Source organism: Kitasatospora sp. Ki12 (genome assembly GCF_054601375.1).
The window spans coordinates 1,206,043-1,435,460 of record NZ_BAAIHT010000001.1 but is presented as its reverse complement, the minus strand read 5'-3'; the positions used below and the strand labels follow the sequence as shown (position 1 = coordinate 1,435,460).

Here is a 229,418-nt window from a genome sequence, read left to right as displayed (position 1 = left end):
CATCTGAGGCACTGCGGCTCCGGACGGCCGAGTGGGCCCGCTGCTCCCCTTGCAGCGGGCCCCACTCGTCCTCCCCGTCCCTCCCTGCTCCCCTCCGCTCCCTCCCTGTCCCTCCCGGCTCCCCTCCGCCGCCCCGCTCGGCTTCCCCGTCCGAGCGGCCCTCCGGCGACCCCCTCACACCGCAATTCCTCCCCTCGGCCGATCATGGCAATCCTTGAGTGCTGTCACTCGTACGAGGGGCTTTCCCGGTTGACCAGCGGGTAGACCGAAGCCTTATCCGGACGTGCGCGATCCGGACGTGCGTGATCGGGACCTGCGCGATCCGGGCCAGCAAGATCGGGACCCCGTGCATCCGGACGTGCGTATGACGGGCTCCGCCTCCGGTGGGAGGCGGAGCCCGTCACTCGCGCGCGTGGTGTCGCGCGGTGCGCGCCCCGGCCCGGTAGGCGGGGGCGGCCGTTCCGGGAGGGCGTTCGGCGGGGAGGCCGGTTCAGCCCACCGGCGTCGGCTGGGCGGCCTGGGGGGCGTGGTGGGCGGGCGCCTCGCGGCCGCAGGCGTACGCGAGCGGGCTGATCAGCTCCGCGGCGTCCGGCAGCCAGCGGTTGAGCGCGGAGGGGGAGCGGGCCCACTGGGCGTACCCGGTGGAGCCGATCCGGGAGGGCGGGGCGACCGTCCAGTCGCCCTCGCCGCGGGCGACCAGGTCCAGCCGGCCGGGCGGCCAGCCGAGCTTGCGGAGCATCTCCGGGAGCTTGGCCGCGACGCCGGGCAGCACCAGGAAGTGCAGCCGCCGGCCGATCCGTCCGGGCGCGGCCGGCAGCACCGCCACCGGGCCGAGCTGGAGGTCCATCCGCTCCATCCGGGCCAGCGCCAGGCAGCCGGCCGTCTCCGGCACGTCCAGGACGTCGAAGGACCGTCCGGTGGGCAGCAGGATCGAGGCCTGGGGCCGCTCGGTCCACCAGCGCCGCACCGCGCCGGGCCCGGCGCTCGCCTTGCGGGCCCAGTCCGCGTCCAGCGGGTGGGCGCCCGGCAGCGTGCAGCGCGGGTCGCCGCAGGAGCAGCGGGAGGGTCCGTCGCCGTCGATCAGCCAGGCGCCCGGGGCCACCTCCCAGTGGCGGTTCTCGGCGTAGCCGACGGCTTCGATGAGCAGCGGGGGCAGACCGGCGTTCTTGTCCTGGCCGGGGGCGTCGGGGATGTCTTCCACGGGCTGCTCAACTACCGTGCGTGAGGCTGGTTACGGCCCGGCGGTGCCCGGTTGGGCGCATCCCGGCAATGTCACCCGTTCCGGTTACTCGACCGAGTTGGTGCGGCCGGGGGCGGGCGCAGCGGGGGCGCACGGGAGCATTTCCCAGGGCGCAAGGGGGGTGCGGATCGTCACCGTGGGTATCCCGCTGGCGTTGCTGATCGCTAACCTGGTGTCAGATTCCTTGGACGGTCGGACAGTCGGCAACAGATCAGCAGAATCGTCGCCCACCGGCCGGGACCGGAGGGTGTGGGGAGGCGAAGCCCAATGGCCGCGAGACCACTCGTCGCACGACAGCCCAACGAGCGTCTGCAGCAACTGATCCAGGAGGCCAGCTGCTCCAACGCCGGCCTGGCCCGGAGGGTCAACCTCTGCGGCGCCGAGCACGGCCTGGACCTGCGGTACGACAAGACCTCCGTCGCCCGCTGGCTGCGTGGTCAGCAGCCGCGCGGGCAGGCGCCGGCCGTGATCGCCGAGGCCCTGGGCCGCAAACTCGGCCGCAGCGTGTCGGTCGAGGAGATCGGCATGGCGGACGGCAAGAACCTCAGCTCCGGCATCGGGCTGCAGTTCGCGCCGACCCTGGGCGCCGCCCTGGAGCAGGTCTGCGAACTCTGGCGCAGTGACGTCGGCCGGCGGGACTTCCTGACCGGGGCGACGGTCGCCGCCTCCGCGTTGGTGGAGCCCAGCCGGGACTGGCTGATCACCCCGCCGGACCCGGTGGTCGCGCGCACCGGCGGGCCCCGGGTCGGCCCGACCGACGTGGCCGCGATCAAGGCGACCACCGCGATGCTGGTCGACCTGGACCATCGCTTCGGCAGCGGGCACGTGCGCCCGGTCGTGGTGCACTACCTCAACTCGGTGGTCTCCGGCCTGCTCGGCGGCGCCTACCGGGAGGAGACCGGTCGCCAACTCTTCGCCGCGGTCGCCCGGTTGACTGAGCTGGCCGGCTACATGGCGGTGGACACCGGGCAGCCCGGGCTGGCCCAGCGCTACTACATCCAGGCGCTGCGGCTCGCCCAGGCGGCCGACGACCGCGGCTACGGCGGCTACGTGCTGGCCGCCTCGATGAGCCACCTGGCGGCCACCCTCGGCAACCCGCGGGAGATCGCCCAACTCGCCCGCGCCGCACAGGAGGGCGCCCGGTCGGTCGCCACCCCGACGGCGATGGCGATGTTCTACGCCGCCGAGGCCCGCGGCCACGCCCTGCTCGGCGACGCCCGCTCCTGCGAGACGGTGGCGGCCAGGGCGCTGGAGATGATGGAGAAGCGCCGCGCGGAGGACGATCCGGACTGGATCGCCCACTTCGACGACGCCTACCTCGCGGACGAGCTGGCCCACTGCCACCGGGACCTGGAACAGGCCGGCCAGGCCGAGCACTACGCCCGCCGGGCGCTCGACCTGCACCCGCCGACCCGGGTCCGGCGCCGCGCGGTGGACCTGGTGCTGCTGGCCACCGCGCAGTTGCAGCAGCGGGACCTGGAACGCGCCTGCGAGACGGGCACCCAGGCGGTCCGGCTGCTGAGCGGGCTGCGCTCCAACCGGGGCGTGGAGTACCTGGACGAGTTCCGGCGCCGGCTGGAGCCGTACCGGGAGCAGCGGGTGGTCCGGGAGTTCCACGCCAGGGCGGACGCGGAGGCCGCCTGACCGGGGGCGGGCCCGTACCGTCGGTGAGGGGAGCGTGACGGATGTCCCGCCCACGTGGTCACCCGGTGAGGTGAACCGGTAGCGTGGGCGCGACGTCCAAGGAACTGTGATGCTCCCAAGAACCGACGAGATGTGGTCCGCCGTCAGTGCGCGGTCCTGCACAGGTGAGGAATCGCGTTGAGTCAGCGCCGCTCGTACCCCAACTCGGGTGACTTCAACCTGGACGACCTGTTCCGCCCCGAACCCGGCCAGCAGCAGGGCCAGCCGGCCCAGCCCCAGCCCCAGCACCCGTTCCCGGGGCAGCACGGACAGCCCGGCCAGCACGGACAGCCGGGCCACCCGCAGGGGCACTCGGCGGTGCCGCCGGTCGGGCAGCCGTCCGGGCAGCCGGAGTACCTCGGCGAGGGCGGGCACGCGCTGCCGACCCAGGCCATGCCCGAGCAGCCGATGCCGGGCCAGCCGATGCCCGGCCAGTCCCTGGCGGGCCAGCCGATGGCGGGCGCCCCCTGGGGTGCGCCGCAGCCCGGGTACGGCGGTCCGCAGCCCGAGCAGGCCCCGGAGACGCAGTACCTGCCGCCGTACCCGGTCGCCGACCCGCAGGCGGCCGGCTACCCGGCGCCGCAGGCCCAGCCCGGCTTCCCGCAGCAGCAGCCCGCGCCCGGCTACCAGGCGTACCCGCCGGCCGCGCAGCCGCAGCCGGGCTACCAGTCGGCGCAGGAGTACGGGCAGGGCTACGCCCCGGAGCGCGGCTACGACGCCGACGCGACCCAGGGGGGCGGGTCCGCCCGCGGCGGCCGCCCGTCCAGCAAGCTGATCATCGGCGGGGTGGTGGCGGGCTGCGCGGCGGCCGGCATCCTGGTCGCCGTCCTGATGAGCGGCGGCGACACCAAGGACCCCAAGAAGACCACCCCGGTGGCCGCCGCCACCACCACCGGCGCGGCGACCGGCACGGCGAGCGCGAGCGGCTCCGGTGCCGCCGTCGACCCGGACGTCAAGGCGCAGGCGCAGCCGCTGTCGGACCTGCTGGGCACCGCGAGCGACAGCCGCAGCTCGGTCGTCTCCGCGGTCGCCTCGGTGCAGAAGTGCGACAAGCTGCCCGAGTCCCAGCAGGCCCTCACCGCCGCGGCCGGCAAGCGCCGCGAGCTGCAGACCAAGCTGGGCCAGCTGAAGACGGACAAGCTGCCGGGCGGGCAGCAGCTGGTCGAGCAGCTGAACGCGGCCTGGACCGCCTCGGCCCAGGCCGACGACGAGTACGCGGCCTGGGCACAGGACGCGCAGGCCTCCTGCGACGCCAAGAAGCAGGACAACCAGCACTACAAGAACGCCGTCCAGGCCAGTGGCACCGCGACCAACGCGAAGAAGCAGGCCTCGACGCTCTGGAACACCATCGCCGGCCAGACCGGTCTGCCCAACCGGGGCGACGGCGACCTCTGACGCGAAGGGGCGGGCCGTGGCGGCCCGCCCCGAGCGCGTTAGGTTCCCCGCTCGTCAGGCCGGCGGGCGGCCTCCGGTGAGCACCCAGCGGACGTCCACGAACCCCGGCTGCTGCAGGGTCATCCGGCCGTTCTTGACCACCTGGTAGGTGACCCAGGTGTTCACCAGCCGGGGCGAGGCGGTGCTGGGCAGCATGTTGGTGGTGCCCCAGTTCAGCGGCGGGGTGAGTCCGACGTCGATGCCCTCGCCGGCGTCCAGCAGCGTGGTGATCGACTTCGACGTGACCGGTTTGCCGGCCTCCGACAGCTTCTGCGCCACCAGCCGGAACACCTCGTAGGCGACCCAGGTGGTCTGCACCCCGGGGTCGGAGACGTCGATGGTGTTCCCGCCGGTGGTGTCGGCGCGCACCACCGAGCGCAGCCCGTCCCAGATCTTCGCCGACTCCGGCGGGTACCAGCTGGTGACGTAGGCGCCGCTGAGCGGGCCGGAGTCGCCGCCGGTGGAGTCGACCACCGACTGCTGCACGCTGCCGATCACCGAGGCGATCCGGGTGTTCTTCGGGGTCAGCCGCCGGTAGGAGTCCAGCAGGTTGCCGGTCGGCTCGGCGGCCAGCGCGCTGGTGACGCAGTTGCCCGGTTCGTCCTTGCCGAGCGCCTTGCGGGCCACCGCGGTGTAGTCCGAGGACTGCTCGGGCGCCTTGACGTCCTGCAGCTTGATCCCGGCCGGCCGCAGCGCGGTGCCGAGGTAGCCGAGCAGGTTGTCGCCGGCCGGGGTGTCCGGGCGGACCAGCGCCACGCTCTTGCAGCCGGCGTCCACCAGCTGGCGGCCGTTGCCGGCGATCAGCGCGGGCATGCCGCCGTCGACCGGGTAGGACAGCGGGCTGGCGAACTCGGGCTGGGAGAGTCCGTACCCGCCGATCAGCGGGATGCCGGCGCGTTCCAGCACCGGCATGAAGGCGTCGCCCCACTGGCTGTAGGAGCCGATCACGGCGACCACCTTGGCGTCCACCGCCTGCTGGGCGCAGGCCCGGGCGCCGTCGGCGCTGTTGTGCTCGTTGCAGGTGAGCACCCGCAGCCGGTGCCCGTTCAGTCCGCCCTTGATGTTGACGTCCTGGCCGACGGCGGAGGCGAGCGCGGTCATGCCCGGCCGGTCGGCCGAGCCGGTGCCGGACGGGGCCCAGGTCATCACGGTCAGCTCGCTGCCGCTGGTGGAAGCATCGGCCGGTCCGCCGCACGCGGAGGCCGAGAAGAGGGTGGGGAGCAGAGCCGCGGCGGTGGCGGCGGCGGCGATCGGACGGCGGCGGGCACGCCGCCCGATCGTTGGGCGGGCCCGGAACGAGTCCCTTCGGCTGGTCATCGACCTTCCCTCTCTGGGGCGCACTCCGGCGCACCGGAAACAGCCAAGCCCCGGTGCCACAAGCCGAGAGGGCAGAAATGCGAACGGTCGGCAAACGACGGCTGAACTCCGGATCGGTACGCGTGTAGATCGCGAGTGGAGTACGAACAGACGGGGAACGTACGATCGTTCACCATGTCCGCCAGCACAGATTCTTCGCATCGGTCCGCCCGAAACCCTTCTCGTCCGGGCCACCGCTCCAGCACCATGGGCGGCATGCCGCACAACGACCTGCCCTGGTGGCGCTGGCGAGCCCGACTGCGCTCGGCGCTGCACATGCTGTCCGACCCCGGTTTCCAGCAGGAGGCCTGGCTGACCGGCCGGGAGGGGTACGGCGACGTGACCGACGCCGTCTACCGGCTGGTCGAGGACACCTGGCTGGACCGCTGGTCCGCCGAGAAGTACGTGGGAACGATCTTCCGCGACTCCGCCGAGGCCGCGCTGGTCGACGTCGCGGTGCTGCGGGCCGTGCAGATGCTGCACGAGGTCGGCGCCGACGCCCCGGCCTCCGCCTACCTCGGCCACCCCGGCTGGCCGGAGACCGTCCGGGCCGCCCGCGAGGCGCACGCGCTGCTGGCCGCCAACGACGGGGACGACCCGGACGCGGCGCCCAAGTCGCTGGACGTGCTGCGCATCCTCACCCAGGTCTGAGACCCGGGGCCGCCTCGTCGTACGGGCCGCCCCCGTCGTGCGGGGCCGTCCCGGCCGGCCGGGACGGCCCGTCCCGCAGTACGGGCAGCGCGGCGGCGGCTGTCCAGGATGTGACACGCTGGGCCGTCCACGCACGTCACGAGCTCAGAACGGGATACCCCCAGTGGAACAGCAGCCGGCCAGCGCCCAGTACGTCCTCACGCTGTCGTGCCCCGACAAGCAGGGCATCGTCCACGCTGTCTCCAGCTACCTCTTCATGACCGGCTGCAACATCATGGACAGCCAGCAGTTCGGGGACGCCGGCACCGGGCTGTTCTTCATGCGGGTGCACTTCTCCGCGGCCGAGCCGGTCACCGCCGACAAGCTGCGGGCCAGCTTCGCGGCGATCGGCGCCTCCTTCGGGATGGAGTGGCAGATCCACCCGACCGAGGAGCGGATGCGGATCGTCCTGATGGTCAGCAAGTTCGGGCACTGCCTGAACGACCTGCTCTACCGCACCCGGATCGGCGCCCTGCCGGTGGAGATCGTCGCGGTGGTCTCCAACCACACCGACCTCCAGGACCTGACCGAGAGCTACGGCATCCCGTTCCACCACATCCCGGTCACCAGGGACACCAAGGCGGAGGCCGAGCGGCGGCTGCTGGACCTGGTCGCCAAGGAGGACGTCGAACTGGTCGTGCTGGCCCGCTACATGCAGGTGCTCTCCGACCAGCTGTGCACCGAGCTGTCCGGCCGCGTGATCAACATCCACCACTCCTTCCTGCCGAGCTTCAAGGGCGCCAAGCCGTACCACCAGGCCCACGCCCGCGGCGTGAAGCTGATCGGCGCCACCGCCCACTACGTCACCGCCGACCTGGACGAGGGCCCGATCATCGAGCAGGAGGTGGCCCGGGTCACCCACGACGTCAGCCCGGACCAGCTGGTCGCGCTCGGCCGGGACGTCGAGTGCCAGGCGCTGGCCCGCGCGGTGAAGTGGCACAGCGAGCACCGGGTGCTGCTGGACGGCACCCGGACGGTCGTCTTCGCGTAGCGGCCGCTCCGGGGCCCGGCCCGTTTTCGAACCCCTGCCCGCGGTTACGGCCGCGACAGCAGCGGGAGCGCGTGCAGCACCTCGCGGACCGCGGCCCGGTCACCGTGCTCGCCGACCGGCAGCCGGTCGGGGTCGCGGTGCGCGGCAGCCAACTGGCAGAGCTCCAGGCCGTCCAGCACCATCGAGGCCACCGGCTCCCCGCCGGCCCGCCCCGTCTCCGGGCCGGCCGGGCCGTCCACGCCGTCCGGGCCGCCGCCGTCCAGCGGGACCAGCCACTCGCCGCTCGCCGGGCCGTCGACGACCAGCCGCAGCCGCCGACGCCCGGCCGGGCCCGCGCCGGCCGGTGCGCCCGGCGCCCCGGCGTGCTCGGGGCGGGCGGCGCGCAGTCCGGCCAGCGCCCGGGGGAGCATCCGGACCACCAGCTCCACCATCTGCCGCAGGTGCTGCGGCGACGGCGGGTCGTACGGGTAGGCGACCGCGCGGGCCACGTCCTCGCCGTGCACGTAGCACTCCAGGGCGCGGTCCACGAAGGCGTCGCGCAGCGGCAGCACGCCGCAGCCGTAGTCGACCGGGGTGTTGCCCTGCGGGGCGAGCGCGGCGCCGCGCACCAGGTCGTGGGTCTGCCGCCGCCACCGGGAGCGCACCGACTGCGGCGGCAGGGCGCCCTGGTCGGCGAGCAGCCGGGCGGTGCGCGCGGTGATCGCGCCGTACGGGCCGCCCTGCGGCGGGACGCGCGGCACCGGGGCCGAGGGCGCCGGGTCCTGCGGCGGCACCCGCCGTCCGGTGGCCGCGGCGGCCGCGAAGGCCTCGCCGGGAGCGGCCGGCACCGGGTCGGGCAGGCCGAGGGCGAGCGCCAGGAAGCCGTCCACGGCGGTCAGCCGGCCGATCACCTCGGCCGGGCGCAGCCGCTCGGTGCCGCCGTGCCACGGCAGTTCGGCCACCTCCTGCCACTCCTCCGGGCCCAGGTCGCGCAGCAGCGCGTCGAGCTTGGCGGTCTCCGCGGTGTACGGCATGCCCCAGGAGGGGACGGGCAGTTCGGCCGGGCGGCGGCCCAGGCACCAGTCGAGCACCTGCTGGCGCAGCGGGCCGGGCTGGTCCAGCGGCTCGTCCAGGGAGAGCCAGCCGGCCGCGTCGCGCAGCCGGGCCGCCTCCTCGGCGCACTCCGGGCAGGCGCTCAGGTGCTGCTCCAGCTCGGCGGCCTCGCCGGCCGGGCAGGCGCCGAGGGCCCAGGCGCCGAGCAGCGAGCGCAGGGCGTCGTGCCGCTCCTCAGTGCTGCTCACGTCTCCCCGTTCCCGGCCTCGTCCTGGCGGGCGCGTTCCTCGGCCAGTTCGGTGGCCAGCAGCTCCAGTCCGAGCCGCATCCGCTGCTTGGCGGCCTGTTCGCCGATGCCGAGCAGCCGGGCCGTCTCCCGGTAGGTGCGGCCGTCGTAGTAGGTCACGGCGATGGTCTCCCGCAGGGATCGGGGCAGGGAGTCGACCACGTACTGGACGCGTGCGGCGGTGGCCACCGCGCGGATCTCGTCCTCGGTGCCCCGGCCGTCCTCGCCCGGTCCGTGCTCGGCGGCCCGCCGGGCCCGCAGCCGTTCGACGGCGCGGCGGTGGGTGAGCGCGCCGAGCCAGGAGCGCAGGGTGCCCCGGGCGGGGTCGAAGTCCTCGGGGTGCTCCCAGACGTGGGCGAAGATCTCCCGGGTGAGCTGGGCGGCGGCGGTCGGGTCGGCCAGTATCCGTCCGGCCAGGCCGTGCACCATCGGTGCGAGCTGGTCGTAGAGCTCGCCGAGCGCGGTCTCCTCGCCGCGCGCGAGGCGGCGCTGCACCTGCTCGTCCCAGCGCGGGGGCCGCTCCGGGGTGGCCATCGGGAACCACCCTCCTGCCCGGGGTCGCTGGCTTACCCAACGGTATCTTGCGGTCGCTCCGCGGCGGAGGGAATCCGGCAAGAACGGAATCCGTCCTCGCGGATCGCGGCGCGGGCGGGGTCGTCGGACGGTGCGACGGTCCGCTGGTGGGACCGTCCGCCGATGCCGCTGTTCGAGAGCCCCTGGACATATGTCGCACGGGTGGTTCGCGAGTGGCGGGCGGGGCGCCGGGGGCGCGCGGCGGTAGGTTCCGGACTGCGGGACCGGCGGGTCGGCCCGGGCCGGACGATCGCCGGTACGAGGCTCGCGAGAGTGAGCGGGGCAGTATGCACTGCCCTGTCCCCCGATCGCTGGAATATGCCCGAAGCGCTTGCTGCGGTCCGTCCGCCCGCCCATCCTGAGGCGTATTCGGGTCGCGGCCGTCGCGCGACCGACGGGTCGGCGCCGGCGAGTGGGCGCGGTGGACGGGCCGGGCGGTCGCCCGGGTGCGGCTCGGGTGGCGCCGGGCGGAGTGCGAGGGCCCGCCGGCCGGAGGATCCGGCCCGATCGGGACTAGGCCGAACTGCGAGTGCGGGTGGTGGAGCGGTGCAGGTTCTTCAGGTACAGCTGGCGGTGCAGGCGGACCCCGCCGAGGTCGGCCGGGCCCGTCGCTGGGTGCGCTCGCGGCTGTTGAACCACGGGGTGGACCCGGACGCGCCGATGGCCGAGACGGTGGTGCTGGTGGTCTCCGAGCTGGTGACCAACGCCGTGGTGCACACCGGCTGTCCGGCCGTGCTGAGACTCTGCCTGCCGATGACCGGGGGACCGGCGGAGGGCGGACCGGCCGTTCCGCTGCGGGTGGAGGTCGCGGACGCGAGCGAGACCGCTCCCGCCCCGCGGCACGCCGGGGCGGACGAGGACGCGACCAACGGGCGCGGCCTGGAGCTGGTCGAGCTGCTCTGCGAGCGCTGGGGCTGGTACCCGGACGGCTCGGGCAAGCGGGTCTGGTGCGAGATCGGCGCCGACGCCCGGCCCGCCGATCCGCTGGCCGACGTGGACTGGGCGGCTTTGGCGCAATAGCGGCTGTCGCGACGGCCGGGGATCCGTGGCGATCACCGGCCGAAAGGTGACGCAACCATTCCGAATTTCCGACTACCCATTGACGTGACGTATCCGACTGATCACGCTTGGGTGCGGCTCTCCGTCGCGAGGGGACGCCGAGGGGTCGTCCGTCCACCGCCGCGGTGCCGCTGTCCAGGGGGTACGTGTCAGCGAGGGGGGCCGCGAGTGCCGGTCACGGGCCGCTCCTCGGCGAGTGCGGGGGCCGCGGCGCGGGTTCAGGGCCCGAGCGTCGCGATCGGATGGCGGCAGGCGGCTCAGCGCTAGGGGCGCGCGCGGCCTGCCGCCATCCGATGTGTCGCCGTGGAGCGTCGGAATCCGGCCACCGGGACGTAACGATCCGGGCGGTCGCCGCGGACCGTACCGGCCGTACCGGCGACCCCCTACCGGGGAGCGGTGCGGAAGGTGCGCCGGTAGGCGCTCGGCGCCACGTCGAGCCGTCCGCGCAGCTGGAGCCGGAGCGAGGCGGCGGTGCCGAAGCCGGACTCCCGCGCGATCTGGTCGATCGACAGATCGGTCCGCTCCAGCAGCTGGCGGGCCCGTTCGGTGCGCTGGGTGGTGATCCACTGGCCGGGGCTGGCGCCGGTCTCCTCCCGGAAGCGCCGGGTGAAGGTCCGTACGCTCATGCCCGCCCGGTCGGCGAGCCGGCTCAGCGCGAGCGGCTGGTCCAGGTGCTCCAGCGCCCAGGCGCGCACGGCCGCGGTGCCGGGACCGCCGGCGTCCACCGGGCTCGGGGCCTCGACGTACTGCTTCTGGCCGCCCTCCCGCCACGGCGGCACCAGGCAGTTGCGGGCCACCGCGTTGGCCACCGCGCTGCCGTGGTCCCGGCGCACCACGTGCAGGCAGAGGTCCACGCCGGCCGCGACCCCGCCGGAGGTGAGGACGTCGCCGTCGTCGGTGTAGAGCACGTCCGGATCGAGCCGTACCCGGGGGAACAGGCGGGCGAAGCGCTCGGTGTAGCGCCAGTGGGTGGTGGCCGGGCGGCCGTCCAGCAGGCCGGCCGCGGCCAGCACGAAGGAGCCGGTGCAGATCGACATCAGCCGGGTGCCGGGCCGGATCCGGGCCAGCGCGGCGGCCAGCTCGGGGGTGAAGCAGGCGTCGGCGACCGCCGGGCCGGAGTCGGCGGAGGCCGGGACCACCACCGTGTCGGCCCGCGCCAGGAGTTCCGGCCCGTGGTCGACCATGACCCGGAAGTCGGCGCTGGTGGCGATCGGCCGCCCGTCCAGCGTGCAGGTGGCCACCTCGTAGTACGGCCGCCCGTCCGGGTCCTTGGCGCCGCCGAAGATGCGGGCCGGGATGCCGAGTTCGAAGGCGATCGCGCCCTCCAGGGCGAGTACCGCGACCAGGTGCGCCATGTCGTCCCCTCGGGTGTCGGTGGGTCCGGGCCAGCGTACGCCGGGCCGTGGCCCGATTCTTGCGAAAGCTGTCGTTCAGGCCACTCGTCCCGGTCCGGGCGGACCGGGACACTCGTCCGGGTGACCGAACGCAGCGCCCCCACGCCCGCCCCCGCCTCCACATCCGTCGCCGCCGCCACACCCGCCGCCGCCACACCCGCCGCCGCCACACCCGCCGCCACACCCGCCCCCGCCGCCACACCCGCCCCGCGCCGCCGGGTGCACTACGCCTGGGTGGTGGCCGGCGTCTCCCTGCTCGTCCTGCTCGGCTCGGCCGGCTTCCGCTCCACGCCGAGCCTGATGATGGACGCCCTGCACAACGAGTTCGGCTGGTCGCTCGGGACGATCTCCAGCGCCACCTCCGTCAACCTGACCCTCTACGGCCTCACCGCCCCCTTCGCCGCCGCCCTGATGGACCGGTTCGGGGTGCGCCTGGTGGTGGTCTGCGCGCTGCTGACCATCTCGGTCGGTTCCGGCCTCACCATGCTGATGCGCGAACCCTGGCAACTGGTGCTCTGCTGGGGCGTGCTGGTCGGCCTCGGCAGCGGCTCGATGGCCGGCGCCTTCGCCACCACCATCACCGGCCGCTGGTTCCGGGCCCGCCAGGGCCTGGTCACCGGGGTGCTGACCGCCGCCGGCGCGGCGGGCAACCTGGTCTTCCTGCCGGTCGGCGCCTGGCTGGTCGAACAGCACGGCTGGCGCTCGGCCGTGGTCGTGGTCTCGCTCGCCGCCACCGCCGTCGCCGTCCCGGTCCTGCTGCTGATGCGCGAACGGCCCGCCGACCTCGGCCTGCTCCCGTACGGCGCCACCGAGGAGGAGCCGCCCGCCGCCGCCACCGACGGCCGCGCCCTGGCCCGCTCGCTGCGGGTGCTGCGCGACGCCGCCCGTTCCCGGGCGTTCTGGCTGCTGGCCGGCTCCTTCGCGATCTGCGGCGCCACCACCGCCGGGCTGGTCGGCACCCACTTCATCCCGGCCGCGCACGACCACGGCATGCCGGTCACCACCGCCGCGAGCCTGCTCGCGCTGATCGGCGTCTTCGACGTGGTCGGCACCGTCTTCAGCGGCTGGCTCACCGACCGGGTCGACTCCCGGATGCTGCTGACCGTCTACTACGGGCTGCGCGGCCTGTCCCTGCTCCTGCTGCCGCAGCTGATGGCCGGATCGCTGCAGCCGCCGATCCTCGCCTTCGTGGTCTTCTACGGCCTGGACTGGGTCGCCACCGTGCCGCCGACCGTCGCGCTCTGCCGCCGGCACTTCGGCGAGGACGCCCCGATCGTCTTCGGCTGGGTGCTGGCCAGCCACCAGATCGGCGCGGCCGTCGTCGCCGGGCTGGCCGGTCTGGCCCGCGACGCGCTGGGGAACTACGACCTGACCTGGTACGCCGCCGGCGGGCTGTGCGCGGTCGCGGTCGGGCTCTGCCTGGCGCTGCGCACCGGGCGGCCCGGCGGGCCGGGGGCCGTCGGTGCTGCCGGTCCTGGTGGTGCCACCGGTGCCACCGGTGCTCAGGGGAAGGCCGTCACCGCGGAGGTCTAGGCTCCGTTTCATGGCGCTCACCTTCACCCTGGACCCCAAGCTCGACCCCGACCTGCGGACGGAGATCGTCCGGCTCTGGACCGACGTCACCAATGCCGGCGGCGCGGTCGGCTTCGTGGCCCCGGTCACCGAGGAGGAGGTGTGGGACACCGCCGACCACCAGTTCGCCGGGGTCGGGCCGGACGGCCCGGACCGGCTGCTGGCCGCGCGAGACGGCGACACCGGCCGGCTGGTCGGCGTGCTGTTCTTCGCGTCGATGCGGTTCGGGCCGATGGAGCACTGGCGGCTGCTCAAGCGGGTCATGGTGCACCCCGACTTCCAGGGCCTCGGCCACGGCGCCCGGCTGCTCGCCGAGGCCGAGCGGATCGCCAGGCAGTGGGGCCTGCAGTCGCTGCGGCTCACCGCACGCGGGGGCCTGGGGCTGGAGGACTTCTACGCCCGCAGCGGCTACCGGGAGGTCGGCCGGGTGCCGGGCGCGATCCGGGTCGCTCCCGGGGACGACCGCGACGACATCACGATGTGGCTCGACCTGCGCTGACCCCGCCCCGGACGGGAGCGGACGGCTTCTGTCACGGGAGCGGACGGCCGCGGTGGGTGACCTCCGGCCCGCGTCTGCCGTCAGGCATGCTTGACTGGTGGACCGACCCCGGCAGGACCCGCCGCCGCGAACGAGAAGGATGTGTCCCCAGTGAGCAGCAACGGCCCGGCGAAGTCGCACGCCACGCTCCGCTACACCTCCATGCGGGTCAGCATCTTCCTCGGCTGCCTGCTGGTCGCCCTGCTGCTCGGACACTTCCAGGTCATCCCGGTCAGCGGTCAGACGGGCATGATCTTCCTGTTCCTGCTGGCCGCGGTCGCCTCCGCGCCGCTCAGCTACGCGCTGCTGAGCAAGCAGCGCGACGAGATGTCCGCGCAGATCAGCGGCAAGGTCGCCGGGATGCGCACGCGCAACGCGGAGCGGGACGCCATGGAGGACGCCGCGGACGACGCCGCCCGCGCCGCGTCCGCCGGTCAGAACTGATCCCCGGCCCCGCCCACCGCGCCCCCGCCACCGTGTCCGCCGACCTTCCGGCCGACCTCCCGGCCGACGCGCCCGCCGACCTGCCCGCCGAGGTGCCCGCGACCCCGGAGTCCGCGCCGCCCGGGCAGTCCGCCGCGGACAGCTCGCTCGGCACCTGGCCGGCCCCCGTCCGCCGGCCCACCGGGCGGGACGTGGCCCGGCTGGCCGGGGTCTCCCAGGCCACCGTGTCGCTGGTCTTCTCCGGCGCCGAGGCCGGCCGCCGGGTCTCCGAGGCCACCCGGGAGCGGGTCCGGGAGGCCGCGCGCAGCCTCGGCTACCGCCCGCAGGCGGCCGGCCGGCAGCTGCGACTGGGCCGCAGCGGAATGATCCTGCTGGCCGTGCCGAACCTGCAGGGCCCGTTCTTCGGCCGGGTGCTGGAGGGCGTCCACCAGGAGGCCGGCCGCAACGGGCTGGCCGTGGTGGTCAGTTCGGGCTGGGGCAGTGCGACCCTCGCCGAGGCCGCCACCGCGGGCCGCTTCGACGGCCTGCTGATCTGCTCCCCGGACGACAGCCAGCTCGGCGAGCTGCCCGCCGACACCCCCGCCGTCTTCCTGGACGCCGACCCGGGCACCGACCGGGCCCGCCCGACCGTCGAGTTGGACGTGGCCGGCGGGATGCGGGCCGCCGTCGAGCACCTGGCCGCCCTCGGCCACCGCCGGATCGGCCGGCTGCGCTCCACCCACGCCGCGTACACCTTCCGGGTGCGACAGGCCGCCTTCGAGCGGGCGGTGCGCGGACTCGGCCTGGACGTGGTGGAGCTGGGCGTGAGCCTGAACGAGGGCCACCGGGCCGCGCGGGCCGTGGCCGACCGGCTGCTCGCCCCGGCGGACCGGCCGCGCGCGGTGATCTGCGACGACGACGTGGTCGCCTCCGGCGTCTACCAGGCCGCCGCCGCGCTGGGACTGCGGGTGCCGGAGGACCTCTCCGTGGTCGGGATGGACAACGTCGCGGTGGCCGCGCTGCTCTCCCCGCCGCTGACCACCGTCGACCTGCCCGGCGAGGAGCTGGGCCGGGCGGGCGCGGCCGCGCTGGCGGGCCTGCTGCGGGGGGAACGGGTGGAGCCGGTGGCGCCGCTGGCCACCTCGCTGGTGCTCCGGGCCTCCACTGCCGCGGCGTAAGGCCTCTCGGCGCAGGGCCGCTCGGCGCAGGGCCGCTTGGCACAGGTCCTCCGGGCGGTGGGACCCCTCGGGGGCCGTGTCCATCTGTCGGATTAGTTCGAACAGGTGATTACCGGTCAGTCCTTCTCGCGTCGTCGGTGCACCGGCGCGAGCGGACGGTGAGATTCCGGCATGCGGACGTCCCGACCACGAACCCCACGCCTGTCCAGAGCAGCCCGAACGGCCGCGGCCTTCGGCCTCCTCGTGGGCACCCTGCTCACCGGCACCCTCACCGCCCCGCCCGCCGAAGCCGCCGTCACCTTCACCAAGACGGTGGACCGGGCCACCGTGGCGCCCGGCGAGAACGTCACCTACACCCTGCGCTACACCTGCTCGGTGACCGACTGCACCAACGGCCGGATCACCGACAGCCTCCCCGCCGGGATGGAGTTCGTCGGCTGGGTTCCGGACGGGTCCACCGTGGACGTCGCGGACTCCACCGTGCCGGCCGCGGGGACGGTCGGCGGCACCCTCGACATCAAGCTGCTCACCCTCACCCCGGGCACCACCGCGACCGTCAAGGTCGTGCTCAAGTTCCCCAACTTCACCACCCCGAACAACACCAGCACCGTCAACTCGGCCACGCTGACCGCCGACGGGGAGACCCCGCAGACCGGCTCGGCCACCACCACCGCGGTCGTCCAGCCCGACTACAAGGTCACCAAGGGCGTCCAGACCAGCAGCCAGGACGGCCGCTCGGTCACCTACCAGTTCAGCGCCTGCTCCACCTCCGGCGTCCCCAACGTCGACCTGGACGCCAGCCGGCTGGTCGACACCCTGCCGCCCGGCGCGGTCGTCGACGCCGGCCGCTCGCCCGGCTGGACCCAGGACCCGGACAACCCGGACCGCTGGACCTACGACATCGGCGCGTTCCGGTCCGGCAACGGCCAGGCCGGCTGCCGCATCCCCGGCGTGCTGGTCGTCAACTACCCCGACCCGACCTTCCCCAGCGGCACCACCTCCACCAACTCCGTGGTCCTGCAAGGCGACCCGCTCGGCCCCGAGCCGATCCGCGACCTGTCCACCGCCACCGCGCAGACCAACACCTTCCAGCCGCCCGCCACCGGCATCCAGGTCACTGCGGCCAAGCAGTGGGACAGCACGGTCGTCTCCGGCAACATCGCCTCCATCAACCTGTACCCCGGCAACACCGCCGGGCCCGCCACCAGCCTGGTGATGACCGACCCCGGCTCCGGCACCACCCCGGGCCTCTACGACTGGCTGTTCCCGCAGGCCCTCCAGCTGTCGGAGTGGAACCCCGCCAGCATCGTCCTCACCCTGCAGTACCGGCTGAACGGCGACCCGGCCTGGCAGACCTTCACCCCCGGTGGCCCGTTCAACGGCTCCACCTCCCGCTGGATCACCTTCGCCGAGGGCGCCGGCGACCCGGTCAACGACGTGATCGGCATTCCGGCCGGCCGCTGGCTGGACGGGCTGCGCTTCGCCTGGAACGGCCCGATCCCCACCGGTTGGACCCCGGGCAACGCCGTCCGGCTCCACGCCCAGGTGGTCACCCCCGGCCACGACGGCCGCCCCGCGCCCACCCCGCTGCACAACTGCGTGGACGTGACCGGCACCGACGCCGCGGGCGAGACCTCCTCGGCGAGCGCCTGCGCCGACACCACCGTCACCGCGACCACCAACCTCGGCGCCGCCAAGACCACCACCGCCGGCGCCGTCCTCGCCCCCGGCGGCATCGCCACCTTCGAGGTCGTCCCCTACAACCGCACCGGCCGTACCCTGGCCACCCCGCTCGTCATGTACGACCTGCTGCCGCCCGGCCTCGTCTACGTGGACGGCAGCGCCCGCCGCAACCCCGCCTACGCGGAGTCCGTCGCCCCGCAGTCCGTCCAGGTGCTGCCCGGAGCGAACGGCCGCCAGCTGCTCAAGATGACCTGGCCGGCCGGCGCGCCCGACATGATGTACCTCAACGACCACCGGGCCTACCGCACCCTGATCGACGTCCAGGTGGCCGGCAGCGCCCAGCCCGGCACCCTCACCAACGACGTGTACGTCACCACCGAGGGCGCCACCGCGCCGGTCTCCTGCTTCTACTTCGGCACCGACGGCGGAGTGCCGGACAGCAACGACGTCAACGGCAACGGCGACACCACCGAGACCGTCTGCCACGCCTCCTCCCAGGTCGAGGTGCAGGTCCCGGCCGTGCTGCGCTCCTTCAAGGAGGTCAAGGGCGACCTCGACAAGGACTACGCCAGCACCGGCACCACCACCCCCGGCGGCGGCATCTCCTACCGGCTGACCGTCCGCAACGACTCGCCCGACCCGGTCACCGAGTTCATCGCGTACGACAAGCTGCCCACCCCGGGCGACTCGTACGTGCTGCGCGAGGACGTCCCGCGCGGCTCCGCCTGGACGCCCTCGCTGACCCAGCCGCTGACCTCCAGCGACCCGACCGTGGTGATCGAGTACACCACCTCGCCGAACCCCTGTCTGACCGGCGCGATCACCGTGCCCGGGCCGTGCGACGCCGGCGCGCAGTGGAGCACCGCCTTCCCCGGACCGGGCAACGCCACCTGGTTCCGGGTCCGCCGCCCCGGCACCCTGCCGGCCGGCGGGCTGTTCACCCTGACCTGGTCGATGGTCGCCTCGGTGGACGCCGGCAACGCCGACTTCGCCTGGAACAGCTTCGCCTACACCGCGACCGACTCCACCGGCAGTCCGCTGCTGCCCGCCGAGCCCGCCAAGGTCGGCGTCGGCGTGCAGGCGCCGGTGCCGCCGAACAACTCGCTCGGCGACTTCGTCTGGGTCGACCGCGACGGCAGCGGCATCCAGAAGCCGGGCGACCCGGGAGTCCCCGGTGTCCGGGTGGAGCTGCTGGACGGGGCCGGGCAGCCGGTCCGGGACAAGATGGGCAAGCCCGTCACCACGGTGACGGACGGCGGCGGGCACTACCTGTTCGACAAGCTGCCGGACGGGCAGTACGCGGTGCGCTTCGACCTGGCGACCATCCCGAAGGGGGCGAAGGTCACCGTGCAGCACGCCGGGACGGATCCGGCGCTGGACTCGGACGCCGACCCGGCCACCGGGCTCACCCAGACGGTGCGGCTCGCGGGCGGGCAGCAGGACCTGGACCTGGACATGGGGCTGGTCCTGGCGAGTTCGCCGTCGCCTTCGCCGACGAACTCGCCTTCGCCCACGAACTCGCCCTCGCCTTCACCGACGAGCTCGCCTTCGCCCACCTCGTCGCCGTCGCCCACGAGCTCGCCGTCGCCGACCTCGTCGCCGTCCCCGACGGGCTCGCCGTCGCCGACGGGGAGCCCGTGGCACAGCCCGACCCACAGCCCGACCCACAGCCCGACCCACAGCCCGTCGCCGAGCTGGAGCCCGACCACGGGTGAGCCCTGGTCACCGACGCACGGCCCGCACCCGTCGCCGAGCCACGGTGGCGAGCTGCCCGGCACGGGTGGGGCCGGATGGCTGCCGGCCGTGCTCGGCATCGCCGTCCTCGGCTGCGGCGTGCTGTTCACCGTGATCGCCTGGGGCCGCCGGGGCCGCCACAGCTGATCACCCGTAGGCCCGTAGCCAGAACGGAAGAGACCGCGCCCACCGGCCAGACCACCGGTGGGCGCGGTCGTTCATGGGGCGGGCTCAGCCCACCGGGACGGGCCGGGCCACGGCGACGGGCGTGACGGGCGCCGCGCGGAACCAGCGCCTGGCGCCGAACAGCAGCAGCCCGCCGAGCGCGATGCCGCCCGCCGCGCAGAGCGCGACCGGCCGCAGCGAGTCCTCGGCGAGGTTGCCGGAGACCGCGTAGCCGAGCGAGTTGCCGGTGGCGAACAGCGTCACCAGCCAGGCGAAGGCCTCGGTGACCGTGCCGGTCGGCGCCAGCTCGGCGACCAGGACGAACGCCGCCGCGAGCAGCGGCGCCAGCATGACCCCGGACAGGAAGGCCAGCGCGGCCATCGGGTACGGCCCGGGCAGCGCGACCAGCGGCAGGTAGGAGGCGGCCATCGCGAGCGCCATCACCCAGGTGCGGGTGGCGGTGGTGTGCCGCCACTTGACCGCGCCGTAGGCGAGCGCGCCGAGCAGTCCGCCGAGCGCGGCCAGCGCCAGCAGGGTGCCCGCGCCGCCCGGCAGCCCACCCTCGTGGTGCTCGGCGTAGGCGATGAACAGCACGTTCTGGGCGCCGACCGCCCAGCCGGCCCCGGCCAGTCCGACCAGCAGCAGCACCAGGCCGGGGGAGCGCAGCGGGCCGAGCAGCCCGGCGGAGTGCGCGCGGACCGGGGCGCGCCAGGCCTTGGCCGGTGCGGCGGTGGCCACGATCAGCGCGCCGGCCAGGCCGAGCCCGGCGGCCACCCAGAGCGCGGCGACCGGGCTGAACAGACCGGCGATCCCGGCGACGGCCAGCGGTCCGGCGACGTAGAGGATCTGCTGCGAGGCGGAGTCGAAGGCGTAGGCGGTGTCGAGCTGCTCCTCCTCGACGACGTCCGGCCAGAGCGAGCGCAGGCAGGGCTCCAGCGGAGGCATCGCGAGGCCGGCGATCGCGGCGCCGACCGGTGCGGCGAGCGGGGAGGCGGGGGCGAGTGCGAGCAGCGCGTACCCGCCGCCGGCCACCAGTGCCGAGGCGAGCAGCACACGCGGCTGCCCGGTGCGGTCCACGATCCGTCCGAGCACCGGCCCGCCGACGGCCGCGGCGATCGCGTACGCGGCGGTGGCCAGCCCGATCCGCCCGTACGGCGCGCCGGCCTCGCGCAGGGCGAGGGCGATCACCAGGGCGGTCATGCCGGCGGGCAGGCGGCCGAGCAGGGTGCCGAGGAGCAGACGGGTGACGTGCGGGGCGCGGAGCAGGGCGAGGTAGCCCATCGGTGTCTTCTCCGGTCGGGCAGGCGGGGGCGGGGACGTCAACAAAGTTATACGTATAACTGCTCGGCGGTCAACCGAGCCTGCGATCCGGACTGATGGGGCGTCAGCTTCGTTCGTGCCCGGAGTCACGGTCCGGGGTGACGTGCGGATGCGGAGGGAGTTGGCTCGATCTCAAACAAGTACTTTGAACATCTCAAACCTTTACTGCTAACGTATCGGCCATGACAGCCTCAGACGCACTGCGGACGCACGGCCCGGGCACGCTGCCCGATGCCGCCCGCCCGTGCGCTCTGACCGGCGCCGTGGACCGTCCGCGCCGTTGTCGCGCCATGAGCTGCACCGCCCCGAGCTGCACCCTCCTGAGCCGCACCGACCTGAGCTGTACCGCGGCGGCACGCCCCTGACCGGGGGCCCCGACCCTCCCGTCCGGCCCCGCGCCGTGCCGCCCGCTCCACCGCACACCTCACCGTTCAGCAACGCCCTCCCCCGGAGTCGCACCCCCATGTCCACAGCGCCCGAGGCGACCTCGTCGCCGTCCGTGCTCGCCCGTATCCGCAAGACACCGTTCTGGGTGCAGATCGTCGCCGGCCTGGTGCTCGGCGTCGGCCTCGGCTACCTGGCCCGGGCCGCCGACATCTCCTGGCTGGCCACCACCCTGGAGACCATCGGCAAGATCTTCGTCCAGCTGCTCAAGCTGGCCGTCCCGCCGCTGGTGTTCACCGCGATCGTGGTGAGCGTCGCCAACCTGCGCAACGTCACCAACGCGGCCCGGCTGGCCACCCGCACGCTGCTCTGGTTCATGATCACCTCGCTGATCGCGGTCGCCATCGGCCTGGGCCTGGGCCTGCTGACCAACCCCGGCCGGGGCACCAACCTGAAGACCGAGGGCCTCAAGGCGCTCGACTCCAAGGGCACCTGGATCGACTTCCTGACCGGGATCTTCCCGACCAACGTCGTCGACGCCTTCGCCAAGGTGAACGTGCTGCAGATCGTCTTCATGGCGGTCGTGGTCGGCGCGGCGATCATCAAGCTCGGCGCCAAGGCCGAGCCGGTCCTCAAGCTCAGCGAGTCCGTGCTGGAGCTGACCCAGACCGCCCTGTGGTGGGTCATCCGGCTCTCCCCGCTCGGCACCCTCGGCCTGATCGGCAAGTCCGTCGCCAAGTACGGCTGGGACCTGCTCAAGCCCTTCGCCACGCTGACCCTCGACATCTACGTCGGCTGCGCGCTGGTGCTGTTCGTCGTCTACTCGCTGCTGCTGCGCTTCGCCGCGGGCCTCAACCCGCTGCACTTCTTCAAGGGCGCCTGGCCCGCGATCCAGCTGGCCTTCGTCTCGCGCTCCTCGGTCGGCACCCTGCCGGTCACCCGCCGCGTCACCGAGCGCCTCGGCGTCCCGAGCGAGTACGCGTCGTTCTCGGTCCCGTTCGGCGCGACCACCAAGATGGACGGCTGCGCCGCGATCTACCCGGCGATCGCCGCGATCTTCGTCGCCCAGGTCTACAACATCGAGCTCGGCATCAAGGACTACATCCTGATCGCCTTCGTCTCGGTGGTCGGCTCGGCCGCCACCGCGGGCCTCACCGGTGCGATCGTCATGCTGACGCTCACCCTGTCCACCCTGGGCCTGCCGCTGGAGGGCGTCGGCCTGCTGCTCGCCATCGACCCGATCCTGGACATGATGCGCACCGCGACCAACGTCGCCGGCCAGGTCCTGGTGCCGGTCGTGGTCGCCGCGCGGGAGAAGATCCTCGACGTCGCCGCGTACAACAGCCCCTCGGGCGACCTGTACGACACGGACGCCCCGAAGGTCGCCGTCCAGGGGGCGGCTGCGGCCTGACGGCCTGCTGGTCTCTCGGCCCGCTGAGCTCGGCTCGGTTCCGGCCGACGTGCGGTGAAGGGCCCTCTCCCGGTGACGGGGGAGGGCCCGTCCGTGTCTCCGTCCGGGCGTGTCCGCGCGGAGACCCGTCCGTGCGGAGACCCGTCCGTGCGGAGGCCCGTCCGGAAAAGGCAGGGGGCCCACCGAAAGGCGGGCCCCCTTGGGTACTGCTCTTGTGCTCATGGTGACGGCTGTCGGGAGCCGCCGGTGGACCCGTCGGGGTCCCGAGCGATCAGATCATCAGAGGATGGTCAGACAGCGGTGACGTTCTCCGCCTGCGGGCCCTTCGGGCCCTGGGTGACGTCGAAGGTGACCGTCTGGTTCTCCTCCAGCGAACGGAAGCCGTTCGCGTTGATGGCGGAGTAGTGAACGAAGACGTCGGGGCCGCCGCCCTCCTGGGCGATGAAGCCGAAGCCCTTCTCAGCGTTGAACCACTTGACGGTTCCCTGAGCCATGCCGTTCTCCTTGCGATGCGTGTCGGGGACCACACCGTGTGGCTCCCGGTCCGCTGCGCTGATCGCCCTGCCTCCGGAACGAGTCCGAAGTTTTTCGATATTGCTGAAAAACTACAAAAAGCCTGCGGTTACATGCTCCGCAGGCTTCAAGTACTGCAAGGGGAATCAAACTGCAACTGAGGGCAACGCTAGCATGCGGCCGCTGTGACGACCAGAGGTCGCTTTCGGCACGGAAGGCGCGTGTCGTAAGGCCGGGAGCGGGCGCGGAAAGGCGTGTTGGGGGCGCGTGGTGGCGTGTCGGGCGGCCGGTGCGAGCCGTCGTGAACGGCGGGCATACGCTGCGGGGAGGCGCACGAACAGCAAGGAGCGGCTCAGTGGCAGCACCGGACGCACAAACACCGGACGCGCGAACGCGGGAGCCCCGGAACACCCCGGCCGGGGAGAACACGCCGGTCAGGCCCAGGGTCGGCCATATTCAGTTCCTGAACTGCGTGCCCCTCTACTGGGGACTCGCCAGGACCGGCAATCTGCTCGATCTGGACCTCACCAAGGACACCCCGGAGAAGCTGAGCGACCAGCTCGTCGACGGCGGCCTGGACATCGGGCCGATCACCTGCGTGGAGTACCTCCGCAACGCCGATGACCTGCTGGTCCTTCCCGACATCGCGGTCGGCAGCGACGGTCCGGTGATGTCCTGCCTGATCGTGAGCAAGGTGCCGCTCGCCGACCTCGACGGCCGCCGGGTCGCCCTCGGCTCCACCAGCCGTACCTCGGTCCGGCTCGCCCGGCTGCTCCTGGAGGAGCGCGAGGGCGTGCGCCCGGAGTACTTCAGCTGCCCGCCGGATCTCAGTGCGATGCTCGCCGAGGCCGACGCCGCCGTCCTGATCGGCGACCCGGCGCTGCGCGCCTACCTCGGGCAGGCCGCCGATCTCGGGCTGACCGTCCACGACCTCGGTGAGATGTGGAAGGAGTGGACCGGCCTGCCGTTCGTCTTCGCGGTCTGGGCGGTGCGCCGGGAGTTCGCCGAGCGCCGTCCGGAGCTGACCGCGGCGGTGCACCGGGCCTTCCTGGAGTCCCGCGACCTGTCGCTGGTGGAGGCCGCCAAGGTCGCCGAGCAGGCCGCCCGCTGGGAGGCCTTCGGGGCGGACGTGCTGGAGCGGTACTTCAGCGAGGCGCTCGACTTCTCGCTCGGCGAGCGGCAGCTCGCGGGCGTCGCCGAGTTCGCCCGACGGGTCGCGCACGACAGCGGCTTCGCGCCGGACGTGGCGGTGCGGCTGCTGGAGCCGGCGGAGCTGCCGCTGTAGGCGGGAGCGGTTGCCGGTTGCCGGTTGGCGGTGGTGGTGTTCGCGGCCGCGGCGTCGGCGGTGCCGGTGTGCCGGTGGTTGGTGGTCGGCGTCGGTGTTCGCGGCCGTGGCGGTAGCTGTGCGGGCGGTGCCGTCGGGGCCCGGGTGAGCGGTGCGGCGGTCCCGTCGGTGGGCCGGACGGGGGCGGGCCGGTACGGTCTGCTCCCGAGGCGCGTCCGGCGGTGGCCCGCGGGAGGCGCCCCGGCGGCGGCGCACGCGGCCGGGCACCCGCCCGGGGACGCGCGTGCGCGTGCGAGGGGAGCGTGCGGGGCATGCGGGCACTGGGGTCGGACGACCCGCGCCAGGTGGGCGCCTACCGGCTGTTGCGGCGGCTCGGCTCGGGCGGGATGGGCCGGGTCTACCTCGGGCGGACCGCGGGCGGGCGCACCGTCGCGGTGAAGGTGGTGCGCCCGGAGCTGGCGGACGACGCCGAGTTCCGCGCCCGGTTCCGGCAGGAGGTGACCGCGGCCCGGCGGGTCGGCGGCACCTGGACGGCGCCGGTCCTGGACGCGGACACCGAGGGCGAGCAGCCCTGGGTCGCCACCGGCTACGTGGCGGGCCCCGCGCTCACCGTGGCCGTCCAGGAGTACGGGCCGCTGCCCGAACCGGCCGTCCGGGCCCTCGGGGTCGGGCTCGCCGGGGCGCTCGCCCACGTGCACGGACTCGACCTGGTGCACCGCGACGTCAAGCCGTCCAACGTGCTGCTGACCCTGGACGGGCCGCGGCTGATCGACTTCGGGATCGCCCGGGCGCTGGACGCGGCCAGCGGCCTCACTCGTTCGGGTTATGTGGTCGGCTCGCCGGGCTTCATGTCACCCGAGCAGGCGAACGGACAGCCGGTCGGCCCGGCCGGGGACGTCTTCTCGCTCGGCGCGGTGCTGGCCTTCGCCGCCACCGGCGTGCACCCCTTCGGGGAGGGGGTCAGCGCGGCCGTCCTGCTCTACCGGGTGCTGCACGAGGAACCGGACGTGGCCGGGCTGCCCGAGCGGCTGCGGCCGGTCGTCCTCGACTGCCTCGCCAAGGACCCGGCCGCCCGGCCCACCCCGCGGCAGCTGGCCGCCAGGCTGGACCCGGAGGGCGTGGGCACCGCCCGGCTCTGGGCCTTCCTGCCGCCCGCGCTGGCGGCGGGGGTGGGACGCGGCGCGGTGGAACTGCTGGACCTGGAGGACGAGCCGGAGGGCGCGTCCTCGGCCGAGGCGTCCCCGGCTGAGGGGGAGGAGCCGGTGCCGACTCCGACCTACGCGCCCCGGGGCTACTACCCGCCGGAGTGGACGAAGCCGCCGAAGCCCGTCAGTCCGTGGAAGCGGCCGGTCGGGCTCGCGACGGCGGCGGTGCTGGCGCTCGCGCTGCTCGGGGGCGCGGGGTACGGGCTGTACGAGTGGTGGCACCGGCCCGGTGCCGGTCCGGTGGTGTCGGGGCCGACCGGGGCGACCGGGGGTCCGCTGCCGGTTCCGTCCGTGGACCCGGGCGACGCCGTCGCCTCGCCGGGGGCCTTCGTTCCGGGCGGTCCGTCCGCGTCCGGTTCGGCTTCCGGTGCCGCTTCTCCGTCCGGGGCCGCCTCGGCCGCGTCCTCGCCGTCCGCGACGGGCGGGCCGAACGCGGTGCCGGCCGCGTTCCTCGGCACCTGGAGCGGGGACATGGTCACCGACAAGGGCCTGCCCGGCGGCACCACCACGATCACCGTCCGCCCGTCGGCGGTCGGCCAGGAGGCCACCTCCAGCCGCAACGGCGTCTCCGGGCTGATCCCGATCAGCTGCGAGGGCGCCTGGACGCTCACCTCGGTCTCCGACACCAAGCTGGTGTTCCGGTCCCGGCTGGTCCGCTCCTCCATCCCCGGGGCCTGCACCGGCGGCGCCAACGCGGAGACGCTCACCCTGCAGTCCGACGGGACGGTCCGGTTCACCTCCGCCGACCCGCCCGGCGGAAACCCGGCCGGGACCCTGCGCAAGGTGAACGGGGCGGCGGGCTGAAGACGTCGGCTGAGTCGGCTGAGGACGTCCGAAAGGCCTGGCGTAGGCTGGTTCGGCCGTACCCCAGTAGCACTTGAGAGAGAGAAGGCCGCCAGGTGACCGAGCTCGCAGCGACCACCCTCGATGCGTCCAGCACCGACCTGCAGGCCGTGCTCGACCGGGCCGCCGCCGGCGGCCGGATCACCCCGGAGGAGGCGCTGGAGCTCTACCGCTCGGCGCCGCTGCACGCGCTCGGCTCCGCCGCCGACGCGGTGCGCCGCCGTCGCTACGCCGGTACCGAGCACATCGCGACGTACATCATCGAGCGCAACATCAACTACACGAACGTCTGTGTGACGGCGTGCAAGTTCTGCGCCTTCTACGTGCCGCCGAAGAGCGACAAGGGCTGGTCCCGCGAGCTCGACGAGATCCTGCGCCGCTGCGCGGAGACCGTCGAGCTGGGCGGCACCCAGATCATGTTCCAGGGCGGCCACCACCCGGACTACGGCGTGGAGTACTACGAGCGCGCGTTCTCGGCGATCAAGGCCGACTTCCCGCAGCTGGTGATCCACTCGCTGGGCGCCTCCGAGGTCGAGCACATGTCCCGGATCTCGGGTGTCTCCGTCGAGGAGGCCATCACCCGGATCCACAAGGCGGGCCTGGACTCCTTCGCCGGCGCCGGCGCCGAGCTGCTCCCGGAGCGCCCGCGCAAGGCGATCGCCCCGCTGAAGGAGTCCGGCGAGCGCTGGCTGGAGATCATGGAGGTCGCGCACGGCCTCGGCGTGGAGTCCACCTCCACCATGCTGATGGGCACCGGTGAGACCAACGCCGAGCGGATCGAGCACCTGCGGATGATCCGCGAGGTGCAGGACCGCACCGGCGGCTTCCGGGCCTTCATCCCGTACACCTACCAGCCGCAGAACAACCACCTGAAGGGCTCGACCCAGGCCACCGTCTTCGAGTACCTGCGGATGATCTCCATCGCCCGCCTGTTCCTCGACAACATCGCCCACATCCAGGGCTCCTGGCTCACCACCGGCAAGGAGGCCGGCCAGCTGTCGCTGCACTACGGCGCGGACGACCTCGGCTCGGTCATGCTGGAGGAGAACGTCGTCTCGGCGGCCGGCGCCAAGCACCGCTCCAACCTCACCGAGCTGATCTACCTGATCCGGGCCGCCGACCGCGTGCCGGCGCAGCGCTCGACCACCTACCAGCACCTGCGGGTGCTGGACGACCCGGCCAACGACCCGGTCGACCCGCGGGTCGCCTCGCACATCGCCTCCACGGCGATCGAGGGCGGCACCGCGCACCCCGAGCTGAAGATCCTGGACAACTGAGCACGCTCGCCGCGCCGTGCTGACCCTGCACCGGGCCGCGTTCGTGCTGCCCGACCCCGCCGATCCCGCCGCCCCGCCCATCCCGGACGGGGCGGTGGTGGTGCGCGGCGACCGCGTCGAGGCGGTCGGACCGTACGGCGAACTCGCCGCGGCGCACCCCGGGGCGCGGGTGCGGGACTGGGGCCGGGCAGTGCTCGCGCCCGGGCTGCGCAATCCGTACGGGCACTGGCTGCTGGAACGCGCGTACCACCCGGATCCGCGGGAGGAGATCGGCGTCGAGCCGGTGGCCGACGGGCTGGCCGGGTCCACGGACGAGGCGCGCTGCGGGGCGAGCGCGCGGCGCGGACTGCAGCGGATGCTCGGGTTCGGGGTGACGGCGGTGAACGGGCCGTTCGAGCGGGCTTCGGTTCGGACGGCGGTGGCGCGGTCGGGGGTGGCGGGGCTTGCGGGGCTGGCGGGTTCTGCGGAGGCGTCGGGTGTGGGCGCGGGGCCGTTGGACCCGCTGGCCGTGCTGCCGTTCGCGGAGGCCGTGTACGGGCGGGTGGCGGCCGGTGGCCGGGCGGACTTCGCGGTGTTCGCGGCCGCGGCCGAGGGGCGCGCCGAACCGGCGTCGGGCGGGTGCCTGGCCACGGTGCTGGGCGGGCGGTTGGTGTACCGCCGGCGCTGAGCGGACCGGCCGGGAACGGCGGCGCCGGTGTGACGTACTCATCAGTAGCCGGATTCCCTTGCGGTGCACCGGACTTCCTTCGTGTGCACCCGAACTCCGGTGCCGGTGGCCGGTAGTGATTGTCCCTTCGCCGTGACCTGAGGGCCCGCCAGCGGATACGATCCCGGACAGCTCACTCCGTACCCTCACCACACCACCGCCCGCCCCCGCGGGCGGCGGGGCCGCGTCCCCGGCCCCGAAGGCAAGCCAGGACAGGAACCATGCAGACCGCGACCGTTCCCCCGCCGCGCATCCCGCGGTTGGGCCGTGGTTGGTACCTCGCCGCCGTGCTCAGCGCCGTGCTGGCCGTCGGCATGTGCCTGCTGGGTTGGCGCCAGGCCGACCAGGCCGACCGGATCGAGGCGCACCCGGTGAGAGTCGAGGGCGTCGTCACCCAGCTCCCGACCGGCGGCGGCACCTACAGCGCCGTCACCTACCGGGTGGGCGGCCAGCCGCACACCGCGGCCGCGCTGCCGCTCGCGGACGGCACCAGGCTCGGCGACGCGGTCTGCCTGGAGCACGCCGCCGACGACGCGGGCGCGGTCCGGATCTGCGGTGACACCTACCCGCAGCCCGTCGGCGTGGGCCTGGCCCGGTTCAGCGTGCCGGTCGCCGTCGCGCTCTTCGTGATCTGCGTGCTGCGCATCCGCCGGCACCGGAAGGCCGTCGCCGTCCGCGCCGGGCAGGGGCGGCTGGCCGCCAACCTCGCCCTGGCCGCGGAGACGCTGGCCGACGGGATGCCCGCGATAACCCACGGCAAGCGCTCCCGCCGGAAGCGGCGCGCGGGCGGGCGGCGCGGGCAGCACTGACGGGGGCCGGCCCGGGGTGGCTGTGCGAGCGGTCGCGCCGGTGGCCCGGTGGCCCGGTGGCCCGGTGGGCGGTCGGGTGGGTGGTCGGGCGGGTGGTCGGGTCGGGGTTCCGGTGGGTGGTCGGGTGGGCGTTCCGGTGGGGTGTGCCGGCGGTCCGGTGAGCCCCGTTGGCCGGGGTGTCCGTGCGAGGGTGAACAATGGGGGGCGTGACCCGAGCCTCTCTGGACAAGCAGCCGCACGAAGTCGCCGCCATGTTCGACGACGTCGCGGCCAAGTACGACCGGACCAACGACGTGCTCTCCCTCGGCCAGGCCCGCGCCTGGCGCCGGGCGGTGGCCGAGGCGGTGGCCGCCGGACCGGGGGACCTCGTGCTCGACCTCGGAGCCGGCACCGGGACCTCCTCGCTGCCCTTCGCCGAGGCCGGGGCCAAGGTCGTCCCGTGCGACTTCTCGGTCGGCATGCTCACCGAGGGCAAGGCCCGCCACCCCGAGCTGGCGCTCACCGCCGGCGACGCCACCCGGCTGCCGTTCGCGGACGACACCTTCGACTCGGTGACCATCTCCTTCGCCCTGCGCAACGTCCAGGACACCGACGCCGGGCTGCGCGAGATGCTGCGGGTCACCAAGCCCGGCGGCAAGCTGGTGATCTGCGAGTTCTCCACGCCGACCTGGACGCCGTTCCGGACGGTCTACACCGAGTACCTGATGCGCGCGCTGCCGCCGGTCGCCACGGCCGTCAGCAGCAACCCGGACGCGTACGTCTACCTCGCCGAGTCCATCCGGGCCTGGCCCGACCAGCCGGGGCTGGCCGCCAAGCTGCAGGACAACGGCTGGTCGAAGGTCGCCTGGCGGAACCTGACCGGCGGGATCGTCGCGCTGCACCGGGCGTACAAGATCGCGTGATCGTCGCGTTCTCGTCGCGGGGCGGGGCGATGGTCGACGTGGTGGGGGACGGGCGCTTCCGGTGGCGTGAGCGGAACTAGACTGCCGGAGACAAAAGCCGCCGTCCCCCGCCGCAGCTCCAGGAGTGTGTCCACGTGTCCGAGACCGCAGCCGATCTGACGAAGCCGGACAGCCCGGTGGAGAGCACGGCCGACGTCATCGTGGTCGGTGCGGGCCCGGCCGGCTCCACCACGGCGTACTACCTGGCCCAGGCCGGGCTGGACGTCCTGCTGCTGGAGAAGACCGCCTTCCCGCGCGAGAAGGTCTGCGGCGACGGCCTGACCCCGCGTGCCACCAAGCAGCTGGTCGACATGGGCATCGACGTCTCCACCGAGAACGGCTGGCTGCACAACAAGGGCCTGCGCATCATCGGCGGCGGCGTCCGGCTGGAGCTGGACTGGCCCGAGCTGTCCTCCTTCCCCGACTACGGCCTGGTCCGCAAGCGCGCCGACTTCGACGAGCTGCTGGCCCGTCAGGCCGAGAAGGCCGGCGCCCGGCTCTACGAGCGCTGCAACGTCAGCGGGCCCATCGTGGACGACCGCACCGGACGGATCGTCGGCGTCACCGCCAAGCTCGGCGAGGAGAAGCGGCCGGTCACCTTCCGCGCCCCGCTGGTGGTCGCCGCCGACGGCAACTCGACCCGGCTCTCGCTCGCCATGGGCCTGCACCGGCGTGAGGACCGTCCGATGGGCGTCGCCTACCGCACCTACTTCAACTCGCCCCGCCACGACGACGACTACCTGGAGTCCTGGCTGGAGCTGTGGGACACCCGCGGCGGCCAGCGCAAGCTGCTGCCCGGTTACGGCTGGGTCTTCGGCATGGGCGACGGCACCTCCAACGTCGGCCTCGGCATCCTCAACTCCTCGCCGGCCTTCGGCGAGCTGGACTGGCGCGAGGTCCTCAAGGCCTGGTGCGCCGGCATGCCGGAGGAGTGGGGCTACACCCCCGAGAACATGACCGAGCCGATCCGCGGCGCGGCCCTGCCGATGGCCTTCAACCGGCAGCCGCACTACACCCGCGGCCTGCTGCTCGTCGGCGACGCCGGTGGCATGGTCAACCCGTTCAACGGCGAGGGCATCGCCTACGCGATGGAATCCGGCCAGATCGCCGCCGGGGTCATCGTGCAGGCCCTCGCCAGGGTCACCGACGGCGGCCGCGAGCGCGCCCTCCACGCCTACCCGCGCATCCTCAAGGACGTGTACGGCGGCTACTACACGCTGGGCCGCGCCTTCGTGAAGCTCATCGGCAACGCGAAGGTGATGCAGCTCGCCGCCCAGCACGGCCTGCCCCGACCGCTGCTGATGCGCTTCACCCTCAAGCTGCTCGCCAACCTGACCGACCCGCAGGGCGGCGACGCGATGGACCGCGTGATCAACGGGCTCGCCCGGGTCGCGCCGAACGCCTAGCGCGCGGCGTCCCCGCCGTCGTTGGCGTTGCCGTTCGCGCCGCTGTTCGCGGTGCTGTTTGCGCCGCTGTTCTTCTCCGCCGCCTCCGGGAGCCCGTCGATCGGGCGCCGGGAGGCGGCGGAGCGCTGTTCGACGTAGGCCAGACGGTCGGCGAAGACCCGGGCCGCGTCCGGGGTGAGCGTCCGCAGGGCGACGAGGGCGGTGAAGACGACGTCGCAGAGCTCGTGCTGGACGTCCTCCCAGCTGTGGGTCACCCCCTTGCGCGGGTTCTGACCGGTGGCACCGATCACCGCGGCACCGACCTCGCCGACCTCCTCGGAGAGCTTCAGGATCCGCAGCAGGCGCTCCTCCTGGGGCGACTGCGTGCGCTCCCCGTCGAGCCAGGCGACCATGTGATCGACGCTCTCCCAGATCCGGCTGTCCATACGGCGCTGTTCCCCTGCGGTGTCGGCGGTGCTGCCACCGTACGGGAGCGGGCGCTCGGGGACGCCCGGGGCGACCCGGCCCGCTCGGTCAGCGGGTGCTGATCTTCACGTTGCGGATGTTCACCGGGAGGTTGGGGAATCCGTCGCCGGGGTTGTTCTGGTCGTCCTCGCCACCGGCGGCGATCTTCTGCAGGACGTCCAGGCCCGCCGTGATCCGGCCGAACGGGGTGTAGGCGGGGGAGAGCTTGGTGTCCTTCCAGACGAAGAAGAACTGGCTGCCGTTGGTGTTCGGACCGGCGTTGGCCATGGCCACGGTGCCGGCCGGGTAGGTGGCGCCGGTCAGGTTCTCGTCCGGGAAGGAGTAGCCGGGCCCGCCGCTGCCCGTCCCGGTCGGGTCGCCGCACTGGAGGACGTAGATCCGCTGGGTGGTGAGGCGGTGGCAGTGGCTGCGGTCGAAGTAGTCGTGCTCGGCGAGGAAGCGGAACGAGAACGTGGTGCAGGGCGCCTTGTCGGTCAGCGCCTCGAAGGTGATCTGGCCCTGGCTGGTACGCAGAGTCGCGCGGTAGGGCTGGGCCGCCTTCTTGGCGTTGAAGACCGGGATGCCCTTGAAATTGTCGGCCGGGACAGCCGGTGTGTAGGTGCAGCCGGCGCTGGCGGTGGCTGCGGCGGCGGAGGTGTCCGCGACGGCGGTGCCGGTGCTGGCCACGAGCGGGAGGACGGTGGCGGCGGCGACCAGCGCCCAGTGCGTGCGCTTCACGTGACGGGCCTTCCGGGGGGTGGTGGACGGCTGGATTGTCATGGAGGAATCATCCACGGCCGGGTGGGGATGCGGTAGGGGTCGGGGCGGCCGCGACTCCCGGGGGTTCGGGAGTGTGATGGTCGGTCAGGTGAGCGCCGGGGCGCGGGTTTCCGTCGGGGCTGCCGGTTCTGCCCGGCTCGACGGCTCACCTGTTACGGATGTTGCCGGTGTTACGGATGTTGCCTGTGCTGCCGGTTTTGCCGGTGCGGCGGGAGTTGCCGGGCCCGGGTGGCCCGGGGGGGTCTGGGTGGCCTGGAGGGGTCAGGGGTGGTCGGGGGTGGTCGGGGGCTTCCGGGATCGAGGTGAAGAGCCCGGCGCGGGCGGCCAGGGCGGCGGCATCGGCGGCCCGCTCGGCGGTGCGGGCGTCCAGCGGCTCGCCGGAGACGAACAGGCGGTAGTAGAGCGGCGCGGTGGCGGCCCGGACCACCTCGGCACCGTCCGTTCCGACCGGCAACTCGCCCCGGGTGACCGCCCGTTCGGCCACCTCGGCGACTTGGCGGTGGCGGGTCGCGAAGAAGTCGTGCAGGGCGGCCGCGCCGGCGTCGGAGCGCTGGGCGGCGGAGATCAGTGCGGTCGGTGTGGGGCCCAGCTCGGGGTCGGTGAAGACGTCGAACACCTCCTGGGTGATCCGGCGGAGGTCCTGCTGGAGGTCGCCGGTGTCGGGCAGGGGCCAGGGCTGGTCGGCGGAGGCGGTCAGCGCGTCGGCGACCAGGCCGTCGACGCCGCCCCACCGTCGGTAGAGGGTCGCCTTGTGGACGCCGGAGCGGGCGGCGACCGCCTCCACGGTGAGGCCGTCGTACCCCTTTTCGGTGACCTCGGCGAGCGTGGCGGCGACCACGTCCGCCCGGACCCGGGCGCTGCGGCCGCCCGGACGCGGGGTCGGGGTGTGGGGCGGCGGTGCGGGGTTGGCGGTTCCGGTCAAAGTCGACTCCAGTCGCATTAAGGCTTGCTGTGGGTGTGGTGGCGTGCCATGCTCATCGTAATGCGACATGAGTCGCATTACGAGAGGAGTCCGAGTGACCGCCACCGCCATCCCCGACCCCACCGTGCTCCACCCGCTCGCCGGTCACGACCGCGTCGTCCTGCTGCGGCCCCTCGTCACCGACCCGCGGATCGAGGTCGGCGAGTACACCTATTTCGATGACCCCGACGGTGCCACCCGCTTCGAGGAGCGCAACGTCCTCTACGCGTACGGCCCCGAGCGGCTGGTGATCGGCAAGTACTGCGCGATCGCCACCGGCACCCGCTTCCTGATGGCCGGTGCCGCCCACCCGGCCGTCGGCGTCTCCACCTTCCCGTTCACGATGTTCGGCGGCAGCTGGACCGAGCGGACCCTCGACATCGTCACCGACCTGCCCAGCCGGGGGGACACGGTGATCGGCAACGACGTCTGGTTCGGCTTCGGAGCCACCGTCCTGCCCGGGGTCCGGATCGGTGACGGCGCGATCATCGCTGCCGGTGCGATGGTCACCACCGATGTCGAGCCGTACACCGTGGTCGGTGGCAACCCCGCCCGCCCGATCCGCCGCCGCTTCGACGACGCCGACATCGAGCGCCTGCTCCGCGCGGCCTGGTGGGACTGGCCGGTCGAGCTCGTCACCGAACACGTCCGTGTGGTCATGTCCGGAACGCCCGCCGCCATCGAGGCGATCGCCGCGGCAAACGGTCTGCTCGCCGGCTGACCGCCGGTGCCGCCCGGGCCGGGGCTGCCGGACCGGGGCCTGCCGCGCCGATCGACTCGACCGCGCCGACCGAGCGGATCATGCCGACCATCCGGTGTCCGGACGGGCATTGATCATCGGTGGTCCGGTGCGCGAGACTGGCGCCCCTTTGCTCCACGCTTCGCCCTGTCCACCGCCGGGTCTCCCGCCCGGCCGCTGGGTCCGTCCGACGCCGTACGGTACTCGCGCCCGCCGGTTCCGTTCGCTCGGAGGGATCCTCGTCATGCCTGCCTCCTTGTCCAAGGGCTCGTCCTCGTCGGCCCTTCGTGATCTTCCGGTGCTGCTCGTGGCGGTGGTGTGGGGGTCGAGCTTCCTCGCCGTCCAGCGGGTGGCCGAGCCGGGGACGGTCGTGGCGATGCTGGTGCTCCGGTTCGGGCTGGTGCTGCCCCTGCTCGGAGCGGTCGCCTGGCGGGCCCTGCGGAGGTTGAGCCGGGCGGAGTGGCTCGGCGGTGCCGCGCTGGGGCTGGTGCTGAGCGGGATCTTCCTGCTGGAGACCTACGGCGCCGTGCACACCTCCGCGACCAACGCGGGGCTGATCATCAGCCTCGCGATGGTGCTCACCCCACTCGGCGAGAGCGCTCTCGGGCGGACCGCGCCACCGCGGGCCTTCCTGGCGGCCGCCGGGCTGGCCGTGCTCGGCGTCGCCCTGCTCACCGGCGACGGCGGGCTGCGCGCTCCCTCGCTCGGTGACCTGCTGGTGCTGGGTGCCGCCCTCGTCCGATCCGCGTACGTCCTGGCCATGGCCAGGAGCCGGGCCCTGCGCGACACCGACATGCTCGCCGTGACCTGGGTCCAACTCGCCGTCGCAACGGCCGTCTTCGCCGTCGTCGCGCTGTCCGTGGGGCCGGCGCCGTGGACCGTCGCCCGCTCGTACGGGGTCGGCCAGTGGGCCTGGCTGCTGCATCTGTCCCTGTTCTGCACGCTGTTCGCCTTCTTCGTCCAGATGTGGGCGGTGCGGGCCACCTCGCCCTCCCGGGTGAGCCTGCTGCTCGGCACCGAGCCGCTGTGGGCCACCGTCTTCGGCATCACCGTGGCAGGGAACCGGCCGGGGCTGCTCGCCCTGTTCGGAGGCGCCCTGGTGCTGGCCGCGACCGAGTGGGGGCGCCGTACCGCCCCCGCGCCGCGCCCGGCCGGGGGCGGGAACGGAACGGCTGCCGGGGTGGATGCGGGAGCCGGGGAGCCGACGAAGGAGCCGGCCTCGGCGTGATCCGTCGGCGTGGTCACCGGCGCCACCGCAGGGTGCGGCGGGCGTAGTCGACGGTGACCGCGCCGAGCAGCGGGCCCCAGGCCACCAGGGGCAGGTAGGCGGCGGTCATCACCAGGGCGGCGAAACCGTGCGGTGCGTCGGGTGTGGCCAGGTTGTCGGCCCAGCGGCCGAACAGCCCCTCCATACCGAGGACGGTGAGCACCGCCGAGCCCAGCAGCGCCGGGACGATCGCGGCGAGCGGCGGGACCCGCCGGCCGCCGAGCAACGGGATCCAGCGGGGCACCACCTGCCCCCAGGGCCGGACCAGGCCGAGGGTCAGGAAGGACAGGGCCTCGGCCAGGGCGCTCAGCGCCACGCAGTAGACCGTGCCCCAGCCCGGCTGGTGCTCGGCGAACGCGGCGGCCGTGGCCCCGGTGAAGCCGAGCGGGGCGCCGAAGCCGAAGGCGATCCGCCAGACCCCCGAGGGGACGGTGCTCAGGGCGGCGGCCTTGGCGGCCAGCCGGGCCCAGCGCGGGGCGGGAGGGACGGCTGCGGTGGGCCGGTGGTTCGTGGTCCGGTGTGCGCGGGCCCGGCGTTCGGTGGTTCGGTGCGTGGTGCCCTGGGCGTTGATCACGAGCTTCGACACGGTGGACTCCCTTCCGGCCCGGCCCCCTCGGCCGGTGCGATGGCTCAAGACTGGAGGTCAGCCGGGGGTTCGCGGCAGTGCCGATCGGGCTGTTCTCCCTGCTCAACCCGCCTGTGAAATATGCCGATCGGCACAGGCGCACCGCCGGACCCACGTCGTACTGTGACGGCAGTCGAAGAGAGGTGGTGACGATGAATCAGACCCTGTCGCTGGTTGTCCCGGCCCTGCTGCTGCCGGCCTGGGTGGTCCGCGGGCGCTACGGAGCGGCCTTCGTGACGACTGCGCTCGGTGCGGTCTCGGTGGCGGTCTCGGTCACCCTCTGGCTCACCGGCCGCTGGGTGGAGGGCGATCGCTGGGCCGGGGCGGTCGGGCTGGCCGAAGTGGCGGGCCTGCTGCTGGCGGTGCTGCTGACCTTGCGCGCCCAGGACGGCCCGCGGTGCGCGGCGGCCGCGTGGACGGCGTGCGGCGCGGTCACGCTCTGGCCGTCCCGCTTCCTGTACATCGAGGGGCCGACCGACACGCTCACGCTCTTCGGCTTCGGATCGATGCTGTCCCTGCCGACGGTGCTGATCGGGCTCTACCTGCGGGGGCTCGACGACGGCCGGGCCCGCGCGGTGGCCGAGGCCAGACGGGCCCAGCGGCTCGAACTGGCCCACGACCTGCACGACTTCGTGGCACACGACGTCAGCGGCATGGTCGCCCAGGCCCAGGCGGGGGCGTACATGGCGGCGATCGACCCGGCACGGGCGGCCGAGGTGTTCGAGCGGATAGAGCAGGCCGGGCAGCGGGCCCTGGCCTCGCTGGACCGGACCGTGCAGCTGCTCCGCAGCGAGGAGGCGGGCGGCCGCAGTCCGCAGCCAGGCCTCGCCGAACTCGCCCAGGTGGTGGACCAGTTCACCGCATCGGGCGGCGCCGAGGTCCGGCTGGAACTGCCGGAGGGGCCGGTGCCGCGCGAGGTGGAGGGCACCGTCCACCGGATCGCGGTCGAGGCCCTGACCAACGTCCGGCGCCACGCTCCGGCCGCGCGGACGGTCGAGATCCGGGCCCGCCGCAGCGACGGACGACTGGAGCTGACCGTGACGGACGACGGCGGGGCGCCGGCCCCGGAGGGAGGTCCGCGCCGGGGCGGCGGGAGTGGGCTCCCTGGGCTGGCAGCCCGGGTGGAGGCCCTCGGTGGTTCGCTGGAGGCCGGTCCGTACGCGGGGGAGGGGTGGCGGGTACGGGCGGTGCTGCCGCTGGACGCGACCGTCAGCGGATCGGAACGATCAGGGCCAGAGCGGTCAGGGCCAGAGCGGTCCGGGCCAGGGCGATCCGGATCGGAACGATCACAGGGGCCGACGCGGGTCGGCACGGGGGAGGTGCGGGGATGAGCAGTGGCGCGGGGCCGGTTCGGATCCTGATCGCGGACGACCAGGCGGACGTTCGCAGCGCGTTCCGGATGATTCTGGACGCCCAGCCGGACATGACGGTGGTGGCCGAGGCGGCGGACGGCGCCGCGGCGGTGGCGGAGGCGAGGAGGCTGAGGCCGGACGTGGTGCTCGCGGACATCCGGATGCCGAAGCTCGACGGCCTGGAGGTCACCCGGCAACTCGCGGGCCAGTACAAGGTGATCGTGGTGACCACCTTCGACCTGGACGAGTACGTGCACACGGCGCTTCGAAACGGTGCGGCGGGCTTCCTGCTGAAGCGCTCGGGGCCGGTGCTGCTGATCGAGGCGGTCCGGGCGGCGATGGCCGGGGACGCGTTGATCAGCCCGCAGATCACCGTACGGCTCCTGCGGCACATGGCACTTCCGGGAGGGGAGCCGGGGCCCGGCCCGGGAACGGCCTCGGGGCCCTCCGGGCCGCCGCCGGCGGCCGGGCCGGTGGAGGAACTGACCGCACGGGAAAGGGAGATCGCCGAGCAGGTGGCGGACGGGGCGACCAATGCCGAGATCGGCGCGGGGCTGTTCATCTCACCGGGGACGGTGAAGAACCACCTCGCCAGCATCCAGCGCAAGCTCGGTGCCCGTAACCGGGTGGGCATCGCGGCTTGGGTGTGGGAGCAGGCGGCCGGCACCCGCTGACAGGCCCACCTACAGGTCCCACCGACAGGACCACCCACAGGCCCCAACCCACAGGCCCCCACCTCCAGGGCGAGGGGAACAGCTCCCGGGGCGGAGGCCGCACAAGCGCGGCCCCGCGCCCGCGCCCGCGCCCGCCCCCGCCCGCGCGCTCGCCGCCCCCGCCCCCTGGCGCGCGTCCAGCCGCTGGCAGCCGGAGGCGGAGGGCGGCCGCCGCAGCGCAGGCGTACCCCGTCCGACGCCGAGTCCGCGCGCTTGTGAACGAAGGGTCAAGCGAGCGTTCGGACCCCCGCCACCCCTCCGAGTGAGCCGCTATAACACGTCAACATGACGCCTCTAAATTTGCCTGAGTCGACGCATAGTTGATATAGGAATACGCCCCTGACCAGCTGCTTCACAAGTAAATGCGACTGGTTGTGATCATTTGACTCCTTTGCGTCGACAAATCTGGGCATGTTCACATTCGCCATCATTCACATGGTGGCGTAGATCACAAAGATCGCGGTGAACTGCGTGTCGCAGATCACAAGCGGACGGGCATAAGATGCGCTCGTTCCAGGCTTTGTGAACTGCCTCACATGAGGTGGATCCCGGGAACCGGAGGGCGGGTTCACCTGAGTGTGACCTGCTGGTTCCGATCTGCAGTCAAGGACGACTGGACGGAGGGAGCGGGGGCTATGAATGCCTACGCGCCGATCCTCGTACTCGGTGCCATCGCGGCGGCGTTCGCGGTCGGCTCCGTCGTGATGGCCTCACTCACCGGCCCCAAGCGCTACAACCGGGCCAAGTTGGAGGCGTACGAGTGCGGCATCGAGCCGACCCCGCAGCCCGTGGGCGGCGGTCGGTTCCCGATCAAGTACTACCTGACGGCGATGCTCTTCATCGTCTTCGACATCGAGATCGTCTTCCTCTACCCCTGGGCGGTGACCTTCGACGCCCTGGGGATCTTCGGGTTGGTCGAGATGCTGCTCTTCATCGCCACGGTCTTCGTCGCGTACGCCTACGTCTGGCGCCGCGGCGGCCTGGAGTGGGACTGAGTCCGGCGGGACCGACCCCGGAACGGTGGTGCCGACCCCCGGAGCGGTGGGGCCGCCCCTCGGAACGGGACTGTCGGAACGGGACTGAGCGCGGGGTGGCCGCCGCCCTTGTGAACGAGCGGACAAGCCCGAACGGGCCGGACGTACCAGAGGACTTGAGGGCATTGAGAGGGATCTGATGGGAATCGAGGAGAAGCTGCCGAGCGGCTTTCTGCTCACGACCGTGGAGACGGCCGCCGGCTGGGTGCGCAAGGCGTCACTCTTCCCGGCCACCTTCGGTCTGGCCTGCTGCGCGATCGAGATGATGACCACCGGTGCCGGCCGCTACGACCTGGCCCGGTTCGGGATGGAGGTCTTCCGGGGTTCTCCCCGGCAGGCCGATCTGATGATCGTGGCGGGCCGGGTGAGCCAGAAGATGGCACCGGTGCTGCGCCAGGTGTACGACCAGATGCCCAACCCCAAGTGGGTGATCTCGATGGGCGTCTGCGCCTCCTCCGGCGGGATGTTCAACAACTACGCGATCGTGCAGGGCGTCGACCACATCGTTCCGGTGGACATCTACCTGCCCGGTTGTCCGCCCCGTCCGGAGATGCTGATGGACGCCATCCTGAAGCTGCACGACAAGATCCAGCACGAGCCGCTCGGGGTGAACCGGCGCCGGGCCGAGGAGCTCGGCGAGGCGCTCGCCCTGCAGGCCACCCCGATCAGCGAGATGCGGGGGCAGCTGCGATGAACGAGCAGGTACCCGAGACCCGCCGCGAGCACCCGGTCCGCGAGATCCCGGTCGAGGTGGTCGGCCGCCGCCAGGGCATGTTCGGTGCCCAGGGCAGCGGCGACACCTCCGGTTTCGGCGGTCTGGCGACGCCGGTGGTGCTGCCCGGTCCGAGCGAACGCCCGTACGGCGGTTGGTTCGACGAGGTCGCCGACGAGTTGGAGGGAGCCCTGGAGGAGCAGGGCCTGGACCCGGTCGAGGTGATCGAGAAGACCGTGGTCGACCGCGGCGAGCTCACCTTCCACATCGACCGCGCCCACCTGCTGAGGACCGTCCGGGTCCTGCGCGACGACCCGGCGCTGCGCTTCGAACTGTGCCTGGGCGTCAGCGGCGTGCACTACCCGGGTGACAAGGGCCGCGAGCTGCACGCGGTCTACCACCTGCGCTCGATCACCCACGGCCGGCTGATCCGGGTGGAGGTCACCGCGCCCGACGCCGACCCGCGCGTCCCCTCCGTGGTGAGCGTCTACCCGACCAACGACTGGCACGAGCGCGAGGTCTACGACTTCTTCGGCCTGGTCTTCGAGGGCCACCCGGCGCTCACCCGGATCATGATGCCGGACGACTGGCTGGGCCACCCGCAGCGAAAGGACTACCCGCTCGGCGGCATCCCCGTCGAGTACAAGGGCGCCCAGATCCCGGCTCCCGACCAGCGGAGGTCGTACAGCTGATGAACACTCGGCACTACGAAGGCAGCCGCGGGGAAGCCGCGGAAGCAGACGCCCGGGAGACCACCGAGGGCCGGGTCTTCACCGTCACCGGCGGCGACTGGGGCGAGGTGGTCGAGGCGGTCGGCCGGGCCGACGACGAGCGCATCATCGTCAATATGGGCCCCCAGCACCCGTCCACCCACGGCGTGCTGCGGCTGATCCTGGAGATCGACGGCGAGACGGTGAAGGAGGCCCGCTGCGGCATCGGCTACCTGCACACCGGCATCGAGAAGAACATGGAGTTCCGCAACTGGGTCCAGGGCACCACCTTCGTGACCCGCATGGACTACCTGACCCCGTTGTTCAACGAGACCGCCTACTGCCTGGCGGTCGAGAAGCTGCTCGGCATCACCGACGACATCCCGGACCGGGCCAACGTCATCCGGGTGATGATGATGGAGCTCAACCGGATCTCCTCGCACCTGGTCTGCCTGGCCACCGGCGGCATGGAGATCGGCTCCACCACCCTGATGATCTACGGCTTCCGGGACCGCGAACTGATCCTGGACGTCTTCGAGCTGGTCACCGGCCTGCGCATGAACCACGCGTACGTGCGCCCCGGCGGTCTCGCCCAGGACCTGCCGCCCGGCGCCGTCGACCAGATCCGCGAGGCGGTCAGGACGATCCGCTCCCGGATGCACGAGTACGACAAACTCGCCACCGGCAACCCGGTGTTCAAGGCCCGCCTGGTCGACGTCGGCTTCCTGGACCTGCCCGGCTGCCTGGCCCTCGGCGCCACCGGCCCGATCCTGCGCGCCACCGGCCTGCCGCACGACCTGCGCAAGACCGACCCGTACTGCGGTTACGAGGACTACGACTTCGAGGTCGCGATCGCGGACAGCGCCGACTCCTACGGCCGCTTCCTGATCCGCCTGGAGGAGATGAAGCAGTCGCTGCGGATCGTCGAGCAGTGCCTGGACCGGCTGCGTCCGGGCCCGGTCATGGTGGCCGACAAGAAGATCGCCTGGCCGGCCCAACTGGCCGTCGGCCCGGACGGGATGGGCAACTCGCTCGACCACATCCGGAAGATCATGGGCACCTCGATGGAGGCCCTGATCCACCACTTCAAGCTGGTCACCGAGGGCTTCCGGGTCCCGGTCGGCCAGGCGTACGCGGCGGTCGAGTCGCCCAAGGGCGAGCTGGGCGTGCACGTGGTCAGCGACGGCGGGACGCGCCCGTACCGGGTGCACTTCCGGGACCCGTCGTTCACCAATCTGCAGACGATGGCGGCGATGTGCGAAGGCGGCCAGGTGGCCGACGTGATCGTCGCGGTGGCCGGGATCGACCCGGTGATGGGAGGCGTGGACCGGTGACCAACGTCGAACTCGGACTGCCGGCGCTGCCGGCCGCACCGTACCCCGAGGAGGTGCGCGCCCGGCTGGCCGCCGACGCCGCCGAGCTGATCGCCCGCTACCCGGAGCCGCGTTCGGCGCTGCTGCCGCTGCTGCACCTGGTGCAGGCGGAGGAGGGCTTCGTCAGCCCGACCGGGATCCGGTTCTGCGCCGAGCGCCTGGACCTCACCACCGCCGAGGTCACCGCCGTCGCGACCTTCTACACCATGTACCGGCGGCGCCCGGCCGGGAAGTACCACGTCGGGGTCTGCACCAACACCCTGTGCGCGGTGCTCGGCGGGGACCAGATCTTCGCCGAGCTCCAGGAGCACCTGGGCGTCCGCAACAACGAGACCACCGAGGACGGCGAGGTCTCGATCGAGCACATCGAGTGCAACGCGGCCTGCGACTACGCGCCCGTGGTGATGGTCAACTGGGAGTTCTTCGACAACCAGACCCCGGAGAGCGCCCGGCAGCTGGTCGACGACCTGCGGGCCGGCCGTGAGGTCCGGCCCACCCGGGGTGCCCGGTTGTGCGGCTTCAAGGAGACCGCGCGGATCCTGGCCGGCTTCCCGGACGAGCGCCCGGGCGCCAACGACGAGTCCGGCGCCGGCGGCGCGCCCTCGCTGGCCGGTCTGCGGCTGGCCCGCGGCGAGGCCCTGCCCGGCACCCCCGGCACCCGCGTCGTCTCACCCCGCAACGAGCCACCCCGAACCGACGGACCTCGCACCGACGCGCCCCGCACCGACGCGCCCCGCACCGACGCGCCCCGCACCGACGCCCCCCGCGACGAGGCCCCCCGCGACGAGGCCCCCCGCAGCGACGCACCGCGCACCGACGCGCCCCGCACCGAGGGCACCGGCCAGGAAGGGAGCGAGGCGTGATGACCTCCGCAGAGCCGGCCGAGAAGCTGCTCACCCCCGTCCTGTCCGACTCCTGGGACGACAGCCGCCCCTGGACGCTCGACACCTACCGCCGCCACCACGGCTACGAGGGCCTCAAGGCGGCCCTCGCCATGCCCCCGGACGACGTGATCGCCCTGGTCAAGGACGCCGGCCTGCGCGGCCGCGGCGGCGCCGGCTTCCCCACCGGCATGAAGTGGCAGTTCATCCCGCAGAACGACGGCAAGCCGCACTACCTGGTGGTCAACGCGGACGAGTCCGAGCCGGGCACCTGCAAGGACATCCCGCTGCTGTTCGCGAACCCGCACTCCCTCATCGAGGGAATGGTCATCGCCTCCTACGCGATCCGCTGCGACCACGCCTTCGTCTACCTGCGCGGCGAGGTCGTCCCGGTGCTGCGCCGGCTGCACGCCGCGGTCGCGGAGGCGTACGGGGCGGGCCTGCTCGGCCGGAACATCCTCGGCTCCGGGATCGACCTGGACATCACCGTGCACGCCGGTGCCGGCGCGTACATCTGCGGCGAGGAGACCGCGCTGCTGGACTCGTTGGAGGGCCGTCGCGGCCAGCCCCGGCTGCGGCCGCCGTTCCCGGCGATCGCCGGCCTGTACGCCTGCCCGACGGTGGTCAACAACGTCGAGTCGATCGCCTCGGTGCCGCCGATCCTGGCCCGGGGCAAGGAGTGGTTCAAGGGCCTGGGCACCGAGAAGTCCCCCGGCTTCACGCTCTACTCGCTCTCCGGGCACGTCACCAACCCCGGCCAGTACGAGGCCCCGCTGGGCATCACCCTGCGCCAGCTGCTCGACCTCAGCGGCGGCGTCCGCTCCGGGCACCGGCTGAAGTTCTGGACCCCGGGCGGTTCCTCCACCCCGATGTTCACCGACGAGCACCTCGACGTCCCGCTGGACTACGAGGGCGTGGGCGCGGCCGGCTCGATGCTGGGCACCAAGGCGCTGCAGGTCTTCGACGAGACCACCTGCGTGGTGCGGGCGGTCACCCGCTGGACGGAGTTCTACGCCCACGAGTCCTGCGGCAAGTGCACGCCCTGCCGCGAGGGCACCTACTGGCTGGTCCAGCTGCTCAAGCGGATCGAGGCCGGGGAGGGAGTCGAGGGGGACCTGGAGAAGCTCCTCGACATCGCCGACAACATCAACGGCAAGTCCTTCTGCGCGCTGGGCGACGGCGCGGCCAGTCCGATCGTCTCCTCGCTCCAGCACTTCCGGGCCGAGTACGAGCAGCACCTGGCCGAGCGCCGCTGCCCGTTCGACCCGGCCGCCTCCACCGTCTGGGCCGACGGCCCCCGCCCCGGCCACCAGTCCGCCACCGAAAGGGAGGTGCACGCGTGACGATCACAGAGCCAACCGCCTCCACGGGAGAGAAGCCCGCGGTCGAACTGGTCACGCTCACCATCGACGGCGTCGAAGTGCAGGTCCCCAAGGGGACGTTGGTGATCCGGGCGGCCGAGACCATCGGCACCCAGATCCCGCGCTTCTGCGACCATCCGCTGCTCGACCCGGCCGGCGCCTGCCGGCAGTGCATCGTCGAGGTCGAGGGCCAGCGCAAGCCGGTCGCCTCCTGCACCATCCCGGTGGCCGAGGGCATGGTGGTGCGCACCCAGCTCAGCTCGCCGGTGGCCGAGAAGGCGCAGCGCGGCGTGATGGAGCTGCTGCTGATCAACCACCCGCTGGACTGCCCGGTCTGCGACAAGGGCGGCGAGTGCCCGCTGCAGAACCAGGCGATGTCCAGCGGAGCCGCGGACTCCCGCTTCGAGGGCATGAAGCGCACCTACGAGAAGCCGGTGCCGATCAGCAGCCAGGTGCTGCTGGACCGCGAGCGCTGCGTGCTGTGCGCGCGCTGCACCCGCTTCTCGCAGCAGATCGCCGGGGACCCGTTCATCGACCTGGTGGAGCGCGGGGCGCTGCAGCAGGTCGGCACCGGCGAGGGGGACGACTTCGAGTCCTACTTCTCCGGGAACACCATCCAGATCTGCCCGGTGGGCGCGCTGACCTCGGCGGCCTACCGGTTCCGCTCGCGCCCCTTCGACCTGGTCTCCTCGCCGAGCGTGTGCGAGCACTGCTCGGCGGGCTGCGCGCAGCGCACCGACCACCGCCGCGGCAAGGTGCTGCGCCGGCTGGCGGGCGAGGACCCGGCGGTGAACGAGGAGTGGAACTGCGACAAGGGCCGCTTCGCGTTCCGCTACGCCCAGCAGCGGGACCGGCTGACCACCCCGCTGGTGCGGGTGGACGGCGAGCTGGTGCCGGCCTCCTGGCCGGAGGCGCTGGCGAGGGCCGCCGCGGGTCTGCGCGGCGCCCGGACGGGCGTGCTGGCCGGCGGCCGGGTGACGGTCGAGGACGCGTACGCGTACGCCAAGTTCGCCCGGGTGGTGCTGGGCACCAACGACGTGGACTTCCGGGCCCGCCCGCACAGCGGCGAGGAGGCGGACTTCCTGGCCGCGGCGGTCGCCGGGCGCGGGGTGGACGTGGACGGCTCGGGCCTGACGTACGAGCGGCTGGAGCAGGCGCCGGCGGTGCTGCTGGCCGGTTTCGAGCCGGAGGAGGAGTCGCCGATCGTCTTCCTGCGGCTGCGCAAGGCGGTCCGCGGCCGCGGTCAGAAGGTGTTCTCGGTGGCCGCGTTCGGTTCCCGGGGCCTGGCGAAGCTGCGCGGCGGGCTGCTGCCGGCGGCGCCGGGCACCGAGCCGGAGTGGTTCGCGGCACTGGCGGTGGACGAGCCGCTGAACGACGAGGCGGGCCGGGCGGCCGAACTGCTGCGCGCGCCGGGCGCGGTGATCCTGGCGGGCGAGCGGCTGGCCGCCGTGCCGGGCGCGCTGACGGCGGTGCTGCGGCTGGCGCACGCGACCGGTGCCCGGCTGGCGTGGGTGCCGCGTAGGGCGGGCGAGCGCGGGGCCGTGGAGGCGGGCGCGCTGCCGGGGCTGCTGCCCGGTGGCCGTCCGGTGGCCGCCGCGGCGGCGCGGGCCGAGGCGGCCGCGGTGTGGGGGGTGGCGGAGCTGCCGTCCAAGCCGGGCCGTTCCACCGACCAGATCCTGGCGGCGGCCGCGCAGGGCGAGTTGGACGCGCTGCTGATCGGCGGCGTGGACCCGGACGACCTGGCGGACCCGGCGCTGGCCGACGAGGCGCTGGCCGCCGTCCCCTTCGTGGTGTCGCTGGAGCTGCGGCCCTCGGCGGTGACGGCGCGCGCGGACGTGGTGCTGCCGGTGGCGGCGGTGGCGGAGAAGGCCGGCACCTTCCTGGACTGGGAGGGCCGGGTGCGGATGTTCGAGGCCGCGCTCAAGCCGGACCAGCAGATGGGCCGTCATCTGCAGTCGGATCTGCGGGTGCTGGCGATGCTGGCGGACGCGCTGGGCCACCGGCTGGGGCTGCCCGACGTCCGGGCGGCTCGGCTGGAGCTGGACGCCTTCGCCCCGTGGGAGGGCGACCGCGCGGCCGGTCCGGCGGCGCACCCGGGCCTGCTGCCCCGTCCGGCCACCGGCCAGGCGGTGCTGGCGGGCTGGCGTCCGCTGCTGGACGAGGGCACCTTGCAGCAGGGTGATCCGCACCTGGCGGGCACCCGGCACCGGGTGGTGGCCCGGATCTCGGCCGAGACGGCGAAGGAGATCGGCGCCGAGTCGGCCGCCGCGCTGCGGCTGACCGGCCCGGCCGGCTCGCTGACGCTGCCGCTGGAGGTCACCGGCTCGCTCCCGGACCGCACGGTCTGGATCCCGCTCAACTCGACGCCGGGCGGCGCCCACCGCGCGCTCGGCACCACCGTCGGCCACCTGGTCACGATCGCCGCGGCCGAGGCCGAGCCCGAGCCGGCGGCGCAGGCCCCGGCCGGGGCGGGCGCGGGCGAAGGGGAAGGGGAGGACCGATGACGACTCCGCAGCCGTACGAGACGCTCCACTTCTTCGGCCAGGACCCGTGGTGGCTGGTCCTGCTGAAGGCGGTGTTCTGCTTCGCGTTCCTCGTCCTGACGGTGCTGATCGCGATCGTCTGGGAGCGCAAGGTGGTGGCCTGGATGCAGTTGCGCATCGGGCCGAACCGGCACGGGCCGTGGGGCCTGCTGCAGTCGCTGGCGGACGGCGTGAAGCTGGCACTGAAGGAAGACCTGGTGGTCAAGGGCGCGGACAAGGTGGTCTACGTCCTGGCCCCGATCGTCTGCGCGATCCCGGCGTTCATGGCCTTCGCGGTGATCCCGTTCGGTCCGGCCGGCAACGAGGTGTCGATCTTCGGCACCCGGACGGCGATGCAGCTGACCGACTTCCCGGTGGCGCTGCTGTACATCCTGGCCACGGCCTCGATCGGCATCTACGGCATCGTGCTGGCCGGCTGGTCGTCCGGTTCGACGTACCCGCTGCTGGGCGGGCTGCGTTCGGCCGCGCAGATGGTCAGCTACGAGATCGCGATGGGCCTGTCCTTCGCGGCGGTGTTCATCTACTCGGGCTCGATGTCGACCTCGGAGATCGTGGCGCACCAGCAGCCGACCTGGTTCGCGGTGCTGCTGCCGGTGTCGTTCATCGTCTACGTGATCGCGATGGTTGGCGAGACCAACCGGGCGCCGTTCGACCTCCCGGAGGCCGAGGGCGAGCTGGTCGGCGGCTTCAACACCGAGTACTCCTCGCTGAAGTTCGCGATGTTCATGCTGGCCGAGTACGTGAACATGGTGACGGTCTCGGCGGTGGCCTCGACGCTCTTCCTGGGCGGCTGGCGGGCCCCGTGGCCGGTGTCGACCTTCTGGGAGGGCGCCAACCACGGCTGGTGGCCGATGCTGTGGATCACGCTGAAGATCCAGCTGCTGCTGTTCCTCTTCATCTGGCTGCGCGGCACGCTGCCCCGGTTCCGCTACGACCAGTTCATGAAGCTGGGCTGGAAGGTGCTGATCCCGGTCTCGCTGGTGTGGCTGGTGCTGATCGCGAGCGTGCGGGCGCTGCGCAACGAGGGCTACGGCTTCGGCGAGGTGGTGCTGTACGTGGGCGCCCCGGTCGGGGTGGTGCTGCTGCTGGCGCTGCTGCGGGACTTCCTGAGGAAGCAGCCGGAGGCCGAGGAGGCGCCGCCCGAGGGAGGGTTCGACCCGATGGCGGGCGGCTATCCGGTGCCGCCGCTGCCCGGTCAGGAGCTCCCGCCGGTGCCGCGCCGGCGCAGTCGCGCCCCGAAGCAACTCCAGGACGCCCTCAACGGGGCCGACCATTCCGAAGGGAGCTGAACCGAGATGTCGTCCGACCAGTCCGACCGTACGGACCGGCCCGAGCGGGCCGACCGGCCGTCGGTCCTCGGCCCGGCCGCCGGCTTCGGCGTGACCTTCAAGGCCATGTTCAAGAAGCGGCTCACCGAGCAGTACCCGGAGCAGAAGAAGCCCACCGCTCCGCGCTTCCACGGCCGCCACCAGCTGAACCGGCACCCGGACGGCCTGGAGAAGTGCGTCGGCTGCGAGCTGTGCGCGTGGGCGTGCCCGGCCGACGCGATCTACGTGGAGGGCGCGGACAACCGGGACGAGGAGCGCTACTCCCCGGGTGAGCGCTACGGCGCGGTCTACCAGATCAACTACGCCCGCTGCATCCTGTGCGGGCTGTGCATCGAGGCCTGCCCGACCCGGGCGCTGACCATGACCAACGAGTACGAGCTGGCCGACTCCTCCCGGCGGGACCTGATCTTCACCAAGGAGCAGCTGCTGGTGGGCCTCACCGAGGGCATGGTCGACACCCCGCACGAGATCTTCCCGGGCGCCGACGAGGGCGCGTACTACCGGGGCGAGATCACGGCGGCGGCGCCGGGGACGGTCGAGCAGGAGCGCACCGACCGGGAGAAGGAGGTGCGGCCGTGACCGGACAACTCGCGGCGGCGGCCGTGACGACGGATCTCGCGGCCGCGACCGGACGGCTCGCGGCCGCGGCCGGGGCGACCTCCACCGGTGAGGCGGTCCAGTTCTGGGTGCTCGCGGTGATCGCGGTCGGCGGCGCGCTCGGCATGCTGCTGATGCGGAAGGCGGTGCACAGCGCGCTCTGCCTGGCGGCCACCATGATGGCGCTGGCGGTCTGTTACATGGCCCAGGGCGCGGTGTTCCTGGGTGTGGTGCAGATCGTGGTCTACACCGGCGCGATCATGATGCTCTTCCTGTTCGTGGTGATGCTGGTCGGCGTCACCAGCGAGGACTCCCTGAAGGAGCAGTTGAAGGGCCAGCGGTTCGCCGCGGTGCTGTGCGGACTGGGCTTCGGCGTGCTGCTGGTCGCCGGGATCGCCAACGCGAAGCTGGACCACTTCACCGGGCTGTCCGAGGCGAACGCCGAGGGCAACGTGCCGGGCCTGGCACGGCTGATCTTCACCCGGTACGTGTGGGCCTTCGAGGTCACCGGCGCGCTGCTGATCACCGCGGCGATCGGTGCGATGGTGCTGACCCACCGCGAGCACGTGAAGCCGCCGAAGACCCAGCGCGAGCTGGCGGCGCAGCGCGTCAAGGACAACATCCAGCTGCCGCCGCTGCCGGCGCCGGGCGTGTACGCGCGGCACAACGCGGTGGACGTTCCCGGCCTGCTGCCGGACGGCACGATCGCCGAGGACTCGGTGATGGCGACGCTGCGCGAGCGCGGCCAGATCCGGGACGTCAGCCAGGCGATGCTGCGGCGGATGGCGGAGCTGGAGAACAGCACGGCGGACTGGCTGGGCCGTCCGTCCTCGGAGCGGCCGGAGGTGGCCGGTCCGCGCAAGTCCCTGGAGCCGGTGCCGGCGAACGGCAAGGCCGGCGCGGCCGGCAAGGACGGCGCGACCGGCGAGGAGGGCGACGAGTGAACCCGGTCAACTACCTCTACCTGTCGGCACTGTTGTTCACCATCGGGGCGTCCGGGGTGCTGATCCGGCGCAACGCGATCGTGCTGTTCATGTGCGTGGAGCTGATGCTGAACGCCTCGAACCTGGCGCTGGTGACGTTCTCGCGGATGCACGGCACCCTGGACGGCCAGATCATCGCCTTCTTCACGATGGTGGTCGCGGCGGCCGAGGTCGTGGTCGGCCTCGCCATCATCGTCTCCATCTTCCGGACCAGGCACTCCGCTTCGGTCGACGACAGCAACCTGATGAAGCTGTAGGCGGAGGACCTTCGGTGAACTCTCTCATTCCGCTGCTGGTGGCGGCTCCACTGGCCGGCGCTGCCCTGCTGCTGCTCGGCGGCCGGGCACTGGACCGGTTCGGCCACTGGCTGGCCACCGCCTTCGCGGCGCTCTCGTTCGGCTTCGGCCTGGCGCTCTTCTCGGACATGCTCGGCCGCGGCGCCGAGCACCGGGCGGTCACCCAGCACCTGTTCAGCTGGGTCCCGGTGAACGGCTTCCAGGCCGACATGACCTTCCGGCTCGACCAGCTGTCGATGACCTTCGTCCTGCTGATCTCCGGCGTCGGCACGCTGATCCACCTCTACTCGGTCGGCTACATGGCGCACGACGAGCGCCGCCGCCGCTTCTTCGCGTACCTGAACCTGTTCCTGGCCGCCATGCTGCTGCTGGTGGTCGCCGACAACTACCTGCTGCTGTACTTCGGTTGGGAGGGCGTGGGCCTGGCCTCGTACCTGCTGATCGGCTTCTGGCAGCACAAGCCGAGCGCGGCGACGGCGGCGAAGAAGGCCTTCCTCGTCAACCGGGTCGGCGACATGGGCCTGTCCATCGCGATCATGCTGATGTTCACCGAGTTCGGCTCCTTCGCCTTCGGCCCGGTCCTCGGTTCGGAAGGCGCGGTCGGCGCCGCCCACCAGGCGAGCGAGGGCAAGCTGACGGCGATCGGCCTGATGCTGCTGCTGGCGGCCTGCGGCAAGTCGGCGCAGGTGCCGCTGCAGTCCTGGCTCGGGGACGCCATGGAGGGCCCGACCCCGGTGTCGGCGCTGATCCACGCGGCCACCATGGTGACCGCCGGCGTCTACCTGATCACCCGCTCCTCGGCGATCTTCGACCTGGCCCCGGACGCGCAGACCGCCGTGGTGGTGGTCGGCGCGGTCACGCTGCTGTTCGGTGCGATCGTCGGTTGCGCCAAGGACGACATCAAGAAGGCGCTGGCCGGCTCGACCATGTCGCAGATCGGCTACATGGTGCTGGCGGCCGGGCTCGGCCCGATCGGCTACGCCTTCGCGATCATGCACCTGGTGACCCACGGCTTCTTCAAGGCCGGGCTGTTCCTCGGCGCCGGGTCGGTCATGCACGGCATGGACGACGAGGTGAACATGCGTCACTACGGCGGCCTGCGCAAGTACATGCCGGTCACCTTCGTCACCTTCGGCCTCGGCTACCTGGCGATCATCGGCTTCCCGGGCCTGTCCGGGTTCTTCTCCAAGGACAAGATCATCGAGGCGGCCTTCGCCAAGGGCGGCACCGAGGGCTGGATCCTCGGCCTCTGCGCCCTGGTCGGCGCCGCCGTCACCGCGTTCTACATGACCCGGGTGATGGTGCTGACCTTCTTCGGCGAGAAGCGCTGGCAGCCGGACGAGGACGGCAACGCCCCGCACCCGCACGAGTCGCCGAAGACCATGACGATCCCGATGGTCCTGCTGGCCTTCGGCTCGGTCTTCGCGGGCGGACTCTTCGCCTTCAACGACTCCTTCCTGAAGTGGCTGGAGCCGGTCACCGGGCACGAGGAGGGCAACTCCCCGCTCGCCCCGCTGACCGTCACCCTGCTGACCACGGCCTGCATGCTGGCCGGCGTCGCCCTCGCGTACCTGATGTACGGGCGCTCGCCGGTCCCGGTGGTGCCGCCGGTCGGCTCCCCGCTCACCCGGGCCGCCCGCCGCGACCTGCTGCAGGACGACTTCAACCACGCGGTGCTGGTGCGGCCGGGCTCGGCGCTCACCGCGACGCTGGTCTTCTTCGACAGCCGCGGCCTGGACGGCTTCGTCAACGGCCTGGCCGCCGCGATCGGGGGCCTGTCCGGACGGCTGCGGCGGGTCCAGAACGGCTTCGTCCGCTCGTACGCGCTCTCCATGTTCGGCGGCACGCTGGTGCTGGTCGCCACGACTCTCCTGATGAGGTCCGTCTGATGACTCGTCCTGATACCCGTTGGGGGGTGAGCGCATGAGTGCGCTGCTGAGTGCCACCTGTGCCGTCCCGGCGGCCGGCGCGGTGCTGACCGCCGCGCTGCCGGCCGGGACGACCGGGGCCCGGCGCCGGACCACCAAGCTCGTCGCCCTCGGCGTCTCGGCCCTGACCCTGGTGCTGGCCGCCGTGGCGGCGATCCGCTTCGACCCGCACGGCGACCGCTACCAGCTGACCGAGTCGTACAGCTGGATCCGCTCCTTCGGCATCACCTTCTCGCTCGGCGTGGACGGCATCGGTGCCGTCCTCGCCCTGCTCACCGCCGTCCTGGTGCCGATGGTGATGCTCGCCTCCTGGCACGACGCCGACCCGGACCCGACCCCGGACGCGGCCCCGGCCCCGGCCCCGGTCGGGACCGACGGCCCGGTCGACCCCGGCACCATCGAGCGGCGTCGGCGGACCCAGGGCTTCTTCGCCCTGATCCTGGCGGTGGAGGCGATGGTGGTCGTCTCCTTCTACGCCACCGACGTCTTCGTGTTCTACGTGTTCTTCGAAGCCATGCTGATCCCGATGTACTTCCTGATCGGCGGCTTCGGCGACCGGGCCGGCGGCCCCGAGTCGGCGCGCCAGCGCTCCTACGCGGCCGTGAAGTTCCTGCTCTACAACCTGCTCGGCGGCCTGGTGATGCTGGCCGCCGTGATCGGCCTGTACGTGATCGCGCAGGAGCAGGGCTTCGGCACCTTCGACCTGCGGACGCTCACCTCGGCGATCGCCGACGGGAGGCTGCAGCTGTCCGGCACCGCCGAGAAGGCCCTGTTCCTGGGCTTCTTCTTCGCCTTCGCGGTGAAGGCCCCGCTGTGGCCGCTGCACACCTGGCTGCCGAACGCGATGGGCGAGGCCACCGCCGGCACCGCGGTGCTGATCACCGCCGTGGTGGACAAGGTCGGCACCTTCGCGATGCTGCGGTTCTGCCTCGGGCTGTTCCCGCACGCCTCGAAGACCTTCGCCCCGGCGATCCTGGTCCTCTCGCTGATCGGGATCGTCTACGGCGCGCTGCTGGCGGTCGGCCAGAAGGACATCAAGCGGCTGGTCGCCTACGCCTCGATCTCGCACTTCGGCTTCATCATCATGGGCATCTTCGCCCTGACCAGCCAGGGCCAGAGCGGCGCGACCCTCTACATGGTCAACCACGGCCTCTCCACCGCCGCGTGGATGCTGGTGGCCGGCTTCCTGATCTCCCGTCGCGGCTCGCGGCTGATCGCCGACTACGGCGGTGTGCAGAAGGTCGCCCCGGTGCTCGCCGGGACCTTCCTGATCGGCAGCCTGGCCACCCTGTCGCTGCCCGGCCTGGCCCCGTTCGTCAGCGAGTTCCTGGTGCTGGTGGGCACCTTCGCCCGCTACCCGGCGATCGGGATCGTCGCCACCTTCGGCATCGTGCTGGCCGCGCTGTACGCCCTGCTGCTGTACCAGCGCACCATGACCGGCCCGGTGAAGGAGGGCGTGCGCGCGATGCCCGACCTCAAGGCCCGCGAGCTCGCCGTGGTCGCCCCGCTGGTGGCGCTGACCGTCCTGCTCGGCGTCTACCCCAAGCCGCTCACCGACCTGGTCAACCCCTCGGTGAACGCGACGCTCTCGCAGGTCCACGAGACCGACCCGGCGCCGGCCCACCCGGTCGCCGCCACCCCAGGAGGTGAGCAGAAGTGAACGCCACCGCAGTGCTCGCCGCCGCCGGCGGCAACACCCCCAGCATCCCGGCGCCGCACATCGAGTACGGCCGGCTCTCGCCGATGCTCGTGGTGTTCGGCGTCGCCGTGGCCGGCATCCTGGTGGAGGCCTTCGTGCCCCGCCGGTACCGGCACTGGACGCAGGTGACGCTCGCCCTGGCCGGGCTGATCGGCGCGTTCGTCGCCGTGGTGGTGCTGGCCGTGCAGAGCCACGGCTTCACCCGGATCGACCTGCTGGCCATGGAGTCGGTGGCGCTGGACGGCCCGGCGCTGTTCCTGCAGGGCGTGATCCTGCTGGCCTCGGTGGTCGCGGTGCTCACCTACGCCGAGCGGAAGCTGGAGCCCAAGGCCGGCGGCCTGCCCGCCGACGCCTTCGCCGCCCAGGCCGCCGCCACCCCCGGCGGCGAGCAGGAGCGGGCCGCGGTCCGGGCCGGCTTCGCCACCACCGAGGTCTTCCCGCTCACCATGTTCGCGGTCGGCGGCATGCTGCTGTTCCCCGCCGCCAACGACCTGCTGACCATGTTCGTGGCGCTGGAGGTCTTCTCCCTGCCGCTGTACCTGCTGTGCGCCCTGGCGCGCCGCCGCCGGCTGCTCTCCCAGGAGGCGGCGGTCAAGTACTTCCTGCTCGGCGCCTTCGCGTCGGCGTTCTTCCTGTTCGGCACCGCGCTGCTGTACGGCTACGCGGGCAGCGTGAAGCTCGGCGACATCGGGGACGTCATCTCCGGCAAGGCGATGACCACCCCCGCGCAGCTGGCCAGTACCCGGAGCGACGTGCTGGTGCTCACCGGCCTGGCGATGCTGGCGGTCGGCCTGCTGTTCAAGGTCGCCGCGGTGCCCTTCCACTCCTGGACCCCGGACGTCTACCAGGGCGCGCCGACCCCGGTGACCGGCTTCATGGCGGCGGCCACCAAGGTCGCGGCCTTCGGGGCCTTCCTGCGGCTGTTCTACGTGGCCTTCCCCGGCCTGCGGCTGGACTGGCGGCCGGTGATGTGGGGGGTGGCGATCCTCACCATGGTGGTGGGCGCGGTCCTCGCGGTGACCCAGCAGGACGTGAAGCGGCTGCTGGCGTACTCCTCGGTCGCGCACGCCGGGTTCATCCTGACCGGGGTGATCGCCGTCAACAAGCAGGGGATCTCCTCGGTGTTGTTCTACCTGCTGGCGTACTCCTTCGTGACGCTCGGCGCGTTCGCCGTGGTCACCCTGGTGCGCGACTCCAAGGGCGAGGCGACCCACCTGTCCAGCTGGGCCGGGCTCGGCCGGCGTTCGCCGCTGGTGGCGGCGGTGTTCGCGCTGTTCCTGCTGGCCTTCGCCGGGATTCCGCTGACCTCCGGCTTCACCGGGAAGTTCGCGGTCTTCCAGGCCGCGGCGAGCGGCGGCGCCACCCCGCTGGTGATCGTCGGTGTGCTGAGCTCGGCGGTGGCCGCCTTCTTCTACATCCGGGTCATCGTGCTGATGTTCTTCTCGGACCCGCAGCCGGGCGGCCCCACGGTGGCGATCCCGAGCGCCTTCACGGCGACCGCGATCGGGGTGGGGGTGCTGGTCACGCTGGGTCTCGGCCTGCTGCCGCAGTACTTCCTCGACCTGGCGTCGAAGGCCTCGCTGTTCGTGCGCTGACCCCGCGTCCCCACCGTTCCCCACCGTTCCCGACCAGGGCCCCGTCCGGGCCGCGCCCCGTCCGCGCGGCCCGGACGGGTCTTTGTCGGTGACCGGGGCCGGAACGCGCCGGCGGGTCTCCCGCCTTTATCTTCCAGCCGGATTCGCGCCCACCGCGGTACGGCCCGGACAGCCGCCCTGACCAGGGCCTCCGGCCCGATCATGACAGGATCCGCACGCCCGTGCAGTGATCCACTCGCGACCGGATACCCTGCCTGTATGGCCAGCGGCGGCACTCAGGGACCAGGCCGCTAGATCGACCAGGGACAGAGGAGTGGTCTTCGTGACCGTCGTGGAACCCTTCGGGCTCAGCGTGCAGGACCGCGACCTGACCCGGGACGTCCAGGCCGGACTGGACGCGGTGGAGGCGGCGCTCGGCGAGGCCGTCAAGAGCGACGTCCCCTTCATCACCGTCACCGCCAGTCACCTCCTCGAGGCCGGCGGCAAGCGCTTCCGTCCGCTGCTCCTGCTGCTGGCCGCGCAGTTCGGCGACCCGGGTGCGCCCGGCGTGGTGCCGGCCGCGGTGGTCGTCGAGCTGACCCACCTGGCCACGCTGTACCACGACGACGTCATGGACGAGGCCCCGGTGCGCCGCGGTGCCCCGAGCGCCAACTCCCGCTGGGACAACTCGGTCGCCATCCTCACCGGCGACTTCCTGTTCTCCCGCGCCTCCCAGGTGCTGGCCGACCTCGGCCCGGAGGCCGTGCGGATGCAGGCCGAGGCCTTCGAGCGGCTGGTCACCGGCCAGATCCTGGAGACCAAGGGCCCGGGCCCGGAGATGGACCCGCTGCTGCACTACCTGGACGTGCTGGAGGGGAAGACCGGCTCGCTGATCGCCGTCTCCTGCCGGATAGGAGCGCTGATGGCCGGCGCCGAGCCCGAGCTGGTGGACACCCTCGGCGAGTTCGGCGAGCGGATCGGCATCGCCTTCCAGCTGGCCGACGACGTGCTCGACATCGCCAGCGACGGCCACGAGTCCGGCAAGACCCCCGGCACCGACCTGCGCGAGGGCGTGCCGACCCTGCCCACCCTGCTGCTGCAGCAGATGCCCGCCGACCCGGCGGACCCGGACGACGTCCGACTGCGCGAACTGCTCACCCAGGACCTCGCGGACGACGAGCTGCACGCCGAGGCGCTGCGCCTGCTGCGGGCCCACCCCGCGCTGGAGCGCGCCCGCGCGGAGACCCTGCGCCGGGCCGAGGAGGCCCGGGCGCTGCTCGCCCCGCTGCCGGAGTGCCCGGCGAAGTCGGCCCTGGTGGGGCTCTGCGACGCGGTGGCCATCCGCACCATGTGACCGGTGCCGGGCCCGGTCGACCCGGGCCCGGTCGGTCTGTGCCGCGCCCGTCGTCCATGCCGCGTCCGAACCCGCTTCCGCGCCCGTCCTCCCGCCCGCGCTCCCCGGCCGAACTCCCGGGCGCCGTCGGAGAAACCGGCGGACGGGGCGGGACCGGCCCCCGCGATGGGGGAGACTGACTCACGTCAGCTCCACCCGAGCCGGGAAGGTCGCCATGCGTCGCGTCGTCATCGCCGAGGACTCCGTACTGCTGCGGGAGGGGCTGACCAGGCTGCTCACCGATCGCGGCCTGGAGGTCGTCGCCGGCGTCGGGGACGGTGAGGCCCTGGTGAAGACCATCCACGACCTGGCCGCCGCCGACGCGCTGCCCGACGTCGTGGTCTCCGACGTGCGGATGCCCCCCTCGCACACCGACGAGGGCCTGCGCGCCTGCGTCGAGCTGCGCGGCCGCTACCCGCAGCTGAACGTGCTGGTGCTGTCACAGTTCGTGGAGGAACGTTACGCCTCGGAGCTGTTGGCCGGATCCACCCGGGGCGTCGGCTACCTGCTGAAGGACCGGGTCGCCGAGGTGCGCGAGTTCGCCGACGCCGTGGTGCGGGTCGCCGAGGGCGGCACCGCGCTGGACCCGGAGGTGGTGCAGCAGCTGCTCAGCCGCAGCCGCAAGGGCGATGTTCTGGCCAATCTCACGCCGCGCGAGCGCGAAGTGCTCGCACTGATGGCCGAGGGCCGCACCAACGCCGCCGTGGCCAAGCAGCTGGTGGTCTCCGACGGTGCGGTGGAGAAGCACGTCAGCAACATCTTCCTCAAGTTGGGCCTGGCCCAGAGCCCGGAGGACCACCGCCGGGTGCTGGCCGTGCTGACGTACCTCAGGTCATAAGGTCCCGGCGGGCGCCCGGCGGGCGCCCCGGCCGCCGCCGGGGGAGCCGGAACAGCTGTCGGAACGACTGCCGGAACGGCCGCCGGATTCGGAATGATCTCCGGCGGTCGGACGTTCTTCCCCATGTGCGGTACGGGCGCGGGCCGGTGATTTCCCGCCGCACGCGGGAGTTCCGTCCGGTCTCGACTCCACCCGCATAGGATGCGTGAGGTGCACCAGGCGGACGGGGCACGGGGCCGCGCCCGCGGGTGGTGTGCCCTAGGAGGTCCGCGGCAGTGACCAGTCAGGTCGATCAGTCAGAGGCAGTGGACGGCTCGGACGGCGACGAGGCCCGTGCCGGGAGCGGTGACGGGCGCCCCGGCCCGGCCGTGCCCGCCGGACCGCCCGCCCCGGGCGGGCCGGCACCCGGGGGCACCAAGCCGATCCGCAGACTCGACCGGGTCATCATCCGTTTCGCCGGCGACTCCGGTGACGGAATGCAGCTCACCGGTGACCGGTTCACCTCGGAGACGGCGTCCTTCGGCAACGACCTCTCCACGCTGCCGAACTTCCCGGCCGAGATCCGCGCCCCCGCCGGCACCCTGCCGGGCGTCTCGTCCTTCCAGTTGCACTTCGCCGACCACGACATCCTGACCCCGGGCGACGCCCCGAACGTGCTGGTCGCGATGAACCCGGCCGCGCTGAAGGCGAACCTGCCGGACCTGCCGCGCGGCGCGGAGATCATCGTCAACACCGACGAGTTCACCAAGCGCGCGCTGGCGAAGGTCGGTTACCCGGCGGACCCGCTCACCGACGGCTCGCTGGACGGCTTCCACCTGCACAAGGTGCCGCTGACCACGCTGACCCTGGAGGCGCTCAAGGACAGCGGCCTGGCGCGCAAGGACGCCGAGCGGGCGAAGAACATGTTCGCCCTGGGCCTGCTGTCCTGGATGTACCACCGGCCCACGCACGGCACCGAGTCCTTCCTGCGCGCCAAGTTCGCGAAGAAGCCGCAGATCGCCGAGGCCAACGTGCTCGCCTTCCGGGCGGGCTGGAACTTCGGCGAGACCACCGAGACCTTCGCGGTCTCCTATGAGGTGCCGCCGGCCAAGCTCCCGGCCGGGCGCTACCGCAACATCTCCGGCAACCTCGCCCTGTCCTACGGGCTGATCGCCGCCGGGCAGCGCTCCGGACTGCCGCTGTACCTGGGCTCGTACCCGATCACCCCGGCCTCGGACATCCTGCACGAGCTGAGCAGGCACAAGAACTTCGGGGTGCGCACCTTCCAGGCGGAGGACGAGATCGCCGGCATCGGTGCCGCGCTCGGTGCCGCCTTCGGCGGGGCGCTCGGGGTCACCACCACCTCCGGGCCCGGTGTGGCGCTCAAGAGCGAGACGATCGGCCTGGCGGTCTCGCTCGAACTGCCGCTGCTGGTCGTGGACATCCAACGCGGCGGCCCCTCCACCGGCCTGCCGACCAAGACCGAGCAGGCGGACCTGCTGCAGGCGATGTTCGGCCGCAACGGCGAGGCGCCGGTGCCGATCGTCGCCCCGGCCACGCCCGCGGAGTGCTTCGACGCGGCGCTGGAGGCGGCCCGGATCGCCGTCACCTACCGGACCCCGGTCTTCCTGCTCTCCGACGGCTACCTGGCCAACGGCTCGGAGCCCTGGCGGATCCCCGAGGTCGACGAACTGCCCGAGATCGACCCGCAGTTCGCGACCGGCCCGAACCGCGAGGACGGCGCCTTCTGGCCGTACCTGCGCGATCCCCGGACACTGGCGCGGCCCTGGGCGCTGCCCGGCACGCCCGGCCTGGAGCACCGGATCGGCGGCATCGAGAAGCAGGACGGCACCGGGAACATCTCCTACGACCCGGCCAACCACGACTTCATGGTCCGCACCCGGCAGGCCAAGATCGACGGCATCACCGTGAAGCCGGTCGAGGTGGACGATCCGACCGGCGACGCCCGGGTGCTGGTCCTCGGCTGGGGCTCGACCTACGGGCCGATCACCGCCGCGGTGCGCCGGGTGCGCGCGGACGGCGGCGAGGTCGCCCAGGCGCACCTGCGCAACCTCAACCCCTTCCCGGCCAACCTGGGTGCCGTGCTCCGGAGTTACGAGAAGGTCATCGTGCCCGAGATGAACCTCGGGCAGCTCGCCCTGCTGCTGCGGGCGAAGTACCTGGTGGACGCCGAGTCCTACAACCAGGTGCGCGGACTGCCGTTCAAGGCGGCCCAGTTGGCGGACGTGCTGTGGGCCGCGATCGGCACCCTGGACGAGGAGGACCACCGATGAGTGATCACCGCTTCCCTTCGCTGCGGCTGGTGCCCAAGGACGAAGCCCCGCAGAGCGCACGGGACTTCAAGACCGACCAGGAGGTCCGGTGGTGCCCCGGCTGCGGGGACTACGCCATCCTGGCGGCGGTGCAGTCCTTCATGCCCGAGCTCGGCATCAAGCGCGAGAACACGGTGTTCGTCTCGGGCATCGGCTGCTCCTCCCGCTTCCCGTACTACATGAACACCTACGGGGTGCACTCGATCCACGGGAGGGCGCCGGCGATCGCGACCGGCCTGGCCACCGCGCGGCAGGATCTGAGCGTCTGGGTGGTGACGGGTGACGGCGACGCGCTGTCGATCGGTGGCAACCACCTGATCCACGCCCTGCGGCGGAACGTCAATCTGAAGATCCTGCTGTTCAACAACCGGATCTACGGCCTCACCAAGGGCCAGTACTCGCCCACCAGCGAGCTCGGCAAGATCACCAAGTCCACCCCGATGGGCTCGCTGGACGCGCCCTTCAACCCGCTGTCGCTGGCGATCGGCGCCGAGGCCACCTTCGTCGCGCGCACCATCGACTCCGACCGCCAGCACCTGCAGTCGGTGCTGCGGGCGGCGGCCGAGCACGAGGGCACGGCCCTGGTGGAGATCTACCAGAACTGCAACATCTTCAACGACGGCGCCTTCGAGGTGCTCAAGGACGCCGGCACCCGGGAGGAGGCGCTGATCCGACTGGAGCACGGGCGAGCCATCCGCTTCGGGGCGGAGGGCGCCAACGGCGTCTTCCGGGGGGCGGACGGCGAGCTGTTCACCGCGCCGGTCACGGCGGCCAACGAGGCCGAGGTGCTGGTCCACGACGCGCACGCGGCCGGCCCGGCCACCGCCTTCGCGCTCTCCCGGATCGCCGACGCGGACACCCTGCACCACACGCCGATCGGCGTGCTGCGCAGCGTCGAACGGCCCGTCTACGACGAACTGATGGCGAGCCAGCTGGCCACCGCCGCCGCCCACCGCGGCCCGGGCGACCTGGCCGGGCTGCTGGCGGGCAACGACACCTGGACGGTGGACTGACCGCTCCGCCCGCGCACACGGCAGGCGCCCCTCGTCCCGGCCGGGACGAGGGGCGCCTGCCGTTGCGGCCACTGACTACTGACTACTGGCTACTGCTGCTCGGCCCACTCGACCAGTTCGATCACGACCCCGTTCGGGTCGGCGACCTGGAACAGCTTCTCGCCCCACGGCTCCTCGCGCAGCGGCAGGGTGATCGTGACCCCCTCCTCGCGCAGCCGGCGCTCCTCGGCGGCGATGTCCTGGACGACGAACGCCAGGATCACGCCGTCCGCGGTCCGGTGGCGCTGCTCCTCCGGCAGGACCTCCAGGCCGCGCCGCAGGTAGACGACGTTGACGCCGCCGCCGGGGTGCTTGAGCGAGACGAAGCCGTCGGCCGACATCTCCTCCGCGTAGCCGAAGTGCTGTTGAAGGAAGGCGGCGGAGGGGCTGACGTCCTCGACGGTCAGGGAGACGGCGGTGGTGGTGATCTGCAAAGCGAGAACCCTCTCGTCGGCATCCGGGTGTCCCGGGGCATCCGCACGATTACCCCGTACGCAGTACACTATACATAGTACGGAGAATCGCGCCAGGGGAATGCGCCGCCCGGGGAATGCGCGAAGGGAGGCTCCCGGCGCGGGAGCCTCCCTCAGGCGGTCGGAGCGGGGCGGGTCAGTAGACGCAGGGGATGCCGCCGTCGGACTGGGCGTCGACGCCGGGGCCCTGCATCGGCAGGTTGGCGACCGGGTCGGACGGGGCGCCGCCCGGAGCGGCGGGCTTGTCGGCGTCGACCCCGGTGAAGCCGGTGCCGAGGGTCACGACCACGCGGTCCGCGCCGACGGAGGCGGACTCGGTGGCGGTCACGCCGTAGCGGGCGGCGATCTGCTCGGCGGCGTCCTTGGCGCCCTTGCCGTAGACGACGGTGGTGGTCTTCGGCCGGCTGCTCGCGGAGCCGGTCCGGCCCTCCTTGAACCCCATCGCGACCAGGGCCTTGGACTCGGCGGTGGAGGAGACCCCGGCGGCCGAGGAGGCGTTGAGGACGTCCACCGTGACGGCCTTGGCGGCGGTCGGGGTGGGGGTGGGCGTCGGGGTCGGGGCGGGTTCGGCGGACGGGGCGCCCGCCGGGGCCGGTGCGGGGGCGGCGTCGGCGTAGCCGAACAGCTGCTTGACCACCTTCTGGACCTTCGCCGGGGTCACCAGGTTGACGTCCTGGCCGTTCTTGGTGCCGAAGCCGTCGAAGGTCAGCGTGTTGAACTCGACGTTGCCGCCGGTCAGCGCCGGGGCCTGCTGGGCGAAGTCGAGGATGTTCCACTCGTTGTCGATGACGAGGTCCTTCTGGATGACGCCCATCAGCTCCTGCATCTTGCCGAGGTCGCCGACGATCCCCTTCTGCTTCAGGTTGTGCACGACCGCGGAGATGAAGGCCTGCTGCCGGTGGGTGCGGGCGAAGTCGCCGGAGTTGCCGTCGGGGCCGTCGAGGTTGTGGCGCTGGCGGACGAAGGAGAGCGCCTGGGAGGCGTTGAGGGTGTTGATGCCCTTCTTGAAGTCGGCGCCGGAGCCCTGGCCCTCCATGGCCGGGTCCTTGGTGTCGTGGGTGAGGCAGACCTGGATCGGCTCGACCGCCTTGGCGATGTCGTAGAAGCCCATCAGGTTGACCTCGGCGATGTGGTCGATCGGCTGGTCGAGGAACTTCTGGACGGTGCGGATGGTGGCCGCCCGGCCTATGTCGCGGCCCGCCTTCTCCAGATCGGCGCCCTTGAGGCCCTTGGCCCGCAGGCCCGGATCGGCCTTGTCCTTGGCCGCGCCGTAGGCCTCCTTGATCTTGGCCATGCCCAGCTGGGAGCCGTCGGCGTTGTAGGTCATGACGTAGTCGTCGCGGGGTATGGAGACGGCCTGCACCTTGCCGCCGTTCGCCGGGATGTGCAGCAGGATCAGCGAGTTGGTGTTGTAGCCGCCGATGTCGGAGCTGTGGCCGGCGTGCAGCTCGTCCTGGACGAACTGCGGGGGCAGGTCCGAACCGTCCATGTTCTTGCGGCTGTCCAGGCCGATCAGCAGCAGGTTGACCGAGTTGTCGAGGTGCTTGGGGGCGTCCTTCTTCGTCTCGGCGATGACGTTGGACGTGGTCATCCCGTCGGTGAGCTGCTTGTACTCGTACCAGACCACCCCGCTGGCGGCGAACACCGCCAGCCCGACGGTGCAGGCCGTCACCCGGCCCGCGATCAGCAGCGGGGAGGCGCGGCGAGGCTCCGCGCCCCGGCGGGCGGCCGCCCGGCCGCCCTGCCCGGTGGCGGCGGGTGCGCCCTGCCCGTCGTGCTCGGCGTTGTCAGCCACGCTGCCTCCTCCGGTGCCGGACCAGCCGGACCACGATCACCAGGAGCGCCGCCGCGGCGGCCTCCGCCATCACGGGAAAGCCGTGCACCACCCACTTCGCGCCGCCGGTGGCCAGGGCCTTGCCCTGGTAGCGGTCGCGGTGGGCCGCCAGCTCGACGGCGGCGGTCGCGCCCAGGACGACCAGCGGCGAGGTGGCGAGCACCCACCACCAGCCGTTGCGGCTGCTGAGCGCCGCCGCCAGGCCGGTCCCGAGCACCGCGCAGACGGCGAAGGCCAGGCCCATGCCGGGGCCGGAGACCTCGTCGACCGCGGCGCCGGCCAGCGGCAGCCCGAGGGCCAGGGCCACGGGTGCCGCGGCTCCGCCGGGAAGGGGGCGCGCCGGGCCCGCGGCGGGCCCGCCCGCCGCCGCCCGCCGTCGTGAACCCTGTTCGGACGGCCGTCCTCGCTGTCCTGCCACGCGCACTCACCCCCGGTGTTCCCGTGATCCGTGTTCTGTGTCCCGTGCGCCGCGGCGGCGCCCGGGCCCGCGCCGACCGTCGTCCGGAATCCCGCTCGTGGGCGCTGCCAGTTCTGGACGTCCGGGCCGGTCGGTCGGTTCCCTCGCCCCTCCGGACCGGCCGTGATGCGGGGGGAGGGGCTTCCGCTTTTCCTCTACACGGGTGTAGAGATTCTATGCGGCGCGGAGTGCGCCCGCGAAGCGCGGATGTGTGGGTGTGCGGGGTGTGCGGTGACGGGCTCGGATCCGGACGGCGGCACGGATACACTGCACCGAGTAGTTTCATTGACGGGGTGAAGCAGTGGAGGAGTGGACCGTGGCGACGACGGGCGGAGCGGGACGGCCGGAGAAGCGCAAGGCGATCACCCTGGCCGCGATGGTGGTGTTCGGCCGCGAGGGCTACGTACGGGCCAGCATGGACGCGATCGCGGCCGAGGCCGGGGTCTCCAAACGCACGGTCTACAACCACTTCGGCGACAAGGAAGCCCTCTTCCTGTCGGTGGCGCTGCAGAACTCGGCCGAACTGACCGAGAAGATCAGGGACCTGATGGCGAAGTACCTCGACCGGGTGGTGGACCTGCGCCAGGACCTGGTCGACTTCGCGGTCGAGCGGGCCCGCGCCGTGCTGTCCGCCGGGGAGCACGGGGCGCTCGGCCGGGCGATCCGCGCCGAGGTGGCCAACATCCCGGCCGACGTCCTGGGGGCCTGGCTGGAAGCCGGGCCGATCGCCTCGCTGCGCGACCTCGCCGCACACTTCGAGGCCCTCACCGAGCGCGGGCTGCTCGCGGTCGAGGACGCCGCACTGGCCGCCGAGCAGTACACCCTGCTGACCTTCCACCCGGTCGCGGACCGCTCCTTCTGGGGCGCCCTCCCGGTGGCGGACGAGGAGGTCGAGCGGATCGCGGCGGTCGGCGTCGACGCCTTCCTGCGGATCCACGGCGCTCCGGCGCCGGCGGAAGGCTGACGCCAGAGGGCTGACGGCGGATGGCTAACGCCGGACGGGGGGCGGCAGTGCGCCGCCCCCCGTCCGGTGCCGTGATGGCTCACTTCCAGTTGAGGCCCTTGCCGAGGGTGTACGGGTCGCCCCAGTACTCGGCGCCCGCGACCTTGGAGGCCTCCGGGGACATCGCCACCGCGCAGGAGGTGGACGACTGGCCGTTGGTGAAGCCCTTGGGCAGCGAGTCGCTCTTGCACTTGGGGAAGGCGCCGATGATCATCAGCTCCTGCGCCTCGGTGCCGTCCGCCAGCAGGCCCTTCATGTGGTCGACGCTGGTGAAGGACAGGTCGGTGCTGCCGGCGTTGGTGACCTTGTAGTGGATGTAGTACGGCACCAGGCCCTTGGCCTTGTCGCCCAGCTTGAGCGAGGTGAGGTCCGCCGGGTCGCCCTTCTCGATCGAGGTGACCGCGAGTGCGATGGTGCCCTTGGTGCTGCCCGAGCTGAACGGGATGGTCACGGCGTCGCCGATCTTGACCGTGGTCCCGCCCGCCGGGGCGGAGCCGGCCGGAGCGGGCGCCGCGGCCGAGCCGGACGCCGCGCCGCCCGCCGGGGCGGAGGTCGGGGCGGCCGGGGTGATGGCACCGCCGGTGGGCGACGCGGCGGCGCTGGTGGCGGGCGCGGACGCCGCGGGCGGCGGGGTCGTCGCGGTGTCGGACGACGACGCGTCGTCGTTGCAGGCGGTCATGGTGAGCGTGCCGACCGAGGCCAGTGCGGCCAGGGCCAGGGCATGGCGATTGCTGCGGATGAGCTTCACGAGACGTCCCCCGTTTTCGCGGGCCACCGATCGACGGCCCTCCCGAGAGAACTTCATAGCGCAGCCCGGAGGTCCGGTGCCATGGCTTCGGCGTCCTCTTGACCGGTCCGTGACGACTCCCTCGCGGCACCGTGACAAGGGATATCGAGTCGTGATCAGGGGAAGAGGGCGGGGCGGGAGCGGGGCTGAGCCTCCGTTTGATCGTCGCCGTGCGATTCTGTCCGCCATGGTTGCGCAGATGATCGATCAGGCCCGTCGGCTGGTGGCCGACCGCTTCCCGGACGCGCTCGCCGTGCTGCTGGCCGGCTCCGCGGCGACCGGGACCGCCACCGCCACCAGCGACCTCGACCTCGCGGTCCTGGTCGCGGACGGCGGCGAGACCCACCGGGAGACCGTCCGCTTCGAAGGCCGTACGGTCGAGCTCTTCGTCCACACCGGGACCGGCCTCGCCGAGCTGTTCGCCGTCGACGCGGCCTCCCGCCGGGCCGTCCTCCAGCACATGTACGCCACCGGCCTCCTGCTGACCGACCCCGACGGCCACGGCGCCCGCGCCCGCGAGCGCGCCGGGGCCGACCTGCGCCAGGGCCCGCCCGCACTGGCCCCGGAGACCGTGGAGACCAAGCGCTACGGCCTGACCGACCTGCTGGACGACCTCGCCGACGCCGGGGACGACACGGAACGCCTGGCGATCGCCGCCGAGGTGCTCACCGCCGCCGCCGACCTGCTCTTCGACCACCACCGGGCCTGGACCGGCGTCGGCAAGTGGCTGCCCCGCCGCCTCCGCGAGGCCGACCCGGTCCTCGGCCCGGCCCTGGTCGACGGCCACCTGCGGCTGAGCCGGGACGGCGACCCGCGTCCGCTGGCCCGGGCGGCCCGTCAGGTCCTGGACCTGGCCGGCGGCCCGCTCTCGGAGGGCTACCGCCGCACCTGGCACGGCGCCATCGAGCGCACCGTCTAGGACCGTGCAGGACCGGCTACGAGGCGCTGAGCACCAGCTCGTTGTAGGTCGCGACGGTCGTGAAGCCCAGCCGCTCGTAGAGCCGGATCGCCGGGGCGTTGTCGGTGCGGACGTTGAGGCCCAGGTGGTCGGTGGTGGCGGCCAGCCGCCGGCACAGGGCGGTCACGCAGGCCCGGGCCAGGCCGCGGCCGCGGGCGTCGGGGTGGGTGGTCACGTTGCCGAGGACGGCGACCCGCTGGGCGGGCGAGTGGACGTGCACCCCGGCGACGGCCAGCAGCCGGCCGTTCGCGCGGACGCCGGTGTAGCCGCCGTTCGCGAGCATCCGCGGGTCGAACCAGGCCTCCGGGTAGGACGCGTCCAGCAGGGCCCGTACGGCGGCGAGGTCGTCCGAGGTCAACGGCTCGGCCCGGTAACCGGGTTCGGCCCCGTCCGCGGGTTCGGCGGGGAGCCGCTCGGTGAGCAGCATCCGCAGCAGTGGCGTCCGGCGCTCGACCGCGTAGTCGGGGGCGAGGGCCCGCTCGGCGCCGTCCGGCAGGCCGGCCGTGAAGCGGCGCGGCAGGAACGGCCGCAGGTCGCCCAGCAGCGCCTCCAGTGGCGGGACGTCGGCGGGCCGGGCGAAGGCGAGCAGGACCGGGGTGTCGCCGCCGCTGAAGAGCAGGGCGACCGGGCCGCCCTCGGCGGAGGCGGTGTACCAGGCGGTGTTGGCCCAGGTCGGGTCGGACAGGTCGCCGAGTTCGAAGAGGTGCAGCGCCGGATCGGTGCGGAACCGGGCGGCGAGCTCGGCGCGGTCGTGGAGGCTGATGAGGGGCACGCGGTCGAGGATAGGCCCGGCCCGTCCGGCCGCGTCCGGGTGCGCCGACGGCCCGGTCCGTCCGTCGGCGCCGACGGACGGACCGGGCCCGGCCGGTGGGTCAGAACCGCCAGCGCTGGGCGGGGTCGTTGCGGTCGCAGGACGTCATCGAGGTGTACTGGCCCGTCCCGTTGCTCTTGAGGCACTGCCCGTTGACCGCGCTGCGGACCAGGTACCAGCCCCGGTCCTCGTCGGTCAGCCGCCACTTCTGGTTGTCCGGCATCCCGTACTCGAACGGGCGGTTGAGCCCCTCCCAGCCGCCCGGGGCGTCCATCAGCCGGACGGCGCCCGAGCCGGTGTCGAGGTCGATGGTCTTGCCGGCGCCGCCGTGCGAGATGGCGCTGGTGCCGTCGCAGTAGCCCCAGATCATCCAACGCTGGGCGTCGGACCAGTCGTTGGCCGAGTAGACGCCGATCCGCTGGCCGTTGGCCTCGTTGTTGCCCGGCAGGTCGAGCACGCCGGTGGCGCCGTTGTAGACCTTCTCGGGGCTGGACAGGGCGGGCGCCAGCTCGCAGCCGGCGGCCTGCGCGGCCGGAGCGCCGGCGACGACCGCCCCCGCGACGGCCGCGACGGCGCCGAGCGAGGCGAGGACTCTGCGGGTACGGGTGATGCTCTTCACGGGTGTGCTCCTTCTGGTGTGGTGGAAGGCTTTCCGGTGCGTGGAAGGTCGGGTGTGGTGGACGGCTCCGGCGTCAGCCGCGCGGGACCCGGAGGGCGGCCCACTGCCGGGGGCCGGGGATGCCGTCGGCGTCGTCGCCGGAGTCGCCGAGCTTGTGCTGCCAGTTGCGGAAGGACTCGCGGTCGGCGTCGGACCACTCGGGCCCGGGGCCTTCGGCGTAGGCGGAGCAGCCCTCGGCGACGAGGCGCTCGCCCATCCGGGTGATGACCTCGCTGTTCTGGCCGTCGTGGAAGAAGTCGGCGCCGGGGAACGGCTCGTCGCCGTCGCCGTCGCCGCCGGAGTCGGCCGCCGGGGCGGTGCCACCGGCCGGGGTGCCGCCGCTCGTGGCCCCGCCGCTCGGGCTGTCCTCCGCGGAGGCTTCCTGGCCGAAGTAGATCGCCCCGGGCCGGTCCTTCCACTCCGGGTCGGCGAGGACGACGCCGCCGGCGAAGTCCGGGACGCCGTAGCCGTGGACCCAGTCCGAGCGGCGGTCCCGGGTCTTCATGTAGACGCCGTCGCCCTCGGCGCTGCCGCCGTCGTTGGTGTTGCCCTCGACGGTGGTGATGGTGGAGCTGGTGTAGGCGATGCAGATGCCGGTGTGGCTGCCGCCGCCGGGGCCGAAGAAGACCTGGCCGCCGATGACCGGGTACTCGGTGAAGCGGCCGCGCTCCGTGAACCAGGCGACGCCCTCCGCGCAGGAGGCGGTGACCGGGAAGAGCCCGGCGTTGCCGGACTGCTCGGCGCACCAGGCGACGAAGGTGGCGCACCAGGCCTCGCCCTGGGACCACTCCAGGCCGGCGACGGCGGGGGAGAACTTCTGGATGTTGTTCCAGTGCCCGCCGCTGCGACCCTCGTGGTAGCCGACCTCGTCTCGGGCGACGCGGATCAGGTCCGCCGCGTTCGAGGACATGGGTGTGGACTCCTTGTTGCTGGAAGGTTGCTGGAAGGGGGTTCGGTCGGGGGGAGGGGCTCAGGCCTGGCCGAAGGTCTGCACGTAGCGGCCCCAGTTGCCGCGCTGGCGGGGCGCGTAGCCGATGCCGATGCAGTTGTAGGCGGGGCTGAGGATGTTGTCCCGGTGGTGCGGGCTGTTCATCCACATCTGCATCGCCTCCGGCACGCTGTTGCCCGGGGTGACGTTCTCGGCGGAGGCGCGGGAGGAGAAGCCGGCGTCGCGGATGCGGTCCCAGGGGGAGCTGCCGTCGGTGCCGTCGTGCTGGGTGAGGTCGTGCGAGGCCATGTCGTTGGCGTGCCGCTGGGCGGCGGCGCTGAGGCGGTCGTCCAGGCGCAGTGCCGGGGCGCCGACGCGGCCGCGCTCGGCGTTGACGGCGTTCAGCATCTCGTTGCGGTAGTCACCGCCGCCGCCACCGGGCTGGGGCTGCGGCTGCGGCTGGGGCCGCTGCTGCTGGCCGCCGCCGCTGATGCCGCCGGCGGGGACGAGCTGCCAGCGCTGGGCCGGGTTGCCGCCGTCCTCCTTGCCCAGGGTGAGCGGGGCGCCGGGGGCGGACGCGGTGAGGAAGAGCGTGCCCTCGTCGCCGCGGGTGGTGCGGATGCGGATCCAGTCGTTGTCGACGGGCTCGAAGCACCAGTGCTGGTTGGGCTGGTTGTGCTCGTTGTACAGCCAGGCCTGGCCGGTGGAGTAGTTGTAGTCCATGACCATGGCCTGGCCGGGGGCGTGCCGGCCGACGGTCAGCTGGGTCTCCAGGAGGAAGCTGCCGTTCTCCTTGGCCCAGAAGGTCCAGCCCTGCGCGGTGGTGCCGTTGGAGCCCCAGGACTGGACGGCGGTGCCGGCGGCGGTCTGGCTGGAGCGGACGTCGGCGACCGTTCCGTTGGCGGACTTGAGCGTCCAGGTCTGGCCGTGCTGCGGGAGCGTGGGCATTGTCGCGCCTCTCGTCTGTGGTGTCGCCCCGGGCCGCTGTTCGCGGCGGCCCGGGGCCTGACGAGAGAGACGTTCCAGGAGTGCGGCAGACGGCCGGTCAACGCGCGTAGCCGGACGGCGCGTTGATGCCGTGTCTACCGGCCCAGCAGCCCCCTGACCTGCTCCGCTTCCTCCTCCAGCCCGAGCCGCTGGTAGATCTCCAGGGAGTCCGTCAGACAGGCCCGGGCCTGGCGTGGGCGGCCGAGGCCGTCGAGCGCGGTGCCGAGGGTGCGCAGCAGGGCGGCCTCCAGGGCGGCGCTGGTGCGGCGGGCGAGCGGGAGGACGGCTTCGGCGGCGTCGACGGCGAGCAGCCAGCGGCCGGCCTCGGCGTGGATGCGGGCGGCGAGGTCGCCGGACGCGGCGGCGAACACGGTCACCTGGAGGGCGGCGAACTCCTCCCGGGCCCCGACGGCGTGGTCGAGCGCCGCCTCCGGGTCGCCGCACAGCCGCAGCACCCGGGCCAGGTAGTAGCGGCCGGTCGCGGCGGAGACCGGGCCGGAGCCGCGCATCAGGCGGGCGCCGCGCTCGGCGGCGTCCCGCGCCTCGTCGAGCCGGCCGGTCTGGGCGGCGCTGAAGGCGAACTCGCCGAGCGCGCTGCCCTCGGAGCGTTCGGCGCCGAGGCGGTGGAACAGCTGGGCGGCGCGGCCGGCGTGGTCGGCGGCCTCGGCGTAGCGACCGTGGATGCGGGCGTTGCCGCCGAGGGTGAGCAGGGATTTGGCGAGCACGCGCTCGGTGGCCGGGGAGGTGCAGAGCTCGACGGCGCGGCGGATCGCCTCCTGCGACTCGGCGTAGCGGTTGACGTGCCAGAGCATGCTGCCGCGCACGTACGCGGCGAGGGCGAGCGGGCCGTGGTCGCCGCGCGCTTCGGCTTCCCGGCCGACCCGCTCGGCGAGGTCGGCGATGACGGTGGTCCGGGCGCGATCGGGGAGCACCGCGCCCATCCGGTCGGTGAGTTCGGCGGCGCGGTCGAGCGGCAGGTTCGGGTCGGCGCAGCTGAGGGCGATGGCGGCGGCGTGCACCTCGGCCTGCTCGCGCATCCAGCGCACCGCCTCGGCGCCGTCCGCGATCGCCCGGCCGGGGGAGTTCACCGGCGCGCCGAGCAGGCTGAGCTCGACCGGGTCGGCCTTGCGGGCGGCGAGGTCGGCGTTGCGGGCGGTGGCGAGGCAGAAGTCGACGAGCCGGTCGGCGGCGGCGGTGCGGTCGGCGGCGTCGTCCTCGGCGGCGAGCCGGCCGCGGGCGTAGGCGCGGACGAGGTCGTGGAAGCCGTAGCTGCCGAAGCGGGGGGAGTGCAGCAGGTTGAGGTCGACGAGGGTTTCGAGCAGTTCGTCGGTCTCGGCCTCGGTGCGGTCGAGCAGGACGGCGGCACAGGGCAGCGGGATGTCGGGGGCGTCGGGGAGGGCGAGCAGCCGGAAGGCGCGGGCGAGTTCGGCGTCGAGACGGTGGTAGGAGAGCGCGAAGCTGGCTTCCACGGTCCGTTCGCCGTCGCTGAGTTCGGCCAGCCGGTGCTCCCGGCGCAGCCCTTCGGCGAGGACGGCCAGGGTGAGCGCGGGGTCGGCGGCGAGCCGGGAGGCGACGATGCGGACGGCGAGCGGAAGCAGCCCGCAGGCCCGGACGATCTCCTCGGCGGCCTCGGGTTCGGCTGCGACGCGTCCGGCGCCGACGATGCGGGTGAGCAGTTCCAGTGCCTGGTCGGGCGGCAGCGTGTCCAGGCGGAGCTGGTGGGCCCCGGCGAGGCCGGCCAGCCGGTGGCGGCTGGTGATGAGGACGGCGCAGCCGGCCGAGCCCGGCAGCAGCGGGTCGACGTGGCCGGGTGTGGCGGCGTTGTCGAGGACGACCAGGACGCGTCGGCCGGCCAGCGCCGAGCGGTAGAGCGCGCTGCGCTCGCCGGTGTCCGGGGGGATCTCGGCGGGGGCGACACCGAGGGCGCGCAGGAAGCCGGCGAGGACGGTGCCGGGGTCGGGCGGGGTGTGGTCGGCGCCGCGCAGGTCGGCGAAGAGCTGCCCGTCGGGGAAGCGGTCGCGGACCATGCGGGCCACGTGCACGGCGAGGGTGGTCTTGCCGACGCCGCCCATGCCGTCCAGCGCGGAGACCACGACGGCCCGCCCGCCGGCGTCGGCGAGGCGGTCGGTGAGGGCCTCGACCTCCTCGGCGCGTCCGGTGAAGTCGGGCAGGTCGGAGGGGAGCTGGTCGGGTGCCTGCCAGGTGTCGGCGGCGGGCTCGGCCGGGGTGGCGGAGACCGCGGCGGGCAGCAGGGAGGCGTCCTCGCGCAGGATGCGCAGCTGTACGGCGGCCGGGCCGTCGGCGTCCCCCGGCCGCGTCGTCCGGGGGGCCTCGGGCAGCGCCGCCCGGGCGTCCTCGTACACGGCGAGCGCCTCGGCCTTGCGGCCGGACTGGTAGAGGGCACGCATCAGGACGGCGGTGAGCCGGGGCCGGCCGGGGTGTTCCAGGGCGAGGGCGGCGGCCTCGGCGGTCAGGTCGGTGCGGTCGCCGAGGTCGGCGTCCAGCTCCAGCTGGGTCTCCTTGGCCTGGATCCGCTGCTCGGTGAGCCGGGCCCGGACGGCCTCGGCGTGCGGCCCGGGCAGCCCGGCGAGCGGCTCGCCGACCCACAGCCGCTGGGCGCGGTGCAGGACCTCCCGCACCTCCCGCGGTGGCGCCTGCTGCTCGTGGAGCCGTCCGGTCTCGGCCAGTAGCGCCTCCCAGTCGGCGGTGTCGACCTCGGCCCGGGGCGCCTTGAGCGCGTAACCGTCGCCGATCCGGACCAGCGGCATCCGCTCCGGATCGTCCCCGCTGTACGGGCGGAACGCGGTGCGCAGCCGGGAGACGGCGAGCTGGACGGCCTTGCGCGGGTCGGCCGGCGCGGCCCCGCCCCACACCCCCTCGACCAGCACCGGAACCGCCACCGCGCGCCCGGCGGCCTCCAGCAGGACGGCGAGCACGGCCCGCTGCTGCGGCCTGCCCAACTCCAGCTCCTGCTCCCCGTACCAGGCCCGCAGCGGCCCCAGCAGCCCGAACCGCAGCCCGGCGCCCCCCATGTCACCCATGTGATCCGTCCCGAAAGTCGTCTCGCGCCGGGATTCCGCCACTTCCGTCCGGACAGCGGCGCCCCCTGTCCCGGCGGCCTATGCTCTGTCACAGATTGTGCACCGGATTCCGAGCTTCGAGGGGTGGGCCGTGCGGCTCGAGTTCCGCGTGCTGGGGCCGTTGTGCGCCCGGTGCGACGGCCGTGAGGTCGAGCTCGGCCGTCCGCAGCAGCGGGCGGTGCTGGCCGCGCTGCTGCTCGCCCCGGGGCAGCTGGTGCCGACGGACCGGCTGGTCGAGGGCCTGTGGGGGGAGGACGACACCCGCTGGCCGAAGGACCCGGCGGGGCAGATCGGCACCCATGTGCACCGGCTGCGCCGTGCCCTCGGCGAGCCCGGGCTGCTGGTCGCCGCGGCCGGTGGCTACCGGCTGGCGGTGCCCCGCGAGGCGGTGGACCTGTTCCGCTACGAGGGCACGGTGACGGAGGCCGTCGCGCTGCGTCACCGGGATCCGGCCCGGGCGAGGGAGGCCCTGGCGGCCGCGCTCGGGGCGTGGCAGGGCGTCCGAGCGCTGGACGGCGTGCCCGGGCCGTTCGCCGAGCGGACCCGGGAGCGGCTGGCGGCCGGGCGGCTCGCCGTGGAGAAGACGCTGCTGGACCTGGACCTGGCGCTCGGCCGACACGCCGACGCGGTGGAGCCGCTGGCCTGGCTGGCCGCCGCGCACCCGCAGGACGAGGAGGTGCACCGGCTGCACCTGCTGGCGCTGCACCGCTGCGGGCGTACGGCGGAGGCGCTGGCGGCGTACGAGGCGCTGCGGGAGCGGCTGGACGGGGAACTGGGGCTCGAACCGGCGCCGGCGGTGGCCGAGCTGGCCGAGCGGATCCGGCGTGGGGAGACGCCGGTGCTGTTGCTGCGGCGGCTGCCGAGGCCCGGCCAGCTGCCGCCGGACATCCCCGACCTGGTGGGGCGGGCCGGGCTGGCGCGGCGGGCGGAGCAGGCGCTGCGGGCGGCCGGGGGCCTGTCGGTGGTCGGGGGCTTGTCGGTGGTCGGGGATGCGCCGGTGTCGTCGGTGGTCGAGGGTTCGCCGGTGGTCGAGGGTTCGCCGGTGGTCGGGCTGTCGGGTCCGGCGGGCTGCGGTGCGTCGGCGCTGGCGGTGCACGTCGGGCATGCCGTCCAGGACGCCTTCCCGGACGGGCAGCTGTACGCGAGCGGTGGCGAGGCGGACGCGGTGCTCGCGGGGTTTCTGCGAGCCCTGGGGGAACGTCCCGCGGGTTCCGCCCCGATCGGCGAGCTGACCGCGCAGTACCGGGCGGCGCTGGCCGGGCGGCGGGTGCTGGTGGTGCTCGACGAGGTGGCCGACCCCACCCCGCTGCTGCCCGCCGTACCCGGCTGCGCGGCGGTGGTCACGGGCGCGGCCCCGGAGACGTTGCCCGCCGAGGCGGTCCGGCTGACGGTCGGACCGCTGGAACCGAACGACGCCCACGAGCTGCTGGCGCGGATCGTGGGCGTCGAGCGGATCAGCCGGGAGCCGGCCGCGGTGACCGAGCTGGCCGGCCTCTGCGGCTACCTGCCCGTTCTGCTGCGGACGGCGGCGACGCGGCTCGCGGCCCGGCCCCGGTGGTCGGTGGCGGACCTGGTGAGGTGGCTCGCCGAGCGCGGGTGAGGGCCGGGGCGCGGGCGGCGGTCAGTACAGGTCGGAGCTGTTCAGCGTGTTCCAGTTGGAGCTGCCGCCGCTCTCGAAGCCGTCCGTGATGTTGACGGCGACGCCGCCATAGCCCCAGACCACCAGGGAGGCGTGCTGGAACTTGTTGCTCTTGAACGTGTTGCTGGCCCAGCAGACGCGGTCGCCCGCGCCGTAGACGACGAAGTTGCCGTCACCCTGCATGATCGCCTTCTGGCCGCAGCCCCAGGTTCGCGGCGCGATCCACTTCGCGTAGGACGGTGCGCCCACGGGGGTCCGGTAGACGACGAGGTTGCCGTCGGTCTGGAGGATCAGCCGGGTGTAGCCGGTTTCGATGTACTGGCCCTGGTAGAGCACCCCGGGCTCGCTCATGCTGGCCCTGGGGAGGTCCTCCGGTGCGTCGGCATGCGCGGTCCCCGCCGACACCATCGTCCCGGCCAGTGCCAGCAGGCCGGCCGTGGTCCCGAGTGCCGTGCGCCGCAGAGTCTTCGTCGCCTTCATGTCCCCGTGCTGCCTCTCTCGTACGTCGGCACCCGCCTTCGCGTCTGGCGCCCTCTGGTCCTGATCATGGACGACGGCGGTAGACGTTCGATGAACGTTCCGTTGAGGCGGGAGCGGTTTGGCCCGCGGGCGAAGTGGGAGTACTGTTCTCTAGTCGCTCGGCAGGGAGCACCGGACACGCGTCAGCGCGGACGGTCCCGGGGCGGCCAATCCTCTGAAACACCACTTCCCAGGTTCGGGCTGGGTTGCGTTCGCGTTTTCGCGTCGTGACTCCGTGTGTATTTGGCATGTTCGTTTTATTGGATTGCGGTCGATTCGCCTTTCGGGGCAGGGATCGGCTAGAGTTTGAAACGTCGGACGGGGCGTCAAGCCGCAGAAGACACCGGCGAGTTGGATGAGGAAGCCCGGAAACGGGGCGGAAAACATCTGATAAGCTGGAAACACGAAAGAACGAAGCCCGGAGGGCCTGCTGGAAGGCAGTCCGAAGGAAGCGTCCGTTCCTTGAGAACTCAACAGCGTGCCAAAAGTCAACGCCAGATATGTTGACATCCCCGGCCTCAGATTGTTCTGGGGTTGGAGATTCCTTTTGAAGTAAAACACTAGCGAGGACGCAGTGCGCGGGATCACCCTATTCCGGTGGTTGCCGTGCCGCTCAACGCGGGTGTGAACCGGATTACCGGTATACATTCACGGAGAGTTTGATCCTGGCTCAGGACGAACGCTGGCGGCGTGCTTAACACATGCAAGTCGAACGGTGAAGCCCTTCGGGGTGGATCAGTGGCGAACGGGTGAGTAACACGTGGGCAATCTGCCCTGCACTCTGGGACAAGCCCTGGAAACGGGGTCTAATACCGGATATGACCTTCCTCCGCATGGGGGTTGGTGTAAAGCTCCGGCGGTGCAGGATGAGCCCGCGGCCTATCAGCTTGTTGGTGGGGTAATGGCCTACCAAGGCGACGACGGGTAGCCGGCCTGAGAGGGCGACCGGCCACACTGGGACTGAGACACGGCCCAGACTCCTACGGGAGGCAGCAGTGGGGAATATTGCACAATGGGCGAAAGCCTGATGCAGCGACGCCGCGTGAGGGATGACGGCCTTCGGGTTGTAAACCTCTTTCAGCAGGGAAGAAGCGCAAGTGACGGTACCTGCAGAAGAAGCACCGGCTAACTACGTGCCAGCAGCCGCGGTAATACGTAGGGTGCGAGCGTTGTCCGGAATTATTGGGCGTAAAGAGCTCGTAGGCGGCCTGTCGCGTCGGATGTGAAAGCCCGGGGCTTAACCCCGGGTCTGCATTCGATACGGGCAGGCTAGAGTGTGGTAGGGGAGATCGGAATTCCTGGTGTAGCGGTGAAATGCGCAGATATCAGGAGGAACACCGGTGGCGAAGGCGGATCTCTGGGCCATTACTGACGCTGAGGAGCGAAAGCGTGGGGAGCGAACAGGATTAGATACCCTGGTAGTCCACGCCGTAAACGTTGGGAACTAGGTGTTGGCGACATTCCACGTCGTCGGTGCCGCAGCTAACGCATTAAGTTCCCCGCCTGGGGAGTACGGCCGCAAGGCTAAAACTCAAAGGAATTGACGGGGGCCCGCACAAGCAGCGGAGCATGTGGCTTAATTCGACGCAACGCGAAGAACCTTACCAAGGCTTGACATATGCCGGAAACACCTGGAGACAGGTGCCCCCTTGTGGTCGGTATACAGGTGGTGCATGGTTGTCGTCAGCTCGTGTCGTGAGATGTTGGGTTAAGTCCCGCAACGAGCGCAACCCTTGTTCTGTGTTGCCAGCATGCCTTTCGGGGTGATGGGGACTCACAGGAGACTGCCGGGGTCAACTCGGAGGAAGGTGGGGACGACGTCAAATCATCATGCCCCTTATGTCTTGGGCTGCACACGTGCTACAATGGTCGGTACAAAGGGCTGCGATGCCGCGAGGCGGAGCGAATCCCAAAAAGCCGGCCTCAGTTCGGATTGGGGTCTGCAACTCGACCCCATGAAGTTGGAGTTGCTAGTAATCGCAGATCAGCATGCTGCGGTGAATACGTTCCCGGGCCTTGTACACACCGCCCGTCACGTCACGAAAGTCGGTAACACCCGAAGCCGGTGGCCTAACCCGTAAGGGGAGGAGCCGTCGAAGGTGGGACCAGCGATTGGGACGAAGTCGTAACAAGGTAGCCGTACCGGAAGGTGCGGCTGGATCACCTCCTTTCTAAGGAGCACATGGCCGCTTGCAGGCGAATGTTCTGCACGGTCGCTCATGGGTGGAACGTTGACTATTCGGCACAGCTCGTAAGGGCCTGTTAGTACTGCTTCGGCGTGGAAAACAGAGCACTGCGGGTGTGTCGGGCACGTTGTTGGGTCCTGAGGGAACGGGTAACCGTTGTCTCAGTGCCGGCCTCACTCGAGGCACTCTTCGGAGTGTTGAGGGTGTGTGACTGGTCGTTGTTTGAGAACTGCACAGTGGACGCGAGCATCTGTGGCCAAGTTTTTAAGGGCGCACGGTGGATGCCTTGGCACTAGGAACCGATGAAGGACGTGGGAGGCCGCGATAGGCCCCGGGGAGCTGTCAACCGAGCTTTGATCCGGGGGTGTCCGAATGGGGAAACCCGGCAGTCGTCATGGGCTGTCACCCGCTGCTGAACACATAGGCAGTGTGGAGGGAACGCGGGGAAGTGAAACATCTCAGTACCCGCAGGAAGAGAAAACAACCGTGATTCCGGGAGTAGTGGCGAGCGAAACTGGATGAGGCTAAACCGTATTGGTGTGAGACCCGGCAGGGGTTGCCAATGCGGGGTCGTGGGATTTTTCTTGATCGGTCTGCCGGCCGGTCGGCGAGTCAGAAACCGTATGGGTAGTCGAAGGACATGCGAAAGGTCCGGCGTAGAGGGTAAGACCCCCGTAGACGAAATCTGTACGGCTCGTTTGAAGAACTCCCAAGTAGCACGGGGCCCGAGAAATCCCGTGTGAATCTGGCGGGACCACCCGCTAAGCCTAAATATTCCCTAGTGACCGATAGCGGATAGTACCGTGAGGGAATGGTGAAAAGTACCGCGGGAGCGGAGTGAAATAGTACCTGAAACCGTGTGCCTACAAGCCGTGGGAGCGTCGTTCATCAGCTTGCTGGTGGGCCGTGACTGCGTGCCTTTTGAAGAATGAGCCTGCGAGTTTGCGGTGTGTAGCGAGGTTAACCCGTGTGGGGTAGCCGTAGCGAAAGCGAGTCCGAATAGGGCGACCCAGTTGCATGCCCAAGACCCGAAGCGGAGTGATCTAGCCATGGGCAGGTTGAAGCGCGGGTAAGACCGTGTGGAGGACCGAACCCACCAGGGTTGAAAACCTGGGGGATGACCTGTGGTTAGGGGTGAAAGGCCAATCAAACTCCGTGATAGCTGGTTCTCCCCGAAATGCATTTAGGTGCAGCGTCACGTGTTTCTTGCCGGAGGTAGAGCACTGGATAGGCGATGGGCCTTACCGGGTTACTGACCTTAGCCAAACTCCGAATGCCGGTAAGTGAGAGCGTGGCAGTGAGACTGTGGGGGATAAGCTCCATGGTCGAGAGGGAAACAGCCCAGAACACCGACTAAGGTCCCTAAGCGTGTGCTAAGTGGGAAAGGATGTGGAGTCGCAGAGACAACCAGGAGGTTGGCTTAGAAGCAGCCACCCTTGAAAGAGTGCGTAATAGCTCACTGGTCAAGTGATTCCGCGCCGACAATGTAGCGGGGCTCAAGCACATCACCGAAGTCGTGTCATTGCAGCATATAGGGCCAACGCCTGCTGTGATGGGTAGGGGAGCGTCGTGTGCCGGGTGAAGCGGCGGTGGAAACCAGTCGTGGACGGTATACGAGTGAGAATGCAGGCATGAGTAGCGATACAAGAGTGGGAAACTCTTGCGCCGATTGACCAAGGGTTCCTGGGTCAAGCTGATCTGCCCAGGGTAAGTCGGGACCTAAGGCGAGGCCGACAGGCGTAGTCGATGGACAACGGGTTGATATTCCCGTACCCGCTTTGAAGCGCCAACGTCGAACCAGGTGATGCTAAGGCCGTGAAGCCGTCCCGGAGCCTTCGGGCAAAGGGAAGTGGTGGAGCCGCCGGTCCAAGTCTGTAGTAGGTGAGCGATGGGGTGACGCAGGAAGGTAGTCCAGCCCGGGCGGTGGTAGTCCCGGGGTAAGGGTGTAGGCCGAGTGATAGGCAAATCCGTCACTCATTAAGGCTGAGACCTGATGCCGAGCCGATTGTGGTGAAGTGGATGATCCTATGCTGTCGAGAAAAGCCTCTAGCGAGTTTCATGGCGGCCCGTACCCCAAACCGACTCAGGTGGTCAGGTAGAGAATACCGAGGCGTTCGGGTGAACTATGGTTAAGGAACTCGGCAAAATGCCCCCGTAACTTCGGGAGAAGGGGGGCCATTCCTGGTGATGGGTCTTGCACCTTGAGCTGGGGGTGGCCGCAGAGACCAGCGAGAAGCGACTGTTTACTAAAAACACAGGTCCGTGCGAAGCCGTAAGGCGATGTATACGGACTGACGCCTGCCCGGTGCTGGAACGTTAAGGGGACCGGTTAGCTCCATTTCGGTGGGGCGAAGCTGAGAACTTAAGCGCCAGTAAACGGCGGTGGTAACTATAACCATCCTAAGGTAGCGAAATTCCTTGTCGGGTAAGTTCCGACCTGCACGAATGGCGTAACGACTTCTCGACTGTCTCAACCATAGGCCCGGTGAAATTGCATTACGAGTAAAGATGCTCGTTTCGCGCAGCAGGACGGAAAGACCCCGGGACCTTTACTATAGCTTGATATTGGTGTTCGGTTCGGCTTGTGTAGGATAGGTGGGAGACTTTGAAGCAGCAACGCCAGTTGTTGTGGAGTCGCCGTTGAAATACCACTCTGGTCGTGCTGGATGTCTAACCTGGGTCCGTGATCCGGATCAGGGACAGTGTCTGGTGGGTAGTTTAACTGGGGCGGTTGCCTCCTAAAGGGTAACGGAGGCGCCCAAAGGTTCCCTCAGCCTGGTTGGCAATCAGGTGTTGAGTGTAAGTGCACAAGGGAGCTTGACTGTGAGACTGACGGGTCGAGCAGGTACGAAAGTAGGGACTAGTGATCCGGCGGTGGCTTGTGGAAGCGCCGTCGCTCAACGGATAAAAGGTACCCCGGGGATAACAGGCTGATCTTCCCCAAGAGTCCATATCGACGGGATGGTTTGGCACCTCGATGTCGGCTCGTCGCATCCTGGGGCTGGAGTAGGTCCCAAGGGTTGGGCTGTTCGCCCATTAAAGCGGTACGCGAGCTGGGTTTAGAACGTCGTGAGACAGTTCGGTCCCTATCCGCTGTGCGCGTAGGAGTGTTGAGAAGGGCTGTCCCTAGTACGAGAGGACCGGGACGGACGAACCTCTGGTGTGCCAGTTGTCCTGCCAAGGGCATGGCTGGTTGGCTACGTTCGGGAGGGATAACCGCTGAAAGCATCTAAGCGGGAAGCCTGCTTCGAGATGAGCACTCCCACCTCCTTGAGAGGGTAAGGCTCCCAGTAGACGACTGGGTTGATAGGCCGGATATGGAAGCCCTGTAAGGGGTGGAGTTGACCGGTACTAATAGGCCGAGGGCTTGTCCTCAGTTGCTCGCGTCCACTGTGTTGTTCTGAAACAACGACCCACCCGAATTCTTGGTCGGGTGTCGGTTGACAGTTTCATAGTGTTTCGGTGGTCATAGCGTGAGGGAAACGCCCGGTTACATTCCGAACCCGGAAGCTAAGCCTCACAGCGCCGATGGTACTGCAGGGGGGACCCTGTGGGAGAGTAGGACGCCGCCGAACAATCATTCAGAAGAACCCCCATCCGGATCCCGGATGGGGGTTCTTCGCGTTTCCCGGCCGAAAGGGGGCCGGCGCGGGTAGGTTCGGCTGGTGACTGCTGAAACCCTGCGTGAGCTCCACGAGCCTGAGTACGACGGCATTTGGCGTCGTTTCGATGCCGGGTTCGGCTTTCGGCCCAGCACGACCACCTTCCCCGGCATCTCGGAGCCCTCGCCGTCGGTCACCTGGAGCCTCGATGCGCTGGACGACGACCCGGAGTACCTGAAGCTCGACCGCCTGGTCGAGGTGGTGCAGGACGGGCTCACGAAGTGCAGTGCGCCCGCGGAGTCGTTGTGGACCCTGGACTGGCAGCACACCTGCTACCGGCTCCGCCCCGACCTTCAGGGGAAGGAGCAGTGGTCGCTCAGCCCGTATCCGGACGGGGACTACTACATCTATCTCGCGGACGATCTCCGGTTCGGAACCTTTGGCCATCCCTGGGAGCACACGCTCTGCGTGTTCGGCGCTGAACTCCTGGACGAGATCGAGGAGAAGGTCGACGAACTGCTCCAGCGGGTCGTCCGCCGCGACGGCCGGCCCGTGCGGTGAGGAACGACTCCGCCCGCTCGCCGAAGCGGCGAGCGGGCGGGGGGTGGACCTCAGACGAGGTGGTCGAACTCGCCGGCCTTGGCTCCGAGGACGAACACGCGGAGCTTGGCGGTCGAGGTGGTGATGATGACGCCTGGGTCGTCGGATTCACGGAGATGACGGACATCGTTGCCTCCGGAAGCCAGCTCAACACAGGTAGTGCCGCCGTCAGCGTCGCTAAAGGATGACTTCTGCCAGAGGAGCTGGGACATCGAGTGCCCTTTCAGTGCTGGAGTTCGTAGAGAAGGTGTTGAAGGAGCCCCCAAGAATCGCGAGAGTGGGCCTCGCGACGGGGCCTGGTGATGTCGACGGCAGGGAGAGCAAGATCCCTGATCTCTTGAAACTTCTGGTGGTACGCCACCACGTCCTCAGGGTCACCAAGGTGATGGGCTCGCTTCGGTCCATCCAAGATGATGGTTGAGAGAGCAGTGCACCCAGGGTTGCAGATCAGGAATGTGCCCGCGAAGGGAGCCCTTCCAGGGGCGTCGAACGTCAAGATCTCAATCGTGACATTGGGAAGTTCTGCCATGTCAACGAGATGATGCAACTGCTCGCGCATGACTGCCTTACCGGCGAACTGCATCCGGAGGGCTGCCTCATGGATGACAAAGCGAAATTGCCGCTGCCTGCTGTCGGTGACGATTCGTTGGCGTTGCAGGCGGAACTCGACGGCTGTTGCTGTATCCCAGCGTCCGTCCTTGTAGGCGTCTTTGTAGATGGCCTCGACGTAGCCCGGAACTTGCAGCGTTCCAGGGATGTGTAGAGCATCGAAGACCGCGAAGGACTCTGCTCTGTCTTCTACCTCTGCCAGGTCCAAGGACAGGTCAGGCACCTTGCCCTCGAAGCTGCTCCACCAACCCTTGCCGGTGCTTCGTCCGATCTCGGCAAGAATCCTGCGATAGGTCGAATCCGTGCAGCCGTAGGCGTCGAGCCAGATCTCAAGACGCTCGGGGTTGAGGGTGATCCGGCCTGCTTCAGTGTGGCTGACCGCCGGACCCTTCATACCAACAAGCGCACCAGCTTCCGGCGCAGACAGCCCAGCTGCCGCGCGCAGGCGCTGTAGCTCCTCACCGAACCGGCGCTGCCGCTGGCTGATTGGTCCCTTGTATCCCACGATCGTCCCTTCCCTGTTGGCGCAGTCTTGCGCACAACCCACCGGGGATGCCACCAACGGGTGAGTCTCGCCGATCTGCTTGCAACATTGCTATCAGCGCCCCTACTCTCAGTGTTGCACCGATCACATGACGGAGTGTCAGTAACGCCTGCTTTTCGCACCGCAGAGCAGCCTCACCGGGCCTTGCTCACGGCGACTCTCCGTCGATCACCCCTCCTCTCCCTTTCCTGGGGGTCTCATGCGTGCCTGCAACCCTCCCGACTGGTCCACCGCTCGCGCCGAGCTCTCCGACCTCCTTGCCTCCGCCGGGTGGCCGCCCTCCCTGATCTCCGACGCCGAGCTCGCGCTCCACGAACTCTTCGTCAACGCCTGGCGCCATGCCGGGAGTCCGGCGCCCATGGTCACCGTCGTCCTCTGCGACCGGCGCCTCCGCGTCTCGGTCTGCGACGACAGCCCGGTCCTTCCCGGCGAGCCCTGCCCGCCCGCGGACCCGCTCTCCCTCTCCGGCCGCGGTCTCCACCTCGTCCGCTCCCTCACCCACCGGTTCGGCGCCGACCCCCGTAAGCAGGGCAAGGCTGTCTGGTTCGAGCTGGAGGCCGCCGCGTGAACCGCCGTCGCCTCCCCATGCAGCCCACCGACCCCCGGATCCGGGCCTACAGCGACGCCCACATCCGCACGCTCCTCGCCGAACTCCAGGAGCGCGGCAGGAAGTTCGGCCTGCTCTTCCCCTCCGCGACCACGGACAAGACCCTCGACGGCCGCGTCCTGGTCTGCTTCAACACCGCGCCGGCGTCGACTCTTCTGAACCTCCTGACGCTCCTCCTCGACGCCGACCGTGAGCGCCCGTCGTGCGGTTCCTGATCGCCGTCGCCTTCCTCACTCTCCTCGCCCTGGCGATGGCCACCGTCGCCCTGGGCGTCATCACCGCACTCAATGTTGCAAGGCCCGATGAAGAGGAGCCCTCCCGATGACGACGGACCCCGCGCGCGACTCGGTCGCCAACGCCCTTGCCGCTGCCCAGTACGCCGTCGCGGCCGCGTTCAACACGTTCTCCGCCGCCTCCGTCACCCCGCCCGTCCCCGACGACTTCGACTGGCCCGCGCTGGAGAACTTCATCCACCACCTGGGCTTCGCCGCCGACGACTCCGAGACGGCCCTCAACCTCTACCGGCTCCTCTTCGCCGTCCAGCGGATCGCCTACCGGGAGGCCGCCGGCCGTAACTCCCCCTGGCTCGCCACCCGCCTCAACCCGCGCTCCCACTGAGCCGACTGCCGATGACCACCGAGGACACCTCCGCCCGGTGCCGCGCTACGAACGCGCGGCACCGGGCGGAGACGTCTCGGTCATCGGTTGGCCTCGACGTGCGCGGGGGCCTTGCCGGCGACAGCCAGCCTGCACTGCCCGTCCTCGCAGGAGCGCTCCAGGCGCCCCCGGGAGATGGTCTGCATGAGCCCGATGGCCCAGCACATCGGGCACCCGCGCAACGCGAGCAGGCCGGCCGGCAGGAGCAGCAGGCTGACCGGCCCGACGACCGGCAGGAGTGCCACCGAGCCCACCAGCGCGCCGAATCCCACCGCGCCGCGCGTCAGGTGCCGGGGCAGCGTCGCGCTGGCGAAGTCGGGGCGGTCAGCCTTCGTTCGGTTCATGGCTTCCTCCACGAGCTGGGTCGGGTGTGGTGCCGAGCGTGTGCCGAACCGCTGCGCGGGCCCGGTGCAGGCGTGACTTCATCGCCGCCGTGCTGAGGCCCAGCGCCTCGGCGACCGTTCGGCCGCTGTGGCCCTGGATGTCCCGCATGATCAGCACTCGGCGCTGGTCAGGTGGCAGGGCGGCGACGGCTGCCGCCACCCTGCCCGCGTCGAGCTGCCGCAGTGCCTCGTCCTCGGCCGAGTCCACGACGACGTTCGCCACGGCGTCCACGACGGCGTCCGGAGCCAGGGGGGAGTGCCGCGTCAGCGTCCGTGCGCGGCGCAGACACTCGTTGCGGACGATCCTGAACATCCACGACGCCAGTGCGCCGGAGGCCCGCAGCATCCCGATCTTGCGGTACAGGATGATCAGGGCCTCCTGCGCCGCGTCCTCGGCGTCCTGAGGGATCGCGCACAGGGAGTGGGCGAAGCGCCGCACGCTCGGATGCGCGCTCTCCACCAGCGCCGCGATCGCGTCGACGTCACCGCCCTGTGCGGCGACGATCAGCTGTTCGCCAGGCCAGGCCGTGTCAGCCACGCCCACCTCGCCTGCGCTTCAGGACGAGCACGCAGGTGCAGAGGAGCACCGCGCCGACAGCGACACCGATACCGATGATCACGACAACCTCCAGGTCATGGCCCGACGTTCGTCGGTCCGGCCATAAGAGGCACGAACCCGGGAAAAGGATTCAGCCCGCGCCCCGAATCTCCGGAGACGTGCCCCGGGGGGCGCCTTCCCGGCACCGGACACTACGGTGCGACCGTGATCAATGACGCGGTTCCGCCCCGAGAAGCCTGACGCCCCATGGACACGATCGACCACGCCTGGGACTGGTGGGACGCCGCCATCGAGGACGCCCAGGAGGGCCGCTGGACCCGCACGCCCACCGAACGCCGGGCGATGGACGACCTCGCCGCCGCGGCCCCCGGGTACGTACCGCCGTCCGCCGAACTCCCCTGGAGTTTCCGCCTGGGCCGCATCGCCGCCTGGGCGGAGCTGCTCCGGCCCGTCGCCCGGGCCGGCGGCTGGGAGCTCACGCCCGTCACCGGCGCCGCCCCGCCTCGGCCCGCGGGCATGGCGGAACTGCTCTCCGCCATTCACGCGGTCGGCGAGCTGGGCGAGACCTGGCTGCGGGGGCTCCCCGCCGATGGCCCGCCGCCGTCCCGCGCGGTCGTCCGGGCCGAGTCCTTCCTCTTCGGCCCGGGCACCGTCGAGGACCTCCGCCAGTTCTTCTACGACTGAACCAAACCCGTAGCCTGCACGCTGTGACGACTCCCTGGCCCGACGAAGCCACCTTTGCCCGCGGCGAGCGGGTGGCGCTGACCACCCCGGACCCGCCCCGGCCCGAACTCGGCCACCTGGGCGCGGAGGTCCTGGGCACCCGGGGCGTGGTCCGCGAATGCGTCGTCAAGGCCGACGACCGCGACGGCGGCCACGTCGGGCCCGTCTACTACGTCGAGACCGAGGACGGCAGCCCCTGGTACCTGCGGCCGGAGTTCCTGGTTTCCCTCGACCCCACCTCCGCCTCCGGGACGACAACCGGGTGAGACTGAGAGCGGAGCTCCACTGCGTCCGCCTCGGCCGGGACGAGTACCGGGTGATCACCCCGGTGTGGCAGAGCGACGGGACCTGCCTGTACGCGAGCCCGGACGGCTGGTTCATGGAGCTGCAGGTCGATCCCCAGGGGGCCGGGGACCTCGCCACCGTCTGTGCTCTGGCCGCCCGCTCCCGGCATTCCCTCGTCCACCTGCCACTGCGTGCCGGTACCCACGGGGGCTGGGGCTCCGGCCGTCCCGCCAAGGGCGTCCCGGGTAGCCTGCACATCACCTGTGCCCCCGGTCGGAGCGTCGGCTGACCGGCGCATCGCCTATGTGCCGACGGCGTTGGGGGACATGTCCTCACCCAGTTCACGGACGATGTCGAGATGACCCGCGTGGCGCGCGTACTCCTGCAGCACGTGGAAGAGGATCCACCCGAGCGACGGTGTCTGCTCCTGCTCGCCGCCCGCGCCGAACCGGCCTCCGGCGGCGCTGTCGGCGGCGAGGGACGTTCCGGTGACGATGGCCCGGGTCTGTTCGCCTCCGGCGTGCAGCGCTGCGATCAGCGTGCTCGCGGTCTCTTCCGGGCCCACGTGCCACCGGCCCGCCGCGTCCTTGTCGCCGTGCGGTTCCGGGACGGGCTCGCCCAGGAAGCCCCAGCGCAGCCACCGCCGTTCCATGTAGACCAGGTGCTTGAGCAGTTCCAGCGGGCTCCAGCCGGACGGCAGCCGGCTGGTGCGCAGCTCGGCCTCGGGCATGTCCGCGATCTTGGTGGCGACCATCGCGCGGAGGTAGTCGAGGTAGCCGAGCAACAGGTCCTGGGGATCGGAGAGTTGCGGGCTCGGCTCGTGCGCGGCAGCTGGTGTCATGGGGGGAATTCTGTGGGACGAGGCCGGGAGTGGGAAGTCGGCCCATCCGACTTCCCACTCCACCGCCCACTACTCCTCGGCCTACTCCTTGGCGGCGAGGGTCGTCAGCGGCAGCGCGACCCGGCTCTCCCAGGCCTGCTCCAGCGCGCGGGTGAACGTTTCGGCGGGCTGGGCGCCCGAGACGCCCAGGCGGCGGTCCAGGACGAAGAAGGGCACGCCCGTCGCCCCCATCGCGCTCGCCGTCGTCTCGTCCTCGCGGACGGCGTCGGCGTAGGCCTCCGGGTCGGCGAGGACGGCGGCCGCGGCCTCGCCGTCCAGCCCGGCCTCGACGGCCAGCTCGACCAGCCGGCCGGCCTCGAACGCCGAGCGCTCCTCGGCGAAGTTGGCACGGTAGAGGGCGTCCAGCAGCTGCGCCTGCCGACCGTGCTCCTTGGCGAAGTGCAGCAGGCGGTGCATGTCGAAGGAGTTCGCCGCGTCCCGGCCCTCGCTCAGGTACGGCAGGCCCTCCCCGCGGGCGTTCTCGGCGATCCGGGCCTCCGCCGCCTCGGCCTCTTCCAAGCTCAGCCCGTACTTGGCGGCGATCAGCGGCACCACGGGGCGGGCGTCCTGCGGCGCGCGCGGGTCAAGCTCGAAGGAGCGGTGGACGACCTCGATCTCCTCGCGGTGCTCGAACCGCTCCAGCGCCCGCTCGAACCGCGCCTTGCCGATGTAGCACCACGGGCAGTTGATGTCGCTCCAGATCTCGACGCGCACGGGACCGCTCTCCTTCCATCGCGCAGGCCTCTCCCGCGCCGATCTCCTGTGCCAACGTGCTCGCGGACCTGAATATTTCAGGACAAGAAATATTCAGGTCGGCGAGCAGGGAGCACGGAGTCGTCGGCTACGGCGCGGCGATCCAGCCCGGGAGCGTGGGGAGGACCGTTTCGGCGAGGCGGTTGAGGGTCGCGTCGTCGAGGGCGCGGCCGTCCTCGCGGAAGACGGAGATCTCGAAGGCACGGCCTGCGGGGGCCTTGGGGTCCTGGGCGACGACGAGGTTCCGGGTGACGGGGCCGGTGTTCGCACCAGGCGCGAGGACGAATGCGTTGGAGGAGTAGGTCACGGCGGGGTGGCCGAGGACGGTGGCGGGCACGGCACGGAACTGCGGCATGCCGATCATGTCCTCGACCGTGGTGGAGCTGTCCGTGAAGCCCACGACGGTGTGCATCAGGCGCACCTCCACCATGGGGTCCTTGCCGAGGGCGAGGGGTGCCGGGTGGGCGGTGGTGACGCGGTCCTCGGGCGTGCCCAGCAGGGTGGGGAGGTCGGGGCGGTTCACCGCGGCGCACAGCGCGGAGTACCCCGGCGGGTCCGTCGGCCTGGGGGCGGTGCACTCGGCCGGCTTCTCGGCGGGCTTCGTCGACGCTTCGAGGAGGCTCACTCCCCACAGGGCGGCGACGACGGCGCCGACCAGCCCGACGGCGGCCAGCAGCTGGAGCCCCGTCCGGGGGCCGCTCTTGCCGGTGTCGGCGGTGTCGGCCGCACCGGTGCCGTCGGTGCCGTCGGTGTCGTCGATCGGGCCGATGCCGTCCGTCGTCTGCGTTTCCATGCCTGGATCCCCCCGTTCGAGGAGCTCGTCCTCGTGTTCCGCCGCAACCCACGGAGCATGCCAGGCGGTCACGTCCGCGGCTAGCTCTTATCGGCCGCCGTGCCGGGGGTTCGCGTGCGGATCGCCGGGCTTGAGCTAGACCGCGCTCCAGCTCCTAGCGTCGTCGCCATGACCAGCACCCGCACCGGCACCACCACCCACCAGCAGCAGCCGCTCGGTTCACCCTTCTCCTTCGCGGCCACCGCCGAGGACGTCACGGCCGGCCTCGACCTCTCCGGCCGGACCGCCGTCGTGACCGGCGGCTACTCCGGTCTCGGCCTGGCGACCGTGCGGGCCCTGGCCGCCGCCGGTGCGCACGTGATCGTCCCGGCCCGACGGCCGGAGGCGGCCCGCGCCGCGCTCCGGGGGACGGGGAGCCGGATCGTCCCCATGGACCTCGCCGACCCGGCCGGCGTCCGCGCCGCGGCCGCGCTGATCCGCGAGTCGACGGCCCGCGTGGACCTCCTGCTGGCCGTGGCCGGGGTGATGGCCACCCCGGAGCGGCGGGTCGGGCCGGGCTGGGAGGGGCAGTTCGCGGCGAACCACCTCGGGCACTTCCTCCTCGCCTGCGAGCTGTACCCGCTGCTGGCCGCGGCGCCCGACGGGGCGCGGGTCGTCGTGAACAGCTCCGCCGGGCACGTGCTGACCGACATCCGCTGGCACGACCCGCACTTCCGCACGGGCTACGACAGGTGGTTGGCGTACGGCCAGTCCAAGACCGCCAACGCGCTGTTCGCCGTGCACCTCGACGCGCTCGGCCGTGAGGACGGCGTGCGGGCGTTCGCGCTCCACCCGGGCAAGATCATTACTGGGCTGCAGCAGGAGATGACCCGCCAGGAGCAGATCGAGCGCGGTTGGGTGGACGAGCACGGCGCGGTGATCGGCGCCGACTTCAAGACGCCGTCGCAGGGTGCCGCTACCGGCCTCTGGGCCGCCACCTCGCCCCTCCTGGACGGCCGTGGCGGCCTCTATCTGGAGGACTGCGAGGTCGCCCGACTCTCCGGCGCGGACACCCCGATGGACGACGGGGGCGTCCGCCCGTACGCCGTCGACCCGGAGGCGGCCGCCCGGCTCTGGGAGCTGTCGCTCGCGGCCACCGGGGCCGCCCCGATCGGCAGTTGAGGCGCCGGCGCTACAGACAGATCCAGCAGTACAGCTGCTCGCCCGCCGCGCGTGCCCGGCGGGCGAGGCCTATGGGCTCCTCGGCCAGCGGCAGGAGGTCGGAGGCGTCGGCGCCGTCCCACTCCTCCGCCAGGGCCCACTGCCCGACGACCTCCGGCAGGCGCTCGTCGGGCACCCCGGCGAGGGCGTCCCGAGCGGTGGTGCCGAGCTCCGTCACCCACGGGCCGGTGGCCCACGGGTCGTCCTCGTCCTGCGGCCCGTCGGGGCCGGGTGGCGGCGTGGCGGGCCAGACCGGCTTCTCCGGCACCACGTCGGGATGCCAGGCCTCCTCGCGGATCGCCGCGACGAGCCGCCCCAGCACGATGTCGGGATCGACCCGCTTCGCCTCGACCCCGTCGAACCCGGCGCCGGACCCGTCGTCGAAGTCCGGGCGCCCGCCGCCCGTGAGCTCCAGCGCCCGCACGACCGCCGCCGCGTCGGGCGCCCGGAAGTAGTCGGTCAGCACACCCATCGCAGCCACCCCTCGTCTCCACACCTGGCGTCAGTGAAGCAGACACCACTGACAATCCGGACACGACGGATGGACGCGGACCGGAGATGCGGACCGGAGATGCGGACCGGAGGAGCGGACCGGAGAAGCGGACCGGCCGGGGGCGGGAGTGGGAAGTCGGACCGGCCGACTTCTCACTCCCGAGCCCCAACAGGGCCGTCAGCAGGCGATGTTGCCGACGCCGAGGTCCGTGTACCGGATAGCCTTCTCCGGAGCTGGACGGCGACCGGGGGGCAGGGGCATGGGCATGGCGCGCGGCGACGAGGGCGACGAGCGGCTGGCGGCCGAGGGGGAGGTCGCGGTCGCCCGGCTGGCGATCGACTCCGGAGACCTCGGGCACGCCGCGGACCACCTCTCCGACGCCATCCTCGCCGACCCGCAGCTACCCGAACTGCACGAGGCGCTGGCCGAGTTGTGCGCGGCGGCCGGCGGACCGGCGGCCGCGCGCGAGCTGTTCCCGCTGGACGGCGAGGTGTACCTCGGCACGGTCGCCTGCCGCGCCCACGTGGAGGCCGCCGCCGGGGACTGGGACACCGCCGTCGGCCTGCTCGCCTCCGCCATCCAGTACGAACCGGCCCGCCCCTGGGCGCACGCCGCCTGGCTGTCCCGCGAGGACCTGCCCGGCCTGGTCGACCCGGACGCCGTCGCCCAGGCGGTGGCCCGCGCCGCTGGTGCGCTGCCCGACCCGCTGCCCGCCGAACTGGCCGAAGCCGTACGGCCCTTCGAGGCCTTCGTACGGTCGGTGCTGGCCCGCCACGACGACCACGCGCTGCTGCTGGCGATGGCCTCCGGTCTGACCCGCCGGCTCGGCGCCACCGCCCACGCCGTCGAACTCGCCGAGCGGGCGCACCGCGCGGCCCCCGGCTACCTGCCCGCCGTGATGCTCGGCAACGCGCTGCGCGCCGACGGCCGCCCGGAGCGGGCGCTCGCCGTCTGGGAGGCCGAGCTGGCGCGGGTCGCGCCGGACCGGTCCGAGTCCAGCAGCTACCTCGCCGTGGACGTCGCCGAGCTGTACGGCGTCCTCGGCCGCCCCGAGGAGGGCCTGTCCTGGCTGGACCGGGTGCTCGCCACCGAGCCCGACCACCCCAAGGCCGCCCCGGCCCGGTACGGGCTGCGGCACGCGCTGGACGGCGACCCGGCGCACCTGCTCGGCCTGGCCGACCACCACCGCGCGCACCCCGACCACGAGTACGCCCAGGACCTGCTGGCGCGGCTGAGCCACCGTGAGCCCTGGCTCGGCATGGTCCCCGGCACGCCCGAGGCCACCGTCAACCTGCTGCACCAGGTCCTCGCGGCGCCCGACACCGACCGGGACACCGCGATCGACTGCGGCGTCTCCACCCTGGAACCGCCCAGCTCGCAGCTGGCCCTGCACCTCGCGCTGCCGCTCTGCACCGTCGTCTACCAGTCCGTCGACGAACCGGACCTCCGGCGGCCGCTGACCGTGGCCACCACCCGGGTCTGGGCCTGGGAGGGCACCGACCCGAGACCGGCCGTCGCCCCGCCCGCGCCGGCGAGCGCCGAACTCGTCCGCGCCGTCGTCGGGATCGTCTGGCCGACCGTCCCGGCCGCCTACGACGAGGCCGTCCGGCTCGCCGGGCTGTCGCTCGACGACCTGCTCGGCGTCCTGGTCCACCCGCCGGTGCCGCGCGAGGACGAACTCGGCCGGGCCCTGCTCGCCCACCAGCCCGAGCTGTGGGTGCGCGCCGTCCAGGCCTTCGCCTGCCTCGGCATCGCGCACCACCGCACCGACCAGCCGTGGGCGGAGTCGGACCGCCGCCGGGTGCTGCTGGACCTGCTGCTCGGACCGGAGGACTGGGTCGCCGAGGCGGCCGGCTTCGCGCTGGTCGCGATCGGCTGGACGCACCCCGAGCTCCGCGCCGACATCGCCGCGCAGCTGCGGCGGCGCCTGCACCACTGCGTCGACGCCCGGCGCGTGCGCGTGGTGACGATCCTGCGCTCGGTCTGCCGGCTGGTGCTCGCCGCGCCCTGGATGCCGCCCGCCGACCGCGACCTGGCCCGGGCGGCCATCCGCGCCGAGGACGCGGAGGACGCGGCCGATGCCGCTGATGCCGCTGACGCCCAGCCGGCCGCGGACCCCGAGCCGGAACCCGAGTCCGAGCGGGCACCCGAACCCGCACCCGAGCCCGAACCGGCCCCCCGGCCGCAGCGCCCGGGCTTCCTCGGACGGATCCTCGGCCGGGGCTGATCCCTCCCGGCCCGGGCCGTCGCAGCCGTTCGCTACCCGACGCCCGGCAGCGGATCCTGGTCGACGTCGAACCGCGCGACCCGCTCCGCCGGGTCCCGGCACTCCGGCCCCAGCCGCAGCATCCGCGACTCCGGGTCGTGCAGCGGCCGGTGGCAGCGGCGGCAGGTCACCCGGGAGCGGAGGGTCTGCGCGGTGTCCGTACCGGGGAGCGGCTCAGGGCTGGTCATGGGGAGACGGTAACGGGCCGGGCCGGGGAAGCCCCCGCCGATGCGTGAAACGATGGCGCCCATGGCCACCGACCGCAGCAGCGCAGGAGACCCGGCGCGCACCCTCGCCCTGCTCTGGGGGCTCACCGCCGAGGAGAAGCCCGGCCGGCGCGGGCCGCGGCAGGCGCGCTCGACCGGTGAGATCGCCGCCGTCGCCGTCACCCTGGCCGACGCCGAGGGCGTGGACGCCGTCACCATGCGCCGGGTCGCCCAGGAGCTCGGGCTCTCCCCGATGGCGCTCTACACCTACGTGCCGGGCAAGGCCGAGCTGCTCGACCTGATGCTGGACACCGTCTACGCGACGATGCCGCGCTCGACCCCCGCCGACGACGGCTGGCGCGCCCGGGTCACCGCCGTCGCCGACGACAACCGCGCGCTGCACCGCGCCCACCCCTGGGTCGCCGCCGTCTCGACCAGCCGCCCGCCGCTGGGGCCCGGTCTGATGGCCAAGTACGAGTACGAGCTGCGCGCCTTCGAGGGCACCGGCCTGCCCGACGTCGAGCTGGACGCCGCGCTGACCCACCTGCTGGGCTTCGTCCAGACCTGCGCCCGGATGACCGCCGACGAGCGTGCCGCCCGGCAGGACAGCGCGATGACCGACGAGCAGTGGTGGTCCGCCAACGCCGAGCTGCTGGCGCGGGTCTTCGACGCCGAGCGCTACCCGGTGGCGGCCCGGGTCGGCGCCGCCGCCGGTGCGGTGCACGGCGGCGCGTACAGCCCGGACCACGCCTACGACTTCGGCCTGGCCCGCGTCCTGGACGGCCTGGCCGCCCTCATCGCGCGGCGGTAGCGTTCGTCACCCGGCGGTAGCGCCCGTCACCCGGCGGTGGCCCGGGCGTCGTACTCCTCGCGGGCGGTGACCACGGCCGGCACCCGCCGCTCCGACCAGCGCGCCAGCGCCGCGACCAGCTCCGCCGCCTCCCGCCCGAGCGGGGTGAGGCTGTAGTCGACCCGCGGCGGGATCACCGGGTGCGCCTCGCGCAGGACGAAGCCGTCCCGCTCCAGCGTCTGCAGGGTCTGGGCGAGCATCTTCTCGCTGACCCCCGAGACCTGCCGCCGCAGCTCGCTGAACCGGTAGCCGCGCTCGTGCAGCGCGCCGAGGACGAGGACGCCCCAGCGGCTGGTGACGTGCTCCAGCACGCCCCGCGACGGGCACATCCGGTCGAAGACGTTGGGCGGGGGGAACTCCCTCAGCTGCTCGCTTACCTTCATGTCAGTACCCTACTTTGAAGTGCGTACTTTCGAAAGGTTAGTGCCACCCCTAGGGTGAGTTTCGAGGTCGGAACCCCATTCCAAGGAGCATCCCCATGTACGTCGTCACCGGTGCCACCGGCCAGCTCGGCCGTCTCGTCGTCGAGGGCCTGCTGGCCGCCGTCCCCGCGAGCGAGGTGGCGGTCGCCGTCCGCTCCGCCGAGAAGGCCGCCGACCTGGCCGCGCGCGGCGTGACCGTCCGGGTCGTCGACTACGACCGGCCGGAGACCCTGGCCGACGCCTTCGCCGCCGGCGACCGGGTGCTGCTGATCTCGGGCAGCGAGGTCGGCCGCCGCATCCCGCAGCACCGGGCCGTGGTGGACGCCGCCGCGGCCGCCGGGGTGGCGCTGCTCGCCTACACCAGCGCGCCGGGCGCGGCCACCTTCCGGCTGGCCGACGAGCACAAGGCGACCGAGGAGCTGATCCTCGCCTCCGGCCTGCCGTACGCGCTCCTGCGCAACGGCTGGTACACCGAGAACTACCTGGGCGACGCGGCCGGCACGGTGGCCCGCGGCGTGGTCCTCGGCAGCGCCGGGGAGGGCCGGATCGCCACCGCCCCGCGCCGCGACTACGCCGACGCGGCGGTCGCGGTCCTGCGCGGCGAGGACGCGAACGCGGTGTACGAGCTGAGCGGCGACGCCGCCTGGAGCCTGCCCGAGCTGGCCGCCGAGCTGGCGAAGGCCTCCGGCAAGCCGGTCGAGCACCGGGACGTCGCCCCGGCCGAGCACCTGGCCGTGCTGGTCGGCGCGGGCCTGCCGGAAGGCTTCGCCGAGGTCCTGGTCGACGTGGACGCCGGCATCGCCCGTGGCGAGCTGGCCGGCACCCCGGGAGACCTGGCCCGGCTGATCGGCCGCCCGACCGTCCCGCTCGCCGACTCCGTCCGGGCGGCGCTGACCGCCTGATCGCCTTCACTGCCCTGACCGTCTGAGCTCCTGAAACGGCCCCGGCTGTCCGGCACGCAAGCACTGTCATGACCAAAATACGGAAACGGAGATGACAGTCCGCCCTTCCGCCCGCTACGGTCACCTCGACCACACGCGCGCGGAAGGGCACTCGGCCATGCCAGAGACAGACCAGCGGGACAACGGCCGGGGCCTCTGGTACGGCTTCGCGGCCTACGGCATCTGGGGGCTCTTCCCCCTGTTCTGGCCGCTGCTGGAGCCCGGCGCCGCCGACGACATCCTGGCCAACCGGATGGTCTGGTCCCTGGTCGCGGTCGTCCTGCTGCTGGTCGTCCAGCGGCACTGGAGCTGGATACGCCCGCTGCTGCGCCAGCCCCGCCGGGTGGCCATGCTGGCCGGCGCGGCCGCCGTGATCTCGGTCAACTGGGGCGTCTACATCTGGGGCGTCAACGCCGGGCACGTCGTCGAGACCAGCCTCGGCTACTTCATCAACCCCCTGGTCACCATCGCCTTCGGCGTCCTGGTGCTCAAGGAGCGGCTGCGCGTCGCGCAGTGGACGGCGGTCGGCGTCGGCGCGCTCGCCGTCGCCGTGCTGACCGCCGCGTACGGGCGGCTGCCGTGGATCGCGCTGACCCTGGCGCTCTCCTTCGCCACCTACGGCCTGCTGAAGAAGAAGGTCGGGCTGAGCGGCCTGGAGAGCCTGGCCGCCGAGAGCGCCTTCATGTTCCCGTTCGCCCTCGGCTACCTGGTCTACCTGGAGGTCAGCGGGCGCGGCACCTTCGGGCACACGGTGGCCGGCTCGTACGGCCTGGGCCACTCCGGGCTGCTGATGCTCAGCGGGGTGATCACCGCGATCCCGCTGCTGTTCTTCGGCGCGGCCGCCGTCCGGGTGCCGCTGACCGTGCTCGGCCTGCTGCAGTACCTGGCGCCGGTCTTCCAGTTCCTGATCGGCGTCGCCGTCTTCCACGAGTCGATGCCGCCCGCCCGCTGGGCCGGCTTCGGCCTGGTCTGGGCCGCGCTCGCGCTGCTCACCTGGGACGCGCTGCGCCAGGTGCGCGCCGACCGCGCGCTGCGGGCCGCGGCCGTGCCACGGCCCGCACCGGCGGATCAGTCGGCCGAGGCCGCGGCAGCCGTCACGCGCTGATGTCCCGGCTGGTGAAGCGGGACCAGGCGGCCGAGCCGAACACGGCGACGTAGGCGGCCTGCAGCCCGAGGTCCTTCAGCACGCCGTCCCAGTACATCGGCTCGCGCAGCAGGTCCGAGAAGCTGAGCCAGTAGTGGGTGAACAGGAACGGCCTGATCGCGTCCAGCTGCGGGAAGGCGTCCAGGATCTGGACGGTGATCACCAGCCCGACGGTGGCGGCCATCGCCGCGATGCCGCTGCCGGTGAGCGTGGAGACGAACAGCCCGATCGCCACCAGCCCGGCCAGCGAGGCGGCCACCACCCCGGCCACCAGCACCGCGCGCAGCAGCGCGTCGGCCAGGCCGATGGTGTCCCCGGAGATCAGCGTGACCTCGCCGAGCGGGAAGAGCGCGGCACCGGTGGCCAGGGCCGCCACCGCGACCGCCGCCGTCGCGGCCAGGCAGAACACCAGACCGGCGGTGAACTTGGCGGCCAGCAGCCTGGTCCGCCCGGCCGGGGCGACCAGCAGGTAGCGCAGCGTCCCGGTGGCCGCCTCGCCCGCGACCGCGTCCCCGGCGACCACGCCGACCGTCATCGGCAGGAACACCGGCAGGGCGACCGCCAGCGCGGTGAAGACCAGGAACAGCCCGTTCTGGGTGGTCTGCGCGATGAAGCTCGGACCGCCGCCGCCCTCGTGCGGGCCGTCCGTGTTGAGCTTGACGACCACCCCGATCAGGACCGGCAGCACCGCCAGGATCCCCAGCAGCACCTTGGTGCGCATCCGGCGGAAGGTCAGGTGCAGCTCGTTGCCGAACAGGGCCAGGAACCCGGCCGTCGTCCGCGGCCGCCGGCCGACCGCCGGTACCGCCTCGGTCCGCCCGGCCGTCCCGGTCCCTCCGGCCGCCTCAGCCCGCGACATCGAAGCCCTCCCCGGTCAGCGCCACGAAGGCGTCCTCCAACGTGCCCCGCTCCAGCCCGAAGCCGTGCACCCGCACCCCGGCCGCGACCAGCGCCGCGCACAGCTCGGGCAGCGCCTCGTCGTCCCGCTCGCCGAACTCGCCGTCCACCCGGTCCTCGCCGGGCACCAGGGCGGTGACCCGGTGGGCCGCCAGCACCTCGACGGCCCGCGCCACGTCCGGGGTGCGGACCACCAGCCGGCCCTGCGCCCGGGCGGCCAGCTCGGCGACGGTGCCCTGCACCACCAGCCGGCCGCGGGACATCACCGCCGCGTGGGTGCAGACCTGCTCGATCTCGTCCAGCAGGTGGGAGGAGAGGAACACCGTGGTGCCCTCCGCCGCGACCTCCCGGATCAGCGCCCGGATCTCCCGCATGCCCTGCGGGTCCAGGCCGTTGGTCGGTTCGTCCAGCACCAGCAGCTCGCGCGGCTGCAGCAGCGCGGAGGCCAGCCCCAGGCGCTGCTTCATGCCGAGCGAGTACGCACGGGCCTTCTTGCGCGCCGCGGCGCTCAGGCCGACCCGTTCCAGCGCCGTGTCGACCCGCTGCGGGCGGGTGCGCGGGTCGGCGGTCGGGTCGGCGGCGTCGAACCGGATCAGGTTGTCCCGCCCGGAGAGGAAGCCGTACAGCGCCGGGCCCTCGATCAGCGCGCCCACCCGGGGCAGCACGGTGGCGACGGACTGCGGCATCGGTTCGCCGAGGACGGTGGCCACGCCCGAGGTGGGGGCGATCAGGCCCATCAGCATCCGGATGGTGGTGGTCTTGCCGGAGCCGTTGGGGCCCAGGAAGCCGAAGACGGAGCCGCGCGGCACGGCCAGGTCCAGGCCGTCCACGGCGAGCTGGCCGCCCCGGAAGCGCTTGGTCAGGCCGCGGGTCCTGATCACGTCGTCGGAACCGAGGAAAGCTGTGGCGGTGGGGGAAGCGGGCGGAAGAGGAGCGGGGGCCGGGCGCGGTTCCGCGCCCGGGCCCCCGGCCGACTCCGTAACGTCCCCCGTTACGGGAGCCTTGGTCATCCGTCAGTTCACCCCGGCGGCGTGCTGCAGGACCGGCAGGGTCACCGCGCCGGCGAAGACCCGGCCGTCGTCGGCGAGCAGGACGTTGACGACCTTGGTGCTGATCAGGGTGCCGCCGGCGACCTGCTTGCCGAGCGACTTGATCAGCCCCTGCGGGTTCACCGAGCCGCGGCCGGCGTGCTTGCCGTCCTTCGGCACCTCGACCGGACCGCCCGGCAGCTGGGTGGCGACCACGGCCGTCCAGCCCTCGCCGATCACGTTCAGGTGCTCGTGGTCCCCGGCGTCGGCGCCCGCCGCGGCCTTGCCCTCGGCAGCCGCCTCGGCCTTGCCCTCGGCAGCCGCCTCGGCCGCCGCCTGGTCCGCCTTCTTCTCCGTCACCTTGGCGCCCTTGGGGGCGGTGAAGTCGAAGGTCTTGGCGGCCGGCTTGGCGAAGGAGACGTCGGTGAAGCGGAGGTCCAGCACGGTGGTGCCGTCGATGGACTTCACCGCCACCGCGAGCGGCACGCCGTTGTCGGCGGCCACCGCGATCCGGACCTCGGCGACGGTGGAGCCGCTCTGGGTCGGCTTCACGCTCAGCTGGTAGGCCTTCTGCCCGGCCACGTTGGCCGTCCCGGCCACGGTGACCGAGGTGGTGCCGGCGCTCGCGGTCAGGACCTGCCGGGCGGCCTCCTGCGGGGTGGTCGGCAGCTCGGACAGCGGTGCGCCGGGGTGCTGATCGGCCTGCTTGCGGGGCAGCTGGGCCGCCGCTCCGATCAGGTGCAGCGCGCTGTTGGTCGAGCTGTCCCAGGCCCAGGCCTGGTCTCCGTTGCGGACCATGGTGTAGCCGGCCATGTTCTCCATCATGTCGACCCGCTGGTGCTCGGGGCCGTCCACGGCGACCCGCAGCGTGCGGTCGCCGCCGAGCAGGCCGAGCAGCTTGCCCTGCGGGTCGGCGGGCGAGGACTGGCCGCTCGCGCCGGTGCCGCCGGAGCCGACACCGCCGCCCGCGCCGCCGAGCCCGCCGGCCATGCCCAGGAGCTGGCTGGGCAGGCCGAGGTCGGTGCTGACGGTGACCGTCCCGGAGAGGGCCTGGGTCTGTGAGCCGAGGGCCTTGGCCACGATCTGCTCCGCCGTCAGCGTCGGCAGGTCGGGCGGGGAGTCGGCGGCCAGCGCGGGCACCAGCCCGATGCCCGCGGCGATCACCGCGGCCACCGCCACCGGCACCCCGGCGCGCACCAGGACGCGCCGCCGCGAGCGGTACGGCACACCGCCGTCCAGCTCGTCCCCGGTCGCCTTGTCATTGGTCATGGCGTACTCAACTCCTCTGCGGACACGTCCGTTTGCCCTTGCCCCTCCATTAGAGGCCGCCGCGCCGCCGCCGGCATCGCCCTGCAGGGCCAGATCGGGTTGGCCTTCGTGGGTACGCCGACCCTGAGACGGCCTCAGGGTTGCTCATCCCGGGGTCGCACCCCTGGCGTAGGGTCGCGCCATGGACGGAACCGCCATGGACGCAAGCACCCCGCCGACCGCGAACGCGATGCGCCGCGCCCTGCGCCGCGCCCGGGACGGCGTCGCCCTCGACGTGACCGAGGCCGCCGTGCTGCTCCAGGCCAGAGGCGAGGACCTGGACGACCTCTGCGCGAGCGCCGCCCGGGTGCGCGACGCGGGCCTCGAAGCGGCCGGCCGGCCCGGGATCATCACCTACTCCAAGAGCGTCTTCATCCCGCTCACCCGGCTCTGCCGCGACAAGTGCCACTACTGCACCTTCGTCACCGTCCCCGGCAAGCTGCGCCGGGCCGGCCACGGGATGTTCATGTCCCCCGACGAGGTGCTGGAGGTGGCCCGGCGCGGCGCCGAACTCGGCTGCAAGGAAGCCCTGATCACGCTCGGGGACAAGCCCGAGGACCGCTGGCCCGAGGCCCGCGAGTGGCTGGACGCGCACGGCTACGACGACACCATCGCCTACGTGCGGGCGATGTCGATCCGCATCCTGGAGGAGACCGGCCTGCTGCCGCACCTCAACCCCGGGGTGCTGAGCTGGACGGACTTCCAGCGGCTCAAGCCGGTCTCCGCCTCGATGGGCATGATGCTGGAGACCACCGCCACCCGGCTGTGGAGCGAGCCCGGCGGCCCGCACTTCGGCTCCCCGGACAAGGAGCCGGCCGTCCGCCTCCGGGTGCTGGAGGACGCCGGCCGCAGCTCCGTCCCGTTCACCAGCGGCCTGCTGATCGGCATCGGCGAGACGTACCGGGAGCGCGCCGAGTCGCTGTTCGCGCTGCGCAAGGTCTCCCGCGCGTACCACGGCATCCAGGAGCTGATCCTGCAGAACTTCCGCGCCAAGCCGGACACGGCGATGCGCGGCATGCCGGACGCCGAACTGGACGAGCTGGTCGCCACCGTGGCGGTCGCCCGCCACCTGCTGGGCCCGACGGCCTGCCTGCAGGCCCCGCCGAACCTGGTGGACGGCGAGTACGAGCGGCTGATCGGCGCCGGCATCGACGACTGGGGCGGCGTCTCCCCGCTCACCCCGGACCACGTCAACCCCGAGCGGCCCTGGCCGCAGATCGACCGCCTGGCCGAGCGCTCGGCGGCGGCCGGCTTCGAACTGCGCGAACGCCTCGCCGTCTACCCCGAGTACGTGCGCCACGGCGAGCCCTGGCTGGACCCGCGGGTGCTGCCGCACGTCCGCGCGCTGTCCGACCCGGAGACCGGCCTGGCCGACCCGGACGCGGTGGTCCGCGGCCTGCCCTGGCAGGAGCCCGAGGACCTGCCGCAGGCGTACGGGCGGACCGACCTGCACACCGCCGTCGACACCGAGGGCCGCACCGGCGACCGCCGGGCCGACTTCGAGGACGTGTACGGCGACTGGGAGGTGCTGCGCGAGCAGGTGCTCGCCGAGGGCGCGCCCGAGCGCCTCGCCGGGGACCTCCGCGAGGCCCTCGCGGTGGCCGCCGACGACCCGGAGAAGCTGACCGACGACCAGGCGCTGGCCCTGTTCCACGCCGACGGCCCGGCCCTGGACGCGCTCTGCCGGATCGCCGACGACGTGCGCCGGGACGCGGTCGGGGACGATGTCACCTACTGCGTCACCCGGAACATCAACTTCACCAACGTCTGCTACACCGGCTGCCGCTTCTGCGCCTTCGCGCAGCGCCGCACCGACGCGGACGCGTACACCCTGTCGCTGGAGCAGGTCGCCGACCGGGCCGCCCAGGCCTGGGAGGTGGGCGCCACCGAGGTCTGCATGCAGGGCGGCATCCACCCGGACCTGCCCGGCACCGCCTACTTCGACATCGCCCGCGCGGTGAAGGAGCGGGTGCCCGGCATCCACGTGCACGCCTTCTCGCCGATGGAGGTGGTCAACGGCGCGACCCGCACCGGACTGTCGATCCGTGACTGGCTGCAGCGGGCCAAGGAGTCGGGCCTGGACACCATCCCGGGCACGGCCGCCGAGATCCTGGACGACGAGGTCCGCTGGGTGCTCACCAAGGGCAAGCTGCCGGCCGCCACCTGGGTCGAGGTGGTCACCACCGCGCACGAGCTGGGCATCCGCTCCTCGTCCACGATGATGTACGGGCACGTGGACACCCCGAAGCACTGGCTCGGCCACCTGCGGCTGCTCGCCGGGATCCAGCAACGCACGGGCGGCTTCACCGAGTTCGTCACCCTGCCGTTCATCCACACCAACGCCCCGGTCTACCTGGCCGGCATCGCCCGGCCCGGCCCCACCGCGCGGGACAACCGCGCGGTGGTCGCGATGGCCCGGCTGCTGCTGCACCCGCACATCCCCAACATCCAGACCAGCTGGGTCAAGCTGGGCGCCGAGGGCGCGGCCGAGATGCTCCGCTCCGGCGCCAACGACCTGGGTGGCACGCTGATGGAGGAGACCATCTCGCGGATGGCCGGTTCGGCGTACGGCAGCTACAAGTCGGTGCGCGACCTGCAGGCGATCGCCGAGGCGGCGGGCCGCCCGCACCGCCAGCGCACCACCACCTACGGCGAGGTGCCGGCCGAGCGGCAGGCCGCGGCCAAGGCCTCGGACGGGCACCTGCCGGCGCTGCTGCCGCTGCTGGACTGAGCGGACCGGGTCCGGCCGCCGGGCGGGCGGCGGCGGGACCCGGGGAGGGGACGGGCGACGGGCCGGAGCGGGGCACTCCAGTTCGAGGGATGCCGTCGATCCGCACGGGGCGTCGAAGTACAGTGCGAGGGCGCGCGACCGGCCGAGCGTCGTGCGGCCCCCGTCCCGAGGAAAGGCGCCCCGTCGTGATGCCACTGTGGTCACGCGCCCAGCAGCAGGACTACCGCAGCAGGGTGCGGGGCTGCCTGCTCGGCGGGGCCGTCGGCGACGCGCTCGGCGCCGGCGTCGAGTTCGAGGCGCTGGAGAAGATCCGGGCCCAGCACGGCCCGCAGGGCGTCACCGGCTACGTCCCCGCGTACGGGCGCACCGGCGCCGTCACCGACGACACCCAGCTCAGCCTGTTCACCGTCGACGGACTCGTCCGCGCCCACATCCGGCGCGACACCGGCAGCTGGCACCCGCCGACCGACCTGCACCTGGCCTACCTGCGCTGGGCCGCCACCCAGCGCGACTGGGGCCCGGACGAGCGCCGCCCCGACCTCGGCTGGCTCGGCCGCGAGGAGTGGCTGTACGCCCAGCGGGCCCCCGGCCAGGGCTGCCTGTCCGGCCTCACCGGGCCCGACGCCGAGCGGCTCGGCACCCTGGAGCGGCCCAAGAACCCGCACTCCAAGGCCAGCGGCACGGTCGTCCGGGCGGCGCCGTTCGGCCTGCTCACCACCTGGGAACCGGGCCTGGTCTTCCAGCTGGCGGTGGAGTGCTCGGTGCTCACCCACGGCCACCCCACCGGCTACCTCGCGGCGGGCGCGTTCGCGGTGATCGTCCAGTCGGTGGCCCGCGGCGGCACCCTGGAGGAGGGGGTCCACCTCGCGCTGGCCCTGCTCTCCGAGCGGCAGGGGCACGAGGAGACCACCACCGCGCTGCGGGGCGCGCTGGACGCCGTCCGGGCCGGCGAGCCCTCGGCCGACCGGGTCGAGGCGCTGGGGGAGGGCTGGGTCGCCGAGGAGGCGCTGGCGATCGGGGTCTACTGCGCGCTGGTCGCCCACGACGTCCGCTCGGGCCTGCTGCTCGCCGTCAACCACTCCGGCGACAGCGACGCCACCGGCTCGATCTGCGGCAACCTGCTCGGGGTGCTGCACGGGGACACCGCGCTGCCGCCGGGCCTGGTCGCCGGGGTCGAGGGACGCCAGGCGATCCTCGAACTCGCCGACGACTTCGTGCTGGAGCTGATGCACGGCACCGAACTGCACGACCCGCGGACGCCGGAGGGCGCCAACTGGTCCGCCCGCTACCCGGTGGGCGGCTGAGGCGGGACCCCGGCGCGGCGGCCCGGTGCGGAAGGCCGGGTACGTCAGTCCTGCGCCTCAGCCCTGCACGTCGGCCCGAAACGGCAGTTGCCCGTAGCGCCGACCGCCGCGGGGCGACGGACAGCGCTACGGGCAACTGGTCCGGGTACGGGAACCGCCCGACGGGATCAGCCCGGCAGCTCGCCGAAGGCGCCGGTCGCCGCCGCCGAGGCGAAGGCGTTCCAGGCCTGGGTGGAGAACCGCAGTTGGGGGCCCCTGGGATCCTTCGAGTCCCGGACCGCCACCTCCCCCGCGCCGGGGAGGGCGATCTCCACGCAGGCGCCTTGGCCGCCGCTGTGACTGCTCTTGCGCCATCGGGTTCCGTACTCGGACGGGGTGATCATTCGTGGAAGTCCTTTTCGATGTCGGCTATCAGCGACCGGCTCTCCGCGACACCGAGTGCGGCCGCTCTCAGGTAGTCGTACAGACCGGTATAGCGCCGCACATCAGCCTCCTTCTCCAGGTAGAGATCGCTCGTCACACCTTCGAAGTAGACAACCGTGGAATCGGCTGACTCCGGGAACTCCAGCAGGGAGAATGTCCCGGTCATGCCGGGGTGCGCGCCGTGCGAGAACGGGATCACCTGGATGGTGATGTTCGAACGCAGGCTGAGCTCCAGCATCTGCTGCAGCTGCCGGGCCATCACCTCCTTGCTGCCGACCTCGCGACGCAGCGCCGCCTCGTCTATGACGGTCCACAGGCTGCCCAGCTGGTTCTCGCCGTGGACGCGCTCCTGGCGCTTCATCCGGACCTGGACCCGTCGTTGCACGGCGACCGCGTCGGTGTCCGGCTGGGTGCCCTCGACCACGGCCTGGGCGTACTGCTCGGTCTGCAGCAGGCCCGGGACGAAGGAGGACTCGTACGCGCGGATCGAGGAGGCCTCGGCCTCCAGTCCGATGTAGACGCTGTACGGGGTCGGCATGTCGTTGAAGTCGTGCCACCAGCCGCGCTGGCGCGACTCCTTGGCCATCTCCATGAGGCTGGCGCGCATCTGCTCGTCGGCCACCTTGTACACGTCGCAGAGGTCGCGCACGTCCCGCTGGCTGATGCTGCGGCGGCCGTTCTCCAGTCGGCTGATCTTCGACTGGGAGACCATCAGCCGGCCGGCGACCTCCTCGGCCGTCATGCCGAGGCCCTCGCGGAGCTTGCGCAGCTCGGAACCGAGACGTCGGCGTCGGACGGTGGGATTGACGTTGGCGGACACTTCGACCTCCGGCCGAACCTCTGGTGATCGTTGGAACGGCAGTCCTCGGAACACTTCGGACATTGGGACCAACCCCCCTGACTTGGAGCAGCATGACACCTTGGGCCAGGTCGGCGCCGGGGAATCACAGCAGCGCGGTAGAACGGATCATCGGAAAAGCGCTTCTGTGAGACGGCGAAAGCCCCCAGGTGGTAATGCGACTCGGCGACTCGGACAGATAGTGCGACGGGTACCCCCGGGCGGTCCCGCACATGCCACCGGCACGTGCGGGGGCAGGCCGCCGGGGCCCCGGGGACGGCAAGAGGGGCGGTCGCCGGGCGACTTGCGTCGCGGGGCGACCGCCCCTCGGTGCTGCTGGTGGTGCTCGTCGTAGCGGTGGTGCCGGTCGTTCCGGTGGCGCTGGTCGTACGGGTGGTGCCGGTCACGCGCCGGGGCGCTCAGCGCCTCAGGGGGCGTGGGCGAGGCGGCGCGCGCCGTCGGGCGACCGAGGTCGTTCAGTCGCCGGTCAACGGACGCCCACCCGGGAGGCGGGAACCCGCCCGCCCGTGCCCCGGCCCGCCGCCGTACGGGCGCCGGAGCGGGCAGTGGCGGCCGGGGCGGCCCCGGCGCCTTGGGATGAACGGTTCTGCTGCGTCGGCAGGCCGTTCTGCACGTCCATCACGGCGTGCGCGACCATCCCGCCGAGCGGGTCGTACCGGATCAGGTCGCGCAGCCGTGACCGCGAGGACCGGCCCTCGTTGCCCGGGTACAGGTGCTTGCCCAGGCCCACCGAGTGGGCGAGCGCGGCCAGTGCGGCGGTCCGCGGGTCCGGCGGCACACCGGTGCGGATCGCGGTGTCCAGCCGCTGCTTGATCGCGGCGTTGGTGCAGTCGTCGGACGCCTGGTACCGGGTCGTCGGCAGCACCCCGCACACCTGGCCCGGCACGGCCGTCACCATGCCGCAGCGCTCCAGGTGCGCCAGATAGGTCTGTCGCAGCCCCAGCCGTGGCCCTCCGATCCAGTGCGCCGCGCGGACCGGACTGCCGCGTCGGCGCAGCAGTTCCAGTGCGTGGTCAAGGGTCGGGTCGCCGGTCGGCCGTGCAAGCACGACTGCGATCCGGTCTCCCTCCGGTACGATCCGTCCGGCCAGGGACAGCTCGACGAGCTGGGCCCCGGCGAGTCCGAGGTCGAGGGTCTGCGGCTGCGCCGTGGTACCCGTGGTCGGGTCCAAAGCGAGCAGCAAGAGTTCCTCGGGAACAGTTCTGCGGCTCTTGCCCATCCAAGCCTCCCCGCGTGGATGAGAGACAGGGTGACGCCTCTCACACGGGCTTGTCGAGTACGCCTCCGAATCGTGACCTTGCGGTGAAGGCGCGGAACCGGCGGCCGCGGGCCCGGCGTCTGACCGGTGAACAGGCCGCGGTCCGGCCGTGCGGCGGCAATAAGCGCCGGTCGGGCGGGGTGTGCGCGGTGGGAACGGCCGCCGGTGGCGGAGACTGTACAGGTACACGGGGCGGGGCGTCGGCTTCCCGAAATCGGGTTCGCCGGTGCCCCGCCGGGCGTTGAGGAGGCTGGGATACGTGGGCGAGTCCCCCGACAGGGTGCTGAGGGACGGCGAGCGGGAGCGGGACCGCGAGCGCGAACGGACCGGTGCGACGGCGGCCGGTGCCGCCGGGGCCGCCGGGCCGGTCGAGTCCGCGGAGCCGGTCGGGAGCGCGGCTTCCGCGGAAGCCGCGGACTCCTCGGCGGGTGGGTCCGGCCCGGACGCTGCCGGGGCGACCGCCGAAGCCGCCTCGGACGGCACCCCGGACAGCTCTGCGAAGACCTCCGGCGAGGCGCGCCCGAAGACGTCGGGGGAGGCGTCGGCGAAGGGGGCCGACGGCGCTCCGGCGGCGGGGGCCAAGGCCGGCTCGACCGTGCAGCTCCGCGTCCGGGATGTGGACAGCAAGACGACGATGCTGCGGCTTCCGGTGGACAACAGGACCACCGCGCTGCGGCTGCCCGACGAGCTGGTGAAGGCCGCCGGCAAGGGGAGTTCGGGTGGTGAGGGGGAGAAGAAGGAGTCGCCGTCGGCGGCCGCCGGCGTGAAGGAGCCCGCCGAGCGTCCGTCCACGACCGACCCCCGTCTCGCCATGCGGACGGCCGCGGCGGCCGCCGCTGCCGCGGGGAAGGCGGCGGAGAAGGGGGACGCGAAGGGGGAGGAGAAGGCGGCCGAACCCGCCGACGCCGACACCGGATCGGACACCGGAACGGACGCCGGATCAGGGGCCGTCGAGAGCGCTGACGAGTCGGCCACGACGGCTGAGAAGACCGAGAAGGCCGAGAAGACCGAGAAGGCTGAGAAGACCGAGAAGGCCGCGAAGACCGGGCAGCCGGAGAAGGCCGCGAGCGCCGCGGCCGCCGAGGGTGCCGAGGGTGCCGAATCCGACGAGCCCACCGAGTCCGGCGAGCCCACTCCCGCCGACGCCGCCCCCGTCACGCTGACCACGACCGGGCAGCCGGGTCAGAAGCCGGGCCAGGCCGAGAAGCTGGAGAAGCCCAAGCCGCTGCGCGCCCCCGCCGCCCCGGCGGCCGGGACGGTGCCCGAGCCCCCCGAGCCGGCCCCCCTCCCCGAGCCCGAGCCCGCGCCGGAGCCGGCCCCCAGGCCCAAGCCCGCGCCCGTGCCGGCGCCGGTCCCCCCGCCGAAGCCGCTGCCCGAGCCCGACCCGCGGCCGGTGCCCCCGGTCCCGCCGCTGCCCGCGCCCGAGCCGCTGCCCGCCCCGGAACCGCTGCCCTCGCCGGAGAACACGGCGGAGGCGATGGAGGTGCTGGCCACCCTCAACGCCCGGCCGGTCTCGCCGCTGCGCCGCGCCCTCAAGCGGGTCACCATCTGGACCGTCTTCCTCGCCGTGGTGCTCGGCGCGGCCGTGGTGGCCCAGCTGCTGCGCCCGCTGCCGGACCCCAAGACGAAGATGACCGCCACCGGCAGCTACAACTTCTCCGGTGACCAGCTCGACGTCGCCTGGCCGGCCAAGGGCCAGTCCGCCGCCGAGGTGGTCGGCGTCGGCAGCCTCGGCAGCTCGGGCCAGGAGACGCCGGCCTCGATCGCCAGCGTCACCAAGGTGATGAACGCCTATCTGATCCTGCAGAAGTTCCCGCTGAAGAAGGGCGAGAGCGGCCCGAAGATCACCGTCGACAAGCAGGCCGCGCAGGAGTCCGGCAACGCCGACGAGTCCCGGGTGACGCTCACCGAGGGCCAGGTGCTCACCGAGTACCAGGCGCTGGAGCTGCTGATGCTGCCCTCGGCCAACAACGTGGCCCGGCTGCTCGCCCGCTACCACTCCGGCTCCGAGGACGCGTTCGTCAAGCTGATGAACGACACCGCGGCCAAGTTCGGCATGACCAACAGCATCTACGCGGACCCGGCGGGCTACAACGCGGACACCAAGTCCACCGCCAAGGACCAGCTGAAGCTGGCCGAGCAGGTCATGCAGGACGAGATCTTCCGGCAGATCGTCTCCACCCCGGAGACCAACTTCAACAACGTGAAGATCCCCAACACCAACAACCTGATCAACCCGAAGACCGGCGTCATCGGCATCAAGACCGGCTCCAGCACCCCGGCCGGCGGCTGCCTGATGTGGGCCGCCTACAAGGAGATCGGCGGCGTGAAGCGGCTGATCCTCGGCGTCACCCTGGGCCAGCCGGCCACCTCGTCCGCCCCGGGCGACGGGATCCTGCCGACCGTGCTGAAGGTCAGCGGCAAGCAGATCCAGGCCGCGCAGAACGGCCTGACCGGCCAGACCGTGGTGAAGAAGGGCGACGTCGTCGGCTCGGTGGACGACGGGCTCGGCGGCAAGGTCCAGGTCGTGGCGACCAAGGACCTGACGGTGGCCGGCTTCCCCGGCATCTCCGGCACGGTCACCCTGGACGCGTCGAAGATCGGCCACACCGAGAAGGCGGGCAAGGAGGTCGGCGTGCTGCGGGTGGGCGCCGGCGAGGACAAGGTGGAGGTCCCGGTGGCCCTCCAGGCGGACCTCAACCCGCCGTCCATCCAGTCCCGGCTGCTGCGCACGCTGTGAGCCGGCGGAACCGCTGAGCGGCCGAGGCCGCTGAAAGCGGTTGGGCCGCCGCGGGAACAACGAAGGGGAGCCGGTACGGACCGGCTCCCCTTCGGCGTTCCCGCGTCCCTGTCCCCGTCCCGGTCCGCCTCCGTGATCAGGTGGTGGGGTCGAGCAGCGCGAGAGTGAACCCGCCCAGCGGCGTCACCTGGTCCGGGGCGCCGTACCGGGTCCGGAGCACCTGGGCCTGGTCCGTCGGCATGGCGCCCAGCGGGTCCGCGGTGTCGCCGAGGACCAGCAGCCAGATCCGGGACGCCGGGCCCAGGCAGTCCTCCGGCGCCGGGCAGGGCGTCGGCGACAGGTCCTCGGCGTCGTCGGCGCTCCGCGCCACGAAGACCGGGTACGGCCGGACGTCCGACGGCAGGTAGTAGCCGACGCCGGGCCAGACCATCGCCCAGGACTGGTCGCCCAGCGGGGCCGCCATCCCGTCCCCGGCGCGGTAGCCCGCCGCGATGGTCCGGGCGGCGGCCTTGTACGGCTCCTCCGAGTCGTTGTGCGAGCCGACGTACCGCACCGGGGGCTGCGCGGGCAGGGCCGCCACGGCCGGCACGGCGAGCAGCGCACCCGCCAGCAGCCCGGCCGCCGCGACCGCCCGCCGGGGCGTCGTCCCGCGCCGCGCGCGGGCCGCCACCGCCCCGTACACCGCCCCGACCCCGCCCCCGGCCAGCACCGCCCAGGCGGGCACCGTGAACAGCAGGTACCGGTCGATGAAGTACGAGGTGCCGCCCAGGCGCGACACCAGCCAGACGGCCAGCACCGGCAGCTCGGCGAGCAGCAGCACCTGCCAGGCCTGCAGCCGCCGGCCGGGCAGCGCCAGCGCCGGGAGCGCCAGCAGCACGAAGGCGAAGAAGACCAGGTCCGAGCCGAACAGGTGCTGGCCGAACTCGGCCAGGCGACGGAGCGACGGCGTGGTTATCCAGCCGAGCTGCCGGTCCGACTGGCGGCTGCCCAGCAGGACCACCGGCAGCACCGGCACCGCCGCGACCGCGACCGCCAGCGGGTACCGCCACAGCAGCCGCCGGTCCGCCGCCGCCCGGGTGCGCCACAGGTGCAGCCCGACCAGGGCGACCTGTCCGGCCACCGTGCTCAACGAGATCAGGTGCCCCGCGCCCGCCAGGGCCATCGCGGCGCTGTAGGGCGCCCAGCGCCGCCAGGTCGGCCGCTCCAGCGCCCGCAGCAGGAAGAAGGCGGCGGCCGCGACCGCGCAGGTCACCAGCGCGTACGAGCGCGCCTCCTGGGCGTACCGGGAGACCAGCGGCACCACCGCGAACAGCAGCCCGGCGCCGACCGCCGCCACCCGGCCGCCGAACAGCCGCCGGGCGGTGAGCGCCACGAACGCGGCCGCCCCCGCCATCGCCAGGACGGACGGTGTCCGCAGCGCCACCGTCGAGTCGCCGAACACCGCGGTCCAGCCGTGCATCAGCAGGTAGTAGACGCCGTTGCTGGCGTCTATGTGCTGGAGCAGCCGCAGCAGGTCGCCCAGCGAGCGGGTGGCCACCGTCGCGGTCGCGATCTCGTCCCGCCACAGGTCCGGCGTCCCGAGCCGGTAACCGCCCACCGCCAGCGTCACCAGCGCCGGCCACCACCACACCTGCTCCAACAGCCGGACGACCGGGCGCACAGCAGGTCTCATCTGGTCCTTCGTCTCCTTTGCGCGGTGTGCCGGGGCGGATCGGGCACATTCCGGCAGGCTACTTGACCCGCCCTGACGCCCCGTCGGCACCCACGCCCCCGTACGCATCCCGTCCACCACACCGCTCCGCACCCCCGATCCGGTACGCTGTGACCGGCCTCGTCACAGCCGGGCCACGCCTCAGTAGCTCAGGGGATAGAGCACGGCTCTCCTAAAGCCGGTGTCGCAGGTTCGAATCCTGCCTGGGGCACATTCACGCGGGTCGCAGGCCCCCGCCCACTCCGGGCGGGGGCCTGCGCCGTTTCCCCGGGGCAGCCCGACCACCGGCCCGGTTCAGGACAGCTTGATCCGGGTGCGGGGCTCGGTCGGCCGGCCGGCTGCCAGGGCGAGGTCGGCGAGGAGGGTCTCGTTCTCGCGGGTGGTGCGCAGGACGGTCGGGTCGAGGTCGACGACGACGACCTCGCGGCGGTCCTCGCTCGCCTCGGCGAGCAGGCGGCCGTCGGGGCCCCAGACCGCGCTGCCGCCGCAGGTGTGCCAGGGGCCGGTGCGGCCGATGTGGTTGGCGAGCACCGTGTAGAGGGTGTTGTCGAGCGCCCGGGCCGGGAACCAGACGCGGGACTCGTGGTGGCCGTGGCCCCTGCTGAACAGCGCGCCGACCAGGTAGGCATGGCAGCCGTCGAGGGCGGCGGCGCGGGCGTGCTCGGGGAAGCCGGAGTCGTAGCAGACGCCCAGGCCGAGCCGCCAGCCGTCCAGTTCCAGGGTGCAGCCGGCCGTCCCGGGGCGGTAGAGGTCGCGTTCGGTCTTGAACAGGTACTGCTTGTCGTAGCGGGTGACCAGTTCGCCGTCCGCGCCGAGGACGAGGGCGGAGATCCGCAGATCGGCACCGTCCTGGACGGCGGCGCCGACGACGGCGACGGTCCCCGTCTCCCGGCAGGCGTCGGCGATCGGCGCGAGGCGGGGATCGCCGGGCTGGACGGTGTACTCGCGCGGGTCGGCGCGGATCAGCTCGGGCTCGTACCCGGAGAGGAACTTCTCGGTGAACAGCACCAGCCGGGCACCGGCCCCGGCGGCCTCGCGGATCAGCTCGGCGGCCTGGACGGCGTTGGCGGCTATGTCGCCGGCCACGGCCTGGGCCTGGACGGTGGCGATCCGCAGCGGCCGCTCGGGGTATCCGGCGGCGGCGGAGGCGGGAACAGGGGTGGTGGACATGGCCGTCACGCTAGCCGAGGGCCGAGGGACGGTGACGGGCCCTCAGCGGGCGGTCCGGTTCGGCCGGTCGGCGGTCCCGTCGCGCACACCGCCGTCGAGTGAGACGTCGTCGAGTGCACCGTCGCCGAGGGGGGTGTCGTCCAGCGGGTCGGCGGTGCGGGGCGGCCGGACGGAGGGCACGATGACCCGCTGGACCCTGGGCCTGGTGCGCCAGTTGACCCGCCGCACGTCACGGGCGAGCGCGCCGGGCCGCCAGAGCTCGATCACGGTGGTCACGGCGCCCAGCACGAACCCGGCGGCGAGCCAGCCGCCCAGGACGTCGCTGGGCCAGTGCACGCCGAGCGCGACCCGGGTCCAGCCGATGGTCAGCACGGTGACGGCCGCCACCGCGCAGGCGGCGATCCGGCCCCGGCGGCCGACCCGGTACCAGAGCAGGCCGACCAGCACGGCGCAGGTGATCGCCGAGGCCATGGCGTGGCCGGAGGGGAAGGCCGGGCCGCCGGCGTGCGAGACAGGGTCGGAGAAGGTGGGCCGATCGCGGTCGAAGGCCAGTTTCAGGGCCCACTGGCCGCCCCAGCCGACCAGGGTCTGGGCGGCCACCCAGCCGGCCAGGACCCGGGCGCCGATCAACCAGAGCCAGACGGCGGCGATCCCGAGGAGTGTACGCATCGTGATGGTGCCGCCGATGTCCGAGAGCGTCTGCACCGCGGCGGTCCAGATCCGGTGGTCCCGGGCGTAGGTGTGCAGTTCGCCGATCCACTCCTGGTCGAAGCTGATCAGCGGGTGCCAGTGGCTCGTCACCAGGGCCGCCAGGAGGCCGAACAGCGCGGCACAGCCCGCCGCGAGTGCGGCGTCCCGAAGGAGACTGCGGTTACGCGCAGTGACGGAGGTCGTGCTGTTGGTCAGGTGCATGGCTGACACCTTCCCAGTGTCCCGTGCGGATCAGGAGCTCGAGTGATAGCGATTTGGCATCGTTTGTGAGGAGGTCCTGCGCGCGCGGGGGCGTGGGCGCGGGCGGAAGCGGGGGCGCATGGGAACGCCGGCGCCCGTTCGCGGGTTCAACGAAGAGGCGACGCGCACGTGAGGGTCGAGTGAAGAAAACTCCCCCGGAGCGGTCGGATGAGGGCACGGGATGTGCCCGGGTGGTCACCGAGCGTCCAAAGTCGGGGTGAAAACCGGCAGGATACTGCATCTCGCGGAAGAATCTGAGTGACTTGGGAATGTTGTCCGGAATCTGTTCGTTGGATCGTTACGTGTGAGCCCCGCGGGGCCCGCACTTCTTGCCCTCCGGGCAGGCAGGCAGACCTCGGCAACCACCAGCAAAGGGAGCAAGCATGGCCACCCGTGCCGTCGTTCGCGACAGGGCCGACCGGACTCGCGCGGCCCGCCCGACCAACTTCGAGGCCGACCGTGACCTGGTCGGCATGTACCTCGACGAGATCGCCAGGACGCCCCTGCTCGATGCCGCCGAGGAGGTCGAGCTCTCGCTGCGGATCGAGGCCGGCGTGTACGCCCAGCACCTGCTGGAGGGGGACGAACTCCCCAGCGGCGCCACGCGCGAGGAGCTGGAGGCGATAGCCGCCGACGCCGAGCGCGCCAAGGACGTCTTCATCCGCTCCAACCTCCGGCTCGTGGTGGCGGTCGCCCGCCGTTACCCGCGCAGCGGCCTCCCGCTGCTGGACCTCATCCAGGAGGGCAACGCGGGCCTGGTGCGCGCCGTCGAGAAGTTCGACTACGCCAAGGGCTTCAAGTTCTCCACGTACGCGACGTGGTGGATCCGGCAGGCGATCACCCGGTCCATCGCCGACCAGTCCCGCACCATCCGGCTGCCCGTGCACCTGGTGGAGGAGCTGGGGCGGATCCGCCGGGTGCAGCGCGAGAAGTCCAAGGAGCTGGGCCGCGAGGCCGAGCCGGCCGAGATCGCGGCCGAGTTGGACACCACCGAGGCCCGGATCAAGGACGTGCTGGACTGGGCGCGCGACCCGGTCAGCCTCAACATGTCCGTGGACGACGAGGGCGAGACCCAGTTCGGCGACCTGGTGGAGGACACCGGGGCGACGTCCCCCGAGGACGCCGTGATGGTCATGCTCCGCCGTGAGGAACTGGACGGCCTGATCGGGCGGTTGGACGACCGCACGGCCTCGATCATCCGGTCCCGCTACGGGATGGAGGACGGCCGCGAGCGCACCCTGACCGAGGTGGGCAAGCAGCACGGCCTCACCCGTGAGCGGATCCGCCAGATCGAGAAGCACGCGCTGGCCGAGCTGAAGAAGATCGCCGACCATGCGGGCTTCGAGGCCGCCTGACCCAGACCGCCTGACCCAGGCGCCAGCCCCAGGCCCCGGCCCCAGGCACCGACGGCCTGCCGAGCCCCACCCGGGCCCTGATGCGGAGCGCTCCGCACCAGGGCCCGAGGCGTGCCGCGGGGCTCTTAGGCTGGAGGGTAGGACGTGACGGGCAGGGCGATGTGAGCGACGGAGTGGACAGGGTGAGCGAGCGGGAACAGGAACGGCCGACGGACCAGGCCCAGGACCAGGACCGGCCCCAGGCGCTGGAGCACCGGAGCCAGGACCAGGCCCGCCGGAAGGAGGCCGCGGCCAAGGCCCGGCTGGTCTTCCGGGACCCGCTGGACCAGCAGTCGCGGGACGACACCGATGCCGGCTGGAGCGAGGGCTCCGGAGCGGGAGGAAGCGGTGGGCGGGGGCTGGACTGGTACCTGAGCCAGCGCCCGCCGCACCACGGGGACTGAGGGAACGGGCAGGGAAACGTACCGGGACGGACGGTCCGCGCCTCAGCGCATCGGCGCGACCAGTGCGTCGCGGATCTCGGTCAGCAGTTGGACCTCCTTGGCCTCTGCCTCCGCCGCCTCCTCGGCGAACGACGTGCGGCGGGCCGCCATCCGGTTCATGGGCACGATCAGGACGAAGTAGACGACGGCCGCGGTGATCAGGAACTGCAGGACGGCGCTGAGCACCGACCCCCACAGGATGAGGATTCCGGACGTGACCTCACCGGTCGGGCTCACCTCGCAGGGCCCCTTGAGGCAGGAACTGTAGGAACCCAGGTCCTTCGTTCCGAACACACCGACGATCGGGTTGATCACGCCCTTGACGAAGGCGTTGACGATGCTGGTGAACGCCGCGCCGATGACCACGGCGACGGCGAGTTCGACGACATTTCCGCGCAGCAGGAATTCCTTGAAGCCCTTCATGCCGCCTCGAACGACGAAGTCGTCGCCAGGTCACGGGTGATCTTCCGCGGCTCCGAATTGACAACCCGTCCGGCCCAGCGCACCCCCGCCGGTCGGCGGCAGCCCGGCCCGGGCGGGCCCGAACGCGAGCGCCGCGGCCACCGCGAGCAGCACCAGCGCTGGCACCCCGGACCGCCGCGCCGCGCTGCGCCAGCGGTGCCAGCCGCCGCACCCGCGCCGGATCGGCGGGAAGCCGGGCAGCTCCTGCCGGGGCGGTACGGCGGGCGCGGGCAGTGGGACGGAGAAGCTCACGGTCGTCATGGACGCACCTCCGGGGGTTCGGGTGGCCGGCCCCGGTGGACCGGCTGACGACCCCCACGATGCGCACCCCGGACGGCTCCGGGAAGCCGTTTCCCCCAGCCTGTGGACAACCCGCCCCCGCGGACGGCTCCGTACACCCGCACGGGTGGATCCGACCCGCCCGAGGTGTCGGAAGCGGTACGGCGGGACGCCGGGACGAGGAGACGCCGGCACGCGAAGGCGCCGGAACGCGGAAAGGCCCGTCGGCCCCGCGTGGAAGCGGGGCCGACGGGCCTTCCGAGGACGTGCTGGGCGCCCGGGTCGTCTCCGCCCCGGGAGCGGCGTCAGCTCGCGGCCGGAGCCGGGCTGGACGGGGCCGAGGAGCCCGTGCTCGGCGCGGGCGACGGGGTGGACGACGTCGAGGACGTCGAGGACCCGGAGCTGACCGAGCTGCTGGAGGAGGAGCGGCTGTCGGTCCGGTAGAAGCCGGAACCCTTGAACACGACACCCACCGCAGAGAAGACCTTGCGGAGCCGTCCCTGGCAGTCGGGGCACGTGGTCAGCGCCTCGTCGGTGAACTTCTGCACCGCCTCCAGGCCGTTGCCGCACTCGGTGCACTGGTACTGGTACGTGGGCACTTGTCTTCCTCCTGGCACTCTCGCCTGATGAGTGCTAACGATGGTCAATGATGCGGTATTCCGCTGGATCAGTCCAGCGACTCCGGTGTGACATGCGACCGGGCCCGGCCGCTCGACCACCGCCCGCACGCGGCCCCCGCCCGTGCCCCGCTCAGCCCTTGGCCGCCCCCACCAGCTGCTGGGCGCCCCCACGCTCGCCGGAGCCCGCCGCCGCGCCGGTCCCGGCGCCCACCGCCGAGCCCGCGACGATCCGGGTCGATCCCGCCCCGGGCGCCACCAGCAGGTGCCGCATCGAGTACAGCGCGACCAGGCCCAGTCCGGCGCCGATCACCGGCACCAGGAACCCGGTCGACGGGCCGTGGCCGTCGATCAGCTTCCCCGCCGCCATCGAGCCGACCGCGAGGCCGAGGCCGATGGCGCCGGTCAGCCAGGTGAAGGCCTCCGTCTTGGCGCCGTCCGCGACCAGCGTCTCGACCAGGGTGTAGCCGCTGATCAGGGTCGGCGCGATGGCCAGGCCGCAGACCAGCCCGGCGACGGTCAGCGCGACCAGGTTCGGCATCGCCCACAGCGTGGAGCAGCCCAGCACGAGCAGCGCGTAGCTCATCAGCATCCGCTGCTGGACGGGCCGCCGCCAGGCGATCACGCCGTACAGCACGCCGGCCAGCATCGAGCCGCCCGCGAAGATCCCGTACACGGTGCCGCCCGCGCTGTGCTGCCCGACCGAGTCGGCGAAGGCGTTCACCGAGACCTGCATGCCGCCGAACACCGCGCCGACCCCGAGGAAGGTCCCGGCCAGCAGCCGGACGCCGGGGGAGGCGAGCGCCGAGGCGCGCTTGGTGCCGGGCTGCGGCACGATCCGGGCGGGGGCGGTGCGCCGCTGGGCGGCGAAGGCCAGGCCGCCGACGAGGGTCAGCGCGGCCTCGGCGGCCAGGGCGGTCGCCGGGCTGGCGAGGGCCGCGATGCCGGAGGCCAGGATCGGGCCGATCACGAAGGTGAACTCGTCCGTCACGGACTCGAAGGCGAAGGCGGTGCTGACCCGGGCCGCCGAGGCGTCGGACGGGCCGTCGGCGGTGAACCGGGCCACCCAGCGGGCCCGGACCATCGCGCCGATCTGCGGCACGCTCGCGCCGGCCGGGACGGCGGCCAGGAACAGGCTCCAGGCCGGCGCGTGCCCGAGCGCCAGCGCGATCAGCGCGCCGACCGAGACGGCGTGCACCAGCACGGTCGGGACGAGCACCGAGGCCTGCCCGTACCGGTCGGCCAGTCGCCCGGTCTGCGGCCCGATCAGGGCCTGGGCGACGGCGGCGACGGCGGTGACGGTGCCGGCGGTGCCGTACGAGCCGTGGGTCTGGGTGACGAGCAGCAGGATGCCCATGCTGAGCATCGCGTACGGCAGTCGTGCGACGAGGGCGGGTGCCAGGAAGGTCCAGGCTCCGGGGGTGCGCAGCAGCTCGCCGTACCCGACGCGGGCGGGGGGCTGGGCTGCGGTGGTGTCCGCGCTGGTGTGCGCGGCGTTCTCGACCGTTCGGCGGGCCGTCACGGTCGGTCCTTCCTGCTGCCTGGTAGCGCGGCAGGGCATGGTGGAGCCCCGACGGCGCCGAGAGTCGTCCTCTCGCGCGTCGACCGGGGTAGATACCGGGTCGGCCCGGTGGTTACCGGGGTCGGACCGCGGCCGCCGAGCGGTCGCGCCAACTCTGCGTCAGGCAGATGCTGGGGTGGTCTAGCGGTGGTTATACGGCGTGGTCGAACCAGCATACAGTTACGCGCGTAGATTCCGCCAGTCCACCCCAGTCCCACGGGCCCCACGGGACCCGCCCGGCACCGCTCGGCCGGGCCGGCCCACCCCGCTCGGCCGGGCCGCCCGTCACCGCCCGTTGAGCCACCCGGCGAGCTTGCCGCCCTTGTCCACGGCCCGCAGCCGCCGCTCCGCGGCCTCGCCGACCTCGTCCGTGGTGACCACCAGCAGCTCGTCCCCGCCGCGCAGCACCGTCGCCTTGTCCGGCACGAAGGAGTTCCCCTCGCGCACGATCAGGGTGACCGCCGCGCCCTTGGGCAGCCGCAGCTCGCCGATCTCCACGCCGGACATCCGGGAGGCGGGGGAGAGCGCGACCGACAGCAGGTGCCCGTGCAGCTTCTCCAGCGGGGCGGACTCGATGCCGAGGTCCTGGCCCATCGAGCCCTCGCCGATCCGCAGCCGCTTGGCCACCCAGGGCAGGGTCGGCCCCTGGAGCAGGGTGAAGACGACGACGAGGATGAAGACGATGTTGAACACGTCCTCGGCCCGGTGCGCCCCGGACACCACCGGGATGGTGGCCAGCACGATGGGCACCGCCCCGCGCAGCCCGGCCCAGCTCAGCAGCGCCTGTTCACGGGCCGGCACCTTGAACGGGGTCAGCGAGGCGACCACCGAGAGCGGCCGGGCCAGGAAGACCAGCACCGCGCCTATGACCAGCGCGGGCACCACCGCGGAGCCCATGGTCGCGGGCGTGCAGAGCAGGCCGAGCAGCACGAACATGCCGATCTGCCCGATCCAGGCGAGCCCGTCGGCGAAGCCGCGGACGGCCGGTCCGTGCGGCAGCTTGGAGTTCCCGAGGATCACCGCGCAGATGTAGACGGCGAGGAAGCCGGAGCCGTGCAGCAGCGCGCCGCCCGCGTAGGCGAGCACGGTGAGCGCCATCACGGCGATCGGGTAGAGGCCCGAGGAGGGCAGCGCGACGTGCTTGAGCCCGAAGGCGCCGAGCTTGCCGACGGCGAAGCCGATCGCGGCGCCGATCGCCAGCTCGGCGAGGATCGTGCCGATCAGGACGTACCAGGGGTCCAGCTCCCCGGTGGTGGCGAAGGCGACGACCAGGATGACCACGGGCGCGTCGTTGAAGCCGGACTCGGCCTCCAGCAGGCCGGTGAGCCGGTGCGGCAGCGGGACCATCCGCAGGACGGAGAAGACGGCGGCCGCGTCCGTCGAGGAGACGATGGCGCCGAGCAGCAGGCTGGTGCGCCAGTCCAGGCCGACCAGCCAGTGCGCGCCGGCCGCGGTGGCGAACACGCTGATGCCGACGCCGAGGGTGGCGAGCACGGTGGCGGCCGGCATCACCGGCTTGATCTCGCGCCAGCTGGTCTTGAGGCCGCCCTCGGCCAGGATCACCACGAGCGCCGCGTAGCCGATCACCTGGGTGAGTTCGGCGTTGTTGAACGTGAGGCCGATCCCGTTCTGGCCCAGCGCCACGCCGATCCCCAGGTAGATCAGCAGGCTGGGCAGCCCTGACCGGGTGGAGATCCGGACGGCGACCACCGCGAAGAGCAGGATCACGGACGCTTCGAGGAGCAGCTGGTTCAGATGGGCGACGTTCACGCAGGGGCACCTCGGGCAGGCATGGGCGGGCGGGGTGTCTGGCGGTGCAAAGGGGGTGGCCCGTTAAGAAGGCGTCAATGCTCCTCTTACGGATCGTTACTCAGTCTAACATTTTGCCATATCTTTAGCTTGGTCCCCCGTTCACAGTGCCCGGCCGACTCGGCCTAATGTGGTGCCCTGCCACGGCCGCAGGCCCTGGACACGCCCCGCCCGCCCCGAAGTCAGGACCGCAAGGACCCAGATGCCCCGCTCGAAGAAGTTCCGGCGCGCCCGTCTGTTCGTGATCGTGCTGGTCGTGCTGATGGTGGCCGGCGTCGGCTACGGCGGCTACCGCGGGGTCTCCGCGGTCCGCGCCTCCTTCCCGGAAGTGGACGGCAGCGTCAAGGTCGCGGGCCTGAGCGCGCCGGTCGACGTGAAGCGGGACGCCAACGGCATCCCGCAGCTGTACGCCGACACCTCCGAGGACCTGTTCCGCGCCCAGGGCTACGTCCAGGCGCAGGACCGTTTCTGGGAGATGGACGTCCGGCGGCACATCACCGCCGGCCGGCTCTCCGAGATGTTCGGCGACGGCCAGGTCGACACCGACACCTTCATCCGCACCATGGGCTGGCGGCAGGTGGCGCAGAAGGAGTACGACACCAAGCTGTCGCCGGAGACCAAGAAGTACCTCCAGTCCTACGCGGACGGCGTGAACGCCTGGCTCGCCGAGCACCCCGGCGGCGCCCAGGCCTCGCTGGAGTACGCCCTGCTCGGCGTCGTCAACAGCGGCTACAAGCCCGAGCAGTGGACCCCGGTCGACTCGGTGGCCTGGCTCAAGGCGATGGCCTGGAACCTCTCCGGGAACCTCCAGGAGGAGATCGACCGCTCGCTGCTGGCTCAGGACTTCACCCCGGACAAGATCGCCGAGCTGTACCCGGACTACCCGTACGCCCGCAACGGCACGATCGTGAAGACCGGCACCGTGAACGGCGACACCTACCGTCCCGCCGACGGCTCCCCGCAGCCGGGCAACGGCACCGCCACCACCCAGGGCGCGGCCACCACCAAGGCGCTGCTGCAGGGCCTCACCGACCGGATCGACGGGATGCCGCAGCTGCTCGGCCGCCCCGGCCAGGGCATCGGTTCCAACTCCTGGGTGGTCGCCGGGTCCCACACCACCACCGGCAAGCCGCTGCTGGCCAACGACCCGCACCTCGGCCCCGGCCTGCCCTCGGTCTGGTACCAGATGGGCCTGCACTGCCGGACCGCCTCCCCGGCCTGCCAGTTCGACGTCTCCGGCTTCACCTTCGCGGGCATGCCCGGCGTGGTGATCGGCCACAACAAGGACATCGCCTGGGGCTTCACCAACCTCGGCGCCGACGTGACCGACCTCGTCCTGGAGAAGGTCACCGGCCCGGAGACCTACCAGGTCGACGGCAAGGACGTGAGGTTCGACCTCCGCAAGGAGACCATCAAGGTCGCCGGCGGGGACGACCGCACCATCACCGTCCGCACCACCCAGACCGGCGCCCCGCTCATCTCCGACCAGCGGACCGAGCAGCAGAACGTCGGCAAGTACGCCCCCAACGGCACCTCCGCCCCCGACCGCGGCACCAGCGGCTACGGCGTCGCCCTGCAGTGGACGGCGCTCAGCCCCGGCAAGACGATGGACGCCGTCTTCGCGCTGGACAAGGCCAAGAACTGGGACGAGTTCCGCGCCGCCGCGAAGGACTTCGCCGTCCCCGCCCAGAACCTGATCTACGCCGACGCCAAGAACATCGGCTACCAGGCCCCGGGCACCATCCCGGTCCGCGGCAAGGGCGACGGCACCTACCCCGCGCTGGGCTGGGACTCGGCGTACCAGTGGAAGGACCCGATCCCCTTCGGCGCGCTGCCGTGGAGCCTCAACCCCTCCTCCGGCTACATCGTCACCGCCAACCAGGCCGTGGTCGACCAGAGCTACAAGTACAGCCTGACCAAGGACTGGGAGTACGGCACCCGCGCCAAGGAGATCACCGACCAGCTCGACGGCCTGCTCAAGAACAACGGCAAGATCTCGCCGGACGACATGCAGACCCTGCAGCTGGACAACACCAACGTGATGGCCAAGACGCTGGTGCCGCTGCTGCTCAAGCAGCAGATCGACGACCCGTACGTGCGCGAGGCCCAGGACCTGCTGAAGGACTGGAACTACCACCAGGACGCCGACTCGGCCGCCGCGGCCTACTACAACGGCGTCTGGCGCCAGCTGCTCACCCTCGCCTTCGGCCAGAAGTTCCCGGCCGACGTCCGCGCCAAGGACAACTGCCTGCTGGTCCGCCAGCAGGACGACCCGACCAAGCCGGACAGCACCACCAAGATCGTCACCGAGTGCGGCACCCGCGACCCGGGCAAGGCCCAGCCGGACGGCGGTGACCGCTGGACCGAGGTCGTGCGTCAGCAGCTGGAGAAGCCCGACAGCTCGTGGTGGACCTACATCGACTCCCAGCACAACGTCCAGAAGGGCCTGGACAACCTGCTCAAGGAAGCGATGAAGAACGCCCGCCAGGAGCTGACCTCGCTGCTCAGCAAGGACATCTCCACCTGGAGCTGGGGCCGCCTGCACAAGCTGGAGCTGAAGGAGCAGACGCTCGGCACCGACGACTCCTCGATCGCCTCGCCCGTGCTCCACAAGCTGCTCAACCGCGGCCCGTACCGGCTCTCCGGCGGCTCGGCGGCGGTCGACGCGGCCGGCTGGAACGCGGCGGCCGGCTACCAGGTGGACTGGATCCCGTCGATGCGCATGGTGGTCGACCTCAACGACCTCGACTCCTCGCGCTGGGTCAACGTCGGCGGCGCCTCCGGCCACGCCTTCCACGACAACTACAACGACCAGACCGACCTCTGGCTCAAGGGCAAGCTGCTCACCTGGGCCTTCGGCCCGGACGCGGTCGAGAAGGCCACCAAGCACAAGCTGGTGCTCACCACCGGCTGACGCCCACCGGCTGACGCCCACCGGGGCTGAGGCCCGAACGGCCCCCGGCGGCCCCGTTCCCCTGCGCGAGGGGGGCGGGGCCGCCGCCGTTCCCGGGTCAGCCCAGCGTCCGCACCCCTGAGGGCGTGACCGCCAGGTCCACCGGCAGGTCGTGCGGCTCGGCCGGCACCCCCTCCAGCAGCTCGTGCTCGTACAGCAGCACCGCCAGCACCGGCCGCACGCCCGCCCGGTCCAGCCGGGCCAGCACCCGGTCGTAGCTGCCGCCGCCCCGGCCCAGCCGCAGCCCGCCGCGGTCCACCGCCAGGCCCGGCAGCAGTACCACCGCGGCCTCCGTCACCGCCTCGGGCCCGAGCCGCGGCCCGACCGGCTCCAGCAGCCCGCGTCCGGCCGGGGCGAGGCCCTCGGGCCCGGCGTACTCGGCCCAGTCCAGGTCGTTGTCGGGAAGCAGCACCGGCAGGAGCACCCGCACCCCCTCCTCGCGCAGCGCGTCCAGCAGCGGCCTCGTCCCGGGCTCCGCCCCCACCGAGACGTACGCGGCCACGGTGGCGCCCCGCGCGGCCAGCTCCCAGGCGTGCCCGGCCAGCGCGAGCGCCGCCTCCGCGCGCTCCTCGGCGGACAGTCCGCGCCGCTCCGCCAACAGCCGTGTCCTCAGGTCGCTCTTCTCGTTGTGCATCGGATCCTCCACGTCTCCAGACCGTCGACGCGCAGAGCCTGCCACGCGAAAGGGCGCCCCGATTGTCCACCCCGCTGCTGGTCCAGGCCCTGGCCGGGCTGAGCGTCCCCGCACTGGCCGGCGCCACCGTCCTCGGACTGCGGGTACGGCGGGACGCGGCCCGCGCCGCCGCCGGGGCGGAGCGGCAGCGCGAGCGGATCGCCGAACTGGAGGACCGCTGCGCCGAACTGGAGCGCACCGCCTCCTGCGACCCGCTCACCGGCGTGTGGAACTACCGCCACCTGCAGCTCACCCTGGACCGGGAGATCGAACGGGCCCGCCGCGCCGAGCACACCGACCAGGGCGAGGGCCCCCGCCCGCTCGCCGTGCTGATGCTGGCGATCACCGGCTTCGAGGCGGTCATCGCCGAGCACGGCCGCGGCCGGGCCAACGCGATACTGCGCGACCTCGCCCAGCGCCTCGCGATGGAGATCCGCCGGGCCGACACCCTCGGCCGCTACAGCGGCGAGGAGTTCCTGGTGGTGCTGCCCGACACCGGCGCCGAGGGCGCCGCGCAGGTCGCCGAGCGACTGGTCTGGTCGGTCCGCCGCCACCTGCTGCTCGACTGGTCCTCCGGACCGCGCGAGGCCCGCCCGGCGCACGGCAACGGGCTCACCGCCGCCGCCGGGGTCGCCGTCCTGCCCGAGGACGGCACCCACGCCGCCGTCCTGCTGCGCGCCGCCGACACGGCGCTCGCCGAGGCCCGGGCGGCCGGCGGCGACTGCTGGCGGGTCTCGCCGCGCCCCGGGGACCGACCCGTGCACCGACCGGCGGACCGACCCTCCGAACGGCCCGCCGCCGGGCTCCCGGTACCGGTCACTTCCGGCCCGGAGCACGGTCCGGCTGCCGAACGTGACCATTCGGGAAAGCCGGGTAGTCTGTCGGCCTGTGCCGGAGGGGACCCCCTCGCCCAGCCGGTCCCTTCCCATACGCCAGCCAGTGTGGCCGTGCCCCGAGACGTGCTGTCCTAGCCGTCCGACCGCGCTCGGCCCGGCGAAAACGTGCCTGAGTAAGGTAAACGCATGACGACGACCAACCCCCGAGTTCCGGTAACCAAGGCCGTGGTACCCGCGGCCGGACTGGGCACCCGCTTCCTCCCGGCGACCAAGGCCACCCCGAAGGAGATGCTGCCGGTCGTCGACAAGCCGGCCATCCAGTACGTCGTCGAGGAGGCCTCCGCCGCGGGCCTGTCCGACATACTGATGGTCACCGGCCGCAACAAGCGCGCCCTGGAGGACCACTTCGACCGCGCCTACGAGCTGGAGGAGCTGCTGGCCCGCAAGGGCGACGAGCAGCGCCTCGCCCGGGTCCGGGAGTCCGTCGAGCTGGCCAACATGCACTACGTCCGCCAGGGCGACCCGAAGGGCCTCGGCCACGCCGTCTCGGTCGCCGAGCAGCACGTCGCCGGCCAGCCCTTCGCCGTCCTCCTCGGCGACGACCTGATCGACCCGCGCGACCCGCTGCTCTCCCGGATGATCGAGGTGCAGCAGGAGCTCGGCGGCTCGGTCGTCGCCCTCATGGAGGTCGACCCCGCCCAGATCCACCTCTACGGCTGCGCCGCCGTCAAGGCGAACGGCTTCGGCGAGGACGTCTTCCAGGTGACCGACCTGGTCGAGAAGCCCGAGCCCGGCGAGGCCCCCTCGAACTACGCCGTCATCGGCCGCTACGTCCTCGACCCGCTGGTCTTCGACGTGCTGCGCGAGACCCCGCCCGGCCGCGGCGGCGAGATCCAGCTCACCGACGCCCTGCGCGAGCTCACCACCCGCGAGTCGGCGGACGGCGGCCAGGTGCACGGCGTGCTCTTCAAGGGCCGCCGCTACGACACCGGCGACCGCGCCGACTACCTGCGCGCTATCGTCCGTCTGGCCGCCGAGCGCGATGACCTGGGCCCGGAGTTCCGCTCCTGGCTGCGGGAGTTCGTCGGCTCCGAGATGCAGGACTGACACGACAGAGAGCGAGCCGCCGATGACCGGGTCCACCGAGCACAGCACCACGCCCGCAGCCTGCTGCGACGCCGGAACGGACCCGGCACCGGCGGCCCCCCGCCTCTGGACCGTCGACGAACACCTCGCCGACGTGCTGGCCGCCGTCGGCCCGCTGCCCGCGATCGAGCTCCAGCTGCTCGACGCCCAGGGCTGCCGCCTCGACGAGGACGTGGTCGCCGACGGTGACCTGCCGCCCTTCGACAACAGCTCGATGGACGGCTACGCGGTCCGCACCGCCGACACCGAGGGCGCCACCGACGCCTACCCCTCGGTGCTCCCCGTGGTCGGCGACATCGCCGCCGGCGCGGGCGAACTGCCCAAGGTCGGCCCCGGCCAGGCCGCCCGGATCATGACCGGCGCCCCGCTCCCGCCCGGCGCCACCGCCGTCGCCCCGGTCGAGTGGACCGACGGCGGCACCGGCACCGGAGTGGCCGCCGCCGCGATGACCGCGCCCGTCCCGGACGAGGAGGTCCGCGTCCTGCGCCCGGTCGCCGAGGGCGCGCACATCCGCCGCCGCGGCAGCGACGTCGCGGCCGGCACCAAGGTCCTGGACGCCGGCACCCGCCTCGGCCCCACCCAGCTCGGCCTGCTCGCCGCCATCGGCCGGGCCACCGTGAAGGTCCGCCCGCGCCCGCGGGTCGTGGTGCTCTCCACCGGCAGCGAACTGGTCCAGCCCGGCGAGCCGGTCGGCCCCGGGCAGATCGCCGACTCCAACAGCTTCACCCTCACCGCCGCCGCCCAGGAGGCCGGAGCCATCGCCTACCGGGTCGGCGCCGTCCCCGACGACGCCGACCGGCTGCGCGCCGTCCTGGAGGACCAGCTCGGCCGGGCCGACCTGATCGTCACCAGCGGCGGGGTCAGCGTCGGCGCGTACGACGTGGTCAAGGAGGTCTTCGAGAGCTACGGCGGCGTGGACTTCCGGAAGCTGCGGATGCAGCCCGGCAAGCCGCAGGGCTTCGGCCGGATCGGCGGCGAGGCCGGAGTGCCGCTGCTCGCCCTGCCCGGCAACCCGGTGAGCGCCTACATCTCCTTCGAGCTCTTCGTCCGCCCGGTCATCCGCACCATGCTCGGCGCCCCCGACGTGCACCGCCCGGTCGTCCGCGCGCTCTGCCCGGTGGCGCTGCGCTCCCCGGCCGGCCGCCGGCAGTTCCTGCGCGGCCGCCACTCGGCGGCGGACGGCACGGTCGAGCCGGTCGGCGGCGCCGGGTCCCACCTGGTCGGCGCGCTGGCCAGGGCCGACTGCCTGATCACCGTCCCGGAGGACGTCACCGAACTGCCCGCCGGCAGCGAGGTGGACGTCGTACTGCTGGACTCCTGACCGCACCCGGCCGTCGACACGGGCTCAGGGCGCCCGGAGGCGAGCGGGCGTGTCCCAGCGCTGTACGGTAGCGCGGTACTTCGACCTGCGCGCCCCTGGAGTTACCCGTGACGACACCTCCCCCCGGCGACCGCCTGACCCACGTCGACGACCAGGGCGCGGCCCGGATGGTCGACGTCTCCGAGAAGGCCACCACCGCGCGCACCGCCGTCGCGGCCGGGCGGGTGAGGGTCTCCCCGAAGGTGGTCGAGCTGCTGCGCGGCGAGGGCGTGCCCAAGGGCGACGCCCTCGCGGTGGCCCGGATCGCCGGGATCATGGGCGCCAAGAAGACCCCGGACCTCGTCCCGCTCTGTCACCCGATCGCCGTCTCCGGGGTCAAGGTCGACCTGGCCGTCACGGACGACGCGGTGGAGATCACCGCCACCGTGCGGACCGCCGACCGCACCGGCGTCGAGATGGAGGCGCTGACCGCCGTCGCGGTGGCCGGGCTGACCGTGATCGACATGGTCAAGGCGGTGGACAAGGGCGCCGCGATCGAGTCCGTCCGGGTGCTCAGCAAGACCGGCGGCAAGAGCGGCGACTGGTTCGCGCCGGAGGTGGCGGAGTGAGCGCCGGAGGCCGGAGCATGAAGGCGCTGGCGGTCACGGTCTCCAACCGGGCCTCGGCCGGGGTCTACGAGGACAAGGGCGGCCCGCTGCTGGTGGCCGGCCTGACCGCGATGGGCTTCACCGCGGACGGCCCCCGGGTCGTCCCGGACGGCGAGCCGGTGGAGGCCGCGCTGCGCGAGGCGGTCGCGGCCGGCTACGACGTCGTGCTGACCACCGGCGGTACCGGCATCTCGCCGATGGACCTCACCCCGGAGATGACCGCCAGGGTGATCGACCGGCAGGTCCCCGGCATCGCCGAGGCCATCCGTGCGTACGGCCGCGAGAAGGTGCCGACCTCGGCGCTCTCCCGCGGGCTGGCGGGGCTGGCCGGACGTACCCTGATCGTCAACCTGCCGGGTTCGACCGGTGGCGTCAAGGACGGCCTGGCCGTCCTGGAGCCGCTGCTCGCCCACGCCGTCGACCAGCTCGGCGGCGGGGACCACCCCCGGCCCGACGCCTCGGCCCCCGGGGCTCCAGCACCCGGGAGAACGCACTGAACGCCGGCTGGCCGGTAGAGCTCCAGGAGGGGGAGGTCGTGCTGCGCCCGATCCGGGCCCGCGACCAGCGTGAGTGGCAGGAGGTGAGCCGCCGCAACCGGGACTGGCTGCGGCGGTGGGAGGCCACCGTGCCGCCCGGCCCGGCGGGGCAGGCGGCCGGGCCCCGGCCGACGTACCGGCAGATGGTCCGCTTCCTGCGGAGCGAGGCCTCGGCGGGCCGGATGCTGCCCTTCGTGGTGCTCTACAAGGGCCAACTGGTGGGCCAGTTGACCGTCGGCGGGATCACCTGGGGGTCGATGTGTTCGGCGAACATCGGTTACTGGGTCGACGAGGCGGTGGCCGGCCGGGGCATCATCCCGACCGCCGTGGCGCTTTCGGTGCACCACTGCTTCCGGGGCCTCGGTCTGCACCGGATCGAGGTCTGCATCCGCCCGGAGAACGGCCCGAGCCGCCGGGTGGTGGAAAAGCTCGGCTTCCGCTCGGAGGGAATCCGCCCGCGCTATCTCCACATCGACGGGGACTGGCGTGACCACCTCGTCTACGCGCTGACCGACGAGGAGGTCCCGGAGGGGATGCTGGAGCGCTGGCGGGACCTCAGTTCCGGCCGCGAACCGGGTAATTGAATATATGTTCGAAAGAAATATCGATATGGCATCGGCCCGGTGGCGGACCGTCACAAATACCGGCAAAATAGTCGGAGAATCAGCTTGATCACACGACACGCCGCGCCAAATTGCTGCCAGGCCTTCCCCGGCGCCCGTACGGTGTGAATCGTGAGCAGTAGCGGCCTTATCTACGCGGTCATCGTAGGGGCCTGGGCCGCCTATCTGGTGCCGATGTGGCTCCGCAGGCAGGACGAACTCAACGAGGCGCGCCCGACGGAACGCTTCAGCACCGCCATCCGCCTGCTGGCCGGGCGTTCGGCGATGGAGCGACGGGCGGCCCGGGCCCTGGGCGACGAAGCGCGTGACGACGAGCACGGCGACGACGGCCCTCCCGGACGGGACGGGGCCGACTCCGGCGACCCCGTGGCGCGGGAGCCCGAACCCCCGGTGGAGCGCCCGGCCGAACGGCCCGCCCCGGTGCCGCAGGCCGGGGTCGAGCGCCGGGCGCGGCTGCTGGCCCGCCGGCGCCGGATGGTCACCGCCCTCTTCCTCTCCTTCGCGCTCGGCGCGGTGGTCGCGGCGGTGGCCGGACTGGCCTTCCTCTGGGTCCCGGCCGTCCCCGCGGTCCTCCTCACCCTGTACATCGGCCACCTGCGCAAGCTGGAGCGCCAGCGCTTCGAGGTGAAGCTCGACCGCGTCCGGGCCGCCCAGGCGGCCGAGCGGCTGCGCAAGCGCGAGCGGCAGCGGGCCGAGGCCCCGGCGGCCGCCGCCCCGGCCGAGCCGCCCGTCGCGGCGGAGCCGGCCCCGGCCGCCCCCGCCGGGCAGCGGGCCGGGCGCCGCCCGCACCTGCGGCTGGCCGTCGACCCGGAGGAGGCCACCGTCTCGGTGCCCTCCGCCTCCGCGGTGGCCGAGGCGACCGAGCACGAGGAGTGGGTCGACGGCATGCGCGAGCGCGGTGCGGCCGGCCCGGACTCCTGGGAGCCGGTGCCCGTCCCGCTGCCGACCTACGTCACCGCTCCGGTCGCCCCCCGGGTCTCCCGCGGCCTCGACCTGTCGGCCCCCGGCACCTGGACCGCGGGCCGCCCCGCCGAGTCCCGCAACACCCCGCTCTTCGACCAGTACGCCGAGCCGCAGGCCTCCGAGCCCCGGCCCCGCGCGGCCAACGAGTGATCCGGGGCCCGTCCCCGGGCCGGGGCCACCCCCGACCAGGGCCGCGTCCCGGGGGGTGGTCACGGACCCCCTCCGAAAGGTGCTAGAGTTTCTTCTCGTTGGGGCTGTGGCGCAGTCCGGTAGCGCACCTCGTTCGCATCGAGGGGGTCAGGGGTTCGAATCCCCTCAGCTCCACCCAACGGAACGGCTCAGGCCGGTCCACCGAATCCCGCCGGGAGGCAACTCCCGGCGGGATTTCGCGTTTTGTGGTGCCGGGTCGGCCCGAAGGGGTCGGGAGGCGGTCCCGAGGGGCTTTGTGGCCGAGATCACAACGCCCGGCCGGGGGTGGTTTCTGACGCGGTTTGGGGCTCAGGGGGGTCGGTTATGGTGGTTGGGCCCAGACGCTGACGACGGAACGATCTGGTCTATCTCAACGGGGTGCCATCGCGGTGCGCGAGTTCGGTCTGACACGGTGGGCGCGGCAGTCGGGCCCGGAAGAGCCCGGCGACGAACCGGCGGCCGGACGATCGAATTCCTGGACCCTCCCGGCGGCCTGCGTCGCGGCGGTGTCACTGGCGGTGTTCGCCTTCTTCCGGCACACCCACAACGCCACCATGGTCGACATGCTGGTCTACCGGGCCGAGGGCCAGGCCGTCGTCCGGGGCGAGGACCTGTACGCGATGCGGCTGCCCGGCTGGGACCTGCCGGCCACCTACCCGCCGTTCGCCGCGATGCTGTTCGTGCCGAGCACCTGGTTCGACGTGCCCGTCCTGCGCGTCCTGGTGATGCTCCTCAACTACGCGCTGCTCGCCGCCGCCGTGCACCTGTCGCTGAAGCTGGCCGGGTGGTCGAAGCAGCACCGTCCGGCCGTGGTGATCCTGGCGACCGGCCTGGGCGTCTGGCTGGAGCCGGTCTTCACCACCTTCCAGTACGGCCAGGTCAACCTCGGCATCCTCTGCCTGGTCCTGTGGGACCTGACCCGCCCGGACCGCCACCGGTTCAAGGGCGTGGGCATCGGCCTGGCCACCGCCATCAAGATCACCCCGGGCCTGTTCGCGGTCTACCTGTTCCTGACCGGGAGGGTCCGGGCCGCGCTGGTCTCGGCCGGCACCTTCCTGGCCGCCGGGCTGGTCGGCTGGGCCCTGCTGCCCGACGCCTCGGTCGGCTTCTGGACGAAGTACCTGTGGGACCCGAGCCGGGTCGGCGTGACCGTCCTGGTGGACAACCAGTCGCTGCGCGGCGCCGTCTGCCGGCTGCTGGACGTCAACGACCCGGGCCTGGTCGGGCTGGCCGCCTCCGCGCTGGTCGGCGCCTTCGGGCTCGGGGTGGCGGTGCTGGCCGGGCGCTCGGCGCGGGTGCTGCGCCGGGCCGACGCCTGGGGCGGGGTCTGCGCCGCGTTCACCGCGCTGCTGGTCTCGCCGATCAGCTGGACCCACCACTGGGTCTGGTGCGTCCCGCTCATCGCCCTGCTGGTGGTCGAGGCCCGCACCAGGGCCCGGCGGATCCTGCTCGGCGTGACGCTGGTGGTCTTCCTCTCCCACGTGATGTGGGCGGTGCCGCACCGGTGGGGGCGCGGGGTCGACTGGTACTGGCAGCTGCCCGGCGCCCTCTACCCGCCGATGGGCATCGCCGTCCTGGTCGTCCTGGGCGTGCGGCTGTACCGCGCCCGGCGGCAGGCCGTGGACGCGACCGGCGGCGGGGCCCGGGCGCTCCTGACAGCCAACCTGGACCGCGACCCCGCGCTGACGAACCGGACCTGACGGACCGGCCCCGGCGCACCCGCCCCGGCGCACCCGCCCCGACGTACCCGCCCGACGACCCGGACCCGACGGACCCAGACCGGACGGATCAGAGCTGACGTGACCACCCAGACCGCACCCCCGTCGCCGGCCGCCGCCGCGCCCGCCGCCCGCGGCGCCCTCACGGCCCTCCTGCGCGGCCCGGCCCGGCGCACCGCGCTGCTCACCGCGCTCTGCTTCGCGGTGACGTGCGCCATCGGCCTGCAGGGCTGGACATCGGTGTCGCTCGGCGGCTTCGACCTCGGCATCTTCGACCAGGGCGTGCGCGGCTACGCCCACTTCGGGCTGCCGGTCTCCTCGCTGAAGAGCTACCACCACGAGTTCCCGCCCGGCTTCTCGCTGCTGGGCGACCACTTCTCACCGGTCCTGGCGCTGCTCGCGCCGCTGTACTGGATCTGGGACGACCCGCGCTCGCTGATCATCGGGCAGTCGCTGCTCTTCGCGGCCGGCGTGCCGCTGGTGCGGCGGATCACCGCGCACTGCTTCGCCGCCGCCGAGCCCCGCACCGCCCGCCGGGCCGCCGACCTGGCCGGCCTGGTGCACGCGCTCGGCTGGCCGCTGCTGGTCGCCGCCCGGGTCGGATTCCACGAGGTGGCCTTCGCGGTGCCGCTGACCCTGCTGATGCTGGAGCGCGGCCTGGCCCGCCGGTACGGCACGGTGCTGCTCGCCGCCGTCCTGCTGTGCTGCACCAAGGAGGACCTCGGCCTGATGGTCGGGGCGTACGGGCTGGTGCTGCTGCTGCGCACCCGGCGGACCGGGGACCGGGCGGGCCGCCGCACCGGCCTCGGCCTGCTGCTGGGCGGGCCGGTCGCCTCGGTGGTGGCCATCAAGTGGCTGATCCCGGCGATGGGCGGGGAGCCGGGCTACTACTGGAACTACGGCTCGCTCGGCACGGACGGCGGCGACGCGCTGCGCAACCTGCTGCACGACCCGTTCCTGCTGGTGCAGGCCGCCCTCGACCAGCCGCTCAAGCCGCTGCTGCTGCTCTGGCTGTTCGGCACGGCGTTGCTGCTGCCGCTGCGCTCGGCCACCGTGCTGTGCGCGGTGCCGCTGCTGGCCGAGCGGATCCTGTCCAGCAACCCCAACCACTGGTCGGTCGCCCGGCACTACGACTCGCTGCTCTGGCCGATCCTGCTCACCGCCGCCGTCGAGGTGCTCGGCCGGCTGAGCGCCGCCGGGCGGCCCGCGCGGACCGTCCGGCGGGCGCGGCTGCTGGGGCTCGGCGCGGCCGGCATCGCGCTGGCGGCCGCCGTGCCGATGGGGCTGGTGCAGCTGGCGGTGCCGTCCGCCTGGACGCCCAAGACGAGCGAGGCCGCGCTGGTGCGGGCGGCCGCGCTGATCCCGGACGGGGCCTCGGTGGAGGCGGACAACCAGATCGCGCCGCGGCTGACCGCCCGCACCGACGTGGTGCTGGTGGACGGCACGCCGCGCGGGCGCGAGTACGTGCTCACCCGGTCGAACAAGCGCTCCTTCCCGTTCGCCGCGGACACCGAGCAGGCGGCGCGGATCGCGCTGCTGCTGGAGCACGGGTACCGGCAGCTGTGGGCCGAGGACGGCGTGGTGCTGCTGCACCGGGAGGGCGGCGAGCCCGTCCCCGGGGAGCACGTGCCGGGGCCGGGCAGCAAGCCCGTCCAGGACGTGGTCCCGTCGGACGTGGGGCACGACCTGTTCCGCGGCTGACGCCCGGCGGCCTTGACGACGGTGGCGCCGGGGAACGGCCGAGGGCCGGTCGGAGGAGTCCTCCGGCCGGCCCTCGGGCGGTGCGGTCCGCGGGTCAGCGGGTCAGGGGCGGTCGGCGTAGGAGCCGCTCTGGTGCGTGCCCTGGTGCGGGACGGAGCCGTGGTGGCCGGGCCGCCGGCCGTGCGGGTGCCGGGTCAGGTTGTAGCCCAGGACGCCCGCCAGCGCGGCCAGGAAGCCGCCGCCGATCGTCCAGTACCAGCGGCTGTTCCAACCGGAGAACCAGCCGGTGTACCAGTGCTCCTCCTCCGCCACCGGGGCGGCCGCCTTGGCGGTGCTCGCGCCGCCGCCGGCCGGCGGGACCAGCGGGGCCTTCAGCTCCCCGCCCTCCGGCTGGGCGTTGTCGGAGCCGCCCTTGGCGGCGACGTGCAGCTGGACGGCGGTGGCCAGACCGAGGTCCGGCTGCGGGACGTCCGACACCGAGAGCCGCACGTAGTAGGTGCCGGGCAGCGGGTCACCGGACCACGGCTCGGCCCAGGTGCGGACCTCGCGCAGGGTGCAGTCGAGCGTCAGCGCGGTGGTGTTCTGGTCACCGGTGGCGTTCTGGGTGCCGGCGGTGCAGGACTGGCGGCGGCGCAGCCCGTCGAAGACCTCGACGGACCAGGTCTGCGGGCCGTGCCGGTCGGTCCCGGGGGCCAGGTTGACGGACAGCTTGACCGTCGGGGTCTGGCCCTCGGAGGCGCCGAACGCCCAGTACAGGTAGTCGCCGGTGGAGGCGGCGACGTTGGCGTCCTGACCGGGGGAGAGGTTGACCGCGGTCAGGAAGGACGTGCCGGCCTTGGTGGCCGGGGCCGGGGTGCCGCTCGCGGTGGGCGAGGGGGACGGCGCGGCCGAGGCCGCCGGGGCGCCCAGGGCGAGGGCGGGCAGCAGGGCGAGGGCGGCGAGGGCGCCGCGAATCGTCGTACGCATGGTCAGTTCTCCCGCCAGACGGCGATCCGCCACCGTGCGATCCAGCCGAACAGCAGGCCGCAGACCAGGCCGGCCAGGGTGAGGGTGAGCAGCAGGATCCAGCCGCGGCCCAGGCCCATCGCGGCGCCCTCGGGGGCGGGCGAGGAGGAGGCCAGGTCCACGGTCAGCTCCAGCGGCAGGCCGGGGTCGGCCTGGACGCCGGCCTGCGGGGCCAGCGAGTTGCTGACGACCAGGCAGACGGTGGTCTGCGGCTTCTCCTTCGACGTGGACGAGTCCGACGCCGAGCTCGGGCTCGCCGTGACGTAGCCCTTGGAGGCCTCGGTGGACCAGCGCAGACCGGTGGAGATCACGTCGGTGCGCCCGCCGCCGGCGTCGGTGCCGCGGACCAGCTCCTGGCCGGTCGCGCTGGTGGCCTGCAGCAGCACGCCGTAGTCCCGGGCGACCGGGCGGTCGAGGGCGACGCTGACCGAGGCGCGCAGCTCCTGGCCGGACTTGACCGGGACCTTGTAGACGCGGTGCTCGGAGAACTTCTCGCGGTCGGTGTAGACGCCCGGGGCGAGCACCGGGGCGTTCTCGCACTTGTCGGTGCCGGCGGTCTTGACCGGGGTCACCGTGTAGGTGTCGTTGGAGCGGTCGACCAGCTGCTTCACCTTGTCGGTGAGCTGCTCCTGGGTGCGGACGTCGGTGTAGGTGCCGCCGGTCGCGTTGGCGATGCAGAGCAGCTGCTGACGGGTCTTGTCGTCGTGGGCCAGACCGAGGGTGTCGACCACCAGGTGGATGCCCTGGGAGGCGAGCTCGCGGGCCACGTCACAGGGGTCGGGCGGGGTGCAGGTGTCCTCGCCGTCGGTGATCAGCACCACGCGGCGGGTGGTCTCGCCCTTGCCGAGGTCCTGGGCGGCGCCGCGCAGGGCCAGGCCGATCGGGGTCCAGCCGGTGGGCCGCAGGGTGGCGACGGCGGTCTTGGCCTCGACCTTGTTGGTCTTGCCGACCGGGAACAGCTGCTTGGTGTCCTGGCAGCCCTGGACCTTGTCGTTGCCGGGGTAGTTCGCGCCGAGGGTGCGGATGCCGAACTCGGTCTCCGCGGGCAGGGCGTCGATCACCTCGTTCAGCGACTGCTGCGCCACCGAGATGCGGCTCTTGCCCTGGATGTCCGTGGCGGTCATGGAGCCGCTGACGTCCAGGACGAGGTCGACCCGGGGGGCCTCCTTGGGGGCGGGGGCGCCGGCTGATGGTTCGTCGGCGTGGGCGGGCAGGCCGAGGAGCAGCGAGGCGCCCGTTATCGCCACTGCGGCCAGCAGGCTGCCGAGCCTGGTCTGTGGTCGTCGTCCGGTAGTCACCCGGCCGATCCTAGGGCGTGTCTTGCGGGTCTTCGCCGGGTCCGCGACGCCAGGGCACGCACCTCGCCGCGTTGTCGTCAGTCGCCGATGCTCCGCATGGACTCCCTCCTCCGCCTTGCGATGCACGCACCCTGACGCCGCGTCCTGATCCGACGAGACCCACAAGACACGCCCGGGGATCATCAGTTCGCCGTGGCGAAACGAGTCCGGATCGTGCACCGACCAGCCCCGGCGTGAACTCCGGCGTGCGGGAGCCGAGTCCGGGCTCACGCGGGCCTTACCCGGCGTGGATAGCCTCCTTGCGTACCGATGGGCGGAAGCGGGGGCGCGATGGAGCTGGCAGCGGTCGGCAAGCGGTACGGGCGCGGCGGGCGGTGGATCCTGCGCGGGGTCGATCTGGCCGTCGGGCCCGGGGAGTTGGTGCGGATCGCCGGGACGAACGGGAGCGGCAAGTCGACGCTGCTGCGGCTGGTCGCCGGGATCGAGCGGCCCAGCGCGGGCCGGGTGGTGCGGCCCGGGCCGGCGGCGTACGTGCCCGAACGCTTCCCGCCGGCGCTGCCGTTCGACGCGGCCTCGTACCTGCTGCGGGTGGGCCGGGTGCACGGGCTGTCGGCGGAGCGGGCCCGGCGGCGGGCGGGGGAGTGGCTGGACCGGTTCGGCGTCGCGGACCGGGCGGGCACCCCGCTGAGCCGACTCTCCAAGGGCACCTGCCAGAAGGTCGCGGTCGCCCAGGCGCTGCTCGCCGAGGCCCGGGTGCTGGTGCTCGACGAGGCCTGGACCGGGCTGGACCCGGAGGCCAGGGCGGTGCTGGACGAGGCGGCCGCCGAACGGGCGGCGGCGGGCGGCACGGTGCTGTTCGTCGACCACGACCCGGCCCGGCTGGCCGGGCTGACCGGCGCGGCGTACCTGGTCGGCGCGGACGGCGGGCTGCGGTCCGCCGAGGAGGGGGCGGCGCCGCCCGCCGGGGCCGGCCCGGTGATGGAGATCGAGGTGGACGTCCCGGACGGCGCCCCGCTGCCGGACCGGCTGCCCGGCGCGCCGGAGCGCACCCGGCTGGCCGGGACGGAGGTCCGGCTGGCCGTTGCGGCCGCGCACTCGGACGCGCTGCTGCGCCGGCTGCTGCTGGGCCGCCCGGCCGTACGGGTGCTGGCGGTGCGTCGGCGGGAGGAGGAGCGGTGACGGGTCGGACCGGGCCGCTGACGCGGTACCACCTGGAGCTGCTGCTGCGCTCGCACGCCTGGCTGCCGCCGTTCCTGGCGTACGTGCTGCTGCTGGTGGTCGGGGTGACGGCGGGCGACCCGCTGCTGGGCAGCCTCGGCCTCGGTGCGGGGGCGCTGCTGCCGGTGAGCGCCTGGTACGTGCGCGGGGCGCTGGCCGCGGAGCCGCCGGCCTCGCGGGCCTGCCTGGTCGCGGTGGCGGGCCCGGCCCGGGTGCACCTGGGCGCGCTGCTGGCGGCGCTGACGGTCTCCCTGGTGCTGGCGGTCGGCGAGGTCGCGGCGCTGTGGTGGACCAGCGGGGCGGTGGCCGATCCGGGGGCGCCGGGGCGGCCGGCGGTCGGGGCGGCGCTGCTGGCGGGGCTGCTGACCTCGGTGGTCTGCGCGCTGCTGGGGGTGCTGGCCGGGGCGCTGGCCTCCCGGCCGGTGCTCACCCGGGGGCCGTACGGGATCCCGCTGGCGCTGGCACTGGCCGCGCTGCTGCTGGTGGTACCCGCCTCACCGGCCAATGCTGCGGTGCGCGGGCTGGTGGCAGCGGCCCGGAGCGGCCGGGTCGCGGTGCCGTGGGTGGAGCTGCTGCTGGCCGTCGTCCTGATGGCCGCGGGCTGCGCGGGCGTCGCGGCGCTGGCCGGGCGCCGGCCGGAGTGAGCGGGCCGTCAGGGGGGAGGCGTGGCGAGGTGAAGTGGGCCGGCCGGGCCGGGTGATTCCGGCAATGGCGGACACACCGGGGTGAAGAGCCGATACACGTGCAGACGGCTCGTTAGGGTGACGAACCCGGGCGCCGGTGCGTGGGCCCGGCAGGCCTGTCCGAACCCCGCGACCCCCAGGACGGTCCGTGGCGACACCCTCCGCCGTGACGAGTTCCGCCGCCCGGCCGAGCCGGCCGGTGCCGACCAGGCGCACCACCGAGCTCGTCCTGGTGCTCGCCGCCGTCCTGACCGCCGTGTTCGGCTACGTCGAGGTCGGTGTCGACCTGGACGGCACGGTCCCGCCCGACGCGGCCGAGTACGGCGCCGCGCTCGGCGTGCTCGCCCTCGCGGCGCACGCCGTCGTCCGGTGGCGGGCCCGGTACGCGGACCCGCTTCCGCTGCCGATCGCGGTGCTGCTGAACGGGATCGGCCTGGTGGTGATCTACCGGCTCGACCGGGCCTCCCCGGGCCCCGGCGCGGCCTCCACCCAGCTGCTCTGGTCGGCCCTGGGCGTGGCGCTGTTCATCGCGGTGGTGCTGCTGGTGCGCGACCACCGGAGGCTGCGGCGCTACGCCCACACCGGTGCCCTGCTGGCGCTGGTCCTGCTGGTGCTGCCGATCTTCTTCCCGCCGGTGTACGGCTCCCGGATCTGGATCGTGGTCGGGCCGCTCTCCTTCCAGCCCGGCGAGTTCGCCAAGATCCTGCTGGCGGTCTTCTTCGCCGCCTACCTGGCGGTGCACCGGGACGCGCTGGCGCTCACCGGCCGCCGGGTGTGGCGCTGGCAGCTGCCGCGCGGGCGGGTGCTGGGGCCGGTCCTGCTGATCTGGGCGGCCTTCGTCGGCGTCCTGGTGCTGGAGACCGACCTCGGCACCTCGCTGCTCTTCTTCGGCCTGTTCGTGGTGATGCTCTACGTGGCCACCGCCCGCACCGGGTGGATCGCGATCGGGCTCGGCCTGGCCGCGGTCGGCGCGGTGACGGTGGGCTGGCTGTCGCCGCACGTGCACAGCCGGGTCGCGGACTGGCTGGACCCGCTGGGCTCGATCGCCGCGGGCCGGGGCGCCAACCAGATCGCCCAGTCGCTGTTCGCCTTCGCCTGGGGCGGGGAGCTGGGCACCGGCCTCGGCAACGGGCACTCGGTGCTGATCGGCTTCGCCGCCAAGTCGGACTTCATCCTCGCCACCATCGGCGAGGAGCTCGGCCTGACCGGGCTGATCGCGGTGTTCCTGCTGTACGCGGTGCTGGTCTCCCGGGGCTTCCGGACCGGCATCGCGCTGCGCGACCCGTTCGGGCGGCTGCTGGCGATCGGACTGGCCTCGATCGTCGGGCTGCAGGTGTTCGTGGTCGCGGGCGGGGTGCTGGCGCTGATCCCGCTGACCGGGATGACCATGCCGTTCATCGCCCTGGGCGGCTCCTCGGTGGTCACCAACTGGATCATCGTCGCGCTGCTGGTGCGGATGAGCGACATCGCCCGCAGGCCTGGGCCTGGGCCTGGGCCCGTGTCTGCGTCGGGGGAGGGGGAGGGCTGATGGCGCGGATCCGGCCGCGGGGCAACGGCCCGCAGGGGCTGCCCGGCATCTCGGTCACCGGGCGCCGGGCGGGCACCTTCTGCCTGCTGCTGGTCGCCGCGCTGTGCGTCCAGGCCACCCGGGTGCAGGTGTTCCAGGCGGACGACCTCGACCACAACAGCGCCAACCAGCGGCTCACCGTCGAGCGGTACGCCCGGCCGCGCGGCGACATCCTGGTCGGCTCGGAGCGGATCACCGGCTCCGAGCCCACCGGCGGCCGGTACGCGTACAAGCGCACCTACACCGACGGTCCGACCTACGCCGCCGTCACCGGCTTCGCCTCCCAGGCGTACGGCAACTCCCAGCTGGAGGGCACCGAGGACGACCTGCTGACCGGCACCGACGGCCGGCTGGCCGGCTGGGCGCTCTGGGACGCGGTGGCCCGCAGGCAGAGCCCGGGCGGGGACGTGTACACCACGCTGGACCGCGCCGCCCAGGAGGCCGCCGTGCGCGGGCTGGGCGGCCAGCAGGGCGCGGTCGCCGCGATCGAGCCCGCCACCGGGCGGATCCTGGCGCTGGCCAGCACGCCCTCCTACGACCCGGGCGGCTTCGCCGGCCACGCCGCCGCCGACCAGGAGGCCTGGAACCGGCTGCAGGCCGACACCGACCAGCCGATGCTCAACCGGGCGCTGCGCCAGACCTACCCGCCGGGCTCGACCTTCAAGGTGGTCACCGCCGCGGCCGCGCTCGCGAACGGGGTGGTCACCGACCCGGACGCGCCGACCGGGGCGCCCTACCCGTACGTGTTGCCCGGGACGACCACCCCGCTGGTCAACGACACCCCTGCCTGCGACCGGCCCGGCCTGTCGCTGTCCGCCGCGATGACCGCCAGCTGCAACAGCGTGCTCGGCTACCTAGGGGTGCGGACCGGGCTGGACCGGATGGTGGCGATGGCGGAGGGCTTCGGCTTCAACGACCCGAAGCTGGACGTCCCGGTGCGGGCGGCCCGGTCGAACATCGACACCGCGATGGACGGGGCGCAGCTGGCGCTCTCCTCGATCGGGCAGTTCGACACGGCGGCCACCCCGCTGGTGATGGCGATGGTCGCGGCCGGGGTCGCCAACGACGGGACGGTCATGCGTCCACAGCTTGTGGACAAGCTGACGAAGTCCGACGGCACCGCGGTGCGGCTGATGAAGCCGGCGGCGTACCGGCGGGCGATGAGCCCGGAGGTGGCCGCCCGGGTGCGGAAGCTGATGACCGACGTGGTGGAGAACGGGACCGGGGGCAACGCCCGGATCGACGGGGCCGTGGTCGGCGGCAAGACCGGGACGGCTCAGCACGGGGTGGACAACGCCGGGACGCCGTACGCCTGGTTCATCTCCTGGGCCGGACCGGCCGGCTCGGACGCGGTGCCGCCGGTGGCGGTGGCCGTGGTGGTCGCGGACAGTGACGCCACGGACGTCACGGGTGGCGCCCTGGCCGCGCCGATCGCCCGCTCGGTGATGCGGGCGGTGCTCCGCCGATGACCCCCGCGACCGTGCTGAGCTGCCGCTTTATCCGCTCGACGGTAGATGCGCCGTTTGCGAAGTGTCCGGTTTGTACAGCCATATGCGCCGATTAGGACAATGCGCGTACCCGGACTGTTCGTTTGCGACACTGGTGCTTTCGCCGGGTACTGTCCCATCTTTGTTCGGTTGGTCCCCGATGTCGCCCCCGCGGCGCGGCGGGTGACCGGCCGCCAGGACACCCTCCCCTGCCCAGAAGGACCGCCGTTTTGGCCAGCAACACCCTCGGTGCGCGTCTGCTGCGACGCAAGCCCGTCTCGACACTGATCGCGGAGAGCGAGGGCCGCGACGCCCTTCCGGCGGGCGCACCCGAGGAGGGCGGCCGCTCCGGCATCCACCTGCGCCGCTCCATCGGGCTCTGGCAGCTGTCCTCGATCGGCATCGGTGCCACCATCGGCACCGGCATCTTCTTCGTGCTGAACACCGCGGTGCCGTCGGCGGGCCCGGCCGTCATCCTGTCGTTCGTGATCGCCGCGGTCACCGCGGGACTCACCGCGCTCTGCTACGCCGAGATGGCCTCCGCGATCCCGGTCTCCGGCTCCTCGTACTCCTACGCGTACGCCACCCTCGGCGAGGGCGTGGCCTTCGGCGTCGGCATCTGCCTGCTGATGGAGTACGGCGTCTCCGCCTCCGCGATCGCGGTCAGCTGGGCCGAGTACCTGAACAAGTTCCTCGACCTGGCCTTCGGGGTCAAGATCCCCGAGCAGCTCGCCGGCGCGCCGGACAGCACCCACTGGTTCAACCTGCCGGCGCTGCTGCTGGTCGCGATGGTCTGCTTCCTGCTGATCCGCGGCGTCAGCGAGTCGGTGAAGGTCAACGCGGCGATGGTCGGGATCAAGATCCTCATCCTGGTGCTGTTCATCGGCGTCGCGCTGACCGGCTTCCACTCCGGCAACCTGACCCCGTTCATGCCGCTCGGCATCGGCGGCGTGCAGGTCGCCGCGTCCAGCATCTTCTTCTCCTTCATCGGCCTGGACGCCGTGTCCACCGCCGGTGAGGAGGTCAAGAACCCGCGTCGCACCCTGCCGATGGCGATCATCATCTCGCTGGTCGTGGTGACCCTGCTCTACATCCTGGTCGCCCTGGCCGGCATCGGCGCCCAGCCCTGGCAGAAGTTCGACGGCCAGGAGGCCGGCCTGGCCCAGATCCTCCAGGACATCACCGGCCAGAGCTGGCCCGCGATGGTCTTCGCGATCGGCGCGATCCTGTCGATCTTCAGCATCACCCTCGTGGTGATCTACGGCCAGACCCGCATCCTGTACTCGATGGGCCGCGACGGCATGCTGCCCAAGCGCTTCGCCGAGCTCTCCCCGCGCACCGGCACCCCGATCTGGAACACCATCGTGGTCGGCCTCGGCGTGGGCGCGCTGGCCGCGTTCATCCCGCTGAACGTCCTGGCCGACATCACCAGCCTCGGGACGCTCATCGCCTTCTCGGTGGTCTCCATCGGCGTGATCATCCTGCGCCGCACCCAGCCCGACCTGCCGCGCGGCTTCAAGGTGCCCGGCTACCCGGTCGTCCCGCTGGTCAGCGTCGGCTTCTGCGTCTACCTGATCACCGGCCTGCACGCCGACACCTTCCGGGCCGGCGCGATCGCCCTCGCCGTCGCCGTGGTCGTCTACTTCGGCTACAGCATCAAGCACTCCCGGCTGGAGCGGGCCGAACCCGGGGCCGAGGCCGTCCCGGCCGACCGCACCGCCGACTGACCCGGAAGCGAACCGGACGTGAAGGGCCGCCGACCGACAGGACACCCGGCGGCCCTTTTCGTGCCGTCCCACGTCCAGTGCCCGACGTCATGGCGACAGGGCCGGGCCCGCACCCATAACCTTCCACCATGGTGAGCACCCGCACGCCCGGCTTCTCCCGCCCGCGCGGCCGCTTCACCGGCCGCCGCAGAACGCCGGCGCAGACCTTCGTGACCGAGACCTCGTCCGGACCCGGGCGACCGCCGAGAGGCTTCTCGGTCCGGCCGTTCCCCCGCCAGCGTGGCGAAAGCACCTTTCCGCCCACGCCCGATCGGCTGAATCCCGCCGCCCTCGCCTCGATGCGGACCGTACAGCTCCTCGGCTGCCTGATCGCGGCCGGCTGGGCCGCCGCCTTCCCGCTCGTCTCCGACCTGCCCAACCAGAAGCAGTGGGGCCTCATCGCGGCCCCCGCCTACGCCCTGGCCGGGCTGCTCTGCCTGACCCTGCCGCGCCGCTACGCGGCCCGCACCGCCGCCGCGGTCGCCCTCGTCGGCGCCGTCCTCGTCCCGCTCGGACTGCTCGCCCTGCACGGCCGCCACCAGTCCGAGGTCATGGTGGTCGAACGCTCGGCCCACCTGCTGCTCACCACCGGTGACGCCTACCTGCCGCACCCGGTCGTGGTCACCGACTACAACCCGTACCTGCCGGCGATGGCCCTGTTCGGACTGCCGCGCCAGCTGCTCGGCGACGCCACCGCCTTCGCCAAGGTCGCCGGGGACGCCCGGATCTGGTTCGCGCTGACCTTCTTCGTCTGCCTGCTGGCCGCCTGGCGGCTGCTGCGGCCCACCCGCCCGGACAGCGACGGCCCCCGCGCGCCGCTGCTGCCGCTGGCCGTCCTCACCGCCTCGCCGCTGATAGCGCTCGCCCTCGTCGTCGGCGGGGTGGACCTGCCGCTGATCGGCGTCTGCTGCCTCGCCATGGCGCTCGCCGAGCGGGACCGCACCGTCGGCGCCGGACTGGTCCTCGCCCTCGCCTGCACCCTGAAGTGGACGGCCTGGCCCGCGCTGCCGGTCGCCGTCCTGCTGCTGTGGCGGCTCTACGGCCGCCGGCCCGCCGCCCGGACCGCGCTGATCGGGACCGGGGTGAGCGTCGCGGTGATCCTGCCGTCCGTGCTCACCCAGGCGGACGCGCTGCGCGAACAGGTGGTGCGCTTCCCGCTCGGGATGACCGCGATCCGCACCCCGGCCGGCAGCCCGCTGCCCGGCAAGGTGCTGGCCGGCTTCGGGCCGACCGGGCACGCCATCTCGCTGGCCCTGATGACCGTCGCCCTGGTCGGGGTGGCGATCTGGCTGCTGGCCCGGCCGCCGGTCTCCGCGATCGCCGCGGCCGACCTGCTGGCCGCCGGGCTCGCGATCGCCTTCATGCTCGCCCCGGCCGGGCGGTTCGGGTACCTGGCGCTGCCGGCCGTCCTGGTGATCTGGCCCCGGCTGGCGGCCCGGCGCTGGAGCAGCCGGCGCCCGGTCGTGCCCGGGAGGGTGCCGGAGGTGCCGGAGCCCGCCCTGCAGTAATTCGCCCGCTCGCCTCCGGGGCGCTCCGACCCGGTGCCGACGGTCGGCGCTCCAAGGCCCTCGTCCCTCGGGCCTCCTCGCTTCTCCCTTTCGGCACCGGCGCGCCCCTTCGGCTCGGGGCGGGGGCTCGCCCGCTCGCCTCCGGGGCGCTCGGACCCGGTGCCGACGGTCGGCGCTCCAAGGCCCTCGTCCCTCGGGCCTCCTCGCTTCTCCCTTTCGGCACCGGCGCGCCCCTTCGGCTCGGGGCGGTTTCCCCGTCCCGTGCGTGACGTGGCACGGGGCGGGGATTCGCCCGCTCGCCTCCGGGGCGCCCGGGTCAGCGGCCGGCGGCGGCCTTCAGGATGGAGGCCACCGCGGGGCCGGCCGCGTCGACGCCGTGGCCGCCGCCCTGGACCTCGGCGGCGACCGCGATGTTGCCGCGGTAGGCGGTGAACCAGCTGTTGGTGGTGGAGGCGCCCTGGACCTCGGCGGAGCCGGTCTTGGCGCCCGCGTTGTCGGTGATCCCGGCCATCACCTGGCTGGCCGTGCCGCTGACGGCGGTGGCGTTCATCATCGTGCGCAGCTTGCCGGCGACGTCCGGCGAGATCTGCCGGGCGGCCGCCTGCTGGGGCAGACCGGCCACCAGGACGGGCTGCTTGAACGCCCCGCTCTGGACGGTGGCGGTGATCGAGGCGATGGCCAGCGGGTTCATCTGGACCTTGCCCTGGCCGATGTAGTTCATGGCCTGCTCGTCCTTGCTGCCCGGCGTCGCCGGGATCTTGCCGTCGGCGTTCGGCAGGCCGGTCTTCCACTCCAGGCCGATGCCGAACACGTCCTTGGCGGTGGAGGACAGCGTCTCCGGCTTGAGGCTGGTCAGGCCCTGGTTGATGAAGGCCGTGTTGCAGGACACCATGAAGTCCTGCTGGAGGGTGTTGTTCGGGAAGGCGCCCGGGAAGTCGTTCGGGATCGCGACCGCGTTGCTGCTCTTCTCCGGGCAGGCCACCACGGAGTCCGGGTTGATCCCGTTCTCCAGCAGCGCCGCGGAGGTGACGATCTTCATCGTCGAGCCCGGTGCGAGCAGCCCGGTGAAGGCCCGGTTCTGGCCGTTGGCCGGAGAGTTGGCGAAGGCCAGCACCTGGCCGGTGCTCGGCTCGATCGCCACGACGGAGCCGGGCTTGCCGCCCAGGTCGGTCATCGCCTTCTCGGCGGCGGCCTGGACGGTGTTGTCGATGGTCACCTTGAACGGCTTGCCGGGCTTCGGCTCGACGATGGTGAACAGCTTGTCGGCGGCGGCCTTGCCGGCCGGGTCGTTGATCACCACGGCCTTGCCCGAGTCCTGGTCCTTGGCCGGGTCCGGCGGGAGCAGCTTCTGGGCGTTGTCCTGCAGGGTGTTCATCAGGGCCGCGGTGAGCGAGGCGCCCTGCAGCGGCTTGCCGTTGCGGTCCACCACGGTGGACGGCGGGGCGAAGACCTGCTGGGTGGCGATGGTCTCGTTGCCGGACAGGTGGGGGTGGATCACCGTCGGCGCCCAGTGCACGGCCGGGGTGTCGTCGCTCATCTTCACCACGCCCAGGAAGCCCTGGTAGTCCCAGGCCCGGTTGGTGCCCTCGAACTCGGCGCGCGCCTTGAAGCTCATCAGCGTGCCGGTGGGCCCGGGGGTGGCGGTGGGGGACGGCGAGTCGGTGGCGCCCGGGGTGCCCGCCGACGGCGTCGCGGAGGCCCCGGCGCCGGGCTTGGCCGGGCTGGGGGTGCCGGTGGCGGAGGAGAAGACCTGCTGGGTGGTCGGACCGGTCGGGGTGAGCGTCAGCGCGCTCGGCTTCACCTGGTCCCGGAAGGCGGTCAGCGCGGTGGTGGCCGCGGCCGGGTCGTCGGTCAGCGAGGCCGCCTTGGCGATGTCGCCGGACGCCCAGGCCGCCAGGAAGTCCTTCGCGCCGGCCGTGGCCTGCTCGGCCGACGGCGGCTCGGCGACGACCGTACGGGCCTTCTTGCCGCCGGAGTCGGAGTCCGAGCCGTTCATCAGGCTGTACGCGCCGTAGCCGCCGCCCGCGAGGACGGCGATGGACACGCCGGTGATGATGCCGATCTTCGCGCCACTGCGCATGGTGCAGGTCCCCCAGGGGTCTCGCGGCCGGGCGCAACCGGCGGGGCCGGAAACGCGGTACGACCCCACCCTAGGCAGGCGGAATCGGTGCGCCGACGAAAGGCCCGCCACTTGTGACGGATCTGGTACGTGTCGTGCACCGCATACGGACGAAACGGGGGGACTCGGTGTGGGCCGGAGCCGGGGGTGGCCGTCGGATCGGTCAGATCCAGCTGTTGAACCACATCCGGCGGCGCCAGTCGTCCAGCGGGATGGTCTGGCCGGTGAAGAGCGGGTAGAAGAACAGGAAGTTCCAGACGATCAGCAGCACCAGCAGGCCGGCCGTCGCGGAGCCGATGATCCGGCGGTCCCGGGAGGCTCCGGGCGGGCCGATCAGGGCGCCGACCAGCATCGTCACCGCGAGCACCAGGAACGGGACGAAGACCACCGCGTAGAAGAGGAAGATCGTCCGCTGCTGGTAGGCGAACCACGGCAGGTAGCCGGCGGCCAGGCCGCAGAGCAGCGCGCCGGCCCGCCAGTCCCGCCGGAACGCCCAGCGCCACAGGCAGTAGACCAGGGCGACCAGGGCCGTCCACCACAGCAGCGGGGTGCCGATGCCCAGCACCTCGCGGGCGCAGTCGGCGGCCGTGCAGCCGTCCTGGCCCAGCTTGGGGGACTCGTAGAAGAAGGAGACCGGCCGGCCCAGCACCAGCCAGGACCACGGGTTGGACTGGTAGGTGTGCGGGTCGCTCAGGTGGGTGTGGAACTCGTAGACCGTCGAGTGGTAGTGCCACAGGGCGCGCAGGCCCTCCGGTATCCACGGGAAGTCGGTGGAGCGGCCCACCGCCCAGTCCCGGCCCCAGCCGCCCCGCCCCGGGGCGTTGCTGCTGGCGAACCAGCCCCACCAGGACCCGACGTAGACCACGATCGGGACCACGACGACCGACAGGAAGCCCGGCAGCACGTCCCGGGCGAGCACCGCCGTGAACGGGCGCGGGGCGCCGGCCAGACGGCGGGCGCCGACGTCCCAGAGGACCGTCATCAGGCCGAGCGCCGCCATCACGTACAGGCCGCTCCACTTGGTGGCGCAGGTCAGGCCGACGCAGACGCCGGCCGCGATCCGGTACGGGCGCCAGCCCAGGTTCACCCGCTGGGCGAGCCCCGGGTCCTCGACCCCGCCGAGCCTCACGGCCAGCAGCCCCCGGGTGCGGTCGCGGTCCAGCAGCAGGAAGCCGAAGGCGGCGACGATCCAGAACATCACCACGAGGTCGAGCAGGGCGGCCCGGCTGAGCACCAGGTGCAGGCCGTCCACCGAGAGCAGCAGGCCGGCCACGCAGCCCAGCAGGGTCGAGCGGAACATCCGGCGGGCGATCTGGGCCAGCATCAGCACCGACAGGGTGCCGAGCAGCGCCACCGCGAAGCGCCAGCCGAAGGGGTTCATGCCGAACAGCTGCTCGCCGAAGCCGATGATCCACTTGCCCACCGGCGGATGGACCACGTACGAGGCCGTCTCCCGGTACGGGACGGACGCGCCCGGCGTCATGATCGTCTTGTTGGCGTCCTCCGGCCAGCTGATCTCGTAGCCGCCGTGCCAGAGCGCGTAGGCGTCCTTGGCGTAGTACGTCTCGTCGAAGATGATCGCGTTCGGCCGGCCGAGGTCGGTGAACCGCAGGAGCCCGGCGAACACCGCCACCGCGACCGGGCCCAGCCAGCCGGCCCAGCGGCACAGGAAGTACCAGAGGCCCTGCGGCAGCGAGATGCCCAGGCCCAGCAGCAGCGGCGACTGCGGCACGTCCCGCCGGGTCACCCGCGGGCCGTCCGGCATCGGCGGCACCAGGCGCTCGGCCAGGGGGACGGTCGGGCGCGGCCGGTAGCCGTGGCCGGCCAGGCGTTCGCGCCAGGTGGGGGCCGAGGGCGCGGTGGGCGCAGTGGGCGCCGCGGGGGTGGTCAGGGCGGCTGGGGCGGCGGATTCCGGTGGACGGGGGGACGGCAGGTCGACGCCCCGCGCGGAGTGGTCCGTACCAGTGGGCGTCTGGGCCGCCGTGTCGCCGTTCATCCGCCACATCGTAGGGGCGCTCTTCGTACGCGTGTCCGCTCCCTCGGAAGCTGACCGAATCGTCACCAAAAGCTCCGGGCGGCCGCAGCTGGAAGGATGGGGTCCGTGACAGGAGTACTCGTTCTCGCAGGCACCCCCATCGGCGACGTCTCGGACGCCCCGCCCCGACTCGTCCACGAACTGGCCACGGCGGACGTGATCGCGGCCGAGGACACCCGCCGGCTGCGCCGGCTCACCCAGGCGCTCGGGGTGACCCCGGCCGGCCGGGTCGTCTCGTACTTCGAGGGCAACGAGGTCGGCCGCACCCCCGAACTCGTCGAAGCGCTGCTCGGCGGCGCCCGGGTGCTGCTGGTCACCGACGCCGGCATGCCCTCGGTCTCCGACCCCGGCTACCGGCTGGTCGCCGCGGCCGTCGAGGCCGACCTCAAGGTCACCGCGGTGCCCGGGCCGTCCGCGGTGCTCACCGCGCTCGCGCTGTCCGGCCTGCCCGTCGACCGCTTCACCTTCGAGGGCTTCCTGCCGCGCAAGACCGGCGACCGGGCCCGGCAGCTCGCCTCCATCGCCGCCGAACCGCGCACCATGGTCTTCTTCGAGGCACCGCACCGGATCGCCGAGGCCCTGGCCGCGATGGCCGAGGCCTTCGGACCCGAGCGCCCGGCCGCCGTCTGCCGCGAGCTCACCAAGACCTACGAGGAGGTCAAGCGCGGGCCGATCGGCGAACTCGCCGCCTGGGCCGCCGACGGCGTCAAGGGCGAGATCACCGTCGTGGTCGCGGGCGCCCCGCCGGCCGCGCCCCAGGAACTGACCCCGGCCGAGCTGGCCCGGCTGGTGGCCGTGCGCGAGGAAGCCGGGGAGCGGCGCAAGGAGGCCATCGCGGCCGTCGCGGCCGAGCTCTCGCTGCCCAAGCGGGAGGTCTTCGACGCGGTCGTCGCGGCCAAGAAGGAAGCCCTCGACGGCGGCCCGGGAAAGGGGTGAATTCCCGGGGCTTGCGTTGCGGCCGGGGCGTCGTACCTTTGAGGGAAGGCCCTGGTAAACACCCGCTGAGCTGAAGTTTCGGTCGCGGTTTCCGGCTCCAGGGAGGCCCTTCGTATAGGGCTTCCCAATCCGCATCCAAGTCTTCACAAGTGGGGCGTCGGCCAGGGCGGTCCGGGCATTTCCTGGAGTGGAAAGACCCAGCCGGGCGAGCGCCCGGCGGGCGCTGGGAGACGGCATGAGCGAGCGCAGCGAGCGACCCGACAAGAGGTGCGCGTTCCGCGAAGCGGCCGCCGAGCGGAGCGAGGTGGGCGCATGAGCGACACGATCGGTAGCCCCGGCAGTGGAAGCGCACTGAGCACCGCGGGCCTGGAGGGCCGCGGGCACACTCCCGTCGAGACCGTACGGGAGGCCTACTCCTTCGCGTGCCTGCGCTGCGGGTACGGCTGGGAGCAGGCGTACGACATCGAGCACCACGTGGCCAAGGACGGGCACGTCGTCTTCGAGTACCACGCCAACGGTGTCCGGGTGCCGTCCCCGCTGCTCAAGCCGACCTGCCCCGGGTGCGGTGGCCACACCGTCCGGATCATGCGCGAGGGCCGGGTGGCCTCCGCCGACCAGCCCTGGCAGCACGCCCCCGGCTACCCGGCGCACGCCGAGCCGGCCGGGCCGCCCCCGGTGCCCGGGCCCGCCAAGCCGCGCGGACGCTGGGCCCGGTTCTGGTCGCGGCTGCTGGGCTGACACCGCGGGACGCGGAAGGGACCGCCCCCGACCGGGAAGGAACTCGGTCGAGGGCGGCCCGCGTGCCCGACTAAGCTTTCCGACCATGGCGGCCACTGCAGACCACAGCACCACCGGGGCGAGCGCCCCGGCGTACTACGTTTCCACCCCGATCTACTACGTCAACGATCGCCCCCACCTGGGCCACGCGTACACCACCGTGGCGGGCGACGTCCTCACCCGCTGGCACCGCCAGCGCGGCGAGAAGGTGTGGTACCTGACCGGCACCGACGAGCACGGTCAGAAGATCATGCGGACCGCCGAGGCGAACGGCGTCAGCCCGCAGGAGTGGTGCGACAAGCTGGTCGAGGAGGCCTGGAAGCCGCTCTGGGAGCACCTGGAGATCGCCAACGACGACTTCATCCGCACCACCCAGCAGCGCCACACCGACCGCGTGCAGGAGTTCGTCCAGGACCTGTACGACAAGGGCGAGATCTACAAGGGCGGCTACTCCGGCCCGTACTGCGTCGGCTGCGAGGAGTTCAAGCTCCCGGCCGAGCTGCTCGACGGCGCCACCGCGGACGAGAAGCTCTGCTCCGTCCACAAGAAGCCGGTCGAGTGGCTGGAGGAGGAGAACTACTTCTTCCGCCTCTCCGCCTACGGCCCGAAGCTGCTCGAGTTCTACGCCGCGAACCCGGACTTCATCCAGCCGGCCACGGCCCGCAACGAGGTGCTGCGCTTCGTCGAGCAGGACCTGAAGGACCTCTCGATCTCCCGCTCCACCTTCAACTGGGGCGTGCCGCTGCCCTGGGACGAGAAGCACGTCCTCTACGTGTGGGTCGACGCGCTGCAGAACTACATCACCGCGGCCGGCTACGGCAGCGACCCGGAGCGCTTCGCCGAGCTGTGGCCGGCCTCCGTCCACCTGGTCGGCAAGGACATCCTGCGGTTCCACGCCGTCATCTGGCCCGCCATGCTGATGGCCGCCGGACTGCCGCTGCCCAAGCGCGTCGTGGCCAACGGCTGGCTGATGGTCGGCGGCGAGAAGATGTCCAAGTCCAACCTGACCGGCATCGCGCCCACCGACCTGACCTCGCACTTCGGCGTGGACGCGTACCGCTACTACTTCCTGCGGGCGATCCCGTTCGGCACGGACGGCTCGTTCTCCTGGGAGGACTTCACCGCCCGCTACACCTCCGAGCTCGCCAACGACTTCGGCAACCTGGCCTCCCGGGTCGCCGCGATGGTCGGCAAGTACTTCGACGGGGTGCTGCCGGCCTCCGCCGCCGACGGCGAGGCCGAACTGGCCGTGCAGGGCGGGCTCGCCAAGGCCGTCGAGACCGCCGACCGCAAGATCGGCGAGGAGCTGGACTTCGCCGGCGGCCTCGCGGCGATCTTCGAGTTCGTCAAGCAGGTCAACGGCTACATCACCGAGCAGGAGCCCTGGAAGGTCGCCAAGGACGACTCCGAGGAGGGCCGGGCCCGCCTCGCGACCATCCTCTACACCGCCGCCGAGTCGCTGCGCGCCACCGCTGTCCTGCTCAACCCGGTGATGCCGTCCACCGCCGAGAAGCTGTGGACCTCGCTGGGCGCCGAGGCGGCCGGGCTGGGCGCGCTCTCCGCCCAGACCGTCGCCACCGTGGCCGACTGGGGCCGGCTGCCCGCCGGTGCCACCGTCACCAAGGGCGAGATCCTCTTCCCGCGCCTCGAAGAGAAGCCGGCCGCCTGACCATGGCCGCCAAGGACGTCGACCGGTCGACCCCGCCGCCGCTGCCGGAACCCCTGGCCGTGGCGGTGGCCGACTCGCACACCCACCTCGACATGCAGTCCGGCACCCCGGCCGAAGGCCTGGCCCGGGCCGCCTCGGTCGGGGTCACCACGGTGGTCCAGGTGGGCTGCGACGTCCCCGGCTCGCGCTGGGCCGCCGAACTGGCGGCCCAGTACGAGCAGGTCCACGCGGCCGTCGCCCTCCACCCGAACGAGGCGCCGCGGATCTTCCTCGGCGACGCGGACGGCTGGTCCGGCCGGCAGCGCGAGGCCGGCGGCGCCGCCGCCCTGGACGAGGCGCTCGCCGAGATCGACCGGCTCGCCGCCCTCCCGCAGGTGCGGGCCGTCGGCGAGACCGGCCTGGACTACTTCCGCACCGGACCGGAGGGCGTGGAGATCCAGAAGGAGTCGTTCCGCCGCCACATCGAGATGGCCAAGCGGCACGACAAGGCCCTGGTCATCCACGACCGGGACGCCCACGAGGACGTCATCGCCGTCCTGCTCGCGGAGGGCGCCCCGGAGCGGACCGTCTTCCACTGCTACTCCGGCGACGCCGAGATGGCCAAGACCTGCGCCGAGCACGGCTGGTACCTGTCCTTCGCCGGCCCGGTCACCTTCAAGGCCAACCAGCCGCTGCGGGACGCGCTGCTCGCCACCCCGCTCGACCGGATCCTGGTCGAGACCGACGCCCCCTTCCTCACCCCGCACCCCTACCGCGGCCGGCCCAACGCCCCGTACCTGATCCCGGTCACGGTCCGCTCGATGGCCGCCACGCTGGGACTCCACGAGGACGAGCTGTCGACGGCCATCGCGGCGAACACGGCGCGGGCCTTCGGGTACTGAGCCGGTCGAACGGATTTCGGGTTTCGAAGGAACGATTCGGCACTCCCGGCTTCTTCCTGGGCTGGTTAGCATGAGTGCAGTGAGGGAGGTGGCAATGACCGCCGAGCCGATCAGCGAACCCGTGGACGATCGCGTCGAATGGTTCCTTCCGCCAGCCCAGGGCTGGACGTACGAGCAGGCTCAGGATTTCGACCTGCCGTTCGAGTGGGATCTGGTGGACGGAGTCATTGTGGTCCGGGGGCAGACGAACTTCTGGCATGACCTGGTGCGCTCAGGGCTGGAGCGAGGGCTGTTCGCTGCGCGCGTCGAGCCCTATGCGGTCCTGCCGGAGCGGTGCATGCTGCTGGACGAGAGCAACACGGCCAAGCCCGATGTGGTGGTGTTCGACAAGACCGGTCTCGACGTTTTCGAGCTGGACTGTCTGCCGGTCGAGTCCGTGGTTCTGGCCGTCGAGGTCGTGTCGCCCGGGACCCGGTCCAGGGACCGCTTCGGCAAGCCCGGGCAGTTCGCCGAGAAGGGGATCCCGTCCTACTGGCGCGTCGAGCGCGGCATCGACGACCTGCCGATCGTCCACGAGTTCCACCGGGACGACGAGAAGGGCGTCTACCTGCCCGTCGCGCAGCACGAGGGCGTGCTCCGCACCTCGCTCCCGTACCCCGTGGAGATCGACCTCGCGGCGCTGGTCGAACTCTGAGCCCCTCCCGCGCCCGTATCCTTGGCGCGTGAGCAGCACCGACCCCACCCCTGACAGCCACCTGCTGGGCGCCGCCGACATCCGGGAACTGGCGGCCGCGTTCGGCGTGAAGCCGACCAAGCAGCGCGGGCAGAACTTCGTCATCGACGGCAACACCGTGCGGCGGATCGTCCGGGCGGGTGGGGTGACGGCCGAGGACGCGGTGGTGGAGGTCGGCCCGGGCCTCGGCTCGCTGACGCTCGCCCTGCTGGAGGTGGCGCGGCACGTCACGGCGGTCGAGATCGACCCGGTGCTGGCGCAGCACCTCCCCGCCACCGTCGCGGCCCGGATGCCCGGCAAGACGGACTCCTTCGACCTGGTGTTCAGCGACGCCATGGAGGTCACCGAGCTGCCCGGGCCGGCGCCCACCGCGCTCGTCGCCAACCTCCCGTACAACGTGGCCGTGCCCGTCCTGCTGCACATGCTGGCGCACTTCCCCAGCATCGAGCGGACCCTCGTGATGGTGCAGAGCGAGGTCGCCGACCGGCTCGCCGCCAAGCCCGGCAACAAGGTGTACGGCGTCCCCTCCGTCAAGGCCAACTGGTACGCCGACGTGAAGCGGGCCGGCGCCATCGGGCGGAACGTGTTCTGGCCCGCCCCCAACGTCGACTCCGGCCTGGTCTCGCTGATCCGCCGCGAACCGCCGAAGACCACCGCCAGCCGCGAGGAGGTGTTCGCGGTCGTCGACGCCGCGTTCGCCCAGCGGCGCAAGACCCTGCGCGCCGCCCTGGCCGGCTGGGCGGGCTCCGCCGCTGCCGCCGAGCAGGCGCTCGCGGCCGCCGGGATCGACCACAAGCTGCGCGGCGAGATGCTGACGGTGGAGCAGTTCGCCGCGATCGCCGAGCACAAGCCGGCCGGGCCTGTCGCGTCTGTCGCGTCTGTTGCGTCCGCGGAGTCTGTTGCGTCCGCCGAGGCCGCCGAGTCCGCCGAGGACAGCGAGTGATCACCGTACGGGTGCCCGCCAAGGTCAACGTCCAGCTGGGGGTCGGCGGCCTGCGCGCCGACGGCTTCCACGACCTGGCCAACGTGTTCTTCGCCGTTGCCCTCGGCGACGAGGTCACCGCCACCCCCGGTGAGGGCGTCACCCTGACCTGCTCGGGGCCGGACGCCGCCGTCGTCCCGCTCGACGACAGCAACCTCGCCGCCCGCGCCGCCCGGCTCCTCGCCGCCCACCACGGCATCGCCGACCCGGGCGTGCACCTGCACATCGACAAGGCCATCCCGGTCGCCGGCGGCATGGCCGGCGGCAGCGCCGACGGCGCCGCCGCCCTGCTCGCCTGCGACGCGCTGTGGCAGCTGGACACCCCGGCCGCGACGCTGCTGGAACTGGCCGCGGAGCTCGGCTCGGACGTGCCGTTCGCCCTGTACGGCGGCGTCGCGCTGGGCCGCGGCCGAGGCGAGATCCTGGAGCCGCTCGCCGTCGAGGGCACCTTCCACTGGGTCTTCGCGGTCGCCGACGGCGGCCTCTCCACCCCCGCCGTCTTCCGCGAGTGCGACCGGCTGCGCGAGGAGGCCGGCACCGGCTCCAGCGACACCGACGTCGCCACCCCCGACGCCGACCCGGCCCTGCTCGCCGCCCTCGCCGGTGGCGACCCCGTCGCGCTCGCCACCGCCCTCGCCAACGACCTCCAGCCCGCCGCCCTCTCGCTGCGCCCCTCGCTCGCCGACACCCTGCGGGCCGGCACCGAGGCGGGCGCGCTCGGGGCGCTGGTCTCCGGCTCCGGGCCGACCTGCGCCTTCCTCGCCAAGGACGCCGACGCGGCCGCCGCCGTCGCCCGGGCCCTCCGGGCCTCCGGCACCTGCCGGACGGCGCACGCCACGTACGGGCCGGTCCCGGGGGCGGCGGTCGTCGGGTAGGGCCCGTGGTCGTCGGGTAGGGCCGCGGCCGTGGCGTAGGGCGGCGGGCGTCGCGCAGGGCCCCGGTCCCGGTGCGGGGCCGCGCTGCCGTCCGTTGTCGGAGCCGTGCGGCGAGGCCGTCGGAGCAGCGCGGCGAGGCCGTCGCCGCTGGCCCATTAGGCTGGGGAGATCGGGGTCTGCCCGAGCAGGGGCGGTGGACCGCCCCGCGACCGCCGAATCCAGGAGCGCAATACACGTGGCCGTCAACCTCGCCACCATCGAGTCCGTCACGAAGGTCTACGGCACCCGCGCCCTGCTGGACGGGGTCAGCCTGGGCGTCAGCGAGGGCGACCGGATCGGCGTCGTCGGCCGCAACGGCGACGGCAAGACCACCCTGATCCGGATGCTCGCCAAGCTGGAGGAGCCCGACGGCGGGCGGATCACCCACTCCGGCGGACTGCAGATGGCCGTCCTCACCCAGCACGACTCGCTCGACCCGAAGGCCACCATCCGGCACGAGGTGATCGCCGACCGGGCCGACCACGAGTGGCTCGGCGACGCCCGGATCCGCGACATCATCGAAGGCCTCTTCGGCGGCCTCGACCTGCCCGGCTTCGCGGACGGCCTGGACACCGTCATCGGCCCGCTCTCCGGTGGCGAGCGCCGCCGGATCGCCCTCGCCAAGCTGCTGCTCGGCTCGCCCGACCTGGTCGTCCTCGACGAGCCCACCAACCACCTCGACGTCGAGGGCATCAACTGGCTCGCCGAACACCTGCAGAAGCGCCGCTCCGCGCTCGTCTGCGTCACCCACGACCGCTGGTTCCTCGACCAGGTCTGCACCCGGATGTGGGACGTCCAGCACGGCGAGGTGCACGAGTACGAGGGCGGCTACTCCGACTACGTCTTCGCCCGTGCCGAACGCTCCCGGATCGAAGCCGTCGAGGAGCAGAAGCGCCAGAACATGGCCCGCAAGGAGCTCGCCTGGCTGCGCCGCGGCGCCCCCGCCCGCACCTCCAAGCCGCGCTACCGCATCGAGGCCGCCAACGCGCTGATCGCCGACGTGCCGGACCCGCGCGACAAGTCCGAGCTGATGAAGTTCGCCAACGCGCGGCTCGGCAAGACCGTCTTCGACCTGGAGGGCGTGACCGTCAAGGCCGGCCCGAAGCTGCTTCTGGAGAACCTCACCTGGCAGCTCGGCCCCGGCGACCGGATCGGCCTGCTGGGCGTCAACGGCGCCGGCAAGACCTCGCTGCTGCGCGCCATGCGCGACGCCTGGGCCTCCGAGGGCGACGTCCAGCCCACGTCCGGCGTCATCAAGGTCGGCAAGACCGTGCGGCTCGCCTACCTGTCGCAGGAGGTCGCCGAACTGGAGCCGACCACCCGGGTGCTCCAGGCCGTCGAGCAGGTCCGCTCCCGCGTCGACCTCGGCAAGGGCCGGGAGATGAGCGCCGGCCAGCTGTGCGAGCAGTTCGGCTTCGGCAAGGACAAGCAGTGGACCCCGGTCGGTGACCTGTCCGGTGGCGAGCGCCGCCGCCTCCAGCTGCTCCGGCTGCTGATGGACGAGCCCAACGTGCTCTTCCTCGACGAGCCCACCAACGACCTCGACATCGAGACGCTCAACCAGCTGGAGGACCTGCTCGACGGCTGGCCCGGCTCGATGGTCGTCATCAGCCACGACCGCTTCTTCATCGAGCGGACGACCGACGTCGTCCACGCGCTGCTCGGAGACAAGAAGCTGCGGATGCTGCCCAACGGCGTGGACGAGTACCTGGAGCGGCGCGCCCGGATGGCCGCCGAGGCCGCCGCCGTCGCCGCCCCGGCCGCCGCCCCCGCCGCGGCCGGCTCCGACACCGGACTGTCCGGTGGCGACCTGCGGGCGGCCAAGAAGGAGATGCAGAAGCTGGAGCGGCAGATCGCCAAGCTGGACGAGAAGGAGTCCAAGCTGCACGCCCAACTCGCCGAGCACGCCAACGACTTCTCCAAGGTCGCCGACCTGGACGCGAAGCTGCGCGCCGTCCGGGAGGAGAAGGAGGAGCTGGAGATGAGCTGGCTGGAGCTGGCCGAGCAGGTCTGAGCCCGCCCGGGCCCCCGGCTTCTCCCTGGCTTCTCTCCTAGCTTCTCCCCCTGGCTAGCCGCCAGCGAGGAGCGTTTCGAGCTCGTCCGCCGCACGGCCCAGCGCACTGCGCGCCGGGTCGTGCGGCCCGGTCGGACGATCCGCCGCGGTCGTCGGCGGACGGTGCGCCCGGGCGGCCGCCGTCAACTCGTCCAGCGCCCGGCGCACCCGGTCCACCTCGGCCGGATCCGGCACCCGGCCGCCGAACCGGATCTGCGCCGCGAACGCCGCCACCGCACCACCCAGCCGTTCCAGCGCCGCCGTCGCCGGCAGCCACCGCTCCGCCAGCCGGCCCGTCGGCGGCGGCTCGGCCAGCCCCTGCCGCACCTCCTGGCGGGCATCCGCCAGCGCCCGGTACGCCGTACGACGCAGCCACACCTCGGCCCGGTCGGCCCGCCCCGCCGTCACCGCGTCCAGGTAGGCCCGCAACGCCGACGCCGCGTCCACCAGCCGGGGCTCGATCCGGTGCCGCGGACGCTCCGGCCACAGCAGACAGCCGAAGAGCAGCACGACCGCGCTCGCCAGCACCGAATCCAGCACCCGCGGCCAGAACTCCGCCGCACCGCTCTGACCGCCGAGCTGCAGCAGGACCAGCGCCATCGGCGTCATCACCACCGTGTTCAGCCCGTAGTGCGCCGCCGTCGCGTACGGCAACGACGCCACGCAGAGCGCGGCCATCACCGTCAACGCCCACCGGTCCGTGGTCAGCAGCAACAACGCCGCCGTGACCGCCACCCCGAGCACCGTGCCCACCGAACGGCTCACCGCGCGCAGGAACACCGAACCGAGATCCGGCTTGAGCACGAACGCGATCGTCATCGGCACCCAGTAGCTCCTGCTCAGCGGATAGTTGGCGGTCACCGCCGCACCCACCGCGATGCACAACGCCACCCGCAGCCCGTACCGCACCGAAGGCCGCGACCACAGCCGCGCCCGCAGCCGCCACGGATCCGGCGGCGGAACCGGCGCCGTCCCCAGCCGCACCGCACGGCCGGCCACGGTGTCCGCGGCCGCGCGCAACGCCACGTCCAGAGCCTGCCGGGACGGCGTGTCCGGCCGCCAGTCCGGGACCCCGACCTCCCCACCGCCCCGCCGCACGGCCGCCGCCAGCCGTACCGGCACCTCCGCCACCTCCGGCGGCACGGCCCGCCGGGCCCACAACAGACCGGTCGCCGCCTCCGTGGCCGCCAACGCGGCCTCGAACCCGTTGGAAGCCGCCGTACCCCGGCCCGGCAGCAAGTCCTGGAGCTGGTTCAGGCGGGCCGTCAGCACCTGGCGCGAATCCGCCGCCCGCGCCGTCCCCAGATCGGCGAGCGTACGGCCCAAGGCCTCGAACACCGCCGCCAGCGCCCGGTTGCGCGGATCCGCGGCCGGCCGGCCCGACACCCCCGCCGGCAACCCCAGCAGCACCACGAACCCGGCACCCGCCACCACCATCGGCGCCGCCGCCCACCACGGCCGCGGCAACGGCATCCCGCTCCCCAGCGCGGCCGACACCAACAACAGCATCCCCGCCGCCGAACCACGCGGACCCGTCGCACTCAGGGCACCCGACACGAACGCCGTCACCGTCAGCGCCGCACCCAGCCCGAAGCCGTCCACGTCCGCGTGCTGGAGAGCCGAACCGACCAGCATGCCGAGCGCCGAGGCGAACACCGCCGAGCCGATCCGCGCCACCCGCAACCGCCCCGGCTCGACCCGGTCGTTCATCGTCGCGTGCATCGCCCCCAGCCCGGCGAACACCCCCAGGTCCACCCGGCCCGCCACCAGCCCCACCGCCAGCGGCACCACCATCCCCACCGCCGCCCGCACCATCAACGCCAGCGGCAACGGCGGCCGCGCCGGCCGTGCGGCACGGGCCCACCACGAGGTGGCCTTCGGGTGACTCATGCGGACACGTCCGTTCTGCGGCCGTGGGTCGCTGCTGTGCGACGCTGCGCGGCAGATGGGGCGTACCGGGACAGTCTACCCAGCGGCCCGAACCCGCGCTTGTACGTGTCAAGTTCGTACCGATCGCGTACGGGCGCGCCAAGGTCCCTGCCCGCCCGACAGAGGCGGTGGCTACCATGACGGAGGCGAAGACCACCCCGGCGCGGGCGGTCCGCCGACCAGGACGGTACGACCGAGAAGTTGACGGTGCGTTGCGGCACGGAGCCACCCCGGACACCGGGGGAGCCACCGACCGTACGGGGGAGAGGTGAACTGCTGTGGCAGAAGGTGACGCGAAGGGTCAGGGGACTCCGACACCGGCGAACCCTTCGGGGGACACGACGCCGTTCATGTTGGACAAGAAGATCCCATGGCTCTGGGGCGGCGGCATCAACCTCGCCCCCATCGTCAGCACCGCGCAGACGAACAGCAGCGCCGGCGATCTGGTGGCGGCCTTCGGCAAGAAGGACGTCGAGATCGAGCTGCAGACGCTCACCGCCTTCGCGACGAAGGTCGAAGCGCTGCTCGCCGCCATGGAGGGCTCGGAGGCCGCGCCCTACAAACTGCAGCAACAGAAGCTGAGTCAAACGAGTTTCGTCAGCGGTGGCGGCGCTTCGAACTTCGCGGAAGCAACGGCCCTCACCACCGCCTACGAGAAGGTCCACACCCAGCTCGTGAAGCTCCACAAGGACTTCGTGTCGCAGATCGAGGCGATGAAGAAGGCGGTTCTGCAGACGGCGGGCAACTACTCGACCAACGAGGACCACGCGACGGCCGCACAGAAATCGATCGCCAAGGGCGCGGGCGTCACGAAGCCGGCAGCGGGGTCGAACGGGGGCACCGGAGACTTCTGATGGCGGTCGTCGGTGGCAGGTCACGGGGAAACGGGGAGTAGGCAGTGGCAGACGGAACGAATTTCGAGAGCATCGACCATGCTGTGCTCAAGGGCATGGTCGACGGCACCGACCCCGCGTTGGTGCTGGACCGGGGCAACAAACTCCAGGACGCCGGCCGCGTCCTGAAGGAGCTGAGCGCGGCCCTCAAGTCGCACATCGGCACCATCACGTGGGAGGGGCAGGCCGCCGAGAGCTTCAAGACCTGGGCCGGGAACCTGCAGCAGTCGGCCGAGGTGCTGGGCACCTACTCCGCGGGCGCGGGCGGGGCCATGCACCAGGCGGGCGAGGCGCTCAGCCTCGCGAAGGCCGCGGTGCCGGAAGTGCCGACATGTGACATCGCCACGGTCAACGCGCGCAAGAAGCAGGCCCCGCCGGATGCCGCGGCCCACACGGCCGCCGGCTTCACGCTGGAGGGGCCCACTCCGGCCAACCTCGACTCGATCATGAAGAAGCGCAACCCCGGCACCTGGGTCACCGCGGCTGAGTCCGATGCCGCGGCTCAGCGGGTCTACCTGGCGCACCAGGACGCCGTCCACCAGATGGAGAAGCTGGGGCAGGCGTACTCGGCGGCCACGACGACGCTGAACGGGCTCGGCGACAATGTCGTGCTGCCCGGGACGCCGGGTAGCACGACTCGAGGTGACGAGTCCTACTACCCGAAGGGTGGCGGCGCCGGCGGAGGCTCCGGAAGCTCCGTTCGCAGCCCTCGGACGAGTGGCGGTAGCACTGGGGGGAGCTACCGTCCCTCCGGTGGCGGCAGCTATGGCGGCGGTTCCACCGCGACGTACAACCCGGGATCGGGTTCCACCGGGCCGTCCGGCCCGGGCCGGACCACCCCCACGCCGCCATACAACGGCGGCCAGTTGCCGTCCGCCCCGCAGGATCCGGGCTCCTCGATCCCGCCGTCCCACCCGTCGGACCCGGTGACCCGTCCGGGCACCGGCCTGGACAGCCTGCCGACGGCGCCGACTCAGACCGGCCCGAACGGTCCCGGCGGCGGCCCCGGGCCGACGACCGGACCGACCGGCCCCGTCTACCCGAGCGGTCCCAACGGGCCCGGTGGCGGACCCAACGGTCCTGGCGGCCCGATGCCCGGCTTCCCGGTCGGGCCCGGTGGCGGCTCGGTCCAGAGCAAGGGCGGTGGCAGCGGCTACTTCCCGGGCAAGGGCGGCAGCGTCAACTCCCGCACGCCGTTCGGCGGCCAGACTCCCGGGAAGAACGGCACCCCGGGCATCCCCACCGGAACGGTCTTCGGCCCCCGTGAGGCGGGGCCGGGCGGCGGCCGGGTCGGCGGCGGGCCGAACAGCGGCAACAGCATGGGGATGCACCCCGGCATGGGCGGCGGCCACGGCGGCGGTGTCGGTGCGGGCGGCAGCTCGCGCGGCCGGGGCCTGGCCTCGACCACCGGCGGCACGGTCGGCGGCCGCAAGGGACCGACCGCCGGCGGGGAGTTCACGCCCGGTGGTACCGGCCTGCGCAACCGCGCGGCCGCAGCCGGAGCCGCCGAGGGGGGTGCCCGGTCAGGGCAGAACGGCATGATGGCGCCCGGCATGGGCGGCCACGGCGGCCGCAACGAGCGCGACCGTCGCAAGCGGGCCGACTACCTGCACGAGGACGAGGAGACCTGGACCAGCGGTACGCCGCAGAGCAACCCGGACGTGGTTGAGTAGGACCGCGGTGTCTGCCCGGCCACTGGCCCTACCAGTGGCCGGGCAGACCTGTTCGAAGAGCACACCCGGCCGTGGAGAAGGCGACGAGGAGTTGTGATGGGGCGGACGAATCTGCGAGCGGGGTGGCGGATGATCATCTCAGCAGTCCTCGCGGCCGGAGTGGTGGCAGGTCCAATCACGGCACCTGCGGCTGCCGATGGCTCGATCCGAGCCGACCAGTGGCATCTGGACTCCATGCGTGCCTCGGAGATGTGGAAGATCTCCAAGGGAGAGAACATCACTGTTGCCGTGATCGATGACGGATTCAAACTCGACCATCCGGATTTGGTGGGGCAGCTTCTCCCCGGTAAGGATTTCAGTGGCAGCCCGGGTGGTGTCGGTTCCTACGGTGACGGTCATGGTACGGCGATGGCCAGCCTCATCGCAGGGTCCGGCAAGGCGGATGGTGGTACGGGTGCTTATGGCCTTGCGCCGGGGGCCAAGGTCCTTCCCCTGAAGATCAACTCCGGGAACGTGGGGATGGGGGCGGCCGTTTCAGCGGACTTTCTGGGGCAGATCGGGCAGGCCGTCACCTATGCCGTCGAGCAGGGCGCCAAAGTCATCAACATCTCGCAGGGAATGGCCGCCGTCACGGCATCCCCGACTGATGTGGAAAAGCTGACCAAGATTCTTGCGTGGGTGCGCGAGAAGGGTGTACTGGTGTTCTCCAGCGCGGGGAACTCGTTCCAGTCGGGGAACCTCCTGGAATATCCGAGTGGCCTGCCCAATGTGGTGGCCGTGGGTGCTGTCGATCAAAGCGGCACCGTGACGTCGGAGTCCCAGCAGGGGCCGCAGGTCAGCTTGGCCGCTCCCGGCATCGACATCATCCAGGCGTGCACCGGAGACTCCGGATACTGCAAGGGCCACGGAACGTCGGATGCCTCGGCTCTGGCATCGGCCTCGGCGGCGCTGGTCTGGTCCGCGCACAAGGAGTGGACGGCGAACCAGGTCCTGCGGGTGCTCATCAACACCGCAGGGAAGCCGCATGACGGGTCCGCCCGCAACGACATCATCGGTTACGGCATCGTGCGGCCGCGCGTCGCGCTGACCGAGCCGGGCGATCCGGGGCCGGCGAATGTGTCGCCGATCCCCGTGGCGACGACTGCGCCGTCGGCCGTCCCGTCGGCATCGGCGGGTGCTTCTGCTCCCGTGTCGCCGCTGCCGAACCCGACCGCGAGTCCGACTGACGTGACTGTCGGGGCACCGCCGGTGCAGCCGAAGGCCGAGGGGGCTTCGGGGTCGAGCAGCGCGCTGCCCGTCGTGGGTGGTGTGGTGGCCGGGCTGGTGGTGCTGGCGGGGGTGGTGTTCGTGGTGATGCGGCGTCGGAAGGTAGCCGCGCCGCAGGCCGAGGTTCAGGCGCCCCTGCCGCCGTCGTACCAGCCGCCGGTGCCGTCGGAGGACAACCCGTACGCGAAGTAGTTCAAGCAGTCTGTGCGGTTGGGGGATCAGGTGGGGAGCCGCTGGACGTGGCCTCGACGGCTCGCGGCTACGGGGGTTGCGAGCCTCTGTATGGCAGGGGCCGTGGTGGCACCGGCCCTTGCAGACGACTCGATTCGGGCCGGGCAGTGGCACCTGGATGCCATGCACGCCCCGGAGATGTGGAAGGTCTCGAAGGGCGAGGGCATCACCGTTGCGGTGATCGACGGCGGCTTCAAGCTGGACCATCCGGATCTGGTGGGGCAGTTCCTGCCGGGCAAGGACTTCAGTGGTAGTCCGGGAGGCGTGGGATCCTTCGTCGACGGACACGGCACGATGATGTCCAGCCTCATCGGGGGGACGGGGAAGAACCGCGGGGGGAACGGGGCATACGGGCTCGCTCCGGGCGTCAAGATCCTTCCGTTGAAGATTGACAACGGGTCCGGGTCCGCCGTCACGGCGGACTTCCTCGATCAGATCGGTCAGGCCGTCACCTTTGCGGTCGATCAAGGTGCCAAGGTCGTCAGCATCTCGCAGGGCGTCTCGTCGGTGACTGCGCTTCCTGCCGATGTGGCCAAGCTGAACCGGGTTCTGGCGACCGCCAGGGCGAAGGGCGCTCTGGTGGTGTCCAGCGTCGGGAATTCGGCGAAGTCGGGAAACCTGGCCGAGTATCCGGGGGCGCTTCCCAATGTCGTCGGCGTCGGGGCGATCGACCGGAACGGCACGGTGACGGAGGAGTCCGAAACCGGGCCCCAGGTCGCGCTCGTCGCTCCCGGCCAGGACACGATCGCGGCTTGTACGGCGCCTTCCGGTTACTGCACGGGCCACGGAACGTCTGATGCGACCGCACTCACTTCTGCTTCAGCCGCGCTGATCTGGTCGGTCCACAAGGAGTGGACTGCGAACCAGGTCCTGCGGGGGCTCATCAACACTGCCGGCAGGCCCAACGGTGGCGACAGCCGGACGAACGACGCGGGGTGGGGTGCGGTCCGGCCGCGGGTCGCGCTGACGGAGCCCGGTGATCCCGGGCCGGCGAACGTGTCGCCGCTCCCGGCCGATGCGGCTGCGCCGTCGACGGCTCCGTCCGTGGCGCCCACGGCTTCGGCGAGCGCGTCCGCTTCCGGGGCGTCGGTGGTGCCGAGCCCGTCCGGGGCGCCGTCTGTGCAGCCGAAGGCGGAGGGGGCGTCGGGGTCGAGCAGCGCGCTGCCGGTTGTGGGTGGTGTGGTGGCCGGGCTGGTGGTGGTGGCCGGGGTGGTGTTCGTGGTGGTGCGGCGGCGGAGGGTGGCGGGCGGGCGGTAGGTGGGGCGTGGGGTGGCGGGTGTGCGCCGGGGTCACCCGGGTGGGGGCTGGTGGGGTGGGGGCGGCGCGGTGAGGGTGGTGGTATGGATGCGGAGGGTGCCTGGCGGGTAGGGCAGTTGCGGCGGGCGGCGGTTGCGGCGCTGGTCGGGACGGCGATCGAGTTCTACGACTTCTTCATTTACGGCACGGCGGCCGCGTTGGTGTTCGGGCCGGTGTTCTTCCCGGGGCTGGGTGCGGTGGGGGCGTTGCTGGCGGCGTTCTCGGTGTACGCGGTGGCGTTCCTGGCCCGGCCGTTGGGGGCGGTGGTGTTCGGGCATTTCGGGGACCGGGTGGGGCGGAAGGCGACGCTGGTGGTGTCGCTGTTGCTGATGGGGTCGGCGACGGCGGCGGTGGGGGTGTTGCCGGGGTTCGTGGCCTGGGGGTGGTGGGCGCCGGCGGTGCTGGTGGCGTTGCGGGTGTGCCAGGGCGTCGGGTTGGGCGGGGAGTGGGGTGGCGCGGCGCTGCTGATCGCGGAGAACGCGCCGGCCGGGCGGCGGGGGCGGTACGGGGGTTTCCTGCAGTTGGGGCCGACGATCGGCTTCGTGCTGGCGAACGGGGTGTTCCTGGCGCTGCAACTCGGGCTGGACGAGCGGGCGTTCCGCGCGTGGGGGTGGCGGGTGCCGTTCGTGGCCTCGTTCGTGCTGGTGGTGGTGGGGCTGGTCGTGCGGTTGCGGGTCGAGGAGTCGCCGCTGTTCCGGTCGGCCGGGCGGGCGGGGCGGCCGCCGGTGGTGGAGGTGCTGCGTGAGCACTGGCGTCCGGTGCTGGCGGGCGGCGGGGCGATCACGGTGGGGTACGCGCTGTTCTATCTGACGACGACGTACGCGCTGGCGTACGCGACGTCGGGGCTGGGGGTGGCCAGCACGGTGGTGCTGTCGATGCTGCTGGTCGGCGCGGTGGGCATGGCCGTGACGGTGTGGCTGAGCGCCTCGTACAGCGACCGGTGGGGGCGGCGGCGGACGCTGCGGTGGGCGACGGGTCTGGCGGCGGGCTGGTCGCTGGTGCTGTTCCCGTTGCTGGAGACGGTGAGCCGGGCGCTGATGTTCGTCGCGCTGGCGGGGGCGATGGTGGTGCTGGGCTGCATGTTCGGGCCGGTGGCGGCGTTCCTGCCGGAGCTGTTCCCGACCCGGGTGCGGTACACGGGTGCCGCGTTGACGTACAACCTGGGTGGGGTGATCGGCGGGGCGACGACGCCGTTGGTGGCGACGCGGCTGACCGAGGCGTACGGGACGGCGCAGCCGGTGGGTTGGTACCTGGCGGGGCTGGGTGTGCTGGCCCTGGGGTGTCTGCGGCTGCTGCCGGAGACGACCGGCGCCGAGCTCGGGGCGGTGGACGGCGGACGCCGCCGGGCGCCCCTGCTGGGGGCGGATCCGGCGGCGTAGGGCGCCCGGGCGGGAAGGGAAGCAGGCGACAGGGCGCGGGCAGGGCGCAGAGGCAGGCCGGTCAGCCGGCCAGGGCGGCGCGGCCGGCCAGCACGACGGCGGTGTGCCGGGCGACGCGCCCGCCGAGGTGCTCGGCGGTCGCGATGTCGGCCTTGTGGACGGCGTCCGGGCCGGCGTCGGAGGGGGAGGAGGCGGCGGCGCCGCTGAAGAAGCCGAGGCGGTTGAGGTCGTCCTCGGAGGCGGTGGTGGCGTTCCAGCCGGGCTTGAGGCCGAGGTTGACCCAGTTCATGCCGTGCTGGGCGGCGAGGGTCTGGAAGTAGCCGAGGGTGCCGGCCTTGTCGCCGCTCTTGGAAGCGGAGTTGGTGAAGCCGGCCGCGACCTTGTCCTTCCAGGCGTCGGTGAACCAGCGCTTGCTGCTGGCCTCGGCGAAGACGTGGAAGGCGCCGGAGGCGGTGCCCATGTAGGTGGGGGAGCCGAAGACGATCGCGTCGGCGGCGTCCAGCTGGGCCCACTGCTCCTCGGTGATGGTGTCGACGGCGATGGTGACGACCTCGGCGCCCGCGGCGGCGGCCCCGCGGGCGACGGCCTCGGCGATCACGGCGGTGTGGCCGTAGCCGGAGTGGTAGGCGAGGGCGACGGTGGGGCGGGTGGCGGTCATCGGGGCACTCCTGGGGAAGGGGGACGGGCGGGAGCCGGCACGAGGGCACGCACCAGGACGTAGTGGACGGACCGGGGGCAGGACGCGCGGTGGCGGCCCCGGTCCGTCTACGGTCTCCAATATAGACCAGGTCTCCATTGGTTACCAAGGATGGATTGGAGACCAGGGGCTACCCTGGACGACATGACGACCGAGGAAGCTGCCCCCGCCCGGGCCGGGCAGTGCGAGGACCGACCGGCGGGCGACGGAGCGGCGGAGCAGGGGTACGACGTCTTCGCCCAGGTCTGCCCCAGCCGCGCGGTGTTCGCCGAGCTGGCGGACAAGTGGTCGCTGCTGATCCTGATGAGCCTGGTGGCCTGCGGGCCGCAGCGCTTCTCCGAGCTCCAGCGCGGGATCGGCGGGGTCAGCCGCAAGATGCTCACCCAGTCGCTGCGCAACCTGGAGCGCAGCGGCCTGCTGCTCCGCACGGTCTACCCGGAGACGCCGCCGCGGGTGGTCTACGACCTGCTGCCGCTCGGCCGCGAGCTGGCCGAGTTGGTCACGCCGCTCGGCCGGTGGACCGAGCACCGGGCCGACCGGATGCTGGCGGCCCGCGAGGAGTTCGACGCCGCGCACGCCGCGCACGCCGGGGAGTGAGCTCCCGGGAGAGGCGCGGACGGCCCGGTGCGGAGCCGATTTCCCTTCCGGGCCGACGGCCGTGTAATGTCTTCCTTGTTCGACCGGCCCGGTGAAAACCCGGCAAGCCCCTATAGCTCAGTCGGTAGAGCGTCTCCATGGTAAGGAGAAGGTCTGCGGTTCGATTCCGCATGGGGGCTCAACTGGAAGACCCCCGCCTCGTGGCGGGGGTCTTTCGCGTTTCCGCCGATCACCGCCGGCACGGGCTGGCGGGTCGGGTACGGAATGCGCTGTGATGGTGCGTCACCGGCCGACCGCCCTAGGGGTGCGGGCGCGAGCCGGACCCCGACCGGGAGGGCGTCATGGGCGTTCGACTCGTGGTGGTGGACGACCACCGGCTGTTGGCCGAGGCCCTGGCCACCGCGCTCCAGCTGCGCGGCCACCGGGTGCTCGCGGTCGGCTCCCCGGCGGCCGTCGCCGCCGATCTGGTGGCCGGGCGCCGGCCCGAGGTGTGTCTGCTGGGCGTGGCCGCACCGGGGGAGTCGGGGGCCTTCGACGGGCTGCGCCGGATCCGCCGCGAACGTCCCGAGGTGGCCGTGATCGTGCTCGGGCCGGTGGGTGAACTGCGCGGTGTGGCCGGGGCGTTCGCGGCCGGAGCGGCGGGTTACGTGCCCAGCGACGAGCGCATCGAGGTGGTCGAGCGGGCCATCGGGCGGGCCCGGGCGGGCGAGGCCGCGGTCGCGGTGGACATCCTGCGCGGCGCCTTCGACCAACTGCTGCGCCCGGCACCCGAACCGGACGACGAGGCGGTGCGGCTGCTGCGGCTGCTGACCCGCCGTGAGGTGCAGGTACTGGCCCGGATCGCGGACGGCGAGGACACCGCCGCGATCGCCGCCGGGATGCGGATCGCGGCCAGCACCGCCCGGACGCACGTCCAGCGGGTGCTGATGAAGCTCGGCGCGCGGACCCGGTTGGAGGCGGCCGCGGTGGCGGCGCGCACAGGTCTGCTGGAGCGGATGGCCGGCGGCTGAGGGCGCCCGCGGCAGGCCGCCGGCGGAGCGGCCCGGTGCGGCCGCTCGGCGGAACGGCACGCGGGCCGGGATGTCCGGGGGCTGAGGAGTTGGTGAAAAGCCCGCGCACGGCCCCCGTGTGGTCCGGAGCACTCCGGCGGATTGGGAGAATGGCCGCAGTCGTACGCATTCCGTCGATGGCATCCGCCGACCGCGCGGACCATCGCCCGCTGGAGGTCTCAACATGAGTAAGTACCTGGTAACGGGTGGCGCCGGCTACGTCGGCAGCGTGGTGGCCGCCCACCTGCTGGAGGCGGGGCACCAGGTGACCGTCCTGGACGACCTCTCGACGGGCTTCCGCGAGGGCGTGCCGGCCGGCGCCGAGTTCGTCGAGGGCCGGATCCAGGAGGCCGGCCGGGTGCTGGACGGCTCCTTCGACGGCGTGCTGCACTTCGCCGCCTCCTCGCAGGTCGGCGAGTCGGTCGTGGACCCGGAGAAGTACTGGCGCAACAACGTGGCCGGCTCGCTGGAGCTGATCAGCGCGATGCGCGAGGCGGGCGTGCGCAAGCTCGTCTTCTCCTCGACCGCCGCCACCTACGGCGAGCCGGAGGCCGTGCCGATCGCCGAGACCGCCCGCACCGCGCCGACCAACACCTACGGCGCCACCAAGCTCGCGGTGGACCACCTGATCACCAGCGAGGCCGTCGCGCACGGCCTGGCCGCCGTCTCGCTGCGCTACTTCAACGTGGCCGGCGCGTACGGCGCGTACGGCGAGCGGCACGACCCCGAGTCGCACCTGATCCCGCTGGTCTTCCAGGCCGCGCTCGGGCAGCGCCCGCACATCGCGGTGTACGGCGACGACTACCCGACCCCGGACGGCACCTGCATCCGCGACTACATCCACGTCGCGGACCTGGCCGATGCCCACCTGCTGGCGCTGGACGCCGCCAAGCCGGGCGAGCACCTGATCTGCAACCTGGGCAACGGCAGCGGCTTCTCGGTGCGCGAGGTGATCGAGTCGGTCAAGCGCGTCACCGGCAAGGAGATCCCGGTGCGGGTGGAGGGCCGCCGGGCCGGCGACCCGGCGGTGCTGGTGGCCTCGGCCGCCCGTGCCCACGAGGCGCTCGGCTGGACCCCGCGCCGCCCGAGCCTGGACGACATCGTCGCCGACGCCTGGAAGTTCACCCTGGAGAAGAACGGCCGCTAGGCCCGCAGGTCACGGCGGCCGGACATCGCAGACGCCGCTCCCGGACGCCGCTCCGGGAGCGGCGTCCGCGTCCGGCGTCCGGACCGTCGGAGCACCGGCCGGTGGGCAAACCCCGCCACTCACGCACCTTCTGACGAAACTTCACCAAATCGCCACGAGGGCCTTTCCCGACCCCGTACGCTGAGATCGGTACCGGTTGGGGGGCCGGCGCCCTTTCGACCTCACCGGCCACCGGTGGGCGGGCGGATCGGCAGGCCGGAACGCGGACGCCGGACCGGTCCCCGCTCCCGGGCTCGGGCGGTCTGAGCAGGGGGAGGGACGATGGGGCGGATTCGCGTCCTGGTGGTCGACGACCACCGGATCTTCGCCGAGGCACTGGCCGCGGCGCTCGCCGCCGAGCCCGACGTGGAGGTGGGCGCGGCCGGCAGCGCGGCGGCGGCCGAGCGGGCGATGGAGCGCGCCGCCACCGAGGGCCGGCCCTACGACGTGGCGCTGATCGACGCCGACCTCGGGGCCGGCGGCGCCCTCGGTCCGCCGGGGGCGGCTCCACCGACGGTGCGCAGACGGCCCGGTACGGAATCCGTCGAGGAGGTCCGGCGCCGGGCGGTCCCGCCCCTGCCGCCGCCGCGCCGGCCGGCCGTACCGCCCGGGGTGCCGTCCGCGGTGCCGGGTGTGCCGCCGGTCGGCGCCCGCCCGGACCCGGTCCGGGTCGATCAGCTCAGAACCACCGCCCCACCGCCCGACGGCATCACCCTGTTGGCCCGGCTCCGCCGGGCGCACCCCGGGCTCCGCGCCGTCGTCCTGGCCACCGCCGACGATCCGCACCGCGCCGCCCGCGCCCTGCACGCGGGTGCCACCGGCTGGGTGGCGAAGGAGAGTTCACTGGCCCGGCTGCTCGCGGTGGTCCGGGGGGTGCTGCGGGACGAGACGCACCTGCCGCCCGCGCTGCTCACCGGGGTGATCCGCGAACTCACCACCGCCCGCCGGGACCGCACCGAGAGCGAGCGGCTGGTGGACACCCTCACGCCGCGGGAGAAGCAGATCCTGCGCTGCATGGTCGCGGGCCTGGGGCGCCAGGCCGTCGCGGAGCGGCTCTACCTGTCGCCGCACACCGTCCGGACGCACATGCAGAACGTGCTCGGCAAGCTGGGGGTGCACTCCACGCTGGCCGCCGTCGCGGTCGCCCGCCGGGCCGGGGTCAGCCCCGCCGAGCCGTCCGTGCCACCGCCGCCGTCCGTGGCGGCCACCGTCGAGAGGCCGTGACGAAGGGCTCGGGCCGGCTGTGGTCGCGGGTCAGCCCGGGATGTTGTCGAACGGGGCGACCAGCTGCCGCAGCAGCGCGGCGAGTTCGGTCTGCTGGCCGGAGGTGAGCTGGGCGAGCAGTTCGCGCTCGTGCGCGAGCAGTCCGGCGAGTGCCTGGTCGGCGCGGTCGCGGCCGTCGTCGGTGAGCCGGACCAGCACGCCGCGCCGGTCGTCCGGGTCGGGCAGCCGCTTGACCAGGCCCTTGCCGGTCAGCCGGTCGATCCGGTTGGTCATGGTGCCGGAGGTGACCAGGGTCTGGGTGAGCAGCTGGCCGGGGGAGAGCTGGTACGGGGAGCCGGCCCGCCGCAGGGCGGTCAGGACGTCGAACTCCCAGGGCTCCAGGCCGTGCTCGGCGAAGGCGGTGCGGCGGGCGCGGTCCAGGTGCCGGGCGAGCCGGCTGACCCGGCTGAGCACCTCGAGCGGCTCCACGTCGAGGTCGGGGCGCTCCCGGCGCCACGCTGCGACCAGCCTGTCGACCTCGTCCTCCATGACGATCAGTGTATCGGTGGATGTGTCGATGTGAAGTCTCTTGACATCGAGAAATGTGCCAGCGAGGCTACATCGAGATATCTTGATGTCGAGATACCTGCGAGGTGAACCATGACCACCCCCGTCTGGGACCCGGAGCAGTACCTGCGCTTCGCCGACGAACGCACCCGCCCGCTGCGCGACCTGCTCGCCCGCGTCCCCTCCCTCCCGCACCCCGGCGAGGAGTCGATCCTCGACATCGGCTGCGGCCCCGGGAACTCCACCGCCGTCCTCCGCGAACGCTGGCCGCACGCCCGCCTCACCGGCGTCGACAACTCCGCCCCGATGCTCGCCACCGCCCGTACCGAGGGCGAACCCACCGCCGACTACCTGCTCGCCGACGCCCGCGACTACGACCCCGCGCCGGCCCGGCCGGACCTCGTCGTCTCCAACGCCACCCTGCAGTGGATCGACGGCCACCTCGGTCTCCTGCCGCGCTGGGCCGCCGCCCTGCGCCCCGGTGGTGCCGTCGCCTTCCAGGTCCCCGGCAACTTCGACGCCCCCAGCCACACCCTGCTCGCCGACCTGCGCCGCGGCCCGCGCTGGCGCGCCCTGCTCGGCGACGACCCGGTCCGCGCCGGCGTCCACCCGCCCGAGCGCTACCTCGACGCCCTGGCCGCCGCCGGCTGCGAGCCGGACGTCTGGGAGACCACCTACCTCACCCCGCTGCCGGGATCGGACCCGGTTCTGGAGTGGGTCAAGGGCACCGCGCTGCGCCCCGTCCTGACCCGGCTCGCCGACCCGGAGGACCGGGCCGCCTTCCTCGCCGAGTACGGGCGGCTGCTGCGCGAGGCCTACCCGGCCGGGCCGTCCGGGACGGTCTTCCCGTTCCGGCGGATCTTCGCGGTGGGGGTCAAGCGGTAGGCGGGATCGAGCGGTAGGTAGTAGGGGTCGAGCGGTACGCGGGGGCCAGGCAGTTGGGCCGGGCCTCAGCCCGTGCGGTCGCCGACCAGCCGCGGGTGCCGCTCCAGGCCCTCCAGCCCGTGCCAGGCGAGGTTCACCAGGTGCGCCGCCACCGTCGCCTTGTCCGGCTTGCGGACCTCCAGCCACCACTGGCCGGTCAGCGCGACCATCCCGACCAGCATCTGCGAGTACATCGGGGCCAGCCGCGCGTCGAAGCCGCGGGACTTGAACTCCAGGCCCAGGATGTCCTCCACCTGCGTCGCGATGTCGCTGATCAGCGAGGCGAAGGTGCCGGTCGACTGGGCCACCGGGGAGTCCCGCACCAGGATCCGGAAGCCGTCCGTCGAGGTGTCGATGTAGTCCATCAGTGCGAAGGCCGCCTGCTCCAGCAGCTCGCGCGAGTGCCCGCCGGTCAGCGCCCCCGTCACCATGTCCAGCAGCAGCTGCATCTCGCGGTCCACCACCACCGCGTAGAGCCCCTCCTTGCCGCCGAAGTGCTCGTACACGACGGGCTTCGACACCCCGGCGCGCTCGGCGATCTCCTCCACCGAGGTGCCGTCGTAGCCGCGCTCGGCGAAGACCGTCCGGCCGATCTCCAGCAGCTGCTCGCGCCGCTGCTTGCCGGTCATCCGGACCCGGCCGCCCCGGCGGCGCGGGGCGGCGGCACCCCGCTCCGCGGCCCCCTCGGCGGCCCCGCCCGTCGGTGCAGCGGCCCGCGGACGGGCCGGCGCCTTGGCGGGGGCCGCGTCCGTCCGCGTGCTCTGGTGACCGCCTGTGCTGTCTGCGCTGCTCCCGTTCACCCCTACATCATGCTGGAAGCGACGCCTCATGCGGCGCGGCGGGCGGCGATCCGCTGCGCGTCCGGCCAGCGGACGTCCCGGACCCAGCCGGCCAGCTCGAACCAGCGGATCAGCCGGGCGGAGGAGTCGATCTGTCCGCGGAGCACCCCGTGCCGGGCCGCGGTCGGGTCGGCGTGGTGCAGGTTGTGCCAGGACTCGCCGCAGGAGAGCACCGCGAGCCACCAGACGTTGCCGGAGCGGTCCCGGGAGCGGAACGGGCGGCGGCCGACGGCGTGGCAGATCGAGTTGATCGACCAGGTGACGTGGTGCAGCAGCGCCACCCGGACCAGCGAACCCCAGAAGAAGGCGGAGAGCGCACCCGTCCAGGAGAGCGTCACCAGGCCGCCGACCAGCGGCGGGATCAGCAGCGAGATCAGGGTCCAGAGCCAGAAAAGCCGGGAGATCCGCCTTATGGCCGGGTCGCGGACGAGGTCCGGGGCGTACTTGAGCTGCGGGGTCTGCTCCTCGTCGAACATCCAGCCCATGTGCGCCCACCACAGGCCCTTCATCAGCGCCGGGAGGCTCTCCCCGTAGCGCCAGGGCGAGTGCGGGTCGCCGTCCTTGTCGCTGAACCGGTGGTGCTTGCGGTGGTCGGCCACCCAGCGCACCAGCGGGCCCTCGACCGCGAGGCTGCCGACGACCGCCAGGGCGAGGTGCATCGGGCGGGAGGCCTTGAACGCGCCGTGGGTGAAGTAGCGGTGGTAGCCGATGGTGATGCCGTGACAGGTGAGGAAGTACATGCCGACGGCGATCGCGAGGTCCGTCCATCCCAGGCCCCAGCCCCAGGCCACCGGCACGGCGGCCAGCAGCGCGGCGAACGGCACGAGGATGAACAGGCCGAGCGCGATCCGCTCGGCCAGGCCCTGCTTCTCCCCGCCACGGGTGGCGGACAGCTGGGTGGCTGCGGAGTCGGGGTCGGGGTCGGGGGACGAGGTGCCGGACGCGGTGGTCCCCGCGTTCGCCTCGCCGGCCTGGATGGTCATGGGAGTGTCCTCTGCGGCGTCCCGGAACGGGAGAAGCGGAGCCTACGTCGGCGTAACCTACGGCATCGTAGGTTGCGCTCCGCGTCGAGGGGAACACATCGCAGCGCGGCGCTTGAGTGAATTCACCCGACTGGATGGATGAACCCGGGACCGGGTGGTTCGGCCGTCCGGCGGCGGATCGGAGCCTCGCGGATCGGTGCAAGTCGATACCCACGGCGGGGTCCGCTCGGGTAGGGTCTGACACGACTGTCCGCCGTGGTGTAATGGCAGCACAGGGCCCTTTGGAGGCCTTTGTCTGGGTTCGAATCCTAGCGGCGGAGCCTCTGCGCGCCTCCGGTCCGGGCGTCTTCCCCCCGCGCCGGTATTGTCGGTGCTGCTCGGCGGACTGTGTGTATGGCGACCGGCCTGGGTCCCGGCCGGGTCCGCTCTGCCCTCTCTGTGAACCTACCGAGGAGCCTCCCCGCATGGGTGCCAATTCGCTTGCCGCCGTTGTCGTGCTCGCCGCCGGTGGCGGGACCCGGATGAAGTCGAACAAGCTGCCCAAGGTGCTGCACGAGGTGTGCGGGCGGTCGCTGGTCGGCCACGCGGTGGCCGCGGCCGGGGAGCTGACGCCGGAGCAGCTCGTGGTGGTCGTCGGGCACCAGCGCGAGCAGGTGCAGGAGCACCTCGCGGCGCACTACCCCGCGGTGCGCACGGCCGTGCAGGAGGAGCAGAACGGCACCGGGCACGCGGTGCGGACGGCGCTGGAGGCGCTGGCCGCGGACGGCGTGCGGCTGGCCGGCACGGTCATCGTCACCGCCGGTGACTCGCCGCTGCTGACCGGGGCGACCCTGAACCGGCTGGCGGACGCCCACACGGCCCAGCGCAACGGGGTCACCGTGCTGACCGCCGTCGTGCCGGAGCCCTTCGGCTACGGCCGGATCGTGCGCGACGAGGACGGCACCGTCGCCTCGATCGTCGAGGAGCGGGACGCCGACGACACCCAGCGCGCGATCGCCGAGATCAACTCGGGCGTCTTCGCCTTCGACGCCGAGCTGCTGGCCGAGGCGCTGTCCGAGCTCACCACGGACAACTCGCAGGGCGAGGAGTACCTGACCGACACCCTGGCGATCCTGCGCAAGGCGGGTCACCGGGTCGGCGCCGTGGTCGCCGAGGACCACCGGGACATCCTGGGCATCAACGACCGGGTCCAGCTGTCGCAGGCCCGCCGGCTGCTGAACGACCGCCTGCTGGAGCGCGCGATGCGCGGCGGCGTCACCGTGGTGGACCCGGCGACCACCTGGTTCGACGTGCAGGTGACCTTCGAGCCGGACGCCGTGGTGCTGCCCAACACGCAGCTGCAGGGCGCCACCCACCTGGGCGAGGGCTGCGAGGTCGGCCCGAACTCGACCCTGAAGGACAGCTCGGTCGGCGCCGGTGCCCGTGTGAGCAACACCACGGCCGACCGCGCCGAGGTGGGCGAGCTGGCCTCCGTGGGCCCGTACGCCTACCTGCGGCCGGGTGCGAAGCTGGCCCGCAAGGCGAAGGTCGGCACCTACGTCGAGGTCAAGAACTCCGAGCTGGGCGAGGGTGCCAAGGTGCCGCACCTCTCCTACATCGGTGACGCCACGATCGGCGAGGGCACCAACGTCGGCGCGGCCTCGGTCACCGTGAACTACGACGGTGTGAACAAGCACCGCACGGTCATCGGCGCGCACTGCCGCACCGGTTCGGACAACATGTTCATCGCCCCGGTCACCATCGGTGACGGCGCCTACACCGGCGCGGGCTCGGTCATCACCACCGACGTCCCGGCGGGCGCGCTCGGCGTGAACCGCGCGCAGCAGCGCAACATCGAGGGCTGGGTGGAGCGCAAGCGCCCCGGCACGGTGTCGGCGCAGGCCGCGAAGGCCGCGGCCGAGGGCGCCCCGGAGGCCTGACGCGCCGGACGGCGGACCGAGGGCCGGTCCCGGGGCGGACGGTTTCTGCGCGGGCGCGTAACCTTGGGGACATACGTGCGCCACTGGGCTTACCGCCCGTGTCCAGGCGTACCGACATTCCCCCGACCCCGTACCGCGCGTGGGCCTCGCCTGCCCGCACAGGGTCGAGGGTTCAGCGTCCGCAACGCGAGGAGACGGTGCAGTGAGCGGGATCACGACGTCGGGCGAGAAGAAGCTGAAGCTCTTCTCCGGCCGTGCCCACCCGGAGCTGGCGAAGGAGGTGGCCGAGGCCCTCGGGACCGAGCTCGTCCCGACCAAGGCCCTGGACTTCGCCAACGGCGAGATCTACGTCCGCTTCCTGGACTCCGCCCGTGGTGCGGACTGCTTCGTGATGCAGAGCCACACGGCTCCCATCAACCAGTGGATCATGGAGCAGCTGATCATGATCGATGCTCTGAAGCGGGCCTCCGCCCGGAGCATCACCGCGATCCTGCCGTTCTACGGGTACGCCCGCCAGGACAAGAAGCACCTCGGCCGCGAGCCCATCTCGGCCCGCCTGGTCGCCGACCTGCTGCGCCAGGCCGGCGCCGACCGGCTGATGGCCGTGGACCTGCACACCGCGCAGATCCAGGGCTTCTTCGACGGCCCGGTGGACCACCTCTTCGCGCTGCCGCTGCTGGCCGACTACATCGGCGAGAAGGTGGACCGCAGCAAGCTGACCGTCGTCTCGCCGGACGCCGGCCGGGTCAAGGTGGCCGACCAGTGGTGCGACCGCCTGGACGCCCCGCTGGCGATCATCCACAAGCGCCGTGACATGACGCAGGCCAACACCATCCTGTCGGCCGACGTCGTCGGTGACGTCAAGGGCCGGGTCTGCGTCCTGGTCGACGACATGATCGACACCGCCGGCACCATCTGTGCCGCGGCCGACGCGCTGTTCGACAACGGCGCCGCGGATGTCCTGGTGGCGGCCACCCACGGGGTGCTCTCCGGCCCGGCCGCGGACCGGCTGAAGAACTCCCGGGTCAGCGAGTTCGTGTTCACCAACACGCTGCCCACCCCGGCCTCGCTCCAGCTGGACAAGATCACCACGCTGTCCATCGCCCCGTCGATCGCCGCCGCGATCCGCGAGGTGTTCGAGGAGGGCTCGGTCACGAGCCTCTTCGAGGGCGTGCACTGACGAAGCCCGCGCAGGCGGCCCCGGTCCCCGATGGGGCCGGGGCCGCCGCCGATTTCGCGGGAGGCCGCGCATGCGGTTAGACTCGTGAAACTGCTCGGCGAGGGATGCCGTGCGCCTGCTCGACGGGCGCCCGCGTCCGTGATCGACGCGCTGCCGGTGCCGGATCCCCGTCCGCCGGCAGGCCGTTGCCGCCGAGTGACCCCCGAACGTACTGAGGGTGTGGTCCCGGCGGTTTTTCGCGTTGCCTGCACCCCCGCGCCATCTTCCACGAGGAGTGCAGTCGTGTCCGAGATCCGTATTGCCGCTGAGACCCGCACCGAGTTCGGCAAGGGTGCCGCCCGTCGCGCCCGCCGCGCCGGCTTCGTCCCGGGTGTCGTCTACGGCCACGGCCACGCCCCGGTTCACCTGAACCTGCCCGGCCACGACCTGATGATGGCCCTGAAGACCCCGAACGCCCTGCTGGTCGTCCCGATCGAGGGCAAGGACGAGTACGTCCTGCCGAAGGCCGTCCAGCGCGAGGCCATCAAGCGCTCCATCGAGCACGTCGACCTGCTGCTGGTCAAGCGCGGCGAGAAGGTCACCGTCGAGATCCCGGTCCACACCGAGGGCGAGCTGGCCCCCGGCGGCAACCTGCTCGAGCACGTGCTGAACGCCCTGCCGATCGAGGCCGAGGCCACCCACCTGCCCGAGTCCGTCACCGTCTCGGTCGAGGGCCTGGAGGCCGGCGCCTCCATCCACGCCAAGGACATCGCCCTGCCGGCCGGCGTCACCCTGGCCGTCGAGGCCGACGCCGTCGTGCTGCAGGTCATCGGCGCCCAGGCCTCGCAGGCCGACGCCGACGCTGAGGCCGCCGAGGCCGAGGGCGCCGAGGCCTGAGCCTCGCGCACCGGCAGCTGAGAACGCTGTGTAGCTGAGACCGCTGCCCCGGTCGCTCCCGCTGGAGCGTCCGGGGCAGCGGTGCGTCCGGGACACGGCGCCTGAGGGGATGATGGCGTCGAGCGGTGAAGGCGAGGAGTGAGGGCACGATGGCGGACGAGTACGAGGGCCCCTGGCTGGTGGTCGGGCTGGGCAACCCGGGCGAGCAGTACGCCCGGAACCGGCACAACATCGGGTTCATGGTGGTGGACCTGCTGGCGCAGCGGATGGGCGCCAAGTTCAAGGCGCACAAGAGCCGGGCGCAGGTGGCCGAGGGACGGCTGGCGGGCAGGCGGGTGGTGCTGGCCAAGCCGATGTCCTTCATGAACCTCTCCGGCGGTCCGGTGACGGCGCTGCGCGACTTCTACAAGGCGCCGGCCGCCGCGCTGATCGCGGTCCACGACGAGCTGGACATCGACTACGCGGCCCTGCGGCTGAAGCTGGGCGGCGGGGACAACGGCCACAACGGGCTGAAGTCCATCACCAAGTCGCTGGGCCCGGACTACCACCGGGTGCGCTGCGGGATCGGCCGCCCGCCGGGCCGGATGGAGGTCGCGGACTTCGTGCTGAAGGACTTCTCCTCGACCGAGCGCAAGGAGCTGGACTGGTTCGTGGACCGTTCGGCCGACGCGGTGGAGGCGCTGCTGTCCGAGGGGCTGGAGCGGGCGCAGGGCACGTACAACTCCTGAACGCCCGTCAACACGGCGCGCCGGGTACGCAACAGTCGTACAACGCATGACCGGCCGGACCTGAATCCGCGTGAGAAGCCCGTGCGGAATCGGATAGCGTCGGCCGGGTACGCGAACGGGTCCTGGGGAGTTCTCGATGCGGAGATTGCGTCCGGTCCGCCGAATCCGGCGGATCCGGGTGGTCCGGCTGAAGCAGCTCGGACGGCGGGTCGGTACGGCCGGTGCGCTGGGGGCGGCCGGGGTGCTGCTGTCGGGCGGTGCGGTGGCGCACGCGGACCCGGTGGCCGAGCCCGGCTCGGCGGCCTCCCCGGATCCGGCGGCGGCGCAGTTCGCGCCGGTGCTCGGCGAGTCGATGGGCCCCGATGCGGGCCTGCTGGCGGTCGGCGGCGGCCTGGTGGTGGTGGCCGGCGGCGCGGCGCTCTGGCTGAAGCGCAAGCGCGCGGGCGAACCCGCGGAGTAGTGCCACGAGTCCTCAGGGGCCGGTGTCCACGACGGTGGGCGCCGGCCCCTTTTCGCGCCTTCGCGCGGCCGTGTCATCCGTTTCCGGCGCGCGGTGCGTCGTGAGGGTATGAAGCGCGAATCGATGCGCCCGGGGGGCTCCGGATCCGATCCGTTCGACGAGTTCGTCGCGGCCCGGTACCAGGCACTGCTGCGGGGGGCGTACTTGATCACCGGGGACGTCCACGACGCCCGGGACCTGCTGCACGACGCCCTGGCGCGGGTCTACCCGAAGCGGACGGCGATCCGGGACGCGGCGGCGGCCGAGGGGTACGTGCGGACGACGATGGTCCGCACCCACGTCTCGCGGTGGCGGCGGACCCGGCGGGAGGTCCTCACCCCGGTGCTTCCGGACTCGCCGGGGACACCGGTGGCCGAGCGGGACGAGCAGCTGGCGGCGGCGATGCGGGCCCTGCCACCGCGCCAGCCGGCGGTGGTGGTGCTGCGCTACTACGTCGACCTGCCGGTGGCGCGGGTCGCGCAGGAGCTCGGCTGCTCGGTGGCCACGGCGAAGACGCATCTGGCGCGGGCGATGAGGACGCTCCGGCAGGAGCTGACACCGGCGAGGGAGATGGTGGGTCATGGCGACTGAGGACAGGGCGGGCGAGGGTCCCGGCGACCGGTTCGAGGAGGACCTGGTGGGCCGGCTCGGGGCGCGGGCCCGGGAGGTGGGCGGCAGCCCGCCGCTGGCCGCGCTGCACCGGGCCGGCCGGCGCCGGGCCCGGTCGAGACTGGTGGCGCGGTCGGTGGCGGGGGCGGCGGTGTTCGCCCTGGGGGTGGGCGGGCTGGCCGTGTGGGGCGGGGGCACGACCGGGGCCGCACGGGGGTCGGTCCAGGTCGTGGGCGGGGGGTCGTTGTCCCCGTCCCCGGGGACGGGGGTCCGGCCGCCCGCCCCGACGGCGTCGCCGTCGGGCTCGTCGTCCTCGTCGGCGGACACGGGCGGGCTGCTGCTGCTCTGCCCGAACGGGCCGGCCTCGCTGCGGCTGCCCACCTGGGAGGAGGTGATGGCCTCGTCGACGACGTCCTCGCGGCCGCCGTCCGGTCCGCCGTCCGGTCCGCCGACCGGTCTGCCCTCGGGGCTTCCCTCGGGTCTTCCGTCGGGGCCGCCCGTGTCGGTGACGACGACGCCCCCGTACGTGCCGTCCACGGGGGCGAGCAAGAGTGCCGGGCCGGACGACCCCGACCCGCTCCGGGTGGCCGCCGACATCAGGCGGCTGGGGGCGGAGAAGTACCCGGACCACTACTTCGGCGTCTGCGAGAGCATCCTGGACCACGGGGTCTACGTGATGCGGGTGCCCGGCTCCGACCTCGACGCCGTCGTGCTGGACACCGTGCGCCACCCCGGGGTGACGATCACCTTCGTGGACGTGCCCGGGTCGCGCCGGCACTACCAGGCGCTGGCGCGGCGGATCACGGTCGACGACAGCGGCTACTGGGCGGCGCGGGGGGTGACCATCTCCGGGGTGACGATCTCCGAGGACGGTGCCGGGGTCCTCGTGCACACCCCGCAGGTCGCCACCGCCAAGGCCGACGTGCTGGCCCGCTACGGGGCGGAGGTGATCGAGGTGCGGCCGCACAACTGACCGGAAGGCGGGCGGGGCCGGCCCGAAAGCGGAGGGGCCGACGGCACGCGGCGGTTTCTAGCCGTCGGCCCCTCCGTCGTGCCCGGGATCAGCCGGTGTTGCGCAGGCCGGCGGCGATGCCGTTGACGGTGAGCAGCAGCGCGCGGGCGCGCAGCGGGTCGTCGTGGCGGCCGGCCGAGGTCTCCTCGCGCTGGCGGCGCAGCAGCGCGACCTGGAGGTAGGAGATCGGGTCGAGGTAGGCGTCGCGGACGGCGAAGGTCTGCTTCAGCACCGGGTTGTGCTCCAGCAGTTCGTCCTCGCCGGTGAGCCGGAGCACCTCGCGCAGGGTGAGGGCGTGCTCGTCCTTGATCTGGTCGAAGACGTGGCGCAGCTCGCCGGGGACCAGCTGCTCGACGTAGTGGCGGGCGATCCGCAGGTCGGTCTTGGCCAGCGTCATGGCGACGTTGGACAGGAAGTTGCGGAAGAAGTGCCACTCGCCGTACATCTCGTCCAGCACGTCGCCCAGGCCGGCCGCGCGGGCGGCGGCGAGGCCGGAGCCGACGCCGTACCAGCCGGGGACGATCTGGCGGGACTGGGTCCAGCCGAAGACCCACGGGATGGCCCGCAGGCCGTCCAGGCCGGCGCCGGAGTCGGGGCGGCGGGACGGGCGGGAGCCCAGGTGCAGCGAGGCGAGCTGGTCGACCGGGGTCGAGGCGAAGAAGTACTTCGGCAGGTCCTCCTGCTCGACCAGGCCGCGGTAGGCGGTGTGGGCGGCCTCGGAGACCCGGTCCATCGCGGCGTCCCAGCGGGCCAGCTCCTCGGGGGCCTGGCGCGGGGCGGTGTGCAGCGCGGAGGCGGAGAGGGTGGCGGAGATGGTCAGCTCCAGGTTCTCCCGGGCGAGGGAGGGGAGCAGGTACTTGTCGGAGATGACCTCGCCCTGCTCGGTGACCTTGATCTCGCCCTCCAGGGTGCCCCACGGCTGGGCCAGGATGGCCTCGTGCGAGGGGCCGCCGCCGCGGCCGACGGTGCCGCCGCGGCCGTGGAAGAGGCGCAGCCGGATGCCGTAGCGGTGGGCGACGTCGCGCAGCCGGCGCTGGGCGCGGTGGATCTCCCACTGGGAGGTGGTGATGCCGCCGAACTTGGAGGAGTCGGAGTAGCCGAGCATGACCTCCTGGACGTCGCCGCGCAGCGAGACGAGCAGTCGGTAGGAGGGGTCGGAGAGCATCTCGTCGAGGATGCGGTCGGCCTGCTGGAGCTCGTCGGTGGTCTCCAGCAGCGGCACGATGCCGATCGTGGCGATGCCGGCGTGCAGGTCGATCAGGCCGGCCTCGCGGGCCAGGACGGTGGCGGCGAAGACGTCGTCGGCGCCCTGGCACATCGAGATGATGTAGCTCTCGACGATCTCGTCGCCGAAGCGCTCGAAGCCCTCGCGGATGGTGTTGAAGACGCCGAGGGTCTTGGTGCCGGCCTCGTCCAGCGGGGCCGGGGTGGGGGCGAGCGGGCGGCGCGAGCGGAGCTCCTTGGCGAGCAGCCGCTGCCGGTACTCGCGGGGCATGTCGGCGTAGCGCCAGGCCTCCTCGCCGAGGCGGTCGAAGAGCTGGCCGAGGGCGTGGTGGTGGGCCTCGGCGTGCTCGCGCACGTCCATGGTGGCGAGCTGGAGGCCGAAGGCCTCGATGGTGCGGATGGCGCGGGCGAGGCGGCCGTCGGCGATCAGCTCGCCGCGGTGGGCGCGCAGCGACTCCTGGATGAGCCGCAGGTCGGCGACGAGCTCGCGGGTGCCGAGGTAGTCGCGGCCCGCGACGTGCGGGGTGCCGCCGGCCAGGCGCTCGCGGGTGTTCTCCAGCTTGAGCCGGATGCAGGTGGCCTTGAGGCGGTAGGGCTCCTCGGCGTTCATCCGCCGGTAGCGCGGGCTGAGTTCGGGGAGCAGGTGCAGGTCGGTGTTGAGCGAGGCGAGCAGTTCGACCGAGGCGCCGGCCAGCCGCTCGGAGGTGGAGAGGGTGTTGCGCAGGTCGTCGATGGCGGCCAGCGCGTCCTTGATGCCGTACTCGTGCTGGAGGTTGAGGACGTCCCAGGTGACCTGCGGGGTGACGTTGGGGTTGCCGTCGCGGTCGCCGCCGATCCAGGTGCCGAAGGTCAGCGGGCGGACGCCGTCGGGGAGCGTGAGGCCGACCCGGGCGAGCTCCTCGTGCAGCTCCTCCAGGACCTCGGGGACGGCCTCGCGGTAGAGCTCGTCCAGGTAGTAGACGGCGTTGCGGGCCTCGTCGGTGGGCTCGGGACGGGCGATGCGCAGTTCGTCGGTCTGCCAGAGCAGGTCGATGACCTCGGCGAGGCGGCGGTCGGCGGAGCGCTTGGCGCTGCTGGTACGGGCCGGGTCGGCGGCGACCAGGCCGGAGGCGAGCTCCTCGCGGTGGATGCGGTCGAGGAGCTCGCCGATCCGGCGCAGCTTGTTGAGGACGCTGCGGCGGGCGGCCTCGGTGGGGTGCGCGGTGAAGACCGGGCGGACCGCGAGGTGGGCCAGGGTGTCCTCGAGGTGCTTGGGGTCGGCCTCGGCGAGCTGGTCGGCGGTCTGCGCGAGCAGCGAGCCCTCCCGGGCGCGGCGGGTGGCGAACTCGCGGCCGCGGTGCACCTGCTCGGTGACGTTCGCGAGGTGGAAGTAGGTGGAGAAGGCCCGGACGAGCTTGGCGGCGGTGTCCAGGTCGATGTCGGAGAGCAGCTCGGCGGTGGCCTCGCCGTCGGTGCGGCTGAGCAGGCGGACCTGTTCGACCAGGCCCAGCAGCTGGGGGCCCTCCTGGCGTACCAGCGTTTCGCCGAGCAGGTCGCCGAGGCGGCGGATGTCCGCGCGCAGGGCTGCGTTGTCGGCGACGGCCGGGGTGAGGCTGTCCGCCGGGGCGGGGACCGGAGCGGTCACGGCTGGCTCCCTGTGGTGGTGGGGGTTCGGCAACGGCTCATCGTCACAGCTCCACACCCGTGTGGCGGTTGTGACGCGTGCGGACCGCGCTGTCCGACGCGACCAGCATAGGTGTCGGGAGGTGCGCTGTCCGCGAGGTGGCCGGATGGCGGACAGTGCCGCCGAGCAGCGGATGTGGTCTGGACCACTTGGCGGACTCGGGACGTGTGCCGGACAATCCCGGTGGGGAGGGGTGGGGGTTGGCGCATACGCTGTCGGACATGAGCAAGTCGCCTGGGGAGCGCGTGCCGGTTCGGTCGTTCTGGTGGTGGAAGCGGCCGCGGAGCGCCTTCCTGGACATCGGGCTGGCCGTGCTCGCCGCGCTGGAGTGCGCGCTCAGCACGATCGCCTTCCTCTCCGACCGGGTCGAGCTGACCACCGCCGGCCTGGTCGGGATCGCCGTGCTCGGCACGCTGGCCGGCGGTTCGCTGGTGCTGCGCCGGCGCTGGCCGGCCGTCCCGGTCCTGGTCACGCTGATCGCGATGCCCGGGATGCTCGGTGTGGTGCTGCTGGTGGTCGCGCTGTACACGCTCGCGGAGACCTGGGAGTGGCCCACCCGGCGCTGGCGGGTGGTGGCGCTGTCCGCGCTGGCCCTCGCCGAGGCGGTCGCCGTGATGATGGTGTCGATGCTGACCCCCGGCGACCCGACGGTGGAGCAGCCGCCGCTGTGGGGCCAGGTCCTGATCTCGGTGCTGGTGGCGGTCGGACTGACCGTCCCCCCGGTGGTGACCGGCCTGTACGTGGGCGCGCGGCGGCGGCTGATCGAGTCGCTCAAGGACCGCGCGCACGGCCTGGAGACCGAACTGGACCTGCTGGCCGAACAGGCGCAGGAGCGCGCCCGCCGCGCCCGGCTGGAGGAGCGCACCCGGATCGCCCGGGAGATGCACGACGTGGTGGCGCACCGGGTGTCGCTGATGGTGGTGCACGCCGGGGCGCTGGAGCGGATCGCCGCCAAGGACCCGGAGAAGGCCGCGCAGAGCGCCAAGCTGATGGGCGAGGTGGGCCGGCAGGCGCTGAACGAGCTGCGCGAGATCCTCGGCGTGCTGCGGATGGACGACGAGCGGCAGCCGGAGCCGGACTCGCTGGCCGGGCTGCCCCGGCTGGTGGACCAGTCCCGGGCGGCCGGGATGGCGGTGACCCTGACGGTCAGCGGCAGCCGGCAGGAGTTCACCGGCGAGGCCGAGCAGACCGCCTACCGGGTCGTCCAGGAGGGGCTGACCAACGCGCACAAGCACGCGGGCGGCGCACAGGTGTCCGTCCTGCTGGCGTACGCGCCGAACGGGGTGCGGGTGAGCGTGGTGAACGCCTGCCCGGGCGGGGAGCGCGGCGCGGCGCAGCTGCCCAGCGGGGGCAACGGGCTGGTCGGGATGCGGGAGCGGGTGATCGCGCTGGGCGGCACCTTCTCCTCCGGGCCGGAGGCGGACGGCGGGTTCCGGGTCGAGGCGGTGCTGCCGTCCCGGCTGGCGGTCCGGGCCGAGCGGCTGCGGTAGCCGCCGGCCGTCGCCGCGCTGTGCGGGTGCTGCCACCCGCCCGTCCGTCAGCGGTCGTCCGCGGTGCGCAGCCGTTCCGGGGCGGTGCCCAGGACCAGGGCGGTGATCGCCTGGTCGATGCCGTGGCCGAGGAACCACTCGCCGGTGTGGTCGAGGCTGTAGACCCGGCCCTCCTCGTCGACCGCCAGCAGCGCCTGCCCGTACGCCTCCTCGCCGAGCGGGGCGACCTGGGTGCCCAGGGCCCGGCCGAGGTCGAGCAGGGTGCGCGGCTGGTGCAGGCCGCACAGCGGGTCGATCAGGAACGGGGTGCGGGCCAGCTGGCGGCCCGGGCCGGACAGGTCGAAGGCGAGGCCGCCGAACTCGGCCCAGGCCTCCACCGCCGCCGGGAACACCGCGTGCCGGGCGCCGGTGGGCTCGCCGTGCCCGACCAGGGTGTCGGCCCACTCCTCGGCCTGCCGGATCTGCCAGCGGCCGGGGTGCCAGCCGGCCGCCTTGAGCTCGGCGGCGACGTCGGCGGGGAAACGGGGGCGGGTCCGCGCGAGGGTGCCGGCGGCGGCGCTGCCGGTGGCGGACAGGGTGGCCGGCGGGGGCGGGGGCGGGCTGGGCGGATTCAGGACGGACTCCAGGGCTCGGGGACGGGGGGACGGACCGGGCGGGCACTCGGCCGGTCAGCGCGCGGGCGGCCCGACGGCGACGCTCTGCACGGTGAAGTGCTCCAGCATCGGGACGCAGGAGCGGCACGGCGGGGCGTGGGTGCCGTGCGCCGGGTCGCCCTCCTCGCGGATCCGGACGGTCGTCATCCGGGCGCCCTTGAGCGCCTTGCGGGCCTCGTGCAGGGTCATCGGCTTGCGGGCGGCGCGCTTGGAGCGCCGGCCGTCGACCGCCGCCAGGTACTGGGAGAGCAGGACGGCCTCCGGGCAGCGGCCGGTGAACCGCTCGCGGTCCTCCAGCGGCAGGGTGTCCAGGAAGCCGGTGACCAGGTGGTGCAGGACCGGGCGCCGGTCGGCCTTGTCACCCGCCAGGGTGTGCACCTCGCCGCCCTTGAGGGACAGCGCGGCGGCGACGGCGGGCAGCAGGCTGTCGCGGTGGTGGCGCAGCACGGGCGGGTCCGCCGGCTCACCGGTGGTCATCCGTCGTCCTCCTCCTCGTTACCCGGCGTCGGCCGGAGTGGCCCGGCCGGTCGTGGGCAAGCCTGTCAAACGACACCGACATCCGTACAACCGGGGTGCGGGGGTGACGGATACCGGTCGGACCGGACGGGTGGTCACCCGATGCTGGCCGAATGCACACCCCCTCGTCATGACTTGTCCACCGATTTACCGAAAACGCCCCGGGGCCCGGGCGGCGGCCGGTACCGTTCCGGCAGCGGGCCGGGGCGAGGCCGGCCGTCCGGGCGGCCGCCGGCGGGGCCGAATCCGGTGCCCGCGCCGGACGTTGAGGCCGCCGGGGAGGGCCCGTGCCCGCCCGGCGCGGAGCAAGGGGGTGTCTCCTTGGTGGGGTCGGATCAGCGGGCGTCGTCGGGGTGCGTGCATCGGCGCCGCCGAGGATGGAGTCCATGCGGAGCATCGGCGACTGACGAGAAGGCGCCTAGGGGCGTGCCCCGGCGGCGGTCGCCCGGCCCCATCAGGGAGACACCCCCCGGGGGGCTCGCGCGATGACGTCGACACCACAGGCCGGGCACGGGCGCACCGGGAGGGTCCCGGCCGGGCGGGCCGGGGCCGAGCCCTGGCGGACCGGGGCCGAACAGGCCGCCAACCAGGCGCCCGGCGGCCACGTCCCCACCCCGGGGGAGCCGCCCGGGCCGGTGCCGGAGCACCCGGTCGGGCTGGCCGTGGTCGGGGCCGGCTACTGGGGCCCGAAGCTGGTCCGCAACGCGCAGCACACCCCGGCGCTGCGGCTGCACTGGCTCTGCGACCTGGACGAGGCCAAGGCCCGCGCGGTGCTGGGGGAGTACAGCACCGTCGGGGTGACCGGCAGCTTCCGGCGGGTGCTGGCGGACGAGCGGGTCGGGGCGGTCGCGGTGGCCACGCCGGCGGGGGCGCACTACGCGCTGGTCCGGGCGGCGCTGGAGGCCGGCAAGCACGTGCTGGTGGAGAAGCCGATCACCACCTCCTCCGCCGAGGCCGAGGAACTGGTCGACCTGGCCGAGCGGCGCGGACTGGCGCTGATGTGCGACCACACCTTCTGCTACACCCCGGTGGTGCGCCGGATCCGCGAGCTGGTGCACGGCGGGGAGATCGGGGACGTCCAGTTCTTCGACTCGGTGCGGATCAACCTCGGCCTGGTGCAGCCGGACGTGGACGTGCTGTGGGACCTCGCCCCGCACGACCTGTCGATCCTGGACTTCGTCCTGCCGCCCGGGGTCGAACCGGTCGGGGTGTCCGCCCAGGGCGCCGACCCGATCGGCGCCGGCCGCGCCTGCGTCGCCTACCTGACGGTCCGGCTCAGCAACGGCGCGCTGGCGCACTGCCACGTCAACTGGCTCTCCCCGACCAAGGTCCGCACCACGCTGATCGGCGGCTCGCGGCGCACCCTGGTCTGGGACGACCTCAATCCGCAGGCCCGGCTGGCGGTGCACGACCGCGGGGTGGACCTCACCCCGCCCGACCAGCTCACCGACGCGATCCGGCACCGGGCGCTGATCTCCTACCGGGTCGGCGAGATGGTCGCGCCGGCCCTGGTCGAGCAGGAGGCGCTGCGCAACGTCATGACCGAGTTCGCCGCCGCCATCACCGAGGGCCGGGCCCCGCTGACCGACGGCCGGGCCGGGGTGCGGGTGCTCCAGCTGCTGGAGGCCGCCTCGCTCAGCCTGGAACTCGGCGGCGCGACCGTCCCGGTGGGCACGGCGGCCCGGGCCGGGGCGGAGGCCCGGTGAGCGGCGACGGGGTGAAGGGGGGCGAGGCGGCGGAGGGCGAGGTGGCGGAAGGCGTACCGCTGGTCGACCTGGCGGCGGCGCACGCCGAGGTCGAGGCCGAGGTCCGGGCCGGCTTCGACCGGGTGCTCGCCTCCGGCGGCTTCGTCAAGGGGCCCGAGGTGGCCGGGTTCGAGCGGGAGTACGCGGCCTTCGCCGGCGCCCGGCACTGCGTGGGCGCCGGCAACGGCACCGACGCGCTCGAACTGGCCCTGCGCGCCCTGGACCTGCCGCCCGGCGGCGGGGTGGTGCTGCCCGCCAACACCTTCGTCGCCACCGCCGAGGCGGTGCTGCGGGCCGGGCTGCGGCCGGTGCTGGTGGACGCCGACCCGGCGCACCTCCTGATGGACCCGGAGCGGGCCGCCGCCGCGCTGGGCGGCGCGGTCGCGCTGCTGCCCGTCCACCTCTTCGGCCAACTCGCCCCGATGGGGCCGCTGCTGGAGGCGGCCGACGGGCGGCCGGTGGTGGAGGACGCCGCGCAGTCCCAGGGCGCCCGGCAGCACGGGCGCACCGGGTACGGCCGGATCGCGGCCACCAGCTTCTACCCGGGCAAGAACCTCGGCGCCTACGGCGACGCCGGCGCGGTGCTGACCGACGACGACGAACTCGCCGACGCCGTACGGCTGACCGGGGACCACGGCGCGCGCGACAAGTACCGGCACGAACGGTTCGGCTGCAACTCCCGGATGGACGCCCTGCAAGCCGTCGTGCTGCGCGCCAAGCTGCGCCGGCTGCCCGCCTGGAACGCCGCCCGCCGGGCCGCCGCCGCCCGCTACGACGCGCTGCTGGGCGGGCTGGACGGGCTCACCCTGCCGCGGACCGCGCCCGGCAACGAGCACGTCTGGCACCTGTACGCGGTGCGGATCGGCCCGGGCCGGGACCGCGACGCGGTGCTGGCCGCACTGCACGCCGCCGGGATCGGCGCCGGGGTGCACTACCCCGTGCCGGTCCACCTGCAGCCCGCGTTCCGTCACCTCGGCCACCGCGCCGGGTCGTTCCCGGTCGCCGAACGGGCCGCCCGCGAACTGCTCAGCCTGCCGCTGCACCCGCACCTCACCGGCGCGCAGCAGGAGCGGGTGGCACGGGTGCTGGCGCGGGCCCTGGACACCCGGGGGTGACCCGGTGGTGACCCGGCGGTGCCCCGGTCCGCCGGGGCGGTCCGCCGGGCCGGGGGTTGAGGACAGGCTCTAGGCTGGTGCCCAGCAAGCACCGAGTAATTGCAGCAGCCAGTGGGGGCTCCCAGATGACGACAGGTCGGCCCGGCGTCGCCGCCGCACCGAACGCGGCGTACGCAGGTCAGGTGGTGCAGTTCCCGGATCCGGTCCGCGCGGAGCGGCACCCCGCCGGGGTCAGCATGGACGAGTACGGCTACCCGGACTTCGGCCCGTACGCGGCCGCCGCGGCCGAGGTCGCCGACCCGCCGGAGGGCTTCGGCGTGGACGAACTGCGGCTGACCGACTACGTCTCGGCCAATGCCGCGCTGTACACCCAGGGCCACCCGCTCTGGGCCGACCTGGAGACCGCCGTGGCCACTCCGCCCGGCTGGACCTGGCACCACGCCGTCGGCCGGGCCGCCCCCGGCTGGCGCCGGATGGAGCTCGTCCCGGTCGAGGTCAAGGCGCTGCTGCGGCACCACGGCGGCCTGGCCACCTCCTCCGCCGACCACACCCGCCGCGGCACCCGCCCGCTGCAGGAGCGCCGGCCCGTCCACTTCGCGCTGGCCCTGGACGGCGGCGACCCGATCGGCGTCCCCGAGGACCTGGTGCAGCGCGCCGAGGAGCGCCTCGGCTACCGGCTGCCGGGCGCCTACCGCACCTTCCTCAAGCTGGGCGGCGGCCGCGGCCCGGTCGGGGTCGCGCTGGACACCGAGCTCGGACTGCTGCTCGACCAGCCGTTCCTGACCCTCACCGAGGAGTACGGCACCGAGGACGTCGTGTACGCCAACAAGTGCCTGCGCGACCACCTCACCAAGGACTACCTGGGCATCGCCTACGCGCAGGGCGGGCTCGTCGCGCTCAAGGTCCGCGGCGAGCGGACCGGCTCGGTCTGGTTCCACCTGTACGACGACGCCCGCGACTCCGGCGCCTCCGAGGCCCCGGAGGACCGCTGCGCCCGGCTGCTGCTGCCCTGCGGCGAGGACTTCGACGACTTCCTGCTGCGGCTGGCCGGCAGCCCGCCGGAGCTGGAGACGGTCGCGGAGCTGATGGTGGACGGCGGGTTCGCCCGGGCCGTCCCGGTGGGCTGATGCGCGGGGCCGCGGTGGCCGCGGGGAACGCGGTGGTGCTGGTGGAGCGGGGGACGACGAGGATGCGGACAGGGGTGAACCGGGCGTGGTGACGTACGCGCAGGCGCAGGAGCTCGCCGAGGAGTGGATCAACGGCGGGGTGCCGCGCTCGCAGCAGCGCGAGGTGCGGGTCCGGGAGTTCGACCTGGGCTTCGTCTGCTGGGCGATGCCGCCCGGGGGCGGGGACGCCGGTCCGGACGGCCCGGGGTCGGGCTCCGGTGGTCCGGGCTCGGGTTCGGGTGAGGCGCGGCTGGTGATCGCCCGGGACTCGGGTGCCAGCACGCTCTGGCCGGCCCTGCCCGTCAACGAGGTGGTCCGGCAGTACGAGGAGATCTACGGGCGGCCGGTCGCGGCCAACCCGGCCGGGGCGGCGAAGCCCGCGCCCGGACCGGTGGAGGCGACCTCCTTCCTGCTCAGCCCGCCGCAGTGGCTGCAGGAGGCCGGGGCCGCGGCGATCGCGGCGGAGGCGGAGCGGCTGGGGGGCGGTGCGGCCGCGCCGGCCCCTGCGCCTGCACCGGTTCCTGCTCCGGCGCCGACGCCTGCGCCCGCGCCCGTCGAGGAGCCGTTCGCTCCGATGGCGCCGCACGCGCCCGCCGTGCTGACCGAGCCGCCGGTCTCCGACCGGCCCGCCGGCGACGCGCCGACCATGCTCGCCCCGCCGCCCGGCCACGACGAGCCGTTCGTCGTACCGCAGCCGCAGCCGCAGCCGCAGCCGCACCCGCAGGCCGCCTCGCCGGTGCCGCCGACCGCCGCGCCGCCGGTCGGTGCCGAGGCGGCGACCGTCCTGATGCCCGACGGGCTGCGCACCACCGGCTCGGACCTGCCCGACGCGCCCGCTCCGGCCGGCGCCGAGGCCGCGACCATGCTGATGCCGCCGGCGAGTGGGGGCTACGGCATGCCGCCGGTCCCGCCGTCCGCAGAGCAGCCCCCGGCCGCGCCGCCGGTCGGGCCCCCCGCGCCCGCCCCGGCCGCCGAGCCGGCACCGACGCTGCTCGCTCCGCCGGACTCGATGCCCGGGCTGATGGGCCTGCCGGGGGCCCCGGCCACCCCGCCCGGTGCCCCGGTGGAGCAGGCGCCGACGATGCTCGCCCCGCCCGGTGGCGTGCCCGGCCTCGGCGGTCTGCCCGGTGCTCCGGCCGGTCCGCCGCCGCCCGGCGCCCCGGTGGAGCACGCACCGACCATGCTGGCCCCGCCCGGCGGTGCCCCCGGGCTGGCCGGTCTGCCCGGCGCCCCGGCCGCCGGGGCGCCCTCCGGCGGGGCGCCGCAGGGCGGGCCCGGCCGGGCCCCGGGCTCGGCCCCGCCGCCGCCCGCGCCGGCCGGGCTGCGCGGTTCCGCCGGTTCGCCCGGCGCGGGTGCCGCCGCCGGCGGGCTGGGCCGCAACTCCGGCTCGGCCCCGCCGCCGCCCCCGCCCGCAGGGCTGAAGCACACCCCGGGTTCCGGCACGCCGGGCGGCGCCCCCGGCGGCCGGTCGGCCGGTTCGACCCCGCCGCCCCCGCCCCCGGCGGGCCTGCGGGCCGGTGACGCCCCGGCCCCGCAGGGCACTCCGGCCGGCGGCACGCCCTCGGCGGGGGTGGCGTACGAGGCGACCCAGCTGGCCGGCGCGATCGACCCGGCGCTGCTGGGCGGCCCGGCGGACCCGGGCACCCCGCCGTCGGGCGGCCCCGCCGTCCCGCCGCCGCCCGGCGGTCCGGCGGCCCCGGCCGCGCCCGTGGCCGGCTACGGCTACCCGAACGCGGGCGGCGCCGCCGGGGTCGTGCCCCCGGCCGCGGTGCCCGGTTCGCCGCAGCCCGCGCCGGTGCCCCCGGGGGTGCCCGCGGTGGGTCCGGGCTACTTCGCCGCGCTCAGCTACCGGGGCCCGGACGGCTCGGAGCAGAAGCTGCTGCACCGCAGCGAGCCCGGCACCCCGCACCCGGAATGGAAGATCCTGCAGGACCTGCGCCGGCTCAACGTGCCGCCGGAGCAGGTGCTGGAGCTGTACACCGAGCTGGAGTCCTGCGACCTGCCGGGCGGCTACTGCAACCGCATGATCGCCGCGTCCTGGCCGAACGTCCGGCTCACCCACACCGCCCCGTACGGCCGTGACCACGCGTCCCGGCAGGCCGGGATGGCCGAGCTGCTCGACCACCTGGACGAGCTGCACCAGCTGGCCTCCGGTGCCCAGCGGGTCCGCCCGTTCCGGGTGCCGCTGCCCGCGCCGGGGACGGTCCAGGCGCTGCCGCCGCTCCCGCCGCAGCAGCTGGCCCAGGAGGTCGGCACCGCCTTCGGGCAGAACGTGTTCCGCTACGAGCAGCGGGCCGTCTCCCGGCAGGGCGTGCCCGAGCCGGTGTCCCAGAGCCTGATGTGGGCCGGGCTGCCGCGCGACTTCGGGCCGTTCTTCTGGGCGCAGGCGCAGGAGGGCCGTCCGATCCCGACGCTCGCCGAGCTGGCCGCCGAGCGCGGCCTGCCCGCCGGCCCGGACTTCGGCGGCTACCTGGTGCTCGGCAACGACTACGGCCGCCAGCTGTGCGTCCAGTACGGCACCGCGAACGTGGTCGCCGTGGACGTCGATGGAACCGGCCAGCCGCCCCGGTTCGTCAACAGCGGTGTACCGGAGTTCGTCCGCGCGCTGGCCCTGCTGGGCCGGATGTGGCGGCTCCGGTACGGGCTGACGCCGGACCAGGCCGGTCGCTGGACGACCGACTTCCAGGCCCAGCTCGCCGCGATCGACCCGGCGGCCCTGCAGAACGCGGACACCTGGTGGGCCGTGCTGCTGGAGCAGTTCTGGGACGGTCTGCTGTAGCGGACCGTTACGGATCCTCGCAGGTGGGGAGGGGTCGTTCCGGTGTCCGGGACGGCCCCTCCGGCATGCCGCCGTGGCTGTGCCTCGTTGGGGTTTTGCCCGGATCTGCGCAAAATAGGTCAAGAGGATGGGTCTACTCGTCCGGTCCTCGACGTATTCAGGTCCGCAGGACGACCGAATCCGGCCCCGGTGTCCGAACCGGTTCCGGATCCGGGCGTTCCGTCCGATCATGGGCTCCGCAGCCCGCGAACGAGGGGAAGAGCCCATGAGCGACGCCGTCCCCCAGAACGGCTTCACCCAGGCCCGGCGCGGCTACGCGCCCGATCAGGTCGAGCGAGCCCTCGCCGCGCTCACCGCGCAGCGCGACGAGGCGTGGGAACGGCTGAGTGTCCTGGGTGCCGGGATCCGGCAGATGGAGGCCCGGCTGGCCGACATCCGCAGGGCCGCCGAGGAGGCCCCGGAACCCGACTACCAGGTGCTCAGCGAAGAGGCCGCCGGACTGGCCGTGATGGCCGCGAACGAGGGCCGCGCCGTCCGGGAGAAGGCCGAGCGCTTCGCCGAGGACCTCCGCGACGAGGTCTACGAGGCAGGCCAGGCGGCCGACCGGGCCGCCAAGGAGTACGCGACCACCACCCGCGCCGAGGCCGACGCGGCCGCCCGCCGCACCGAGGAGCGCACCCGCGCCGAGGCCGAGGGCATCCGCGCCGACGCCGACCGGGACAGCCGCGCCGCCCGGGACGCCGCCACCGCCTACGCCGCCAAGGTGCGGGTGGCCGCGGCCGAGGCCAGCGAGCAGGCCGAGGCCGAGCTGGCCACCCGGCGCCGCAAGGCCGACGAGACCTTCGCCGAGGCCCAGGCCGCGGCCGACGCCGAGGAGACGGAGGTCTCCGCGACCGCCGAGCGCCGGGTCAAGGAGGCGGAACAGCAGCGGGAGACCGTGCTGAACCGGATCAAGCAGCTGGAGACCGACGCCCAGGCCAAGGCCGACCAGCTGATCGAGCAGGCCCGCCGGGAGGCCGAGAAGGTCAACGCGGCGAGCGAGCGCGAGCAGCGCGAGTTCGACACCCGGCTGGACACGGTGCAGCAGCACCTGGACCACATCAAGGCCACGCTGGCCTCGCTCACCGGAGCGGCGGTCGGCCAGATCGAGCCCCAGGGGCTGGCGGCGGCCGTCGCGGCCTCCGCTCCGGCCGACGCGGCTCCTGCTTCCGCGGCGGGTGCGGCCGCTCCGGCCCCGGCGGACGCGGTGGCCGACGCGGCGCCGGTGGACGCGGTGGACGTGGTGGCCCCGGCGGACTCGGAGGCGGACACCGGGGAGATCCCGGTCACCAACCTGCGGAAGGCCTCGGCGCGGGTCGCGGGCCCCGCGCGGACGCCGGTCGCGGACGCCGCCCCGGCCTCCGGCTCGGCCGGGACGCGGGAGAAGGCGACGGCGGTGCTGCGCGCGCCGGTGGTGGGCGGGAGTGCCGGCAAGGCGACCGCCGAGTCCGTGGTGACCGGCCCGGTCGCGCCGGTGGTTCCGGTGGCGGTGCCGCCGAAGCCGGCCTCGCCGCCCCCTGCGGTGCCCGACGGGGACGCCGGGGGCGCTGCGGCCGGTGCCGGTGCGGGCGTCGGCGCCGAGCAGGAGCCGGAGGACGAGACCCGGATCATCCCGAAGATCATCATCGTGGACGACGGCACCGGTTACGCGACCCCCAACACGGTCAGCTACCGCCGCCGCTGAGGGCGGACCCGGCCCGGCCCCGGCCCCTCGTAGGCCGGTGCGCCGGGCCGGCGCGGTTTCAGCGGAACTCTTGCGTCCGGGGTGCGGGCGCGTCCGGGGCGTGGGTCCGGGGCGTGGGTCCGGGCGTGGCGCGGGCGTGGTGCGGGCGCGAGCCGGGGTGCGGGTGCACGGGGCGGGAAAAGAAGTAGGCCGAGACCCGTGGCGCCCTCCAGGAAAGGGCGCCACGGTTCCCGGCGCTTGGGCGGGCGCCCCCACCCAGGGTCGCCCGGCCTCGCACCTCCGACCCCCATCGGGGGTGCGACAGTGCCGCCGCAGCCATCCCCCACGGTTGGGTGCGGCGGGCACGTTCACCATGGTGCGCGATCTCCATGGACGGCCAGTGACAGGAGTATGTCCAGTTCGTGGCGGATCACCGTGCCCTGTTCGGCGCGGCTTCCGCTCGGTTCGTCCACCCGTCGGTCCGGTGCTCCGCCCGGTGTTCCGGCCTGCGGTTCGTCCTGCGGTCGGTCCTGTGGTTCGTTCCCGCGCGGCCTCGCCGGGGCCGTACGCCGCGTGCGTGTCCGTGCCGCGGCGTAGGCTGGAGACCCCCGGCCGCTCGGCGTGCCGGGCCGTTCGCGTTGCCCTGGCGGGCCCTCGTCGCCCGGGGGCAGCTTCCGCCACGGGACGAAGAAGAGACCCCAGATGAGCCTGACCGGACTGCTCGATGTCGTCGCGCGGGACGCGGCGCTCGCCGAGGCGATCGGGGCGGCCACCGCCACCGGCGCCGCGGCCGGCGGACGCCGCCACCTGGACCTGGTCGGACCGCCCGCCGCCCGGCCCTTCGCCATCGCCGCACTGGCCCGGGCGCTCGCCGGGCAGTCCGCCGGGGAGCACGGCCGTCCGGTGCTCGCCGTCACCGCGACCGGCCGGGAGGCCGAGGACCTGGCCGCCTCGCTGCGCTCGCTGCTGCCCCCCGACGCCGTCGCCGAGTACCCGGCCTGGGAGACCCTGCCGCACGAGCGACTGTCGCCCCGCTCGGACACCGTCGGCCGCCGGCTCGCCGTGCTGCGCCGGATCGTGCACCCGCGGGCGGACGACCCGGCGGCCGGGCCGGTGCAGGTGATCGTCGCCCCGGTCCGCTCGGTGCTGCAGCCGCAGGTCAAGGGGCTGGCCGAGCTGGAGCCGGTGGCCGTCCTGCGCGGGGAGTCGCACGACCTGGAGGAGGTGGCCCGCCGGCTCGCCGCGGCTGCCTACGCGCGCGTCGAACTGGTCGAGAAGCGCGGTGAGTTCGCCGTCCGCGGCGGCATCCTGGACGTCTTCCCGCCGACCGAGGAGCACCCGCTGCGGGTGGAGTTCTGGGGCGACGAGGTCGAGGAGATCCGGTACTTCAAGGTCGCCGACCAGCGCTCGCTGGAGATCGCCGAGCACGGCCTGTGGGCGCCGCCCTGTCGCGAGCTGCTGCTCACCGACGAGGTGCGGGCGCGGGCCGCCGAGCTGGCCGCCGAGCACCCGGGGCTGGCCGAGATCCTGGACAAGATCGCCGAGGGCATCGCGGTCGAGGGCATGGAGTCGCTGGCGCCGGTGCTGGTGGACGACATGGAGCTGCTGGTCGACGTGCTGCCGCTCGGCTCGGTCGCGGTGGTCTGCGACCCGGAGCGGGTCCGCACCCGGGCCGCCGACCTGGTGGCGACCAGTCAGGAGTTCCTGCACGCCTCCTGGGTCGCGGCCGCGTCCGGCGGGGACCGGCCGATCGACCTGGAGGCGATCGACGTCTCCGCCGCCTCGCTGCGCTCGCTCGCCGAGGTGCGCGAGCACGCCGCCGAGATCGGGCTGCCCTGGTGGTCCGTCAGTCCGTTCGCGACCAGCGAGTCGACCATCGACGGCATCCTGGAGATCGACACCAACACCCTGACCCTCGGCATGCACGCCGTCGAGGCCTACCGCGGCGACACCGCCCGGGCGATCGCCGACGCCAAGGAGCGGCTGGCCGCCGACTGGCGGGTCGTCATGGTGACCGAGGGGCACGGGCCGGCGTCCCGGCTCGCCGAGGTGCTGGGCAACGAGGGCATCCCGGCCCGTCTGGTCGCCGACCTCGCCGAGGCGCCCACCCGGGACGTCGTCTACGTCTCCTGCGGCTCGATCGAGCACGGCTTCGTGGACGAGGCCCTGAAGCTCACGGTCATCACCGAGACCGACCTGTCCGGCCAGAAGTCCTCCACCAAGGACATGCGCCGGATGCCCTCGCGCCGCCGCAACGCGATCGACCCGCTGGCGCTCGTCGCCGGCGACTACGTCGTCCACGAGGCGCACGGCGTCGGCAAGTACGTCGAGATGGTGCAGCGCACCGTCCAGGGCGCCACCCGCGAGTACCTGGTGCTGGAGTACGCCCCGGCCAAGCGCGGCCACCCCGGCGACCGGCTGTTCGTGCCGACCGACCAGCTCGACCAGGTCACCAAGTACGTCGGCGGCGAGGCCCCGACCCTGCACCGGCTGGGCGGCGCGGACTGGGCGAAGACCAAGCAGCGGGCCAAGAAGGCGGTCAAGGAGATCGCCGCCGACCTGATCAAGCTGTACTCGGCGCGGATGGCCGCCCCCGGCCACACCTTCGGCCCGGACACCCCGTGGCAGCGCGAGCTGGAGGACGCCTTCCCGTACGCGGAGACCCCGGACCAGCTGACCACCATCGCCGAGGTCAAGTCCGACATGGAGAAGTCCGTCCCGATGGACCGGCTGATCTGCGGCGACGTCGGTTACGGCAAGACCGAGATCGCGGTGCGGGCCGCGTTCAAGGCCGTGCAGGACGGCAAGCAGGTGGCGGTGCTGGTGCCGACCACGCTGCTGGTGCAGCAGCACTTCTCGACCTTCGCCGAGCGGTACGCCAACTTCCCGGTGACGGTGAAGGCGCTGTCCCGGTTCCAGACCGACAGCGAGGCCAAGGCCGTGCTGGAGGGGCTGTTCGAGGGCTCGGTGGACGTCGTCATCGGCACCCACCGGCTGTTCTCCTCCGAGACGAAGTTCAAGGACCTCGGCCTGGTCATCGTGGACGAGGAGCAGCGGTTCGGCGTCGAGCACAAGGAGCAGCTGAAGAAGCTGCGGGCCAACGTGGACGTGCTGACCATGTCCGCGACCCCGATCCCGCGCACCCTGGAGATGGCGGTCACCGGCATCCGCGAGATGTCCACCATCACCACCCCGCCGGAGGAGCGGCACCCGGTGCTGACCTTCGTCGGACCGTACGACGAGAAGCAGATCTCGGCCGCGATCCGGCGTGAACTCCTGCGCGAGGGGCAGGTGTTCTACATCCACAACCGGGTGGAGTCGATCGACAAGGCGGCCGCCCGGCTGAAGGACCTGGTGCCCGAGGCGCGGATCGCCACCGCGCACGGACAGATGGGGGAGACCCAGCTGGAGAAGGTCGTCGTCGACTTCTGGGAGAAGGAGTTCGACGTCCTGGTGTCGACCACGATCGTGGAGTCCGGCATCGACATCTCCAACGCCAACACCCTGATCGTCGAGCGCGGCGACACCTTCGGCCTCTCCCAGCTGCACCAGCTGCGCGGCCGGGTCGGGCGCGGCCGCGAGCGCGGCTACGCGTACATGCTGTACCCGCCGGAGAAGCCGCTCACCGAGACCGCGCACGAGCGCCTGGCCACCATCGCCCAGCACACCGAGATGGGCGCCGGCATGTACGTCGCGATGAAGGACCTGGAGATCCGCGGCGCCGGCAACCTGCTCGGCGGCGAGCAGTCCGGGCACATCGCGGGCGTCGGCTTCGACCTCTACATGCGGATGGTCGGCGAGGCGGTGGCCGAGTTCCGCGAGTCGCTGGCGAGCGGCGGGGAACCGGAGGAGGAGCCGCTGGAGGTGAAGATCGAGCTGCCGGTCGACGCGCACGTGCCGCACGACTACGCGCCCGGCGAGCGGCTGCGGCTGCAGGCCTACCGCTCGATCGCGGCGGTCAACTCGGAGGACGACATCACGCAGGTCCGGGACGAACTCGTGGACCGCTACGGCAAGCTGCCCGAGCCGGTGGAGAACCTGCTGATGGTCGCCGCGCTGCGGCTGTACGCCCGGCGGTGCGGCATCGCGGACATCACCCTGCAGGGCTCCAACGTCCGCTTCGGGCCGGTGGAGCTGCGGGAGTCGCAGCAGCTGCGGCTGAACCGGCTCTACCCGCGCAGCCAGGTCAAGGCCGCCGCCCAGCAGCTCCTGGTGCCGCGTCCCAGCACCGGGCGGATCGGCGGCAAGCCGCTGGTCGGCCGGGAACTGCTGGGCTGGTGCAGCGAGTTCCTGTCGGCCATGTTCGACGACCTGGCGGGTTCGAAGAAGTAGCACCCCTCGGCCGGTCGTTCGCGGGGGCGGTTCACGGCGGTGTTTCACGGCGGTCTCGGGCTTCGGCCCGGGGCCGCCGTTTCCGTGTCCGGGTGCCGACGGTGGCGGTTGTGCGGCGTCGGCTGTGAACAGGGCCCCCACTGGTTCGTCGAAGGGCCCGACTTCCTGTGTGGCGGGGTGGGGGCCCGGGCCGGGTGGTGGCATGTACCTGTCTCGGTGTTGGCGGTGTGTCGGCGAGGGGTGGGGTGGGGCGGGTAGGTTCGGGGGTGTGACGACGAATGTTCCCGGTGCCAAGTTGATCCTGCTGACCACGACCCACCGGGTCGCGCCCGGGTTGTTGGCGTGGCCGGCGTGGGAGGCGTTGCGGTCGGCGGGGCGGGTGCTGGTGGGGGACGAGGGGCATCCGCAGGTGGCCGCGGTGCGGCAGGCCGGGGTGGCGGTGGAGGTGGTGGCCGCCGGGTCGGTGCCCGGGCTGGCGCGGCTGCTGACCGAGCGGCCCGCCGCGGAGGGGGCGACGGTGTGGCTGGGCAGTCCGGACGGGGATCCGGGGCTGACGGACGCGCTGGCGCGGCTCGCGGTGGAGCGGGCGGGTGAGGTGCCGGAGATCGAGGTGCTGCCGGGCTCGTACGACCTGCCGGGGTCGCGGCTGCTGGACCTGGTGACGGTGATGGACCGGCTGCGCTCGCCGGGCGGCTGCCCGTGGGACGCCGAGCAGACGCACGAGAGCCTGGTGAAGTACCTGGTCGAGGAGGCGTACGAGCTGGTCGAGGCGATCGAGGAGGGGGACCGGGAGACGCTGCGCGAGGAGCTGGGCGACGTTCTGCTGCAGGTGTTCTTCCACTCCCGGATCGCCGAGGAGCACCCGACCGAGCCGTTCACCGTGGACGACGTGGCCGGTGACATCGTCGAGAAGCTGATGTACCGGCATCCGCACGTGTTCGGGGACGTGGAGGCCGGGGGCGCCGCCGAGGTGGAGGCGAACTGGGAGCAGCTGAAGGCCGCGGAGAAGGCGGACCGCGAGTCGGTGCTGGACGGTGTGCCGGCCGGGCTGCCCGCGTTGGCGTACGCGGCGAAGCTGGTGTCGCGGGTGCGTCGGGCTGGCTTCACGGGGGTGCCGGACGAGCCGTACGAGCTGCCGGCGGAGGTGACCGCGGAGTCGGCGGGCCGGCTGCTGCTGGCGGTGGCGCAGCGGGCGCACGACGCCGGGGTGGACGTGGACGCGGCGCTGCGCTCGGCCGCGCGCGGTTACCGGGACGCGGTGCGCGCGGCCGAGGGCCTCAAGCCGGACGAGGAGTAGGGCCTCAGGCCGCCGTGGCGGTGGCCCGGACGGGGTGCCGCTGCGGCGGGACGAGTTCGCCGATGGCCTCGCCGACGAGGACGACGAGTTCGGCGAGGCGTTCCAGGTCGAGGTGGTCGGGCAGGTCGGCGAGGGAGATGATCCGCTCGCCGTCCGGGCCGGCGACGGCGAAGAGGTCGATCGGCCCGAGGTGCTTCTCCGCGGTGTCGACGAGGGCGGCGACGTCGCTGGGGCGGCGGATGTCGCCGGAGACGCCCACGACGGGGCAGCCCGGCCGGTCGAGTTCGGCGGCGAGGTCCTCGGCGATGCCGACGTGCTGGTCGGCGATCAGCATTCCGGCGGCGCCGGCGGCGGAGAACCGGCGGGCGAGGCCGGAGCCCGACCCGCCGTCGAGTACCGCGATGACGACGACTGACCCGCTGACCCGCATGGTCTGCTCCTCCCTGTGGGCGACACCGCACCGGCGCCCACGCGTACTGCGGAGGATCGTAGGCAGGTCCTGATCCTCCGCAACAGGGATTACCCCTCAGGTGACCAGGCTCACGCCTGCCGTCCGGCCAAGAGCTGTCCAAGAGCTGTCCACGGCCCGTCCACGGGTCGTCCACGGAGTGTTGGCGCACCGGTCGCATGCCGTCGGCGCGGAGGCCGCACGCCGTTGACGCGGGGTGGCGCGCGTCCTGCGGGAGGGGGTGCGGACACCCACCGGATACGGTCGACCCATGCCAGCTCAGCCCGACGCCCCCTTCGCGGAGCCCGCCGCCCAGCAGCCCGACGCCCCGGCCCCGGAGCCCGCGGCCCCCGCCGCGCCGCCCGCCGCGCCGCAGCTGTTCACCTGGGAGTTCGCCGCCGACCCGTACCCCGCCTACGCCTGGCTGCGCGAGCACGCCCCGGTGCACCGCACCAAGCTGCCGAGCGGTGTCGAGGCCTGGCTGGTGACCAGGTACGCGGACGCCCGGCAGGCGCTCGCGGACAGCCGGCTGTCGAAGAACCCGGCGCACCACAGCGAGCAGGCGCACCGCACCGGCCGGGTGGGCATCCCGGGGGAGCGGCAGGCGGATCTGATGACCCACCTGTTGAACATCGACCCGCCGGACCACACCCGGCTGCGCCGGCTGGTGTCGAAGGCGTTCACCCCGCGCCGGGTGGCGGAGTTCGAGCCGCGGGTGCAGCAGCTCACGGACCGGCTGATCGACGGTTTCGCGCAGCGCGGTTCGGCGGACCTGATCCACGAGTTCGCCTTCCCGCTGCCCATCTATGCGATCTGCGACATGCTGGGCGTGCCGGCCGAGGACCAGGACGACTTCCGCGACTGGGCGGGGATGATGATCCGGCACGGCGGCGGTCAACGCGGTGGCGTGGGCCGGGCGGTGAAGCGGATGCGGGCGTACCTGCTGGAGCTGATCCACCGCAAGCGGGCGGACCTCGGGGACGACCTGATCTCGGGTCTGATCAGGGCGAGCGACCACGGCGAGCACCTGACCGAGAACGAGGCCGCGGCGATGGCCTTCATCCTCCTCTTCGCCGGTTTCGAGACGACGGTGAACCTCATCGGCAACGGGACGTACGCGCTGCTGCGCGATCCGGGGCAGCGCCGGTTGCTGCAGGAGTCGGTGGCGCGCGGGGAGAGCGCGCTGCTGGAGACGGGGATCGAGGAACTCCTGCGCTACGACGGGCCGGTGGAGCTGGCGACCTGGCGGTTCGCGACGCAGCCGCTGACCATCGGCGGGGTGGAGATCCCGGTGGGCGATCCGGTGCTGGTGGTGCTCGCCGCGGCGGACCGCGATCCGGCCCGGTTCGCGGACGAGAACACCCTGGACCTGGCCAGAACGGACAATCCGCACCTGGGCTTCGGGCACGGCATCCATTACTGCATCGGAGCCCCGCTGGCCCGGCTGGAGGGGCGGGCGGCGCTGGCCACGCTGCTTTCCCGGCTGCCGGATCTGCGGCTCGCGGAAAGTCCGGAGAATCTGCGCTGGCGAGGTGGTCTCATCATGCGTGGCCTGCGGGAACTCCCGGTCGAATTCAGTCCGGAGAGCCGCTCCCCGCACACGCTTCCGCAGGCCCCCGCGCACGCTCCTTCCGCGCCCCTGACAAATTGACACGAAGTGACGGTGAGCCGGGTGACGCGCTGACGGAGCGTCGCCCGGAGCCCTTGAATCAGGGTGTGAAGGACCATCAATCCGGACATAACGCCGCCGTTGGTAGGCGATCGGACACGCGCCGTAATTTCTGTGTGATATCGGTGATATGAGCTTGTGATTGGTCTGAGGATCTGTCTACTCTCCCTGGAGTTCGCAGCTGCGGACCTCGTGCGCGGAACGCCGAATCCTGCCCGCCGCGTCACGGGAAACCGACCAGAACCCTGGGCAGGGGCGGGGGACCCAGGTTTGTTGCCGTCCCCACGGCTTGGGGTGAAGCCGCCCGAGCGGAATCGTTTCCGCGTACGGCGGCCGGGCCACCTCCCGGTCCGAACCCGACAGCTCACCTCGCAGGCGTGCGGAGAGGGACCTCTTCATGCTGTTCGTTGGAACTGGCCGCCACCGTCGTCGCACCCAGGCCGAGAAGGCCATCGCCGTCGCGGGTGTGGCCGGCGTCGGACTCGCGATGCCGCTCCTCACCGCCACCGGCGCCTCCGCCGCCCCGGCCTCCACCTGGGACGCCGTCGCCCAGTGCGAGAGCGGCGGCAACTGGAGCATCAACACCGGCAACGGCTTCTACGGGGGCCTGCAGTTCACCTCCAGCACCTGGAAGGCGTACGGCGGCACCTCCTTCGCGCCGCAGGCCAACCAGGCCAGCAAGGGCCAGCAGATCTCGATCGCCGAGAAGGTGCTCGCCTCGCAGGGCCCGGGCGCCTGGCCGGTCTGCTCCCAGAAGGCCGGGCTGAGCAAGGGCGGCGCCCCGGCGTCGGTCGACACCTCCTCGGACGCCAAGCCGCAGTCCGCCCCGCAGCAGCAGACGCCCAAGCGGCAGCAGGCCCAGAAGCCGGTCGAGAAGCCCGTCCAGAAGCCGGCCGAGAAGCCCGCCCAGAAGCAGGCCCCGAAGCACGCCGCGCCGCAGCAGGCCGAGAAGCCCGTCGACCAGTCGGCGCAGCAGTACGTCCCCAAGCACGCGGCCCCGTCCGCCGCCCAGCCGGCCCCGGCCGCGCAGACCGGCCACGACTACACCGTCCGCGCCGGTGACACCCTGTCGACCATCGCCGCCACCCAGGGTGTGTCCGGCGGCTGGCACGCGCTCTACGACGGCAACCGCGGCACCGTCGGCGGCGACCCGGACCTGATCCTGCCCGGCCAGGTCCTGCACCTCGGCTGAGCCGCCCCGCCCGGGAGGCACGCCCGGCCGGGGGAGACGCTCCGGCCCCGGGAAGTGCTTCCGCCCCGGGGAGGCGCGCCCGGCCCCGGGACGCGCTCCCGCCCCGGGCGCCGCGCCCGCCCCGGAGCCGTCCCTCCGGGGCCGCAACGCCCGTGCGGGCGAAGGGGGTCGGCGCTACCGGCCCCCTTCGTCCGCATTCGCCCGTCCCGGGCGGACAAGGTGGGACAAGCAGGTGAACTACCGGGGGGTAGCGGGGCCACACGCTGAGACGGGACCCAGGTCGACGTGGCCCCGGGAGCCCGGGCGGCTAGGCTCTGGTCCGTAACGACTCCGCAATCGTCCTGCCGACAGCACCAGCGTCAGCCGGACCTGCTTCCGCTAGGAGATGCCTCGTGCCGTCCATCGATGTCGTCGTAGCCCGTGAGATCCTCGACTCGCGCGGCAACCCCACGGTCGAGGTCGAGGTCGGCCTCGACGACGGCAGCACGGGTCGTGCCGCTGTCCCCTCGGGTGCCTCCACCGGTGCCTTCGAGGCGCTGGAGCTGCGCGACGGTGACAAGAACCGCTACTTCGGCAAGGGCGTGGAGAAGGCCGTCCTGGCCGTCATCGAGCAGATCGGCCCGGAGCTGGTCGGCTACGACGCCACCGAGCAGCGCCTGATCGACCAGGCCATGCTCGACCTCGACGCCACCCCGGACAAGTCCTCGCTCGGCGCCAACGCCATCCTGGGCGTCTCGCTGGCCGTCGCGCACGCCGCCTCCGAGGCCAGCGACCTGCCGCTGTTCCGCTACCTGGGCGGCCCGAACGCGCACGTCCTGCCGGTCCCGATGATGAACATCCTCAACGGCGGCTCGCACGCGGACTCCAACGTCGACATCCAGGAGTTCATGATCGCCCCGATCGGCGCGGAGTCCTTCTCCGAGGCCGTCCGCTGGGGCGTCGAGGTCTACCACACCCTCAAGGGCGTGCTGAAGGAGCGCGGCCTGTCCACCGGCCTCGGCGACGAGGGCGGCTTCGCGCCGAACCTGGACAGCAACCGCGAGGCCCTGGACCTGATCACCGAGGCCATCCAGAAGGCCGGCTACGTGCCCGGCCGTGACGTCGCGCTGGCCCTGGACGTCGCCGCCTCCGAGTTCTACAAGGACGGCGCCTACCAGTTCGAGGGCAAGGCCCTCTCGGCCGCCGAGCTGATCGAGTACTACGCCGAGCTCGTCGCCGCCTACCCGCTGGTCTCCATCGAGGACCCGCTGGACGAGTCGGACTGGGACGGCTGGAAGGCCATGACCGTCAAGCTGGGCGACAAGGTCCAGCTGGTCGGCGACGACCTGTTCGTCACCAACCCGGCCCGCCTGGCCAAGGGCATCGAGACCGCCACCGCCAACGCGCTGCTGGTGAAGGTCAACCAGATCGGCTCGCTGACCGAGACCCTGGACGCCGTCGAGCTGGCCCAGCGCAACGGCTACCGCTGCATGATGTCGCACCGCTCCGGCGAGACCGAGGACGTCACCATCGCCGACCTGGCCGTCGCCACCAACTGCGGCCAGATCAAGACCGGTGCCCCGGCCCGCTCCGAGCGCGTCGCCAAGTACAACCAGCTGCTGCGCATCGAGGAGATCCTCGACGACGCCGCCGAGTACGCCGGCCGCGGCGCCTTCCCGCGCTTCAAGCACGAGGGCTGAGACCGCGAGGTAGCGCAAGCCTGACCGGTGCCCCGCCGTTCACCCCGTAGGGTGGACGGCGGGGCACCGTCGCGACCAGGAGGGGATACGGGAGATGGCAGGCTGGAGGATTCCGGGCTTGGCGGCCCGGCCTCGGTTCACGAGCCGGGCGACCGTCCTCGTCCTGGTGCTCTGCTCGCTGGTGGCGATCCTCGCCTACCCGACGCGGCAGTTCATCTCCCAGCGCGCCGAGATCTCCGCCCAGCGGGCGAAGGCCGACCACGCGCGCCAGCAGGTCGAGCAGCTGCGCCGGGAGAAGGCCCGCTGGCAGGACCCGGAGTACGTCAAGGCGCAGGCGCGCGCCCGGCTGCACTACGCGGTGCCGGGGGAGACCCCGTACATCGCGGTGGACCCGGCCGGGCAGGCCTCCGCCAAGCCGTCCTCGTCCGCCGCCGGTGCCCCGGCGGCCGGTGTGGCAGCCGGTCAGCCGAAGGCCGCCAAGCCCTGGTACGCCAGCATCTGGGACTCGGTCGACGCCGCCGACACGGCCGCGCCGGCCCCCGCCGCCCCCCTTCCGCTCCCACCGTCCCCCGTTGGAGACACCTCCCCCCATGACCACTGAGAACCACCCCTCCGTCTCCGACGCCGACGTCGCGGCCATCGCCGCCCAGCTCGGCCGGGTGCCGCGCGGCCTGCGCGGCGTGGCGCACCGCTGCCCCTGCGGCAACCCGGACGTCGTGGAGACGGCCCCCCGGCTGCCGGACGGCACGCCGTTCCCGACGCTGTACTACCTGACCTGCCCCAAGGCCGCCTCGCTGATCGGCACCCTGGAGGCGGACGGCGTGATGAAGGACCAGACGGCCCGGCTCGCCGAGGACCCGGAGCTGGCCGCCGCCTACCAGAAGGCGCACGAGGACTACATCGCCCGGCGCGACGCGATCGAGGTGCTGGAGGGCTTCCCGAGCGCCGGCGGCATGCCGGACCGGGTGAAGTGCCTGCACGTGCTGGTCGGCCACTCGCTGGCGGCCGGCGAGGGCGTCAACCCGCTCGGCGACGAGGCGATCGGGATGCTGGAGGAGTGGTGGGCCAAGGGCCCGTGCGTCTCCCCGGCCGAGGTCGAGGCCGCCGGGGAGCGGGTCGCCCGCAACCGGGCCAAGGAGCAGGACCACGAGGCCGTGATCGCCGCCAAGCAGCAGAAGACGGCCGAGCGCGCCGCCAAGAAGCTCGCCGCGGACGACCTCCCGCAGGACGGTGCCACGCAGGACGGTGCCGGGCAGGACGGTGCGCAGGACACCGACGGGCAGCAGGAGTCGCGGTGACCATGACCCGGGTGGCCGCGATCGACTGCGGCACCAACTCGATCCGGCTGCTGGTCGCCGATCTGGACCCGGAGACCGGGGAGATCACCGACCTCGACCGCCGGATGCTCGTCAACCGGCTGGGCCAGGACGTGGACCGGACCGGCCGGCTGCACCCCGACGCGCTGGCCCGCACCTTCGCGGCCTGCCGGGAGTACCAGGAGATCATCTCCGGCTTCGGCGTCGGCCCGGAGCGGCTGCGCTTCGTCGCCACCAGCGCCTCCCGGGACGCCGAGAACAGCGACGAGTACACCAAGGGCGTGCGCGACATCCTGGGCGTCGAGCCGGAGGTGGTGAGCGGCGAGGAGGAGGCCCGGCTGTCCTTCCTGGGCGCCACCAAGGAGCTGACGGGCGACCGCTTCCCCGCTCCGTACCTGGTGTTCGACCTGGGCGGCGGCTCGACCGAGTTCGTGCTCGGGTCGGACGACGTCCAGGCGGCGCGCTCGGTGGACATCGGCTGCGTGCGGCTCACCGAGCGGCATTTCGGCGGGGCCGAGCTGCCCTCCGCGGAGCAGGTCGCCGAGGCCCGGGCGCACGTGCGGGCCGAGCTGGACCGGGCCGAGGAGGCCGTGCCGCTGACCGGTGCGGCGACCCTGGTGGGCCTGGCCGGAACGGTCACCACGGTGTCCGCGATCGCCCAGGGCCTGTCGGGCTACGACTCGGCGGCGATCCACCACTCGCGGCTCAGCCGGGAGCGGGTCGCGGAGATCGCCGGTGAGCTGCTGGCCGCGACCCACGCCGAGCGCGCGGCCATCCCGTCGATGCACCCGGGCCGGGTGGACGTGATCGCGGCCGGGGCGCTGGAGCTGCTGGAGATCATGGAGCGGACCGGCGCCGCCGAGCTGGTCGTGAGCGAGCACGACATCCTGGACGGGATCGCCTGGGGTATCGCCTCCTGACCCCTTGCGGGGCTTACCCGAACCGGCCCCGGCACCCCTTTCGGGGAGCCGGGGCCGGGGCGCGCCCGAGCCCGTGCGGAAAAGTTCGTGAATTTCTTCACATGGCGATGGGGTCATTCGGCGCACCTGCTCGCCCGCTACGTCCGAATTGTGGGACCGAAGGCCTCCCGGTCGCGAGGCCCCTTGGATCGCAGGCCAGGGCTCGCTTGGGGTTTGAAAATCGAAATCACGCGCGGGAACCCGGGTGTTGTGCGGATCGTTGCTGCTCAGCAGGGTGGTGCTCCGGCGCACGTTCACGAGGGGGCGCGGAGGGGTGTGAGCACGGGTGCTGGACCCGTTTTTGCGGCCGCGCAGTGTAGCACGGGGTGTCCATGAGCTTGTGACCGGGCTCACGAAGGCTGCTCCGGACGGTGCTGGATACTTTCGGATATGAGCACCACGGAGCGTCCTCGCATCCTCATTGTCGGCGGTGGTTACGTCGGCCTGTATGCCGCGATGCGCATCCTCAAGAAGATGCGCTACGGCGAAGCGACCGTCACGGTCGTGGACCCGCGGTCGTACATGACGTACCTGCCCTTCCTCCCCGAGGCGGCCGGCGGCAACGTCGCGCCCCGCAACCTCGTCGCGCCGCTGCGCAGCGCCCTCAAGCAGGCGGAGGTGCTGACCGGGTCCGTCACCGGCATCGACCACGCCCGCAAGGTCGCCACCATCCAGCCGGCGGCCGGCGACAGCTACGAGCTGCCCTTCGAGTACCTGGTCGTCGCGACCGGCTCGGTCTCCCGCACCTTCCCGATCCCGGGTCTGGCGGAGAACGGCATCGGCATGAAGACGGTCGAGGAGGCCATCGGCCTCCGCAACCACGTCATGGCCCAGCTCGACAAGGCCGAGTCCACCACCGACGAGGAGGTCCGCCGCAGGGCGCTGACCTTCGTCGTCATCGGCGGTGGCTTCGCCGGCATCGAGACGATCGCCGAGATCGAGGACATGGCGCGCGACGCGTCGAAGCTGTACCGGACCGTCAGCCGCGACGACATGCGCTTCGTCGTCGTCGAGGCCGCCAACCGCATCCTCCCCGAGATGGGCCCGGACCTCGGTCTGTGGACCAAGGAGAAGCTCGAGGAGCGCAACATCGAGGTCTACATCGAGACCTCGATGGACTCCTGCGTCGACGGCCACGTCGTGCTGAAGAACGGCATGGAGATGGACGCCTCCACCATCGTGTGGACGGCCGGCGTGAAGCCGAACCCGGTGCTGTCCGAGTTCGGTCTGCCGCTGGGCCCGCGTGGCCACGTCGACACCGCGCCGACCCTGCAGGTCCAGGGCTTCGACTACGTCTGGGCCGCCGGCGACAACGCCCAGGTCCCGGACCTCGCCGCCGGCGAGGGCGCCTGGTGCCCGCCGAACGCGCAGCACGCCTGCCGTCAGGCCGTCGTCCTCGGCGACAACGTGATCTCCGGCATGCGGGGCTTCCCGCAGAAGGAGTACAAGCACAAGAACCTGGGTGCGGTCGCCGGTCTCGGTCTGCACAAGGGCGTCGCGATCCTCTTCGGCAAGTACAAGCTGAAGGGCCGTCCGGCCTGGTGGTTCCACCGCCTGTACCACGGCGCCATGGTGCCGACCTTCAACCGCAAGGTGCGCGTCTTCACCGACTGGACCCTCGCGATGTTCCTCAAGCGCGAGATGGTCGGCCTCTCCCAGATGGAGAAGCCGCAGCTTCCCATCCAGGAGGTCACCCCGCCCACCAAGCCCGTCGAGGCCGCCAAGCCGGCCGCCGACAAGGAACTCGCCAGCAAGTAAGCGACTGAGACCCCGGTGTGGGAGCACCGGGGTATGAGTCGGAGGCCCTCCGCCCGGCAACGTCGCCGGACCACGACCTCCGTGGTGCTCAGCCGGCCCTGTGACCGGGCGGAGTACAGAACGAAGAAGGGCCCTGCCGAAGCTTCGGCAGGGCCCTTCTCGTTACCGGCCTCCACCGGCCTCCGGTCAGTCGGTCTTGATGCTCGACAGGATGTCCAGCTTGGACGCCCGGCGGGCCGGCCAGATGGCGGCCACCAGGCCGACCACCCCGGCCAGGGCCAGGAACATCGCCAGCTGGCCGTACGGCAGGACGGTGGTCAGGCCGGCCAGGCTGGACTTCAGGGTGCCGTTGATCGCCCAGGCGATGAAGCAGCCGAGGGCCAGGCCCACGCCGGCGCCGAACAGCGAGATCACCACGGACTCCAGACGGACCATCCGCTTGATGCCCCGGCGGTCCAGGCCGATCGCGCGCAGCATCCCGATCTCGCGCTTGCGCTCGAAGACCGACATCGCCAGCGTGTTGATCACGCCCAGGATCGCGATCAGGACCGCCATCCCCAGCAGGCCGTACATCAGGTTCAGCGCGAAGGTGATGGTCTGGCTGAAGTCGTCGCGGACGTCCTGCTTGGACTTCACCTCGATCACCGGGTTGGCGCCGGTGGCGTCCTTGAGCGACTGCTTGAGCGTGTCCGTCGCGCCGTCCTTGCCCTTGACCAGGACGTCGGAGATGTACGGCTTGGGCTCGTGCTTGGCGATCTCGCTGTTGGCCAGGACGACCGGGCCGAGCATGCCGCCCGTCTTGTACACGCCGCCGACGGTCAACTGGCCCTTGGAGTCGTCCGGGTAGGAGACGGTCATCGTCGAGCCGGTGGTGACGTTGAACTTCTTGGCGACGTCCGCGTCCACCAGCAGCTGGCCCTTGCCGAGCGCGGCGGTCGAGCCGCTGGTCAGTTCGACGTCGACCAGCTGGTCGAAGGTCGCCGCGTCCAGGCCGGAGATCGACTTGGTGGTGCCGTCGAGCTCCCAGTAGGCGGCCGTCATCGGCGATGAGGCCGCCACCCCGGGCGCCTTGGCGATCTGCGCGGGCACCTGCTCGGCGAGGCTCATGCTGTTGGCGGCCGAGACGATGTAGTCGGCCTTCATCGAGCTGGTGACGGCGCGGTCCACCACGTCGCTCACCGAGGCGCCGATCACGGTGAGGCCGCTGACCAGGGTCAGGCCGATGGTGAGCGCGGCGGCGGTGGCCGCCGTCCGGCGCGGGTTGCGCACCGCGTTCTGCTGGGCGAGCTTGCCCGGGGTGCCGCCGAGGCCGCGCAGCAGCGGGCCGAGCAGGGCGACCACCGGCCGGGAGAGCAGCGGCAGCAGGACGAACACGCCGATCAGGGCCAGGACGGCGCCCAGGCCGACCGGCAGCCGGCCGCTGGTGTCGCCGGTGGAGGCGCCGTAGCCGATCAGGGCCAGGCCGCCGGCGGCGAGCAGCGAGCCGATCGTGTTGCGGACCACCAGGCTCTTCTGGGAGGCCGGCTGGTCGCCGCTGCTCATCGCGGCCACCGGGGCGATCCGGGCCGCGCGCAGGGCGGGCAGCAGGGCCGAGAGCACCGTCACCACGACGCCGACCACCAGGGTCACCGCGACGGTGAGCGGCTTGATCACCAGGGCGCCGCTCGGCATGTTCTCGTTCAGGGTGCCGATCAGGGACTGCATCCCCGCGCCGATCCCGACGCCGGCGGCCAGACCGGCCACCGCGGAGACGGTGCCGATCAGCAGCGCCTCGACCAGCACCGAGCGGGTGACCTGCTTGCGGCTGGCGCCGATGGCGCGCAGCAGGGCCAGCTCCTTGGTGCGCTGGGCGACCAGCATGGTGAAGGTGTTGGCGATGATGAAGATGCCGACGAAGAGCGCGATGAAGGCGAAGACCAGCAGCATGGTGCGCATGCTGTCGGTGCCCTTGGTGATCATCTCCTGCTCGTCGGCCTTGAGCTTGGCGCCGGTCTCGACGTCGAACTGGTTGCCGGAGGGCACCTTGGGCCGGGCCTGGTCGAGCAGCGCATCCTCGGAGGTGCCGGGCTTGGCGGTGAGGACGACGCCGCTGTAGCGGCCGGGCTCCAGGAGCAGCCCCTGCGCGGTGGCCCGGTCGAACAGGGTGAGCGTGCCGCCGGTGCTCACCACCGGGTCGTCGGTGGTGAAGATCCCGGTGAGCTTCGCCTCGACCACCGGGCCGTTGGCGGCCACCCGGACGGTGTCGCCGACCTTGTAGCCCGCCTTGTCGGCGGTCTTGCGGTCGAGCGCTATCTCCTTGCCGTTCTTGGGGCCCTGGCCCTCGGCCATCGGGTAGCGCGGGTCCTTGCCGTCCTGGCCGGGGGCGAAGTTGGCGCCCTTCGCGGCCCAGAACTGGCCGATCAGGTTGCCCTTCCTGTCGGCGACCCCGGTGAAGCCGCTGACCACGCCGCGGGCGTTGGCGGTGCCCGGCAGGGCGGCCAGCTGCTGGACGGTGGCGTCGGTGATCGCGGCGGAACCGCTCTCGCTCTTCTGCCGGGCGCTGGCGCCGGAGCCGGCCGCGCGGTCGACCACCTGGACCGAGACGTCCGAGTAGCTCTTGGAGTTGCTGTCCCGCATGGCCTTGCCGAAGGTGTCGGAGAAGACCATGGTGCCCGCCACGAAGGCGGTGCCGAGCATGACGGCGAGCGCCGTCATCAGCAGTCGGCCCTTGTGGGCCAGCACGTTGCGCAGTGCGGTGCGATACATGGGGTGTCCTGGGAGGGGTCGGTGGGCGGCTTCGGGGTTGCCGGGCTGCGGGTTGTCGCCGGTTCAGCTGGTGCGTGGTGTCAGCTGGTGCGGCCCTTGGCGTCGAAGCGGCGCATGCGGTCCAGGACGGTGTCGGCGGTGGGTGCGTGGAGTTCGTCGACGATGCGGCCGTCGGCGAGGAAGACGACGCGGTCGGCGTAGGAGGCGGCGACGGGGTCGTGGGTGACCATGACGACGGTCTGGCCGAGTTCGCGGACGGAGTTGCGGAGGAAGGAGAGGATCTCGGCGCCGGAGCGGGAGTCGAGGTTTCCGGTGGGTTCGTCGGCGAAGACGATGTCGGGCTTGCCGGCGAGGGCGCGGGCGCAGGCGACGCGCTGCTGCTGGCCGCCGGAGAGCTGGGAGGGGCGGTGGCTGAGGCGGTCGGAGAGGCCGACGGTGTCGACGACGCGGTCGAGCCAGGGCTTGTCGGCCTTGCGGCCGGCGATGTCCATCGGGAGGGTGATGTTCTCCAGGGCGGTCAGGGTGGGGAGCAGGTTGAAGGCCTGGAAGATGAAGCCGATGTGGTCGCGGCGCAGTTGGGTGAGCTGCTTGTCCTTGAGGCCGACGAGTTCGGTGTCGCCGATGGTGGAGGAGCCCGAGGTGACGGTGTCGAGTCCGGCCATGCAGTGCATGAGGGTGGACTTGCCGGAGCCGGAGGGGCCCATGATGGCGGTGAACTCGCCCTGGGGGAAGGTGACGCTGACGTTGTCGAGGGCGACGACGCGGGTCTCCCCCTCCCCGTAGACCTTGTTCAGGCCGGTGGCGCGGGCGGCCGCCCGGCCGGTGCGGACGGCGGTTGCGGTCGACGTGGTCACGGGGGGCTCCTAGTGCTCGTGGGCTTGTACCTCCATGCTCCGCGACGTGATCATGGTCTGGCGTCGCTCCGCCGGACGGTTGGCCCTACCACCGCTGGGCGTACGGGGGAGGCGCGCCCCTCCTCCTGCGGTATGACGGGGACCCTGAGGGAGGGGCGGTGGCCGGAACCACTATCCTTCGTGGCCGAATCCCGGACAGTTCGTCAGATGGCAAGGAAACATGACAACTTCCGGGGCTGGGAACATGCGAAAGGGCGAGCCGGGCGACTAGGCTCAGGGTGGTTTCGCTGGACGCCCGGATGGTGGAACGCAGACACGGGCAGCTTAAAACTGCTTGGCCGCGAGGCCGTGCCGGTTCGAGTCCGGCTCCGGGCACCGATCGCCGGCGGGGCGCCGGTCGGGCGGGGGCGCCGTCGGCGTCCCCGCCGGGTGTCGTTCACCGGATCCTCCTCGCGGCGTATCCCGGAATTTTTGCCAAGCCATTACCCTTGTGCATGGGCGGTGCAGTGCCGCCACGGAGGGAATGAGCAATGAGAAGCAGCAACCCGGTCTTCTCGCGGGAGGGGTCCTTCACCCGCGACTCCGGCTACGCGGGGTTCGGCAACACCGCACAGGCCGGGAGCCCGTACGGCAACAACCCCTACGCGGGGACGCAGTACGCCCAGCAGCCGCAGGGCCCGATGACCGACGAGCAGCTCTACGAGCTGTACAACGGCCCGTCGGCCGGTCCGGCGGCCACCGGGCGGATGACGCTGGACGACGTCGTCGCCCGCACCGCCATGACGCTGCTGACGCTGGTCGCGGCCGGCGCGGTGGCCTGGTTCGCGCTGCCGTTCGAGAACTACGGCTTCGCGATCGCCGCCAGCCTGGTGGCCATGGTGATCGGCGTGGTGGCCTCCTTCAAGCGCACCGTCAGCCCGCCGCTGATCCTGACCTACGCGGCCCTCCAGGGCTTCGCGATGGGCGCCTGGTCGCACGCGCTGAACACCATGCTGAACGGCATCGTGATCCAGGCGGTGCTCGGCACCGCGGCGGTCTTCGCGGCGATGCTGTTCGCCTACAAGAGCGGCCGGATCCGGGTCACCCCGCGGTACACCCGGATCGGCATCGCGGTCGCCATGGGCTTCGTGCTGCTGATGCTGGTCAACCTGGTCGCCTCGCTGGCCTTCGGCGCCGAGATGGGCCTGCGGTCGGGCCCGCTGGGCATCGTGGTCGGCCTGGTCGGCATCGGCCTGGGCGCCTTCTTCCTGTCGCTGGACTTCGCGGAGATCGAGACGGCCATCGCCCAGGGCGCCCCGCAGCGCGAGTCCTGGCGGGCCGCCTTCGGGCTGACCCTGTCGCTGGTCTGGATCTACATGGAGATGCTGCGGCTGATCGCGATCCTGCGCGGCGACGACTAACGCGTCCCCCCGAGGTGAATCACTGCCGCCGGGCCCCGGAGCCACCCGCTCCGGGGCCCGGCGGCTTTTCGCCTAGGCTCGCTGCCATGCATGACGTACAGCCCTTGGACGTACGGCCCTTGGTCGAAGCCGTCGACTCCCTGGCGGATCGTTTCCGCTCGCTGCCGCAGAGCAAGCTGCTGGGCGCGGTGCCCGGGCACGCCTCCCGGGCCGCGGCCGCGCTGGACCTGGCCCGGCGGCTGGCCGGGCTGGCGCGGGCGGTGGAGGGCGGTCCGGAGCGGGACTTCCCGGACGCCGGGGCCTTCGCGGCGGGGGATCAGCTGGCCGTCGCGGGGCACGACCTGGCGGCCGCGCTCGCGGCGCTGCCCGAGGGCGCGGAGGTGGCGCTGCCGGACGGGCCCGCGGCCGTCGGCGAGGTGCTGGCCGGGGCGGTGGCGGCGGTGCGGGAGACGGCCGCGCTCTGCGCCTGAGCACGCTCTGCGCCTGAGTACGCTCGGTGCCTGAGCGCGCTCTGCGCCTGAGTACGCTCGGTGCCTGAGCGCGCTCGGACATGCCGAAGGCCGGCCGGGTCGGTAACCCCTTGACCCGGCCGGCCTTCGGCGCGCCGTCCTGCTGAGGCGGCGTCAGATGCTGGCGACCACCCGGTCGGCGAGCACGTAGACGGCTTCCTCGTCGGTGGAGAAGGTCAGCGAGTACGAGCCGGAGAAGCGCGAGCCGCCGAGCAGTCGCACGTGCTCACCGGCACGGACCGCGTCGATCAGCCGGTAGGCGGCCTCCCGGTCGCCCGGGGCCACGCAGAGCGTGGTGCCGTCGGCGAAGGCGTACACGTCCAGGGTGCCCAGCGGGCCCGGGCGGACGTCGACCAGGGCGACGGCCTCCTCGGCGAGGGCGGCCAGCCGGGTGTCGGTCCACTCGCGGGACGGCGCCTGGCTCGGGACGAAGTCGGGGTGCGAGGGGTGGCGGCGCGGGTCGGGCGCGGGGGCCGGGGCCTCCTCGACGGCCGGGTCGGCGTCCAGCAGCCCGGCCTCCAGGCCGGTGGCCAGCAGGTCGGCCTCGCGGCGGGCGCGGGCGTCCTTGGCGGTCTCGCCCACCGGGTGGCCGGGGCGCAGCGGCGCGCCGCCGTCGGGGCCGGGCTCGGCCGGGCCGGTGCCGCCGTCGGTGATCAGGTCCTCCAGCGCGGAGCGCAGCGCCTCGCCGAACTCCGGGTCCATCGTCCCGGCGTTGTCGGCGGCGTCCTGCGGGCCGGTGGGGCGGGGGAAGAAGAGCGGCCACTCGTCGGTGCCGGAGAAGACACCGGTGAAGGGGGAGTCGAACAGCGGCGCGTCCTCGGCCGCGCGGGCCTCCTGCTCGGCCCAGAACGCCCGGGCCTCGGTGATCTCCCGCTCGCGGTCGGCGGCGAGCGCCTCGGCGACGGCCCGGCGTATCGCGGCCTCGTCCACCGGGGCGGGCACGGCGGGGGCCGCCGCCCGGGCGTCCAGCCGGCGGGAGAGGGCCCGGAGGTGGAGCAGGACGGCGGTCGACACGGTGATCAGGATCAGCAGCAGGATGGTGTAGACGGCGCTCACGGAACGTACTCCTAGGGAGGAGCGGAACGGGGTTACGTGTCCACACTGCCGCATGCGGGGGTGTTACCGCAGTGGCGAATGTCTAATTCGTCCGGGACTTTCGCTCTTGTCCCCAAATTGTTAGGTAACACCGTTCTACGCAGTGGAGTTGATCCGCTCCGCAGTGTCGATTTCCGGGCCGGAAACGAACGGAAAGAGGGCCGGATCGACCTCTCGGTGTGATCCGGCCCTCAATTACGCTACGTCACTCCAAACGGGTGGTCCAGACCCTTCGGAGGATGCGGGTGGTCAGCTGAGGCGCTCGATGACCATCGCCATGCCCTGGCCGCCGCCGACGCACATGGTCTCCAGACCGAACTGCTTGTCGTGCCACTGCAGGGAGTTGATCAGCGTGGTGGTGATCCGGGCGCCGGTCATGCCGAAGGGGTGGCCGACCGCGATGGCGCCGCCGTTGACGTTCAGCTTGTCCAGGTCGACGCCGAGGTCGCGGTAGGAGGGGATCACCTGGGCCGCGAAGGCCTCGTTGATCTCGACCAGGTCGATGTCGTCGATGGTCAGGCCGGCCCGCCGGAGCGCCTGCTTGGAGGCCTCGACCGGGCCGTAGCCCATGATCTCGGGGGAGAGGGCGCTGACGCCGGTGGAGACCACCCGGGCGAGCGGGGTGATGCCGAGCTCGCGGGCCTTGGTGTCGGACATGATGACCAGCGCGGCCGCGCCGTCGTTCAGCGGGCAGCAGTTACCGGCGGTCACGGTGCCGTCCGGGCGGAACACCGGCTTCAGGCCCGAGACGCCCTCCAGGGTGACGCCGGCGCGCGGGCCGTCGTCGGTGCTGACCACGGTGCCGTCCGGCGTGGTGACCGGGGTGATCTCGCGCTCCCAGAAGCCGGCCTTGATGGCGGCCTCGGCGAGGTTCTGCGAGCGGACGCCGAACTCGTCCTGCTCGGCGCGGGTGATGCCCTTGAGTGCGGCGAGGTTCTCGGCGGTCTGGCCCATCGCGATGTAGGCGTCCGGCGCCAGGCCGTCCTCGCGCGGGTCGTGCCACTCGCCGCCGCCCTCCTCGGCGCGCTTGGCGGTGCGGGCCTGGGCCTCGTCGAACAGCGGGTTCATGGTGCCCGGCATGCCGTCCGAGGTGCCGTGGACGCTGCGCGAGACCGTCTCCACGCCGGCCGAGATGAAGACGTCGCCCTCGCCGGCCTTGATCGCGTGCAGCGCCATCCGCGTGGTCTGCAGCGAGGACGAGCAGTAGCGGGTGATGGTGGCGCCGGGCAGGTAGTCCATGCCCATCTGGACGGCCACGATGCGGGCCAGGTTGTGGCCCTGCTCGCCGCCGGGCAGGCCGCAGCCCAGCATCAGGTCGTCGATCTGGCGCGGGTCGAGCTGCGGGACCTTGGCGAGGGCCGCCTGGATGATGTGGGCGGTCAGGTCGTCCGGGCGGACGTCCTTCAGCGAGCCCTTGAAGGCCCGGCCGATCGGCGAACGGGCGGCGCTGACGATGACGGCTTCGGGCATGACGGCTCCTCGCTGGGTGACTACGGACCTGACGTCCGGGAGGAAAGTTACCGCCTGGTAGGTCAGGCGTCACCCGCACCAGCGTGTGAGCTGGCCGACGTATTCCCGGGGTCCGCCGGCCCGTCCTGGTCCCGGCCCTCGGCGGCCTCTCCGGCCAAGCCCGAGCCGGGCAGGCCGATCCGCAGGCGCTGGCGCAGCAGGGCCCAGCGGTGGCCCGTGCCCTCCGGGTCCGCGGCCGCCACCTCGGTGCCCGCCCGCCCGGCCGCCGCGGCGGCGGCCACCGCGACCGGCAGCACCGTCCCGCCCGGCACCGGCACGGTCGGGCGCTCCTCCTCCGGCCAGAGGCCGAGCGCGGCGCAGACCGAGGGCAGCACGGCCATCGCGGCCGTCGCGTAGCCCTGGGCGGAGGGGTGGTAGCGGTCCGCGGCGAACATCTCCGGGCGGGCGGCGAACTCCGGGCCGAGCAGCGAGCCCAGCGAGACCGTCCGGCCGCCCGCCTCCACCACCGCGATGGTCTGCGCGGCGGCCAGCTGCCGGCTCAGCCGGCGGGCCACCCAGCGCAGCGGCGGGCGCACCGGCTTGATCGTGCCGAGGTCCGGGCAGGTGCCGACGACTACCCGGCAGCCGTTGGCGTGCAGGGCGGCGACGGCCTCGCCGAGCTGCCGGACGGCCAGCTGGGCCGGGCTGTGCCGGGTGACGTCATTGGCGCCGATCATGATCACCGCGACGTCCGGGTGGTGCGGCAGGGCCTGTTCCAGCTGGCCGGAGAGGTCGGCGGAGCGGCCGCCCGAGCGGGCCACGTTGACCAGCCGGACCGGGCGCTCGGCCACCGAGGCCAGACCGGCGGCGAGCAGGGCGCCCGGGGTCTCGCGGGCCCGCGCGACCCCGAGGCCGGCGCCGGTGGAGTCGCCGAGGACGGCCAGGACGAGCGGCTGCTGCGGGGCGGCGGCCCGGTCGGCGAAGGCCTCGCCGTAGACGCCGTCGGCCTTGGGCGGGTGGGTCTCCAGGACGCCGATGGCCTGCATGGCGAGCTTGCTCTCGGTCAGCAGCACGCCGACCAGGCCCACGCCGAGCAGCCCGAGCCCGCCGCCTCCGTACGCCGCCGCGGTGGCGATCCGCCGGGCCACCCGGGCCCGCGAGTCGTGTACGCCTGGCATCCGGTACCCCCTTCGGTCCTCGCCCCCCGGCGGGGTCGTACACCCCTAATACCCGCGCGGAGGGCGGGAGTACCGGCGGGGTTGGGCCATCGGGAGGAGGCGGGGGCCGCCGCGGGCCGCAGGGGCGGGCGGGCCGGGCCGGGTCGGGTGTGCCGGGAGGGGCCGCCGGTGGAGGCGGACACGAGGGGGCGCTGGGGTGCGTGCCACGCCCTAGGCTTTGCAGTACCGAAAGCACTCGCATGCCCATAGACCGGGAGGACCCCCGTGCGGTACCACAACTCGATCATCGACCTGGTCGGCAACACGCCGCTGGTCAAGCTGAACAAGGTCACCGAGGGCATCAGCGCGACAGTGCTGGCGAAGGTCGAGTACTTCAACCCCGGTGGCTCGGTGAAGGACCGCATCGCGATGCGCATGATCGAGGCCGCCGAGGCCTCGGGCGCCCTCAAGCCGGGCGGCACCATCGTCGAGCCGACCTCCGGCAACACCGGTGTCGGTCTGGCGATCGTGGCCCAGCAGAAGGGCTACAAGTGCATCTTCGTCTGTCCGGACAAGGTCTCGACCGACAAGATCAACACCCTGCGCGCGTACGGCGCCGAGGTGGTCGTCTGTCCGACCGCCGTCGCCCCGGAGCACCCGGACTCGTACTACAACGTCTCCGACCGCCTGGTCCGGGAGACCCCGAACGCCTGGAAGCCGGACCAGTACTCCAACCCGGACAACCCGGCCTCGCACTACCACTCCACCGGCCCGGAGCTGTGGGAGCAGACCGACGGCAAGATCACCCACTTCGTGGCGGGCGTCGGCACCGGCGGCACCATCTCCGGCACCGGCAACTACCTGAAGGAGGTGTCGGGCGGCAAGGTCAAGGTGATCGGCGCCGACCCGGAGGGCTCGGTCTACTCGGGCGGCACCGGCCGGCCGTACCTGGTCGAGGGCGTCGGTGAGGACTTCTGGCCGACCGCCTACGACCGCGGCGTCGCGGACGGGATCGTCGCCGTCTCCGACAAGGACTCGTTCCAGATGACCCGCCGCCTGGCCAAGGAGGAGGGCCTGCTGGTCGGCGGCTCCTGCGGCATGGCCGTGGTGGCCGCGCTGGAGGTCGCCCGCGGGCTCGGCCCGGACGACGTCGTCGTCGTGCTGCTGCCGGACGGCGGCCGCGGCTACCTCTCCAAGATCTTCAACGACGACTGGATGGCCGACTACGGCTTCCTGCCCTCCTCCACCGACGAGGCGCACATCGGCGAGGTGCTGGCCCGCAAGGAGTCCATCGAGCAGGGCGGCGTCCCGCAGTTCGTCCACATGCACCCGAACGAGACGGTCGCCGAGGCGGTCCGGGTGCTGCGCGAGTACGGCGTCTCGCAGATGCCGGTGGTCTCCCCGGGCGCCGGCCACCCGGACATCATGGCCGGCGAGGTGATCGGCTCGGTGGTGGAGAAGCTGCTGCTGGAGGGCATCTTCGCCAAGGAGATCGAGCTGAGCGACACGCTGGACAAGGTGATGTCCAAGCCGCTGCCGGTGGTCGGCTCGGGCGAGACGGTCACCAACCTGATGACCGTGCTGGAGAAGGCCGACGCGGCCGTCGTGCTGGTCGAGGGCAAGCCGCAGGGCATCGTCACCCGCCAGGACCTGCTGGGCTACCTGACCGGTCGCGCCGCGCACTGACGCGTGCTCACCACCACCTCGCCCGTGGCGGATCCGAAGGATTCGTCCACGGGCGAAGTGGTACACCGGCGTCACCTGCCCGCAGCACGTGGTTAACAACGGTCCGGCATCTTTGTGGTCAACGGCACGACGCCGAACGAGGCGACGGCAACCGTCCGGGAGCGGCTCCCCGGGCGACCGCGGTCGACTCAGGACACACCGGGCGGCCCTGACCCGGCCGCTGTGTCCGCCTTCCGCGGGAGGCGCCGTCGTCCCGCCCCTGTCCGGCTCCGGCCGGTCGACAGGGTGCGGCGGCTCTCGCGGCCGCAACGCGCCGTCACGGCGCGTCCCCGCGGCTCCCGGGTGGGGGAGCCGATGCGGGGGAACGGTGGGGCCGGCCCTTCTCCGAGGGGCCGGCCCTTCCGTGCGTCGCCGGTCTTCCCGTGTGACGGCGCCCCTTCGGCCCGCCACCGGCCTCTTCCGTCCGCGACTGGCCTCTTCCGTCCGCCACCGGCCCCCGGTGCCCGCGCCCGCGGCCGTCGCGCTGTGCTCCGGGCGGCCCGCCGTTCCCGTACGCTCGCACGCATGACCAGCACTGAAACGACCGACCAGGACGCCCCGCGCTACGTCCGGGTCAAGATCGAGCTCATCGCGGAGATCACCGACGAGGGCGCCCTCAAGGCGGCGGCCCTGCAGGCGGTGACCGAGGACGAGTACCTCGACGACGAGGAGCGCGCCCAGTCCGTCGAGGCCATCGAGGTGGACCCGTCGGGTTCGCTCGCCCACTTCATCGACCCGGTCGCGCTGCTCGGCGACGTCCCCGGGGTCGAGCTCGCCTCGGCGACCTGGGAGTCGGCGCAGACCGAGTTCGACCCGGACGACGAGGAGTGGGACGAGTACGCGGTGGACGAGTCCGCCGAGTAACGACGGCCCGCCGTCGCCACGCGAAAACGCCCGGTCTGCCACGGCAGATCGGGCGTTTTGTCCATTTTTGTAAGCAAGTTGGGTCATCTCATACGATCGCTTACCCTTCGGTCATGGAACCGTGAACGGGTGGATTGCGTTTCTGTATCCGTAAATGCCCGGGATGATCAGCAGGGAGACGCGACGTGACGGGACGTGACGGTCAGGGGCGGGCGGCCGGAGGAAGCTGGAGCCGACGCGGTGTGCTCGCGGGACTGATCGGGGCGCCCGTCCTCCTGCTGGCGGCCTGCAACGACAACAGTGACGGCGGCGGCAGCGGCGGCTCCGGAGGAGCGAGCGGCACCCCGGGCGGGGGCGGCGGCAGCAGCAGCACCCCCAAGACCTCGGCCGCCGTGATCACCGTCAGCCCCGCCGACGGCGTCACCACCGCGAGCTTCAGCGAGCCGGTCAAGGTCACCGTCACCAACGGCACCCTGACCAGCGTCAAGGTGACCGACTCCACCGGCAAGGAGCTGGCCGGCCAGCTCTCCGCCGACAACACCGGCTGGACCTCGGCCGCGGCCCCGGCCAGCGGTACCAAGTACACCGTCGCCGCCGTCGCCGTCGACAAGGACAAGCTGGAGGCGGACTCCAACGCCGTCTTCACCACGGCGACCCCGGCCAACACCTTCGTCGGCTACTTCACCCCCGAGGACGGTTCGACGGTCGGCGTCGGCATGCCCGTCTCGATCAACTTCAGCAAGCCGGTCACCGACCGCAAGGCCGTCCAGGCGGCGATCACCGTGACGGCCGAGCCGGGCGTCGAGATCGTCGGCCACTGGTTCTCCAGCACCCGCCTCGACTTCCGGCCGCAGGAGTACTGGGCCAAGGGCACCAAGGTCACCCTCAAGCTCCGGCTCAAGGACGTCGAGGGCGCCAAGGGCGTGTACGGCACCCAGTCCAAGGACGTCGGCTTCACCGTCGGCCGGGCCCAGACCAGCGTCGCCGACCTCGCCACCAAGAAGCTCACCGTCACCACCGACGGCCAGGTCAGCGCGGTCTACAAGATCTCCGGGGGCTCGCCCGAGCACACCACCTGGGGCGGCAAGATGGTCATCTCCGAGCAGTACACCCAGACCCGGATGAACTCGCAGACGGTCAACCTGGGCAGCGAGTACGACATCGCGGACGTGCCGCACGCCCAGCGCCTCACCACCTCGGGCACCTTCATCCACGGCAACTACTGGTCCTCGGCGTCGATCTTCGGCGGCCAGAACACCAGCCACGGCTGCGTCGGCCTGCAGGACGCCAAGGGCGCACAGGACACCGGCACGGACGGCTACAAGTTCTACAAGTCCTCGATCGTCGGCGACGTGGTCGAGGTCGTGAACTCCGGCGACAAGACGGTCGCCCCGGACAACGGCCTGAACGGCTGGAACATGGGCTGGGCCGACTGGAAGGCCGGCAGCGCCGTCTGAGCGGAGACGGGGTGACCGGAGCGGCGGCCCGCCCGGTCACCCCGCTTGCCGGCCGCCTCAGCGCTTCGCGTAGTCCGCGACGCCCTGCCAGTCGATGACGACGCAGGGCTCGTCGCCCAGCACCCAGGCGTCGTGCCCGGGCGGGCAGACCATGAAGTCGCCGGGGCCGAACTCGTCCGCCTGGCCGTCGTCCATCACGATCCTCATCCGGCCGGAGACCAGGTACCCCATGTGGGACGCCTGGCAGCTGTCGGTCCCGGCGATCGGCTTCACGTGCTTGGACCACTGCCACCCCGGCCGGAACACGGCCCGGCCGACCGGGCCCTCGTCCAGGTTCACCAGCCGCACCTCCCCCGTGCCCTCCTCGAAGGGGCGGATCTCCTCCGGGTCCTCGAAGCTCCTGCGGACCAGACCGGACATGGCGCACTCCTCTCCACGAGGGGCGGGCCGGCCGCCGGAGGGTGGCGCGGCCGCCCCTGCTGGCCCTTCCAGTCTGCGCCCGGATCGGGGCGCGGTCACATGGGGTGGCCGCGCCCCGGGAGGGGCGGGCAAAGGTCAGCCCCGGGTGCGGGCCACGCCGATCGGGCAGGAGGCGCCGGTGCCGCCGAGACCGCAGTAGCCGTTGGGGTTCTTGGCCTCCGACAGGTACTGCTGGTGGTACGGCTCGGCCGGGAAGAACGGGCCGGCCGGGGCGATCTCGGTGGTGATCGGCCCGTAGCCGAGCGCGGTCAGGGCCGGCTGGAAGGCGTCCCGGGAGGCCGCGGCGGCCTCGGCCTGGGCGGGGGAGTGGGTGTAGACCGCGGAGCGGTACTGGGTGCCCACGTCGTTGCCCTGGCGGTTGCCCTGGGTCGGGTCGTGCGCCTCCCAGAAGGTCTTCAGCAGCCGCTCGTAGGAGACCACCGCCGGGTCGTACACCACCCGGACCGCCTCGGTGTGCCCGGTCAGCCCGCTGCACACCTCGTCGTACGTGGGGTTGGGCGTGTAGCCGCCCTGGTAGCCGACCAGCGTCGTCCAGACGCCGGGCAGGCGCCAGAACGTCCGCTCGGCACCCCAGAAGCAGCCCAGCCCGAAGTCGGCCACCTCCAGCCCCTCCGGGTACGGGCCGGACAGCGGGTGGTCGAGCACGGTGTGGGGCTCGCGCAGCTCGAAGGCCGGGGCCGCCCGGCCGGGCAGCGCCTGGTCGGCGGGGACGAGCGAGGTCTTGTGGCGGTTGAACAGCACGGCCTGCTCCAGCGGGTCGGGAAACGTGGCGCAGTGTCCAACACCGACGGCCGCCCCCGGATTCCGGGACGGCCGTCCGGGCCGGTCCGTCGTTCCGGAAGGCACGGGGGCGTACGGCCATTAGGCTCGGAGTCATGACCGAGCACCAGCTTCCCCAGGGCTTCGAGACCCTCGCCATCCACGCGGGTCAGGAAGCAGACCCCCAGACCGGGGCCGTCGTCACGCCGATCTACCAGGTGTCCACCTACAAGCAGGACGGGGTGGGCGGCCTGCGGGGCGGCTACGAGTACAGCCGCAGCGCCAACCCGACCCGTACCGCGCTGGAGGAGTGCCTCGCCGCGTTGGAGGGCGGCTCCCGCGGCCTCGCCTTCGCCTCCGGGCTGGCGGCCGAGGACACCCTGCTGCGCACCATCCTCAAGCCGGGCGACCACATCGTGATCCCCAACGACGCCTACGGCGGCACCTTCCGGCTCTTCGCCAAGGTGCTGACCCGCTGGGGCGTCGAGTTCTCGGTGGCCAACACCCAGGACCTGTCCACCGTCCGCGAGGCGATCCGTCCCAACACCCGGGCGGTGTGGGTGGAGACCCCGTCCAACCCGCTGCTGGGCATCACCGACCTGACCGCGCTCGCCGAGATCGCGCACGGCGCCGGCGCGCTGCTGGTGGTCGACAACACCTTCGCCAGCCCGTACCTGCAGCAGCCGATCGCGCTCGGCGCGGACGCGGTCGTGCACTCCACCACCAAGTACATGGGCGGCCACTCGGACGTGGTCGGCGGCGCCCTGGTGCTGGCCGACGCGGCCCTCGGCGAGGAGGTCGCGTACCACCAGAACGCGATGGGCGCGGTCTCCGGCCCGTTCGACGCCTGGCTGGTGCTGCGCGGCATCAAGACGCTGGGCGTCCGGATGGACCGCCACAGCTCCAACGCGGAGAAGGTCGCCGAGCTGCTGGCGAGCCACCCCAAGGTCAGCCAGGTGCTCTACCCGGGCCTGCCCGAGCACCCCGGCCACGAGATCGCCGCCAAGCAGATGAAGGCCTTCGGCGGCATGGTCTCCTTCCGGGTCCAGGGCGGCGAGGAGGCGGCGGTCGAGGTCTGCAACCGCGCTCAGCTCTTCACCCTCGGGGAGTCGCTCGGCGGCGTCGAGTCGCTGATCGAGCACCCGGGCCGGATGACCCACGCCTCGGTGGCCGGCTCGGCGCTGGAGGTGCCGGCCGACCTGGTGCGCGTCTCGGTCGGCATCGAGTCGATCGACGACCTGCTGGCCGACCTCAAGCAGGCGCTGGGCTGACGTAGGTCACTGCCCCTGCTGGTCCGCCGTGTACGACTCCATCGAGTGGTTGAAGCGGGCCAGCAGGGCGCAGAACGCGCGCTGCTCCTCGGCCGGCCAGTCGGCGACCAGGCGGCGGGTCAACTCGGCCCGCCCGTCCCGGACTTCGTCGAGCCGGCCGGCGCCGCGGGCGGTCAGCGCGAGCCGTACGGCACGGCGGTCGGCCGGGTCCTGCACCCGGCCGACCAGCCCGGCCGCGACCAGCGGGGCGACCTGGCGGGTCACCGTGGAGGAGTCCACGCCCAGGGACTCGGCCAGGGCCTTGACGTTGGCGGGCCCGTGCCGCTCCAGCCGGTCGAGCAGCAGGTAGGCGGCCCGGTCGAGCGCTCCGACCCCACCGCCGGAGGTTCGGACCTGTTCCATGCGGCGCGCGAACACCGCGAGCTGGTACTGGAGTTGGGCGTGCACGGGGTCGGTGCGGTCGGTGGCCTGGGGCGAGGTCGTCGTCATCGCGGCTCACGATCGTCGTGCGGTGAGGGAGGCTCAGAAGCAGCAGCGTACGCGGGTGCGGCGGACCCGGGAACAGGCCCGGCGTCCCGGATTGCCGCTGCCCCAGCCCCTAACCTTGGCCGCATGCACAACTGGCCGATCACCCTCGACGACGTCCGCGGCGCCCAGAAGATGCTCGCCGGGATCGCCCGGGTGACCCCGATGGAGGGCAGCCGGCACCTCTCCGGGCTGATCGGCGCGCCGGTCCACCTGAAGTGCGAGAACCTGCAGCGCACCGGCTCCTTCAAACTGCGCGGGGCGTACGTGCGGATCGCGGGACTCTCGCCGGTGCAGCGGGCCGGCGGGGTGGTGGCGGCGAGCGCCGGCAACCACGCCCAGGGCGTGGCGCTGGCGGCCGCGCTGCTGGGGGTGCACTCGACGGTGTTCATGCCGGTCGCGGCGCCGCTGCCGAAGGTCGCGGCCACCCGTGACTACGGCGCCGACGTCCGGCTGCACGGCGCCACCGTGGACGAGGCGCTGCAGGCCGCGCAGCGGTACTCGGAGGCGACCGGCGCGGTGTTCATCCACCCCTTCGACCACTGGGACGTGGTCACCGGCCAGGCGACGGTCGGGCTGGAGATCCTGGAGCAGTGCCCCGAGGTGCGCACCATCCTGGTCGGGGTGGGCGGCGGCGGGCTGCTGGCCGGGATCGCGGCGGCGGTCAAGCCGCTGCGGCCGGACGTCCGGGTGATCGGGGTGCAGGCGGCCGGCGCGGCCGCGTACCCGCCCTCGCTGGCGGCCGGGCGGCCGGTGTCGCTGGAGCACTTCTCGACCATGGCCGACGGGATCATGGTCGGGCGCCCGGGGGACATCCCCTTCGAGGTGGTCAACACGCTGGCGGACGGCGTCCGCACGGTCTCCGAGGAGGCGCTGTCCCGGGCGCTGCTGCTCGGCCTGGAGCGGCTGAAGCTGGTGGTCGAGCCGGCCGGGGCGGCCCCGATCGCGGCGCTGCTGGAGCGGCCGGACTCCTTCGAGGGCCCGGTGGTGGCGGTGCTGTCGGGCGGCAACATCGACCCGCAGCTGATGCAGCGGGTGCTGCGGCACGGGCTGGCGGCGGCCGGGCGCTACCTGTCGCTGCGGGTGCGGCTGGCGGACAAGCCGGGCTCGCTGGCGGACCTGCTGGGCGTGCTGACCAGGCTGGACGCCAATGTGCTGGACGTGGCGCACGTGCGGATCGACCCGCGGCTGGGGCTGACCGAGGTCGAGGTGGACCTGCACCTGGAGACCAAGGGGCCGGAGCACTGCGCGGCGGTGGTCGGCGAGCTGCGGGACTCGGGGTACGTCGTCGCCGGCTGACGCGCTTCGTCCGGGGCCGCCGGGAGCGCCGGGGCGGGTGGGGCGGGAGTGGCCCCCGGGTTCCCAGTTGCCGGTGGGTCCGGGCCGGATTGCCGGTCGTTGCTGCGGTGCGGGGCCGCTTCCCCCTGGAACGATGGCGGAGCTGCATCCCTTGACGCGATATATCGCGTTCTGGGAGACTCGCGATACATCGCGTTCGAGTCCCGCGGGTCGAGAATCGAGTCGCCCGTGCGCCCGAAAGCGGGGCAGAGTGGGACAGATCGCTCCATACGTCCGAGGAGATGAGGCAGGCCATGGCGCCAGCCATCCAAGCCGAGAACCTGGTGAAGACCTTCGGCGACGTACGAGCCCTGGACGGCGTCAGCCTCGACGTCCCCGAGGGCACGGTGCTCGGGCTGCTCGGCCCGAACGGCGCCGGGAAGACCACCACCGTCCGGGTCCTCACCACCCTGCTCCGCCCCGACTCCGGCCGCGCGGTGGTCGCCGGCGTCGACGTCCTCAAGAACCCCAACCAGGTCCGCAGCCTGATCGGCCTGTCCGGCCAGTACGCGGCGGTCGACGAGTACCTGACCGGGTTCGAGAACCTCACCATGGTCGGCGAGCTCTACCAGATGAGCACCCGCGCGGCGAAGGCCCGCGCGCTCGAACTGCTGGAGTGGTTCAACCTCACCGAGGCCAAGGACCGCACCGCCAAGACCTACTCCGGCGGCATGCGCCGCCGCCTCGACCTCGCCGCCGCGCTGGTCGTCCGCCCGCCGGTGATGTTCCTGGACGAGCCGACCACCGGCCTCGACCCGCGCAACCGGCTCGCGCTCTGGGAGGTCATCGAGACCCTGGTCGAGCAGGGCACCACGCTGCTGCTCACCACCCAGTACCTGGAGGAGGCCGACCGCCTCGCCCACGACATCGCGGTGGTCGACCACGGCAAGGTGATCGCGCGCGGCACCGCCGACCAGCTCAAGGCGCAGATCGGCGGCGAGCGGATCGAGGTCGTGGTGCACGAGCCCGGCCGGATCGCCGACGCGGTCGCGGCGATGTCCGGCTACGCGCTCAGCGAGCCGTCGGTGGAGAAGAACACCCGCCGGATCACCCTGCCGATCAGCGGCGGCGCCCGGGTGCTCGCCGACGCCATCCGCGAACTCGACGCCCGCGGCATCGAGATCGACGACATCGGGCTGCGCCGCCCGACCCTGGACGACGTCTTCCTCACCCTCACCGGCCACGTCGCCGAGCAGCAGGACGAGGAGGGCGGCGCCGACGCCAAGGCGCGGGGCAAGGGCAAGGGCAGGCCCGGCGGCGCGGACGGGGCCGAGGGCCAGGACAAGCAGGCCGTCACGGCCGGAAAGGAGCGCTGAGATGAGCACCGCCACCGAGCACGCCATCGGCGGGGCGATGCCCAGGCAGCGCCGGGGGCTGTCCGCCGCCATGCACGACTCCTGGGTGGTCGCCAAGCGCAACCTGCGCCGGATGACCCGCATCCCGGAGATCGTCGTCTTCGGCCTGATGCAGCCGGTCATGTTCGTGCTGCTGTTCTCGTACGTCATGGGCGGCGCGATCAAGATCCCCGGCGCCGACTCCAGCTCCCACACGTACATCCAGTACCTGATGGCGGGCATCTTCGCCCAGACCGTCACCTTCGCCACCGCCGGCGCCTCGGCCGGCATCGCGGAGGACATGACCAAGGGCCTGGTGGACCGCTTCCGGTCGCTGCCGATGGCCCGCTCGGCGGTGCTGGTCGGCCGCACCCTGGCGGACCTCGTCCAGACCGGCTTCATCGTGATCGTGCTGGGCCTGGTCGCGCTGCTGGTCGGCTGGCGGATCCACGACGGGCTGCTCAACGGGCTCGCCGCTTTCGGGCTGCTGCTGCTGTTCGGCTACGCCTTCTCCTGGATCGGCGCGCTGATCGGGCTGTCGGTGCGCAGCCCCGAGGCGGCCACCTCGGCGGGGCTGATCTGGCTGTTCCCGCTGACCTTCGTGTCCAACGCCTTCGTGCCGGTCAGCTCGATGCCGGGCTGGCTGCAGGCGGTCGCGTACTGGAACCCGTTCAGCGCCACCGTGCAGGCCTGCCGGAGGCTGTTCGGCAACCAGGTCGGGCCGGTGGACAGCGCCTGGCCGATGCAGCACGCGGCGCTGGTGTCGGTGCTGTGGTCGGTCGTGATCACGGCGGTGTTCTCGTGGCTCGCGGTGCGCAAGTACCGTTCGGCCACCGCCTGAGCGGTCACTGCCTGAGCGGTCACCGCCTGAGCGGTCACCGCCTGAACGGTCACCGCCTGAACGGTCACCGCCTCAACGGACCCCGCCCGATCGGGTGGCGCCCGGAACGCGGAAGGGCGGCCGCGGAGTCCCTGACTCCGCGGCCGCCCTCGTGCTGGGGGCCGGATCAGCCGGCGTGCGGCACGACCTTGACGATCTTCACCATGGCCGGCTTGCCGTTCGGCAGCTCGTAGGTGGCCTCGTCACCGATCTGCTTGCCGTCGATCGCGCGGCCCAGCGGCGACTGCGGGGAGTAGACGTCCAGGGTGTCCGAGCCGGCCACCTCGCGGGAGGCGAGCAGGAACTCCATCAGGTCGTCCTCGTCACCGTCGAAGGCGACCGTGACGACCATGCCCGGGGCCACCACACCCGAGTCGGCCGGGGCCTCGCCGACCTTGGCGCGCTCCAGCAGCTGGGTCAGCTGGCGGATGCGCAGCTCGTACTTGCCCTGCTCCTCCTTCGCCGCGTGGTAGCCGGCGTTCTCCTTGAGGTCGCCCTCCTCGCGCGCCGCCTCGATCTTCTGGGCGATCTCGATGCGCCAGGGCCCGGTCAGGTGGTCCAGCTCGGCCTTGAGCTGGTCGTAGCCGGCCTGAGTGAGCCAGGTCACGTTCTCACTGGTCTGGGTCACAGGTGCTCCTCGTAGGTGCTGGGGCTGTGCTGAGGGTGTGAGTCGTCAGCAGGGTTGGTGGTATATCGGTCTCAACTACAAAGCAACGCCCGCTCCCGTACCATCCGGTGCGGAAGGGGCGAAACCACGAGCCTAACAACTCCTGCCGACGAGCGGGAGAGCCGTTGGCGCGCCATTGACGGTGGCGTTACGCCACGGTGTACAGGACGCGGTGCGACCTTGTACGGATGCCCGTTCCGCCGGTCGAATATGCGGTCTACCGGGCGGGCGTGCAGCCCAGGAGTTCGGCGGTGGTGCCGCGGGAGGTGGTGCGCAGCGTGACCACCGCGTCGTAGCTGGAGCCGGCCGCCGGGACGGGGAAGTCGGCCACCCCGACCACCGCGTGGTCGTCGCCCTGCGAACGGACCGTGCAGCTGCCGGCCTGCCCGTCGCTCTTGCGCACGGTGAGGTGCAGCTGGACCTCGGAGTCGGAGAGCACCTGGAAGGTCGGCACCGAGCCGTTGATCTTCGTCTCGCGCAGCAGGTAGGAACCGCCCAGCCAGGCGATCAGGCCCAGGCCCAGCACCCCGCATACCGCGCCGACCGTCTTCAGTCGGCGGTCCGAGTCGCGGTCGCCGCTCCGGCCGTAGCGCCCCTCGGGCAGCGAGGTGGTGCTGGTCTCTGCGGTCATCGGACTCCGTCCTCTCCTGGGGGAGGGGCCGCGCGGGGTGGCTCGGGGGAATGCGACGGACCTCCAGTCCGTCACTATAGGAGGGACACGACCGCGGCCGGTCCGGCGGGGCGGGGCAGGCCGGGTCGGCGACGTGCACAGGCGGGCTCCGCAGCGCCGCGGTCCCGGAGTGAGCGGTTCGTACGGTGGGCAGTCCCGGACTTCGCGGAACGCCCGAACATGTGGAAGGAACGCAAGGCGTTGACTGAGCAGTTGCGACTGATGGCGGTGCACGCCCACCCGGACGACGAGTCCAGCAAGGGCGCGGCCACCATGGCCATGTACGTCGAGCAGGGTGTGGACGTGCTCGTGGCCACCTGCACGGGGGGCGAGCGCGGGTCGGTCCTCAACCCCAAGCTCCAGGGGGACCCGTACGTCGAGGAGAACATCCACGAGGTGCGGCGCAAGGAGATGGACGAGGCGCGGGCGATCCTCGGGGTGAAGCAGGCCTGGCTGGGCTTCGTGGACTCCGGTCTGCCCGAGGGGGACCCGCTGCCCCCGCTGCCGGAGGGCTGCTTCGCCCTGCAGGACGTCAAGGACGCGGCCGAGCCGCTGGTCCGGCTGATCCGCGAGTTCAAGCCGCAGGTCGTCACGACCTACGACGAGAACGGCGGGTACCCGCACCCGGACCACATCATGACCCACAAGATCACCAT

At 72.7% G+C, this 229,418-nt stretch carries 196 protein-coding genes, 5 tRNA genes, 3 rRNA genes, 1 pseudogene and 1 riboswitch (1 of these 206 running past the window's edge); of the genes and pseudogenes, 136 read left to right on the top strand and 69 right to left on the bottom strand.

Annotated elements, in window-relative coordinates:
- Positions 1-490: 490 nt before the first annotated feature.
- Entirely contained in the window at positions 491-1,201 is a 711-nt protein-coding gene (locus ACYP53_RS06110) for a bifunctional DNA primase/polymerase (RefSeq protein WP_189919998.1), read from the bottom strand.
- Between the two features lie 306 nt (positions 1,202-1,507).
- On the opposite strand from ACYP53_RS06110, the gene ACYP53_RS06105 reads away from it, so the two are divergent.
- Both ACYP53_RS06105 and ACYP53_RS06100 read left to right on the top strand, forming a co-directional pair.
- On the top strand, positions 1,508-2,884 hold the full coding sequence (locus ACYP53_RS06105) for a tetratricopeptide repeat protein (protein ID WP_189920000.1): 1,377 nt from the start codon (positions 1,508-1,510) through the stop codon (positions 2,882-2,884).
- 177 nt (positions 2,885-3,061) lie between these two features.
- Positions 3,062-4,318: a hypothetical protein gene (locus tag ACYP53_RS06100; RefSeq protein ID WP_189920002.1), complete on the top strand. Its 1,257-nt coding sequence runs from the start codon at positions 3,062-3,064 to the stop codon at positions 4,316-4,318.
- Between the two features lie 54 nt (positions 4,319-4,372).
- On the opposite strand, the gene ACYP53_RS06095 is transcribed toward ACYP53_RS06100, so the two are convergent.
- Positions 4,373-5,674 (bottom strand): ABC transporter substrate-binding protein, encoded by a 1,302-nt coding sequence (locus ACYP53_RS06095; protein WP_459646829.1) that lies wholly within the window; start codon positions 5,672-5,674, stop codon positions 4,373-4,375.
- Between the two features lie 255 nt (positions 5,675-5,929).
- On the opposite strand from ACYP53_RS06095, the gene ACYP53_RS06090 reads away from it, so the two are divergent.
- Both ACYP53_RS06090 and purU read left to right on the top strand, forming a co-directional pair.
- Positions 5,930-6,364 (top strand): SCO4402 family protein, encoded by a 435-nt coding sequence (locus tag ACYP53_RS06090; protein WP_444542944.1) that lies wholly within the window; start codon positions 5,930-5,932, stop codon positions 6,362-6,364.
- A 163-nt stretch (positions 6,365-6,527) separates the two neighbouring features.
- The gene (gene purU, locus ACYP53_RS06085) at positions 6,528-7,394 is read left to right on the top strand and encodes a formyltetrahydrofolate deformylase (protein ID WP_229928863.1); all 867 of its coding nucleotides are present in this window, start codon (positions 6,528-6,530) and stop codon (positions 7,392-7,394) included.
- Between the two features lie 44 nt (positions 7,395-7,438).
- On the opposite strand, the gene ACYP53_RS06080 is transcribed toward purU, so the two are convergent.
- Entirely contained in the window at positions 7,439-8,674 is a 1,236-nt protein-coding gene (locus ACYP53_RS06080) for an anti-sigma factor family protein (protein WP_459646828.1), read from the bottom strand.
- Positions 8,671-9,246, bottom strand: a complete 576-nt coding sequence (locus tag ACYP53_RS06075; RefSeq protein ID WP_189920009.1) for a sigma-70 family RNA polymerase sigma factor — start codon at positions 9,244-9,246, stop codon at positions 8,671-8,673. Before ACYP53_RS06075 ends, ACYP53_RS06080 begins: the two co-directional genes overlap by 4 nt.
- Positions 9,247-9,831: 585 nt before the next feature.
- On the opposite strand from ACYP53_RS06075, the gene ACYP53_RS06070 reads away from it, so the two are divergent.
- Complete coding sequence (locus tag ACYP53_RS06070; RefSeq protein ID WP_189920012.1) at positions 9,832-10,305, top strand: ATP-binding protein; 474 nt, start codon at positions 9,832-9,834, stop codon at positions 10,303-10,305.
- Positions 10,306-10,727: 422 nt separating this feature from the next.
- Here the strand turns inward: ACYP53_RS06070 and ACYP53_RS06065 are convergent, their stop codons facing one another.
- Positions 10,728-11,699 (bottom strand): GlxA family transcriptional regulator, encoded by a 972-nt coding sequence (locus tag ACYP53_RS06065; RefSeq protein WP_189920014.1) that lies wholly within the window; start codon positions 11,697-11,699, stop codon positions 10,728-10,730.
- Between the two features lie 120 nt (positions 11,700-11,819).
- Between ACYP53_RS06065 and ACYP53_RS06060 the strand changes: the two genes are divergently transcribed.
- The 5 genes from ACYP53_RS06060 to ACYP53_RS06040 all read left to right on the top strand — a co-directional run bounded on the left by ACYP53_RS06060 (position 11,820) and on the right by ACYP53_RS06040 (position 19,013).
- Positions 11,820-13,271, top strand: a complete 1,452-nt coding sequence (locus tag ACYP53_RS06060; protein WP_459646827.1) for an MFS transporter — start codon at positions 11,820-11,822, stop codon at positions 13,269-13,271.
- A gap of 10 nt (positions 13,272-13,281) precedes the next feature.
- The gene (locus ACYP53_RS06055; protein ID WP_189920018.1) at positions 13,282-13,809 is read left to right on the top strand and encodes a GNAT family N-acetyltransferase; all 528 of its coding nucleotides are present in this window, start codon (positions 13,282-13,284) and stop codon (positions 13,807-13,809) included.
- 150 nt (positions 13,810-13,959) lie between these two features.
- Positions 13,960-14,292, top strand: coding sequence for a DUF4229 domain-containing protein (locus tag ACYP53_RS06050; protein WP_229928864.1), 333 nt, complete (start codon positions 13,960-13,962; stop codon positions 14,290-14,292).
- Between the two features lie 32 nt (positions 14,293-14,324).
- Positions 14,325-15,449, top strand: coding sequence for a LacI family DNA-binding transcriptional regulator (locus ACYP53_RS06045; RefSeq protein ID WP_459646826.1), 1,125 nt, complete (start codon positions 14,325-14,327; stop codon positions 15,447-15,449).
- Positions 15,450-15,692: 243 nt separating this feature from the next.
- On the top strand, positions 15,693-19,013 hold the full coding sequence (locus tag ACYP53_RS06040; RefSeq protein WP_459646825.1) for an SdrD B-like domain-containing protein: 3,321 nt from the start codon (positions 15,693-15,695) through the stop codon (positions 19,011-19,013).
- An 84-nt stretch (positions 19,014-19,097) separates the two neighbouring features.
- Here ACYP53_RS06040 and ACYP53_RS06035 read toward each other — a convergent pair whose 3' ends face one another.
- A complete protein-coding gene (locus ACYP53_RS06035; RefSeq protein WP_459646824.1) occupies positions 19,098-20,312 on the bottom strand; it encodes an MFS transporter in 1,215 nt (404 codons plus the stop codon).
- A 221-nt stretch (positions 20,313-20,533) separates the two neighbouring features.
- On the opposite strand from ACYP53_RS06035, the gene ACYP53_RS06030 reads away from it, so the two are divergent.
- Together ACYP53_RS06030 and ACYP53_RS06025 are read left to right on the top strand one after the other, a co-directional pair.
- Complete coding sequence (locus ACYP53_RS06030; RefSeq protein WP_189920026.1) at positions 20,534-20,716, top strand: hypothetical protein; 183 nt, start codon at positions 20,534-20,536, stop codon at positions 20,714-20,716.
- Between the two features lie 98 nt (positions 20,717-20,814).
- Positions 20,815-22,146, top strand: a complete 1,332-nt coding sequence (locus ACYP53_RS06025; protein WP_189920029.1) for a dicarboxylate/amino acid:cation symporter — start codon at positions 20,815-20,817, stop codon at positions 22,144-22,146.
- Positions 22,147-22,436: 290 nt separating this feature from the next.
- Here the strand turns inward: ACYP53_RS06025 and ACYP53_RS06020 are convergent, their stop codons facing one another.
- Entirely contained in the window at positions 22,437-22,640 is a 204-nt protein-coding gene (locus ACYP53_RS06020; RefSeq protein ID WP_189920031.1) for a cold-shock protein, read from the bottom strand.
- A gap of 374 nt (positions 22,641-23,014) precedes the next feature.
- On the opposite strand from ACYP53_RS06020, the gene ACYP53_RS06015 reads away from it, so the two are divergent.
- From ACYP53_RS06015 to ACYP53_RS05985, 7 genes are all read left to right on the top strand, one after another.
- Complete coding sequence (locus tag ACYP53_RS06015; protein ID WP_189920033.1) at positions 23,015-23,944, top strand: menaquinone biosynthetic enzyme MqnA/MqnD family protein; 930 nt, start codon at positions 23,015-23,017, stop codon at positions 23,942-23,944.
- 311 nt (positions 23,945-24,255) lie between these two features.
- Positions 24,256-25,953, top strand: a complete 1,698-nt coding sequence (locus ACYP53_RS06010; RefSeq protein ID WP_189920035.1) for a serine/threonine-protein kinase — start codon at positions 24,256-24,258, stop codon at positions 25,951-25,953.
- A gap of 95 nt (positions 25,954-26,048) precedes the next feature.
- Positions 26,049-27,269, top strand: a complete 1,221-nt coding sequence (gene mqnC / locus ACYP53_RS06005) for a cyclic dehypoxanthinyl futalosine synthase (protein WP_459646823.1) — start codon at positions 26,049-26,051, stop codon at positions 27,267-27,269.
- Between the two features lie 16 nt (positions 27,270-27,285).
- Positions 27,286-27,936: an imidazolonepropionase-like domain-containing protein gene (locus ACYP53_RS06000; protein WP_459646822.1), complete on the top strand. Its 651-nt coding sequence runs from the start codon at positions 27,286-27,288 to the stop codon at positions 27,934-27,936.
- Positions 27,937-28,196: 260 nt separating this feature from the next.
- Positions 28,197-28,784 (top strand): hypothetical protein, encoded by a 588-nt coding sequence (locus ACYP53_RS05995; protein WP_189920041.1) that lies wholly within the window; start codon positions 28,197-28,199, stop codon positions 28,782-28,784.
- 206 nt (positions 28,785-28,990) lie between these two features.
- Positions 28,991-29,686 carry a demethylmenaquinone methyltransferase gene (locus ACYP53_RS05990; RefSeq protein WP_189920043.1) on the top strand — a complete coding sequence of 232 codons (696 nt, stop codon included), beginning with the start codon at positions 28,991-28,993 and terminating at the stop codon, positions 29,684-29,686.
- A 134-nt stretch (positions 29,687-29,820) separates the two neighbouring features.
- Positions 29,821-31,131 carry a geranylgeranyl reductase family protein gene (locus ACYP53_RS05985; RefSeq protein ID WP_459646821.1) on the top strand — a complete coding sequence of 437 codons (1,311 nt, stop codon included), beginning with the start codon at positions 29,821-29,823 and terminating at the stop codon, positions 31,129-31,131.
- Here ACYP53_RS05985 and ACYP53_RS05980 read toward each other — a convergent pair.
- The 3 genes from ACYP53_RS05980 to ACYP53_RS05970 form a co-directional block, all read right to left on the bottom strand.
- Positions 31,128-31,556, bottom strand: coding sequence for a MazG-like family protein (locus ACYP53_RS05980; RefSeq protein WP_459646820.1), 429 nt, complete (start codon positions 31,554-31,556; stop codon positions 31,128-31,130). The genes ACYP53_RS05985 and ACYP53_RS05980 overlap by 4 nt on opposite strands.
- A gap of 88 nt (positions 31,557-31,644) precedes the next feature.
- On the bottom strand, positions 31,645-32,355 hold the full coding sequence (locus tag ACYP53_RS05975; RefSeq protein ID WP_459646819.1) for a peptidylprolyl isomerase: 711 nt from the start codon (positions 32,353-32,355) through the stop codon (positions 31,645-31,647).
- A 145-nt stretch (positions 32,356-32,500) separates the two neighbouring features.
- Positions 32,501-33,277, bottom strand: coding sequence for a TetR/AcrR family transcriptional regulator (locus ACYP53_RS05970; protein WP_459646818.1), 777 nt, complete (start codon positions 33,275-33,277; stop codon positions 32,501-32,503).
- A 94-nt stretch (positions 33,278-33,371) separates the two neighbouring features.
- Here ACYP53_RS05970 and ACYP53_RS05965 point away from each other — a divergent pair, with 94 nt between their 5' ends.
- A complete protein-coding gene (locus ACYP53_RS05965; protein WP_459646817.1) occupies positions 33,372-34,037 on the top strand; it encodes a CatB-related O-acetyltransferase in 666 nt (221 codons plus the stop codon).
- A gap of 262 nt (positions 34,038-34,299) precedes the next feature.
- Entirely contained in the window at positions 34,300-35,283 is a 984-nt protein-coding gene (locus ACYP53_RS05960) for a DMT family transporter (RefSeq protein WP_459646816.1), read from the top strand.
- Between the two features lie 13 nt (positions 35,284-35,296).
- Here ACYP53_RS05960 and ACYP53_RS05955 read toward each other — a convergent pair whose 3' ends face one another.
- Entirely contained in the window at positions 35,297-35,908 is a 612-nt protein-coding gene (locus tag ACYP53_RS05955) for a hypothetical protein (RefSeq protein ID WP_459646815.1), read from the bottom strand.
- A gap of 191 nt (positions 35,909-36,099) precedes the next feature.
- Here ACYP53_RS05955 and ACYP53_RS05950 point away from each other — a divergent pair, with 191 nt between their 5' ends.
- The 20 genes from ACYP53_RS05950 (at position 36,100) to ACYP53_RS05855 (ending at position 60,587) form a co-directional block, all read left to right on the top strand.
- Entirely contained in the window at positions 36,100-37,278 is a 1,179-nt protein-coding gene (locus tag ACYP53_RS05950; protein WP_459646814.1) for a sensor histidine kinase, read from the top strand.
- Positions 37,275-37,973, top strand: coding sequence for a response regulator (locus tag ACYP53_RS05945; RefSeq protein WP_459646813.1), 699 nt, complete (start codon positions 37,275-37,277; stop codon positions 37,971-37,973). The genes ACYP53_RS05950 and ACYP53_RS05945 overlap by 4 nt, the downstream gene beginning before the upstream one ends.
- 674 nt (positions 37,974-38,647) lie before the next feature.
- Positions 38,648-39,007, top strand: a complete 360-nt coding sequence (locus ACYP53_RS05940) for an NADH-quinone oxidoreductase subunit A (RefSeq protein ID WP_030060100.1) — start codon at positions 38,648-38,650, stop codon at positions 39,005-39,007.
- A gap of 178 nt (positions 39,008-39,185) precedes the next feature.
- On the top strand, positions 39,186-39,740 hold the full coding sequence (locus ACYP53_RS05935) for a NuoB/complex I 20 kDa subunit family protein (protein WP_030060101.1): 555 nt from the start codon (positions 39,186-39,188) through the stop codon (positions 39,738-39,740).
- Positions 39,737-40,450 (top strand): NADH-quinone oxidoreductase subunit C, encoded by a 714-nt coding sequence (locus tag ACYP53_RS05930; protein ID WP_189920059.1) that lies wholly within the window; start codon positions 39,737-39,739, stop codon positions 40,448-40,450. The genes ACYP53_RS05935 and ACYP53_RS05930 overlap by 4 nt, the downstream gene beginning before the upstream one ends.
- Entirely contained in the window at positions 40,450-41,802 is a 1,353-nt protein-coding gene (locus ACYP53_RS05925) for an NADH-quinone oxidoreductase subunit D (protein WP_189920061.1), read from the top strand. Before ACYP53_RS05930 ends, ACYP53_RS05925 begins: the two co-directional genes overlap by 1 nt.
- Positions 41,799-42,704 (top strand): NADH-quinone oxidoreductase subunit NuoE, encoded by a 906-nt coding sequence (gene nuoE, locus ACYP53_RS05920; protein ID WP_459646812.1) that lies wholly within the window; start codon positions 41,799-41,801, stop codon positions 42,702-42,704. The genes ACYP53_RS05925 and nuoE overlap by 4 nt, the downstream gene beginning before the upstream one ends.
- A complete protein-coding gene (gene nuoF, locus ACYP53_RS05915) occupies positions 42,704-44,065 on the top strand; it encodes an NADH-quinone oxidoreductase subunit NuoF (RefSeq protein ID WP_459646811.1) in 1,362 nt (453 codons plus the stop codon). Before nuoE ends, nuoF begins: the two co-directional genes overlap by 1 nt.
- Positions 44,062-46,587, top strand: coding sequence for an NADH-quinone oxidoreductase subunit G (locus ACYP53_RS05910; RefSeq protein ID WP_459646810.1), 2,526 nt, complete (start codon positions 44,062-44,064; stop codon positions 46,585-46,587). The genes nuoF and ACYP53_RS05910 overlap by 4 nt, the downstream gene beginning before the upstream one ends.
- The gene (gene nuoH / locus ACYP53_RS05905) at positions 46,584-47,915 is read left to right on the top strand and encodes an NADH-quinone oxidoreductase subunit NuoH (protein ID WP_459646809.1); all 1,332 of its coding nucleotides are present in this window, start codon (positions 46,584-46,586) and stop codon (positions 47,913-47,915) included. Before ACYP53_RS05910 ends, nuoH begins: the two co-directional genes overlap by 4 nt.
- 6 nt (positions 47,916-47,921) lie before the next feature.
- The gene (gene nuoI, locus ACYP53_RS05900) at positions 47,922-48,533 is read left to right on the top strand and encodes an NADH-quinone oxidoreductase subunit NuoI (RefSeq protein ID WP_189920069.1); all 612 of its coding nucleotides are present in this window, start codon (positions 47,922-47,924) and stop codon (positions 48,531-48,533) included.
- A gap of 23 nt (positions 48,534-48,556) precedes the next feature.
- A complete protein-coding gene (locus ACYP53_RS05895; protein ID WP_459647956.1) occupies positions 48,557-49,495 on the top strand; it encodes an NADH-quinone oxidoreductase subunit J in 939 nt (312 codons plus the stop codon).
- Positions 49,492-49,791 carry an NADH-quinone oxidoreductase subunit NuoK gene (gene nuoK, locus ACYP53_RS05890; RefSeq protein WP_030235394.1) on the top strand — a complete coding sequence of 100 codons (300 nt, stop codon included), beginning with the start codon at positions 49,492-49,494 and terminating at the stop codon, positions 49,789-49,791. Before ACYP53_RS05895 ends, nuoK begins: the two co-directional genes overlap by 4 nt.
- A 14-nt stretch (positions 49,792-49,805) precedes the next feature.
- Positions 49,806-51,719, top strand: a complete 1,914-nt coding sequence (nuoL, locus tag ACYP53_RS05885) for an NADH-quinone oxidoreductase subunit L (RefSeq protein WP_459646808.1) — start codon at positions 49,806-49,808, stop codon at positions 51,717-51,719.
- A gap of 34 nt (positions 51,720-51,753) precedes the next feature.
- Positions 51,754-53,418: an NADH-quinone oxidoreductase subunit M gene (locus ACYP53_RS05880; protein ID WP_459646807.1), complete on the top strand. Its 1,665-nt coding sequence runs from the start codon at positions 51,754-51,756 to the stop codon at positions 53,416-53,418.
- The gene (gene nuoN / locus ACYP53_RS05875) at positions 53,415-55,052 is read left to right on the top strand and encodes an NADH-quinone oxidoreductase subunit NuoN (protein ID WP_189920075.1); all 1,638 of its coding nucleotides are present in this window, start codon (positions 53,415-53,417) and stop codon (positions 55,050-55,052) included. Before ACYP53_RS05880 ends, nuoN begins: the two co-directional genes overlap by 4 nt.
- Positions 55,053-55,374: 322 nt before the next feature.
- The gene (locus ACYP53_RS05870) at positions 55,375-56,385 is read left to right on the top strand and encodes a polyprenyl synthetase family protein (RefSeq protein ID WP_459646806.1); all 1,011 of its coding nucleotides are present in this window, start codon (positions 55,375-55,377) and stop codon (positions 56,383-56,385) included.
- Between the two features lie 214 nt (positions 56,386-56,599).
- Positions 56,600-57,262, top strand: coding sequence for a response regulator (locus ACYP53_RS05865; protein WP_459646805.1), 663 nt, complete (start codon positions 56,600-56,602; stop codon positions 57,260-57,262).
- A 368-nt stretch (positions 57,263-57,630) separates the two neighbouring features.
- Entirely contained in the window at positions 57,631-59,535 is a 1,905-nt protein-coding gene (locus tag ACYP53_RS05860; protein WP_229928873.1) for a 2-oxoacid:acceptor oxidoreductase subunit alpha, read from the top strand.
- On the top strand, positions 59,532-60,587 hold the full coding sequence (locus ACYP53_RS05855) for a 2-oxoacid:ferredoxin oxidoreductase subunit beta (RefSeq protein WP_189920083.1): 1,056 nt from the start codon (positions 59,532-59,534) through the stop codon (positions 60,585-60,587). Before ACYP53_RS05860 ends, ACYP53_RS05855 begins: the two co-directional genes overlap by 4 nt.
- Before the next feature lie 89 nt (positions 60,588-60,676).
- Here the strand turns inward: ACYP53_RS05855 and ACYP53_RS05850 are convergent, their stop codons facing one another.
- The 3 genes from ACYP53_RS05850 to ACYP53_RS05840 form a co-directional block, all read right to left on the bottom strand.
- Positions 60,677-61,060 (bottom strand): VOC family protein, encoded by a 384-nt coding sequence (locus tag ACYP53_RS05850; RefSeq protein WP_189920086.1) that lies wholly within the window; start codon positions 61,058-61,060, stop codon positions 60,677-60,679.
- Between the two features lie 175 nt (positions 61,061-61,235).
- A complete protein-coding gene (locus tag ACYP53_RS05845) occupies positions 61,236-62,894 on the bottom strand; it encodes an LCP family protein (protein WP_189920089.1) in 1,659 nt (552 codons plus the stop codon).
- Entirely contained in the window at positions 62,887-63,240 is a 354-nt protein-coding gene (locus ACYP53_RS05840; protein ID WP_189920091.1) for a DUF6542 domain-containing protein, read from the bottom strand. The genes ACYP53_RS05845 and ACYP53_RS05840 overlap by 8 nt, the downstream gene beginning before the upstream one ends.
- 466 nt (positions 63,241-63,706) lie before the next feature.
- Between ACYP53_RS05840 and ACYP53_RS05835 the strand changes: the two genes are divergently transcribed.
- On the top strand, positions 63,707-64,354 hold the full coding sequence (locus tag ACYP53_RS05835) for a TetR/AcrR family transcriptional regulator (RefSeq protein WP_229928867.1): 648 nt from the start codon (positions 63,707-63,709) through the stop codon (positions 64,352-64,354).
- Positions 64,355-64,433: 79 nt separating this feature from the next.
- On the opposite strand, the gene ACYP53_RS05830 is transcribed toward ACYP53_RS05835, so the two are convergent.
- Complete coding sequence (locus ACYP53_RS05830; RefSeq protein ID WP_459646804.1) at positions 64,434-65,141, bottom strand: hypothetical protein; 708 nt, start codon at positions 65,139-65,141, stop codon at positions 64,434-64,436.
- A 238-nt stretch (positions 65,142-65,379) separates the two neighbouring features.
- Here ACYP53_RS05830 and ACYP53_RS05825 point away from each other — a divergent pair, with 238 nt between their 5' ends.
- Positions 65,380-66,099, top strand: a complete 720-nt coding sequence (locus ACYP53_RS05825) for a nucleotidyltransferase domain-containing protein (protein ID WP_229928868.1) — start codon at positions 65,380-65,382, stop codon at positions 66,097-66,099.
- Between the two features lie 16 nt (positions 66,100-66,115).
- Here ACYP53_RS05825 and ACYP53_RS05820 read toward each other — a convergent pair whose 3' ends face one another.
- The 5 genes from ACYP53_RS05820 to ACYP53_RS05800 form a co-directional block, all read right to left on the bottom strand.
- Positions 66,116-66,910 (bottom strand): GNAT family N-acetyltransferase, encoded by a 795-nt coding sequence (locus tag ACYP53_RS05820; protein ID WP_459646803.1) that lies wholly within the window; start codon positions 66,908-66,910, stop codon positions 66,116-66,118.
- Positions 66,911-67,010: 100 nt separating this feature from the next.
- Positions 67,011-67,568, bottom strand: a complete 558-nt coding sequence (locus ACYP53_RS05815; protein ID WP_189920100.1) for an RICIN domain-containing protein — start codon at positions 67,566-67,568, stop codon at positions 67,011-67,013.
- Between the two features lie 73 nt (positions 67,569-67,641).
- Complete coding sequence (locus tag ACYP53_RS05810) at positions 67,642-68,517, bottom strand: peptidoglycan-binding protein (RefSeq protein WP_459646802.1); 876 nt, start codon at positions 68,515-68,517, stop codon at positions 67,642-67,644.
- A gap of 60 nt (positions 68,518-68,577) precedes the next feature.
- Positions 68,578-69,483, bottom strand: a complete 906-nt coding sequence (locus ACYP53_RS05805; RefSeq protein WP_459646801.1) for a CAP domain-containing protein — start codon at positions 69,481-69,483, stop codon at positions 68,578-68,580.
- A gap of 134 nt (positions 69,484-69,617) precedes the next feature.
- On the bottom strand, positions 69,618-72,563 hold the full coding sequence (locus ACYP53_RS05800) for an AfsR/SARP family transcriptional regulator (RefSeq protein WP_459646800.1): 2,946 nt from the start codon (positions 72,561-72,563) through the stop codon (positions 69,618-69,620).
- A gap of 130 nt (positions 72,564-72,693) precedes the next feature.
- Between ACYP53_RS05800 and ACYP53_RS05795 the strand changes: the two genes are divergently transcribed.
- A complete protein-coding gene (locus tag ACYP53_RS05795; RefSeq protein ID WP_459646799.1) occupies positions 72,694-74,202 on the top strand; it encodes an AfsR/SARP family transcriptional regulator in 1,509 nt (502 codons plus the stop codon).
- 21 nt (positions 74,203-74,223) lie between these two features.
- Here ACYP53_RS05795 and ACYP53_RS05790 read toward each other — a convergent pair whose 3' ends face one another.
- The gene (locus ACYP53_RS05790; RefSeq protein ID WP_189920110.1) at positions 74,224-74,721 is read right to left on the bottom strand and encodes a hypothetical protein; all 498 of its coding nucleotides are present in this window, start codon (positions 74,719-74,721) and stop codon (positions 74,224-74,226) included.
- A 686-nt stretch (positions 74,722-75,407) separates the two neighbouring features.
- On the opposite strand from ACYP53_RS05790, the gene ACYP53_RS05785 reads away from it, so the two are divergent.
- From ACYP53_RS05785 to ACYP53_RS05770, 4 genes are all read left to right on the top strand, one after another.
- A 16S ribosomal RNA gene (locus ACYP53_RS05785) occupies positions 75,408-76,931 on the top strand.
- 269 nt (positions 76,932-77,200) lie between these two features.
- A 23S ribosomal RNA gene (locus tag ACYP53_RS05780) occupies positions 77,201-80,321 on the top strand.
- Positions 80,322-80,404: 83 nt separating this feature from the next.
- Positions 80,405-80,521, top strand: a 5S ribosomal RNA gene (rrf, locus tag ACYP53_RS05775).
- The 16S, 23S and 5S rRNA genes sit together here, the layout of an rRNA operon.
- Before the next feature lie 90 nt (positions 80,522-80,611).
- Positions 80,612-81,109 carry a DUF2716 domain-containing protein gene (locus tag ACYP53_RS05770; RefSeq protein ID WP_459646798.1) on the top strand — a complete coding sequence of 166 codons (498 nt, stop codon included), beginning with the start codon at positions 80,612-80,614 and terminating at the stop codon, positions 81,107-81,109.
- 50 nt (positions 81,110-81,159) lie between these two features.
- Here ACYP53_RS05770 and ACYP53_RS05765 read toward each other — a convergent pair whose 3' ends face one another.
- Positions 81,160-81,360: a DUF397 domain-containing protein gene (locus ACYP53_RS05765; protein WP_459646797.1), complete on the bottom strand. Its 201-nt coding sequence runs from the start codon at positions 81,358-81,360 to the stop codon at positions 81,160-81,162.
- Positions 81,361-81,371: 11 nt separating this feature from the next.
- Complete coding sequence (locus ACYP53_RS05760; RefSeq protein WP_459646796.1) at positions 81,372-82,262, bottom strand: helix-turn-helix domain-containing protein; 891 nt, start codon at positions 82,260-82,262, stop codon at positions 81,372-81,374.
- Positions 82,263-82,500: 238 nt separating this feature from the next.
- On the opposite strand from ACYP53_RS05760, the gene ACYP53_RS05755 reads away from it, so the two are divergent.
- From ACYP53_RS05755 to ACYP53_RS05740, 4 genes are read left to right on the top strand one after another with little or no spacing between them, the layout of a single operon-like run.
- Positions 82,501-82,869, top strand: coding sequence for an ATP-binding protein (locus ACYP53_RS05755; protein WP_459646795.1), 369 nt, complete (start codon positions 82,501-82,503; stop codon positions 82,867-82,869).
- Positions 82,866-83,123 (top strand): hypothetical protein, encoded by a 258-nt coding sequence (locus tag ACYP53_RS05750; protein ID WP_459646794.1) that lies wholly within the window; start codon positions 82,866-82,868, stop codon positions 83,121-83,123. The genes ACYP53_RS05755 and ACYP53_RS05750 overlap by 4 nt, the downstream gene beginning before the upstream one ends.
- Positions 83,111-83,233 (top strand): hypothetical protein, encoded by a 123-nt coding sequence (locus tag ACYP53_RS05745; RefSeq protein WP_459646793.1) that lies wholly within the window; start codon positions 83,111-83,113, stop codon positions 83,231-83,233. The genes ACYP53_RS05750 and ACYP53_RS05745 overlap by 13 nt, the downstream gene beginning before the upstream one ends.
- Positions 83,230-83,526 (top strand): hypothetical protein, encoded by a 297-nt coding sequence (locus tag ACYP53_RS05740; protein WP_459646792.1) that lies wholly within the window; start codon positions 83,230-83,232, stop codon positions 83,524-83,526. The genes ACYP53_RS05745 and ACYP53_RS05740 overlap by 4 nt, the downstream gene beginning before the upstream one ends.
- Positions 83,527-83,606: 80 nt before the next feature.
- Here ACYP53_RS05740 and ACYP53_RS05735 read toward each other — a convergent pair whose 3' ends face one another.
- Together ACYP53_RS05735 and ACYP53_RS05730 are read right to left on the bottom strand one after the other, a co-directional pair.
- Positions 83,607-83,909 carry a hypothetical protein gene (locus tag ACYP53_RS05735; RefSeq protein WP_459646791.1) on the bottom strand — a complete coding sequence of 101 codons (303 nt, stop codon included), beginning with the start codon at positions 83,907-83,909 and terminating at the stop codon, positions 83,607-83,609.
- Complete coding sequence (locus ACYP53_RS05730; protein WP_459646790.1) at positions 83,890-84,486, bottom strand: RNA polymerase sigma factor; 597 nt, start codon at positions 84,484-84,486, stop codon at positions 83,890-83,892. Before ACYP53_RS05730 ends, ACYP53_RS05735 begins: the two co-directional genes overlap by 20 nt.
- A gap of 267 nt (positions 84,487-84,753) precedes the next feature.
- Here ACYP53_RS05730 and ACYP53_RS05725 point away from each other — a divergent pair, with 267 nt between their 5' ends.
- Genes ACYP53_RS05725 through ACYP53_RS05715 form a run of 3 tightly spaced genes read left to right on the top strand, consistent with a single transcriptional unit; the run spans position 84,754 to position 85,804 of the window.
- A complete protein-coding gene (locus tag ACYP53_RS05725; RefSeq protein WP_459646789.1) occupies positions 84,754-85,191 on the top strand; it encodes a hypothetical protein in 438 nt (145 codons plus the stop codon).
- A gap of 23 nt (positions 85,192-85,214) precedes the next feature.
- Positions 85,215-85,496 (top strand): hypothetical protein, encoded by a 282-nt coding sequence (locus ACYP53_RS05720; RefSeq protein WP_459646788.1) that lies wholly within the window; start codon positions 85,215-85,217, stop codon positions 85,494-85,496.
- On the top strand, positions 85,493-85,804 hold the full coding sequence (locus ACYP53_RS05715; RefSeq protein ID WP_459646787.1) for a hypothetical protein: 312 nt from the start codon (positions 85,493-85,495) through the stop codon (positions 85,802-85,804). Before ACYP53_RS05720 ends, ACYP53_RS05715 begins: the two co-directional genes overlap by 4 nt.
- A 12-nt stretch (positions 85,805-85,816) precedes the next feature.
- Here the strand turns inward: ACYP53_RS05715 and ACYP53_RS05710 are convergent, their stop codons facing one another.
- The 3 genes from ACYP53_RS05710 to ACYP53_RS05700 all read right to left on the bottom strand — a co-directional run bounded on the left by ACYP53_RS05710 (position 85,817) and on the right by ACYP53_RS05700 (position 87,941).
- Positions 85,817-86,356 (bottom strand): mycothiol transferase, encoded by a 540-nt coding sequence (locus ACYP53_RS05710; protein ID WP_459646786.1) that lies wholly within the window; start codon positions 86,354-86,356, stop codon positions 85,817-85,819.
- Between the two features lie 81 nt (positions 86,357-86,437).
- Entirely contained in the window at positions 86,438-87,109 is a 672-nt protein-coding gene (locus ACYP53_RS05705; RefSeq protein ID WP_459646785.1) for a DsbA family oxidoreductase, read from the bottom strand.
- A 127-nt stretch (positions 87,110-87,236) separates the two neighbouring features.
- Entirely contained in the window at positions 87,237-87,941 is a 705-nt protein-coding gene (locus ACYP53_RS05700) for a DUF6215 domain-containing protein (RefSeq protein ID WP_459646784.1), read from the bottom strand.
- A 168-nt stretch (positions 87,942-88,109) separates the two neighbouring features.
- Here ACYP53_RS05700 and ACYP53_RS05695 point away from each other — a divergent pair, with 168 nt between their 5' ends.
- Complete coding sequence (locus ACYP53_RS05695; protein ID WP_459646783.1) at positions 88,110-89,102, top strand: oxidoreductase; 993 nt, start codon at positions 88,110-88,112, stop codon at positions 89,100-89,102.
- Positions 89,103-89,112: 10 nt separating this feature from the next.
- Here the strand turns inward: ACYP53_RS05695 and ACYP53_RS05690 are convergent, their stop codons facing one another.
- The gene (locus tag ACYP53_RS05690; RefSeq protein WP_459647955.1) at positions 89,113-89,613 is read right to left on the bottom strand and encodes a hypothetical protein; all 501 of its coding nucleotides are present in this window, start codon (positions 89,611-89,613) and stop codon (positions 89,113-89,115) included.
- A 280-nt stretch (positions 89,614-89,893) separates the two neighbouring features.
- Here ACYP53_RS05690 and ACYP53_RS05685 point away from each other — a divergent pair, with 280 nt between their 5' ends.
- Positions 89,894-91,861 (top strand): tetratricopeptide repeat protein, encoded by a 1,968-nt coding sequence (locus tag ACYP53_RS05685; RefSeq protein WP_459646782.1) that lies wholly within the window; start codon positions 89,894-89,896, stop codon positions 91,859-91,861.
- Positions 91,862-91,893: 32 nt separating this feature from the next.
- On the opposite strand, the gene ACYP53_RS05680 is transcribed toward ACYP53_RS05685, so the two are convergent.
- Complete coding sequence (locus tag ACYP53_RS05680) at positions 91,894-92,088, bottom strand: DUF6011 domain-containing protein (RefSeq protein ID WP_189925181.1); 195 nt, start codon at positions 92,086-92,088, stop codon at positions 91,894-91,896.
- A gap of 61 nt (positions 92,089-92,149) precedes the next feature.
- Between ACYP53_RS05680 and ACYP53_RS05675 the strand changes: the two genes are divergently transcribed.
- The gene (locus ACYP53_RS05675; RefSeq protein WP_459646781.1) at positions 92,150-92,917 is read left to right on the top strand and encodes a TetR/AcrR family transcriptional regulator; all 768 of its coding nucleotides are present in this window, start codon (positions 92,150-92,152) and stop codon (positions 92,915-92,917) included.
- Positions 92,918-92,943: 26 nt separating this feature from the next.
- Here the strand turns inward: ACYP53_RS05675 and ACYP53_RS05670 are convergent, their stop codons facing one another.
- On the bottom strand, positions 92,944-93,339 hold the full coding sequence (locus tag ACYP53_RS05670) for a winged helix-turn-helix transcriptional regulator (RefSeq protein WP_189925185.1): 396 nt from the start codon (positions 93,337-93,339) through the stop codon (positions 92,944-92,946).
- A gap of 95 nt (positions 93,340-93,434) precedes the next feature.
- Between ACYP53_RS05670 and ACYP53_RS05665 the strand changes: the two genes are divergently transcribed.
- Together ACYP53_RS05665 and rarD are read left to right on the top strand one after the other, a co-directional pair.
- Positions 93,435-94,280, top strand: coding sequence for an SDR family oxidoreductase (locus tag ACYP53_RS05665; RefSeq protein ID WP_189925187.1), 846 nt, complete (start codon positions 93,435-93,437; stop codon positions 94,278-94,280).
- Positions 94,281-94,437: 157 nt separating this feature from the next.
- On the top strand, positions 94,438-95,424 hold the full coding sequence (gene rarD / locus ACYP53_RS05660) for an EamA family transporter RarD (RefSeq protein ID WP_189925189.1): 987 nt from the start codon (positions 94,438-94,440) through the stop codon (positions 95,422-95,424).
- On the opposite strand, the gene ACYP53_RS05655 is transcribed toward rarD, so the two are convergent.
- The 3 genes from ACYP53_RS05655 to ACYP53_RS05645 are packed head-to-tail and all read right to left on the bottom strand — an operon-like array spanning position 95,414 to position 98,657.
- Positions 95,414-96,322 (bottom strand): ABC transporter permease, encoded by a 909-nt coding sequence (locus tag ACYP53_RS05655; RefSeq protein WP_189925191.1) that lies wholly within the window; start codon positions 96,320-96,322, stop codon positions 95,414-95,416. The genes rarD and ACYP53_RS05655 overlap by 11 nt on opposite strands.
- Positions 96,309-97,370 carry an ABC transporter ATP-binding protein gene (locus tag ACYP53_RS05650; RefSeq protein ID WP_189925193.1) on the bottom strand — a complete coding sequence of 354 codons (1,062 nt, stop codon included), beginning with the start codon at positions 97,368-97,370 and terminating at the stop codon, positions 96,309-96,311. The genes ACYP53_RS05655 and ACYP53_RS05650 overlap by 14 nt, the downstream gene beginning before the upstream one ends.
- A gap of 3 nt (positions 97,371-97,373) precedes the next feature.
- Entirely contained in the window at positions 97,374-98,657 is a 1,284-nt protein-coding gene (locus ACYP53_RS05645) for a LolA family protein (RefSeq protein ID WP_459646780.1), read from the bottom strand.
- Positions 98,658-98,838: 181 nt separating this feature from the next.
- Here ACYP53_RS05645 and ACYP53_RS05640 point away from each other — a divergent pair, with 181 nt between their 5' ends.
- Together ACYP53_RS05640 and ACYP53_RS05635 are read left to right on the top strand one after the other, a co-directional pair.
- The gene (locus ACYP53_RS05640) at positions 98,839-101,427 is read left to right on the top strand and encodes a bifunctional FO biosynthesis protein CofGH (RefSeq protein WP_459646779.1); all 2,589 of its coding nucleotides are present in this window, start codon (positions 98,839-98,841) and stop codon (positions 101,425-101,427) included.
- A gap of 188 nt (positions 101,428-101,615) precedes the next feature.
- Positions 101,616-102,731 carry an ADP-ribosylglycohydrolase family protein gene (locus ACYP53_RS05635; RefSeq protein WP_189925195.1) on the top strand — a complete coding sequence of 372 codons (1,116 nt, stop codon included), beginning with the start codon at positions 101,616-101,618 and terminating at the stop codon, positions 102,729-102,731.
- Positions 102,732-102,898: 167 nt separating this feature from the next.
- Here the strand turns inward: ACYP53_RS05635 and ACYP53_RS05630 are convergent, their stop codons facing one another.
- From ACYP53_RS05630 to ACYP53_RS05620, 3 genes are all read right to left on the bottom strand, one after another.
- Positions 102,899-103,114 carry a DUF397 domain-containing protein gene (locus tag ACYP53_RS05630; protein ID WP_189925196.1) on the bottom strand — a complete coding sequence of 72 codons (216 nt, stop codon included), beginning with the start codon at positions 103,112-103,114 and terminating at the stop codon, positions 102,899-102,901.
- Positions 103,111-103,974: a helix-turn-helix domain-containing protein gene (locus tag ACYP53_RS05625; RefSeq protein WP_189925198.1), complete on the bottom strand. Its 864-nt coding sequence runs from the start codon at positions 103,972-103,974 to the stop codon at positions 103,111-103,113. The genes ACYP53_RS05630 and ACYP53_RS05625 overlap by 4 nt, the downstream gene beginning before the upstream one ends.
- Before the next feature lie 505 nt (positions 103,975-104,479).
- Positions 104,480-105,232, bottom strand: coding sequence for a GOLPH3/VPS74 family protein (locus ACYP53_RS05620; RefSeq protein ID WP_459646778.1), 753 nt, complete (start codon positions 105,230-105,232; stop codon positions 104,480-104,482).
- Positions 105,233-105,530: 298 nt separating this feature from the next.
- Here ACYP53_RS05620 and ACYP53_RS05615 point away from each other — a divergent pair, with 298 nt between their 5' ends.
- The gene (locus ACYP53_RS05615) at positions 105,531-108,011 is read left to right on the top strand and encodes a hypothetical protein (protein ID WP_459646777.1); all 2,481 of its coding nucleotides are present in this window, start codon (positions 105,531-105,533) and stop codon (positions 108,009-108,011) included.
- 136 nt (positions 108,012-108,147) lie between these two features.
- On the opposite strand, the gene ACYP53_RS05610 is transcribed toward ACYP53_RS05615, so the two are convergent.
- Entirely contained in the window at positions 108,148-109,683 is a 1,536-nt protein-coding gene (locus tag ACYP53_RS05610; RefSeq protein ID WP_459646776.1) for a glycosyltransferase family 39 protein, read from the bottom strand.
- Positions 109,684-109,860: 177 nt separating this feature from the next.
- Between ACYP53_RS05610 and ACYP53_RS05605 the strand changes: the two genes are divergently transcribed.
- Positions 109,861-109,933: transfer RNA gene (locus ACYP53_RS05605), tRNA-Arg, on the top strand.
- A gap of 83 nt (positions 109,934-110,016) precedes the next feature.
- Here ACYP53_RS05605 and ACYP53_RS05600 read toward each other — a convergent pair.
- Both ACYP53_RS05600 and ACYP53_RS05595 read right to left on the bottom strand, forming a co-directional pair.
- Positions 110,017-110,892 carry a carbon-nitrogen hydrolase family protein gene (locus ACYP53_RS05600; protein ID WP_459646775.1) on the bottom strand — a complete coding sequence of 292 codons (876 nt, stop codon included), beginning with the start codon at positions 110,890-110,892 and terminating at the stop codon, positions 110,017-110,019.
- A 42-nt stretch (positions 110,893-110,934) separates the two neighbouring features.
- Entirely contained in the window at positions 110,935-111,804 is an 870-nt protein-coding gene (locus tag ACYP53_RS05595; protein WP_459646774.1) for a phosphatase PAP2 family protein, read from the bottom strand.
- 422 nt (positions 111,805-112,226) lie between these two features.
- Between ACYP53_RS05595 and ACYP53_RS05590 the strand changes: the two genes are divergently transcribed.
- Positions 112,227-113,198: a sigma-70 family RNA polymerase sigma factor gene (locus ACYP53_RS05590; protein ID WP_189925211.1), complete on the top strand. Its 972-nt coding sequence runs from the start codon at positions 112,227-112,229 to the stop codon at positions 113,196-113,198.
- Between the two features lie 182 nt (positions 113,199-113,380).
- The gene (locus ACYP53_RS05585) at positions 113,381-113,641 is read left to right on the top strand and encodes a hypothetical protein (RefSeq protein ID WP_459646773.1); all 261 of its coding nucleotides are present in this window, start codon (positions 113,381-113,383) and stop codon (positions 113,639-113,641) included.
- Between the two features lie 42 nt (positions 113,642-113,683).
- On the opposite strand, the gene mscL is transcribed toward ACYP53_RS05585, so the two are convergent.
- From mscL to ACYP53_RS05560, 5 genes are all read right to left on the bottom strand, one after another.
- Positions 113,684-114,103: a large conductance mechanosensitive channel protein MscL gene (gene mscL / locus ACYP53_RS05580; RefSeq protein ID WP_189925214.1), complete on the bottom strand. Its 420-nt coding sequence runs from the start codon at positions 114,101-114,103 to the stop codon at positions 113,684-113,686.
- A 30-nt stretch (positions 114,104-114,133) separates the two neighbouring features.
- Positions 114,134-114,403 carry a hypothetical protein gene (locus ACYP53_RS05575; protein WP_459646772.1) on the bottom strand — a complete coding sequence of 90 codons (270 nt, stop codon included), beginning with the start codon at positions 114,401-114,403 and terminating at the stop codon, positions 114,134-114,136.
- Between the two features lie 323 nt (positions 114,404-114,726).
- Positions 114,727-115,020: an FmdB family zinc ribbon protein gene (locus ACYP53_RS05570; RefSeq protein WP_459646771.1), complete on the bottom strand. Its 294-nt coding sequence runs from the start codon at positions 115,018-115,020 to the stop codon at positions 114,727-114,729.
- Between the two features lie 151 nt (positions 115,021-115,171).
- Entirely contained in the window at positions 115,172-116,560 is a 1,389-nt protein-coding gene (locus tag ACYP53_RS05565; RefSeq protein WP_229929194.1) for an MFS transporter, read from the bottom strand.
- A gap of 324 nt (positions 116,561-116,884) precedes the next feature.
- Complete coding sequence (locus ACYP53_RS05560) at positions 116,885-118,369, bottom strand: potassium/proton antiporter (protein ID WP_189925222.1); 1,485 nt, start codon at positions 118,367-118,369, stop codon at positions 116,885-116,887.
- A gap of 241 nt (positions 118,370-118,610) precedes the next feature.
- Between ACYP53_RS05560 and ACYP53_RS05555 the strand changes: the two genes are divergently transcribed.
- Entirely contained in the window at positions 118,611-121,322 is a 2,712-nt protein-coding gene (locus ACYP53_RS05555) for a penicillin acylase family protein (protein ID WP_459646770.1), read from the top strand.
- A gap of 97 nt (positions 121,323-121,419) precedes the next feature.
- Here ACYP53_RS05555 and ACYP53_RS05550 read toward each other — a convergent pair whose 3' ends face one another.
- On the bottom strand, positions 121,420-121,995 hold the full coding sequence (locus tag ACYP53_RS05550; RefSeq protein ID WP_459646769.1) for a 5-formyltetrahydrofolate cyclo-ligase: 576 nt from the start codon (positions 121,993-121,995) through the stop codon (positions 121,420-121,422).
- 62 nt (positions 121,996-122,057) lie between these two features.
- Between ACYP53_RS05550 and ACYP53_RS05545 the strand changes: the two genes are divergently transcribed.
- The 10 genes from ACYP53_RS05545 (at position 122,058) to ACYP53_RS05500 (ending at position 131,714) form a co-directional block, all read left to right on the top strand.
- Positions 122,058-123,005, top strand: a complete 948-nt coding sequence (locus ACYP53_RS05545; protein ID WP_459646768.1) for a GGDEF domain-containing protein — start codon at positions 122,058-122,060, stop codon at positions 123,003-123,005.
- A 51-nt stretch (positions 123,006-123,056) separates the two neighbouring features.
- Positions 123,057-123,977 carry a UTP--glucose-1-phosphate uridylyltransferase GalU gene (gene galU / locus ACYP53_RS05540; RefSeq protein ID WP_189925236.1) on the top strand — a complete coding sequence of 307 codons (921 nt, stop codon included), beginning with the start codon at positions 123,057-123,059 and terminating at the stop codon, positions 123,975-123,977.
- A gap of 22 nt (positions 123,978-123,999) precedes the next feature.
- Positions 124,000-125,337 carry a molybdotransferase-like divisome protein Glp gene (glp, locus tag ACYP53_RS05535; RefSeq protein ID WP_189925238.1) on the top strand — a complete coding sequence of 446 codons (1,338 nt, stop codon included), beginning with the start codon at positions 124,000-124,002 and terminating at the stop codon, positions 125,335-125,337.
- A gap of 167 nt (positions 125,338-125,504) precedes the next feature.
- Positions 125,505-125,945, top strand: a complete 441-nt coding sequence (gene moaC, locus ACYP53_RS05530; RefSeq protein WP_229929201.1) for a cyclic pyranopterin monophosphate synthase MoaC — start codon at positions 125,505-125,507, stop codon at positions 125,943-125,945.
- 17 nt (positions 125,946-125,962) lie between these two features.
- On the top strand, positions 125,963-126,481 hold the full coding sequence (locus tag ACYP53_RS05525) for a MogA/MoaB family molybdenum cofactor biosynthesis protein (protein WP_459647954.1): 519 nt from the start codon (positions 125,963-125,965) through the stop codon (positions 126,479-126,481).
- Positions 126,478-127,104, top strand: coding sequence for a GNAT family N-acetyltransferase (locus ACYP53_RS05520; RefSeq protein WP_189925262.1), 627 nt, complete (start codon positions 126,478-126,480; stop codon positions 127,102-127,104). Before ACYP53_RS05525 ends, ACYP53_RS05520 begins: the two co-directional genes overlap by 4 nt.
- 150 nt (positions 127,105-127,254) lie before the next feature.
- On the top strand, positions 127,255-128,256 hold the full coding sequence (gene sepX, locus ACYP53_RS05515) for a divisome protein SepX/GlpR (RefSeq protein ID WP_459646767.1): 1,002 nt from the start codon (positions 127,255-127,257) through the stop codon (positions 128,254-128,256).
- A 100-nt stretch (positions 128,257-128,356) separates the two neighbouring features.
- Positions 128,357-128,430 (top strand) — tRNA-Ala (locus ACYP53_RS05510).
- A 371-nt stretch (positions 128,431-128,801) separates the two neighbouring features.
- Complete coding sequence (locus tag ACYP53_RS05505) at positions 128,802-129,995, top strand: glycosyltransferase 87 family protein (protein WP_189925247.1); 1,194 nt, start codon at positions 128,802-128,804, stop codon at positions 129,993-129,995.
- A 99-nt stretch (positions 129,996-130,094) separates the two neighbouring features.
- On the top strand, positions 130,095-131,714 hold the full coding sequence (locus tag ACYP53_RS05500; protein WP_229929195.1) for a DUF2079 domain-containing protein: 1,620 nt from the start codon (positions 130,095-130,097) through the stop codon (positions 131,712-131,714).
- Between the two features lie 102 nt (positions 131,715-131,816).
- On the opposite strand, the gene ACYP53_RS05495 is transcribed toward ACYP53_RS05500, so the two are convergent.
- Both ACYP53_RS05495 and ACYP53_RS05490 read right to left on the bottom strand, forming a co-directional pair.
- Complete coding sequence (locus ACYP53_RS05495; protein ID WP_229929196.1) at positions 131,817-132,680, bottom strand: peptidase; 864 nt, start codon at positions 132,678-132,680, stop codon at positions 131,817-131,819.
- Positions 132,681-132,682: 2 nt separating this feature from the next.
- A complete protein-coding gene (locus ACYP53_RS05490) occupies positions 132,683-134,017 on the bottom strand; it encodes a VWA domain-containing protein (protein ID WP_229929197.1) in 1,335 nt (444 codons plus the stop codon).
- Between the two features lie 330 nt (positions 134,018-134,347).
- Here ACYP53_RS05490 and ACYP53_RS05485 point away from each other — a divergent pair, with 330 nt between their 5' ends.
- The 6 genes from ACYP53_RS05485 (at position 134,348) to ACYP53_RS05460 (ending at position 142,246) form a co-directional block, all read left to right on the top strand.
- The gene (locus tag ACYP53_RS05485) at positions 134,348-135,196 is read left to right on the top strand and encodes an ATP-binding cassette domain-containing protein (protein WP_459646766.1); all 849 of its coding nucleotides are present in this window, start codon (positions 134,348-134,350) and stop codon (positions 135,194-135,196) included.
- Positions 135,193-135,879: an ABC transporter gene (locus ACYP53_RS05480; RefSeq protein ID WP_229929198.1), complete on the top strand. Its 687-nt coding sequence runs from the start codon at positions 135,193-135,195 to the stop codon at positions 135,877-135,879. The genes ACYP53_RS05485 and ACYP53_RS05480 overlap by 4 nt, the downstream gene beginning before the upstream one ends.
- 205 nt (positions 135,880-136,084) lie before the next feature.
- Positions 136,085-137,446, top strand: coding sequence for an FtsW/RodA/SpoVE family cell cycle protein (locus ACYP53_RS05475; RefSeq protein WP_459646765.1), 1,362 nt, complete (start codon positions 136,085-136,087; stop codon positions 137,444-137,446).
- Positions 137,446-138,954, top strand: coding sequence for a penicillin-binding transpeptidase domain-containing protein (locus ACYP53_RS05470; RefSeq protein WP_459646764.1), 1,509 nt, complete (start codon positions 137,446-137,448; stop codon positions 138,952-138,954). The genes ACYP53_RS05475 and ACYP53_RS05470 overlap by 1 nt, the downstream gene beginning before the upstream one ends.
- A 248-nt stretch (positions 138,955-139,202) precedes the next feature.
- Positions 139,203-140,699: an amino acid permease gene (locus ACYP53_RS05465; protein ID WP_459646763.1), complete on the top strand. Its 1,497-nt coding sequence runs from the start codon at positions 139,203-139,205 to the stop codon at positions 140,697-140,699.
- Positions 140,700-141,037: 338 nt separating this feature from the next.
- Entirely contained in the window at positions 141,038-142,246 is a 1,209-nt protein-coding gene (locus ACYP53_RS05460) for a glycosyltransferase family 87 protein (RefSeq protein ID WP_459646762.1), read from the top strand.
- A 316-nt stretch (positions 142,247-142,562) separates the two neighbouring features.
- Here the strand turns inward: ACYP53_RS05460 and ACYP53_RS05455 are convergent, their stop codons facing one another.
- Both ACYP53_RS05455 and ACYP53_RS05450 read right to left on the bottom strand, forming a co-directional pair.
- Positions 142,563-144,326: a penicillin-binding transpeptidase domain-containing protein gene (locus ACYP53_RS05455; RefSeq protein WP_189924913.1), complete on the bottom strand. Its 1,764-nt coding sequence runs from the start codon at positions 144,324-144,326 to the stop codon at positions 142,563-142,565.
- A 202-nt stretch (positions 144,327-144,528) separates the two neighbouring features.
- A complete protein-coding gene (locus ACYP53_RS05450; RefSeq protein ID WP_459646761.1) occupies positions 144,529-146,361 on the bottom strand; it encodes a dolichyl-phosphate-mannose--protein mannosyltransferase in 1,833 nt (610 codons plus the stop codon).
- A 105-nt stretch (positions 146,362-146,466) separates the two neighbouring features.
- Here ACYP53_RS05450 and rsmI point away from each other — a divergent pair, with 105 nt between their 5' ends.
- The 8 genes from rsmI to ACYP53_RS05410 all read left to right on the top strand — a co-directional run bounded on the left by rsmI (position 146,467) and on the right by ACYP53_RS05410 (position 155,306).
- Positions 146,467-147,336 carry a 16S rRNA (cytidine(1402)-2'-O)-methyltransferase gene (rsmI, locus tag ACYP53_RS05445; protein ID WP_459646760.1) on the top strand — a complete coding sequence of 290 codons (870 nt, stop codon included), beginning with the start codon at positions 146,467-146,469 and terminating at the stop codon, positions 147,334-147,336.
- 312 nt (positions 147,337-147,648) lie between these two features.
- Positions 147,649-148,074 carry a hypothetical protein gene (locus ACYP53_RS05440; RefSeq protein ID WP_189924923.1) on the top strand — a complete coding sequence of 142 codons (426 nt, stop codon included), beginning with the start codon at positions 147,649-147,651 and terminating at the stop codon, positions 148,072-148,074.
- A gap of 85 nt (positions 148,075-148,159) precedes the next feature.
- Entirely contained in the window at positions 148,160-149,782 is a 1,623-nt protein-coding gene (gene metG, locus ACYP53_RS05435; protein ID WP_189924925.1) for a methionine--tRNA ligase, read from the top strand.
- A gap of 2 nt (positions 149,783-149,784) precedes the next feature.
- Positions 149,785-150,663 (top strand): TatD family hydrolase, encoded by an 879-nt coding sequence (locus ACYP53_RS05430; protein ID WP_459646759.1) that lies wholly within the window; start codon positions 149,785-149,787, stop codon positions 150,661-150,663.
- 94 nt (positions 150,664-150,757) lie between these two features.
- Positions 150,758-151,357, top strand: coding sequence for a Uma2 family endonuclease (locus ACYP53_RS05425; protein WP_459646758.1), 600 nt, complete (start codon positions 150,758-150,760; stop codon positions 151,355-151,357).
- Between the two features lie 28 nt (positions 151,358-151,385).
- Complete coding sequence (gene rsmA / locus ACYP53_RS05420; protein WP_459646757.1) at positions 151,386-152,339, top strand: 16S rRNA (adenine(1518)-N(6)/adenine(1519)-N(6))-dimethyltransferase RsmA; 954 nt, start codon at positions 151,386-151,388, stop codon at positions 152,337-152,339.
- Entirely contained in the window at positions 152,336-153,253 is a 918-nt protein-coding gene (locus ACYP53_RS05415) for a 4-(cytidine 5'-diphospho)-2-C-methyl-D-erythritol kinase (protein ID WP_459646756.1), read from the top strand. Before rsmA ends, ACYP53_RS05415 begins: the two co-directional genes overlap by 4 nt.
- A 235-nt stretch (positions 153,254-153,488) precedes the next feature.
- Entirely contained in the window at positions 153,489-155,306 is a 1,818-nt protein-coding gene (locus ACYP53_RS05410; protein ID WP_189924936.1) for an ABC-F family ATP-binding cassette domain-containing protein, read from the top strand.
- Between the two features lie 54 nt (positions 155,307-155,360).
- On the opposite strand, the gene ACYP53_RS05405 is transcribed toward ACYP53_RS05410, so the two are convergent.
- On the bottom strand, positions 155,361-157,235 hold the full coding sequence (locus ACYP53_RS05405) for an FUSC family protein (RefSeq protein ID WP_459646755.1): 1,875 nt from the start codon (positions 157,233-157,235) through the stop codon (positions 155,361-155,363).
- 389 nt (positions 157,236-157,624) lie between these two features.
- Between ACYP53_RS05405 and ACYP53_RS05400 the strand changes: the two genes are divergently transcribed.
- The 5 genes from ACYP53_RS05400 (at position 157,625) to ACYP53_RS05380 (ending at position 164,012) form a co-directional block, all read left to right on the top strand.
- Positions 157,625-158,128, top strand: a complete 504-nt coding sequence (locus ACYP53_RS05400) for a hypothetical protein (RefSeq protein ID WP_459646754.1) — start codon at positions 157,625-157,627, stop codon at positions 158,126-158,128.
- A 44-nt stretch (positions 158,129-158,172) separates the two neighbouring features.
- On the top strand, positions 158,173-159,840 hold the full coding sequence (locus ACYP53_RS05395; RefSeq protein ID WP_459646753.1) for a WXG100 family type VII secretion target: 1,668 nt from the start codon (positions 158,173-158,175) through the stop codon (positions 159,838-159,840).
- A gap of 129 nt (positions 159,841-159,969) precedes the next feature.
- Complete coding sequence (locus ACYP53_RS05390; RefSeq protein WP_459646752.1) at positions 159,970-161,298, top strand: S8 family serine peptidase; 1,329 nt, start codon at positions 159,970-159,972, stop codon at positions 161,296-161,298.
- Between the two features lie 102 nt (positions 161,299-161,400).
- Positions 161,401-162,594: a S8 family serine peptidase gene (locus ACYP53_RS05385; RefSeq protein ID WP_459646751.1), complete on the top strand. Its 1,194-nt coding sequence runs from the start codon at positions 161,401-161,403 to the stop codon at positions 162,592-162,594.
- 83 nt (positions 162,595-162,677) lie between these two features.
- A complete protein-coding gene (locus ACYP53_RS05380; protein ID WP_459646750.1) occupies positions 162,678-164,012 on the top strand; it encodes an MFS transporter in 1,335 nt (444 codons plus the stop codon).
- A 61-nt stretch (positions 164,013-164,073) separates the two neighbouring features.
- Here ACYP53_RS05380 and ACYP53_RS05375 read toward each other — a convergent pair whose 3' ends face one another.
- A complete protein-coding gene (locus ACYP53_RS05375; protein WP_189924947.1) occupies positions 164,074-164,670 on the bottom strand; it encodes a flavodoxin family protein in 597 nt (198 codons plus the stop codon).
- Between the two features lie 183 nt (positions 164,671-164,853).
- Between ACYP53_RS05375 and ACYP53_RS05370 the strand changes: the two genes are divergently transcribed.
- The 5 genes from ACYP53_RS05370 (at position 164,854) to ACYP53_RS05350 (ending at position 168,765) form a co-directional block, all read left to right on the top strand.
- On the top strand, positions 164,854-165,306 hold the full coding sequence (locus ACYP53_RS05370; RefSeq protein ID WP_459646749.1) for a winged helix-turn-helix transcriptional regulator: 453 nt from the start codon (positions 164,854-164,856) through the stop codon (positions 165,304-165,306).
- Positions 165,307-165,412: 106 nt separating this feature from the next.
- A tRNA-Thr gene (locus ACYP53_RS05365) sits at positions 165,413-165,485 on the top strand.
- A gap of 162 nt (positions 165,486-165,647) precedes the next feature.
- Entirely contained in the window at positions 165,648-166,316 is a 669-nt protein-coding gene (locus ACYP53_RS05360) for a response regulator transcription factor (RefSeq protein WP_189924952.1), read from the top strand.
- 223 nt (positions 166,317-166,539) lie between these two features.
- The gene (gene galE / locus ACYP53_RS05355; protein ID WP_459646748.1) at positions 166,540-167,502 is read left to right on the top strand and encodes a UDP-glucose 4-epimerase GalE; all 963 of its coding nucleotides are present in this window, start codon (positions 166,540-166,542) and stop codon (positions 167,500-167,502) included.
- Positions 167,503-167,823: 321 nt separating this feature from the next.
- Positions 167,824-168,765 (top strand): LuxR C-terminal-related transcriptional regulator, encoded by a 942-nt coding sequence (locus ACYP53_RS05350; protein WP_459646747.1) that lies wholly within the window; start codon positions 167,824-167,826, stop codon positions 168,763-168,765.
- A 30-nt stretch (positions 168,766-168,795) separates the two neighbouring features.
- On the opposite strand, the gene ACYP53_RS05345 is transcribed toward ACYP53_RS05350, so the two are convergent.
- Positions 168,796-169,293: a MarR family winged helix-turn-helix transcriptional regulator gene (locus ACYP53_RS05345; RefSeq protein WP_189924958.1), complete on the bottom strand. Its 498-nt coding sequence runs from the start codon at positions 169,291-169,293 to the stop codon at positions 168,796-168,798.
- Positions 169,294-169,404: 111 nt separating this feature from the next.
- Between ACYP53_RS05345 and ACYP53_RS05340 the strand changes: the two genes are divergently transcribed.
- Positions 169,405-170,196 carry a methyltransferase domain-containing protein gene (locus ACYP53_RS05340; RefSeq protein WP_459646746.1) on the top strand — a complete coding sequence of 264 codons (792 nt, stop codon included), beginning with the start codon at positions 169,405-169,407 and terminating at the stop codon, positions 170,194-170,196.
- A gap of 65 nt (positions 170,197-170,261) precedes the next feature.
- Here the strand turns inward: ACYP53_RS05340 and ACYP53_RS05335 are convergent, their stop codons facing one another.
- Positions 170,262-171,035, bottom strand: coding sequence for a TetR/AcrR family transcriptional regulator (locus ACYP53_RS05335; protein WP_189924962.1), 774 nt, complete (start codon positions 171,033-171,035; stop codon positions 170,262-170,264).
- Between the two features lie 26 nt (positions 171,036-171,061).
- Positions 171,062-172,057 carry an acyl-CoA desaturase gene (locus ACYP53_RS05330; protein ID WP_459646745.1) on the bottom strand — a complete coding sequence of 332 codons (996 nt, stop codon included), beginning with the start codon at positions 172,055-172,057 and terminating at the stop codon, positions 171,062-171,064.
- A gap of 249 nt (positions 172,058-172,306) precedes the next feature.
- On the opposite strand from ACYP53_RS05330, the gene ACYP53_RS05325 reads away from it, so the two are divergent.
- From ACYP53_RS05325 to ACYP53_RS05290, 8 genes are all read left to right on the top strand, one after another.
- Positions 172,307-172,377, top strand: a tRNA-Gln gene (locus ACYP53_RS05325).
- 144 nt (positions 172,378-172,521) lie between these two features.
- Positions 172,522-173,976 carry a bifunctional UDP-N-acetylglucosamine diphosphorylase/glucosamine-1-phosphate N-acetyltransferase GlmU gene (gene glmU, locus ACYP53_RS05320; RefSeq protein WP_459646744.1) on the top strand — a complete coding sequence of 485 codons (1,455 nt, stop codon included), beginning with the start codon at positions 172,522-172,524 and terminating at the stop codon, positions 173,974-173,976.
- Between the two features lie 202 nt (positions 173,977-174,178).
- A complete protein-coding gene (locus ACYP53_RS05315; RefSeq protein ID WP_189924968.1) occupies positions 174,179-175,156 on the top strand; it encodes a ribose-phosphate diphosphokinase in 978 nt (325 codons plus the stop codon).
- 282 nt (positions 175,157-175,438) lie between these two features.
- Positions 175,439-176,032 (top strand): 50S ribosomal protein L25/general stress protein Ctc, encoded by a 594-nt coding sequence (locus ACYP53_RS05310; protein WP_189924970.1) that lies wholly within the window; start codon positions 175,439-175,441, stop codon positions 176,030-176,032.
- A 149-nt stretch (positions 176,033-176,181) separates the two neighbouring features.
- A complete protein-coding gene (pth, locus tag ACYP53_RS05305) occupies positions 176,182-176,760 on the top strand; it encodes an aminoacyl-tRNA hydrolase (protein WP_189924972.1) in 579 nt (192 codons plus the stop codon).
- A 136-nt stretch (positions 176,761-176,896) separates the two neighbouring features.
- Complete coding sequence (locus ACYP53_RS05300; protein WP_459646743.1) at positions 176,897-177,220, top strand: hypothetical protein; 324 nt, start codon at positions 176,897-176,899, stop codon at positions 177,218-177,220.
- A 108-nt stretch (positions 177,221-177,328) separates the two neighbouring features.
- Positions 177,329-177,850, top strand: a complete 522-nt coding sequence (locus ACYP53_RS05295; protein ID WP_459646742.1) for a SigE family RNA polymerase sigma factor — start codon at positions 177,329-177,331, stop codon at positions 177,848-177,850.
- Positions 177,840-178,841, top strand: coding sequence for a hypothetical protein (locus ACYP53_RS05290; protein ID WP_459646741.1), 1,002 nt, complete (start codon positions 177,840-177,842; stop codon positions 178,839-178,841). The genes ACYP53_RS05295 and ACYP53_RS05290 overlap by 11 nt, the downstream gene beginning before the upstream one ends.
- Before the next feature lie 88 nt (positions 178,842-178,929).
- Here ACYP53_RS05290 and ppc read toward each other — a convergent pair whose 3' ends face one another.
- Positions 178,930-181,728 carry a phosphoenolpyruvate carboxylase gene (gene ppc / locus ACYP53_RS05285; RefSeq protein ID WP_459646740.1) on the bottom strand — a complete coding sequence of 933 codons (2,799 nt, stop codon included), beginning with the start codon at positions 181,726-181,728 and terminating at the stop codon, positions 178,930-178,932.
- A 260-nt stretch (positions 181,729-181,988) separates the two neighbouring features.
- Here ppc and ACYP53_RS05280 point away from each other — a divergent pair, with 260 nt between their 5' ends.
- A complete protein-coding gene (locus tag ACYP53_RS05280) occupies positions 181,989-183,257 on the top strand; it encodes a sensor histidine kinase (protein ID WP_189924982.1) in 1,269 nt (422 codons plus the stop codon).
- A 47-nt stretch (positions 183,258-183,304) separates the two neighbouring features.
- Here ACYP53_RS05280 and ACYP53_RS05275 read toward each other — a convergent pair whose 3' ends face one another.
- Positions 183,305-183,832, bottom strand: a complete 528-nt coding sequence (locus ACYP53_RS05275) for an SUKH-3 domain-containing protein (RefSeq protein ID WP_189925009.1) — start codon at positions 183,830-183,832, stop codon at positions 183,305-183,307.
- A gap of 93 nt (positions 183,833-183,925) precedes the next feature.
- On the bottom strand, positions 183,926-184,387 hold the full coding sequence (locus tag ACYP53_RS05270) for a YwqJ-related putative deaminase (protein WP_189924983.1): 462 nt from the start codon (positions 184,385-184,387) through the stop codon (positions 183,926-183,928).
- Between the two features lie 524 nt (positions 184,388-184,911).
- Between ACYP53_RS05270 and ACYP53_RS05265 the strand changes: the two genes are divergently transcribed.
- The 7 genes from ACYP53_RS05265 to ACYP53_RS05235 all read left to right on the top strand — a co-directional run bounded on the left by ACYP53_RS05265 (position 184,912) and on the right by ACYP53_RS05235 (position 198,562).
- Positions 184,912-186,132 carry a Gfo/Idh/MocA family protein gene (locus tag ACYP53_RS05265; protein ID WP_459646739.1) on the top strand — a complete coding sequence of 407 codons (1,221 nt, stop codon included), beginning with the start codon at positions 184,912-184,914 and terminating at the stop codon, positions 186,130-186,132.
- Entirely contained in the window at positions 186,129-187,286 is a 1,158-nt protein-coding gene (locus ACYP53_RS05260) for a DegT/DnrJ/EryC1/StrS family aminotransferase (protein ID WP_459646738.1), read from the top strand. Before ACYP53_RS05265 ends, ACYP53_RS05260 begins: the two co-directional genes overlap by 4 nt.
- A 125-nt stretch (positions 187,287-187,411) precedes the next feature.
- Entirely contained in the window at positions 187,412-188,413 is a 1,002-nt protein-coding gene (locus ACYP53_RS05255) for an SMI1/KNR4 family protein (RefSeq protein WP_189924985.1), read from the top strand.
- Positions 188,414-188,498: 85 nt separating this feature from the next.
- The gene (locus ACYP53_RS05250; RefSeq protein ID WP_459646737.1) at positions 188,499-191,231 is read left to right on the top strand and encodes an SUKH-4 family immunity protein; all 2,733 of its coding nucleotides are present in this window, start codon (positions 188,499-188,501) and stop codon (positions 191,229-191,231) included.
- Positions 191,232-191,496: 265 nt separating this feature from the next.
- Positions 191,497-192,954, top strand: coding sequence for a hypothetical protein (locus tag ACYP53_RS05245; RefSeq protein ID WP_459646736.1), 1,458 nt, complete (start codon positions 191,497-191,499; stop codon positions 192,952-192,954).
- Between the two features lie 681 nt (positions 192,955-193,635).
- Positions 193,636-197,265, top strand: a complete 3,630-nt coding sequence (gene mfd, locus ACYP53_RS05240) for a transcription-repair coupling factor (RefSeq protein WP_189924989.1) — start codon at positions 193,636-193,638, stop codon at positions 197,263-197,265.
- A gap of 268 nt (positions 197,266-197,533) precedes the next feature.
- Positions 197,534-198,562 (top strand): nucleoside triphosphate pyrophosphohydrolase, encoded by a 1,029-nt coding sequence (locus ACYP53_RS05235; RefSeq protein WP_459646735.1) that lies wholly within the window; start codon positions 197,534-197,536, stop codon positions 198,560-198,562.
- A 4-nt stretch (positions 198,563-198,566) separates the two neighbouring features.
- Here ACYP53_RS05235 and ACYP53_RS05230 read toward each other — a convergent pair whose 3' ends face one another.
- A complete protein-coding gene (locus tag ACYP53_RS05230; RefSeq protein ID WP_189924993.1) occupies positions 198,567-198,992 on the bottom strand; it encodes an SDR family NAD(P)-dependent oxidoreductase in 426 nt (141 codons plus the stop codon).
- A gap of 289 nt (positions 198,993-199,281) precedes the next feature.
- Between ACYP53_RS05230 and ACYP53_RS05225 the strand changes: the two genes are divergently transcribed.
- From ACYP53_RS05225 to ACYP53_RS05195, 7 genes and pseudogenes are all read left to right on the top strand, one after another.
- A complete protein-coding gene (locus ACYP53_RS05225) occupies positions 199,282-200,661 on the top strand; it encodes a cytochrome P450 family protein (protein WP_459646734.1) in 1,380 nt (459 codons plus the stop codon).
- Positions 200,662-200,904: 243 nt separating this feature from the next.
- Positions 200,905-201,071, top strand: a riboswitch (cyclic di-AMP (ydaO/yuaA leader).
- A 5-nt stretch (positions 201,072-201,076) separates the two neighbouring features.
- On the top strand, positions 201,077-201,871 hold the full coding sequence (locus tag ACYP53_RS05220; protein WP_189924997.1) for a LysM peptidoglycan-binding domain-containing protein: 795 nt from the start codon (positions 201,077-201,079) through the stop codon (positions 201,869-201,871).
- Between the two features lie 392 nt (positions 201,872-202,263).
- A complete protein-coding gene (gene eno, locus ACYP53_RS05215) occupies positions 202,264-203,550 on the top strand; it encodes a phosphopyruvate hydratase (RefSeq protein ID WP_189924999.1) in 1,287 nt (428 codons plus the stop codon).
- A gap of 118 nt (positions 203,551-203,668) precedes the next feature.
- On the top strand, positions 203,669-204,151 hold the full coding sequence (locus ACYP53_RS05210) for an FtsB family cell division protein (protein ID WP_229929184.1): 483 nt from the start codon (positions 203,669-203,671) through the stop codon (positions 204,149-204,151).
- Positions 204,123-204,662, top strand: a pseudogene (locus ACYP53_RS05205) (DUF501 domain-containing protein); the annotation flags it as partial. The gene ACYP53_RS05210 and the pseudogene ACYP53_RS05205, both read left to right, overlap by 29 nt.
- Positions 204,663-204,850: 188 nt before the next feature.
- Positions 204,851-205,786, top strand: coding sequence for a Ppx/GppA phosphatase family protein (locus ACYP53_RS05200; RefSeq protein WP_189925013.1), 936 nt, complete (start codon positions 204,851-204,853; stop codon positions 205,784-205,786).
- A gap of 429 nt (positions 205,787-206,215) precedes the next feature.
- Positions 206,216-207,583, top strand: coding sequence for an NAD(P)/FAD-dependent oxidoreductase (locus tag ACYP53_RS05195; RefSeq protein ID WP_189925005.1), 1,368 nt, complete (start codon positions 206,216-206,218; stop codon positions 207,581-207,583).
- A 186-nt stretch (positions 207,584-207,769) separates the two neighbouring features.
- Here the strand turns inward: ACYP53_RS05195 and ACYP53_RS05190 are convergent, their stop codons facing one another.
- Both ACYP53_RS05190 and ACYP53_RS05185 read right to left on the bottom strand, forming a co-directional pair.
- The gene (locus ACYP53_RS05190; protein ID WP_189925007.1) at positions 207,770-210,328 is read right to left on the bottom strand and encodes an ABC transporter permease; all 2,559 of its coding nucleotides are present in this window, start codon (positions 210,326-210,328) and stop codon (positions 207,770-207,772) included.
- An 80-nt stretch (positions 210,329-210,408) separates the two neighbouring features.
- Positions 210,409-211,182: an ABC transporter ATP-binding protein gene (locus ACYP53_RS05185; RefSeq protein ID WP_459646733.1), complete on the bottom strand. Its 774-nt coding sequence runs from the start codon at positions 211,180-211,182 to the stop codon at positions 210,409-210,411.
- A gap of 293 nt (positions 211,183-211,475) precedes the next feature.
- Here ACYP53_RS05185 and ACYP53_RS05180 point away from each other — a divergent pair.
- The 3 genes from ACYP53_RS05180 (at position 211,476) to ACYP53_RS05170 (ending at position 213,052) form a co-directional block, all read left to right on the top strand.
- Positions 211,476-211,557 (top strand) — tRNA-Leu (locus ACYP53_RS05180).
- A 155-nt stretch (positions 211,558-211,712) separates the two neighbouring features.
- Complete coding sequence (locus tag ACYP53_RS05175) at positions 211,713-212,582, top strand: Bax inhibitor-1/YccA family protein (RefSeq protein WP_189915449.1); 870 nt, start codon at positions 211,713-211,715, stop codon at positions 212,580-212,582.
- A gap of 86 nt (positions 212,583-212,668) precedes the next feature.
- Positions 212,669-213,052, top strand: coding sequence for a hypothetical protein (locus tag ACYP53_RS05170; protein WP_459646732.1), 384 nt, complete (start codon positions 212,669-212,671; stop codon positions 213,050-213,052).
- A 153-nt stretch (positions 213,053-213,205) separates the two neighbouring features.
- Here the strand turns inward: ACYP53_RS05170 and ACYP53_RS05165 are convergent, their stop codons facing one another.
- The 3 genes from ACYP53_RS05165 to ACYP53_RS05155 all read right to left on the bottom strand — a co-directional run bounded on the left by ACYP53_RS05165 (position 213,206) and on the right by ACYP53_RS05155 (position 216,813).
- Positions 213,206-214,147, bottom strand: coding sequence for a hypothetical protein (locus ACYP53_RS05165; protein ID WP_229928502.1), 942 nt, complete (start codon positions 214,145-214,147; stop codon positions 213,206-213,208).
- Between the two features lie 288 nt (positions 214,148-214,435).
- A complete protein-coding gene (locus tag ACYP53_RS05160; protein WP_189915455.1) occupies positions 214,436-215,656 on the bottom strand; it encodes an acetyl-CoA C-acetyltransferase in 1,221 nt (406 codons plus the stop codon).
- Positions 215,657-215,718: 62 nt separating this feature from the next.
- Complete coding sequence (locus tag ACYP53_RS05155; RefSeq protein ID WP_459646731.1) at positions 215,719-216,813, bottom strand: SGNH/GDSL hydrolase family protein; 1,095 nt, start codon at positions 216,811-216,813, stop codon at positions 215,719-215,721.
- A gap of 264 nt (positions 216,814-217,077) precedes the next feature.
- Here ACYP53_RS05155 and ACYP53_RS05150 point away from each other — a divergent pair, with 264 nt between their 5' ends.
- The 3 genes from ACYP53_RS05150 to ACYP53_RS05140 all read left to right on the top strand — a co-directional run bounded on the left by ACYP53_RS05150 (position 217,078) and on the right by ACYP53_RS05140 (position 220,838).
- On the top strand, positions 217,078-218,478 hold the full coding sequence (locus ACYP53_RS05150; RefSeq protein WP_189915459.1) for a cystathionine beta-synthase: 1,401 nt from the start codon (positions 217,078-217,080) through the stop codon (positions 218,476-218,478).
- A 564-nt stretch (positions 218,479-219,042) separates the two neighbouring features.
- Positions 219,043-219,381: a hypothetical protein gene (locus ACYP53_RS05145; protein ID WP_189915461.1), complete on the top strand. Its 339-nt coding sequence runs from the start codon at positions 219,043-219,045 to the stop codon at positions 219,379-219,381.
- Between the two features lie 185 nt (positions 219,382-219,566).
- Entirely contained in the window at positions 219,567-220,838 is a 1,272-nt protein-coding gene (locus ACYP53_RS05140) for a L,D-transpeptidase (RefSeq protein WP_459646730.1), read from the top strand.
- Between the two features lie 57 nt (positions 220,839-220,895).
- On the opposite strand, the gene ACYP53_RS05135 is transcribed toward ACYP53_RS05140, so the two are convergent.
- Together ACYP53_RS05135 and msrA are read right to left on the bottom strand one after the other, a co-directional pair.
- The gene (locus ACYP53_RS05135) at positions 220,896-221,258 is read right to left on the bottom strand and encodes a cupin domain-containing protein (protein ID WP_459646729.1); all 363 of its coding nucleotides are present in this window, start codon (positions 221,256-221,258) and stop codon (positions 220,896-220,898) included.
- 135 nt (positions 221,259-221,393) lie between these two features.
- Positions 221,394-222,059 carry a peptide-methionine (S)-S-oxide reductase MsrA gene (gene msrA, locus ACYP53_RS05130; protein WP_459646728.1) on the bottom strand — a complete coding sequence of 222 codons (666 nt, stop codon included), beginning with the start codon at positions 222,057-222,059 and terminating at the stop codon, positions 221,394-221,396.
- 134 nt (positions 222,060-222,193) lie between these two features.
- On the opposite strand from msrA, the gene ACYP53_RS05125 reads away from it, so the two are divergent.
- Positions 222,194-223,348, top strand: a complete 1,155-nt coding sequence (locus ACYP53_RS05125; protein ID WP_189915469.1) for a cystathionine gamma-synthase — start codon at positions 222,194-222,196, stop codon at positions 223,346-223,348.
- Positions 223,349-223,354: 6 nt separating this feature from the next.
- Here the strand turns inward: ACYP53_RS05125 and ACYP53_RS05120 are convergent, their stop codons facing one another.
- Positions 223,355-223,837, bottom strand: coding sequence for a MarR family winged helix-turn-helix transcriptional regulator (locus tag ACYP53_RS05120; RefSeq protein ID WP_189915471.1), 483 nt, complete (start codon positions 223,835-223,837; stop codon positions 223,355-223,357).
- A 123-nt stretch (positions 223,838-223,960) separates the two neighbouring features.
- Here ACYP53_RS05120 and ilvA point away from each other — a divergent pair, with 123 nt between their 5' ends.
- The 3 genes from ilvA (at position 223,961) to ACYP53_RS05105 (ending at position 227,386) form a co-directional block, all read left to right on the top strand.
- Positions 223,961-225,172, top strand: coding sequence for a threonine ammonia-lyase (gene ilvA / locus ACYP53_RS05115; RefSeq protein ID WP_189915473.1), 1,212 nt, complete (start codon positions 223,961-223,963; stop codon positions 225,170-225,172).
- A gap of 293 nt (positions 225,173-225,465) precedes the next feature.
- Positions 225,466-226,527, top strand: a complete 1,062-nt coding sequence (locus ACYP53_RS05110) for an ATP-binding cassette domain-containing protein (protein WP_459646727.1) — start codon at positions 225,466-225,468, stop codon at positions 226,525-226,527.
- Position 226,528: 1 nt separating this feature from the next.
- Positions 226,529-227,386 carry an ABC transporter permease gene (locus ACYP53_RS05105; protein ID WP_189915482.1) on the top strand — a complete coding sequence of 286 codons (858 nt, stop codon included), beginning with the start codon at positions 226,529-226,531 and terminating at the stop codon, positions 227,384-227,386.
- A gap of 166 nt (positions 227,387-227,552) precedes the next feature.
- On the opposite strand, the gene greA is transcribed toward ACYP53_RS05105, so the two are convergent.
- Together greA and ACYP53_RS05095 are read right to left on the bottom strand one after the other, a co-directional pair.
- A complete protein-coding gene (gene greA, locus ACYP53_RS05100) occupies positions 227,553-228,053 on the bottom strand; it encodes a transcription elongation factor GreA (RefSeq protein WP_189915484.1) in 501 nt (166 codons plus the stop codon).
- A gap of 256 nt (positions 228,054-228,309) precedes the next feature.
- A complete protein-coding gene (locus ACYP53_RS05095) occupies positions 228,310-228,723 on the bottom strand; it encodes a DUF4307 domain-containing protein (RefSeq protein WP_189915485.1) in 414 nt (137 codons plus the stop codon).
- Positions 228,724-228,963: 240 nt separating this feature from the next.
- Here ACYP53_RS05095 and mca point away from each other — a divergent pair, with 240 nt between their 5' ends.
- Positions 228,964-229,418, top strand: partial view of a mycothiol conjugate amidase Mca gene (gene mca, locus ACYP53_RS05090; RefSeq protein ID WP_189915486.1) — the 5' portion only. The gene runs 451 nt beyond the window's last position; only the first 455 of its 906 coding nucleotides appear in the window; it begins with the start codon at positions 228,964-228,966; its stop codon lies beyond the right edge, outside the window.

Bases quoted from the DNA above. Each gene is read 5' to 3' on its own strand.
- ACYP53_RS06105 (WP_189920000.1), top strand. From the start codon at position 1,508: ATGGCCGCGAGACCACTCGTCGCACGACAGCCCAACGAGCGTCTGCAG.
- ACYP53_RS06095 (WP_459646829.1), bottom strand. From the start codon at position 5,674: ATGACCAGCCGAAGGGACTCGTTCCGGGCCCGCCCAACGATCGGGCGG.
- ACYP53_RS06090 (WP_444542944.1), top strand. From the start codon at position 5,930: ATGCCGCACAACGACCTGCCCTGGTGGCGCTGGCGAGCCCGACTGCGC.
- ACYP53_RS06075 (WP_189920009.1), bottom strand. From the start codon at position 9,246: ATGGCCACCCCGGAGCGGCCCCCGCGCTGGGACGAGCAGGTGCAGCGC.
- ACYP53_RS06065 (WP_189920014.1), bottom strand. From the start codon at position 11,699: ATGGCGCACCTGGTCGCGGTACTCGCCCTGGAGGGCGCGATCGCCTTC.
- ACYP53_RS06055 (WP_189920018.1), top strand. From the start codon at position 13,282: ATGGCGCTCACCTTCACCCTGGACCCCAAGCTCGACCCCGACCTGCGG.
- ACYP53_RS06035 (WP_459646824.1), bottom strand. From the start codon at position 20,312: ATGGGCTACCTCGCCCTGCTCCGCGCCCCGCACGTCACCCGTCTGCTC.
- ACYP53_RS06030 (WP_189920026.1), top strand. From the start codon at position 20,534: ATGACAGCCTCAGACGCACTGCGGACGCACGGCCCGGGCACGCTGCCC.
- ACYP53_RS06025 (WP_189920029.1), top strand. From the start codon at position 20,815: ATGTCCACAGCGCCCGAGGCGACCTCGTCGCCGTCCGTGCTCGCCCGT.
- ACYP53_RS06020 (WP_189920031.1), bottom strand. From the start codon at position 22,640: ATGGCTCAGGGAACCGTCAAGTGGTTCAACGCTGAGAAGGGCTTCGGC.
- ACYP53_RS06010 (WP_189920035.1), top strand. From the start codon at position 24,256: ATGCGGGCACTGGGGTCGGACGACCCGCGCCAGGTGGGCGCCTACCGG.
- ACYP53_RS05995 (WP_189920041.1), top strand. From the start codon at position 28,197: ATGCAGACCGCGACCGTTCCCCCGCCGCGCATCCCGCGGTTGGGCCGT.
- ACYP53_RS05980 (WP_459646820.1), bottom strand. From the start codon at position 31,556: ATGGACAGCCGGATCTGGGAGAGCGTCGATCACATGGTCGCCTGGCTC.
- ACYP53_RS05975 (WP_459646819.1), bottom strand. From the start codon at position 32,355: ATGACAATCCAGCCGTCCACCACCCCCCGGAAGGCCCGTCACGTGAAG.
- ACYP53_RS05960 (WP_459646816.1), top strand. From the start codon at position 34,300: ATGCCTGCCTCCTTGTCCAAGGGCTCGTCCTCGTCGGCCCTTCGTGAT.
- ACYP53_RS05950 (WP_459646814.1), top strand. From the start codon at position 36,100: ATGAATCAGACCCTGTCGCTGGTTGTCCCGGCCCTGCTGCTGCCGGCC.
- ACYP53_RS05945 (WP_459646813.1), top strand. From the start codon at position 37,275: ATGAGCAGTGGCGCGGGGCCGGTTCGGATCCTGATCGCGGACGACCAG.
- ACYP53_RS05940 (WP_030060100.1), top strand. From the start codon at position 38,648: ATGAATGCCTACGCGCCGATCCTCGTACTCGGTGCCATCGCGGCGGCG.
- ACYP53_RS05935 (WP_030060101.1), top strand. From the start codon at position 39,186: ATGGGAATCGAGGAGAAGCTGCCGAGCGGCTTTCTGCTCACGACCGTG.
- ACYP53_RS05930 (WP_189920059.1), top strand. From the start codon at position 39,737: ATGAACGAGCAGGTACCCGAGACCCGCCGCGAGCACCCGGTCCGCGAG.
- ACYP53_RS05925 (WP_189920061.1), top strand. From the start codon at position 40,450: ATGAACACTCGGCACTACGAAGGCAGCCGCGGGGAAGCCGCGGAAGCA.
- nuoF (WP_459646811.1), top strand. From the start codon at position 42,704: ATGACCTCCGCAGAGCCGGCCGAGAAGCTGCTCACCCCCGTCCTGTCC.
- nuoH (WP_459646809.1), top strand. From the start codon at position 46,584: ATGACGACTCCGCAGCCGTACGAGACGCTCCACTTCTTCGGCCAGGAC.
- nuoI (WP_189920069.1), top strand. From the start codon at position 47,922: ATGTCGTCCGACCAGTCCGACCGTACGGACCGGCCCGAGCGGGCCGAC.
- ACYP53_RS05880 (WP_459646807.1), top strand. From the start codon at position 51,754: ATGAGTGCGCTGCTGAGTGCCACCTGTGCCGTCCCGGCGGCCGGCGCG.
- ACYP53_RS05865 (WP_459646805.1), top strand. From the start codon at position 56,600: ATGCGTCGCGTCGTCATCGCCGAGGACTCCGTACTGCTGCGGGAGGGG.
- ACYP53_RS05855 (WP_189920083.1), top strand. From the start codon at position 59,532: ATGAGTGATCACCGCTTCCCTTCGCTGCGGCTGGTGCCCAAGGACGAA.
- ACYP53_RS05825 (WP_229928868.1), top strand. From the start codon at position 65,380: ATGATCGATCAGGCCCGTCGGCTGGTGGCCGACCGCTTCCCGGACGCG.
- ACYP53_RS05810 (WP_459646802.1), bottom strand. From the start codon at position 68,517: ATGTCCTCGAACGCGGCGGACCTGATCCGCGTCGCCCGAGACGAGGTC.
- ACYP53_RS05805 (WP_459646801.1), bottom strand. From the start codon at position 69,483: ATGCCCACGCTCCCGCAGCACGGCCAGACCTGGACGCTCAAGTCCGCC.
- ACYP53_RS05800 (WP_459646800.1), bottom strand. From the start codon at position 72,563: ATGGGTGACATGGGGGGCGCCGGGCTGCGGTTCGGGCTGCTGGGGCCG.
- ACYP53_RS05790 (WP_189920110.1), bottom strand. From the start codon at position 74,721: ATGAAGGCGACGAAGACTCTGCGGCGCACGGCACTCGGGACCACGGCC.
- ACYP53_RS05765 (WP_459646797.1), bottom strand. From the start codon at position 81,360: ATGTCCCAGCTCCTCTGGCAGAAGTCATCCTTTAGCGACGCTGACGGC.
- ACYP53_RS05755 (WP_459646795.1), top strand. From the start codon at position 82,501: ATGCGTGCCTGCAACCCTCCCGACTGGTCCACCGCTCGCGCCGAGCTC.
- ACYP53_RS05740 (WP_459646792.1), top strand. From the start codon at position 83,230: ATGACGACGGACCCCGCGCGCGACTCGGTCGCCAACGCCCTTGCCGCT.
- ACYP53_RS05735 (WP_459646791.1), bottom strand. From the start codon at position 83,909: ATGAACCGAACGAAGGCTGACCGCCCCGACTTCGCCAGCGCGACGCTG.
- ACYP53_RS05725 (WP_459646789.1), top strand. From the start codon at position 84,754: ATGGACACGATCGACCACGCCTGGGACTGGTGGGACGCCGCCATCGAG.
- ACYP53_RS05710 (WP_459646786.1), bottom strand. From the start codon at position 86,356: ATGACACCAGCTGCCGCGCACGAGCCGAGCCCGCAACTCTCCGATCCC.
- ACYP53_RS05700 (WP_459646784.1), bottom strand. From the start codon at position 87,941: ATGGAAACGCAGACGACGGACGGCATCGGCCCGATCGACGACACCGAC.
- ACYP53_RS05695 (WP_459646783.1), top strand. From the start codon at position 88,110: ATGACCAGCACCCGCACCGGCACCACCACCCACCAGCAGCAGCCGCTC.
- ACYP53_RS05690 (WP_459647955.1), bottom strand. From the start codon at position 89,613: ATGGGTGTGCTGACCGACTACTTCCGGGCGCCCGACGCGGCGGCGGTC.
- ACYP53_RS05685 (WP_459646782.1), top strand. From the start codon at position 89,894: ATGGGCATGGCGCGCGGCGACGAGGGCGACGAGCGGCTGGCGGCCGAG.
- ACYP53_RS05680 (WP_189925181.1), bottom strand. From the start codon at position 92,088: ATGACCAGCCCTGAGCCGCTCCCCGGTACGGACACCGCGCAGACCCTC.
- ACYP53_RS05675 (WP_459646781.1), top strand. From the start codon at position 92,150: ATGGCCACCGACCGCAGCAGCGCAGGAGACCCGGCGCGCACCCTCGCC.
- ACYP53_RS05670 (WP_189925185.1), bottom strand. From the start codon at position 93,339: ATGAAGGTAAGCGAGCAGCTGAGGGAGTTCCCCCCGCCCAACGTCTTC.
- ACYP53_RS05665 (WP_189925187.1), top strand. From the start codon at position 93,435: ATGTACGTCGTCACCGGTGCCACCGGCCAGCTCGGCCGTCTCGTCGTC.
- rarD (WP_189925189.1), top strand. From the start codon at position 94,438: ATGCCAGAGACAGACCAGCGGGACAACGGCCGGGGCCTCTGGTACGGC.
- ACYP53_RS05655 (WP_189925191.1), bottom strand. From the start codon at position 96,322: ATGTCGCGGGCTGAGGCGGCCGGAGGGACCGGGACGGCCGGGCGGACC.
- ACYP53_RS05650 (WP_189925193.1), bottom strand. From the start codon at position 97,370: ATGACCAAGGCTCCCGTAACGGGGGACGTTACGGAGTCGGCCGGGGGC.
- ACYP53_RS05645 (WP_459646780.1), bottom strand. From the start codon at position 98,657: ATGACCAATGACAAGGCGACCGGGGACGAGCTGGACGGCGGTGTGCCG.
- ACYP53_RS05640 (WP_459646779.1), top strand. From the start codon at position 98,839: ATGGACGGAACCGCCATGGACGCAAGCACCCCGCCGACCGCGAACGCG.
- ACYP53_RS05635 (WP_189925195.1), top strand. From the start codon at position 101,616: ATGCCACTGTGGTCACGCGCCCAGCAGCAGGACTACCGCAGCAGGGTG.
- ACYP53_RS05630 (WP_189925196.1), bottom strand. From the start codon at position 103,114: ATGATCACCCCGTCCGAGTACGGAACCCGATGGCGCAAGAGCAGTCAC.
- ACYP53_RS05620 (WP_459646778.1), bottom strand. From the start codon at position 105,232: ATGGGCAAGAGCCGCAGAACTGTTCCCGAGGAACTCTTGCTGCTCGCT.
- ACYP53_RS05610 (WP_459646776.1), bottom strand. From the start codon at position 109,683: ATGAGACCTGCTGTGCGCCCGGTCGTCCGGCTGTTGGAGCAGGTGTGG.
- ACYP53_RS05600 (WP_459646775.1), bottom strand. From the start codon at position 110,892: ATGTCCACCACCCCTGTTCCCGCCTCCGCCGCCGCCGGATACCCCGAG.
- ACYP53_RS05595 (WP_459646774.1), bottom strand. From the start codon at position 111,804: ATGCACCTGACCAACAGCACGACCTCCGTCACTGCGCGTAACCGCAGT.
- ACYP53_RS05590 (WP_189925211.1), top strand. From the start codon at position 112,227: ATGGCCACCCGTGCCGTCGTTCGCGACAGGGCCGACCGGACTCGCGCG.
- mscL (WP_189925214.1), bottom strand. From the start codon at position 114,103: ATGAAGGGCTTCAAGGAATTCCTGCTGCGCGGAAATGTCGTCGAACTC.
- ACYP53_RS05575 (WP_459646772.1), bottom strand. From the start codon at position 114,403: ATGACGACCGTGAGCTTCTCCGTCCCACTGCCCGCGCCCGCCGTACCG.
- ACYP53_RS05555 (WP_459646770.1), top strand. From the start codon at position 118,611: ATGCCCCGCTCGAAGAAGTTCCGGCGCGCCCGTCTGTTCGTGATCGTG.
- ACYP53_RS05550 (WP_459646769.1), bottom strand. From the start codon at position 121,995: ATGCACAACGAGAAGAGCGACCTGAGGACACGGCTGTTGGCGGAGCGG.
- galU (WP_189925236.1), top strand. From the start codon at position 123,057: ATGACGACGACCAACCCCCGAGTTCCGGTAACCAAGGCCGTGGTACCC.
- glp (WP_189925238.1), top strand. From the start codon at position 124,000: ATGACCGGGTCCACCGAGCACAGCACCACGCCCGCAGCCTGCTGCGAC.
- moaC (WP_229929201.1), top strand. From the start codon at position 125,505: ATGGTCGACGTCTCCGAGAAGGCCACCACCGCGCGCACCGCCGTCGCG.
- ACYP53_RS05525 (WP_459647954.1), top strand. From the start codon at position 125,963: ATGAAGGCGCTGGCGGTCACGGTCTCCAACCGGGCCTCGGCCGGGGTC.
- ACYP53_RS05495 (WP_229929196.1), bottom strand. From the start codon at position 132,680: ATGCGTACGACGATTCGCGGCGCCCTCGCCGCCCTCGCCCTGCTGCCC.
- ACYP53_RS05485 (WP_459646766.1), top strand. From the start codon at position 134,348: ATGGAGCTGGCAGCGGTCGGCAAGCGGTACGGGCGCGGCGGGCGGTGG.
- ACYP53_RS05470 (WP_459646764.1), top strand. From the start codon at position 137,446: ATGGCGCGGATCCGGCCGCGGGGCAACGGCCCGCAGGGGCTGCCCGGC.
- ACYP53_RS05460 (WP_459646762.1), top strand. From the start codon at position 141,038: ATGCGGACCGTACAGCTCCTCGGCTGCCTGATCGCGGCCGGCTGGGCC.
- ACYP53_RS05455 (WP_189924913.1), bottom strand. From the start codon at position 144,326: ATGCGCAGTGGCGCGAAGATCGGCATCATCACCGGCGTGTCCATCGCC.
- ACYP53_RS05450 (WP_459646761.1), bottom strand. From the start codon at position 146,361: ATGAACGGCGACACGGCGGCCCAGACGCCCACTGGTACGGACCACTCC.
- ACYP53_RS05440 (WP_189924923.1), top strand. From the start codon at position 147,649: ATGAGCGACACGATCGGTAGCCCCGGCAGTGGAAGCGCACTGAGCACC.
- metG (WP_189924925.1), top strand. From the start codon at position 148,160: ATGGCGGCCACTGCAGACCACAGCACCACCGGGGCGAGCGCCCCGGCG.
- ACYP53_RS05430 (WP_459646759.1), top strand. From the start codon at position 149,785: ATGGCCGCCAAGGACGTCGACCGGTCGACCCCGCCGCCGCTGCCGGAA.
- ACYP53_RS05425 (WP_459646758.1), top strand. From the start codon at position 150,758: ATGACCGCCGAGCCGATCAGCGAACCCGTGGACGATCGCGTCGAATGG.
- ACYP53_RS05405 (WP_459646755.1), bottom strand. From the start codon at position 157,235: ATGAGTCACCCGAAGGCCACCTCGTGGTGGGCCCGTGCCGCACGGCCG.
- ACYP53_RS05400 (WP_459646754.1), top strand. From the start codon at position 157,625: ATGTTGGACAAGAAGATCCCATGGCTCTGGGGCGGCGGCATCAACCTC.
- ACYP53_RS05390 (WP_459646752.1), top strand. From the start codon at position 159,970: ATGATCATCTCAGCAGTCCTCGCGGCCGGAGTGGTGGCAGGTCCAATC.
- ACYP53_RS05380 (WP_459646750.1), top strand. From the start codon at position 162,678: ATGGATGCGGAGGGTGCCTGGCGGGTAGGGCAGTTGCGGCGGGCGGCG.
- ACYP53_RS05375 (WP_189924947.1), bottom strand. From the start codon at position 164,670: ATGACCGCCACCCGCCCCACCGTCGCCCTCGCCTACCACTCCGGCTAC.
- ACYP53_RS05370 (WP_459646749.1), top strand. From the start codon at position 164,854: ATGACGACCGAGGAAGCTGCCCCCGCCCGGGCCGGGCAGTGCGAGGAC.
- ACYP53_RS05360 (WP_189924952.1), top strand. From the start codon at position 165,648: ATGGGCGTTCGACTCGTGGTGGTGGACGACCACCGGCTGTTGGCCGAG.
- galE (WP_459646748.1), top strand. From the start codon at position 166,540: ATGAGTAAGTACCTGGTAACGGGTGGCGCCGGCTACGTCGGCAGCGTG.
- ACYP53_RS05350 (WP_459646747.1), top strand. From the start codon at position 167,824: ATGGGGCGGATTCGCGTCCTGGTGGTCGACGACCACCGGATCTTCGCC.
- ACYP53_RS05345 (WP_189924958.1), bottom strand. From the start codon at position 169,293: ATGGAGGACGAGGTCGACAGGCTGGTCGCAGCGTGGCGCCGGGAGCGC.
- ACYP53_RS05340 (WP_459646746.1), top strand. From the start codon at position 169,405: ATGACCACCCCCGTCTGGGACCCGGAGCAGTACCTGCGCTTCGCCGAC.
- ACYP53_RS05330 (WP_459646745.1), bottom strand. From the start codon at position 172,057: ATGACCATCCAGGCCGGCGAGGCGAACGCGGGGACCACCGCGTCCGGC.
- glmU (WP_459646744.1), top strand. From the start codon at position 172,522: ATGGGTGCCAATTCGCTTGCCGCCGTTGTCGTGCTCGCCGCCGGTGGC.
- pth (WP_189924972.1), top strand. From the start codon at position 176,182: ATGGCGGACGAGTACGAGGGCCCCTGGCTGGTGGTCGGGCTGGGCAAC.
- ACYP53_RS05300 (WP_459646743.1), top strand. From the start codon at position 176,897: ATGCGGAGATTGCGTCCGGTCCGCCGAATCCGGCGGATCCGGGTGGTC.
- ACYP53_RS05295 (WP_459646742.1), top strand. From the start codon at position 177,329: ATGAAGCGCGAATCGATGCGCCCGGGGGGCTCCGGATCCGATCCGTTC.
- ACYP53_RS05290 (WP_459646741.1), top strand. From the start codon at position 177,840: ATGGCGACTGAGGACAGGGCGGGCGAGGGTCCCGGCGACCGGTTCGAG.
- ACYP53_RS05280 (WP_189924982.1), top strand. From the start codon at position 181,989: ATGAGCAAGTCGCCTGGGGAGCGCGTGCCGGTTCGGTCGTTCTGGTGG.
- ACYP53_RS05270 (WP_189924983.1), bottom strand. From the start codon at position 184,387: ATGACCACCGGTGAGCCGGCGGACCCGCCCGTGCTGCGCCACCACCGC.
- ACYP53_RS05265 (WP_459646739.1), top strand. From the start codon at position 184,912: ATGACGTCGACACCACAGGCCGGGCACGGGCGCACCGGGAGGGTCCCG.
- ACYP53_RS05255 (WP_189924985.1), top strand. From the start codon at position 187,412: ATGACGACAGGTCGGCCCGGCGTCGCCGCCGCACCGAACGCGGCGTAC.
- ACYP53_RS05245 (WP_459646736.1), top strand. From the start codon at position 191,497: ATGAGCGACGCCGTCCCCCAGAACGGCTTCACCCAGGCCCGGCGCGGC.
- mfd (WP_189924989.1), top strand. From the start codon at position 193,636: ATGAGCCTGACCGGACTGCTCGATGTCGTCGCGCGGGACGCGGCGCTC.
- ACYP53_RS05230 (WP_189924993.1), bottom strand. From the start codon at position 198,992: ATGCGGGTCAGCGGGTCAGTCGTCGTCATCGCGGTACTCGACGGCGGG.
- ACYP53_RS05225 (WP_459646734.1), top strand. From the start codon at position 199,282: ATGCCAGCTCAGCCCGACGCCCCCTTCGCGGAGCCCGCCGCCCAGCAG.
- ACYP53_RS05220 (WP_189924997.1), top strand. From the start codon at position 201,077: ATGCTGTTCGTTGGAACTGGCCGCCACCGTCGTCGCACCCAGGCCGAG.
- ACYP53_RS05200 (WP_189925013.1), top strand. From the start codon at position 204,851: ATGACCCGGGTGGCCGCGATCGACTGCGGCACCAACTCGATCCGGCTG.
- ACYP53_RS05195 (WP_189925005.1), top strand. From the start codon at position 206,216: ATGAGCACCACGGAGCGTCCTCGCATCCTCATTGTCGGCGGTGGTTAC.
- ACYP53_RS05190 (WP_189925007.1), bottom strand. From the start codon at position 210,328: ATGTATCGCACCGCACTGCGCAACGTGCTGGCCCACAAGGGCCGACTG.
- ACYP53_RS05175 (WP_189915449.1), top strand. From the start codon at position 211,713: ATGAGAAGCAGCAACCCGGTCTTCTCGCGGGAGGGGTCCTTCACCCGC.
- ACYP53_RS05170 (WP_459646732.1), top strand. From the start codon at position 212,669: ATGCATGACGTACAGCCCTTGGACGTACGGCCCTTGGTCGAAGCCGTC.
- ACYP53_RS05160 (WP_189915455.1), bottom strand. From the start codon at position 215,656: ATGCCCGAAGCCGTCATCGTCAGCGCCGCCCGTTCGCCGATCGGCCGG.
- ACYP53_RS05155 (WP_459646731.1), bottom strand. From the start codon at position 216,813: ATGCCAGGCGTACACGACTCGCGGGCCCGGGTGGCCCGGCGGATCGCC.
- ACYP53_RS05145 (WP_189915461.1), top strand. From the start codon at position 219,043: ATGACCAGCACTGAAACGACCGACCAGGACGCCCCGCGCTACGTCCGG.
- ACYP53_RS05135 (WP_459646729.1), bottom strand. From the start codon at position 221,258: ATGTCCGGTCTGGTCCGCAGGAGCTTCGAGGACCCGGAGGAGATCCGC.
- ACYP53_RS05125 (WP_189915469.1), top strand. From the start codon at position 222,194: ATGACCGAGCACCAGCTTCCCCAGGGCTTCGAGACCCTCGCCATCCAC.
- ACYP53_RS05120 (WP_189915471.1), bottom strand. From the start codon at position 223,837: ATGACGACGACCTCGCCCCAGGCCACCGACCGCACCGACCCCGTGCAC.
- ilvA (WP_189915473.1), top strand. From the start codon at position 223,961: ATGCACAACTGGCCGATCACCCTCGACGACGTCCGCGGCGCCCAGAAG.
- ACYP53_RS05110 (WP_459646727.1), top strand. From the start codon at position 225,466: ATGGCGCCAGCCATCCAAGCCGAGAACCTGGTGAAGACCTTCGGCGAC.
- ACYP53_RS05105 (WP_189915482.1), top strand. From the start codon at position 226,529: ATGAGCACCGCCACCGAGCACGCCATCGGCGGGGCGATGCCCAGGCAG.
- ACYP53_RS05095 (WP_189915485.1), bottom strand. From the start codon at position 228,723: ATGACCGCAGAGACCAGCACCACCTCGCTGCCCGAGGGGCGCTACGGC.